This window comes from Ruegeria sp. F11, from assembly GCF_056533855.1.
In genome coordinates, this window is the sequence record NZ_JBQFOW010000005.1 from 1 (window position 1) to 224,516 (window position 224,516).

At 61.0% G+C, this 224,516-nt stretch carries 222 protein-coding genes, 4 tRNA genes and 1 other RNA gene (1 of these 227 running past the window's edge); 93 read left to right on the top strand and 134 right to left on the bottom strand.

What is annotated here, in order from left to right:
• Positions 1-131 precede the first annotated feature (131 nt).
• From ACR0NJ_RS07560 to ACR0NJ_RS07575, 4 genes are all read right to left on the bottom strand, one after another.
• On the bottom strand, positions 132-1,583 hold the full coding sequence (locus ACR0NJ_RS07560; RefSeq protein WP_480816523.1) for an NAD(P)(+) transhydrogenase (Re/Si-specific) subunit beta: 1,452 nt from the start codon (positions 1,581-1,583) through the stop codon (positions 132-134).
• A 13-nt stretch (positions 1,584-1,596) separates the two neighbouring features.
• A complete protein-coding gene (locus tag ACR0NJ_RS07565; RefSeq protein WP_480816524.1) occupies positions 1,597-3,168 on the bottom strand; it encodes a Re/Si-specific NAD(P)(+) transhydrogenase subunit alpha in 1,572 nt (523 codons plus the stop codon).
• Between the two features lie 129 nt (positions 3,169-3,297).
• The gene (locus tag ACR0NJ_RS07570; RefSeq protein WP_480816525.1) at positions 3,298-3,747 is read right to left on the bottom strand and encodes a methyltransferase family protein; all 450 of its coding nucleotides are present in this window, start codon (positions 3,745-3,747) and stop codon (positions 3,298-3,300) included.
• A 146-nt stretch (positions 3,748-3,893) separates the two neighbouring features.
• On the bottom strand, positions 3,894-4,472 hold the full coding sequence (locus tag ACR0NJ_RS07575; RefSeq protein ID WP_480816526.1) for a TetR/AcrR family transcriptional regulator: 579 nt from the start codon (positions 4,470-4,472) through the stop codon (positions 3,894-3,896).
• A 99-nt stretch (positions 4,473-4,571) separates the two neighbouring features.
• Between ACR0NJ_RS07575 and ACR0NJ_RS07580 the strand changes: the two genes are divergently transcribed.
• Entirely contained in the window at positions 4,572-5,036 is a 465-nt protein-coding gene (locus ACR0NJ_RS07580) for a (2Fe-2S)-binding protein (RefSeq protein ID WP_480816803.1), read from the top strand.
• Positions 5,037-5,039: 3 nt separating this feature from the next.
• Positions 5,040-7,280, top strand: coding sequence for a xanthine dehydrogenase family protein molybdopterin-binding subunit (locus ACR0NJ_RS07585; protein WP_480816527.1), 2,241 nt, complete (start codon positions 5,040-5,042; stop codon positions 7,278-7,280).
• 40 nt (positions 7,281-7,320) lie between these two features.
• Here the strand turns inward: ACR0NJ_RS07585 and ACR0NJ_RS07590 are convergent, their stop codons facing one another.
• From ACR0NJ_RS07590 to ACR0NJ_RS07600, 3 genes are all read right to left on the bottom strand, one after another.
• On the bottom strand, positions 7,321-8,100 hold the full coding sequence (locus ACR0NJ_RS07590) for a gamma-glutamyl-gamma-aminobutyrate hydrolase family protein (RefSeq protein WP_480816528.1): 780 nt from the start codon (positions 8,098-8,100) through the stop codon (positions 7,321-7,323).
• A 200-nt stretch (positions 8,101-8,300) separates the two neighbouring features.
• A complete protein-coding gene (locus tag ACR0NJ_RS07595) occupies positions 8,301-8,726 on the bottom strand; it encodes a GlcG/HbpS family heme-binding protein (RefSeq protein ID WP_480816529.1) in 426 nt (141 codons plus the stop codon).
• Between the two features lie 36 nt (positions 8,727-8,762).
• Complete coding sequence (locus ACR0NJ_RS07600) at positions 8,763-10,922, bottom strand: malate synthase G (RefSeq protein ID WP_480816530.1); 2,160 nt, start codon at positions 10,920-10,922, stop codon at positions 8,763-8,765.
• Between the two features lie 188 nt (positions 10,923-11,110).
• Here ACR0NJ_RS07600 and pepN point away from each other — a divergent pair, with 188 nt between their 5' ends.
• The 8 genes from pepN (at position 11,111) to ACR0NJ_RS07640 (ending at position 21,371) form a co-directional block, all read left to right on the top strand.
• Complete coding sequence (gene pepN / locus ACR0NJ_RS07605; RefSeq protein ID WP_480816531.1) at positions 11,111-13,663, top strand: aminopeptidase N; 2,553 nt, start codon at positions 11,111-11,113, stop codon at positions 13,661-13,663.
• A complete protein-coding gene (locus tag ACR0NJ_RS07610; RefSeq protein WP_480816532.1) occupies positions 13,660-14,088 on the top strand; it encodes a hypothetical protein in 429 nt (142 codons plus the stop codon). The genes pepN and ACR0NJ_RS07610 overlap by 4 nt, the downstream gene beginning before the upstream one ends.
• A gap of 217 nt (positions 14,089-14,305) precedes the next feature.
• The gene (locus ACR0NJ_RS07615) at positions 14,306-15,478 is read left to right on the top strand and encodes a hypothetical protein (RefSeq protein ID WP_480816533.1); all 1,173 of its coding nucleotides are present in this window, start codon (positions 14,306-14,308) and stop codon (positions 15,476-15,478) included.
• A 70-nt stretch (positions 15,479-15,548) separates the two neighbouring features.
• The gene (gene gatB / locus ACR0NJ_RS07620) at positions 15,549-17,060 is read left to right on the top strand and encodes an Asp-tRNA(Asn)/Glu-tRNA(Gln) amidotransferase subunit GatB (RefSeq protein WP_480816534.1); all 1,512 of its coding nucleotides are present in this window, start codon (positions 15,549-15,551) and stop codon (positions 17,058-17,060) included.
• Between the two features lie 93 nt (positions 17,061-17,153).
• Positions 17,154-18,398 (top strand): peptidase T, encoded by a 1,245-nt coding sequence (gene pepT, locus ACR0NJ_RS07625; protein ID WP_480816535.1) that lies wholly within the window; start codon positions 17,154-17,156, stop codon positions 18,396-18,398.
• Between the two features lie 80 nt (positions 18,399-18,478).
• Positions 18,479-18,889, top strand: coding sequence for a DUF4177 domain-containing protein (locus ACR0NJ_RS07630; RefSeq protein WP_480816536.1), 411 nt, complete (start codon positions 18,479-18,481; stop codon positions 18,887-18,889).
• A gap of 116 nt (positions 18,890-19,005) precedes the next feature.
• Positions 19,006-20,079: a PLP-dependent cysteine synthase family protein gene (locus tag ACR0NJ_RS07635; protein ID WP_480816537.1), complete on the top strand. Its 1,074-nt coding sequence runs from the start codon at positions 19,006-19,008 to the stop codon at positions 20,077-20,079.
• A 152-nt stretch (positions 20,080-20,231) separates the two neighbouring features.
• Positions 20,232-21,371, top strand: coding sequence for a PDZ domain-containing protein (locus tag ACR0NJ_RS07640; RefSeq protein ID WP_480816538.1), 1,140 nt, complete (start codon positions 20,232-20,234; stop codon positions 21,369-21,371).
• A gap of 76 nt (positions 21,372-21,447) precedes the next feature.
• Here ACR0NJ_RS07640 and ACR0NJ_RS07645 read toward each other — a convergent pair whose 3' ends face one another.
• Positions 21,448-21,702, bottom strand: coding sequence for a BolA family protein (locus ACR0NJ_RS07645; protein WP_480816539.1), 255 nt, complete (start codon positions 21,700-21,702; stop codon positions 21,448-21,450).
• 107 nt (positions 21,703-21,809) lie between these two features.
• On the opposite strand from ACR0NJ_RS07645, the gene ACR0NJ_RS07650 reads away from it, so the two are divergent.
• The 6 genes from ACR0NJ_RS07650 (at position 21,810) to ACR0NJ_RS07675 (ending at position 28,361) form a co-directional block, all read left to right on the top strand.
• A complete protein-coding gene (locus tag ACR0NJ_RS07650; RefSeq protein WP_480816540.1) occupies positions 21,810-22,436 on the top strand; it encodes a J domain-containing protein in 627 nt (208 codons plus the stop codon).
• A 144-nt stretch (positions 22,437-22,580) separates the two neighbouring features.
• Positions 22,581-22,949 (top strand): hypothetical protein, encoded by a 369-nt coding sequence (locus tag ACR0NJ_RS07655; protein ID WP_480816541.1) that lies wholly within the window; start codon positions 22,581-22,583, stop codon positions 22,947-22,949.
• Positions 22,950-23,104: 155 nt separating this feature from the next.
• On the top strand, positions 23,105-24,091 hold the full coding sequence (gene cobS, locus ACR0NJ_RS07660; protein WP_480816542.1) for a cobaltochelatase subunit CobS: 987 nt from the start codon (positions 23,105-23,107) through the stop codon (positions 24,089-24,091).
• Between the two features lie 121 nt (positions 24,092-24,212).
• The gene (gene cobT, locus ACR0NJ_RS07665) at positions 24,213-26,090 is read left to right on the top strand and encodes a cobaltochelatase subunit CobT (protein WP_480816543.1); all 1,878 of its coding nucleotides are present in this window, start codon (positions 24,213-24,215) and stop codon (positions 26,088-26,090) included.
• 75 nt (positions 26,091-26,165) lie between these two features.
• Complete coding sequence (locus tag ACR0NJ_RS07670; protein WP_480816544.1) at positions 26,166-27,956, top strand: aminopeptidase P family protein; 1,791 nt, start codon at positions 26,166-26,168, stop codon at positions 27,954-27,956.
• Between the two features lie 63 nt (positions 27,957-28,019).
• Positions 28,020-28,361: a DUF427 domain-containing protein gene (locus ACR0NJ_RS07675; protein WP_480816545.1), complete on the top strand. Its 342-nt coding sequence runs from the start codon at positions 28,020-28,022 to the stop codon at positions 28,359-28,361.
• Here ACR0NJ_RS07675 and ACR0NJ_RS07680 read toward each other — a convergent pair.
• Entirely contained in the window at positions 28,358-29,530 is a 1,173-nt protein-coding gene (locus ACR0NJ_RS07680) for an MFS transporter (RefSeq protein WP_480816546.1), read from the bottom strand. The genes ACR0NJ_RS07675 and ACR0NJ_RS07680 overlap by 4 nt on opposite strands.
• A 172-nt stretch (positions 29,531-29,702) precedes the next feature.
• Here ACR0NJ_RS07680 and ACR0NJ_RS07685 point away from each other — a divergent pair, with 172 nt between their 5' ends.
• Entirely contained in the window at positions 29,703-31,070 is a 1,368-nt protein-coding gene (locus ACR0NJ_RS07685) for a DUF3179 domain-containing protein (protein WP_480816547.1), read from the top strand.
• On the opposite strand, the gene ACR0NJ_RS07690 is transcribed toward ACR0NJ_RS07685, so the two are convergent.
• The 16 genes from ACR0NJ_RS07690 to ftsW all read right to left on the bottom strand — a co-directional run bounded on the left by ACR0NJ_RS07690 (position 31,067) and on the right by ftsW (position 47,843).
• Positions 31,067-32,752, bottom strand: a complete 1,686-nt coding sequence (locus tag ACR0NJ_RS07690; RefSeq protein ID WP_480816548.1) for a chloride channel protein — start codon at positions 32,750-32,752, stop codon at positions 31,067-31,069. The two genes, ACR0NJ_RS07685 and ACR0NJ_RS07690, sit on opposite strands and share 4 nt — an antisense overlap.
• A 93-nt stretch (positions 32,753-32,845) precedes the next feature.
• The gene (gene recN / locus ACR0NJ_RS07695; protein WP_480816549.1) at positions 32,846-34,495 is read right to left on the bottom strand and encodes a DNA repair protein RecN; all 1,650 of its coding nucleotides are present in this window, start codon (positions 34,493-34,495) and stop codon (positions 32,846-32,848) included.
• A 36-nt stretch (positions 34,496-34,531) separates the two neighbouring features.
• Positions 34,532-35,374 (bottom strand): outer membrane protein assembly factor BamD, encoded by an 843-nt coding sequence (locus ACR0NJ_RS07700; RefSeq protein WP_480816550.1) that lies wholly within the window; start codon positions 35,372-35,374, stop codon positions 34,532-34,534.
• A 126-nt stretch (positions 35,375-35,500) separates the two neighbouring features.
• Positions 35,501-36,421, bottom strand: a complete 921-nt coding sequence (gene lpxC / locus ACR0NJ_RS07705) for a UDP-3-O-acyl-N-acetylglucosamine deacetylase (RefSeq protein ID WP_480816551.1) — start codon at positions 36,419-36,421, stop codon at positions 35,501-35,503.
• 213 nt (positions 36,422-36,634) lie between these two features.
• The gene (gene ftsZ, locus ACR0NJ_RS07710; RefSeq protein WP_480816552.1) at positions 36,635-38,242 is read right to left on the bottom strand and encodes a cell division protein FtsZ; all 1,608 of its coding nucleotides are present in this window, start codon (positions 38,240-38,242) and stop codon (positions 36,635-36,637) included.
• Between the two features lie 349 nt (positions 38,243-38,591).
• The gene (locus ACR0NJ_RS07715; protein WP_480816553.1) at positions 38,592-39,011 is read right to left on the bottom strand and encodes a hypothetical protein; all 420 of its coding nucleotides are present in this window, start codon (positions 39,009-39,011) and stop codon (positions 38,592-38,594) included.
• The gene (gene ftsA / locus ACR0NJ_RS07720; protein WP_480816804.1) at positions 38,998-40,332 is read right to left on the bottom strand and encodes a cell division protein FtsA; all 1,335 of its coding nucleotides are present in this window, start codon (positions 40,330-40,332) and stop codon (positions 38,998-39,000) included. Before ftsA ends, ACR0NJ_RS07715 begins: the two co-directional genes overlap by 14 nt.
• 8 nt (positions 40,333-40,340) lie before the next feature.
• On the bottom strand, positions 40,341-41,342 hold the full coding sequence (locus ACR0NJ_RS07725) for a cell division protein FtsQ/DivIB (protein ID WP_480816554.1): 1,002 nt from the start codon (positions 41,340-41,342) through the stop codon (positions 40,341-40,343).
• Complete coding sequence (locus ACR0NJ_RS07730) at positions 41,330-42,247, bottom strand: D-alanine--D-alanine ligase (RefSeq protein WP_480816555.1); 918 nt, start codon at positions 42,245-42,247, stop codon at positions 41,330-41,332. Before ACR0NJ_RS07730 ends, ACR0NJ_RS07725 begins: the two co-directional genes overlap by 13 nt.
• A 112-nt stretch (positions 42,248-42,359) precedes the next feature.
• A complete protein-coding gene (murB, locus tag ACR0NJ_RS07735) occupies positions 42,360-43,283 on the bottom strand; it encodes a UDP-N-acetylmuramate dehydrogenase (RefSeq protein ID WP_480816556.1) in 924 nt (307 codons plus the stop codon).
• Complete coding sequence (locus ACR0NJ_RS07740) at positions 43,280-43,573, bottom strand: hypothetical protein (RefSeq protein WP_480816557.1); 294 nt, start codon at positions 43,571-43,573, stop codon at positions 43,280-43,282. Before ACR0NJ_RS07740 ends, murB begins: the two co-directional genes overlap by 4 nt.
• Positions 43,574-43,595: 22 nt before the next feature.
• The gene (locus ACR0NJ_RS07745) at positions 43,596-43,862 is read right to left on the bottom strand and encodes a DUF2484 family protein (RefSeq protein WP_480816558.1); all 267 of its coding nucleotides are present in this window, start codon (positions 43,860-43,862) and stop codon (positions 43,596-43,598) included.
• A complete protein-coding gene (locus ACR0NJ_RS07750; RefSeq protein WP_480816559.1) occupies positions 43,859-44,107 on the bottom strand; it encodes a DUF2484 family protein in 249 nt (82 codons plus the stop codon). Before ACR0NJ_RS07750 ends, ACR0NJ_RS07745 begins: the two co-directional genes overlap by 4 nt.
• 75 nt (positions 44,108-44,182) lie before the next feature.
• Positions 44,183-45,592 carry a UDP-N-acetylmuramate--L-alanine ligase gene (murC, locus tag ACR0NJ_RS07755; RefSeq protein ID WP_480816560.1) on the bottom strand — a complete coding sequence of 470 codons (1,410 nt, stop codon included), beginning with the start codon at positions 45,590-45,592 and terminating at the stop codon, positions 44,183-44,185.
• Positions 45,589-46,680 carry a UDP-N-acetylglucosamine--N-acetylmuramyl-(pentapeptide) pyrophosphoryl-undecaprenol N-acetylglucosamine transferase gene (locus ACR0NJ_RS07760; protein ID WP_480816561.1) on the bottom strand — a complete coding sequence of 364 codons (1,092 nt, stop codon included), beginning with the start codon at positions 46,678-46,680 and terminating at the stop codon, positions 45,589-45,591. The genes murC and ACR0NJ_RS07760 overlap by 4 nt, the downstream gene beginning before the upstream one ends.
• A complete protein-coding gene (gene ftsW / locus ACR0NJ_RS07765) occupies positions 46,680-47,843 on the bottom strand; it encodes a putative lipid II flippase FtsW (RefSeq protein WP_480816562.1) in 1,164 nt (387 codons plus the stop codon). The genes ACR0NJ_RS07760 and ftsW overlap by 1 nt, the downstream gene beginning before the upstream one ends.
• 181 nt (positions 47,844-48,024) lie before the next feature.
• Here ftsW and ACR0NJ_RS07770 point away from each other — a divergent pair, with 181 nt between their 5' ends.
• Both ACR0NJ_RS07770 and ACR0NJ_RS07775 read left to right on the top strand, forming a co-directional pair.
• Complete coding sequence (locus ACR0NJ_RS07770; RefSeq protein ID WP_480816563.1) at positions 48,025-48,429, top strand: nuclear transport factor 2 family protein; 405 nt, start codon at positions 48,025-48,027, stop codon at positions 48,427-48,429.
• A 79-nt stretch (positions 48,430-48,508) separates the two neighbouring features.
• On the top strand, positions 48,509-49,687 hold the full coding sequence (locus tag ACR0NJ_RS07775; RefSeq protein WP_480816564.1) for a BaiN/RdsA family NAD(P)/FAD-dependent oxidoreductase: 1,179 nt from the start codon (positions 48,509-48,511) through the stop codon (positions 49,685-49,687).
• On the opposite strand, the gene ACR0NJ_RS07780 is transcribed toward ACR0NJ_RS07775, so the two are convergent.
• The 9 genes from ACR0NJ_RS07780 to mraZ all read right to left on the bottom strand — a co-directional run bounded on the left by ACR0NJ_RS07780 (position 49,684) and on the right by mraZ (position 59,390).
• Complete coding sequence (locus ACR0NJ_RS07780) at positions 49,684-50,058, bottom strand: glycine zipper family protein (RefSeq protein ID WP_480816565.1); 375 nt, start codon at positions 50,056-50,058, stop codon at positions 49,684-49,686. The genes ACR0NJ_RS07775 and ACR0NJ_RS07780 overlap by 4 nt on opposite strands.
• A 109-nt stretch (positions 50,059-50,167) precedes the next feature.
• Positions 50,168-51,565, bottom strand: coding sequence for a UDP-N-acetylmuramoyl-L-alanine--D-glutamate ligase (murD, locus tag ACR0NJ_RS07785; protein WP_480816566.1), 1,398 nt, complete (start codon positions 51,563-51,565; stop codon positions 50,168-50,170).
• A gap of 150 nt (positions 51,566-51,715) precedes the next feature.
• Positions 51,716-52,798 carry a phospho-N-acetylmuramoyl-pentapeptide-transferase gene (mraY, locus tag ACR0NJ_RS07790; protein ID WP_480816567.1) on the bottom strand — a complete coding sequence of 361 codons (1,083 nt, stop codon included), beginning with the start codon at positions 52,796-52,798 and terminating at the stop codon, positions 51,716-51,718.
• Positions 52,799-52,837: 39 nt separating this feature from the next.
• The gene (locus ACR0NJ_RS07795) at positions 52,838-54,226 is read right to left on the bottom strand and encodes a UDP-N-acetylmuramoyl-tripeptide--D-alanyl-D-alanine ligase (protein WP_480816568.1); all 1,389 of its coding nucleotides are present in this window, start codon (positions 54,224-54,226) and stop codon (positions 52,838-52,840) included.
• On the bottom strand, positions 54,223-55,722 hold the full coding sequence (locus tag ACR0NJ_RS07800) for a UDP-N-acetylmuramoyl-L-alanyl-D-glutamate--2,6-diaminopimelate ligase (RefSeq protein ID WP_480816569.1): 1,500 nt from the start codon (positions 55,720-55,722) through the stop codon (positions 54,223-54,225). The genes ACR0NJ_RS07795 and ACR0NJ_RS07800 overlap by 4 nt, the downstream gene beginning before the upstream one ends.
• 21 nt (positions 55,723-55,743) lie before the next feature.
• Complete coding sequence (locus tag ACR0NJ_RS07805; RefSeq protein ID WP_480816570.1) at positions 55,744-57,531, bottom strand: peptidoglycan D,D-transpeptidase FtsI family protein; 1,788 nt, start codon at positions 57,529-57,531, stop codon at positions 55,744-55,746.
• Positions 57,528-57,896, bottom strand: coding sequence for a cell division protein FtsL (ftsL, locus tag ACR0NJ_RS07810; RefSeq protein ID WP_480612991.1), 369 nt, complete (start codon positions 57,894-57,896; stop codon positions 57,528-57,530). Before ftsL ends, ACR0NJ_RS07805 begins: the two co-directional genes overlap by 4 nt.
• On the bottom strand, positions 57,893-58,882 hold the full coding sequence (gene rsmH, locus ACR0NJ_RS07815) for a 16S rRNA (cytosine(1402)-N(4))-methyltransferase RsmH (protein ID WP_480816571.1): 990 nt from the start codon (positions 58,880-58,882) through the stop codon (positions 57,893-57,895). The genes ftsL and rsmH overlap by 4 nt, the downstream gene beginning before the upstream one ends.
• Positions 58,883-58,886: 4 nt before the next feature.
• Positions 58,887-59,390 (bottom strand): division/cell wall cluster transcriptional repressor MraZ, encoded by a 504-nt coding sequence (gene mraZ / locus ACR0NJ_RS07820; RefSeq protein WP_480816572.1) that lies wholly within the window; start codon positions 59,388-59,390, stop codon positions 58,887-58,889.
• Positions 59,391-60,298: 908 nt separating this feature from the next.
• Here mraZ and ACR0NJ_RS07825 point away from each other — a divergent pair.
• Positions 60,299-60,523, top strand: coding sequence for a DUF1127 domain-containing protein (locus tag ACR0NJ_RS07825; protein WP_480816573.1), 225 nt, complete (start codon positions 60,299-60,301; stop codon positions 60,521-60,523).
• Between the two features lie 370 nt (positions 60,524-60,893).
• Entirely contained in the window at positions 60,894-61,184 is a 291-nt protein-coding gene (locus ACR0NJ_RS07830) for a DUF1330 domain-containing protein (protein WP_480816574.1), read from the top strand.
• Between the two features lie 3 nt (positions 61,185-61,187).
• On the opposite strand, the gene ACR0NJ_RS07835 is transcribed toward ACR0NJ_RS07830, so the two are convergent.
• Positions 61,188-63,584, bottom strand: a complete 2,397-nt coding sequence (locus ACR0NJ_RS07835) for an ATP-dependent helicase (RefSeq protein ID WP_480816575.1) — start codon at positions 63,582-63,584, stop codon at positions 61,188-61,190.
• Between the two features lie 154 nt (positions 63,585-63,738).
• Here ACR0NJ_RS07835 and ACR0NJ_RS07840 point away from each other — a divergent pair, with 154 nt between their 5' ends.
• The 7 genes from ACR0NJ_RS07840 to ACR0NJ_RS07870 all read left to right on the top strand — a co-directional run bounded on the left by ACR0NJ_RS07840 (position 63,739) and on the right by ACR0NJ_RS07870 (position 72,209).
• Positions 63,739-65,538, top strand: a complete 1,800-nt coding sequence (locus tag ACR0NJ_RS07840) for a sensor domain-containing diguanylate cyclase (protein ID WP_480816576.1) — start codon at positions 63,739-63,741, stop codon at positions 65,536-65,538.
• 38 nt (positions 65,539-65,576) lie between these two features.
• The gene (locus ACR0NJ_RS07845) at positions 65,577-66,737 is read left to right on the top strand and encodes an alpha-hydroxy acid oxidase (protein WP_480816577.1); all 1,161 of its coding nucleotides are present in this window, start codon (positions 65,577-65,579) and stop codon (positions 66,735-66,737) included.
• Between the two features lie 121 nt (positions 66,738-66,858).
• Entirely contained in the window at positions 66,859-70,296 is a 3,438-nt protein-coding gene (locus ACR0NJ_RS07850; protein WP_480816578.1) for a pyruvate carboxylase, read from the top strand.
• A gap of 75 nt (positions 70,297-70,371) precedes the next feature.
• Entirely contained in the window at positions 70,372-70,755 is a 384-nt protein-coding gene (locus ACR0NJ_RS07855) for an MAPEG family protein (RefSeq protein ID WP_480816579.1), read from the top strand.
• A gap of 320 nt (positions 70,756-71,075) precedes the next feature.
• Positions 71,076-71,150, top strand: a tRNA-Gly gene (locus ACR0NJ_RS07860).
• Between the two features lie 34 nt (positions 71,151-71,184).
• Positions 71,185-71,259 (top strand) — tRNA-Gly (locus ACR0NJ_RS07865).
• Positions 71,260-71,342: 83 nt separating this feature from the next.
• A complete protein-coding gene (locus ACR0NJ_RS07870; RefSeq protein WP_480816580.1) occupies positions 71,343-72,209 on the top strand; it encodes a GNAT family N-acetyltransferase in 867 nt (288 codons plus the stop codon).
• Here the strand turns inward: ACR0NJ_RS07870 and ACR0NJ_RS07875 are convergent.
• Positions 72,206-72,445, bottom strand: a complete 240-nt coding sequence (locus tag ACR0NJ_RS07875; RefSeq protein WP_480816581.1) for an Lrp/AsnC ligand binding domain-containing protein — start codon at positions 72,443-72,445, stop codon at positions 72,206-72,208. The genes ACR0NJ_RS07870 and ACR0NJ_RS07875 overlap by 4 nt on opposite strands.
• Positions 72,446-72,599: 154 nt before the next feature.
• Between ACR0NJ_RS07875 and hisB the strand changes: the two genes are divergently transcribed.
• The gene (gene hisB / locus ACR0NJ_RS07880; protein WP_480816582.1) at positions 72,600-73,187 is read left to right on the top strand and encodes an imidazoleglycerol-phosphate dehydratase HisB; all 588 of its coding nucleotides are present in this window, start codon (positions 72,600-72,602) and stop codon (positions 73,185-73,187) included.
• Positions 73,188-73,275: 88 nt separating this feature from the next.
• Positions 73,276-73,914 carry an imidazole glycerol phosphate synthase subunit HisH gene (gene hisH, locus ACR0NJ_RS07885; protein WP_480816583.1) on the top strand — a complete coding sequence of 213 codons (639 nt, stop codon included), beginning with the start codon at positions 73,276-73,278 and terminating at the stop codon, positions 73,912-73,914.
• Positions 73,915-73,918: 4 nt separating this feature from the next.
• Here the strand turns inward: hisH and ACR0NJ_RS07890 are convergent, their stop codons facing one another.
• Positions 73,919-74,320: a DUF2147 domain-containing protein gene (locus ACR0NJ_RS07890; protein WP_480816584.1), complete on the bottom strand. Its 402-nt coding sequence runs from the start codon at positions 74,318-74,320 to the stop codon at positions 73,919-73,921.
• A 134-nt stretch (positions 74,321-74,454) separates the two neighbouring features.
• On the opposite strand from ACR0NJ_RS07890, the gene hisA reads away from it, so the two are divergent.
• Positions 74,455-75,174 carry a 1-(5-phosphoribosyl)-5-[(5-phosphoribosylamino)methylideneamino]imidazole-4-carboxamide isomerase gene (gene hisA, locus ACR0NJ_RS07895; protein WP_480816585.1) on the top strand — a complete coding sequence of 240 codons (720 nt, stop codon included), beginning with the start codon at positions 74,455-74,457 and terminating at the stop codon, positions 75,172-75,174.
• Position 75,175: 1 nt separating this feature from the next.
• On the opposite strand, the gene ACR0NJ_RS07900 is transcribed toward hisA, so the two are convergent.
• A complete protein-coding gene (locus tag ACR0NJ_RS07900) occupies positions 75,176-75,622 on the bottom strand; it encodes a DUF302 domain-containing protein (protein WP_480816586.1) in 447 nt (148 codons plus the stop codon).
• 121 nt (positions 75,623-75,743) lie between these two features.
• On the opposite strand from ACR0NJ_RS07900, the gene hisF reads away from it, so the two are divergent.
• The 3 genes from hisF to ACR0NJ_RS07915 all read left to right on the top strand — a co-directional run bounded on the left by hisF (position 75,744) and on the right by ACR0NJ_RS07915 (position 77,452).
• Positions 75,744-76,505: an imidazole glycerol phosphate synthase subunit HisF gene (hisF, locus tag ACR0NJ_RS07905; protein ID WP_480816587.1), complete on the top strand. Its 762-nt coding sequence runs from the start codon at positions 75,744-75,746 to the stop codon at positions 76,503-76,505.
• Complete coding sequence (locus ACR0NJ_RS07910) at positions 76,502-76,819, top strand: phosphoribosyl-ATP diphosphatase (protein WP_480816588.1); 318 nt, start codon at positions 76,502-76,504, stop codon at positions 76,817-76,819. The genes hisF and ACR0NJ_RS07910 overlap by 4 nt, the downstream gene beginning before the upstream one ends.
• 69 nt (positions 76,820-76,888) lie before the next feature.
• Positions 76,889-77,452, top strand: coding sequence for a hypothetical protein (locus ACR0NJ_RS07915; RefSeq protein WP_480816589.1), 564 nt, complete (start codon positions 76,889-76,891; stop codon positions 77,450-77,452).
• Here ACR0NJ_RS07915 and ACR0NJ_RS07920 read toward each other — a convergent pair.
• The 4 genes from ACR0NJ_RS07920 to rlmB all read right to left on the bottom strand — a co-directional run bounded on the left by ACR0NJ_RS07920 (position 77,449) and on the right by rlmB (position 79,747).
• Positions 77,449-77,925: a CoA-binding protein gene (locus ACR0NJ_RS07920; protein ID WP_480816590.1), complete on the bottom strand. Its 477-nt coding sequence runs from the start codon at positions 77,923-77,925 to the stop codon at positions 77,449-77,451. The two genes, ACR0NJ_RS07915 and ACR0NJ_RS07920, sit on opposite strands and share 4 nt — an antisense overlap.
• Positions 77,926-78,122: 197 nt before the next feature.
• Complete coding sequence (locus ACR0NJ_RS07925) at positions 78,123-78,572, bottom strand: YHS domain-containing (seleno)protein (protein WP_480816591.1); 450 nt, start codon at positions 78,570-78,572, stop codon at positions 78,123-78,125.
• A 110-nt stretch (positions 78,573-78,682) separates the two neighbouring features.
• A complete protein-coding gene (locus ACR0NJ_RS07930) occupies positions 78,683-78,961 on the bottom strand; it encodes a hypothetical protein (protein WP_480816805.1) in 279 nt (92 codons plus the stop codon).
• 12 nt (positions 78,962-78,973) lie between these two features.
• A complete protein-coding gene (gene rlmB / locus ACR0NJ_RS07935) occupies positions 78,974-79,747 on the bottom strand; it encodes a 23S rRNA (guanosine(2251)-2'-O)-methyltransferase RlmB (RefSeq protein WP_480816592.1) in 774 nt (257 codons plus the stop codon).
• A 115-nt stretch (positions 79,748-79,862) separates the two neighbouring features.
• Between rlmB and ACR0NJ_RS07940 the strand changes: the two genes are divergently transcribed.
• A tRNA-Tyr gene (locus ACR0NJ_RS07940) sits at positions 79,863-79,946 on the top strand.
• 165 nt (positions 79,947-80,111) lie between these two features.
• On the opposite strand, the gene ACR0NJ_RS07945 is transcribed toward ACR0NJ_RS07940, so the two are convergent.
• From ACR0NJ_RS07945 to ACR0NJ_RS08000, 12 genes are all read right to left on the bottom strand, one after another.
• Positions 80,112-81,614, bottom strand: a complete 1,503-nt coding sequence (locus tag ACR0NJ_RS07945) for a mannitol dehydrogenase family protein (RefSeq protein WP_480816593.1) — start codon at positions 81,612-81,614, stop codon at positions 80,112-80,114.
• Positions 81,614-82,387 (bottom strand): L-iditol 2-dehydrogenase, encoded by a 774-nt coding sequence (locus tag ACR0NJ_RS07950; protein ID WP_480816594.1) that lies wholly within the window; start codon positions 82,385-82,387, stop codon positions 81,614-81,616. The genes ACR0NJ_RS07945 and ACR0NJ_RS07950 overlap by 1 nt, the downstream gene beginning before the upstream one ends.
• A complete protein-coding gene (locus ACR0NJ_RS07955) occupies positions 82,384-83,388 on the bottom strand; it encodes an ABC transporter ATP-binding protein (RefSeq protein ID WP_480816595.1) in 1,005 nt (334 codons plus the stop codon). Before ACR0NJ_RS07955 ends, ACR0NJ_RS07950 begins: the two co-directional genes overlap by 4 nt.
• A gap of 12 nt (positions 83,389-83,400) precedes the next feature.
• Positions 83,401-84,231: a carbohydrate ABC transporter permease gene (locus ACR0NJ_RS07960; protein WP_480816596.1), complete on the bottom strand. Its 831-nt coding sequence runs from the start codon at positions 84,229-84,231 to the stop codon at positions 83,401-83,403.
• Positions 84,232-84,244: 13 nt separating this feature from the next.
• A complete protein-coding gene (locus ACR0NJ_RS07965) occupies positions 84,245-85,111 on the bottom strand; it encodes a carbohydrate ABC transporter permease (RefSeq protein WP_480816597.1) in 867 nt (288 codons plus the stop codon).
• A gap of 107 nt (positions 85,112-85,218) precedes the next feature.
• On the bottom strand, positions 85,219-86,523 hold the full coding sequence (locus ACR0NJ_RS07970) for an ABC transporter substrate-binding protein (protein WP_480816598.1): 1,305 nt from the start codon (positions 86,521-86,523) through the stop codon (positions 85,219-85,221).
• A gap of 92 nt (positions 86,524-86,615) precedes the next feature.
• Positions 86,616-87,641, bottom strand: a complete 1,026-nt coding sequence (locus ACR0NJ_RS07975) for a LacI family DNA-binding transcriptional regulator (RefSeq protein WP_480816599.1) — start codon at positions 87,639-87,641, stop codon at positions 86,616-86,618.
• A 148-nt stretch (positions 87,642-87,789) separates the two neighbouring features.
• Positions 87,790-88,311, bottom strand: coding sequence for a DUF2478 domain-containing protein (locus tag ACR0NJ_RS07980; RefSeq protein ID WP_480816600.1), 522 nt, complete (start codon positions 88,309-88,311; stop codon positions 87,790-87,792).
• A 68-nt stretch (positions 88,312-88,379) separates the two neighbouring features.
• Positions 88,380-89,045, bottom strand: coding sequence for an NnrU family protein (locus tag ACR0NJ_RS07985; RefSeq protein ID WP_480816601.1), 666 nt, complete (start codon positions 89,043-89,045; stop codon positions 88,380-88,382).
• A gap of 94 nt (positions 89,046-89,139) precedes the next feature.
• Positions 89,140-91,200, bottom strand: a complete 2,061-nt coding sequence (locus tag ACR0NJ_RS07990; protein WP_480816602.1) for an ABC transporter permease — start codon at positions 91,198-91,200, stop codon at positions 89,140-89,142.
• Positions 91,197-92,246 carry a quaternary amine ABC transporter ATP-binding protein gene (locus ACR0NJ_RS07995; RefSeq protein WP_480816603.1) on the bottom strand — a complete coding sequence of 350 codons (1,050 nt, stop codon included), beginning with the start codon at positions 92,244-92,246 and terminating at the stop codon, positions 91,197-91,199. The genes ACR0NJ_RS07990 and ACR0NJ_RS07995 overlap by 4 nt, the downstream gene beginning before the upstream one ends.
• A 10-nt stretch (positions 92,247-92,256) precedes the next feature.
• Positions 92,257-93,207 (bottom strand): ABC transporter substrate-binding protein, encoded by a 951-nt coding sequence (locus ACR0NJ_RS08000; RefSeq protein ID WP_480816604.1) that lies wholly within the window; start codon positions 93,205-93,207, stop codon positions 92,257-92,259.
• A 392-nt stretch (positions 93,208-93,599) separates the two neighbouring features.
• Here ACR0NJ_RS08000 and ACR0NJ_RS08005 point away from each other — a divergent pair, with 392 nt between their 5' ends.
• Both ACR0NJ_RS08005 and ACR0NJ_RS08010 read left to right on the top strand, forming a co-directional pair.
• Positions 93,600-94,262, top strand: coding sequence for a DNA-3-methyladenine glycosylase I (locus ACR0NJ_RS08005; RefSeq protein ID WP_480816605.1), 663 nt, complete (start codon positions 93,600-93,602; stop codon positions 94,260-94,262).
• Between the two features lie 42 nt (positions 94,263-94,304).
• A complete protein-coding gene (locus ACR0NJ_RS08010; protein WP_480816606.1) occupies positions 94,305-94,991 on the top strand; it encodes a hypothetical protein in 687 nt (228 codons plus the stop codon).
• A 4-nt stretch (positions 94,992-94,995) separates the two neighbouring features.
• On the opposite strand, the gene ACR0NJ_RS08015 is transcribed toward ACR0NJ_RS08010, so the two are convergent.
• Positions 94,996-95,391 carry a c-type cytochrome gene (locus tag ACR0NJ_RS08015; protein ID WP_480816607.1) on the bottom strand — a complete coding sequence of 132 codons (396 nt, stop codon included), beginning with the start codon at positions 95,389-95,391 and terminating at the stop codon, positions 94,996-94,998.
• A gap of 98 nt (positions 95,392-95,489) precedes the next feature.
• Between ACR0NJ_RS08015 and ACR0NJ_RS08020 the strand changes: the two genes are divergently transcribed.
• Positions 95,490-95,927: a DMT family transporter gene (locus ACR0NJ_RS08020; protein ID WP_480816608.1), complete on the top strand. Its 438-nt coding sequence runs from the start codon at positions 95,490-95,492 to the stop codon at positions 95,925-95,927.
• Here the strand turns inward: ACR0NJ_RS08020 and ACR0NJ_RS08025 are convergent.
• Together ACR0NJ_RS08025 and ACR0NJ_RS08030 are read right to left on the bottom strand one after the other, a co-directional pair.
• The gene (locus ACR0NJ_RS08025; protein WP_480816609.1) at positions 95,911-96,597 is read right to left on the bottom strand and encodes an ABC transporter ATP-binding protein; all 687 of its coding nucleotides are present in this window, start codon (positions 96,595-96,597) and stop codon (positions 95,911-95,913) included. The two genes, ACR0NJ_RS08020 and ACR0NJ_RS08025, sit on opposite strands and share 17 nt — an antisense overlap.
• Positions 96,590-97,885, bottom strand: a complete 1,296-nt coding sequence (locus ACR0NJ_RS08030) for a lipoprotein-releasing ABC transporter permease subunit (protein ID WP_480816610.1) — start codon at positions 97,883-97,885, stop codon at positions 96,590-96,592. The genes ACR0NJ_RS08025 and ACR0NJ_RS08030 overlap by 8 nt, the downstream gene beginning before the upstream one ends.
• 377 nt (positions 97,886-98,262) lie before the next feature.
• Here ACR0NJ_RS08030 and ACR0NJ_RS08035 point away from each other — a divergent pair, with 377 nt between their 5' ends.
• The gene (locus ACR0NJ_RS08035; protein WP_480816611.1) at positions 98,263-98,622 is read left to right on the top strand and encodes a hypothetical protein; all 360 of its coding nucleotides are present in this window, start codon (positions 98,263-98,265) and stop codon (positions 98,620-98,622) included.
• Here ACR0NJ_RS08035 and ACR0NJ_RS08040 read toward each other — a convergent pair.
• Positions 98,619-99,512 carry a glycosyltransferase family 2 protein gene (locus ACR0NJ_RS08040; RefSeq protein ID WP_480816612.1) on the bottom strand — a complete coding sequence of 298 codons (894 nt, stop codon included), beginning with the start codon at positions 99,510-99,512 and terminating at the stop codon, positions 98,619-98,621. The genes ACR0NJ_RS08035 and ACR0NJ_RS08040 overlap by 4 nt on opposite strands.
• Positions 99,496-100,836: a proline--tRNA ligase gene (gene proS / locus ACR0NJ_RS08045; RefSeq protein ID WP_480816613.1), complete on the bottom strand. Its 1,341-nt coding sequence runs from the start codon at positions 100,834-100,836 to the stop codon at positions 99,496-99,498. Before proS ends, ACR0NJ_RS08040 begins: the two co-directional genes overlap by 17 nt.
• A 226-nt stretch (positions 100,837-101,062) precedes the next feature.
• Between proS and ACR0NJ_RS08050 the strand changes: the two genes are divergently transcribed.
• Genes ACR0NJ_RS08050 through ACR0NJ_RS08060 form a run of 3 tightly spaced genes read left to right on the top strand, consistent with a single transcriptional unit; the run spans position 101,063 to position 104,420 of the window.
• The gene (locus tag ACR0NJ_RS08050) at positions 101,063-102,136 is read left to right on the top strand and encodes an AI-2E family transporter (RefSeq protein ID WP_480816614.1); all 1,074 of its coding nucleotides are present in this window, start codon (positions 101,063-101,065) and stop codon (positions 102,134-102,136) included.
• A complete protein-coding gene (locus ACR0NJ_RS08055) occupies positions 102,137-102,826 on the top strand; it encodes a P-loop NTPase family protein (RefSeq protein ID WP_480816615.1) in 690 nt (229 codons plus the stop codon).
• A gap of 49 nt (positions 102,827-102,875) precedes the next feature.
• Complete coding sequence (locus ACR0NJ_RS08060; RefSeq protein ID WP_480816806.1) at positions 102,876-104,420, top strand: Ppx/GppA family phosphatase; 1,545 nt, start codon at positions 102,876-102,878, stop codon at positions 104,418-104,420.
• Between the two features lie 8 nt (positions 104,421-104,428).
• On the opposite strand, the gene ACR0NJ_RS08065 is transcribed toward ACR0NJ_RS08060, so the two are convergent.
• From ACR0NJ_RS08065 to scpA, 6 genes are all read right to left on the bottom strand, one after another.
• The gene (locus ACR0NJ_RS08065) at positions 104,429-104,791 is read right to left on the bottom strand and encodes a hypothetical protein (RefSeq protein ID WP_480816616.1); all 363 of its coding nucleotides are present in this window, start codon (positions 104,789-104,791) and stop codon (positions 104,429-104,431) included.
• Between the two features lie 52 nt (positions 104,792-104,843).
• Positions 104,844-105,836, bottom strand: a complete 993-nt coding sequence (locus ACR0NJ_RS08070) for an endonuclease/exonuclease/phosphatase family protein (protein WP_480816617.1) — start codon at positions 105,834-105,836, stop codon at positions 104,844-104,846.
• A gap of 4 nt (positions 105,837-105,840) precedes the next feature.
• A complete protein-coding gene (locus ACR0NJ_RS08075; RefSeq protein WP_480816618.1) occupies positions 105,841-106,521 on the bottom strand; it encodes a TerB family tellurite resistance protein in 681 nt (226 codons plus the stop codon).
• 45 nt (positions 106,522-106,566) lie between these two features.
• Positions 106,567-107,055 (bottom strand): N-acetyltransferase family protein, encoded by a 489-nt coding sequence (locus ACR0NJ_RS08080; protein WP_480816619.1) that lies wholly within the window; start codon positions 107,053-107,055, stop codon positions 106,567-106,569.
• Positions 107,052-107,654, bottom strand: coding sequence for a VOC family protein (locus ACR0NJ_RS08085; protein WP_480816620.1), 603 nt, complete (start codon positions 107,652-107,654; stop codon positions 107,052-107,054). Before ACR0NJ_RS08085 ends, ACR0NJ_RS08080 begins: the two co-directional genes overlap by 4 nt.
• A 138-nt stretch (positions 107,655-107,792) precedes the next feature.
• Complete coding sequence (gene scpA / locus ACR0NJ_RS08090) at positions 107,793-109,919, bottom strand: methylmalonyl-CoA mutase (protein WP_480816621.1); 2,127 nt, start codon at positions 109,917-109,919, stop codon at positions 107,793-107,795.
• A 161-nt stretch (positions 109,920-110,080) separates the two neighbouring features.
• On the opposite strand from scpA, the gene ACR0NJ_RS08095 reads away from it, so the two are divergent.
• Positions 110,081-110,527, top strand: a complete 447-nt coding sequence (locus tag ACR0NJ_RS08095; protein ID WP_480816622.1) for a DUF4174 domain-containing protein — start codon at positions 110,081-110,083, stop codon at positions 110,525-110,527.
• A 76-nt stretch (positions 110,528-110,603) separates the two neighbouring features.
• Here the strand turns inward: ACR0NJ_RS08095 and ACR0NJ_RS08100 are convergent, their stop codons facing one another.
• Entirely contained in the window at positions 110,604-112,649 is a 2,046-nt protein-coding gene (locus tag ACR0NJ_RS08100) for an acetyl-CoA carboxylase biotin carboxylase subunit (protein WP_480816623.1), read from the bottom strand.
• 117 nt (positions 112,650-112,766) lie between these two features.
• A complete protein-coding gene (locus tag ACR0NJ_RS08105; RefSeq protein WP_480816624.1) occupies positions 112,767-112,970 on the bottom strand; it encodes a hypothetical protein in 204 nt (67 codons plus the stop codon).
• A gap of 701 nt (positions 112,971-113,671) precedes the next feature.
• Here ACR0NJ_RS08105 and ACR0NJ_RS08110 point away from each other — a divergent pair.
• Positions 113,672-114,772 carry a DcaP family trimeric outer membrane transporter gene (locus tag ACR0NJ_RS08110; protein ID WP_480816625.1) on the top strand — a complete coding sequence of 367 codons (1,101 nt, stop codon included), beginning with the start codon at positions 113,672-113,674 and terminating at the stop codon, positions 114,770-114,772.
• A gap of 86 nt (positions 114,773-114,858) precedes the next feature.
• Here ACR0NJ_RS08110 and ACR0NJ_RS08115 read toward each other — a convergent pair whose 3' ends face one another.
• The 3 genes from ACR0NJ_RS08115 to ACR0NJ_RS08125 form a co-directional block, all read right to left on the bottom strand.
• The gene (locus ACR0NJ_RS08115; RefSeq protein ID WP_480816626.1) at positions 114,859-115,212 is read right to left on the bottom strand and encodes a hypothetical protein; all 354 of its coding nucleotides are present in this window, start codon (positions 115,210-115,212) and stop codon (positions 114,859-114,861) included.
• Between the two features lie 127 nt (positions 115,213-115,339).
• On the bottom strand, positions 115,340-115,714 hold the full coding sequence (locus tag ACR0NJ_RS08120; protein WP_480816627.1) for a DUF6497 family protein: 375 nt from the start codon (positions 115,712-115,714) through the stop codon (positions 115,340-115,342).
• A gap of 220 nt (positions 115,715-115,934) precedes the next feature.
• Entirely contained in the window at positions 115,935-117,467 is a 1,533-nt protein-coding gene (locus tag ACR0NJ_RS08125) for an acyl-CoA carboxylase subunit beta (RefSeq protein ID WP_480816628.1), read from the bottom strand.
• Between the two features lie 184 nt (positions 117,468-117,651).
• On the opposite strand from ACR0NJ_RS08125, the gene ACR0NJ_RS08130 reads away from it, so the two are divergent.
• Positions 117,652-118,857, top strand: a complete 1,206-nt coding sequence (locus ACR0NJ_RS08130; RefSeq protein WP_480816629.1) for a multidrug effflux MFS transporter — start codon at positions 117,652-117,654, stop codon at positions 118,855-118,857.
• Positions 118,858-118,922: 65 nt separating this feature from the next.
• Positions 118,923-120,323 (top strand): helix-turn-helix domain-containing protein, encoded by a 1,401-nt coding sequence (locus ACR0NJ_RS08135; protein ID WP_480816630.1) that lies wholly within the window; start codon positions 118,923-118,925, stop codon positions 120,321-120,323.
• 72 nt (positions 120,324-120,395) lie between these two features.
• Here the strand turns inward: ACR0NJ_RS08135 and ACR0NJ_RS08140 are convergent, their stop codons facing one another.
• From ACR0NJ_RS08140 to ACR0NJ_RS08170, 7 genes are all read right to left on the bottom strand, one after another.
• The gene (locus tag ACR0NJ_RS08140; protein ID WP_480816631.1) at positions 120,396-120,635 is read right to left on the bottom strand and encodes an HP1242/YdcH family protein; all 240 of its coding nucleotides are present in this window, start codon (positions 120,633-120,635) and stop codon (positions 120,396-120,398) included.
• 99 nt (positions 120,636-120,734) lie between these two features.
• Positions 120,735-121,364, bottom strand: a complete 630-nt coding sequence (locus ACR0NJ_RS08145) for a thermonuclease family protein (RefSeq protein ID WP_480816632.1) — start codon at positions 121,362-121,364, stop codon at positions 120,735-120,737.
• A gap of 69 nt (positions 121,365-121,433) precedes the next feature.
• Positions 121,434-123,092 carry a choline dehydrogenase gene (gene betA, locus ACR0NJ_RS08150; protein ID WP_480816633.1) on the bottom strand — a complete coding sequence of 553 codons (1,659 nt, stop codon included), beginning with the start codon at positions 123,090-123,092 and terminating at the stop codon, positions 121,434-121,436.
• 54 nt (positions 123,093-123,146) lie between these two features.
• On the bottom strand, positions 123,147-124,655 hold the full coding sequence (gene betC, locus ACR0NJ_RS08155) for a choline-sulfatase (protein WP_480816634.1): 1,509 nt from the start codon (positions 124,653-124,655) through the stop codon (positions 123,147-123,149).
• Entirely contained in the window at positions 124,652-125,224 is a 573-nt protein-coding gene (betI, locus tag ACR0NJ_RS08160) for a choline-binding transcriptional repressor BetI (RefSeq protein ID WP_480816635.1), read from the bottom strand. Before betI ends, betC begins: the two co-directional genes overlap by 4 nt.
• A 61-nt stretch (positions 125,225-125,285) precedes the next feature.
• The gene (locus ACR0NJ_RS08165; protein ID WP_480816636.1) at positions 125,286-126,215 is read right to left on the bottom strand and encodes a DMT family transporter; all 930 of its coding nucleotides are present in this window, start codon (positions 126,213-126,215) and stop codon (positions 125,286-125,288) included.
• Positions 126,216-126,255: 40 nt separating this feature from the next.
• On the bottom strand, positions 126,256-126,855 hold the full coding sequence (locus ACR0NJ_RS08170) for a LysE/ArgO family amino acid transporter (protein ID WP_480816637.1): 600 nt from the start codon (positions 126,853-126,855) through the stop codon (positions 126,256-126,258).
• Positions 126,856-126,941: 86 nt separating this feature from the next.
• Here ACR0NJ_RS08170 and ACR0NJ_RS08175 point away from each other — a divergent pair, with 86 nt between their 5' ends.
• The gene (locus tag ACR0NJ_RS08175; RefSeq protein ID WP_480816638.1) at positions 126,942-127,832 is read left to right on the top strand and encodes a LysR family transcriptional regulator ArgP; all 891 of its coding nucleotides are present in this window, start codon (positions 126,942-126,944) and stop codon (positions 127,830-127,832) included.
• 5 nt (positions 127,833-127,837) lie between these two features.
• Here the strand turns inward: ACR0NJ_RS08175 and ACR0NJ_RS08180 are convergent, their stop codons facing one another.
• A complete protein-coding gene (locus ACR0NJ_RS08180) occupies positions 127,838-129,109 on the bottom strand; it encodes an MFS transporter (protein WP_480816639.1) in 1,272 nt (423 codons plus the stop codon).
• A 139-nt stretch (positions 129,110-129,248) separates the two neighbouring features.
• Complete coding sequence (locus ACR0NJ_RS08185; protein WP_480816640.1) at positions 129,249-129,989, bottom strand: YebC/PmpR family DNA-binding transcriptional regulator; 741 nt, start codon at positions 129,987-129,989, stop codon at positions 129,249-129,251.
• 110 nt (positions 129,990-130,099) lie between these two features.
• Between ACR0NJ_RS08185 and ACR0NJ_RS08190 the strand changes: the two genes are divergently transcribed.
• The 4 genes from ACR0NJ_RS08190 to ACR0NJ_RS08205 all read left to right on the top strand — a co-directional run bounded on the left by ACR0NJ_RS08190 (position 130,100) and on the right by ACR0NJ_RS08205 (position 135,226).
• Positions 130,100-131,872 carry an SLC13 family permease gene (locus ACR0NJ_RS08190; RefSeq protein WP_480816641.1) on the top strand — a complete coding sequence of 591 codons (1,773 nt, stop codon included), beginning with the start codon at positions 130,100-130,102 and terminating at the stop codon, positions 131,870-131,872.
• Positions 131,873-131,888: 16 nt separating this feature from the next.
• A complete protein-coding gene (locus ACR0NJ_RS08195) occupies positions 131,889-132,623 on the top strand; it encodes a glutamine amidotransferase (protein WP_480816642.1) in 735 nt (244 codons plus the stop codon).
• 72 nt (positions 132,624-132,695) lie between these two features.
• Positions 132,696-133,553: a bile acid:sodium symporter family protein gene (locus ACR0NJ_RS08200; protein ID WP_480816643.1), complete on the top strand. Its 858-nt coding sequence runs from the start codon at positions 132,696-132,698 to the stop codon at positions 133,551-133,553.
• A gap of 11 nt (positions 133,554-133,564) precedes the next feature.
• Positions 133,565-135,226: an FAD-binding dehydrogenase gene (locus tag ACR0NJ_RS08205; protein ID WP_480816644.1), complete on the top strand. Its 1,662-nt coding sequence runs from the start codon at positions 133,565-133,567 to the stop codon at positions 135,224-135,226.
• 5 nt (positions 135,227-135,231) lie between these two features.
• Here the strand turns inward: ACR0NJ_RS08205 and ACR0NJ_RS08210 are convergent, their stop codons facing one another.
• The 3 genes from ACR0NJ_RS08210 to ACR0NJ_RS08220 form a co-directional block, all read right to left on the bottom strand.
• Complete coding sequence (locus tag ACR0NJ_RS08210; RefSeq protein ID WP_480816645.1) at positions 135,232-135,972, bottom strand: META domain-containing protein; 741 nt, start codon at positions 135,970-135,972, stop codon at positions 135,232-135,234.
• Positions 135,973-136,069: 97 nt separating this feature from the next.
• The gene (locus tag ACR0NJ_RS08215) at positions 136,070-137,848 is read right to left on the bottom strand and encodes an SLC13 family permease (protein ID WP_480816646.1); all 1,779 of its coding nucleotides are present in this window, start codon (positions 137,846-137,848) and stop codon (positions 136,070-136,072) included.
• 76 nt (positions 137,849-137,924) lie between these two features.
• Positions 137,925-138,737 carry a TIGR00282 family metallophosphoesterase gene (locus tag ACR0NJ_RS08220; protein ID WP_480816647.1) on the bottom strand — a complete coding sequence of 271 codons (813 nt, stop codon included), beginning with the start codon at positions 138,735-138,737 and terminating at the stop codon, positions 137,925-137,927.
• Positions 138,738-138,868: 131 nt separating this feature from the next.
• On the opposite strand from ACR0NJ_RS08220, the gene ACR0NJ_RS08225 reads away from it, so the two are divergent.
• Complete coding sequence (locus tag ACR0NJ_RS08225; protein WP_480816648.1) at positions 138,869-139,099, top strand: putative hemolysin; 231 nt, start codon at positions 138,869-138,871, stop codon at positions 139,097-139,099.
• Here ACR0NJ_RS08225 and ACR0NJ_RS08230 read toward each other — a convergent pair.
• Complete coding sequence (locus ACR0NJ_RS08230) at positions 139,096-139,653, bottom strand: 5-formyltetrahydrofolate cyclo-ligase (RefSeq protein WP_480816649.1); 558 nt, start codon at positions 139,651-139,653, stop codon at positions 139,096-139,098. The genes ACR0NJ_RS08225 and ACR0NJ_RS08230 overlap by 4 nt on opposite strands.
• Complete coding sequence (mgtE, locus tag ACR0NJ_RS08235; RefSeq protein ID WP_480816650.1) at positions 139,650-141,044, bottom strand: magnesium transporter; 1,395 nt, start codon at positions 141,042-141,044, stop codon at positions 139,650-139,652. The genes ACR0NJ_RS08230 and mgtE overlap by 4 nt, the downstream gene beginning before the upstream one ends.
• 140 nt (positions 141,045-141,184) lie before the next feature.
• Between mgtE and guaD the strand changes: the two genes are divergently transcribed.
• Positions 141,185-142,474 carry a guanine deaminase gene (guaD, locus tag ACR0NJ_RS08240; RefSeq protein WP_480816651.1) on the top strand — a complete coding sequence of 430 codons (1,290 nt, stop codon included), beginning with the start codon at positions 141,185-141,187 and terminating at the stop codon, positions 142,472-142,474.
• 61 nt (positions 142,475-142,535) lie between these two features.
• On the opposite strand, the gene ACR0NJ_RS08245 is transcribed toward guaD, so the two are convergent.
• The 3 genes from ACR0NJ_RS08245 to ACR0NJ_RS08255 form a co-directional block, all read right to left on the bottom strand.
• On the bottom strand, positions 142,536-143,870 hold the full coding sequence (locus ACR0NJ_RS08245) for an 8-oxoguanine deaminase (protein ID WP_480816652.1): 1,335 nt from the start codon (positions 143,868-143,870) through the stop codon (positions 142,536-142,538).
• A gap of 115 nt (positions 143,871-143,985) precedes the next feature.
• Positions 143,986-144,777: a histidinol-phosphatase gene (gene hisN, locus ACR0NJ_RS08250; RefSeq protein ID WP_480816653.1), complete on the bottom strand. Its 792-nt coding sequence runs from the start codon at positions 144,775-144,777 to the stop codon at positions 143,986-143,988.
• A gap of 45 nt (positions 144,778-144,822) precedes the next feature.
• Positions 144,823-145,194 (bottom strand): helix-turn-helix domain-containing protein, encoded by a 372-nt coding sequence (locus tag ACR0NJ_RS08255; RefSeq protein ID WP_480816654.1) that lies wholly within the window; start codon positions 145,192-145,194, stop codon positions 144,823-144,825.
• 344 nt (positions 145,195-145,538) lie between these two features.
• Between ACR0NJ_RS08255 and ACR0NJ_RS08260 the strand changes: the two genes are divergently transcribed.
• Complete coding sequence (locus tag ACR0NJ_RS08260; RefSeq protein ID WP_480816655.1) at positions 145,539-146,495, top strand: NADPH:quinone oxidoreductase family protein; 957 nt, start codon at positions 145,539-145,541, stop codon at positions 146,493-146,495.
• A 6-nt stretch (positions 146,496-146,501) separates the two neighbouring features.
• Here the strand turns inward: ACR0NJ_RS08260 and ACR0NJ_RS08265 are convergent, their stop codons facing one another.
• Positions 146,502-147,380 carry a LysR family transcriptional regulator gene (locus tag ACR0NJ_RS08265; protein ID WP_480816656.1) on the bottom strand — a complete coding sequence of 293 codons (879 nt, stop codon included), beginning with the start codon at positions 147,378-147,380 and terminating at the stop codon, positions 146,502-146,504.
• A gap of 127 nt (positions 147,381-147,507) precedes the next feature.
• On the opposite strand from ACR0NJ_RS08265, the gene ACR0NJ_RS08270 reads away from it, so the two are divergent.
• Complete coding sequence (locus ACR0NJ_RS08270) at positions 147,508-147,717, top strand: DUF1127 domain-containing protein (RefSeq protein WP_480816657.1); 210 nt, start codon at positions 147,508-147,510, stop codon at positions 147,715-147,717.
• 183 nt (positions 147,718-147,900) lie between these two features.
• Complete coding sequence (locus tag ACR0NJ_RS08275; protein WP_480816658.1) at positions 147,901-148,638, top strand: Bax inhibitor-1/YccA family protein; 738 nt, start codon at positions 147,901-147,903, stop codon at positions 148,636-148,638.
• A 144-nt stretch (positions 148,639-148,782) separates the two neighbouring features.
• Here ACR0NJ_RS08275 and ACR0NJ_RS08280 read toward each other — a convergent pair whose 3' ends face one another.
• The 3 genes from ACR0NJ_RS08280 to ACR0NJ_RS08290 form a co-directional block, all read right to left on the bottom strand.
• Positions 148,783-149,289, bottom strand: coding sequence for a hypothetical protein (locus ACR0NJ_RS08280; RefSeq protein ID WP_480816659.1), 507 nt, complete (start codon positions 149,287-149,289; stop codon positions 148,783-148,785).
• A gap of 219 nt (positions 149,290-149,508) precedes the next feature.
• Positions 149,509-149,676, bottom strand: coding sequence for a 50S ribosomal protein L33 (gene rpmG, locus ACR0NJ_RS08285; RefSeq protein ID WP_005630270.1), 168 nt, complete (start codon positions 149,674-149,676; stop codon positions 149,509-149,511).
• Positions 149,677-149,803: 127 nt separating this feature from the next.
• Positions 149,804-150,508, bottom strand: a complete 705-nt coding sequence (locus tag ACR0NJ_RS08290; RefSeq protein WP_480816660.1) for a DUF533 domain-containing protein — start codon at positions 150,506-150,508, stop codon at positions 149,804-149,806.
• A gap of 447 nt (positions 150,509-150,955) precedes the next feature.
• Between ACR0NJ_RS08290 and ACR0NJ_RS08295 the strand changes: the two genes are divergently transcribed.
• Positions 150,956-151,288, top strand: coding sequence for a GYD domain-containing protein (locus tag ACR0NJ_RS08295; RefSeq protein WP_480816661.1), 333 nt, complete (start codon positions 150,956-150,958; stop codon positions 151,286-151,288).
• A 9-nt stretch (positions 151,289-151,297) separates the two neighbouring features.
• On the opposite strand, the gene rnpB is transcribed toward ACR0NJ_RS08295, so the two are convergent.
• The 5 genes from rnpB to gatC all read right to left on the bottom strand — a co-directional run bounded on the left by rnpB (position 151,298) and on the right by gatC (position 155,001).
• An RNA gene (rnpB, locus tag ACR0NJ_RS08300) (RNase P RNA component class A) lies at positions 151,298-151,694 on the bottom strand.
• 124 nt (positions 151,695-151,818) lie between these two features.
• Positions 151,819-152,535 carry an N-acetylmuramoyl-L-alanine amidase gene (locus ACR0NJ_RS08305; protein WP_480816662.1) on the bottom strand — a complete coding sequence of 239 codons (717 nt, stop codon included), beginning with the start codon at positions 152,533-152,535 and terminating at the stop codon, positions 151,819-151,821.
• Positions 152,480-153,184 (bottom strand): hypothetical protein, encoded by a 705-nt coding sequence (locus tag ACR0NJ_RS08310; RefSeq protein WP_480816663.1) that lies wholly within the window; start codon positions 153,182-153,184, stop codon positions 152,480-152,482. The genes ACR0NJ_RS08305 and ACR0NJ_RS08310 overlap by 56 nt, the downstream gene beginning before the upstream one ends.
• A gap of 38 nt (positions 153,185-153,222) precedes the next feature.
• Positions 153,223-154,710, bottom strand: coding sequence for an Asp-tRNA(Asn)/Glu-tRNA(Gln) amidotransferase subunit GatA (gene gatA / locus ACR0NJ_RS08315; RefSeq protein WP_480816664.1), 1,488 nt, complete (start codon positions 154,708-154,710; stop codon positions 153,223-153,225).
• A 3-nt stretch (positions 154,711-154,713) separates the two neighbouring features.
• Positions 154,714-155,001 carry an Asp-tRNA(Asn)/Glu-tRNA(Gln) amidotransferase subunit GatC gene (gene gatC / locus ACR0NJ_RS08320; protein WP_039536649.1) on the bottom strand — a complete coding sequence of 96 codons (288 nt, stop codon included), beginning with the start codon at positions 154,999-155,001 and terminating at the stop codon, positions 154,714-154,716.
• A 239-nt stretch (positions 155,002-155,240) separates the two neighbouring features.
• On the opposite strand from gatC, the gene ACR0NJ_RS08325 reads away from it, so the two are divergent.
• Complete coding sequence (locus ACR0NJ_RS08325) at positions 155,241-155,804, top strand: DUF4202 domain-containing protein (protein ID WP_480816665.1); 564 nt, start codon at positions 155,241-155,243, stop codon at positions 155,802-155,804.
• A gap of 6 nt (positions 155,805-155,810) precedes the next feature.
• Positions 155,811-156,569 carry a class I SAM-dependent methyltransferase gene (locus tag ACR0NJ_RS08330; RefSeq protein ID WP_480816666.1) on the top strand — a complete coding sequence of 253 codons (759 nt, stop codon included), beginning with the start codon at positions 155,811-155,813 and terminating at the stop codon, positions 156,567-156,569.
• Here ACR0NJ_RS08330 and ACR0NJ_RS08335 read toward each other — a convergent pair.
• A complete protein-coding gene (locus ACR0NJ_RS08335; protein WP_480816667.1) occupies positions 156,529-157,227 on the bottom strand; it encodes a ceramidase domain-containing protein in 699 nt (232 codons plus the stop codon). The genes ACR0NJ_RS08330 and ACR0NJ_RS08335 overlap by 41 nt on opposite strands.
• A gap of 59 nt (positions 157,228-157,286) precedes the next feature.
• On the opposite strand from ACR0NJ_RS08335, the gene ACR0NJ_RS08340 reads away from it, so the two are divergent.
• Positions 157,287-157,979, top strand: coding sequence for a metal-dependent hydrolase (locus ACR0NJ_RS08340; protein ID WP_480816668.1), 693 nt, complete (start codon positions 157,287-157,289; stop codon positions 157,977-157,979).
• A 7-nt stretch (positions 157,980-157,986) separates the two neighbouring features.
• The gene (locus ACR0NJ_RS08345; RefSeq protein WP_480816669.1) at positions 157,987-158,955 is read left to right on the top strand and encodes an adenylate/guanylate cyclase domain-containing protein; all 969 of its coding nucleotides are present in this window, start codon (positions 157,987-157,989) and stop codon (positions 158,953-158,955) included.
• 7 nt (positions 158,956-158,962) lie between these two features.
• Here the strand turns inward: ACR0NJ_RS08345 and ACR0NJ_RS08350 are convergent, their stop codons facing one another.
• Positions 158,963-159,418 carry a nucleoside deaminase gene (locus ACR0NJ_RS08350; RefSeq protein WP_480816670.1) on the bottom strand — a complete coding sequence of 152 codons (456 nt, stop codon included), beginning with the start codon at positions 159,416-159,418 and terminating at the stop codon, positions 158,963-158,965.
• Here ACR0NJ_RS08350 and ACR0NJ_RS08355 point away from each other — a divergent pair.
• The 11 genes from ACR0NJ_RS08355 to ACR0NJ_RS08405 all read left to right on the top strand — a co-directional run bounded on the left by ACR0NJ_RS08355 (position 159,417) and on the right by ACR0NJ_RS08405 (position 169,653).
• The gene (locus ACR0NJ_RS08355) at positions 159,417-160,295 is read left to right on the top strand and encodes a pseudouridine synthase (RefSeq protein ID WP_480816671.1); all 879 of its coding nucleotides are present in this window, start codon (positions 159,417-159,419) and stop codon (positions 160,293-160,295) included. The two genes, ACR0NJ_RS08350 and ACR0NJ_RS08355, sit on opposite strands and share 2 nt — an antisense overlap.
• Positions 160,296-160,469: 174 nt before the next feature.
• A complete protein-coding gene (locus tag ACR0NJ_RS08360; RefSeq protein ID WP_480816672.1) occupies positions 160,470-161,384 on the top strand; it encodes a 5-bromo-4-chloroindolyl phosphate hydrolysis family protein in 915 nt (304 codons plus the stop codon).
• Between the two features lie 30 nt (positions 161,385-161,414).
• Positions 161,415-162,605 carry a toxic anion resistance protein gene (locus tag ACR0NJ_RS08365; RefSeq protein WP_480816673.1) on the top strand — a complete coding sequence of 397 codons (1,191 nt, stop codon included), beginning with the start codon at positions 161,415-161,417 and terminating at the stop codon, positions 162,603-162,605.
• A gap of 12 nt (positions 162,606-162,617) precedes the next feature.
• Positions 162,618-163,574, top strand: a complete 957-nt coding sequence (locus ACR0NJ_RS08370; RefSeq protein WP_480816674.1) for a DUF2927 domain-containing protein — start codon at positions 162,618-162,620, stop codon at positions 163,572-163,574.
• Positions 163,575-163,596: 22 nt separating this feature from the next.
• Positions 163,597-164,745, top strand: a complete 1,149-nt coding sequence (locus tag ACR0NJ_RS08375; protein WP_480816675.1) for an SPFH domain-containing protein — start codon at positions 163,597-163,599, stop codon at positions 164,743-164,745.
• A 3-nt stretch (positions 164,746-164,748) separates the two neighbouring features.
• Entirely contained in the window at positions 164,749-165,285 is a 537-nt protein-coding gene (locus ACR0NJ_RS08380) for a hypothetical protein (protein ID WP_480816676.1), read from the top strand.
• Positions 165,285-166,373: a TFIIB-type zinc finger domain-containing protein gene (locus ACR0NJ_RS08385; protein WP_480816677.1), complete on the top strand. Its 1,089-nt coding sequence runs from the start codon at positions 165,285-165,287 to the stop codon at positions 166,371-166,373. The genes ACR0NJ_RS08380 and ACR0NJ_RS08385 overlap by 1 nt, the downstream gene beginning before the upstream one ends.
• A gap of 74 nt (positions 166,374-166,447) precedes the next feature.
• Complete coding sequence (locus ACR0NJ_RS08390) at positions 166,448-167,116, top strand: nitroreductase (protein WP_480816678.1); 669 nt, start codon at positions 166,448-166,450, stop codon at positions 167,114-167,116.
• A gap of 37 nt (positions 167,117-167,153) precedes the next feature.
• Entirely contained in the window at positions 167,154-167,591 is a 438-nt protein-coding gene (gene dtd / locus ACR0NJ_RS08395; protein WP_480816679.1) for a D-aminoacyl-tRNA deacylase, read from the top strand.
• A complete protein-coding gene (locus ACR0NJ_RS08400; protein WP_480816680.1) occupies positions 167,591-168,694 on the top strand; it encodes a glycerate kinase type-2 family protein in 1,104 nt (367 codons plus the stop codon). Before dtd ends, ACR0NJ_RS08400 begins: the two co-directional genes overlap by 1 nt.
• A gap of 122 nt (positions 168,695-168,816) precedes the next feature.
• Entirely contained in the window at positions 168,817-169,653 is an 837-nt protein-coding gene (locus ACR0NJ_RS08405; protein ID WP_480816681.1) for an alkaline phosphatase family protein, read from the top strand.
• A 12-nt stretch (positions 169,654-169,665) separates the two neighbouring features.
• Here ACR0NJ_RS08405 and ACR0NJ_RS08410 read toward each other — a convergent pair whose 3' ends face one another.
• From ACR0NJ_RS08410 to ACR0NJ_RS08435, 6 genes are all read right to left on the bottom strand, one after another.
• Positions 169,666-170,589 (bottom strand): alpha/beta hydrolase, encoded by a 924-nt coding sequence (locus ACR0NJ_RS08410; RefSeq protein ID WP_480816682.1) that lies wholly within the window; start codon positions 170,587-170,589, stop codon positions 169,666-169,668.
• A gap of 12 nt (positions 170,590-170,601) precedes the next feature.
• Complete coding sequence (locus ACR0NJ_RS08415; RefSeq protein WP_480816683.1) at positions 170,602-172,491, bottom strand: acyl-CoA synthetase; 1,890 nt, start codon at positions 172,489-172,491, stop codon at positions 170,602-170,604.
• Between the two features lie 160 nt (positions 172,492-172,651).
• Positions 172,652-174,472, bottom strand: coding sequence for an ABC transporter transmembrane domain-containing protein (locus tag ACR0NJ_RS08420; RefSeq protein WP_480816684.1), 1,821 nt, complete (start codon positions 174,470-174,472; stop codon positions 172,652-172,654).
• Positions 174,473-174,602: 130 nt separating this feature from the next.
• Positions 174,603-174,676: transfer RNA gene (locus ACR0NJ_RS08425), tRNA-Gly, on the bottom strand.
• Positions 174,677-174,778: 102 nt separating this feature from the next.
• Positions 174,779-175,363 carry a tetratricopeptide repeat protein gene (locus ACR0NJ_RS08430; RefSeq protein WP_480816685.1) on the bottom strand — a complete coding sequence of 195 codons (585 nt, stop codon included), beginning with the start codon at positions 175,361-175,363 and terminating at the stop codon, positions 174,779-174,781.
• Positions 175,364-175,366: 3 nt separating this feature from the next.
• Entirely contained in the window at positions 175,367-175,855 is a 489-nt protein-coding gene (locus ACR0NJ_RS08435; RefSeq protein ID WP_480816686.1) for an Lrp/AsnC family transcriptional regulator, read from the bottom strand.
• 103 nt (positions 175,856-175,958) lie between these two features.
• Here ACR0NJ_RS08435 and putA point away from each other — a divergent pair, with 103 nt between their 5' ends.
• Together putA and ACR0NJ_RS08445 are read left to right on the top strand one after the other, a co-directional pair.
• On the top strand, positions 175,959-179,357 hold the full coding sequence (gene putA / locus ACR0NJ_RS08440; RefSeq protein WP_480816687.1) for a bifunctional proline dehydrogenase/L-glutamate gamma-semialdehyde dehydrogenase PutA: 3,399 nt from the start codon (positions 175,959-175,961) through the stop codon (positions 179,355-179,357).
• Positions 179,358-179,399: 42 nt separating this feature from the next.
• On the top strand, positions 179,400-180,143 hold the full coding sequence (locus tag ACR0NJ_RS08445; RefSeq protein WP_480816688.1) for a rhomboid family intramembrane serine protease: 744 nt from the start codon (positions 179,400-179,402) through the stop codon (positions 180,141-180,143).
• A 9-nt stretch (positions 180,144-180,152) separates the two neighbouring features.
• On the opposite strand, the gene ACR0NJ_RS08450 is transcribed toward ACR0NJ_RS08445, so the two are convergent.
• Positions 180,153-180,938 carry an inositol monophosphatase family protein gene (locus ACR0NJ_RS08450; protein WP_480816689.1) on the bottom strand — a complete coding sequence of 262 codons (786 nt, stop codon included), beginning with the start codon at positions 180,936-180,938 and terminating at the stop codon, positions 180,153-180,155.
• Positions 180,939-181,036: 98 nt separating this feature from the next.
• On the bottom strand, positions 181,037-181,942 hold the full coding sequence (locus ACR0NJ_RS08455) for a LysR family transcriptional regulator (protein WP_480816690.1): 906 nt from the start codon (positions 181,940-181,942) through the stop codon (positions 181,037-181,039).
• Between the two features lie 94 nt (positions 181,943-182,036).
• On the opposite strand from ACR0NJ_RS08455, the gene metF reads away from it, so the two are divergent.
• Together metF and ACR0NJ_RS08465 are read left to right on the top strand one after the other, a co-directional pair.
• Positions 182,037-182,903, top strand: a complete 867-nt coding sequence (gene metF / locus ACR0NJ_RS08460) for a methylenetetrahydrofolate reductase [NAD(P)H] (RefSeq protein ID WP_480816691.1) — start codon at positions 182,037-182,039, stop codon at positions 182,901-182,903.
• Positions 182,904-183,131: 228 nt separating this feature from the next.
• Positions 183,132-183,800 (top strand): J domain-containing protein, encoded by a 669-nt coding sequence (locus tag ACR0NJ_RS08465; protein WP_480816692.1) that lies wholly within the window; start codon positions 183,132-183,134, stop codon positions 183,798-183,800.
• 64 nt (positions 183,801-183,864) lie between these two features.
• On the opposite strand, the gene ACR0NJ_RS08470 is transcribed toward ACR0NJ_RS08465, so the two are convergent.
• Positions 183,865-184,383: a YHS domain-containing (seleno)protein gene (locus tag ACR0NJ_RS08470; RefSeq protein WP_480816693.1), complete on the bottom strand. Its 519-nt coding sequence runs from the start codon at positions 184,381-184,383 to the stop codon at positions 183,865-183,867.
• Between the two features lie 230 nt (positions 184,384-184,613).
• Here ACR0NJ_RS08470 and yghU point away from each other — a divergent pair, with 230 nt between their 5' ends.
• Positions 184,614-185,492 carry a glutathione-dependent disulfide-bond oxidoreductase gene (gene yghU / locus ACR0NJ_RS08475; RefSeq protein ID WP_480816694.1) on the top strand — a complete coding sequence of 293 codons (879 nt, stop codon included), beginning with the start codon at positions 184,614-184,616 and terminating at the stop codon, positions 185,490-185,492.
• Between the two features lie 36 nt (positions 185,493-185,528).
• Here yghU and ACR0NJ_RS08480 read toward each other — a convergent pair whose 3' ends face one another.
• Positions 185,529-186,317 carry an SseB family protein gene (locus ACR0NJ_RS08480; RefSeq protein WP_480816695.1) on the bottom strand — a complete coding sequence of 263 codons (789 nt, stop codon included), beginning with the start codon at positions 186,315-186,317 and terminating at the stop codon, positions 185,529-185,531.
• Positions 186,310-186,897 (bottom strand): uracil-DNA glycosylase family protein, encoded by a 588-nt coding sequence (locus tag ACR0NJ_RS08485; protein ID WP_480816696.1) that lies wholly within the window; start codon positions 186,895-186,897, stop codon positions 186,310-186,312. Before ACR0NJ_RS08485 ends, ACR0NJ_RS08480 begins: the two co-directional genes overlap by 8 nt.
• 227 nt (positions 186,898-187,124) lie before the next feature.
• On the opposite strand from ACR0NJ_RS08485, the gene ACR0NJ_RS08490 reads away from it, so the two are divergent.
• From ACR0NJ_RS08490 to ACR0NJ_RS08505, 4 genes are read left to right on the top strand one after another with little or no spacing between them, the layout of a single operon-like run.
• Entirely contained in the window at positions 187,125-187,784 is a 660-nt protein-coding gene (locus tag ACR0NJ_RS08490) for an ABC transporter ATP-binding protein (protein WP_480816697.1), read from the top strand.
• Positions 187,762-189,333 (top strand): KpsE/RkpR family capsule polysaccharide export protein, encoded by a 1,572-nt coding sequence (locus ACR0NJ_RS08495; protein WP_480816698.1) that lies wholly within the window; start codon positions 187,762-187,764, stop codon positions 189,331-189,333. Before ACR0NJ_RS08490 ends, ACR0NJ_RS08495 begins: the two co-directional genes overlap by 23 nt.
• A gap of 5 nt (positions 189,334-189,338) precedes the next feature.
• On the top strand, positions 189,339-190,172 hold the full coding sequence (gene kdsA, locus ACR0NJ_RS08500) for a 3-deoxy-8-phosphooctulonate synthase (RefSeq protein WP_480816699.1): 834 nt from the start codon (positions 189,339-189,341) through the stop codon (positions 190,170-190,172).
• Positions 190,173-190,187: 15 nt separating this feature from the next.
• Positions 190,188-191,684, top strand: coding sequence for a phosphomannomutase/phosphoglucomutase (locus ACR0NJ_RS08505; protein WP_480816700.1), 1,497 nt, complete (start codon positions 190,188-190,190; stop codon positions 191,682-191,684).
• A gap of 23 nt (positions 191,685-191,707) precedes the next feature.
• Here ACR0NJ_RS08505 and ACR0NJ_RS08510 read toward each other — a convergent pair whose 3' ends face one another.
• Entirely contained in the window at positions 191,708-193,675 is a 1,968-nt protein-coding gene (locus ACR0NJ_RS08510; protein ID WP_480816701.1) for an AsmA family protein, read from the bottom strand.
• Between the two features lie 93 nt (positions 193,676-193,768).
• On the opposite strand from ACR0NJ_RS08510, the gene rimO reads away from it, so the two are divergent.
• Positions 193,769-195,157, top strand: a complete 1,389-nt coding sequence (gene rimO / locus ACR0NJ_RS08515) for a 30S ribosomal protein S12 methylthiotransferase RimO (RefSeq protein ID WP_480816702.1) — start codon at positions 193,769-193,771, stop codon at positions 195,155-195,157.
• 90 nt (positions 195,158-195,247) lie between these two features.
• Positions 195,248-195,607, top strand: a complete 360-nt coding sequence (locus ACR0NJ_RS08520) for a hypothetical protein (protein ID WP_480816703.1) — start codon at positions 195,248-195,250, stop codon at positions 195,605-195,607.
• A 14-nt stretch (positions 195,608-195,621) separates the two neighbouring features.
• Here ACR0NJ_RS08520 and ACR0NJ_RS08525 read toward each other — a convergent pair whose 3' ends face one another.
• Positions 195,622-195,978 (bottom strand): diacylglycerol kinase, encoded by a 357-nt coding sequence (locus ACR0NJ_RS08525; RefSeq protein WP_480816704.1) that lies wholly within the window; start codon positions 195,976-195,978, stop codon positions 195,622-195,624.
• A gap of 140 nt (positions 195,979-196,118) precedes the next feature.
• A complete protein-coding gene (locus ACR0NJ_RS08530; RefSeq protein ID WP_480816705.1) occupies positions 196,119-196,307 on the bottom strand; it encodes a hypothetical protein in 189 nt (62 codons plus the stop codon).
• 229 nt (positions 196,308-196,536) lie between these two features.
• Here ACR0NJ_RS08530 and ACR0NJ_RS08535 point away from each other — a divergent pair, with 229 nt between their 5' ends.
• Positions 196,537-196,779 (top strand): CDGSH iron-sulfur domain-containing protein, encoded by a 243-nt coding sequence (locus tag ACR0NJ_RS08535; protein WP_480816706.1) that lies wholly within the window; start codon positions 196,537-196,539, stop codon positions 196,777-196,779.
• 3 nt (positions 196,780-196,782) lie between these two features.
• Here ACR0NJ_RS08535 and ACR0NJ_RS08540 read toward each other — a convergent pair whose 3' ends face one another.
• The 5 genes from ACR0NJ_RS08540 to ACR0NJ_RS08560 form a co-directional block, all read right to left on the bottom strand.
• Positions 196,783-197,040: a DUF6455 family protein gene (locus tag ACR0NJ_RS08540; RefSeq protein WP_480816707.1), complete on the bottom strand. Its 258-nt coding sequence runs from the start codon at positions 197,038-197,040 to the stop codon at positions 196,783-196,785.
• An 11-nt stretch (positions 197,041-197,051) separates the two neighbouring features.
• Positions 197,052-197,309 (bottom strand): DUF6455 family protein, encoded by a 258-nt coding sequence (locus ACR0NJ_RS08545; protein ID WP_480816708.1) that lies wholly within the window; start codon positions 197,307-197,309, stop codon positions 197,052-197,054.
• Positions 197,310-197,322: 13 nt separating this feature from the next.
• Positions 197,323-197,574: a DUF6455 family protein gene (locus tag ACR0NJ_RS08550; RefSeq protein WP_480816709.1), complete on the bottom strand. Its 252-nt coding sequence runs from the start codon at positions 197,572-197,574 to the stop codon at positions 197,323-197,325.
• 69 nt (positions 197,575-197,643) lie between these two features.
• Complete coding sequence (locus ACR0NJ_RS08555) at positions 197,644-198,012, bottom strand: YigZ family protein (RefSeq protein WP_480816710.1); 369 nt, start codon at positions 198,010-198,012, stop codon at positions 197,644-197,646.
• Complete coding sequence (locus ACR0NJ_RS08560; protein ID WP_480816711.1) at positions 198,009-198,716, bottom strand: M48 family metallopeptidase; 708 nt, start codon at positions 198,714-198,716, stop codon at positions 198,009-198,011. The genes ACR0NJ_RS08555 and ACR0NJ_RS08560 overlap by 4 nt, the downstream gene beginning before the upstream one ends.
• 120 nt (positions 198,717-198,836) lie before the next feature.
• Here ACR0NJ_RS08560 and ACR0NJ_RS08565 point away from each other — a divergent pair, with 120 nt between their 5' ends.
• The gene (locus ACR0NJ_RS08565) at positions 198,837-199,076 is read left to right on the top strand and encodes a hypothetical protein (RefSeq protein WP_480612476.1); all 240 of its coding nucleotides are present in this window, start codon (positions 198,837-198,839) and stop codon (positions 199,074-199,076) included.
• Here ACR0NJ_RS08565 and ACR0NJ_RS08570 read toward each other — a convergent pair.
• Positions 199,073-199,348 carry a DUF167 domain-containing protein gene (locus ACR0NJ_RS08570; RefSeq protein ID WP_480816712.1) on the bottom strand — a complete coding sequence of 92 codons (276 nt, stop codon included), beginning with the start codon at positions 199,346-199,348 and terminating at the stop codon, positions 199,073-199,075. The two genes, ACR0NJ_RS08565 and ACR0NJ_RS08570, sit on opposite strands and share 4 nt — an antisense overlap.
• 136 nt (positions 199,349-199,484) lie before the next feature.
• Here ACR0NJ_RS08570 and ACR0NJ_RS08575 point away from each other — a divergent pair, with 136 nt between their 5' ends.
• Positions 199,485-200,063 (top strand): nitroreductase family protein, encoded by a 579-nt coding sequence (locus ACR0NJ_RS08575; protein WP_480816713.1) that lies wholly within the window; start codon positions 199,485-199,487, stop codon positions 200,061-200,063.
• A complete protein-coding gene (locus ACR0NJ_RS08580; RefSeq protein WP_480816714.1) occupies positions 200,060-200,758 on the top strand; it encodes an EI24 domain-containing protein in 699 nt (232 codons plus the stop codon). Before ACR0NJ_RS08575 ends, ACR0NJ_RS08580 begins: the two co-directional genes overlap by 4 nt.
• 6 nt (positions 200,759-200,764) lie before the next feature.
• Here the strand turns inward: ACR0NJ_RS08580 and ACR0NJ_RS08585 are convergent, their stop codons facing one another.
• Together ACR0NJ_RS08585 and mce are read right to left on the bottom strand one after the other, a co-directional pair.
• Positions 200,765-201,037, bottom strand: a complete 273-nt coding sequence (locus tag ACR0NJ_RS08585; RefSeq protein ID WP_480816715.1) for a DUF1467 family protein — start codon at positions 201,035-201,037, stop codon at positions 200,765-200,767.
• Between the two features lie 24 nt (positions 201,038-201,061).
• The gene (gene mce / locus ACR0NJ_RS08590; protein ID WP_480816716.1) at positions 201,062-201,466 is read right to left on the bottom strand and encodes a methylmalonyl-CoA epimerase; all 405 of its coding nucleotides are present in this window, start codon (positions 201,464-201,466) and stop codon (positions 201,062-201,064) included.
• Between the two features lie 135 nt (positions 201,467-201,601).
• Between mce and ACR0NJ_RS08595 the strand changes: the two genes are divergently transcribed.
• Positions 201,602-202,321: a response regulator gene (locus ACR0NJ_RS08595; protein ID WP_480816717.1), complete on the top strand. Its 720-nt coding sequence runs from the start codon at positions 201,602-201,604 to the stop codon at positions 202,319-202,321.
• Between the two features lie 262 nt (positions 202,322-202,583).
• Here the strand turns inward: ACR0NJ_RS08595 and aspS are convergent, their stop codons facing one another.
• The 4 genes from aspS to ACR0NJ_RS08615 form a co-directional block, all read right to left on the bottom strand.
• Complete coding sequence (gene aspS / locus ACR0NJ_RS08600) at positions 202,584-204,359, bottom strand: aspartate--tRNA ligase (RefSeq protein WP_480816718.1); 1,776 nt, start codon at positions 204,357-204,359, stop codon at positions 202,584-202,586.
• A 78-nt stretch (positions 204,360-204,437) separates the two neighbouring features.
• Positions 204,438-205,091, bottom strand: a complete 654-nt coding sequence (locus ACR0NJ_RS08605; RefSeq protein WP_480816719.1) for a CPBP family intramembrane glutamic endopeptidase — start codon at positions 205,089-205,091, stop codon at positions 204,438-204,440.
• 14 nt (positions 205,092-205,105) lie between these two features.
• The gene (locus ACR0NJ_RS08610) at positions 205,106-205,753 is read right to left on the bottom strand and encodes an aminotransferase class IV family protein (protein ID WP_480816720.1); all 648 of its coding nucleotides are present in this window, start codon (positions 205,751-205,753) and stop codon (positions 205,106-205,108) included.
• Entirely contained in the window at positions 205,708-206,835 is a 1,128-nt protein-coding gene (locus tag ACR0NJ_RS08615; RefSeq protein WP_480816721.1) for an aminodeoxychorismate synthase component I, read from the bottom strand. The genes ACR0NJ_RS08610 and ACR0NJ_RS08615 overlap by 46 nt, the downstream gene beginning before the upstream one ends.
• A 177-nt stretch (positions 206,836-207,012) precedes the next feature.
• On the opposite strand from ACR0NJ_RS08615, the gene carB reads away from it, so the two are divergent.
• Positions 207,013-210,357 carry a carbamoyl-phosphate synthase large subunit gene (carB, locus tag ACR0NJ_RS08620; protein ID WP_480816722.1) on the top strand — a complete coding sequence of 1,115 codons (3,345 nt, stop codon included), beginning with the start codon at positions 207,013-207,015 and terminating at the stop codon, positions 210,355-210,357.
• 199 nt (positions 210,358-210,556) lie between these two features.
• On the opposite strand, the gene ACR0NJ_RS08625 is transcribed toward carB, so the two are convergent.
• Genes ACR0NJ_RS08625 through ACR0NJ_RS08635 form a run of 3 tightly spaced genes read right to left on the bottom strand, consistent with a single transcriptional unit; the run spans position 210,557 to position 215,112 of the window.
• Positions 210,557-213,598, bottom strand: coding sequence for an efflux RND transporter permease subunit (locus tag ACR0NJ_RS08625; RefSeq protein ID WP_480816723.1), 3,042 nt, complete (start codon positions 213,596-213,598; stop codon positions 210,557-210,559).
• A gap of 12 nt (positions 213,599-213,610) precedes the next feature.
• On the bottom strand, positions 213,611-214,648 hold the full coding sequence (locus tag ACR0NJ_RS08630; protein ID WP_480816724.1) for an efflux RND transporter periplasmic adaptor subunit: 1,038 nt from the start codon (positions 214,646-214,648) through the stop codon (positions 213,611-213,613).
• Positions 214,645-215,112 carry a MarR family winged helix-turn-helix transcriptional regulator gene (locus ACR0NJ_RS08635; protein WP_480816725.1) on the bottom strand — a complete coding sequence of 156 codons (468 nt, stop codon included), beginning with the start codon at positions 215,110-215,112 and terminating at the stop codon, positions 214,645-214,647. The genes ACR0NJ_RS08630 and ACR0NJ_RS08635 overlap by 4 nt, the downstream gene beginning before the upstream one ends.
• Before the next feature lie 166 nt (positions 215,113-215,278).
• Between ACR0NJ_RS08635 and ACR0NJ_RS08640 the strand changes: the two genes are divergently transcribed.
• The gene (locus ACR0NJ_RS08640) at positions 215,279-216,403 is read left to right on the top strand and encodes a beta-ketoacyl-ACP synthase III (protein ID WP_480816726.1); all 1,125 of its coding nucleotides are present in this window, start codon (positions 215,279-215,281) and stop codon (positions 216,401-216,403) included.
• Here ACR0NJ_RS08640 and ACR0NJ_RS08645 read toward each other — a convergent pair.
• On the bottom strand, positions 216,400-218,175 hold the full coding sequence (locus ACR0NJ_RS08645; protein WP_480816727.1) for a hypothetical protein: 1,776 nt from the start codon (positions 218,173-218,175) through the stop codon (positions 216,400-216,402). The two genes, ACR0NJ_RS08640 and ACR0NJ_RS08645, sit on opposite strands and share 4 nt — an antisense overlap.
• Before the next feature lie 118 nt (positions 218,176-218,293).
• On the bottom strand, positions 218,294-218,761 hold the full coding sequence (locus tag ACR0NJ_RS08650) for a hypothetical protein (protein WP_480816728.1): 468 nt from the start codon (positions 218,759-218,761) through the stop codon (positions 218,294-218,296).
• A gap of 357 nt (positions 218,762-219,118) precedes the next feature.
• Between ACR0NJ_RS08650 and ACR0NJ_RS08655 the strand changes: the two genes are divergently transcribed.
• Positions 219,119-219,697: a thymidine kinase gene (locus ACR0NJ_RS08655; RefSeq protein WP_480816729.1), complete on the top strand. Its 579-nt coding sequence runs from the start codon at positions 219,119-219,121 to the stop codon at positions 219,695-219,697.
• Here ACR0NJ_RS08655 and ACR0NJ_RS08660 read toward each other — a convergent pair.
• From ACR0NJ_RS08660 to ACR0NJ_RS08680, 5 genes are all read right to left on the bottom strand, one after another.
• Positions 219,694-220,644, bottom strand: coding sequence for a 2-hydroxyacid dehydrogenase (locus tag ACR0NJ_RS08660; RefSeq protein WP_480816730.1), 951 nt, complete (start codon positions 220,642-220,644; stop codon positions 219,694-219,696). The two genes, ACR0NJ_RS08655 and ACR0NJ_RS08660, sit on opposite strands and share 4 nt — an antisense overlap.
• On the bottom strand, positions 220,644-220,982 hold the full coding sequence (locus ACR0NJ_RS08665; protein WP_480816731.1) for a tRNA-binding protein: 339 nt from the start codon (positions 220,980-220,982) through the stop codon (positions 220,644-220,646). The genes ACR0NJ_RS08660 and ACR0NJ_RS08665 overlap by 1 nt, the downstream gene beginning before the upstream one ends.
• Positions 220,975-221,790, bottom strand: a complete 816-nt coding sequence (proC, locus tag ACR0NJ_RS08670) for a pyrroline-5-carboxylate reductase (RefSeq protein WP_480816732.1) — start codon at positions 221,788-221,790, stop codon at positions 220,975-220,977. Before proC ends, ACR0NJ_RS08665 begins: the two co-directional genes overlap by 8 nt.
• Positions 221,791-221,831: 41 nt before the next feature.
• Complete coding sequence (locus tag ACR0NJ_RS08675) at positions 221,832-222,332, bottom strand: type III secretion system chaperone family protein (RefSeq protein ID WP_480816733.1); 501 nt, start codon at positions 222,330-222,332, stop codon at positions 221,832-221,834.
• 309 nt (positions 222,333-222,641) lie between these two features.
• Positions 222,642-222,890 (bottom strand): accessory factor UbiK family protein, encoded by a 249-nt coding sequence (locus ACR0NJ_RS08680; protein ID WP_480816734.1) that lies wholly within the window; start codon positions 222,888-222,890, stop codon positions 222,642-222,644.
• Between the two features lie 98 nt (positions 222,891-222,988).
• Here ACR0NJ_RS08680 and lgt point away from each other — a divergent pair, with 98 nt between their 5' ends.
• Positions 222,989-223,876 (top strand): prolipoprotein diacylglyceryl transferase, encoded by an 888-nt coding sequence (gene lgt, locus ACR0NJ_RS08685; RefSeq protein ID WP_480816735.1) that lies wholly within the window; start codon positions 222,989-222,991, stop codon positions 223,874-223,876.
• On the top strand, positions 223,873-224,516 hold the 5' portion of the coding sequence (locus ACR0NJ_RS08690; protein ID WP_480816736.1) for a class I SAM-dependent methyltransferase. The gene runs 424 nt beyond the window's last position; the window shows 644 of its 1,068 coding nt (coding positions 1-644); its start codon is at positions 223,873-223,875; the stop codon falls past the right edge of the window. Before lgt ends, ACR0NJ_RS08690 begins: the two co-directional genes overlap by 4 nt.

Here is a 224,516-nt window from a genome sequence, read left to right on the forward strand (position 1 = left end):
AATGTACCACACCCCGCCTCCTTCATCTGGCCAAAAAAATCGTGGGGGGTCATGGGGGGCGAAGCCCCCCAACAATAAATAAGAAAAGGGCGCCTGCGGGCGCCCTTTGCAATTTGATTGTACCCCTAAGATCAGTCGATCATTGGCAGCAGCTTGTCCAGCGATGCTTTGGCATCGCCATAGAACATACGAGTGTTCTCCTTGAAGAACAGCGGGTTTTCGATGCCCGAATACCCGGTCCCCTGGCCACGCTTCGATACGAAAACCTGCTTGGCCTTCCAGCACTCCAGAACCGGCATCCCGGCAATGGGGCTGTTGGGATCTTCCTGCGCCGCAGGGTTTACGATGTCGTTCGAGCCAATGACGATGGCCACATCCGTTTCCGGGAAGTCATCGTTGATCTCGTCCATCTCCAGCACGATGTCATAGGGCACCTTGGCCTCGGCCAGCAGCACGTTCATGTGCCCCGGCAAACGACCGGCGACCGGGTGGATTGCAAACCGCACCTCTTTCCCGGCGGCACGCAGCTTGCGAACCAGTTCGCTAACCGACTGCTGCGCCTGCGCAACCGCCATACCGTAGCCCGGGATGATGATCACGCTGTCAGCGTCATTTAGGGCCGCGGCCACACCATCGGCTTCGATGGCCACCTGCTCGCCCTCGACCTCCATCTGCGGACCCGAAGTGCCGCCGAAGCCGCCCAGGATCACGCTGACAAAGTGCCGGTTCATCGCCTTACACATGATGTAGGACAGGATCGCACCCGACGATCCCACCAGCGCACCGACCACGATCAGCAGGTCGTTGCCCAGCGAGAAACCGATCGCCGCCGCCGCCCAGCCCGAATAGCTGTTCAGCATCGACACAACCACCGGCATGTCGGCCCCGCCGATGCCCATGATCAGGTGATAGCCGATGAACAGCGCCGCCAGCGTCATCAGAAGCAACGGGAAGAAGCCACCCGAGCTGGTGTACCAGATCAGACAGATCAGCGAGAGGCCGGCCGCCGCGGCATTCAGCGCGTGGCCACCGGGCAGCTTGGTTGCCGCCGAAGTCACCTTGCCCGCCAGCTTGCCGTAAGCCACGACCGAGCCGGTGAAGGTGATCGCACCGATGAAGATGCCCAGGAACAGTTCCACGTGCAGGATTGCCAGTTCGGCTGGCGTCTTCTTTGCGATCAGCTTGGCAAATTCGCCCAGACCGGTCAGTTCGACCTCTTTCGCCGCGTCGGCGATGGCAAAGACCTCGGCAACATTCTGAATCTCGAAATGCGCGTTGAAACCGACGAACACGGCCGCCAGACCGACCAGCGAGTGCATCGCGGCCACCAATTGCGGCATCTCGGTCATCTGTACGCGTTTCGCAACGTATTGGCCGATCAGACCGCCACCGATGATCAGCAGGATCGATAGCAGCCACAGACCGGAACCGGGGCCGACCAGCGTGGCAAAGACCGCCAGTGCCATACCGACGATGCCATACCAGACCGCGCGCTTGGCGCTTTCCTGGTTCGACAGACCGCCGAGTGAAAGGATGAAAAGGACAGCCGCAACGACGTAAGCGGCAGTGGTGAAGCCAATCATCTACCCGGCCTCCTTAAGATTTCTGGAACATGGCGAGCATGCGCCGGGTGACAAGAAAGCCGCCGAAGATATTGATCCCGGCCATAAACACGGAAAGCGCCGCCAGCAGAATAACCAGGAACGATCCGGATCCGATCTGCATCAACGCCCCAACGATGATGATCGACGAGATCGCGTTGGTGATCGCCATCAACGGTGTGTGCAAGCTGTGCGAGACGTTCCAGATCACCTGGAAGCCCACGAAGATCGCCAGCACAAAGACGATGAAGTGCTGCATGAAGCTGGCCGGAGCAACCAGCCCCACCAGCAGCATCAGCGCGCCACCGACCCCTAGCAGAGTGACCTGCTGCTTGGTCTGCGCCTTGAAGGCCGCGATTTCCTGCGCCTTTTTCTCTTCCGGGGTCAGTTCCTTGACTTCCGGTTTCTTCTGCGCCGCAATCGCCTGCACCTTGGGCGGCGGTGGCGGGAAAGTGATGTCACCCTCGAAGGTCACGGTCGAACCGCGGATCACGTCATCTTCCATGTCGTGATTGATCTGCCCGTCCTTCTCGGGCGTCAGATCAGTCATCATATGACGGATATTGGTAGCGTAGAGCGACGACGACTGCGCCGCCATCCGGCTGGGGAAATCGGTATAGCCGATGATGGTCACGCCATTCGGGGTCACGATCTTCTCATCCGCCACGGTCAGCTTGCAGTTGCCGCCCTTTTCAGCCGCAAGGTCCACGATAACCGAGCCCGGCTTCATCGCCTCGACCATATCCTTGGTCCACAGCTCAGGAGCCTCGCGGTTCGGGATCAGCGCGGTGGTGATCACGATGTCCATCTCGGGCGCCAGTTCACGGAACTTGGCCAGCTGCGCATTGCGGAACTCTTCCGACTGGACCGAGGCATAGCCGCCGGTTGATGCGCCGTCCTGCTGTTCTTCCTCGAAGTCCAGATAGACGAATTCGGCCCCCATGGATTCGACTTGCTCGGCCACTTCCGGACGCACGTCGAACGCATAGGTGATCGCACCAAGCGAGGTCGAGGTTCCGATGGCGGCCAGACCGGCCACACCGGCCCCGACGATCAGCACCTTGGCAGGCGGCACCTTGCCCGCCGCTGTCACCTGACCGGTGAAGAAACGACCGAAGTTGTTGCCCGCTTCGATAACGGCACGATACCCCGCGATGTTCGCCATCGAGGACAGCGCGTCCATCTTCTGCGCGCGGCTGATCCGCGGCACCATCTCCATCGCAATGACATTGGCACCCTTGGATTTGGCCAGTTCCATCCCTTCTTCGTTCCCCGCAGGGTTGAAGAACGAGATCAACGTCTTGCCCTTGGTCAGGCGCTTGAGCTCGACTTCGGTCGGCACCCGGACCTTGGCGACGATGTCAGCGGTTTTCCACAGCGAAGCGGCGGTTTTGACGATTTCGACGCCGACGGCCTCATACGCTGCATCGGAAAAGCCAGCAGCGGCACCTGCACCTTTCTCAATGGCGCAGTCATAACCCAGTTTCTGTAGCTGAACAGCCGAGTCCGGGGTCATTGCCACCCGATTCTCTCCGTCCAGTATTTCCTTCGGTGTGCCTATCTTCACTGGCAGTTCCCCCTAATTTTCACTCAGGCCGAGCGGGTGGTCAGCATTGTTTGTTAAGCATTCATGTATCTCGCGCAAGATTATTTCGCAAGCGCGGCATTTCGCGCATGAGGTCATCAGTCGCATACCTCATATCCATCGCTTTGTTTGCTGTTCGTATCTGGCAAAATCCATCCGAAAGGTCCGCCGCAAACGATCCTCTTCCGGCAGGATGAAGCGCCGTTCCAGCACCCAGACAAATATCGGGACCAGCACCAGCGACACCACGGCGTCAAAGCGCAAAATCAATCCCGCAAGGATAAGGACATCGCCCACGTAGATCGGATTGCGGCTGCGTTTATAGATGCCCGTCTGCACCATGGCCGAGGGCGTTTCGTGCGGGATAACCGTGGTCCGGTGACGGCGGAATTCCAGAACGGCAAGCACGGCAAGCAATATGCCGCCGCCGATTAGAATACCGCTCAGCAGTTGCGTGACGCCGCCTGACAGGGATAACCCGAGGCCAAGGTAATTTGCCTGCAGCCAGGCCAGCAGGGCAAATCCCAAAAGCCAGACAGGCGGTATGTCGATCCGGCGCATGCGCGATCCTTTTGGATGACGACACGCATGGCACATGTCGCTTCTGCGACACGTCCTACCGGTTTCAGGCCGCAATGGCAAAAAACAGGATGTCGCATCACCGAGGATACGCGTTTGGCTGGTCTGATTTGATCGGCGTCAGTGACCTACCGGACCTCCAGCCCCGCCCCAAGCAGCGCCGCCAACTGTGCCGTTCGCGTCTCGAACTCCTCGGCGCTCGCCGCTGTCAACTTGATGCCCTTGAGCGAGGCAGTAATGGTCTGAGCGGTCTCATCCGGCCCCGCTGTCAGCTTCACCCGTCCAGCCGCCGCCTCTCGTGTCAGCCACGCGGAATAAAGCGTCGTCAGCTTTGCCTCGCCCTTTTCGACAATATCCGTCGACATGGATTTGGTGGTATCCAGCATCTCCAACCCGTGTGGCGAGGCCAGAATGGCGGCCATGCCTTCGCTTTGGGCATCGACCGCATCTTTCAGAATCTGGGGCACAGGCCCGTCTTGCTCAAGCGCCTGACTGACGGCGGCGATCTTCCCCTCGTAATGCAGTTCGGTGAGCTTGCGGACAATCGCCTCTTTATTCTTGTAGTGCAGATAGACGGCGGGTCGGGACATGCCCGCACCGCGCGCAATGTCGTCCATCGAGGTTTTGCGGAATCCATAGCTCGCAAAGGCCTGAAAGGCCGAGTTCAGGATCGCTGTTTGTCGAGAGTCATAAGTGGTTTCCGTCATGAAGAAACCTCTGACACTTTTTGTTCATTTTGTCAATTGACATACTGACACTTTGCGCTAAATATGTCAGAAACCAGCTACAGCTACGAGAGGTGCGCCATGGCGACGGGCCTGAAAATCAACGGCAAGCAACATCAGGTAGACTTGCCTGACGATGTTCCCCTGCTTTGGGTGCTGCGGGACGAGATCGGCCTGACCGGCACCAAATTCGGCTGCGGCGTTTCCGCCTGCGGGGCCTGCACGGTTCACATTGATGGTGAGGCGGTGCGCTCGTGCCAGATCGCCCTGTCAGATGTCTGGGGGGACGTGACCACGATCGAGGGCGTTGGCACTCCGGACGCGATGGCGGCCATCCAGCAGGCCTGGGTCGATCACCAGGTGGCACAGTGCGGCTATTGCCAGTCCGGCCAGGTCATGCAGGCCGCCGCGCTGCTGGCAGAAAACCCGGCCCCATCGGATGCGGATATCGACGACGCCATGCAGGGCAACCTGTGCCGCTGCGGCACCTACCCCCGCATCCGCGCTGCAATCCACGATGCTGCGTCCAAGCTGAAAGAGGTATAAACGATGGCCCGTATCGGTAAAATCCTGCGCCGCACCTTCCTGATCGGATCTGCCGCGATTGCGGGCGGGGTGGCCTTTGGCGTGTACTACGTGAACCGCCCGGTCCCGAATCCGCTGAAACCCGGCGAAGGCGAGGCGGCGCTGAGTCCCTTTGTTCTGATTGACCAAAATGGCGTCACGCTCTTTGCGCCGCGCGCCGAGATGGGTCAGGGCGTCAAAACCACATGGGCCGCCCTGATTGCCGAGGAACTGGACGTGGATCTAGACCAGATCAAGGTCCTGCACGGCCCTGCGGCTGCGGCCTATTACAACTCGGCGCTTGTGGGGGAAGGCTTGCCCAACAAGGGCTACGACATCTCGGATTTCCAGCACAATCTGGGGGAAGCTCTGGGCGGGATCGGCAAGGTGCTAAGCCTGCAGGTCACCGGCGGCTCGACCTCTATGAAGGACGGGTTCGAGCGGATGCGCGAGGCCGGAGCCTCGGCCCGCGAGACGCTGAAACAGGCGGCGGCCAATCGGTTGGGGGTTGAGCGGGATCAGTTGAAAACGGCCTCGGGCCATGTGATCGCGCTTGATGGAACCCGGATTGCTTATACCGACCTCGCTGCCGAGGTTGCGCTGCTGGACCCCGTCGAGGCCCCGCTGCGCGATCCGTCGGAATGGCGGCATCTTGGCCAGACGCAACCGCGGCTGGACATGGTGGAAAAAGCCACCGGCACCGCCGAGTTCGGCGTGGATGTCCGCCTGCCGGGCATGAAATTCGCCAGCGTGCGCATGAACCCGAAACTGGGTGGCGCGATGAACGGCTTTGATGACAGCGCGGCCAAAACCATGCCCGGCGTCGAGAAAATCGTCGATCTGGGCACCGGTGTCGCGGTCATCGCCTCCAACACTTGGCTGGCCAATCAGGCGGTCGAGGCAATCGAGGTTGACTGGGGCGATGCCCCCTACCCGCCCGAAACCGGCGCGATCTTCGCGAAGATCGCCGAGGCCTTCCACGACGCCCCCAATTCGACAATGCGCGATGATGGCGACGTCAGTGTCACGCCCGACGGCGCGACCGAGATTACCGCCGAATACCAGGTGCCCTATCTGGCCCACGCCACGATGGAGCCGATGAACGCAACCGCGCTTTATACCGGCGACACGCTGGAACTGTGGTGCGGCAATCAGGCCCCGACCCTGATCCAGTTCCGGGTTGCCAATACCGCCGGTCTGGACACCGAAGCGGTTCAGATCCACACCACCTATCTGGGTGGCGGTTTTGGCCGTCGCGGAGAATTGGACTTTGGCGAGATTGCCACCAAGGTCGCGATGGCCGTCCCCGGCACGCCGATTCAGACGACCTGGAGCCGCGAGGAAGACATGCGCCATGACTTCTACCGCCCCGGCGCAATCGCCCGGATGCGCGGCGCGGTGCAGAACGGCAAGGCGGTTCTGATCGACGGCAAGGTCGCGTCGCAATCCTGCACCCAACAGGCCGTGACGCGCTACACCGGCCTGCCCGGCGCGGGTCCGGACAAGGTGCTGGTCGAAGGGTTCTTCAACCAGCCCTACGCCGTGCCCAATTACCGCATGAGCGGCCATATCGCCGATCTGGCCGTTCCGGTCGGGTTCTGGCGCTCGGTCGGCAACAGCCATAACGGGTTCTTCCACGAGACCTTCATGGACGAGATGGCCCATGCCGCAGGCCGCGACCCGTTGGAGTTTCGGCTGGAGTTGATGAAATCCGAACACGCGCCCTCTGCCGGGTGTCTCGAGGCAGTCCGCGACATGTCCGGCTGGACGGGCAAGACCCCCGATGGCGTCGGACGCGGCGTTGCGTTCACCTACAGCTTCGGCACGCCCGTCGCGCAGGTGATCGAGGTTGTGGACGAAGACGGCACCATCCGCATCAGCAAAGCGTGGATTGCCTGCGACATGGGGATCGCGCTGGATCCCGAAAACGTCAAGGCCCAGATGTTCGGCGGCATGATGTACGGCCTGTCCGCCGCCTGTTTCGGTGAGATCACCTTTGCCGAAGGCGAGGTCGAGCAGTTCAACTTCCCCGACTATGACGCGCTGCGCATGCACACCGCCCCGCAGGTCGAGGTGCGCGTTCTTGAGACCAACCGCCATATGGGCGGCGCAGGTGAGCCCGGCACGCCCCCCTCGATGCCCGCGCTTGGCAATGCGCTGTTTGATCTGACCGGAGAACGCGCCCGCAGCCTGCCGTTGAGCCACCAGTTCAACCTGCTGGTCTGATCGCGACGCACCGGCACGTCGGCCGGGGTCGGTGCCTAAGCTATGCGGTCTGCTGCAGAAAACGCGCGCCAGAACCTGCTGACCACGCCCGCACGGCTTCGCCAAACGCCTTGAACAGTGGGCGCGAGACCGGGTCGTTGATTGCGTCCCACTCGGGGTGCCACTGCACCGACAAGGTAAAGCCGGGCGCACTCTTGATATACATCGCCTCGGGCGTGCCGTCGGGCGCGTGGCCGTCAATCACAATGCGCTGGCCGATGGTCTTGATACCCTGCCCGTGCAGGGTGTTGGTCATCACCTCGGATGCGCCGAACAACTGGTGAAACACGCCACCGTCGGTCAGCGACACCACGTGGCGCAGGGCAAATTTTTCCTCCAGCGTGCCATCGGGGGGCATGCGGTGGTTCATCCGGCCCGGAAGGTCCCGGATTTCGGGATAGAGCGTCCCGCCCATCGCCACGTTGACCTCCTGAAAGCCGCGGCAAATGCCCATGAAGGGCTGGCCACGCTCAACACAGGCCCGGACCAGCGGCAGCGTAATCGCATCGCGCGCCCGGTCGAAATCGCCATGCGCGTCGGTGGCGGTTTCGCCGTACTCCTCGGGGTGCACATTGGGCCGCCCGCCAGTCAGCAGGAAGCCGTCGCAAACCTCGAGCAACTCATCGACCGCGACATACCGCGGATCGGCCGGGATCAGCAGCGGCAGGCATCCGGACACATTGGCCACCGCATCCGAATTCATCGTTCCGCCCGCATGCGTCGGATACTGATCGTTCATCAGGTAAGAGTTGCCGATAATTCCGACGACGGGCCGAGCCATTCCGCTTTCCTTGCAGTTAACTTGATTAGCAAGAAAGCTATCTGCAGAGTCGGGAACGTGCAACAGAACACGCCCTGCGCCATAGCGCAGGAACGTGTTCGAATTTGCACGCACCGTTCTAAATTTGCGCTCGATACTGGAAAATAGTTCCCAAATTCATCGAAAACTCAGGAAACCGTCCCGCAATAGGCGGTCAGAGATTAAATCTCACCTGCCAGGCCAGCTGCCTCAATTCCGGTCATTGCCGCAATCGCGTCGTTGTCGGATGTGTCTCCGGTTACGCCCACCGCACCGATGATATCGCCCTTGCGGTTGCGCAACAAAACGCCCCCCGGCACCGGCACCACCTGACCGCCATAGACACCGTTCACGCAGGCCATGAAATAAGACTGCGCCTCGGCCCGTTGCATCTGCGCGGTGCCTGCCATGCCCAACATGACCGAGCCGTAAGCTTTGCCCTGCGCAATCGCGAACCGACCGGGCGCGGCCCCGTCCTCTCGCTCGAACGCAATCACATGGCCGCCTGCGTCCAGAACGACGACGGACAAGGGTTTCAGCTCCATCTCTCGCCCTTTTTCAAGGGCTTTCCGGATGATTGTTCGCGCCTTGCGCAGTGACACTGTCATATGGGCTTCCTCTTGCCGGAGTGGTTGATGTCGGCGTTACGCACTGACCTTTTGATCTGCCGGTTGATCGCTTGCCTTCAGTTCCAGCCTGCGCGCGTGCAATACGGGCTCGGTATAGCCCGAGGGCTGAACCCGCCCCTTGAACACCAGATCACAGGCCGCCTGAAAAGCGATGCCGTCAAAGGCAGGGGCCATTGGCATGTACCCCGGATCGCCCGCGTTCTGCTGATCGACAACGGCGGCCATCTTTTGCATCGCGGCCATCACTTGCGCCTCATCAACGATGCCGTGATGAAGCCAGTTGGCCAGCGCCTGCGAAGAGATCCGACAGGTGGCACGATCCTCCATCAGGCCGATGTCGTTGATATCGGGCACTTTCGAGCAACCGACACCCTGATCGACCCAGCGCACGACATATCCAAGAATACCCTGCGCGTTGTTTTCAACTTCCCGCGCGATTTCCTCGTCCCCAAGGTTGCGCCCACCCAGCAGCGGAATGGTCAGCAAATCCGCCAACGTGCCGCGTGCGCCACCGGCGGCAAGCTCGTCCTGACGGGCCAGCACATCCACCTTGTGATAATGCGTCGCGTGCAGGGTTGCAGCGGTCGGCGACGGTACCCATGCGCAGGTCGCGCCCGCCATCGGGTGGCCGATCTTGGCCTCGAGCATATCGCCCATCCGGTCCGGCATGGCCCACATGCCCTTGCCGATCTGCGCCTTACCTTTCAGCCCGCAGGCCAGACCGATATCGACATTGCGATCCTCGTAGGACGCGATCCACGGCGTGTTCTTGATGTCGCCCTTCGGAAGCATCGGCCCGGCTTCCATCGAGGTATGAATCTCATCCCCGGTCCGGTCCAGGAACCCGGTGTTGATAAAGGCCACACGCGATTTCGCCGCCCGGATGCACTCTTTCAGGTTGACCGAGGTTCGACGCTCCTCATCCATGATACCCAGTTTCACGGTGTTGCGCGGAAGGCCCAGAATTTCTTCGACCATGTCGAAGATTTCGACCGAGAACGCGACCTCCTCGGGGCCATGCATCTTGGGCTTGACCACATAGACCGATCCCTCGACCGAGTTGCCGCCCGCGCGTTTCAGATCATGCATCGCGATCAGCGTGGTGCAGAGCGCATCCATCAGCCCCTCGCCGATCTCATTGCCTTCCCCGTCCAGAACGGCGGGGTTGGTCATCAGGTGGCCCACATTGCGGATCAGCATCAGAGAGCGGCCCTTCAGCGTGGCCTGTTCACCGCCAGCGGTGGTATAGGCCACGTCGCCTGCCAGCTTGCGGGTGAAGGTTTTGCCGCCTTTCGTGACCTCTTCGGCCAGATCGCCGCGCATCAGGCCCAGCCAATTGCCATAGGCCACCACCTTGTCGGCGGCATCGACGCAGGCCACGGAATCCTCGCAGTCCATGATGGTGGACAGGGCAGATTCCAAACGTACATCTGCAATGCCTGCCGGGTCCGAGGCACCGATATCGCTGCTGGGGTCGATCATGATCTGGATATGCAGACCGTTGTTCTTAAGCAGCACGAAGTCCGGGGTTTTAGCCGCCCCGCCAAAGCCTGCAAAGGCCGCCGGATCGGCCAGAGCCGGGGTGAGCGCGCCGTCGGCAACGCTCACACTAGAAACGTCCGCCCAAGACCCTTCGCCCAGCGGTACAGCATCGTCCAGAAACGCTTTCGCCCACGCGATCACCCGCGCGCCGCGCGCTTGATCATACCCGCCCGCCTCGGGCAGATCGCCCATCGCATCAGTGCCATATAGCGCATCATACAGACTGCCCCAGCGCGCATTGGCGGCGTTCAGCGCAAAGCGGGCATTGGTGATCGGCACCACCAACTGAGGTCCGGGCGTCAGCGCAATCTCGGGGTCGACATTTGCGGTCTCGATCTGAAAATCCGGGCCTTCGTCGACCAGATAACCAATCTCTTGCAGGAAAGCCTTGTAGGCAGCGTCATCATGCGCCTGCCCTTTGCGAGACTCGTGCCAGGCATCGACGCGGCTTTGGATATCTGCACGTTTGCTTAGAAATTCGCGGTTTTTCGGCCCCAGCTCTTCCACCATGCGGGCAAGCCCCGCCCAGAATGCCTCGGACGACACACCGGTTTCCGGCAAGGCCCGCGTGTCGATGAAATCCACCAGTTCCTCAGCAATCTGCAGCCCGTTCCGGCTTATTCTGCCGCTCATGTTCCGATTCTCCCGCTTTGTGTGCGATTGTATGCGCTCATCAGTTAGGACGAAAGTTTCCGATAGGCAACATTACCGCTGGATATTTGGTCAAAAAATATTACCAAAGTCGCGTACGTTCTGACGGTTGCAGCCCTGCCCCGATCCCCATAACGTCGCGCCAAACCCCAACCGATGCGAGGCCCCCGATGCGCGACGCTGCCCCCACAACGATATATCTGAAAGACTACACGCCCTTTGGTTATCTGGTGGACAGCGTGCATCTGACCTTCGATCTGGCAGCCCACGCCACGCGCGTCACCTCGCGCATCGCTTTCCGACCCAACCCCGAAGCGACCGACAAGACATTCTTCCTGCATGGCGAAGACCTGACCCTGATCCGTGCGTCAATTGACGGGGCCGAGATCACGCCGGATGTCACCGACAAAGGCCTGACTGTCGGTGTGCCTGTCGCGCCCTTTGTTTGGGAGGCCGAAGTCGAAATCGATCCCGGCAACAACACGGCACTCGAAGGGCTTTATATGTCGAACGGCATGTATTGCACCCAGTGTGAGGCTGAAGGGTTCCGCAAGATCACTTATTACCCCGACCGCCCCGATGTGATGTCCACCTTCACCGTGCGCATCAACGGCGATCTGCCGGTGCTGCTGTCGAACGGCAACCCCTCGGGCAAGGGCGATGGCTGGGCCGAGTGGACCGACCCTTGGCCCAAACCCGCCTACCTTTTCGCACTGGTCGCAGGCGAGCTGCTTGCCCATCCCGGCCAGTTCACCACCAAGTCGGGGCGCGAGGTCGAACTGAACCTCTGGGTTCGTCCCGGGGATGAAGGCAAATGCGCCTTTGGCATGGAGGCGCTGAAGAAATCGATGAAATGGGATGAGGACGTCTATGGCCGCGAATACGATCTGGACGTGTTCAACATCGTGGCCGTCGACGATTTCAACATGGGCGCGATGGAGAATAAAGGACTGAACATCTTCAACTCCTCGGCTGTGCTGGCCAGCCCAGAAATCTCGACCGATGCGAACTTTGAACGGATCGAGGCGATCATCGCGCATGAGTATTTCCACAACTGGACCGGCAACCGCATAACCTGCCGCGACTGGTTCCAACTTTGCCTGAAAGAGGGTCTGACCGTGTTCCGCGATGCGCAGTTCACATCCGACATGCGCTCAGCGCCGGTCAAACGTATTCACGACGCCATCGACCTGCGCGCGCGGCAATTCCCCGAAGACAATGGCCCGCTGTCCCACCCGGTGCGGCCCGAGAGCTTTCAGGAGATCAACAACTTCTACACCGCAACCGTCTACGAGAAAGGCGCCGAGGTCATCGGCATGCTAAAACGTCTGGTCGGGGATGAGGCTTATGGCAAGGCGCTAGACCTTTTTTTCGACCGCCATGACGGGCAGGCCTGCACTATCGAGGACTGGATAAAGGTGTTCGAGGATACGACAGGCCGCGATCTGAGCCAGTTCAAGCGCTGGTACAGCCAATCCGGCACGCCTCGGGTGACGGTGTCTGAGGACTGGGCTGATGGCACCTACACCCTGACCCTTGGCCAGCGCACTGAGCCTACGCCCGGTCAGGACAGCAAGCAGCCGCAGGTGATCCCGGTCGCCGTTGGCCTGCTGGGCCCCAATGGGGATGAGGTGCGCGAAACGCAAGTGCTGGAACTGACCGAAGCGCAGCAGAGCTTCACCTTCACCGGGTTGGCCGCCAAACCCGTGCCCTCGATCCTGCGGGAATTTTCAGCCCCGGTGATCCTTGAGCATAACCCTTCGAATGCCGAACGCGCCTTCCTGCTTGCCCATGACACCGATCCGTTCAACCGCTGGCAGGCCGGACGGTCGCTGGCGCAGGACACGTTACTGCACACGATCACGGATGAGGCCACCCCGGACGCCGAATATCTGGACGGGTTGCTGGCGGTTCTGCGCGACACGACGCTGGACCCGGCCTATCGCGCCCTGATGCTGGGTCTGCCGACCCAATCGGAACTGGCCGCGGCCCTGCACGAAGGGGGCACCACGCCCGACCCGATGGCGATCTGGACCGCCGTGGAAACCCTTCGGCAGGCAACCGCGCAGCGCATGCAGGACCTGCTGCCAAGGCTGCATAGCGAGGCGTTGGTCGAAGCCCCCTACGCGCCCGACGCCGACCAATCGGGCAAACGCGCCTTGGGCAGCGCGGCGCTGGCCCTGACCTCGCGGCTGGATGGTGGGGCGATGGCGGCCGAGGCTTATGCCAAAGCCGACAACATGACCCTGCAACTGACCGCCCTGTCCTGCCTGCTGCGCGCCCGCAAGGGTGAGTCGGAACTGGACGCGTTCTACGATCAGTGGCAACATGACCGACTTGTGATGGACAAATGGTTCGGCCTGCAGGTCGCAATGGCCGCGCCCGAAGCGACACCCGAAACCGCGCGCCGCCTAACCGAGCATGCCGATTTCAATTGGAAGAACCCCAACCGTTTCCGGGCCGTGATGGGCGGGCTGGTGATTAACCATGCCGGGTTCCATCAGGCGGATGGCGCGGGCTATCAGGTGCTGGCCGACTGGCTGATCCGGCTGGACCCGGTGAACCCGCAGACCACTGCACGGATGTGTTCGGCCTTCCAAACCTGGAAACGCTATGACGCTGGGCGGCAAGACCTGATGCGCGCGCAACTCACGCGTATCGCGGAAACACCAAACCTGTCGCGCGACACGACCGAGATGGTGTCCCGTATCCTCGGCGCATGACCCCCTACACGTTCACGCGCCACCACAGGAACTCGCGCACAGTGTTCATCCTGATCGGGGTCTATGCCGCCTTGCTGGCGCTGGTGATCCTGTTTGACGCCACATGGTGGATTGTCGGGGCGTTGGCCCTGACCACTCTGCCTGCGGTCTGGGACGTGTTCCAGAACAGCAGCGCAGGACTGCAACTGGATCAGAAGCAGCTACACTGGTTTTCCGGCAAACGGCAGGGCCAGATCGACCTGAGCGACGTGGATTTCTTCCGCTTCGACACCCGCTGGGATTTCTCGGTCCGCGTTTCGATGGTTTTGACCAACGGAAAGCGCGTTCGCCTTCCGGACGAGTCGATTCCCCACCACCGTGCGTTCGAAGATGTGCTGCAGCAGGCGGGCTTTCGCGTCAAACGGCATCATTTCACTGTTTTCTGAAACGATCCCCCTCGGGTCCGCAACATTGGGCCGCATTTTTGTGCAATCTCCCGTATTTAACTTGATTTGGGCGGGGATAGCGGCCAAAGTTTACATCTAAGTTACCAGTTTTTCAGTTTCGAGTTTCACCATGTTCCGGGTTTTCCAGGCGCTATCAGCCAGATTATCAGCATCTTCCACGCAACCCACATCGCAGATTTGCGCGACCGAGGCCGCCTTGGCCGCCGCTCTGCCCGATCAGGGGCAGATCAACATTCCCGTCGCGAAATCGGAATCCGGCGATCTGCTGAGTCACTCCACCATTGAGCATGGCCGCTATCTGGCGCGCCAGGATCGCTGGGATGAACTGTCTTCGGAAATGCGCACAGCAGATGAAGCGCGCGAGGCTGCCCCGGACGGCATGCCCATCGCAGATCTGCTGGCCTTTGGTGCGCGTTCGGACGTAGTGATGGCGGCGGAACATGCCCTGTCCGATGGCAAAGCCATTTCCGATTATGACCTGCTGGGCGGCATCTCGGAACTGGAAGGTGAGATGGCAGAGCGTCCCGATGACCCGATGATGGCCGCGGTCGTCGCCCTGTCGCATATCGACCTCGCCTGGGCTTGGCGCGGCAACGCATCGGACAGCGCCCTGCCGCCGCTTCACCGCTCGCGCTGCGCGGCGCATTTTGACCGCGCCGCAGCGATCCTGCCCAGATGCCGCGAGGCCGCGCCGGACAGCCCGCTGATCGCAGCCGCCGGTTGTTCGCTGCTGGCGGGTCAGCGCAAGACCTCAGCCCGTGTCGGGGATGAATATGAACGTCTGATTGATCTGGACCCGAACAACCAGCGCCATATGCGCGCCATGGGCAGCCATCTGCTGCCGCGTTGGTTCGGCAGCTATGAGGAACTGGAAATTCAGGCCCTGCGCAACGCGGCCCGGACCCAGAAGATCTGGGGCGCGGGCGGCTATACCTGGGTTCAGTTCGACGCCATCGCACTGGACGAAGACGCCTGCGCGCGGCTGGATATCGAGTATTTCCTCGAAGGTCTGCACGACATCGTGCGGCTGCGCCCCGATCAGCCGATGATCAACACCCTATCGGCCTATTGCGCCATCACGATGCAGAACGGCACCGGTCTGAGCCCGCAGGCCAACGCGGTCCGCGCCCAGATGCGCGAGGCAGCAAACTGGCTGATCCGCGACCACCTGACCGAGCTCTACCCGCTGATCTGGGCCCATGCGGCCAACGGGTTCAACAACAGCCTGCGCATCAACTCGCCCGAGCGTTTTGCCGCCCGTGGGCATCGCTGCGCGTTGCGGGCCATTGGCGATCTGTTCCGCGACGAGTTGCACAGCGGCATGGATGTGACCTTTACCCCTGCGGGCCTACGCCTGTCTCAGCACTGATTCCCCCTTGCCCCTTTGGCGCGGCGCGCCTAATACGCAGGCTTAGATTTCTGCGGATATGAGGCGCGCCATGCTCGACCTGACCTACGACATGCCCAAAGTCAAAACCATTGCCGGGGCCAAGCACGATTGGGAACTGGTGATCGGGATGGAGGTGCACGCGCAGGTCTCATCCAATGCCAAGCTGTTCTCGGGCGCGTCAACCCAATTCGGGGCCGAGCCGAATTCCAACGTGGCCTTTGTGGACGCGGCGATGCCGGGAATGCTGCCAGTGATCAACGAGTTTTGCGTTGAGCAAGCGGTACGCACCGGGCTGGGACTGAAGGCGGATATCAACCTGAAATCGGCCTTTGACCGCAAGAACTATTTCTACCCCGACCTGCCGCAGGGCTACCAGATTTCGCAGCTTTACCACCCCATCGTCGGTGAAGGCGAAGTGCTGGTCGAGATGGGTGACGGCACCGCGCGCATGGTCCGCATCGAACGCATCCATATGGAGCAGGACGCGGGCAAATCGATCCACGACATGGACCCGCATATGTCCTTTGTCGATCTGAACCGGACCGGCGTTTGCCTGATGGAGATCGTCAGCCGCCCCGATATTCGCGGGCCGGAAGAGGCCGCCGCCTATATCGCCAAGCTGCGCCAGATCATGCGTTATCTGGGCACCTGCGATGGCAACATGCAGAACGGCAACCTGCGGGCGGACGTGAACGTCTCGATCTGTTTGCCGGGGGCTTACGAAAAGTATCAGGAAACGCAAGACTTCTCGCATCTGGGGACACGTTGCGAGATCAAGAACATGAACTCGATGCGCTTTATTCAGCAGGCCATCGAGGTCGAGGCCCGCCGTCAGATCGCCATTGTCGAGGGTGGCGGCACCGTCGATCAGGAAACGCGCCTGTATGATCCGGACAAGGGCGAGACGCGGTCCATGCGCTCCAAGGAAGAAGCGCATGATTACCGCTATTTCCCCGACCCTGACCTGCTGCCGCTGGAGATCGAACAAGCGTGGGTCGATGACATCGCCGCCAAGCTGCCTGAACTGCCCGACGAGAAAAAGGCGCGGTTCATCGAAGCGTTCGGTCTGACCGACTATGACGCCTCGGTACTTACGGCCGAGGTCGAAAGCGCCGCTTACTTCGAAGATGTCGCCAAGGGCCGCAGCGGCAAACTGGCTGCGAACTGGGTGATCAACGAGCTGTTTGGCCGGTTGAAGAAAGAAGACCACGACATCACCGACTCGCCGGTTTCGCCCGCGCAACTGGGCGGGATCATCGACCTGATCTCCTCGGATGCCATCTCGGGCAAGATCGCTAAGGACCTGTTCGAGATCGTCTATACCGAAGGCGGAGACCCTGCACAGATCGTCGAAGAGCGCGGCATGAAGCAGGTGACCGACACCGGCGCGATCGAGGCCGCATTGGACGAGATCATCGCCGCCAACCCGGCGCAGGTCGAAAAGGCCAAGGTGAACCCGAAACTGGCGGGCTGGTTTGTCGGTCAGGTGATGAAGGCCACCGGCGGCAAAGCCAACCCCAAGGCGGTAAACCAGTTGATCGCCCAGAAGCTGGGATCGTAACACCCGGCTTCACGGGATCGAACGGAGTCAGGCCACCCGCTTGACTCCGTTTTCGTTTGCCCCCTTTCTTCGGCACCAGAGAGGTAAGGTGCCATGAAGAACAGATTTGATCAGGAACTCGAAGACCGGCTGATGCGCTATGCGGCCATCGACAGCCAAAGCGATGAGACATCGCCCTCGACCCCCAGCAGCGACATTCAGTTCGATATGCTGAACCTGCTGCGCGATGAATTGACCGGGATTGGCGCGCAGGATGTCGAGATCACCGGCGACAGCGTGGTCGTGGCAACCATCCCCGGCACGGCTGAGGGCCCGACAGTGGGCTTTCTGGCCCATGTGGACACCGCGCCTCAGTTCAACGCCACCGGCGTCCAGCCGCGAGTAATCAAAGGGTATAACGGCGGCGATATCACCTTCCCGGACGATCCCGATCTGGTTCTGTCGCCCGAGGAGCACCCCTATCTGGCCGAGAAGATCGGTCATGACCTGATCACCGCATCCGGAACCACCCTGCTGGGCGCAGATGACAAGGCGGGCGTGTCGATCCTGATGACGATGGCGCGGCATTTGCTGGAAAACAAAGACATCCCCCACGGCCCGATCCGCATCGCCTTCACCCCGGATGAAGAAATCGGGCGCGGCGTGACCGAACAGCTACCCAAGGACCTCGGCGCGGATTTTGCCTTTACGCTGGACGGTCAGGAAGTGGGTGAGATCGAGTATGAAAGCTTCTCGGCCGATCAGGCGGTGATCCGGGTCAAAGGCGTCTCGATCCACCCGGGGCTGGCCAAGGACAAGATGGTGAACGCGGCCCACCTTGCGGCTAAGATCGTGCAGACGCTGCCGCAGGCCACCATGACGCCCGAGACCACCGATGACCGTCAGGGGTTCATCCATGTCACCGATATGAGTGGCGGGTCTTCTGAGATGGAGATCAAGCTGATCCTGCGCGATTTCGAGATGGACGGGTTAGAGGAGCAGCGCAACATCGTGCGTCAGGTCTGCGACGCCGTGCAGGCCACCGAACCGCGCGCGCAGATCACCTGTGACATAAGCCACCAGTACCGCAACATGCGCTATTGGCTGGAAAAGGACATGACCCCGGTCGATCTGGCCCGCGACGCCTGCCGCGAGTTGGGGATCGAACCGCTTTCGGTTCCGATCCGGGGCGGCACCGACGGCTCGCGCCTGACCGAATTCGGCACCCCCTGCCCCAACCTCTTCACCGGGATGCAGTGCATTCACGGGCCGCTGGAATGGATCTCGGTGCAGGACATGGCGCACGCTACCGAGTTGTGCCTGTCGGTTGTGGCCAAAGCGGCGCAGGCCAAAGGTTGAAATGCGACGGTGGGGCAAGGTCTCTTTCCCACCGGGATCAACCTGTTAAGTTGGCGGCAACAGGCACTAAGGATCAGTTGATGCAGCGCTACGAATACAAGGTCGTCCCCGCCCCGCAGAAAGGGGTCAAGGCCAAGGGTGTGAAAACCGCCGAGGGCCGGTTCGCCGCCTCGGTCGAGCAGGTGCTGAACCAGATGGGACAGGACGGCTGGGAATACCAGCGGGCCGAGTTACTGCCGAGCGAGGAACGCTCGGGCCTGACGGGATCAACCACGAACTGGCGCAATGTACTGGTGTTCCGGCGCGAGGTGGAACAGGCGGTAGTCCCCACCCCAACGCCCACGGAAACGCCCGAGGGCGTGCCGCTGGCCCAGCCGGTTCCGGGCCCCGAGGCGGTTCAGGCCCCCGAGCCGATTGCGGAAGAGGCGAAGGAGCCGCCTTTGACGCTGAAAACGCCCGAGGACAGCGCGGAAGAGCCTGAAAAGCCCTAGGCGAAAGCGGGCCCTTTTGGGCTTGTGTCATGCCGCGCCCTCGCCCGCGGGAAAGAGTCTTATCAATTTCTCCCCCTCTGTGGCATGTTAACGAGGCAACAAAGGGGGGCTTTGAAATGGCAATTCGGCAGACACACGGGCGCAAGCGTCTGTATGACAGCATTCTGGACACGGTCGGCGATACGCCCTGTATCCGCGTCAACCGGATCGCACCGGACCACGTGACGGTCTATGTGAAGTTCGAGGCTTTTAACCCCGCAGGCTCGGTCAAGGACCGGCTGGCGCTCAATATCATCGAAGCGGCGGAACTGGACGGGTCCCTGAAACCCGGTCAAACCGTGGTCGAGGCGACCTCGGGCAACACCGGGATCGGGCTGGCGATGGTGTGTGCCGCCAAGGGCTATCCGCTGGTCGTGACCATGGCCGACAGTTTTTCCGTCGAACGCCGCAAGCTAATGCGCTTTCTGGGCGCGAAGGTCGTGCTGACCCCACGGGCGCAAAAGGGCTTTGGCATGTACACCAAGGCCAAGGAATTGGCCGAGCAGAATGGCTGGTTCCTTGCCAGCCAGTTCGAAACAGCCGCAAATGCGGATATTCACGAAGCCACCACGGCGCAGGAAATCCTTGCCGATTTCGATGGCGGTAAGCTCGACTATTGGGTCACCGGCTATGGGACGGGCGGAACCGTATCAGGCGTTGCGCGCGTTCTTCGGAAAGAGCGCCCGGACACCAAGATCATCCTGACGGAACCCGCCAACGCCGCCATCGTATCGTCCGGCTACACCAACACCCGAAACGACGCGCATCAACCCACCGAAAGCCACCCCAATTTCGAACCCCACCCGATTCAGGGCTGGACGCCGGATTTCATCCCGTGGGTGCTGCAAGAGGCGATCGACAACGCCTACTACGATGAAATGATCCCCGTTCCCGGCCCCGAAGGCATCGCCTGGTCCCGCCGTCTGGCTGCGGAAGAAGGCATCTTCACCGGAATCTCAGGCGGATCGACCTTTGCGGTGGCGATGAAACTGGCCGAAGACGCGCCCGAAGGCTCGGTCATGCTGGTCATGCTGCCGGATACCGGCGAGCGGTACCTGTCGACCCCGCTGTTCGAGGGGATTGAGGAAGAGATGACGGAAGAAGAACGCGATATCTCGAAATCCACCCCATCGGCTCAGATGGATGGATGATACGGCGTCGGGGCGCGTTACGGGAGCCTCCGAACGCGGCCCAAAACTGACAGAAAATGTAATCCGCACAAAATTGTCAGGCGCGGGTTTTTCCTATTACATGACCGCAAGACATTTTTGAGTTTCAGTTGGTCAGCGTTAGGAGAATTATTGTGTCGAGATTGTTGTTGGTGTGCCTTGGTCTGGCGTTGAGTTTGAGTGTGACACAGGTTCAGGCGGCGGATGTTTCGATAACTATATGCAACCGGTCGGAAAACCCGTTTAGGGCTGCATTGTTCAAGCAATATCGGCATCAGGGCAATTTGGTCTGGAGGGTGCAGGGATGGCTCAAGTTCCCGGCCGGAAAATGCGGTTATGCCGGGCGCATCACCGATCACTGGGGTGGACTGGTCTTTTCGGTCGGTGTGAATGACGGCTTCAAGCCTTTCAAATATACCCCCAGCCGTCAGTTCAACCGCTGGGGTCCGCCACCCGCAATCACCGAGGTTTGCGTAACCAAGGACGGCAGCGACTTTGGCCGCGGCACTCTCAGCCAGAGCGAGTTGTCCCGAACCTGCCCGCAAGGTCCAAGCGCGCAGGTTCCTGTTTCGATCATGATGAACCCAGGGCTTTCCGACTCCAATGTGACGATTGACGTAAGTTCGGTGCCCGCCACGTTGCCGGACCCCGGTTTCGCCGCGTCACCCAAGCTGGAGGCAGATCTGACAAAGTGGGAGGACTATATTTTGCAGTGCATTCCCGATCTGATCTCTCGCTATGCCCACTCTCAGAGTACAGCACTGTTCACATGCACCTGTTACGCAACCGCGGCCGAGCTTTCTGTTGCACCTGAGCGCCATTCATACGCTTATCCCAGTGTTCTGACTCTCGACTATGACGCCCTTCCCGAAAAAGAGCAGACCGAGTTGAAGGGTCTGAACATCACCTGCCATAGCCGAAATCTGAAAACCGATCCAGAATTCGAAGAGCTGGTCGTCAAGAAAATCGCACTGATTGAAAGCAAGATGAAAAAGGACACCACGCCACCGGAACTAGGTGTCTATCTTGGCATGACGGCCAACATAAACTCGGACGGCCCATTAAAGCTGCAATCGGTGGATACCAACAGCGCGGCCTACAAAACCGGGTGGTTGCGGGATGGCGACATCATCTATCGTGCGGATAACGCGCCGGTCAAAAACCTCACGGAGTTGAGCGAGCGCGTCAATGCGGCGATTGCACGAGGTCAACGCTCCATCAGCCTGAGCGTTGAGCGACCGGGTTCGTTTTTCAACACGAAGCTCGAGTTCTGAGGCTGGACAACAGTGCTTCGCAAACGGGGCCGAACCCACCGGCCCCGTTTGGGGCGCGAAGGCATCAGATCAGACGTCAGCCATCTATATCCAGCGCCAGAGCATGTATCCGGGAAACAATATCGCCCAGCGCCTTGTGAACAGCCCTGTGGCGGGCTACGCGGGACTGGCCCTCGAACGCCGCAGCACGAATGCGCACGTTGAAATGGCTCTCTCCGCCATCTTGATACCCTGCGTGACCGCGATGGCTTTCGCTGTCGTCAATCACCTCTAGCTCGCGCGGATCAAAGGCGGCTTGCAGGCGGTTGCGGATGTCTTCGGTCACTGTCATTTTTCTGCTCAGCGGCAAAATTTTTGCCGCCCCCCTCTTCTACTTTCGGCTGCTTAGATTAAACTGCTGCCTCCGAGTCGAAAAGACACGTTCGTGAGGATCAGTATATGGCCAAGTCAGACCCCTTTGGATTCGATATGTCCGTTTCCAGCGCCAAGAAAAAGAACCCGCGCGGGCGTCGGGGCATGTCAGGCGCGTCTGAAACCTCGGTCCGAATCTGTGATCACGAAGGCTGCGAAGAGGCGGGCAAATTCCGCGCGCCCAAGGCACCTGACGTCTTGGACGACTTTTTTTGGTTCTGCCAGCAACACGTGCGCGAATATAACCAGAAATGGAACTTCTTCGACGGCACGACCGAGGCTGAACTGAACGCGCAACGCTCGAAGGACAAGGTCTGGGAGCGCGAAACCAAGCCGATGGGCGACCCCGAGGCCCGCGCTTGGGCCCGTCTGGGCATTGAGGACCCGCATCAGGTTTTGGGCGCGAACAGCACGCAGAACAAGGGCCGCACCTCGGGCGGTGGCGGTCGCCGCCTGCCCCCGACCGAACGTCGCGCGATTGAGATTCTGGAAGCCAATGACAGCTGGACCAAGGCCGAGGTGCGCAAGGCGTACAAAAAACTGATCAAGGTGCTTCACCCGGACATGAATGGCGGCGACCGGTCTCAGGAAGAGCAGTTGCAAGAGGTTGTCTGGGCCTGGGATCAGATCAAGGACAGCCGGAACTTTAAATAGCTTCCGATTTGAAAACGCGGCAGCCGCCGCAGTCTTAGGTCATTGGGGTGATTTTCTCTGCCGGACCGGCTATTCTTGGCATGTCATTTTGATCGAGCTATGCGGTCTGTTTTTGCATTGCTGCATTCAAGAAAGGCGAGGGGTATGCGTTTCGTTCCATTGATCCTGTTGGGAATACTCTGCCTTGTGCCCCATCAAGGACAAGCCCAGGGTTGTCTGCGTCTGGATTTGGACAGCACATTCGTCATCGGCGACATCCCCGGCGATGCCCCGCCCGAAGGCTTCATCTGTTATGACCTGTCGTTCCCGCGCGGCCAGAACATGAGCATCGAGCTTGCCAGCGGCAGGAATGTCGCGATCTCGGTTCCCGGATATTATGACGCGCGCATCGAAAGGCAGTTCCTTGGCGATTTGCCCGGGCATCTCGAAATCCGTGTGTTTCAGATGCAGCGTTCGGCCCAACCGGAACCGTTTCTGGTCAGGCTGAGGTTCGAGCCACCCGGAAACGGTTGATCCATCAACAGGTCACGCGCCGATAAGGCCAGTTTCAAAGAAACATCCGCCGACCACACGACGCGGGCGGCTTTCCCTTGCCCTTGCCCGCAATATGTTGCACCACACACAGGTTCAAACCCGGCAATTCGGGCCAAAGGATAAGGACAAGGCGCATGGCTGACGGATCGATCGACATCAACGCGAAACCTACCGAAGATATCTCGGTCCGTGACGTGTTCGGCATTGATACGGACATGGCGGTCAAGGGTTTTGCCGACCGCAGCGACCGCGTGCCCGTCGTCGATCCGACCTACAAATTCGACCCGGAAACCACGCTGGCGATTCTGGCAGGCTTTGCCCATAACCGCCGGGTGATGATCCAGGGCTATCACGGCACCGGCAAATCGACCCATATCGAACAGGTCGCCGCGCGTCTGAATTGGCCCGCGGTGCGGGTGAACCTGGACAGCCATATCAGCCGGATCGACCTGATCGGCAAAGACGCGATCAAGCTGCGCGACGGCAAGCAGGTAACCGAGTTCCACGAAGGAATCCTGCCCTGGGCCCTGCGCAACCCCGTCGCTATCGTATTCGACGAATATGACGCAGGCCGCGCCGATGTGATGTTCGTGATCCAGCGGGTACTGGAGCATGATGGCAAGCTGACCCTGCTGGACCAGAACGAGATCATCACGCCGAACCCCAATTTCCGCCTGTTCGCCACCGCAAACACTGTGGGTCTGGGCGACACGACGGGCCTGTATCACGGCACTCAGCAGATCAACCAGGCGCAGATGGACCGGTGGTCGCTGGTCTCGACCCTGAACTACCTGAGCCACGATGCCGAGACGATGATCGTTCTGTCGAAAGCGCCCCATTACAACACCGAGAAGGGCCGCAAGACCGTCAGCCAGATGGTCACGGTCGCCGACGTGACCCGGACCGCGTTTATGAATGGCGATCTATCCACCGTCATGAGCCCGCGGACCGTGATCAACTGGGCCCAAAACGCCGAGATTTTCCGCGATGTGGGTTATGCCTTCCGCCTGTCCTTCCTCAACAAATGCGATGAGTTGGAGCGCCAGACCGTGGCCGAGTTCTATCAGCGCTGTTTTGATGAGGAATTGCCTGAAAGTGCAGCCTCTGCGAGTTTGGGATAACGCGCCGAATTGCGCCCGTGCCGGGCGCAATGCCTCCGGCGGGGATATTTTTGGCCAGATGAAGGGGGATCCGGTTTCGCTTTGAAACGGCGGGTCGTCGCAACATAAAGGGCGTTTGAACATGGTGCAGAAGAACGACAACCCTGCTGATCCGTTCAAGAAGGCCTTGGCTGAGGCCACCAAGGTTATGGCCGACGATCCCGAACTGAACGTCACCTACACGGTTGATCCGTCTGGCATGACAGGCGAGTCGATGCGGTTGCCGCAGGTCAGCCGCCGGATGACGCGGGAAGAGGTTTTGCTGGCGCGAGGCACGGCGGACGCTTTGGCGTTGCAGCGCAAATATCATGATGATGCGACCCATGCGCGGTATGCGCCTCCGGGTGATATGGCGCGCGATCTGTACGAGGCGATGGAAGTGGCCCGGTGCGAGGCGATGGGCGCGCGGGATATGCCCGGCACTGCCAGCAATATCGACGTCAAGATCGGGCACGAGGCGATCCGGCGCGGCTATGACCAGTGCAAGCAGCCCGCCGAGGCTCCGCTGTCGGTGGCGGCAGGCTATCTGATCCGCCATCTGGCCACCGGGCGCGACCTGCCTGCGGCGGCGGAGAATGTCATGAACCTGTGGCGCGGGTTTATCGAGGAACAGGCCGGGGGCACTCTGGAAAATCTGCAGGAGATTCTGGCGGATCAGGCGGAGTTCGCGCGGTTCGCGCGCCAGATGATCAAGGATTTGGGGTACGGCGACCAGCTTGGCGATGACCCCGATGAACTGGACGACGAGCAGGAGGATCAGGCCGAGGAAGACGCCGAAGAGCAGCCCGATCCCGACAGCACCGGGCAGGATGATCAGGAGGAACAGGACCCCGACGCCACGCCCGAGCAGACGCAGGAGGAGCAGCAGGACCAATCTCAGGCCCAAGTCTCGATGGATGAGATGGCCGAGGATGAGATGGGCGATGAGGCCGAGATGCCCGAAGGCGAGGCACCTCTGGAACCGCCCGCACCCCCGCCCGCGTCTGAAGCTGATCCGGATTACAAGGTTTATCTGAACGCCTATGACGAAGAAATTGCCGCTGAGGATCTGGCGGAACCGGCAGAGCTGGAGCGGTTGCGGGCCTATCTGGATCAGCAACTTGAACCGTTGAAGGGGGCCGTCAGTCGTCTGGCCAACAAGCTGCAACGCCGGTTGCAGGCGCAGCAGAACCGGTCGTGGGAATTCGACCGTGAGGAAGGCATTCTGGACGCCGGTCGTCTGGCGCGGGTTGTCGCCAACCCTACCACGCCGCTGAGCTTCAAGGTCGAGAAGGATACCGAGTTCCGCGATACGGTGGTTACGCTACTTTTGGACAATTCGGGGTCGATGCGCGGGCGTCCAATTTCCATCGCGGCGATTTGCGCCGACGTTCTGGCGCGGACGTTGGAGCGGTGCAATGTGAAGGTCGAGATTCTGGGCTTTACCACCCGCGCGTGGAAGGGCGGGCAGGCGCGCGAGGCGTGGCTGAACGATGGCCGTCCGCAGCAGCCCGGGCGGCTGAACGATCTGCGCCACATCATCTACAAGGGCGCGGATGCGCCCTGGCGGCGGGCGCGGGACAATCTGGGCCTGATGATGAAAGAGGGCCTGCTGAAGGAAAACATCGACGGTGAGGCGCTGGAATGGGCCCATCGCCGGATGCTGGCGCGGCGTGAGCAGCGCAAGATCCTGATGGTGATTTCGGATGGCGCGCCGGTTGATGATTCAACGCTCAGCGTCAATCCGGCGAACTATCTGGAAAAGCACCTGCGTGACGTGATCGCGATGGTGGAAAAGCGCAAGATGGTCGAACTGCTCGCGATCGGGATCGGGCATGATGTGACCCGCTATTACGACCGCGCGGTGACGATCACGGATGTCGAGCAACTTGCGGGCGCGATGACGGAACAGTTGGCCGCCCTGTTCGACAGTGATCCGCGCGCGCGAGCGCGGGTGATGGGAATGAAGAAGGCCAGCTAGGGCTGGCCTTGCCTCCGGCTGGAGTATTTTCCAAAAAGATGAAGGGGTCAGCCCCCCGTTTGCATGAGGTGTGAGATGTTCCAATCCTTCAAAGTGACTGCGCGCCCGGAACAGGGCCCGCCTCGGTTGGCGGCGCTGCGGGCGGAATTGGCAAGTGAAGGTCTGGACGGGTTTCTGATCCCGCGTGCGGATGCGCATCAGGGCGAGTATGTGGCCCCTCGGGATGAGCGGTTGGCGTGGCTAACCGGGTTTACCGGATCTGCCGGGTTCTGCGTTGCTCTGAATGACGTTGCGGGCGTGTTCATCGACGGGCGGTATCGCACGCAGGTCAAGGCTCAGGTAGCCGACGACTTTACGCCGGTGCCGTGGCCGGATGTCAGCCTGAGCGCCTGGCTGAACGAGCAACTGCCGGACGGCGGCAAGGTAGGCTTTGATCCCTGGCTGCATGCCGCAGGTCAGATCTCCAGCACCCGCAAGGAATTGGAAGGCTCCGGCGTCCAGCTTGTGCCCTGTGACAATCTGGTGGACCGGGTGTGGGCGGATCAGCCTGACCCTCCGATGAACCCGGTCAAGGCTCATCCGATTGAGTTTGCCGGCGAGACGGCTGAAAGCAAGATTGCGCGGCTGGCGAAGGCTTTGCGAGAGGCGGGGAAATCCTCTGCGGTGATCACGCTGCCGGATTCGATCATGTGGCTGCTGAACATTCGCGGCTCGGACATTGCCTATAATCCCGTCGCGCACGGGTTTGCCATTCTGCATGCCGATGGGCGGGTCGATCTGTTCATGGCCGCCGCCAAGCTGACCGAGGTGCGGGATCATCTTAGCGAGCAGGTCTCGGTCATCGACCCCGAGAGCTTTCTGGGCGCGGTTGCAGCGCTGGAAGGCAAGGTGCAGGTCGATCTCAACACCCTGCCTCAGATCGTGGCCGATGCTCTGGGGGACCGGATGGAAGGCGGCGGCGACCCTTGCGCGCTGCCCAAGGCCTGCAAGAACCCGGCTGAGATCGCGGGCAGCGCCGAGGCGCATTTGCGCGACGCGGTGGCGGTGGTCGAAACCCTGTGCTGGCTGGATGGGCAGGCACCGGGCAGCCTGACCGAAACGCAGGTTGTCACTCGGCTTGAGGATAACCGCCGAAAGGACAACGTCCTGCAGGATATCTCGTTCGATACCATCGCGGGCACCGGACCCAACGGCGCGATCATGCATTACCGCGTGACCGAGGAAACCGACAGCAAGCTGCAGAACGGCCATCTGCTGGTTCTGGACAGTGGCGGACAGTATCTGGACGGGACCACAGACATTACGCGCACCATTGCCATTGGCGAGGTCGGCGACGAGGAAAAAGCCTGTTTCACCCGCGTTCTGAAGGGCATGATCGCCTTGTCGATGCAGCGCTGGCCGGTGGGTCTGGCCGGTCGCGACATCGAATGCATCGCCCGCGCGCCCTTGTGGCTGGCCGGGCAGGATTTCAACCACGGCGTCGGGCACGGGGTCGGCGCGTACCTGGGCGTACATGAGGGCCCGCAGCGCCTGTCCAAGGTCAGCCACGTACCTCTGGAACCGGGTATGATCCTGTCGAACGAACCGGGCTACTACCGCGAGGGGGCCTTTGGCATCCGCATCGAAAACCTTGTGGTCGTGCAAGAGGCCCCCGCCCTGCCCAGTGGCGACACCGAGCGCGCGATGCTGAACTGGCGCACGTTGACCTATGTGCCCATCGACCGCCGCCTGATCGTAGCTGATTTGCTGACAGCCCAAGAGCGCATTTGGCTGAACGCCTACCACCGCGACGTTGCGGAAAAAGTCAGACCAAGGCTGGGCCTTGACGCGCAACTGTGGTTGGATGCCGCAACTGCGCCGATCTGACACCAAACTGTAACATAGAATGGGCAGACGAAAGGCCAGACATTCGCGAGGGAAGGAGCATATATGACCGAGATTACGATCCAAAAGGCAGCAGGCAAATGGAGCGTCCGTTCCGGCGGCGCAATTCTGGGGGAAACGAGCAACGCTCTGGTACTGGAAGAAGGCGATCTGAAGCCTGTTATCTACTTTCCCCGCTCGGACATCGCAATGGCCTTTCTGGACCGGACGGACAAGGTCACCCATTGCCCTCATAAGGGGAATGCGGTGCATTTTTCCATCGTGAACAAGTCTTCGGTCACTGAAAATGCCGCGTGGAGCTATGAGGACCCGATCCCGGCGGTTGGCGAGATCAAAGAGTATCTGGCCTTTTACCCGGCGGATTCGGTCAAGGTCGAGCAAATCTAAGCCGTCATTTTCTCCTTTGGGCGGCTCGCGATCAGGGTGACCGCAGCCACCAGGGCAACGCCGGACGCAACGCGTACCACCATTTGGAAATCATAGGCTTGCGCGATCAGCCCCACCGCAGGGCCCGCCAACAGACCGGTGATCATCAGCGTATTCCAGTAAACAGCCGTCGCATGCGCGGGACGGTCCTTGGCGAAGGACTGCACGTAGCTGATGCCGAGACTGGCGTAGAAGCCATAATACAGCCCCTCTAGCGCTGCCCCGGCAAGCATCTGTGGAAAGGTCTGCACAGCGGCCAGCAACTGAATGGTCACAACCGCCAGCAGGGTTGTTGCGATCAGCGCCGGGCGCATGCCGAACCGTGCAATGATCATCGGTGTGCTGAAAATGGCCAGAACCTCGACAAAGGTTTTGATGCTGAAGGCCAGACCGGGGGCGAAGCCGGGCAAGCGGACCTCTTGCACGTAGAAGATCGGCAGAGACGTAAACGTCAGCGAATGCGCCAGCGACAGGCAGAACACGAAACCCGCCGCCAGCCACAGGCCTCGTGCGGGGGTCGCTGCCCCGGACGTGGCCGAGGCCGGTTTGGCCTTCGCCGCGATATCGCGCGGCAACGTTGTCCACCACAAGGCCAGCCAGATCAGGGCGACGCTCAACGCGACCATGAACACAGTGTTGGCCCCGAAAAGGTCGGCGACCAGAAACGTCACCGCTGGCCCGATCATCCAGGCGGTAGATGTGGTCGCGCGCATATAGGCGTTGAAACGGCTGCGCTCGATATTGTGGCGCTCGGCGATGCTGCCACCAAGGCTGAACATGGTCGAAACGGCGCTGGAGCTGATGCCGAAGCCGATCACGCCAACGGTCATCACGGTCCACAGCGCAGGCGACAAGGACAGGGCGAGGCAGGCCGTCAGAAAACCCAGCGCCGCGACCCCGATCAGGGGGAAGACGCGGGCCCCGTCATCAATGCGCCGGGCGAACTGCCTGTTGGCGACGATCGTCAGGCTGACCGCCAGCACGGAATACACGCTGATGATCCAGGGCTGATATCCCAAGCCTTCGACCAGAAAAAAGCCCATGAACGGGATGATCATCGAACTGCAAATCGTCCCGCAGAACAACAGGAGCAAGAACAGAAAACGTGCAGCGATCTGACTTTTGGGCATGTTTCTCAACCCCGTCAAAGACATGGTTTGTCTTTCAAATTTGGCTGCGGGATGCAACAGGCGGGTCTCTCTGCGCGCTGAAATGGCTAGCATGCCTCTCGTTCACGCACCTGTTGCATGCAAGTGATCGTGACAGCGGGCAAACTGGCGTGGGATGCAATCGGAGGGTGTCATGAGTATTTCACGTCGTGGCTTTGCAGGAATGGTTAGTGCCGGGGCCTTGATGCCGGGCGCGCTTTGGGCCCAGCAGGACCCGGTGCTCGAGGCACTGCGCAGCACGCTTTACCTGAGCAGAACCCAGTTCGAAGAAAGCATGGCCTATCTCAAAGATCGCGGGAACCCGGATGTTGTGCCGGGCCTGCTGACAGCGATGCGCTATTCCGACCGGCGGCGGGACGACATCGCCGAAGTGATGGAGGCCCTGAGCGGGCAGAAGCTCGGCACCGACTGGTTTGAATGGATGCTCTGGCAGGAACGCAACCCGCAAGTTGTGCCCCACCCCTCGCTGATCCCGTTCAAGCGCGAGGTTCTTTTGGGGATCGACTCGGATTTCGATCTTTTCCTGCGGCCGCAGTACCTGCAGCGCGACAAAATGAAGATCCGGCTGGAGGAGATTACCTGGGGCGGGGTGCACAAGGACGGCATCCCTTCGCTGGACAATCCGGCGCTGATATCCGCATCCGACGCCAGCTATATGAAAGATGGCGATCTGGTCTTTGGGGTCGCCATCAACGGAGATGTGCGCGCCTATCCGCTGCGCATCATGGGCTGGCACGAAATGTTCAACGAGGTGATCGGCGGCGTGCCCGTGGCGCTGGCCTATTGCACGCTCTGCGGGTCTGGCATCCTGTTCGAAACGCAAGTGCAGGCGCGGCGGAAACCGTTTGTCTTTGGCTCGTCCGGGTTCCTGTATCGGTCGAACAAGCTGATGTTTGACCGGCAGACGCATTCGCTGTGGAACCAGTATACCGGCAAGCCGGTTGTCGGCCCGCTGGTGGGCAGCGGCATCACGCTGAAACAGCGCCCGGTGGTGATTACCACGTGGGAAAGCTGGAAGACCTCGCATCCCGACACCAAGGTTCTGTCGCTCAAGACCGGTCATCGGCGCAACTATGGCTCGGGGGTGGTGTATCGCGACTACTTCGCCTCGCCTAATCTGATGTTCCCGGCACTGGTGGATCAGTCCCAGCATCGGCAAAAGGACTACATCTTTGCCATCCGTCAGTTTGGTGCCGCGCGGGCGTGGCCCTTGGATGCGTTCAGCCGGACCCGCGTGATCAACGATGCAATTGCCGACCGCCCGCTGGTTTTGGTCGGCAACCCCGACAAACGCGCGGTGCGGGCCTATGAGCGCAAATCAAACCGTTTCAAGGCTGCAGATGGAGGTCTGGTGGATCAGTCGGGTGGCAAGTGGACCATGACCGAAGAAGCACTGATTGGCCCCGACGGAACGCGGCTGCCCCGAGTGGCGGGCCATATCTCGTACTGGTTTGCGTGGGACAATTACCTGGGGGATGCCGCAAGCGTGTATCGCGGCTAGGAGTGCTCCTCGGCCGCGGTAGCTGCCAACGCGCGGTTATACGCCTTGAGCGCGTCGATGTGATAGAGCGCGCCAACCGGTTCCTCCTGCCCGTCCTTGTCCACGATGACAACGGGAATGCAGGGGATATCCTCGCGGTCGAAATAGGGCATGGCGGCTTCAAGCGTGGCGCTGGCCTTGACGCACATGCCCTGATTGATCAGTTCAAGCGCCTCGTCCTTGGTGATGGACCGGGCATCGCCAATCGGCCGCATCACCGTCCCCGCCCGCAGCATCGCCAGCAAATAGGCTTGCGGCCCGGCAGCCAGATGCACATTGCGCCGCTCGAGCTGGGTCAGGAAGAACGACCGGTCCACAAGTCGCGAGGCCAGCGCGGTGGACATCGAGACCGAGACCATCACGGCCAGACCGATCTGCCAATCCCCGGTAAGTTCGAACACGATCAGCGTAGTCGAGATCGGCGCGCCCAGTACTGCTGCGGCTACGGCACCCATCCCGGCAAAAGCATAAAGCGTATGGGTGCCCGACACATCAGGCAACAACCCGGTGGCGATCAGACCAAAGGCCAGCCCGGTCAACGCGCCGATCATCAGCGAGGGCGAGAAGACGCCTCCGCCCATGCGTCCGCCCATCGTGATCGCAACGGCCACCGTCTTGACAACGGCAAACAGGATGGCCGTGGTCAGCACCAAATCGCCGGTTAGCGCACGGATCGTCGTCTCATACCCAACGCCGATAATATGCGGGAACCAGATCGCCAGAAGGCCCAGCATGGCCCCGGACACAGCGGGTCGCAGCCAGCGCGGCAGGGACAGGCGGGCCTGAACATGGGAGCCGATATCCTCGGCAAAGAAGATCGAGCGCATCAGGATCAGCGAAACCAGCCCACAGATCAGCCCGAGGATCAGGAACGCGGGCAGTTCAACGTAGAACTGCAGCGAACCGGGGGTTTCCAGAACGAACTCGGTCACGTCGCCATATTCCAGCCGGTTGATCACCGTCCCCGCGACCGAGGCGATGACAATCGGCGCAAAGGCGTGGACGGCGAAGTGGCGCAGCACAACCTCAAGCGCGAAAATCGCCCCAGCGATGGGCGCGTTGAAGCTGGCGGAAACGGCGGCGGCCACCGCGCAGCCCAGCAGGTCTCGCCCCGTGATCCCGTCGGCATGGATGCGGTTGCTGACCCAGGTCGAGATGACCCCGGCCATATGCACCACCGGCCCCTCGCGCCCCGTTGAACCGCCGGAACTGAGCGTGATCAGCGATGCGAAGAAGGACGCGATACCCGCCTTGGTCTCGACCCGGCCATCGGTGACGGCGGACCCTTCAATGACATCCGCAACAGAGCGTACGCGGCCATCATCGGTGAATTTGTGCAGGATAATCCCCACAACCAACCCCCCGATCACCGGGGTGATGAACACCAGAATCCACGGAAGCTTCTCGGCATGGCTATGCAGCAAAAAGACATCTTCGGAGCGGTAGATATAGGCCTGCAACGCCTGAATGCCCTTGCGGAACCCAAGCGCCATGAAGCCCGCCGCAACCCCGATGGCCAGAGCGATGAACCAGAATTGGATCTGGCTGGGCCCACGCCGGCGCATAACCTGCCACGCGTCCCGGATCGCGGCCAAAGCCTGATTCAACTGGTTGCGCAGAACAGTGCGGGTTGACTGGGTCATCGGCCCTCGGGGGATCAATACATATCCCTTAGTAAGCCACTCGGCGACCTGAGAAAAGTCGGTTCACGGGGGATTGTTGGCGGGTGTTACGCCTCAGGCGTCCAGCAGGGCGCGGGCGGCGGCGCGGGCCTCGTCGGTAATGGTGTCGCCTGCGACCATGCGGGCGATTTCGTCGACGCGGTCTGGATCGGCCAGCGGGATCACGGTGGACAGGGTCTGATCGCCCGTCACCTGTTTCTGCACCCGCCAGTGATGCGCGGCGCGGGCGGCGACCTGTGGGGAATGCGTGACCACCAGCACCTGCCCGCCATGGGCCAGCGATGCCAGACGGCGGCCCACCGCGTCTGCCGTAGCGCCGCCGACGCCGCGGTCGATCTCGTCAAAGATCATGGTGCGGGCGCTGTCTTCACCGGTCAGGCAGACCTTGAGCGCCAGCAGAAAGCGGCTGAGTTCACCGCCCGAGGCGATCTTGTTCAGCGGACCAGAGGGCGCGCCGGGATTGGTGGCGACGGTGAAGGCCACGGCGTCGGTGCCTTCGGGGCCGGGGTCGGCGGGCGTGATCTCGGTTCGGAACACGGCGCGTTCCATTTTCAGGGGCGCGAGTTCGGCCATGACCGCTTGGTCCAGCGCGCTGGCCGCGGTCTGGCGCGCGGTGCTGAGCGCGGTGGCAGCTTTGTCATAGGCCGCCTGCGCCGCATCAACGGCAGCGCGTTTGTCGCTGAGGTCGGCATCACCCGCATCCAGACGGTTCAGGCGGTCGCGCAGGGTATCGGCGAAGGCACCCAGATCGTCGGGGGCGACGTCGTGTTTGCGGGCCAGTGCGCGGATGGCAAATAGGCGTTCCTCGGCCTGTTCCAGTTCCGCCGGGTTGAAATCGAGCGCCTGCAGGCAGGTGTTGACGCCATCCTGCGCCTCGCCCAGTTCGATCAGGGCGCGGCCAAGCGCGGCGATGGGGTCTTCCAACCGACCGCCTGCATTGTCCGAGACGCCTTCGAGCCAGCGCACGGCATCAGCCATCGCGCCTTCGGCCCCGTCGCCGCCCAGCAGGGCATAGGCGCGGGCCACGTCGTCGCGGATGCGCTCGGCCCCTTGCATCATGCGGCGGCGGGCGTCGAGGTCAGCATCCTCGCCCGGTTGCGGGTCAAGCTGGTCAAGTTCTGAGACGGAATGGCGCAGGAATTCTTCCTCGGCGCGCATGGTGGCCAGCGTGGCTTCGGTTTCGGCCAATGCCTTGCGGGCGTGGGACATCTGGGTCCACGCCTCGCGGACAGTGGTCAGATGGTCCCCTGCCCCGGCATAAGCGTCCAGCATGGCGCGGTGGCCACGCGGGTTCAGCAGGCCGCGATCATCGTGCTGGCCGTGCAGTTCGATCAGGGTTTCCGACAGGGCGCGCAGCACCTCGCCCGAGCAGCGGCGGTCATTGACCCATGCGGTCTTGCGCCCCTCGGCGGTGTTGATGCGGCGCAGGATCAGGTCTTCGCCACCGGGCAGCCCAGCCTCGGCCAGTATGGCATGTGCGGGGTGGTTTTCGGGCAGTTCGAACTCGGCCACAACCTCGCCTTGCGCAGCCCCCTGACGGACCAGTTCGGCGCGTCCGCGCCAGCCCAGCACAAAGCCCAGCGAATCCAGCAGGATCGACTTGCCCGCGCCGGTCTCGCCGGTCAACGCGTTCAGGCCCGGCTGGAAGGTCAGCTCCAACCGGTCAATGATCAGCATGTCGCGGATATCAAGGGCGCGCAGCATCGGGTCTTTAGCGTCCCTCGGCCTTAGCCATGGCGGTTACAACCACTCACCCTTGATGGTCTGACGGTAGATCGTGGACAGCCAGTTGTTGCCACGGCTCTTAAGGTCCAACCCGCGCGAGGTCAGTAGCTTGTAGGCATCGTCATACCATTCCGTGGACTGGTAGTTGTAGCCCAAAATCGCACCCGCCGACTGCGCCTCATCCAGCAGGCCCAGTGACAGATAGGCCTCGACCAGACGGTAAAGCGCCTCGGCCGTGTGTGATGTGGTCTGGAAATCCTCAACAACCACGCGGAAGCGGTTGATGGCGGCGGTATAATGATCCTGACGCAGGTAATAGCGCCCGATCTCCATCTCTTTGCCGGCCAGATGGTCAAAGGCCAGATCGAATTTCAAAACGGCTGAAGTGGTGTATTCGCTGTCCGGATACACCTCGATCACGGTTCGCAGGGCCTGCAGTGCCTGAAAGGTCAGGCCCTGATCGCGGCCCACTTCATCGATCTGGTCGTAGTAGCTGAGGGCGAGCAGGTACTGCGCATAGGCCGCATCTTCGTCGGTTGGGTAGAAGTCGATGTACCGCTGCGCGGCGGCGCGGCTTTCTTCGTAATTCTTGTCGTTGTGATACGAGAACGCCTGCATGATCAGCGCGCGTTTGGCCCAGTCGGAATAGGGGTAAAGGCGTTCGACCTCGGAAAAATACCACGCCGCGTCGTCTGACCGATTCTGCGACAGTTCGAATTCGCCCCGGGTGAATATCTGTTCCGGAGTGAAGCCTTCCAGATTTTGATCGCGGTCCGCACCTTTGCTGCTGCACGCCGCCAACACTGCTGCCAGAAGAATCGCACCTGCGAATCTGACTGCCGCTTTGCTGCCAACCATACCGCCCATCCTTGTCGTCTTACCTAACGGGGCGCGCCCCGGATCAGGCCTTGGTCTAGCATAGATATTTCCGGTGCAAAACGCCTTATCCACGCTCTGGCGTAAATGTCGTCAGAGTTGATCAGGTCAGGCAACTTCCGGAATTTCGTCCAGAACAAGACCCTGCCCCGGCAGACGCGCCGCCTGTTCCGGCGTGCACAGAATCGGGCGCACCGCGCCGGGTGTTTCGAACAATTTACGCAGCAGCGTGTTGGTCATCGAATGACCCGACTTGTCGCCGGTGAAATGCCCCAGAATCGGGCCGCCTGCCAAGTACAGGTCGCCCAGAGCGTCCAGCATCTTGTGGCGCACGGCCTCATCCGCGCGGCGGAAACCGCCCGGGGTCAAAACCTCGTCCCCTTGCACGACCACGGCGTTATCCAGCGTACCGCCCAGGGCCAACCCGTTTTCACGCATCGCTTCGACATCGATGCGGCGGCAGAAGGTGCGGCAATCACTCAGCTCGCGGGCAAAGGATCCATTGCGCATGTCCAGTGTCTTAGTCTGGTTGCCGATGGCGTCGTCTTCGAAATCGATGTGGAAATCAATGATCAGACCGTCTGCCGGCGCAATCGACGCGCTTGCCCCCTCGCGCGATGCGGTCACGGGTTTCAGCACTTCGTACGCCAGAACCGGGCTGGCCTGACGGCGGACACCCTTAGCCATGATCCCGCGCACGAAATCGATGGACGACCCGTCCATGATCGGCACTTCCGGCCCGTCAATCTCGATCAGCGCGTTATGCACACCGCAACCGGCCAGGGCAGCCATGATATGTTCAATGGTAGAAACCGAAACCCCCGCATCATTCACCAGACGGGTGCACAGCGGAGTGCGTTCGACCACATCATAGATCGCGGGGATCAGGGCATTGCCAAGCTCGATATCCGTCCGTTTGAACCAGATGCCGTGACCGGCAGCAGCCGGTTTCAGAACCATGGTTGCAGGCTGACCGCCATGCAGGCCGACGCCTTTGAACGTAACCGGAGATTTGAGCGTATGTTGCAAGATTGGCCTCAGCGAGTGGTGTGCAGCCAGCGAGGGCTGTGTTGGACACTCAGTTAAGGAAGTGTCGGCTCAGGCTCAACTCACTCTTTGCAACCGAATGAAACATGAATGTGACAGATCGGCAAAACCCTGCTGACAACAGTGTAAGACGATGGAAACAAACGAGAAAGGGTCGCCAAACGGCGACCCTTTGACCCTAATTTGTTACCGCGATCAGTTGGCCTGGCGGCGCAGGAAGGCCGGAATTTCGATCCGCTCCTGATCCGGGTCAGCCTCATCATGCGCAGGTGCCGTAACGTCAGCCTGGCGCATTGTGGGCTGCTGACGAGGCGGTTGCGCAGGGGTATCCGGAGCATGGCCAGTCATCCGGTCGATCAGCTTGTTGAAGCCGAAACCGCGACGTTCTTGCTGCCCGGCCTGCGGTTGCGGCGCGGGTTCCGGCGACCGGGGTGTGGTCATGCGCTGCTGGCCCGCAGGGGTGTTCTGCACCGCAGCCTGCAAACGTTGCAATGCCTCGGGCGAGGGGTTTCCGGCGGCGTTGGCGCGCTGTGCGACATAGCTTTCCGGCGCGGGTTCAACAGGCTCGGGCTGTGGTTCGAACTCGGCCACGCGCGGCTGATAGGCCGGGGGCGGCAGGCCGTCATCGTCCTGCTTGGCGGACGCAACCTTGTCTGCGTGCCAGCTATCGTCACGCTCGGGCTCATCAACGGTTTCAAAAAGCGACGGAGCGATGTCCGATTTCTCTTCGGGCTCGGCGGCGGCCACCTGTTCCTGCTCGGGCTCCTCTGCGGAAACCGTGCGGGTCAGCGGGGCCGACATGGACCGGCGCGCGACCGGAACATCTTCGGTCTTTTCAGTGGCGTCGATGCCGGTGGCTACAACGGAAACGCGCATGCCGCCTTCCATTGCAGTGTCGAGAGTCGAGCCCACGATGATGTTGGCCTCGGGGTCCACTTCCTCGCGAATGCGGTTGGCGGCCTCGTCCAGTTCGAACAAGGTCAGGTCGTGCGAACCGGTGATGTTGATCAGAACGCCCTTGGCACCCTTGAGGCTGATTTCGTCCAGCAGCGGGTTGGCAATCGCCTTCTCAGCCGCCTGAATGGCGCGGTCTTCGCCGGTCGCCTCACCAGTGCCCATCATCGCCTTGCCCATCTCGTCCATCACGGCGCGAACGTCAGCAAAGTCGAGGTTGATCAGGCCCGGACGCACCATCAGGTCGGTCACGCCTTTGACGCCCTGATAAAGGACATCGTCGGCCATTGAGAACGCCTCGGTAAACGTGGTCTTTTCATTGGCCAGACGGAACAGGTTCTGGTTCGGGATGATGATCAGCGTGTCGACGACCTTTTGCAGCGATTCAACGCCGTCCTCGGCCTGACGCATCCGCTTGGCGCCTTCGAACTGGAAGGGTTTGGTGACAACACCAACAGTCAGCACGCCCAATTCCCGCGCGGCCTGCGCGATGATCGGAGCCGCCCCTGTGCCGGTGCCGCCGCCCATACCGGCGGTGATGAAACACATATGCGCACCGGCCAGATGATCGACGATCTGTTCGATGCTTTCTTCTGCGGCGGCCGCCCCAACGGTCGGGCGGGCCCCTGCTCCCAGACCTTCGGTGACTTTCACGCCCAGTTGCACCCGTGCCGAGGACTGGCTTTGTTGCAGCGCCTGCGCGTCGGTGTTGGCGACAACGAAATCAACGCCGTCCAGTTGTTTCTCAATCATGTTGTTGACAGCGTTCCCACCTGCGCCGCCAACGCCAAATACTGTAATCCGAGGCTTCAGTTCGTCGTGCCCGGGCATCGAAAGATTCAATGTCATGCTCTGTCCGCCTGTATTTATGTCCCGCCAAAGCGGTGTTTTTCTTACCTATCCGCCTTCGATCCTACCGCTGATATGCAAAAAGGTCACGTCAAAAATCGCGTGATTCCACAAAATATGGAGGAAATAAGGCATTAGACAGCGGCATTTCGCGACCGCCGCGAGATATAGCGGAAACAACGCGGATCACTACAAGACAAGCCAGATCGGTGCGCAGCTTCACCCACTGCGTCACACTGCAATCCTTGGCCTTACTTTTGCGGAAAACTGCTCAATGTCCTGCCGCGGGGCCTCTGACGGGCCTTGTGGATATTTTTAGGGATAAATCCGAGGGCTGCAACCGGTTTCTTCAGCTGATCGGGGCGCTTGGGCAGTTCAGGCTGTTTTCGGTGATGCTGCGCACCTCCTGGATTTCTCCATCGGTAAGCGAGGCGAGCCGGACCATAAGCCGATCTTCATGCACGAATGGCCACCAACACACCGGGACGCCGTCGCGATCATTGTCGTAGAGAAAGCAGATCTGGCCGTGTGGCGTGGTGATCTGGCCGTAGACGCAGCCCCTGCCCTCTTCCCGCCAGACCGAGGTTGTGCGGGTCAGGAACTGCTCGGTCCCCACCAGATCGCCGCTGCGAATTTCGTAAAACGTCACCGTTTTGCCAAGGACGGCGTCCAGAAACGCCTCGGGCGAGATCACGGTTTGCGCCGCAGCCCATCCCGGCAGCAAGCAAGCGCCAAGGAGGCCGCGGCGCAGTGTCTCACCAATTGTCACGGAACCACCGGACGGCGCGCTTGAACGGGCGCGCCGCGTAGGTATCGACCGGGATTTCGAAATCCCACCATTCATCCTGCGGATGCGCCGCAAACAGGCTGAGGCCCACGGCGGATGAGAACCCCGGCCCGGTTGCCGATTGCGGCAGGCCATGCACACGCAGCGGGCGACCCAGACGAACGCGCTGCCCCAGGATACGGGTGGCCAGCCCATCCAGCCCCATGATCTGACTGCCGCCACCGGTCAGAACAATCTGCTGGCTGGGCATATGGTCGAACCCGGCGGCATCTAGACGCACGCGGACATCTTCAAGGATTTCCTCGACCCGAGGGCGCATGATGCCAATCAACTCGGCGCGGCTGACGGTGCGGCGGTCATGTTCCCAATCGCCGGTATCGCCGCCGATGTCGATCAGGTCGCGATCATCGGCCCCGGTGGCGTGCACACCGCCATTGAACGTCTTGATGCGTTCGGCCACCGCTGTCGGCACGCCCAGCCCCATCGAAATATCGGCCGTCACGTGATCGCCACCCATTCGCACGCAATCGGCATAGATCATGTGCTTCTTCATGAAGATCGACACGCTGGTCGTACCGCCCCCCATGTCGATACAGGCCGCGCCCAGTTCCTGCTCATCCTCGACCAGCGACGAAATGCCGGACACATAGGCCGAGTTCGCAATCCCCGCCAGCTCAAGATCGCAACGCTTGATACAACGCACGATGTTCTGGATCGCCACCGCATCCACGGTCAGCATGTGCATATCCACGGCCAGCGATTGCCCCATCTGCCCGCGCGGGTCGATCAGGCCCGATCGGTTGTCGAGTGCAAAGTTCACCGGCTGCGCATGCAGCACCTCGCGCCCCGCGCCATAGTCCGGAACGTCGCAGGCATTCAGAACCCGACCAACCTCGGCCTCGGACACCACCTGGCCTTCCAGATCGACCTGAGCGTCCAGCCCGTAAGAACGCGGGTTCGCGCCCGAGAAACAAGCGATCACGTGATCCACACGGATATCGGCCATCTTCTGGGTCGCCTGTAGAACGGTGCGGATGGCGCGCTCGGTCTCCTGCATCGCTGTGACCTCGCCGAACTTCACGCCGCGCGAGCGGGTGGTTCTGGCCCCGATCACGCGGAACCCGGTCTGGCCTGCCAATGACCCGATGCTGTTATCGTCGCTCAGCCGCCCGGTTCCGTCAAAACGCAGCACAAGGCAGGAAATTTTCGAGCTGCCGATGTCCAGAATGGCGACAACGCCCCGCTGCATCGCCTGTCTGCGCATTTGCCGCATGGCGCGTTGGGACTGATAAAGATCGGTCATCATGGTCGTTACTGCCCGCTACTCACATCTGTTTTTGTATTCCACCAGTCTTCGCTGGCGGCTTTGGTCATTCTGATCGTCGGCCGCTGCCCAAGGCGCATGTCCACCACCGCCACGTCGCGTTCCAGAAGGTCTTGCACCTCGTTCACTGCCAGCACGCGTTCCAGCGCCCGTACCGGCTGATCGGTTGGCAGCATGATGCGCTGCCCGCGATCCAGCACCAGATCCCAGCGCCGCTCACCCACGCGCACCAACCCGCGCACGCGGTCGCCAAGGCTGCGCGAAGTGCGGAACAGGTCCAGCGCTTCGCCCACATGCTGATCAGCGCCCTTGCCTGCGATCAGAGGCAGGTGCGCGTGTTCCTTGCGCGAGCCGGTCTGATCCACATGCACTCCGGTTTCATCCAGCAACTCGGTCCCGTCGCGGGTCCGCCAGACGATGACCGGTTGCCGCTCGACAATGTCAATCTGCAGGATGCCGCCGGGGCGGATGCGCACGGTCGCGGATTTGACCGGGTCCAAACGGGAAATCGTGTCGCGCATATGTTCGACATCCAGATCCCAGGAACTGATCGGGAAATCCAGCGGCACGACCTCGCGGATATCATCGGCCAGATCGGTGCCTGCGCCGTCAATGGCCATCAGGTTGACCATAAATTCGGGGCGTTCCTGAATCGAGGTGCGGATGTCGGCGATATAGGCGCTGACCGCCTCGCGCCGGTCCGGGGATGCGAAGTAGATGCCAATCGCTGCCGCAACGGCGCAGATCGGCACGCCCAGCTTGACGCCCAGACGAATGCCAGGCGTCAGCATCCAGCGCTGGAACCGGTAGCTGAGCCGTGACGGCGCAGGGTCGGACCGGCCCGCATTGCGGCCAAACATCCGTGCCCCCCGCAGGCGCAGAAGCGGCTGTGCCTCATGCGTCTCGGCGGTTTCGAATTCGGCATCCGGCCCGGCAAGGGCTTTGGTCCGGTGGATCACCGGCGCGCGGGTGGCGGTCAGCGGTCGCATGAGGCGTCCTCCACCATCCAGGCGCAAAGCTGGCCGAATGTCATGCCGCAGTGCTCGGCCTGTTCGGGCACCAGCGAGGTTGGGGTCATGCCCGGCTGCGTGTTGGTTTCCAGCAGGAACAGACCATCCGCGCCGAGGCTGTCATCCCAGCGGTAATCGGTGCGGGACACGCCGCGACAGCCCAGTGCGTTATGGGCCTTCACAGCATACTCCATACAGCGGTCAAAGATATCCTGCGGAATATCGGCGGGCAGCACGTGCCACGAGCCGCCGGGTTTGTACTTGGCATCGTAATCGTACCAGCCGCCATCGGTCATGATCTCGGTCACGGTCAGAGGGCGGTCGCCCATCACGGTCACGGTCAGTTCGCGGCCTGCGACGTATTTCTCGACCATGATATGCTCGGGCATGTCATCGGACAGTTGCGGCGGTCCATTGGCGTTTTCATGCACGATATATATGCCGACGCTGGAGCCTTCGTTGTTGGGCTTGGCGACGTAGGGCGGTTCCATCACGTGGACCTCGATCACCTCGATCTTGGGCACGATCACGCTGGGCACGATGGGCAGGCCCTCGGTCTGGTAGATTTCCTTGCTGCGTTGCTTATCCATCGCCAAGGCCGAGGACAGCACGCCGGAATGCGTGTACGGGATGCGCATCCATTCCAGCAGGCCCTGCACACAGCCATCCTCGCCCCAGCGGCCATGCAGGGCGTTGAAAACCACATCTGGTTTGATGTCCAATAGGCGCGCATAGAGGTCGGGACCTGCGTCCAGCTCGACCACTTCAAAGCCTTCTCCCACAAGGGCGGCTGCGCATTCGCGCCCGCTGCTGAGAGACACCTCGCGTTCCGCCGAGGGGCCGCCCATCAATACCGCCACTTTGGGGTTTGTCCTGCTCGACATACCCAATGTGCGCCTCAATGTCCCCGGACCTTATGTGGTGGTCCGTACTGCGTTTATGCCTTTGATCCGTCGCCGTTAATTGCCTGATTTTGGTCTGACGGTTGGGGCTTTATTATTCCAGCGGATCACCGACCCGCATGATTTCCCACTCTAACGTTATGCCGCTTGTTTCGTAAACCTTTTTTCGCACCTCTTCGCCCAGACCTTCGAGGTCTGCGGCGGTGGCGTCACCGGTATTGATCAGGAAATTGGAATGCTTGGGGCTCATCTGCGCGCCGCCAAGCGTGGCCCCGCGCATTCCTGCGTCGTCGATCACCTTCCACGCCTTGAGGTCATGGACATCGTCGGCCTTGCCGGTCGAGGAAAACCCTGCGGGATTGCGGAAGGTCGATCCGGCGCTGCGGTCCTTGGTGGGCTGCGTCTCATCCCGCTTTTGCAGCTGCGCTTCCATGCGAGCGTGGAGCTCGGCGGGGTCGACTTTCGGGCCTTGGAACGTGGCCGAGATCAGCACCGCGCCTTCCGGCAGGTCGGACTGGCGATAGCGGAAGTTGAGGTCTTGGGGTGAGAGGTCTTTGACTTCTCCGGCCCGCGTCACGATGGTGGCCTTTTGCAGAACGTCTGCGGTGTAGCTGCCATAACAGCCTGCGTTCATGCGCACCGCGCCGCCGATGGATCCGGGGATGGTGCGCAGGAAGGTCAGGTCAACGCCTGCGTCCGCCGCCTTGCGCGCCACATGCGCGTCCAACGCCGCCGCACCAGCGGTGACGGTGGTGCCGTCGACCGAGATCGTGTTGAACCCGCGCCCCAGCCGGATCACCACGGCGCGCAGGCCACCGTCGCGGACGATCAGGTTCGATCCGACGCCCATGGGGAAGATCGGCACATCTGCGGGCAGATCGCGCAAGAAATCCTGCAGGTCTTGGATGTCAGCCGGTTGGAAAAGGTAATCCGCAGGACCGCCGACGCGCAACCATGTGAGATCATTCAATGATCTGGCCTGCGTCAAGCGGCCCCGGACGTCGGGCAACTGGGTCATCCGCGTGCCCGCGCCGCAAGACTGCGCCCGCCAATGCCGCCCATGATAGCGGCAAAGAGGAAGGGCAGAACCGCGCCGGTCAGCCAGACGAAGGGGCCAAAGGCTTGCTCTTCCTCGCCGGTTCCGACTCCGGCCAACGTTACGATCAGCACCAGTGCAACGGCCGAGGCCAGCCCGATCAGCAACAGCACACCCCTAAGGCCAATCCAGCGCCCCGCAACGAAGCCTGCAACGGCCCCGAAGGTCAGCGCGATCAGCGGCAGATAGGCGAATGTGGCGATGTCGACCATGAGGGCCTCCTGAAAACGGCCGTTACTTGTTGGCCGCCTTCATGCCCTGCATTTTCGCCTTTGTCCAACGGGTCAGGTAAATCACCGGCCAGCGCAGCACGGACATGCCTGCGACCAGCACGATGAGGCCGATCCAGGGGCCGTTCTCATAGGTGACATAGCCGAGAATGGGGATGCCCACGGCAATCAGGATATACGCCCGCGTCCAGTGGTTGTCTTTGCTGGGGATCATCGCCAGCACATTCGCAGCAATCCCCCAAGCGGCGGCAAGAGTGATGGACCAGCTCATTCCGCGATCTCTCGGCCTGACCATTTGCGCCAGTAATAGCGGATGGGATGGCGGAACATCGAAACAAAGCCGCCCAACGCCACAACCGACCAAACCCAGCCGTGATCATAGCCCAGCCAGACGATCAGCACCGGTGCGCAGATCAGCAAAGCAAATCCCGGTGGGAACTGCAGGCGCATCGGCAGCAAGGCGACCACAGTGGCACAGATGACCCAGAGGGCAGCAAAGATCATCGAATAGTCCATACGCTCGCTCCGGGGGCTGAGGCTCTGCGCTCAGAGTATCACACTCTCAGGTTGAGCGCCATGCGAAGAAGGCGGTCAAACCGCTTGTTTTTCCAGCAATCTATCCGGCAACCCATTGGCCCAGCCGCTGATCGTACCGGCCCCGAGGCAGACGACCATATCCCCCGGACGGGCCTGTTCGCGGACAAGGCGCGCAAGGTCGTTTTCGTCCAGCAGCCCGCGCGCATGACGGTGACCGTGGCGGATCAGGCCCTGCACCAGATCATCGCGCGAGACCCCTTCAATCGGGTCCTCTCCGGCGGCGAAGACATCGGTGATAGCCACCACATCGGCGTCGTTGAAACAGGTGCAGAAGTCTTCGAACAGGTTGGACAGGCGGGAATAGCGGTGCGGCTGGTGCACGGCGATGACACGACCTTCGGTGGCCTGTCGTGCCGCTTTCAATACGGCGGCAATCTCGACCGGGTGGTGGCCGTAATCGTCGATGATGGTGACGCCGCCCACCTCTCCGACCTTGGTGAAGCGGCGGTTGACGCCGCCGAAATTGGCCAGCGCGTCGCGGATTTCCGAGGCTTTCATGCCCAGATGGCGGGCCACGGCCACGGCGGACAGCGCGTTCGAGACGTTGTGGTCGCCGGGCATCGGCAGGGTGCAACCCTCGATCACCTTGTCTTCGTATTGCAGGTGGATGTCGAAATGGGCAACGCCGCCCTTATAGGTCAGGTTTTCGGCCCGCACATCGGCCTGCGCGTTGAAGCCATAGGTGCGCACGCGACGGTCGGTGATGCGCCCGACCAGCGCCTGCACTTCGGCATGGTCGGTACAGCAGACAGCAAGGCCGTAGAACGGAATGTTCGAGACGAACTCATCAAAGCCCGCGCGCAGCAGGTCGAAATCGCCCCAGTGTTCCATATGCTCGGGATCGATATTGGTGACGATGGCGATGGTTGCTGGCAGACGGTTGAACGAGCCGTCGGATTCGTCAGCCTCGACCACCATCCATTCGCCCTGCCCCATCCGCGCATTCGAGCCGTAGGCGTGGATGACGCCGCCATTGATGACGGTGGGGTCAAAGTCCCCTGCAACCATCAGCTCAGCCATCATCGTGGTGGTGGTAGTCTTGCCATGGGTTCCGGCGATGGCGATGTTGGATTTCAGGCGCATGAGTTCGGCCAGCATGTCGGCGCGACGCACCACAGGCAGGCCTTGGGCGCGGGCTTCATCCAGTTCCGGGTTGCCGGGCTTGATCGCAGTCGAGACCACGACAACGGCGGCGTTCTGCAGGTTTTCAGCGCGCTGGCCTTCGAATATCTCGGCCCCCAGCGCGGCCAGCCGGTCAGTGATCTTCGACGTCTTCAGGTCTGACCCCTGCACCCGGTAGCCCAGGTTCAAAAGCACCTCGGCAATGCCCGACATCCCGATCCCACCGATGCCCACGAAGTGAATCGGCCCGACGTCCTGCGGCAGTTTGGTTGCTGGATTCATGAGGTCTCCTTCTGCGCCAGTTGCTCGACAAGGGCGACCAGACGCTCAGTCGCGTCAGGCGCCCCGACCGACAAGGCAGCGTGGGCCATTTTCTGTGCGGCTTCGGGGTTGGTGAGAACCGTGGTCATTTGCTCTGTAAGCGCGGGAACGTCAAGGGCGTTTTCGGGGATCATGATCGCTCCGCCCGCCTGCACCAGCCCGCGCGCATTGGCGGTCTGATGATCACCTGCGGCGGCGGCGAACGGGATCAGGATCGACGGGCGGCCAATGACCGAGATATCAGCGACACTCGACGCGCCCGAGCGGCTGACAACCAGTTGCGCCTCGGACATGCGACGGGGCAAATCGTCGAAGAATGGCTGAACATCGGCCATGACGCCGTTTTCCCGGTAGAATTCCGTGACGCGCTCGCCGTCCTCATCGCGGGCCTGATGCGAGACGCGGATGTAGGACCGCAGAAACTCGGGCAGCGCCGCAATGGCTCCCGGCACAACATCGCTGAGGATGCGCGCACCTTGCGAGCCGCCCATCACCAGAACCGACATCGGGTATTCGCCCGGCGGAATATAGGGGGCCGCCTCGCGTTCCAGCACGGCGGCGCGGACGGGGTTGCCGGTGTGAATGCCCTTTGCGCCCTCGGGCAGGTCGGTGGGCCAGACGCCGCAGGCCACCTGGGCGACACGGGTTGCGAACAGTTGGTTCACGCGACCCAGAATGCCATTCTGTTCATGGATCATGCGCGGGATTTTCAGCAGAGTCGCCGCCCCCAGCGCCGGGATCGACGGGTAGCCGCCGAAGCCCACCACCACATCGGGCCGGTCGCGCAACATCTGCAGTGCCATGCCGGTCACGCCGCCTGCAATCTTGGGCCCGACCAGCGCCTTGGCCGCCAGACCTCCGCGCGCGAAAGTGGCCGAAGTCGCCTCAACAATCTCGGTCGAATGCGGAAAGCCGCCGGTATAGCGCGCACCGCGCGCATCAGTGGACAGGCGCACGCGCCAGCCTTTCTGCAGCATCGCCTCGGCCAGCGCCTGCGCGGGGAACATGTGCCCCCCGGTGCCGCCTGCCGCGATCAGAAGATAAGGCATCAGCCTCGCCCACGCAGAATGTCACCCAGCTCGCCTTGTGGGCGCGAGCGGGTGAAGGCCAGCAACATGCCAACGGCAATGCCGCCTGCGATCAGCGACGAGCCGCCATAGCTGACGAAAGGCAGCGTCATGCCCTTGGCCGGTAGCAGCCGCACGGCGACGCCCATATTGATCATCGCCTGCACGCCGAACATGCAGGCCAGACCGGTCCCGGCCAGACGGATGAACATATCGCGTTCGCGCATCAGCCGCAGCAGCGACCGCACAACGATCAGCGAATAAAGCGCAATGATAATGAGGACGAGGATCAGGCCGTATTCCTCGGCCGCGACAGCGATGATGAAATCCGTATGGGCATCGGGCAGAGACCATTTCACCTGCCCCTCACCCACACCGACGCCGAACAAGCCACCCTCGCGGATGGCGTTGGTGGCGTAGCCAAGCTGGGTGGTCGGATCGACCTCTTGGTTCAGAAACCCGTCAATCCGGCGCGCAAAGTGTTCCGAGTTCGAATAGGCCAGCATCCCGCCCAGCACGACGGCTCCGGCCATGCCGACCAGCAGCAGCATCGGCGCGCCTGCCACGAAATACATCACACCCCAGCCAAACAGGATCAGACAGGCCTGCCCGAAATCGGGTTGCAGCACTAGCATCGCCACAATCGCCATGCACAGCGCAAAAGACCAAAGCCGCCCCGGGGGGCCGTTGATCTCTTGCGAGGCAGCCAGCAGCCAAGCGGCGACGACCACAAAGCCGGGTTTAAGGAATTCCGACGGTTGCAGTGAGGCGAAACCCAGCGAATACCACCGCACCGCACCCTTGCCGAAATCGGTGCCGAAAACCGGCAGAAAAGCCAGCGCCACAAAGGCACCCAGAAAGCCCAGCACCGCCAGACGTCGTACCAGTGTCGGCGACATCATCGAGGTCAGCAGCATGGCAATCAGTGCCAGCCCGCCGAACAGCGCCTGCCGTTCGACATAGTGGAACGGATCGAACCCGTTGCGCCCGGCCAGCGGCGGCGAGGACGCCAGCCCCAGCAACAACCCAATGACAAACAGGATCAGCACGCAGGACATCGTCCAGCGATCAATCGTCCGCCACCACTTTGGTAGAATCGGTTCGCCGCGCGTGTCCCGGACCGCGCCATACACCATCTCAGTCATGAGATACCGCCACTCTCTGCCTCGTTCACGTCCCGTTTTCGGGATCTGTTTGAGAGTTTACAGGGGTTTTGGGGTTTCGGCTAGGGAAATGACGGGGATCGGAGAAATTGCGCTGCGTTGTTCCTGTGGGACACTCCCGGTACAGTAAACCTCACAAGTTAGTTTGTTACCGGAGGTTCCTATGGACAGTATTTCCAGCGAAGCGCAAAATTTGTTCTCTGAATACCTGACCTGCTGGAATAACCGTGATCTTGAAGGAGTCGCGGCCTGTTTTGATGAACCTGCGATGTTCATTCTCCCGGCGGGGGCGGTCGCCCTGCCCGACCGGGCAGCCTTGGTCGCGCTACTTACCAAGGTGTTCGACGGGCTGGAACAGGCCGGGTTTAGCCACACAACAATTGGTGCCGTTGAGGCCCAACTATGCGGTGACGGAATCGCCATTGTGGACGCAAAAGACGTCAACAGGCTGAAACATGACGGATCGCTACTCGAGGCCATTGACGGGCACTACGTGGCCCGAAAAACAGAGGTTGGCTGGCGGTTCACGGTGGCTGTCGCTTGTTCCAACGGCTGGCAAACACGCTGAGTTCAGCAATCGCGGCCAGACCACATGATGTCCGCGACTTTTCCTTGCCTTCCGCTGCAAACCTCGCCATCCCCCGCGCATGACCTATGACACGATCATCCTCGGGGCCGGTGCAGCCGGTGTGATGTGCGCGGCCCATTGCGGCGGGCGCGTTTTGGTGATCGACCACGCCAAGGCTCCGGGCGAGAAAATCCGCATCTCGGGCGGCGGGCGGTGTAACTTTACCAATATGTATGCGGGGCCTGCCAACTTCTTGTCGCAGAATCCGCATTTCTGCAAATCCGCTCTGGCGCGGTACACCCAGTGGGATTTTGTCGATCTAGTGAACCGCCACGGCATCGCGTGGCATGAGAAAACGCTGGGGCAGTTGTTCTGCGACGGCTCCTCGAAGCAGATTATCCAGATGCTGCTGGATGAAATGGACCGTGCCGGGGCTGAGCTGTGGGTTCGGACTGAATTGAAGGACTTGCGAAAGACCGGAGACAGCTTCGCGTTGGAGGTCGAGCGCGAGGGCCAGCGCATCCTCCTCAGCTGCCGCAATCTGGTGCTGGCCACCGGCGGCAAGTCGATCCCCAAGATGGGCGCGACCGGATTGGCCTATGACATCGCACGGCAATTCGGGCTGCGCATAACCGAGACACGCGCCGCGTTGGTGCCCTTCACTTTTTCCGAGGGCCGGTTCAAGGCTCTGTCCGGTGTTTCTCTGCCCGCGCGGCTGTCAAACGACCGTACCAGCTTTGACGAGGCGATGCTGTTCACCCATCGCGGCCTTAGCGGCCCGTCGGTGTTGCAATTGTCTTCCTACTGGCGCGAGGGTGAAGCGATCCGGGTCAACCTGATCCCCGACCTGCCGATCTACGACCTGCTGCGCGATCAGCGGCAAAGAGGGGGGCGCAAGGCGCTGACCACCGAACTGGCGCGCCATCTGCCCGCCCGGCTGGTGGAGTACCTGAGCAATGAAATCCCCATGCAGGGCAATCTGGCCGACCAGTCCGACGCGGCGCTGACCGACCTCACCGCCGCATTCTCCGACTGGCAGCTAACCCCATCGGGCACCGAAGGGTATCGCACCGCCGAGGTGACGCTGGGCGGGATCGACACCGATGATCTGTCGTCCAAAACGATGGAGGCCAGGGAGGTCCCCGGCCTCTATGTCATTGGCGAAGCGGTGGATGTCACCGGCTGGCTGGGTGGCTACAACTTCCAGTGGGCGTGGTCCTCGGGCCACGCCGCCGGAACGGCCATCGCGGCGCGTTAACCTACGACGTTGTAGCCCCGTCCGCGCATGCAGTTGCGCACGATCACGGCCTGGTTCTGCGTGTTGTTGACCGCGCTTGCCCCGGCCCCGATCAGCGCGCCAGCAGCCGCTGCGCGACCCAGATCGCTGGCGCTGTTGTCGATGATCGCCGTAGTCGCCGCCGCACCGGCTGCACCGATGGCCGCGGCACCTGCGGTGTTGCTGTCCAGCGTCGGCTGCGTGCGCGCCAACGCCTGACAATTTGCCAGATCGGACTGATAGTTCGGCCCGACCGGACCGTCGATGATCGGGACATAGTTCGCCCCCGTATTGGCGCAGGCTCCGGCCAGCGCAACCACAGGAAGGACAAAGAAAAACTTGCGTGCAGACATATCCAGCACCCCTTTTTTGAACTGCCTTTGACGCAATCCCAAATCCCGATGCGCGTCAAGCTGATAGCTAAAAAACTTAAGTGACCGGCGGGTGATTGCAAGAACGGGGCTATGCCAACCTTTGTCGCACCTGCGCCGTAAAGTCGTCGCCGCGCTTTTCAAAATTGTCGTACTGGTCAAAGCTGGCCGCAGCCGGGGCCAGCAGCACGGTATCCCCCGGCTCTGCATCCGCCATGGCCTGTTCGACGGCGGCCTCCATCGTGGTGCAGACCTGCGCGTCCGCCTCAAGCTGCATGGCGAATTTCGCGGCCTCGCGGCCTATAACGTAGGCTTTCAAGACCTCAGTTGCGGCCCCGTTCAAGGCGGCAATCCCGCCCTCTTTCTCCAGCCCACCGCATATCCAGCGGATCTTTTTGAACGCGCTGAGCGCCTTGGCCGCGCTGTCCACATTGGTGGCCTTGGAGTCGTTCACATAGGTCACACCCTCGGCCTCGGCGATGATCTGGCTGCGATGCGGCAAGCCCGGATAGCTGTGCAGCGCATCCTCGATCACGCGCGGTGCCAGACCCAGAGACCGGCAGGCCGCATAGGCCGCGCAGGCGTTCTGGTGGTTATGCGCACCGGGCAGTCCCTTGATCGCGCGCAGGTCGATCGAGCCGGTCTGGCGGCCCTTGCGGTACTCCGACAAAAATCCCTTGCGGGCGAAAACCTGCCATCCCGGCCCGGTCAGTTTGCGCGCGACCGAGATGCGGATCACCCGGTCATCTGCGGGCCCTTCGGACAGTTGCCCGGCCAGAAAGGCACCTTCGGCCTCATCCACACCGATCACGGCCCGGTCGGGTCCGCCTTCGGCAAACAGGCGGCGCTTGGCGGCGAAGTACCCCCCCATGCCGCCGTGCCGGTCCAGATGATCCGGCGACAGGTTGGTAAAAACCGCCACATCCGGCGTCAGAGAGCGCGCCAGTTCAGTCTGATAGCTGCTGAGCTCCAGAACCACGACCGATCCGTCCGAGCCCGGGTCGATATCCAGAACCCCGCGCCCGATATTTCCGGCCAGCTGCGCCTCGCGCCCGGCTGCGGTCAGAATGTGATGGATCAGCGCCGCCGTGGTGGATTTACCGTTCGAGCCCGTCACGGCAATCACCCGGGGCGGCGTATCAAAATTGTTCCACTCCGGGCCGGAGAACGAGCGGAAGAACAGGCCGATATCGTTGTCCACCGGCACACCCGCCTCAAGCGCGGCGGCCACAACCGGGTTGGGTTCGGGGTAGAGATGCGGAATACCCGGCGACACGATCAGTGTAGCGATCCCGTCAAACGCGCCGTGTCGGCGCAGATCGGCACAGTGGAAGCCCTCGGCCTCTGCCGCCTCTCTCGCTGCGGGGTTGTCATCCCAGCAGATCGCCTCGGCCCCGCCTGCACGCAAAGCCCGCGCCGTCGTGAGACCCGACCGGCCCAGACCCAGAACCGCAACCTTCTGCCCTGAAAACCCTTTGACCGGGATCATGCTGCCCACCTTGTTCAGATATTCAAATGCGCAGCGACACTGCACCGAAGACGCGAGGATTGGCAAGAGCGCCAAAGGCTCGCGCGTCAGCGCGAGCCCGGCCCAACAGGTGGCAGGCGGACCGCAAGTCCGCCGAACCTGGCGGGAGAGCTACCGGACTTTCAGCGTCGCCAACCCAACCATCGCCAGGATCAGTGAGATGATCCAGAACCGGATCACAATCGTCGGCTCGGCCCAGCCCTTTTTCTCATAATGGTGATGGATGGGGGCCATCAGGAACACCCGCCTGCCGGTGCGTTTGAAGTAGAGCACCTGGATGATCACGCTCAGCGCCTCGACCACGAACAAGCCGCCCACAACGGCCAGCACAAGCTCATGCTTGGTGGCAACGGCAATTGCGCCCAAAGCCCCACCCAACGCCAGCGATCCGGTATCGCCCATGAACACCGCCGCCGGAGGGGCGTTGTACCATAAGAACCCAAGCCCCGCGCCAAAAAGCGCCGAGGTGAAGATGAAAATCTCACCCGTTCCCGGCACGTAATGCACGTCCAGATATTCGGTAAAGTCGACGCGGCCAACCGCATAGGCGATGATCCCGAGGGTTGAAGCCGCGATCATCGCAGGCATGATCGCCAGCCCGTCCAAGCCGTCGGTCAGGTTCACCGCATTCGCGGCCCCGACGATCACCACAATCGAGAACGGGATGTAGAAAATCCCCAGATTGATCAGCGTATCTTTCAGCACCGGCACCGCCAACTGGCTTTGCAGCGCGTCAGGGTGATGCAAAGTGGCCCACAACGCCGCCAGCGCCGCGATAATGATACCCAGCGCCAGACGCATCTTGCCTGACACGCCCTGCGTATTCTGCTTCGACACCTTCGCGTAATCGTCAGCAAACCCGATGGCCGCATAGGCCAGCGTTACGAACAGCACCATCCAGACATAAGGATTGTCCCACCGCGCCCAAATCAGCGTTGATGTGACCAGCGCGCCCACGATCAGCAATCCGCCCATAGTCGGCGTTCCGGCCTTCGAGAAATGCCCCTCGGGCCCGTCATCGCGGATCGGCTGGCCCTTGCCCTGCTTTTTGCGCAGCACGTTGATTAGCGGTTTGCCAAACAGGAACCCAAAGACCAGCGCGGTCATAAAGGCACCACCAGCGCGGAACGTGATGTAACGGAAGAGGTTCCAGAAATCCCCTCCGTCCGACAAGGCGGTCAACCAATAGAGCATCGCAAAACCTTTCTCACGCAGCGGTCGCGGGTACGGGCATCAATCAAGCGCGCCCCCTTGCCCCATTTTCCGCAGAGCGTCAACAATCTTCGCCAGCGCCATGCTGAGCGAGCCTTTGACCAGAACAGTATCGCCCGGCCGAATAAGCTGCGGTAAGTGTTTGGCCATCTCGGCGCTGGTGTCGAACCAAAGCCCGCGCTTGTCGTCCGGCAGCGCGTCGTGCAACGCCTGCATCAGCGGACCGATGCAGTGAACCTGATCGACCTTCGCCATCGCCCCAACATTTGCCATATCCGCATGCATGGCGAGTTCCTGTGCGCCCAGTTCCTTCATGTCCCCCAGAAAGGCGATCCGGCGGTCGCCTTGCGAGACGACCAGCACATCCAGCGCGGCCTCCATCGAGGTTGGGTTGGCGTTGTAGCTGTCATCCAGCAGCTCGATCTGCCCACCCGTAAGCGACAACGTCTCGCGTACGCCACGGCCTTTGACGGGTGACCACTGGCGCAGGCCGGTGATGGCGTCCTCCAGTTCGACACCCAATTCGACGCAAGACGCCAGTGCACCCAGCGCGTTCGTCGCGAAATGCGTCCCTGCCGACTGAACGTCGAAACTGATCTGCGCGTCTCCGACCGACGCATCCGCGTGAACCGAGTTCGCCGCTTGCGTTACGTCCTTCAGACGATAGTCCGCAGCCACACGACCAAAATCAACGATCCCCGCGCCCTGCTCCTGCGCAATCCGGCGCAGGATGTCCGCATGTTCGATATCCGCGTTCACGATGGCCGCGCCGCCGGTTTCCAGCCCATCGAAGATTGCCGCCTTCTCGTGGGCGATACCGGCAACCGAGTCGAACGCCTCAAGATGCACCGCCGCAACCGTCGTGACCAGCGCCACATGCGGGCGGGCCTGACAGGCCAGCGGGGCAATCTCACCGGGGTGATTCATGCCGATCTCGATCACGGCGAATTCCGTATCACGGGGCATCCGCGCCAATGTCAGGGGCACGCCCCAATGGTTGTTGTAACTGGCCACGCTGGCATGGGTTTTGCCCTGCGTCTCCAGTATGTTGGCCAGCATTTCTTTGGTCGAGGTCTTGCCGACACTGCCGGTCACCGCAACCACCCGCGCATCAGTGCGGGTACGGGCGGCCTGCCCCAGCGCCTCAAGCCCCGTCTGCACGTCCTCAACGATCAACAACGGCGCGTCCTCGGAAACGCCTTCCGGAACACGCGACACCAGCGCCGCCCCCGCGCCCTTTTCCAACGCCTGAGCCACGAAATCATGCCCGTCCCGCGCGGCCTTGAGGGCGACGAACAGGTCACCGGGTTGCAGGGTCCGGGTGTCAATCGACACGCCATTGGCCTGCCAGTCGGTTGTGGCGCGGCCTCCGGTCGCCTCAGCAGCCTCGGCGGCAGTCCAAAGCGTCATGCGACTCTCCCATCCAAAGCCGCGACACTGATGCTGGCTTGTTCAACATCGTCAAAGGGCAGCACCTGATCGCCGACGATCTGGCCGGTTTCATGGCCCTTGCCAGCGATCAGCAGCGCATCGCCGGGTTGCAGGGCGTCGATGCCGCGCAGAATAGCCTCGGCGCGGTCGCCGACCTCGGTCACACTGACGGTCGCGTCCACCCCGAGCGCGCCTTCCATAACGGCGGCGCGGATGGTGGCGGGGTCTTCGCTGCGGGGGTTGTCGTCGGTGACAAAAACCACATCGGCATGCCTTGCCGCCGCCTGCCCCATCAGCGGGCGCTTGGTGGCATCGCGGTCGCCGCCTGCGCCGACGATGGCAATCAGGCGACCCATCACATGCGGGCGCAGGGCTTTCAGCGCGGTGGCCACCGCGTCGGGCGTGTGGGCGTAATCCACGAACACCGCCGCGCCGTTTTCGCGGGTCGCGGCCAGTTGCATCCTCCCCCGCACAGTCGTCAGGTGCGGCAGGGTCTCGAACACCCGTTCCGGATCATCCCCGGTGGCGATCACTAGACCACAGGCCAGCAGGATATTCTCGGCCTGAAAGCCTCCGATCAGATTCAGGCGAGTCTGAAAGGGCGTGCCTTGCCACGAAAAGCGCAGGTCCTGACCAGTGGCATCGAATCTTTGGCGGATCAGGCACAGGTCGGCATCGCCCAGCCCAACGGTGAGAACCTCCTGCCCGCGCGCTTCGGCGATTTTCCGCACCTGCGCGCCCTTGGGATCGCTCAGGTTAACCACAGTCGTTCCGTCCTGCGGCAGAACCCGGTCGAACAGACCGGCCTTGGCGTTGAAATACGCCTCGAACGTTTCGTGATAGTCCAGATGGTCCTGCGTGAAGTTCGAAAACCCCGCCGAGGTCAGATGCACCCCGTCCAGACGGCGTTGTTCCAACCCGTGCGAGGATGCCTCCATCGCTGCATGGGTCACGCCATTCTCGGCGGCCTCGGCCAGACAGCGATGCAGGGTGATCGGCTCGGGCGTGGTGTGGGCCAGCGGAGCGGTCCATGCGCCCTCGACCCCGGTGGTGCCGAGGTTGACGGCGGCGTGGTCAAGCTCGGTCCAGATCTGCCGAACAAAGGATGCGACCGAGGTTTTTCCGTTTGTTCCGGTCACGGCCACGATGGTCTGCGGCTGAGCACCAAACCATAGCGCTGCGCATCCAGCTAGCGCCTGACGAGGATCTTCAACTACGATCAAAGCCGCGTCCGACACAGCCAGTTCATCCGCAGCAATCGCAGCCCCTTCGGCATCGGTCAGGATTGCAGCTGCACCCATGCGCAATGCGAACTGAATGAACTCGCCGCCATGAACCCGCGTGCCGGGGAGCGCTGCGAACAGGTAACCGTCTTTGACCTCGCGGCTGTCAACGGCCAGCCCGGTGATGTCAGGATTGGCACCGCCGCGCGCAGTCAGGGCCAGTTGGCTTAGTTTCTTTGTCCTTGCGCCCATGACCCACCTCTGTTGGACAGCCTAATTTGAGGTCAGGGTTATAGCAGCGCCCGCCTCAGGCTCAAGCCGGGGACGTAAACCCAGCAACGGGGCGATGCGCCCGATCAGTTCCGCCGCCACCGGCACCGCCGTCCAGCCCGCCGTCCGACGTTTTTCGCCATAAGCAACGATCGAGGGTTCATCCAGCGTGACGATCAGAACATATTTGGGATCGTAAGCCGGGAAGATCGTGGCAAAAGTGGCAATCACCTTGTCATCATAATAGCCCCCGCGCGGCTTGGGCTTGTCTGCCGTGCCGGTCTTGCCCGCCACGTCATAGCCCGCCACATCGCCGAAGCTGGCCGTGCCATCAGTGACAACCTTGCGCAACATCTTCTGCGCCTGCGACGCCGCACTGTCAGACAGCACCCGCGGGCCGTACTGAGGGCCGTTCTTCCGCAGAATCGTAGGGCTGACATAATGCCCGCCATTGGCAATCGCCGCGTATCCGGCGGCCAGATGCATCGGGCTGGTCGACAGGCCGTGACCGTAGGAGATAGTGACTGTGCTAAGCTCACCCCATTTCTTGGGCTTGAGCGGCTCCCCGCCCTTCGCCTCGACAATCTCGAACGGCGTGGGTTCGAACATACCCAGCGCGCGCAGAAACTCCTGCTGGCGTTTTGCGCCGATCTGCAGTGCCAGCCGACCGGTGCCCCTGTTCGAGCTGTGGACGATCACGTCCGCGACGCTGATCTCGCCATAGTTCTTGCCGTTAAACTCGCCAATCGGGAACCGCCCGATCTTCATCGGACCGGACGTGTCGATGATGGTGTTCGAGTTCACCAGGCCCAGTTGCACTGCCTGCGCCGCAGTAAAAATCTTGAACACCGAGCCCAACTCGTACACGCCCTGCACATAACGGTTGAACAGAGGGCTGTCCGACGGATCAAAGCCCGAGGTCGGCGGGCGCGGGCGGTCGTTCGGATCAAAGGAGGGCAGCGAGGCCGCCGAGACAACCTCACCCGTATGTGCATTCATCAGAACCGCCGAGGCGCCCTTGGCGTTCATGATCTTCATGCCGCCGTACAGCACCTGTTCGACGGCCGCCTGGATGGTCAGGTCCAGCGACAGTTTCAGCGGTTTGTTGCCGTTGGCCGGATCGCGCAGGTAGTCGTCGAACTGTTTCTCGACGCCTGCGACGCCGATCACTTCGGCGGCACTCACACCCTCACGACCGAACCCCGAACCGCCCAGAATATGCGCCGCCAGACGACCGTTCGGGTACAGGCGCATCTCACGTGGGCCAAACAGAATGCCTGGATCGCCGATGTCGTGGACGGCCTGCTTCTGTTCGGGCGAGATGCGCTTCTTGATCCACAGGAACTTGCGTTCGCCGGTGAAGTCTTTGACCAGACGCTCTTTTTCCAGATCGGGGAAGATTGCAACCAGTTGATCGGCAGCGGCCACCGGGTCAATCATCAAGGGCGGCTGGGCATAGACGGAATAGGTATCCAGATTGGTCGCCAGAATGCGCCCCTCACGATCCACGATATTGGCACGCTGCATGGCGATGGCGGCACCCGGCGCGCTGGCCAGAGGCTCCTGCGCCTCGGATGTTGCCAGCATGCCCATACGGACACCGACCACAGAGAAGGCGCAGAAGAAGAACAGGCCCAGAACCAGCAACCGCCCCTCGGCGCGGGCGCGGGCGCGGTCTTTCATATCCTCGTGGCGTTGGCGAATGTTCTCGCGCTCAATGGCCTTGGGGTTCTCCCCCCGCGCGCGGGCGTCAAGGACTCGGGCCAGGGGGCGCAGCGGCGTGCGGGTCATGGGATCTGCACCTCGCCCAGCGCCTGAATATTGGTGATGGCCTGCAATTCAATCGGATCGACGATGGGCAGGTCCGGGTCCTCGGCATAGGCGATCTGGTCGGCCCGGCCAAACTGTTCGGCGCGCAGGGGCAACAGGCCCAGACGTTCGAAATTCAAATCGGCCAGTTCGCGCAGGCGGTCAGGGCGGTTCAGATAGGCCCATTCGGCGTTCAGAACCGCCAGCCGCACCTGCGCCACGCCGATCTCGCGCTGCAGCTTCTGGGTTTCTTTCACGACCTGCTGGGTCCGGTAATTCTCCTGATACGCCCAAAGCGCCAGTCCGAACACGGCCAAGGCAGTCAACACATACAAAACACTCTTCATCTCGCCCGTCCCCCCAGTTGCGGCATCCCGATGGCGCGGGCCTCAATTTCCCCCGCCGGAGCCTCGGTTCGTATCGCCACGCGCAGCTTCGCCGAGCGCGCGCGTGAGTTTTCCTGCAATTCCTGATCGTCGGGACCCACGGCCTTGCGGGTCTTGAGCGTGAATTGCGGCAGTTCCTGTTCCATCTCAGGCGCATAGCGGTTGGCACGACCTGTCTTGCCCGCGCGCGATTGGAAGAACCGCTTGACCATCCGATCCTCGATGGAGTGGAAGGTCACCACGGCCAACTGCCCGCCGGGTTTCAACGCGCGCTCAGCAGCCATAAGTCCCTGAAACAGCTCATCATATTCGGCGTTCACCGCAATCCGCAGGCCCTGAAAGCTGCGCGTTGCCGGGTGCGATTGGCCCGGCTTCGGGCGCGGCAGGCAGGATTCGACGATCTCAGCCAGACGCAGAGTCGTGGTGATCGGTTCCTCGGCCCGCGCCTTTACGATGGATTTGGCGATGCGGCGGCTGGCGCGTTCCTCGCCGAAATGGAACAGGATATCAGCCAATTGCGCCTCGGTCGCAGCATTGACCAGATCGGCGGCGCTTTCGCCCTCTTGGCTCATGCGCATATCCAGCGGGCCGTCCTTCATGAAGGAAAAGCCGCGCTCGGCCTGATCCAACTGCATGGACGAGACACCAAGGTCCAGCACCACGCCATCGAGGTCCTGCGCATACTCATCCATGCGCGAGAACACACCCTGCTGCATCACCAGCCGGTCACCATAATCCCCGACCCAATCGGCGGCCATCTCGAACGCCAGCGGGTCGCGATCCACCCCGATGACCTTCTCAGCCCCCGCCTCAAGCAGGCCACGGGTATAGCCGCCCGCGCCGAATGTGCCGTCCAGCCAGACGCCAGACACAGGTGCCACCGCAGCCAGCAACGGACGCAACAGAACAGGGATGTGGGGGTTAGGTGAGGTCTGAGCGCCGGCCATGCCGTCACCCATCCCCGATGCCGTCAAGATACTGCATCGGATCGAAATCTTCCGGCAGATCGTCCAGCCATTCCTCGGTCGCGGCCAGTTCGTCGGCCTCATAGGTCTCGGGCTTCCAGATCTGGAAGGTGTCCCCGGCGGCGATAAAGAACGCCTCGCCCTCAAGGCCGATCTTGGTGCGCAGCTTGGCGGGCAGGACCAGACGGCCGGTCTCATCAACATTGGTCGGGAAGGACTGACCGTGGAACAGCCGTTGCAGCATACGACGCTGCATCGAGCCGCGCGGCAGAGCGTCGATCTTGGCGTCGACCTCGTCAATCGCCTGCATGGTGTAGCATTCAAGGTATTTGCGGCGGTGGTCGCCATAGACAATCACAAGCTCAGGATTGTCACCGGGCTGCCAGTTGGGATCGGACGCTTCAAGCACACGGCGAAACGAGGCCGGGATCGAGACCCTGCCCTTCGTGTCCACCTTATGGTGGCTTTCACCTCTGAACCTGCGCGCCAAGACGACTGTCCCTTTCGCTTGCGCCCCACCTGAAATTCACGTTCCCCCCGGAAGTAAAAACGGCGGGTTGATCTGCTGCCACTGATCAACCCGCCGCATTGACCCGCTAAGCGGGATGTCCAGCTGCACGCGCCACCTGGGGGGATGTCTGCTCGCCCGCGCGCCGGATCTGTTGAGTGATGAAAGCGAGATGCCTGTACGAAACCTGTTTTTCTTTTGGTCCGGGGTCGTTTGGCGCCCCTTTGACTGTCCTCGCCCTCATCGGGTATCTAAGGGATGACATGGGAAATCGTGGAAATCAACAGGAAATTTTGTTCCGCACGAGCACAGAGTCAGTTTAAACACTCCCATTTCAAATGGAAACTTAAACCAATACACCTTATGTGTGCGGAAGTGAAACCCCAAACACAACATATGGGATAAAAGTCGCGTGACCAATTTTTCCCATAAATTCCCGAAAACCTGAGAACGTGTGAAAAAAGGTTAGCCTGAGCGGACAATTCCCACCCGAAATCACCCGAATCAAGACCCCTCAACGCGCGAATAAGCACGACTCAGAACCTTGGCCCATGGTTTCCCACACAGCTCAGGACGCGGATTTACCTTACGTAAGCCGGTCAAAATCCCTGCATTCGACATGCACAAATTTTAGAAAAATACGCCCAAACATGGGGCGTTTTGTTTGCGCCAACAGAAATCGCTGAACGTCCAGACCTCACCTGCGGACCGGAAATCATATATTTATAAGGCTTATTCAATCAGCGACGCTCAACCCCATGATAACCATGCATTTGCTGCATAGCAGCATTGATAACGCGACCTATTGTGCAATTGCAGCATTTGCCTATTTTCAATCTCAAGCAAGCGCCGGACTGAACCGGCAACCACAAGATTTACGGATGACGGACATGGCAGTGGCAACCAATACCTCGGTGCTGAAGGGCACACATGCAAGCGGGTTTGCATCGGTGATCGAGGCGGCAAAAACACGGATCGCACGGTATCGCCTGTACCGCCAGACGGTTAACGAACTGTCCTCGCTGTCAAACCGCGAACTGGCCGACTTGGGCCTAAACCGTTCGATGATCCGCAGCCTGGCCGTTCAGGCGGTCGAAGACTTCTCGGCGCGCTAAGCGCCAGCAAGATAACTGAGATCAGACCCTCCTCCTCCCTGGGTCTGTAATCAGCGGCAACGTCTCTCCTCCTCCCTGACGTTGCCGCACCTTATACCGGCCCTGACCGCCGGAACCTGACACATCGGGGCTTCCTCCTCCCTGCCCTGATGTTGAAAGCACGCGGCGACGTCTCCTCCTCCCTGACGTCGCCGCGTCTTCCTCATACCGGGCTCAAACCCGGGTTCGTATACATCGGGGCTCTCCTCCTCCCTGCCTTGATGTAGAAAAGAACGGCGGTTCCCCTTCCTCCTCCCTGGGAACCGCCGTTTTTCGTTTTTTGCACACAAGATGTAAGCTGAGGCCGTGAACGATTTATCAGGAGTCTCTCATGGCCGCCTATTTCATCGCCCAGATTTCCATTCACGACCCGGACGGCTATCAGAAATACTTGGAAGGCTTCATGCCGATCTTTGACAGGCACGGCGGTCGCCTGCTGACCATTTCGTCAAAACCCGTCGAGGTGATCGAAGGCAGTTGGGCAGAAAACGGAATCGTCCTGATGGAATTCCCGGACATGGCCGCAGCCCGCGCGTGGAAAGACGATCCGGACTATGTTGCGCTGGCCAAGATCAGGCAAAAGACAGCAACGGCGAATCTGGTGCTGGTCGAAGGACTCTAGAGGTCAGAACGGCACGTCGTTCTTGGCCGCCAGGAAACGGGACACCACTTTCTTCGTCCCTGCCTTGTCGAAATCAACCTCGACCTTATCGCCCTCGATCCCCGTCACCGCGCCATAGCCGAATTTCTGGTGAAACACCCGCTCGCCCAGCGTGAAGCTGGCCACCGCTGTCGCATCAATCACCGTATTGCGGCTTTCCTTGGGCTGAGACATCCCATACTGCCCCTGCCGCGCCTGCATCCGCTTCCAGCCGGGCGAGTTATAGACGTTCGCCTCGGCTGCGCGGGTCTCGATACTGGCTGTAACCTGCCCGCCGCCATAAAGGCCCGGAGGCGTCAGGACCTCCACATGATCCTCGGGCAATTCGTCGATAAAGCGTGAGGGCATGGAATTCTGCCACTGGCCAAACACCCGCCGGTTGGCCGCGAAGGAAATGGTGCAGACCTCTTCCGCGCGGGTGATGCCCACATAGGCCAGCCGCCGTTCCTCTTCCAAACCCTTGAGCCCGGATTCGTCCATCGAGCGCTGAGACGGGAACAACCCGTCCTCCCACCCCGGCAGGAACACGGCGGGAAACTCCAGCCCCTTGGCCGCATGCAGCGTCATGATCGAGACCTTGGCCCCGTCGCCGTCCTGCTCATTGTCCATCACCAGGCTGACATGCTCCAGGAACCCTTGCAGGTTCTCGAAATTGTCCAACTGGTTGACCAGTTCCTTGAGGTTCTCCAACCGCCCCGGGGCTTCGGGCGTCTTTTCGTTCTGCCAATGGGCCGTATAGCCGGATTCGTCCAAAACGATCTGCGCCAGCTCGATATGCGTGTGTTCGGGCGCGCCATAGCGGATGGGCGAGACGCCATCGTCGATCACCGTATCATCATCCACTTCGATCCGAGGTCCGCGCGTCATCGCATTCCACCGCGCCAACCCGTCGATCAACTCGCGCAGCGCCTTGCCGCCTTTGCCCTTGATCAACCCGTTATCGACCGCAATCCGCGCGCCCTCGACCAAGGACACACCGTTTTCCCGCGCCACCACCTGAATGGTCTGCTGCGCCTTGTCGCCAAGGCCGCGTTTGGGCGTGTTTACGATCCGCTCGAAGGCCAGATCATCCTCGGGGCTGACCACCAGCCGGAAATAGGCCATGGCATCGCGAATCTCCATCCGCTCATAGAACCGAGGGCCGCCGATCACCTTATACGGCAGGCCGATGGTCAGAAACCGATCCTCAAACGCCCGCATCTGATGCGAGGCGCGCACGAGAATGGCGATCTCATCGAGGTTCATCGGCCGCACACCCCGCGTCCCGCCCTGCATCGCGTCGATTTCCTCGCCGATCCAGCGCGCCTCTTCCTCGCCATCCCAATGGCCGATCAGGCGAACCTTTTCGCCTTCTTGTCGGTCAGTCCAAAGCTCTTTGCCCAAGCGGCTTTCATTGCCACGAATCACATTGGACGCAGCCGCCAGAATATGCGGGGTCGAGCGATAGTTCTGTTCCAGCCGGACCACAAAAGCGCCGGGAAAATCCTTTTCAAACCGCAGGATGTTGCCCACCTCGGCCCCGCGCCAGCCATAGATCGACTGATCATCATCGCCCACGCAGCAGATATTCTTGTGCCCCCCGGCCAGCAGGCGCAGCCAGAGGTACTGGGCGACGTTGGTATCCTGATACTCGTCCACTAGGATGTAGCGGAACCAGCGCTGGTATTGCTCCAACACGTCCGGGTGGGTCTGGAAAATCGTGACCATGTGCAGCAGCAGGTCGCCGAAATCCACCGCGTTCAACTCGCGCAGGCGCGTCTGGTATTGGGCGTAAAGTTCGATGCCCTTGTGATTGAAGGCCCCCGCATCCGCGGCGGGCACTTTGTCGGGCGTGAGCGCTCGGTTTTTCCAATCGTCGATGATCCCGGCCAGCATCCGCGCTGGCCAGCGTTTGTCGTCGATATTGGCCGCCTGCGTCAGCTGTTTCAGCAACCGCTTCTGGTCGTCTGTGTCCAGAATGGTGAAGTTCGATTTCAACCCCACCAGTTCCGCATGACGCCGCAGCAGCTTGACGCAGATCGCGTGGAATGTGCCCAGCCACGGCATCCCTTCGGCGGGGCGGCCCAGCATGCGGCCAACGCGCTGTTTCATCTCGCGCGCGGCTTTGTTGGTGAAAGTCACGGCGAGGATTTCATTCTCGCGCACCCGATGGGTCCTGAGCAGATGGGTGATCCGCGCGGTCAGCGCCTTGGTCTTGCCCGTCCCGGCACCCGCCAGCATCAGCACCGGGCCATCCAGCCGTTCCACCGCTTCGCGCTGCGCCGGGTTGAGGTCGCTCAGATAGTCCACCGAGGCCGCAGGCATCGCCCGCGCCGACAGCGATGCGCCCTCGAAGGCGTCCATTTCGTCAAAACTGCTCATGGGTCCAAACTACGCCGGATCAGCGCCGAGGGGAAGGGTTTGTTCACGGCTTGTTCGCGCTCAATTTCATAAAATTTCGCAACCGGATGGCCCGGGCAAGGCCGCACCTTAACGATTTTTCAAAGAAAACCCCCGACCTTGTGGGCAGGAGCATATGGGGATTGGTTCGGTGGACGGTCGAAAGAAAGAAACTCTGGGGCGTGTCTTTGTACGTCTGATCACGGGCGCGGGCCTGTTGTGTGTTGTCGGGCTTGCCGGGTGGATCTCGGTCAAAGGGGCCGATCCGCTGGTCGATCGCATGATCGAGGCCGAGGTGCGGCACCGGGCCGAGGTCTGGGAAAGCCATATCTCGGTGCTGATGCCCGATTTTCAGCTTGAGTTCTCGACCGGCCAGATCAACGCGGATGAGGCCACCATCCTCAAACGGTTTCTGGGGGCGACGGATGTGTTCCGGATGCAAGTCTATGATGCGACCGGGCGCGCCATCTGGTCCTCGGCCGGACCGCACAGCCACGCGCCCGCCCTGACGGTCGACCGCCGCGACGACACGCTGAAAGGGCGTATTTTCTACGCGCTGTCGCAGCAATCCGCGCTGGAGGTGCTGCATGCCGAGACCGCCGCGCTCAGCCGGTCGGACCAGACCCGGGACGTGGCCGAGACGGTGGCCCCGGTCACCAATGGCGGGGCCTATCTGGGCGCGGTGCAGTTCTTCACCGATGTCAGCGACCTGCGGGTTGCGTTTCTGGGGCAGATCCGCCCGCTGCTGGCGCTGGTCGGTTGCCTGATGATCGGCACCATCCTGACGGTTGCGGCGGTGGTGTTTCGCAGCAACCGGCTGCAGCTGCGCGGCCTGAAAAACCGCGCGATCAAAGAGCGGGAGCTGATGGACGATCAGTTGCGGCTGGCGCGCGAGGTGCGCTTGCTGGGAGAGTTGAATGAATGGCTGCAATCCAGCCGGTCTCTGGATGAGCTCTTTGATATGGTGTCACGTTTCATGACCCATATCCTGCCCGAGGCCGAGGGCAGCGTGTATGTGTACTCGAACTCGCGCGATGTGCTGGATGGCTGTGCCAGTTGGAATGGCGGGTCGCACAAGGCGCATATCCACCCCGAGGGGTGCTGGGGCCTGCGCCGCGGGCGGACCTATGAATTCGGAGCGTCCGAGATTGATTTCGTCTGCGAACATGCCGAACCGCATGACGGGCGGCCCTATTTCTGCTTCCCCATTCTCGCCCATGGTGAAACGGTGGGCTTGCTGCATCTGCGCGCGCATGAAGGCAGCGGCACGGCGTTTCACGACAGCAAGAAGCTGGCGCGGCTGTGCGCGGAACAGATCAGCATGGCAATTGCCAATGTGCAGATGCGCGATCAGTTGCATGACCAGTCGGTGCGCGACCCGCTGACCGGGCTGTTCAACCGTCGCCACATGACCGACACGCTGCGCAAATCGATTAGCCGCAGCCAGCAGACAGGCGCCGCGCTGAGCTTGATTGCGGTGGATGTGGATCATTTCAAGAAATTCAACGACACACACGGCCATGACGCGGGCGATATGGTCCTGCGGGCGGTGGGCTCGGCACTGGAACAGGGCTGCGATCGGGATGAGATCGCCTGCCGCATCGGCGGGGAAGAGTTCATGCTGATCCTGCCCGACAACAGCCCCGACGACGCCATGACCCGCGCCGAGCAGCTGCGGCAGGCGGTCGAGGCGGTCTCGGTCCGGTATGGCGAGAAGTCGCTGCCGCGCATCACCATCTCGGTCGGGGTGGCGCACTATCCGGTGCATGGGGCGATGCCGCAGGATTTGATGCGGGCCGCGGATGATGCGCTGTATGCCGCCAAGGACAAGGGGCGCAACCAGGTTCAGGTGGCCAACGGATCGGGCCCGGAAGACCAAGCCAAGACCCATGAAAACGTGGCAACAAAGACCCGGCCTCCGGCGTCTGCCGCCTGAGACCTTGCCGAATCGCGGTGCAGGTCGGATCAATCCCCATGGACCTGCACAGTGTTTATCCCGGTATCGCAGATTTGAAGCGCCGCGCGCGGCGCAGGTTGCCTCGGTTTGTCTGGGACTACATTGACAGCGGAACCGGGGCGGAACAGGCCCGGCAACGAAATCGCGATGCGTTGGACCGGGTCGGGTTCACACCATCGATCCTGCATGGCGAACTGGATTACAGTACCAGGGTGCAGTTTTTGGGACAGGATTATCCCCTGCCCTTCGGCATTGCACCGATTGGCATGTCCGGGCTGGTCTGGCCGGATGCAGAAGGGCATCTGGCGCGCGCCGCCAAATCGTCGGGAATTCCCTATACCTTATCCACCGTCGCCAGTCAGACACCCGAGGATCTGGCCCCGCATATCGGTGAGGACGCCTGGTTTCAGCTTTATCCACCGCGAGACCCGGAGATACGCACCGACATGCTGCGCCGGGCCAAAGAGGCCGGGTTCCGCACGTTGGTTCTGACGGCGGATGTTCCCGTGGCCTCACGGCGTGAGCGGCAAACCCGTTCGGGCCTACGGCAGCCGCCCAAACTGACGCCCCGCCTGCTGGCCCAGATTGCCCTGCGCCCGGCCTGGGCCATCGGGATGGCGCAAAGCGGGGTGCCGCATATGCGCACGCTGGACAAATACATCGACAACTCGGTGGATCTGCCCCCGACGGCGCATATTGGATATCTGCTGCGTACATCTCCGGACATGGACTATGTCAAGTGGTTGCGGGACAACTGGGAGGGACCGTTCATCGTCAAAGGCGTTTTGCGCGCCGAGGAAGCCGACAGGCTGAAACAGGCTGGAATTGACGCCCTGTGGATATCGAATCACGGTGGGCGGCAATTTGACGGAGCTCCGGCAAGCATCGACGTCCTGCCCGCAATCCGCTCGGCCACGGACCTGCCCCTGATCTTCGACAGCGGCGTCGAGGGCGGGCTGGACGTTCTGCGCGCCTTTGCGCTGGGGGCGGATTTCGTCATGCTGGGCCGAGCGTTTCTGTATGGGCTTGCGGCGCTGGGGCAGCATGGGCCAGCACATGTTACAGATATCCTGCGTCAGGATATCCTCGCCAATATGGGCCAATTGGGTGTTGAAACCTTGGAAAAGATGCGCTGCCAGGACATCAGGATTGATGCTGCAGCGCAGCGTGTGTATTAAGCTTGCGCATATAAGCGGCGTTTGCGAGCGGTAACATGCCGGTTCTGCCCAGAAGAACCCTTGTACCTGCGCGTATTGTCCGCCCACCAATACGGCCAAACCAACAGGACCGGGACGAGAAATGACTGACTTCAAAAAGATCCTGATCGCCAATCGGGGCGAGATTGCCATCCGCGTCATGCGCGCCGCGAATGAGATGGGCAAACGCACCGTGGCTGTCTTTGCCGAAGAAGACAAGCTGGGGCTGCACCGATTCAAAGCAGATGAGGCTTATCGGATTGGCGAAGGAATGGGGCCGGTTGCCGCCTATCTGAGCATTGATGAAATCATCCGTGTCGCCAAGGAATGTGGCGCAGACGCGATCCATCCCGGCTATGGCCTGTTGTCAGAAAACCCCGATTTCGTGGACGCCTGTGTGCAAAACGGCATCACCTTCATTGGTCCCAAGGCCGAAACCATGCGCGCGCTGGGCGACAAGGCCAGCGCGCGGAAGGTGGCAATTGCCGCTGACGTTCCGGTCATCCCGGCGACCGAAGTTCTGGGCGATGACATGGATGCCATTCGCAAAGAAGCTGCCGAGATCGGCTATCCGCTGATGCTTAAAGCGTCCTGGGGTGGCGGTGGGCGCGGCATGCGCCCGATCCTGTCGGAAGACGAATTGGAAGAAAAAGTGCTGGAAGGCCGCCGCGAGGCCGAGGCCGCCTTTGGCAACGGCGAGGGCTATCTTGAAAAGATGATCACCCGCGCCCGCCATGTTGAGGTGCAAATTCTGGGCGACAAACATGGTGAGATTTATCACCTCTATGAACGCGACTGCTCGGTCCAGCGCCGCAATCAAAAGGTGGTTGAACGCGCCCCTGCCCCGTATCTGACCGACGAACAACGTGCCGAAATTTGCGAACTTGGCCGCCGCATCTGCGCCCATGTGAATTATGAATGCGCAGGCACCGTTGAATTCCTGATGGATATGAACTCGGGCAAATTCTACTTCATCGAGGTCAATCCCCGGGTGCAGGTGGAACATACCGTCACCGAAGAAGTCACCGGCATCGATATCGTTCAGGCGCAGATCCTGATTGCCGAAGGTAAGACCCTGGCCGAAGCCACCGGCAAAGCCAGCCAGGACGACATCCGCCTGAACGGTCATGCCCTGCAAACACGCGTGACCACCGAGGACCCGCTGAACAACTTCATCCCCGATTATGGCCGCATCACCGCCTATCGCTCGGCCACCGGCATGGGCATTCGTCTGGACGGCGGCACCGCTTATGCCGGCGGGGTAATCACCAGGTATTATGACTCGCTCCTGACCAAGGTCACCGCATGGGCTCCGACCCCAGAAAAGGCCATTGCGCGGATGGACCGCGCGCTGCGCGAATTCCGCGTGCGCGGCGTTTCCACCAACATCGCCTTTGTCGAGAATCTGCTGAAACACCCGACTTTCCTGTCGAATGAATACACGACCAAGTTCATCGACGAGACAGCAGACCTGTTCCAGTTCAAAAAACGCCGCGACCGGGGCACCAAGGTTCTGACCTATATCGCCGACATCTCGGTGAACGGGCATCCTGAAACCAAGGACCGCCCGATGCCTCGGCCGGACCTGAAAGAGGCCAAGCCCCCGGCGTTGAAGGGTGAGCCCAAAATGGGCACCCGCAACCTGCTGGAGCAGAAAGGCCCGCAGGCCGTGGCCGACTGGATGAAGGCGCAGCGGCAGTTGCTGATCACCGACACCACAATGCGGGACGGCCACCAGTCGCTGCTGGCAACCCGGATGCGGTCGATCGACATGATCAAGGTCGCGCCCAGCTATGCGGCGAACCTGCCGCAGTTGTTCAGCGTTGAATGCTGGGGCGGTGCGACCTTCGATGTGGCCTATCGCTTCCTGCAGGAATGCCCGTGGCAACGCCTGCGCGACCTGCGCGAAGGGATGCCGAACCTGATGACCCAGATGCTGCTGCGCGGGGCGAACGGTGTTGGCTATACCAACTATCCCGACAACGTAGTGCAGGAGTTTGTCCGTCAAGCGTCGCAGAATATCGATGTGTTCCGCGTCTTCGACTCGCTTAACTGGGTCGAGAACATGCGCGTGGCGATGGATGCGGTGGTCGAGAACGGTAAGATCTGTGAAGGCACCGTTTGTTACACCGGAGATATCCTCGACCCGGATCGCGCCAAGTATGACCTGAAATACTATGTCGGCATGGCGAAGGAACTGCGCGACGCAGGCGCGCATGTGTTGGGTCTCAAAGACATGGCCGGTCTGCTGAAACCGGCCTCGGCCCGTATTCTAATCCGGGCGCTGAAGGAAGAGGTCGGCCTGCCGATCCATTTCCACACCCACGACACTGCAGGCATCGCCAGCGCCACCATTCTGGCGGCCTCCGAGGCGGGTGTGGACGCGGTGGATTGCGCGATGGACAGCTTCTCGGGCAACACCAGCCAGGCAACGCTGGGCACCGTGGTCGAGGCCCTGCGCCATACCGAGCGTGACTCCGGATTGGACATCAAGGCGATCCGCGAGATCAGCGATTATTTCGAGGCCGTGCGCGGCCAGTACGCGGCGTTCGAATCCAGCCTGCAGGCCCCGGCCTCCGAGGTTTACTTGCACGAAATGCCCGGCGGCCAGTTCACCAACCTCAAGGCACAGGCGCGGTCCTTGGGGCTTGAGGAACGCTGGCACGAGGTCGCCCAGATGTATGCTGACGTGAACCAGATGTTCGGTGATATCGTCAAGGTAACACCATCGTCGAAAGTGGTCGGTGACATGGCCCTAATGATGGTCAGCCAGGGCCTGACCCGCGACGATGTTGAGAACCCAACGACGGACGTGGCCTTCCCCGACTCGGTCGTCGATATGATGCGCGGCAATCTGGGTCAGCCTCCGGGCGGCTTCCCTGACACGATCATCAAAAAGGTTCTGAAGGACGAAGCCCCCAACAACGACCGCCCCGGCAAAGACGTGCCTGCAGTTGATCTGGAGGCCACCCGCGCCGATCTGTCCAAGCAGATGGAAGGCAAAGAGGTCGATGACGAAGACCTGAACGGCTATCTGATGTACCCAAAGGTGTTCCTGGATTACATGGGCCGCCACCGGACCTACGGCCCGGTCCGAACTCTTCCAACGCGCACCTTCTTCTACGGCATGGAGCCGGGTGAAGAGATCACCGCCGAGATCGACCCGGGCAAGACGCTGGAAATCCGCTGTCAGGCCATTGGCGAGACCGATGAGAAAGGCGAAGTCAAAGTATTCTTCGAACTCAACGGCCAGCCCCGCGTGATCCGGGTGCCGAACCGTCTGGTCAAGGCGTCGACGGCGCAACGGCCCAAGGCCGAAGTTGGCAATCCCAACCATATCGGCGCGCCGATGCCCGGGGTGGTGGCCACCGTGGCCGTGACCGCCGGTCAGGAAGTACACGAGGGCGACCTGCTGCTGACCATCGAGGCGATGAAGATGGAAACCGGCATCCACGCCGAGCGTGACGCGGTGGTCAAAGCCGTCCACGTGCAGCCTGGCGGCCAGATTGACGCCAAGGACCTACTGGTCGAACTGGAGTGACCGTTCTAGTTTAATGACTGATCTGCGGGCCGTCCGAATATCGGGGCGGCCCGTTTCGTGACCAGGGAGGGAAAAATGCTGTCGATCACTCCGATCTACGCCGCGCTGCTGGCGATCATCTATGTCGGCCTCAGCGGCTGGGTCATCAATACCCGGCGTAGCCACAAGATTTCCTATGGCGATTCTGGCGATGCTGCGATGCTCAAGGCGATGCGGACCCATTCCAACTTTGCCGAATACGCGCCCTTCGCGCTGCTGCTGATCGCAATGGTCGAGTTGCAGGGGGCCAGCGGCCTGCTGGTGAACCTGCTGGGGTTGTGTCTGCTGGCCGGGCGGCTCTGCCATGCTTATGGGTTTGGCAAGACCCCTCAGGTCGTCATTCTGCGCCAGATCGGCATGGTGCTGACCTTCACAGCCATCCTGATTGCCGCCATCATCAATCTGGTGATGGCGCTCTGAACGGTTACGGCAACCGGGCGGAATATCACCCCGTTAAACGCCCGGTCACCACCGTACTCGCCGATTGCCACAACTGAACGTTGGCCTCCGGTTCTGGCACAACATGGGTCACAATCGCGGCGACGGCCATAAGAATAGCCAAGGTCGCGATTTTGAATGTCTCTTTATTTTTCACCTGTCACCTCGAACTTTTTAGCCCTGTCTAAAGGTTCAACGCAGGTCCGGCTGAATTCCGTCGCAAGAAAAGAAATTTTCCTGCAGGTGCGTTTTCCGCTTGCAGGCTTGCGTGGGACTTTATAAATCCCTCCTCACTCAACGGCGCGGGCGTAGCTCAGGGGTAGAGCATAACCTTGCCAAGGTTAGGGTCGGGCGTTCGAATCGCCTCGCCCGCTCCATTGAGAGGTCTTTGGACCGACATAAGTATCTGATGCGGGCGTAGCTCAGGGGTAGAGCATAACCTTGCCAAGGTTAGGGTCGGGCGTTCGAATCGCCTCGCCCGCTCCAGATACCAACCATTCCCGAACATGCTGGTTCTTTGCTGAGCGTTGCGCCATGTTGATTGCAACGCAGATTGCAAGGCTACGCTCATGTCGGATTATGTCATTCGCCCCCTTACCGCCGCCGAAGTGCAGCACGCCGTCGATTGGGCGGGCCGCGAGGGGTGGAACCCCGGTGTCCACGATGCCGAGTGTTTTCGCCCCACCGACCCCGATGGGTTTCTGGGCGGGTTTCTTGAGGGCGAGATGATCGCCTCGGTCTCGGCGGTGAATTATGACGATGCGTTCTCGTTTCTGGGGTTCTACATCGTCAAACCCGAGTTTCGACACCACGGCCACGGGCTTGAGATCGCAGGCCATGCGCTGGCCCATTGCAAGGGTCGGAATATGGGTCTGGACGGGGTGGTCGAGCAGCAGGATAATTATCGCAAATCCGGGTTTACCTTTGCCTATAACAACTATCGTTTTGGCGGCACAAAACGCGGGATTCTGGCCGTGCTCGGGGCGCAACCGGCGGCGCGGGTCACAGCGCTGGACGGGCTGTCAAACGATCTGGCCGCCTATGACCGGCAGATGTTCCCGGCCCCGCGCGACATCTTCCTGCGCGACTGGCTGAGCGCGCCTCGCCATGCCTCGCGCGTGTTTGCCGAGAATGGGGTTATCAAAGGTTATGCGACCCTGCGCCCCTGTCAGAGCGGGTACAAGGTCGGGCCGTTATTTGCGGATAACGCCGAGATTGCGCAGACCCTGCTGGCCTCGATGCTACAAGCCATACCCGACGATCACGCCGCGCATGACGTGTTCATCGACATGCCGCAGCCCAACGCCGCCGCCTTTGCGCTGGCGGATGCGCTGGGGCTTGAGAAGGTATTTGAAACTGCGCGGATGTATTCGGATCATCAGCCGGATATCGATCTGGACCGGATTTTCGGTGTGACGACGTTTGAGCTGGGCTAGAACGCCTTGAAGGTCATCGTGGTCAGGGATCGTTCGATATCCGGAATCACCAGCAGGTTTTCGTTGATGTAATGGCCCACATCCTCGGTCTCGGGGATGTAGAGTTTCAGCAGCAGGTCATATTCGCCGCTGGTGGAGTAAAGCTCGGAATGAATCTCGCGCAGGGCGATGTCTTCGGCCACCTTGTAGGTAGAGCCGGGTTTGCAGCGGATCTGGATGAAAACGCAGGTGGACATGGGCCGGACCTTGTTGATTTGAGTTGCCCGCAGGCTGGCACGGGGCGGGCGCAGGTGCAATCCCCTGCAACAGTTTTCGGCGAAGGCTGAAAGCGGTCTGGATAGGCCGCCCGTCCGCGTCTATAAGCGCCCCTGTAGCAAAAGGAATTCGCCCATGCGCAGCGCTCAGATCAGCCGTCAGACCGCCGAGACCGAGATCTCGGTTCAGGTCAATCTGGACGGCACCGGCCAGTATGACAACCAGACCGGCGTCGGGTTCTTTGACCACATGCTGGACCAGTTGGCGCGGCACTCGCTGATCGACATGACGATCCGGGCCAAGGGCGATTATCACATCGACGATCACCACACGGTCGAGGATACCGGCATCGCGCTGGGTCAGGCTTTGACGCAGGCTTTGGGCGACAAGAAGGGTATTCGCCGTTATGGGGAGTGTCACCTGCCGATGGATGACGCGCAGGTGCGGTGCGCGCTGGACCTGTCGGGGCGTCCGTTTCTGATCTGGAATGTGGACCTGCCGACGCAGAAGATCGGTAGTTTCGATACCGAACTGGTGCGCGAATTCTTTCAGGCGCTGACGACCCATGGCGGCATCACTCTGCATATCGACCAGTTGCACGGCTTCAACAGCCACCACATCGCCGAGGCCGCCTTCAAGGCCGTCGCCCGCGCCTTGCGCGACGCGGTCGAGACCGATCCGCGCAAGGCGGATGCGATTCCGTCGACCAAGGGCGCGTTGTAGGTTGTTGGCGTGAGGGGCGCTGCCCCTCTTGGCCTTCGGCCAATTCACCCCGCCGTATTTAGAACAAGAAGAAGAACTGGGCCGTACCATGCTGACTGCGATCATTGATTATGAGTCGGGCAATCTGCACTCGGCAGAAAAGGCGTTTCAGCGCATGGCGCTTGAGGTCGATGCGGGCGAGGTTGTCGTGACCTCGGACGCTGATGTCGTGGCGCGGGCGGACCGTTTGGTGCTGCCCGGTGACGGGGCGTTTCCGGCCTGTGAAACCGAGTTGCGGGGCCACAAGGGCATCTATGACGCGATGGTCGAGGCGGTTGAACAGAAGGGCCGTCCGTTTTTGGGCATCTGCGTGGGGATGCAGTTGATGGCCTCGAAAGGTCATGAATACCGCGAAACCGACGGGTTGGGCTGGGTTGCCGGGGACGTGGTTCGGATCGAGCCTTCGGATACGGCGCTGAAGGTGCCGCATATGGGCTGGAACGATCTGGTTCTGGAATGCGAGCATCCGGTGTTCAAAGGGGTGAAATCAGGCGATCACGCCTATTTCGTGCACTCCTACCATTTTCGTGTCACCGATCCGGCGCAGCGGCTGGCTTATGTCGACTATGGGCAAGAGGTCACGGCCGTGGTCGGCCGCGACACGATGGTTGGGATGCAGTTCCATCCTGAGAAAAGTCAGGATGTGGGCCTGCGGATGATCGGGAACTTCCTGACCTGGGCCCCCTGAGCGGTTACTGAATTCGCGTCCAGGTTTGCCCTTTGCAGATCAGACCACCCGCGACACAGCCCTTGACGGTCAGTTTGTTCTGGCCGTCCAGCGTCATTTTTGACGTGTAGGTCTTGTCGTTGTCCGGGTTCCATATCTTGCCATTGTCATAGGTCCCGTCGCCTTCGGGAATCATGTCCCAGATGAGTTGCTTGCCCAAATTGGGGTAATCCAGCACCTCATTGCCATCCTTGTCAAAGGCAGTGTCGATGGTGCCACAGATTGCGCTGCCGCATTCCGAGATGGTTACGTGTACAAATCCACCCGAGTCGCCCGGCCCGACTTTCCAAAGGCCATCCACCGGATCATCCGCAAAAGCTGCAGTGGCCATCGCGGCAAACGCTGCGGCAAGAGTAAAAGTCTTCATAGTTTTCTCCCTGTATTTCCGATCAGTCTGGCCTGCGGCTGGGCACCGGGCAAGCCTGACCCTGCGTCGCGTTGCGCCCCTGCCCCGCCTGTGCGATATCGCTGGCGTGTAACTGTGATATAGGGCCGCCCCACATGATCCTCTACCCCGCTATCGATCTGAAAGACGGCAACGCCGTGCGCCTGCTGCGTGGCGAAATGGACAAGGCCACGGTCTTTAACGAAGACCCGGCGGCGCAGGCCCGCGCCTTTGTCGAGGCGGGGTGCGCGTGGCTGCATCTGGTCGATCTGAACGGGGCCTTTGCGGGGGAGCCGGTCAATGCAGCACCCGTTGAGGCAATATTGAAAGCCTGCGACGTGCCTGCACAACTGGGTGGCGGCATCCGCGATATGGCCACGATCGAAACCTGGATCGACAAGGGTCTGGCCCGGGTCATTCTGGGCACTGTCGCGGTCGAGAACCCCGATCTGGTGCGCGAAGCGGCGCGCGAATTCCCCGGCAAGGTCGCCGTCGGCATCGACGCCCGCAACGGCATGGTCGCCACCAAGGGCTGGGCCGAGGAAACCGATGTGCAAGTCACCGATCTGGCACGCAGCTTCGAGGACGCAGGCGTCGCGGCGATCATCTACACTGATATCAACCGCGACGGCGCGATGCAGGGCCCGAATATCGAGGCCACGGCGGCGCTGGCGCAGGCGGTCTCGATCCCGGTGATCGCATCGGGGGGCGTTAGTTCGCTGGACGACCTGATCGCCCTGCGCGATTGCGGCGTCGCGCTGGACGGCGCGATATCAGGCCGCGCGCTGTATGACGGCGCGATTGACCTGGCTGAGGCCATTCGCGCCCTGAGCTGAGTTACTGCGCGGCAGCACCGGTCAGTTTCGCCAAAGCACCGCGCATTTTCTCGATGACAGGGGATTTCTCGACCTCGTCAAGCTCATCCATCGTCTCTTTCGGGTCTTCATAGGCCAGCCAGACCTGACCATCGGCGTCCTGATAGGCCTGCACTTTCAGCGGCAAGAACAGCCCGGCGCGCGGGTCGATCTGCATCGCTGGCGTGCCCAGAGCCGGGTTGCCGAAGATCAGCACCTGATTGGGCGGGATCGGCGTGCCGACCTTTTCGGCGCCCGCCGCGTGGTCGATGCGGGCAAAGACGGTGGCGCCTGCATTGCCAACGGCAGCTTCCAGCGCGTCCAGCGCTTCGGCCACGGATTTGTTTGTCTGGACCTTGATGATGTCGTCAGCCATGGCGGACAGGGTGCCTCCGATTGTGAAGAGTGATGCCAGCAGAAGATGTCGCATAACAGAATTCCTTTTCGTGAATTTCACCTCTAATTTCCATGGCTTCGCGGCAGATCACAATCACAAGTCTGGCATCGGCGGGGCTTTGCCGGTAGAGGTGCCCCCGAGCAAAGGACACATCATGCTGAAAACCCGCATCATTCCCTGTCTGGATGTCGCCGATGGCCGCGTGGTCAAGGGCGTCAATTTCGTCGGCCTGCGCGATGCGGGTGATCCGGTGGAATCGGCCAAGGCCTATGACGCCGCCGGCGCGGATGAGATCTGTTTTCTGGACATCCACGCCACGCATGAGAACCGGGGCACGATGTTCGATGTGGTGCAGAGGACGGCGGAACAGTGTTTCGTGCCCCTGACCGTGGGCGGTGGCGTGCGCACCAAGGATGACGTGCGTGCCCTGCTGCTGGCAGGGGCGGATAAGGTCAGCTTTAACTCGGCCGCCGTGGCTAACCCGGATGTGATCGCTGAGGCCGCAGACCAGTTCGGCAGCCAGTGCATCGTCTGCGCCATCGACGCCAAAACCGTCAGCCCCGGCAAGTGGGAGATTTTCACCCATGGTGGTCGCAAACCGACCGGCATTGATGCGGTGGAGTTCGCCCGGACCGTTGTGGCCAAGGGTGCGGGGGAAATCCTGCTGACGTCGATGGACCGGGATGGGACCAAGGCGGGGTTCAACCTGCCGTTGACGCGCGCGATCAGCGATGCGGTGGACGTGCCGGTGATTGCCTCGGGCGGCGTCGGCACTCTGGACCATCTGGTCGAGGGCGTGACCAAGGGCGGGGCGAGCGCGGTGCTGGCGGCCTCGATCTTCCATTTCGGCGAATACACCATCCGCGAGGCCAAGGAACACATGGCCGCCGCAGGCGTTCCTATGAGGCTGACATGAGCATTCTGCACGATCTGGCCGCAACGATCGAGGCCCGCAAAGGGGCCGACCCTGACAGCAGCTGGACCGCCAAGCTGCTGGCCAAGGGCCCCGAAAAATGCGCCGAGAAATTCGGGGAAGAGGCGATCGAGGCCATCATCGAAGCTGTCAAAGGCGATCGGGAAAAGCTGACCGCCGAGGCGGCGGATGTACTGTATCACCTTCTGGTCATGCTGGCCGCACGGGATGTGGCGCTGGATGATGTGCTGAGTGACCTGGCCCGCCGTCAGGGCACCAGCGGCATTGCTGAAAAGGCGGCGCGGCCCAAAGGGTAAGCGGGTTTCGTGCGGTGGCATGGCCCGCTATAGTCCGGGCTCGGGATGTCTAAGGCAAAGGGCGCGCGCATGATCAGAGCTTTGGTGTTTGCAGCCGCGCTTGCCACCCTCGCCGCCTGCGCCACGCCGCCGCCATCCACGGTGGATGAGGTGCAGCGTCTGGCGGCGGAAATCCAAAGCCTCGGGCCGGATATTGATCCTGCCGAGGCGAACCGGGCCGCGCGCATCGCCTATGCCTATACCGCGCAACTGGCGCAGGAATACGAAATTACCGACCCGCCGCTGATCCACAATGCCAAGGTCAACAAGGGCCTGCGGCCGCGCGGCCTGTGCTGGCATTGGGCCGAGGATATTGAGCGGCGACTTAAACAGGAAAACTTCGACACGCTGACCCTGCACCGGGCTATCGCCAACGCGGACAACCCGTTCCGCATCGACCACAGCACTGCCATCATCAGTCGCAAGGGCGACTCGATGTACGAAGGCGTGGTACTGGACCCATGGCGCTATGGTGGGGTTTTGCACTGGTCTCCGCTGGCCGAAGATACGCGGTACGACTGGGTGCCGCGCGACGTTGTTCTGGAAAAGCGCCGTAAGGAACAGGTAGCGCGGCTGAAGCCTTACGAGGGTTAAGTCTGCAGCTTTGAGGATATGATCCCGGTGCTGAACCCGCCCATCCGCAACTCTCCGGACAGGCGCTGATACTCGATTTTGGGACACCGGTTCATGACCACATCGACACCCCGCGCCTGCGCCGTGGCAGCCGCCGCTTCATGTTCGACACCGATTTGCATCCAGATCGTCTGCAAGTTGGGAAAGGCCTGCAACGCCTCATCGACAATTGGTGGAACAGCCTCGGACCGGCGGAAGATATCCACCATATCCACCGGCTCGTTAATCGCGGACAGGCTTTCGCGAACAGTCTGACCAAACAGGACTTTGCCCGCATGACCGGGATTGACAGGAATGACCGTGAACCCTTTCAGAGACAGATACCGCGCCACGTAGTAGCTGGGCCGCACCGGGTTCATCGACACGCCGACTACCGCTACGGTTTTGGTGCGCGTCAGGATGGTTTTCAGGAACTCGTCGGAATACTCAGGCATGGCCGCATCCTAAGCACTGTCCCGAAAAGAAAAAAGCGCCCAAGATACCTTGGGCGCCAGTTGTTGGAACGAGGGACAGTGAAATGACCCGCGGCAGTTCCGTTCCGCGGTCACTGTGACATTTAGGCATAATTTGGACGAAAAAAAGAGGGGATGCGCATTTTTGTGATGACAAGTCACGAAAAGCGGAGATTCGCCTACTCGGCATACAGGGCCGACGGCCAGTTTTCCTCGGCCATGTGGATGTATGCGGCGCGATCGTCCTGCCACATCTGCTCGATCTCGGGCGAATGCGTCAGGTACAAGCGCCCGTCCACAACCTGCCACGCCTGCGGGTCGGTGCTTTTGAGCATCCCATAGGCCATGGCGTAGGAACAGTACCCGCCGAACTGAGGCGCAAAGGCGCGCGGGTTGCCCTCAAACAACTCCCGGTTTTCCTGCGACGCGAAATGCCATTCGGCCCCTTTCCACGTCACCGCAATTTCGGGCTGCCCCCGGACCGGAGTATTGCCGTTGAAATAGGACACAGGATCGTACCCGTCCATCGCGGCCCCTTCGGACGCGAAATAAACAGGGACATCCTGCGTAAAGGCCGCAGAACCAAGGAAAAGGGCGAATAGCGCGCCGGAAAGAGAACGTCGGGTCATCATAACAAGTTCAGAATCACGATATCAGGCCAACAAACTGCAACTTTTTAGGCTGCATTAAACCCCCGTTAACAGGGTTGTGAACGCTTTTTGACCCCGCCCGATTCTGTTCAGTCAAAGATATCTTCAACCACGTCCCAGGCTTCCTCCATCGCGCGCGACCAGAGGCTTTTCTTCTTCTTTTTCTTCTTGGGTTTTGGCCTTTTCAGCCCAACGCCTTCCACATATTGCGGGCGTTCAGCCACCTTTTTCCGGGGCAGCATCTTCAGGTCATGCAAGGGCGCGCCGCAATTGGAACAGCTTAGCTCGTGCCGTTCCCTGCCTTTCAGAACCAGCGCGGTGCGGGTCCCGCAATAACAGCAGGTGGCGATTTTCTTGGGGCTGGGAATGGCGACCTCCTGTTACCTGTGACGGGATGCATATAGGGCGATTGCCGCCGCGTTTGAGACGTTCAGCGACCCGAACCCCCCGGCTGCGTCAATTTTCACCAGATGATCCACGGTTTCTTTGGTCTTCTGCCGCAACCCAGGCCCCTCCGCCCCCAGCACCAGAGCCACCGGGCGGTCGCGCTGGTCGCCCAGAGTGGTTTCGATGGTCTCATCGGCCTCACCATCAAGTCCGAGGACCAAGAAACCCATGTTCTGAAGTTCGACAATGGCATCCGCCAGATTGCGCACCCGCAGATACGGCTGACGTTCCAACGCGCCGCTCGCGGTTTTGGCCAGTGCTCCGGTTTCGGGCGCCGAGTGGTGACGGGTCCCGATCACGGCACTGGCCCCTAACACCTCGGCCGAGCGCAGAATCGCCCCGACGTTATGCGGATCGGTCACCCGGTCCAGCAGAATGACCCGAGGGTGTTCGCGCCCGATGCAATTCTCGGCCAGCCCACCCCAGTCCAACGGCTTGACCTCAAGCGCGGCCCCCTGATGGACTGAGCCCGGATCGATCGGAGCGGTGAATTTGCGCGGATCGACCATTTCCGCTTCAATCCCCGCAAAATCAATGGCATCAGCCAGTTTATCCCGCGCATTGCGGGTCACGATCAGGCGCAATTTCTGCCGTTTCGGGTTCATCAACGCGTCGCGCACGGCGTGGAGACCGAACAGCCAGACGGTCTCTGCTGCTGCAGCTTTGCGCGCCTGTTCCTTCTCGACGACCCACTTGGGTTTCTTCATTTCAGGGCCTCCGGGCCGGGAATTCGGTTTCCTACGTCAAAGCGGAATTTTCCTGTTGACGCTCCTTTGGTGCGCTAGTAATCACGCCTCCACGTCAGGTGCAACGCCTGACAGTGGGCGACAGGCCGCAAGGTGTGGCAGGGGACTGTAACTCCCTCGCGGAGACGCACGCCTGGTTCGATTCCAGGGTCGCCCACCATTCTTCACGCAGCTTCGATACAAGAATGTGGTTTTATGGCGGCCGCATTCGCATTCGGCTGCGTCAAAGCACGCTGCCTACCGCTCGGTGATGCGTTGGAAGATACCGCCTGTGCGATCAATCAAGTGCGTGCGCGGCCTGCGCAAGAGGGTTAAGGCCGGTCCGTCAGCGCGCCTGTTGCAGGTATCTTGCGATCACCGCGCGACATCCATCCCGCCAAATCTCAGGCAGCCACGTCGCGAATGCCTTGGCAAAACGGGCGTCGCTTTCCAAATCACCATACAGGTTTGTTCCGCGCATCCAGGCCTGCGGGTCCTGTCTGGCGGCCTGCGCTGCAGCCTGCAAATCGGCCCACATCGGATCGTTGGGCGCGATCTCTGTTCCGTCCTCTCGCACCCCGGCGCACATTCGGGCCCAGAGCGCTTCGGCCAGGGCCAGACCGGTGACGCAGGTCCCGGCCGCCAGCCCGTCGCGCAGCGATGGCAGCAGGAAACCCGGGTGGCGGGCCGAGCCGTCAAAGGCGACGCGGCGGGTTGTGTCGTGAATGGCCGTGTTCGCAAAGCGGCGTTCGACCAGTTTCAGATATTCTGACGGAGGCATACCCGGAACCGCCTGAACATACGGCGCGATTTCGTCGATCTGAACCTTGCGGAAGAACCCTGCGATTCCAGTATCCTGCACGCAAGCCGCAATGGTAGGAACGCCCAGAACCTCCCCCACATTGGCCAAAAGCTGATGGCCGCCATTCAGAATGCGCAGCTTCATCGCCTCATAGGCGTGGACGGAGTTCGTTACCGTAACGCCGACCGCTTCCAAAGGGGGCCGCCCGGCGCAGAAATCGTCCTCGATGACCCATTGGCGGAAATTCTCATGCGTGACCGGTACCAGATCATCGACACCCAGATCCCGGCATTGGGCAAAGACCTGATCCGTGGTGGCGGGCACGATGCAGTCCACCATCGAGTTCGGAAAGGCCCCGTTTTCCTCGATCCAATCGGCGAGACCGGGGTCCGACAGCCGGGCGAGGCCCAGAACGCATTTGCGCAGGATCGCCCCGTTGCCCTGCAGGTTGTCGCAGCTCATTGCGGTGAAGGGCGGCAGACCCTCAGAGCGGCGCAGCGTCAGAGCCGCCACGATGGCCCCGAACACCGTTTTGGGCTGTCGGGGGTTTTGCGCGTCATGGCGGATGTCTTCGTGATCGCTGTCAAATTCGCCTGAATTCGCGTCCAGATAATAGCCGCCCTCGGTCACGGTAAGCGACACGATCCGGATGGCCGGATCGGACATCTGGCGGATCAGGGTGTCGTTTCCGGCCTCAATCGGCAGATAGTCGATCATCGGCCCGGTGACTTCCGCCGATATGCCCGCCGGGTCCAGTTCGATCAGCGTGGTCAGGCAGTCCTGCCGGATCAACTTGTCCCGCATCCCGGCGTCATAAGCGCGCACGCCCGCGCCAATGATGGCCCAGTCCTGCGCCCTGCCTTGCTGCATCAACTGATGGATGTACCAGGCCTGATGGGCACGGTGGAAGTTGCCCAGACCGATGTGGACGATGCCCGGCGTCAGATCCTCGCGCCGGTAGCGCGGCGTTTTGACGGTCGCAGGCAGTTCGGACAACTGGCTGCGCCCTAGCCTGATCGGAGTATGTACGTGCGCCGCCGGTGTCATCAGCTCATCCAGTTTCCGCCATCGACATTATAGGTCTGGGCGACGATGTAACGGGCCTCATCCGATGCCAGAAACACAGCCATCCCGGTCAGGTCGTCCGCGCGCCCCATCCGGCCATAGGGCACCGCCGCGCCAACTTCGCGCTTTTTCTGCCCCGGCTGCTTGCCCTCGTGTTTTGCAAAGAACGCATCGACGCCATCCCAATGCTCGCCATCCACAACGCCCGGAGCGATGGCGTTCACGTTGATCCCCTGCCCAATCAGGTTCAAGCCCGCCGATTGCGTCAGCGAGATTACAGCCGCCTTACTGGCGCAGTAGACTGCCACCAAGGACTCCCCCCGCCGCCCCGCCTGCGAGGCCATGTTGATGATGCGCCCTTTGACATCGTGGTCGATCATGTGCCGCGCGACCGCTTGCAGCGTGAACAGCGTGCCCGCGACATTGATGTCGAAAACGCGCCGATAATCGGCGCGGTCGATTTCCACAATCGGCGCGGCTGTGAAGATCGCCGCGTTGTTGATCAGAATTTCGATGGGCCCAAATGCAGCAGCCGTTTGCGCGACCGCCTTGTCGATGCTGTCTTGATCGGTCACGTCCATCTCGACGGCCAAGGCGGCCTCGCCGATTTCAGCAGCCGCCTGTTGCGCCCGGTCGATGTCGACATCACCAAGCGCCACCCGCGCACCTTCGGCAACGTAAGCTTTGGCAAAAGCCAGCCCGATGCCGCGCGCGGCACCTGTGATAAGGGCGGTTTTGCCGGCCAACCGTTTCATTCGATCCTCAGCCCTTGCGCATCAAACCGGTGGATGACGTCCGCGCGCGGGGTCAGGTGAATGCGATCTCCGTGGCGGAAACCGACCTCGCCATCGGCCCTTACCGTGATGGTTTCGGCCAGACCGGTTTCGTGGACGTGGAAGAAGGTGTCAGACCCCAGATGCTCAGAGACGCTGACAACCCCGGACCACTCGCCCTCGCTTTCGGAGACGCCGATGTGCTCGGGGCGAATGCCGATGGTATGCGCGCCGTGTTTTGCGGCCTCTTCGCCCTCGATAAAGTTCATCTTTGGCGAGCCGATGAAGCCCGCGACGAACAGGTTGCGTGGGGTGCGATATAGCTCAAGCGGGCTGCCGACCTGCTCGATCACACCGGCCTGCAGGACGACGATCTTGTCGGCCATGGTCATCGCCTCGACCTGATCGTGTGTCACGTAGATCATCGTGGTTTCAAGACGTTCGTGCAATTCGCTGATCTCAAGCCGCATGCCCACGCGCAGCGCGGCGTCGAGGTTCGAAAGAGGCTCGTCAAACAGGAATGCCGCTGGTTCGCGAACGATGGCGCGGCCAATGGCAACGCGCTGGCGTTGACCGCCCGACAATTGGCCGGGGCGGCGGTCCAGATAGTCGGACAGGTTCAAGACACTGGCCGCCCCTTCGACGCGCTTATCGATCTCGGCCTGATCCAGCTTGGCCATGCGCAGCGGAAAGGCGATGTTCTTACGGACAGACATGTGCGGATACAAGGCGTAGGACTGGAACACCATCGCCAGCCCCCGCTTGGCAGGTGGTACGTCGGTGGCGTCCGAGCCGTCAATGTCGATGGAGCCCGAGGTGATATCCTCCAACCCCGCAATCAGGCGCAGAAGCGTGGATTTACCGCAGCCCGAGGGGCCGACGAAGACGGTAAACTCGCCATCTTCGATGGTCAGATCCAGAGGGGGAATGACCTGTACGTCGCCGAAGCTTTTGGTCACGGACTTGAGTTGAATGCGTCCCATGTGTCGTGTTCCTTATTTCACAGCGCCGAAGGTCAGGCCGCGGACAAGTTGTTTCTGGCTGAACCAGCCAAGGATCAGGATTGGCGCAATCGCCATGGTCGAGGCCGCGCTGAGCTTGGCAAAGAACAGGCCCTCGGGGCTGGAATAGCTGGCGATGAAGGCGGTCAGCGGGGCCGCATCGACGGCGGTCAGGTTGAGGGTCCAGAACGCCTCGTTCCACGCCAGGATGAAGTTCAGCAGCACAGTCGAGGCGATGCCGGGGATGGCCATGGGCGTCAGGACATAGAGGATTTCCTCTTTCAACGTCGCCCCGTCCATCCGAGCGGCTTCAAGGATTTCTCCCGGAATTTCGCGGAAATAGGTGTAGAGCATCCAGACGATGATCGGCAGGTTGATAAGCATCAGTACCACGACCAGCCCCCCGCGCGTGTCAAGCAGACCCAGACGGATGAACAACAGATAGATCGGATACAGCACGCCGACCGCAGGCAACATCTTGGTGGACAGCATCCACAGCAGAATGTCCTTGGTGCGTTTCGAGGGCACAAAGGCCATCGCCCATGCGGCGGGCACCGCGATAATCACCCCCAGAATGGTCGAGCCGCCTGCGATGATGACCGAGTTCCACAGGAACCGCATATAGTCCGAACGTTCCTGCACGATGGCGTAGTTCTCAAGCGTCCAGTCGAAATTCAGGAACAGCGGCGGGCTCGCGATCGCCTGCGCCTCGGTCTTGAAGCTGGTCAGGATGGTCCAGAGGATCGGAAAGAAGATCAGCAGACCGATACCCCAGGCAATGGCGGTGTTGATCGTTTTACGTTGTGTTGTGACGGCGCGGGCCATGATCGTTACCTCCTCACGCGTCCAGGTTTTTGCCGACGATGCGCATCAGGAAGATCGCAACGATATTGGCAAGGATGATGGCATAGACACCTCCGGCTGATCCCAGGCCGACATTCTGGCTTTCCAGCACGCGCTGGAAGATCAGGTAGGTGAGTGTGCGGGTGCCGAACGCGCCGCCGGTGGTCACGAAAATCTCGGCGAAGATCGACAAAAGGAAGATTGTTTGGATCAGGATCACGATGGTGATCGCGCGGCTCAGATGCGGCAGGACGATGTGATAGAAGCGTTTCAGAACCGGCGCACCGTCCATTTCCGCCGCTTCCAACTGTTCGCTGTCCAGCGACTGAATAGCCGTCAGCAGGATCAGCGTCGCAAAGGGCAGCCACTGCCATGAGACGATCATGATGATCGAGGTCATGGATGCCTCAGAGAGCCATGAGATCGGCTCGGCCCCGAAGAAGCGCCAGAGATGGGCCAGCAGGCCATTCACCGGGTCCATGAACATGTTCTTCCAGACCAGCGCGGATACGGTCGGCATCACGAAGAAGGGGGCGATAACAAGGATACGGACAACGCCCTGCCCCCACATCGGCTGATCCAGCAGCATGGCCAGCAGGACGCCCAGAACCACAGTGATCACCAGCACGCCGCCAACGATCATCAGCGTCGCCTGCACCGCAGGCCAGAACGAACTGGACGAGACAAACCGGACGTAGTTGTCAAACCCGACCCAGCCCAGATCACCACCGCGCAACGGCAGATACTTCTTGAAGGAAAAATACAGCGTCATCGTCAGCGGCACGAGCATCCAGCCCAGAAGCAGTACAACTGCAGGTGCCATCATCAGGCGCGCAACGGATCGGGAATGTTGAGTAGCCATGAGACAAGACCTCTCTGTTCAGGCACATACAAGCCTGCGAGAAAAATGCGCGTTGTGGAAGTGGGGAGCGGGGGACAGAAACCTGTCCACCCGCGTGGGAGGATGCCTCAGTACCCTGCGGCTTCCATCTCTTCAGCGGTGAAGGCCTGCGCTTTTTCCAGCGCCTCTTCCACCGTTTGCTGTCCGGCGTAGACCGCCGAGAACTCTTGGCTCACTTGCGTGGCGATACCTGCAAATTCCGGGATCGCGACAAACTGGATGCCAACATAGGGCGTCGGTTGTGCGCAGCAGTTATCCGGATCGGCTGCAAGGATCGAATCCAGCGTTTTCTGGGCGAACGGCACCTTCTGGTATTCGGGGTTCTCATACAGCGATGTCCGCGCACCCGGAGGCACATTGGCCCAACCTTCGTTTTCAGCCACCAGTTCTATGTAATCCTTGGACGTGGCCCATTCGATGAACTGCTTGGCGGCGTCCTCTTGCTGCGTGCCTGCCGGGATGGCCAGCGCCCATGCCCAAAGCCAGTTGGCGCGCTTGTCAACACCTTCGGAATTTGGTGCGAGGGCAAAGCCAACCTGATCAGCCACGGTCGAGTCATCAGGGTTTGTCACAAAAGACGCTGCAACAGTGGCGTCGATCCACATGCCACACTTGCCCTGCTGGAACAACGACAGGTTTTCGTTGAAGCCGTTTGTGGCATATCCCGCCGGGCCAGACTCATTCATCATATCGACAAAGAAGGTCAATGCCTCTTTCCATTGGGGTTGATCGAACTGAGGCTTCCAGTCTTCGTCGAACCAGCGTGCACCAAACGAGTTTCCGGTCACGGTGATGAAGGCGCCGCCCTCACCCCAACCAGCCTTGCCGCGCAGACAGATGCCGTTGATGTCGTTGTCGCGATCGGTCATTGCCGCCGCCGCTTCCCGGATGAACTGCCATGTCGGAGCATCTGGCATTTCAAGGCCAGCCTTTTCCATCAGGTCGGTGCGATACATCACCATCGAGCTTTCGCCGTAAAATGGGGCGGCATAAAGCGTGCCGTCATTGCTGAGGCCGTTGCGCATCGCAGGCAGGATGCCGTCCACGTCATATTCGGCGGACATACCTTCCAGCGGCACCAGCCAGCCATTCGCGCCCCAGATCGGCGTTTCGTACATGCCGATGGTCATGATGTCGAACTGGCCACCCTTGGTGGTGATGTCGGTGGTCACGCGCTGACGCAGCACGTTTTCTTCCAGCGTCACCCATTCGACGTCGATCCCGGTCGCCTCGGTGAATTTGTCGGAATAGCCCTGCATCCGGATCATATCGCCGTTGTTCACGGTGGCGATTGTGATGGATTGCGCGTGGGCCGCTGCCGTTGCGACGAAAGTCAGCGCTGTCGCCGCACGAAGTGCGTTCTTCAGATACATCCCTGTCCTCCCTGAGCTTGGATGCTGTACAGGAAGGGTAGACCGGAACTTGTCGCGGCGTCAATAAAAACTTTACGCGCGTTAAATTTTGGCTAAGCCGACTCCCGCAAAACCAGCCGGGCCGGAAACAGAGTCTCCGCCCTCTCGTCGAATTTCCCCCCGCTTTCAATGAGTTCGAACAGGGTTTCAACACTGCGTCCGGCCACATTGTCGTAGTCATGCGCGGCGGTGGTCAGGGACGGGCAGGTGAATTTCGCGAACGGATGATCGTCATTCGAGGCGACACGCAGCGAGCAATCCTTCTTTCTGCCGACCCGAATCCCCTGCTCGTAACAGGCGGCAAGGAACCCGATCGCCAGGCGATCATTGCTGCACAGAACGGAATCCGTCCTAAGGTCGCCCGCCTCCAGCACTTTTGCCGCGCCCCGACGACCGATCTCTTCAAAGGCCCAGCCCTCGCCGTCGATCTTGATCACATGCGGCTCAAACCCGAGGCGTTGCATCACGTCGACGTAGGCCTTGCGCCGCTTGTTGGCGTTGGGATTCGCCGGGGTGCGCATTTCAAAAAACGACGGCGGTTCACCAGTTCGGGTCATGTATTCCACAGTCTGCGAGACAAAGCTGAAATTGTCCGACCCGACAAACGCCGCCCCCAGCCCATCAAGGTTGCTGTCAAACAGAACGGTTGGCACGTTGTCACAAAACTTCTCGATTTGCGCCCGGTCCGAGGCCCGGCCCAAAGGCGCAAGCAGCACGCCCGCGGGTTTCAGCGACCGAAGGCTGTCGAGGATTTCGTTCTCAAGCTTCTGCTCGCCATGGGAACTGAACAGCGACGGGCGATACCCCGCAGCGATACAGCTTTGCTCCAGATACCGGGCGATCTCGGCAAAGAAGGGATCGGCCAGGTAGGGCACCAAGATGCCGATATTCTTGGTCAGTTTTCTGTTCTGATTGATGGCATAGATGTTCGGGCGATAGTCAAAGCGTTCCAACGCTTCCTCGATCCGCGCCCGTGTCGTCGCCCGCACGCTGTCGGGGTCGTGGAAGTATTTCGACACGGTCGGGCGGGATATTCCGCTGACCGCCGCAAATTCTTCCATGTTCTTTATCTTGGTCATCGTCCTCAGTACCGCGGCGATCTTGCCCTAATTTTACATAATCTTTGCGCGCGGCAAAAATCAATAGAGGGCAGGATGCCACCCATCAACTTTGAGAGATGGATTTCGACAGGGTGGAACGCGCCCGAACAGGTTTCCCGTCAGCGTCTCAGGCCGCCTGCGTGCGTTCCACGGCAATACGGTTGAACCATTCCGTGATGGTCTTCCGATCCGAAGCAAGCAACTCGGCTTCACCGCAAGTGAACTCTTGAAACTTATCGAGGTTCAGCCCGTTCACACCGACCAGAACAGGAATATCCCGTGCCAGTGCATCAGCGATGACAGGACGGAAACCGCGCCCGTCGGCCTCATGCTTGCCAAACTTATTGATGATGAGCAGTTGCGGCCCATCGTCCAGCGAGGCGGTGACATAACCCACCGCTTGTTCCAGCGCCGCAGGGTCCAGACGGCAGCCGCGCGATTGGGTGCCCAGAGATTGGGAAATACGGATCGTCTCACCCTCGGGCAACACCCGGACATCCATGTCGCATTTGGTGCTGTCAACGCATTCAGTGTTGGTTTGCACCACTCCGGCAAGTTTGGCACCGGAATTCTGCAAATCTTTGGCAACCGCGCTGAGCAAAAGGTCAGTCGCGCCGCGATCGGTTGTTGTGACATAGGCCAGGTACATTCAGAGACCCCATAATAAAGTGTGACATTCCAGATAGCACGCCAGGACCCGCCCGACCACTCCCCTGCTTATGGCAAGGGGGAAAGACCGATCACAGGTGCGTGCAGGTGAAGAAGAACCGCATAGGCGGCGATGGCGGTCAGCCACACCCAGAGGTGCGGCCACGGGCGGGACGCGCGCAAGGACAGGCGCGCGGTATTGCGGGACAGGCGATGCCATTCTGACCCCATCTGCCGCGCCGTGCGGCGATCGATCAGGGCCATGCCCATCGCCGCGAAACCGGCAAACAGGCCAAACAGGATGACATGCGATAGGCTGCCATTGGCCAGCAGGTGGGCAATGGCCCAGAGCATCAGCGCCGCAAGGATCGGATGGCGGGTGGTGCGCAGGATGCCGGGGTTTTCGGGGTCGAAGGCGCGATGCCCCAGCCCTCCGAAGGAAAACGGGTTCTGGATCGACAGGCCTGCGATGGCCAGCCAGCAGACGACGGGCATGATCAGCAGCGGGGCCCAGCGAAAGAGGGTCAGCGGCGGAATGACCTCGACATAAGGCGCGTTGGCAGCGGCGATGATCAGCCAGCCCAGCACGGCCAGCGAGACCAGCGAATAGGCGGCGAAATAGCCGGTGCGGCCAAGCGTGCCGATCAGCCAGCCGCGCACCGCCGGGCGGGCCGGGATCATGTGGCTCAGCAGGAACGTGGCAAGTGCTGCGAGGAATAGTCCCCAGCCGATCATTGTTATCTCCGAACGTGTTGCGCCCGGTTTTAGGGGGTAGCCGGGCACTGGTCTTTGTTCGAAATCAAGTGGGAACAGGGAGATGCCCCCTGCCCTAGAGGCCCAGCGCCTTGCGGCGTTCTTCGGCAAAGCCCTGCACCATGCGGTCGGCGATCAGCGCGAGGATGGCCATGGCCGCCCCTGCCGATATGCCAAGCCCCACATCCGCCTGCCCCAGCGCCAGATAGATCGACTGGCCCAGACCGGTGGTGCCGATCAGCGCCGCGATCACCAGCATCGCAAAGGCATAGAGGATCGTCTGGTTCAGCCCCAGCAGGATGGTCGGCGCGGCATAGGGCGCACGGACGTCGCGCATGATCTGCCACTCGGTCGCGCCGCTGGAGATGGCGGCCTCCATCATGTCCTCGGGCGTGTTGACCAGCCCGTGCCGCGTGTAGCGGATCATCGGAACGATGGCATAGGCGCAGATGGCGAGGAAGGCCGAGAACTCTCCGATCTGGAACACCATCAGAACCGGGATCAGGAAGACGAACAGAGGGATGGTCTGCAGCATGTCGCAGATCGGGCGCACGATGGTCCAGACCGGTTTCCAGACCGCGCTGGCCAGACCGATCAGCCCGCCGATCACAGCGCAGGAAAACACCGCCGCACCGCTGAGATACAGCGACAGCAAGGCGCGCTCCCAAAGGCCCGAGACGAGGATGGTGCAGAGCAGACCCACCGACAGCGCCGCCAGACGCCAGCCGCCCGCGACCCAGCCCAGCGCGGCAGCGCTGGTCAGGACGAAGGGCCACGGCAGGTTGGCGATGCCGGTTTCCAGCATGCCGATCAGGATCAGAACGATCAGACCTCCGGTCAGATGCCCGCGCCATGCCATCAGCAGCGCGATGGCAGCACCGGCGGCAAAGAGGCTGTAGCTCATGGCGGGCGTCCACGCAAAGCCCCATGTGAAGGGCAGCACCGCCTGATCCAATCCGATCCGTAGCGGCAACAGCACGTAGAACAGCGAGTTGTTCTTGAGCGCATCCAGCCACGGCCCGTTGGCCTGCGTGAACGCGGTCAGGCCGCTGTCGATGGCCTCGGCCATCGGGTCCAAAACGGTCAGCTCGGACGGGTTCGGCAGCCACGCCCAGAAGGCGGCGGTGAACAGCACGGCAAAGCCCAGCATTGCCCAAACGACACGTTGGTTGTAGCGTTTGCGCTCGGTTGCCAGAGTACCGCTCATCCGGTCGATCACCACGGCAAAGACCACGATGACCAGACCGGCCATCAGGGATTCGCCGAACTGCGCCTTGCGCATGGTCAGCAGGACCTCCCACCCGATGTCGTTGAAGCCACCGATGACGGCGGCGATGATCACCATCGACAGGGCGGCCATCAGGCATTGGTTCACACCGACCATGATCTGCGTCGTGGCAGCGGGAATCTCGACTTGGAACAGTTGTTGGAACCGTGTGCCGCCGGACATGATGGCGGCCTCTTTGATCTCGGGCTCCACCCGTTCCAGCCCCAGCATCACATTGCGCGCCATGGGCGGTGCGGCATAGATGGCCGAGGCGATTAACCCGACCACCGGGCCAAAACCAAACAGCAGCAACAGCGGCGTCAGATAGGCAAAGGTCGGCACGGTTTGCATGATGTCCAGCACGGCCTGCACGAACGCTTTCACCCGCGGCACTTCATTCGCGAGAATGCCAATCGCGCCGCCCATGATCAACGCTACAGGCACGGACACGGCGACAAGAGCCAGCGTATTCATGCTCTGGGCCCAATAGCCCGAGGCCAGCACAAAGCTGAGGCCGATAAAGCCAAGCGCCGCCATCGGCAGCCCGCCCAGATACCAGCCCAGCGCGGTGACAATGCCGATCAGGATCGGCCAAGGCGTGTTGCCCAGCACATAGTTGGCGGCATTCATCGGATAGGTCATCAAGTCCGAGAACAGCCGCATCGCCGGTTTGATGCCGTTCAGGAACCAGTCGAGAAACGCTCCGACCCATTGGGTTGCGGGCAGTTCCCATGCGGCGGGCCATTTGACCAGCCACGGGGCGGCGCCCTCCAGCGCGAGGCAGATCGCGCCGACGATCACGGTGATCAGCGCCGCCTGCGCCCCTGTAGTCAGGCGCGCCTGCTGCGCAGGGATATCCAGCGCCGTCATGCCTCGTCCACCTGCAGCGCGGCCGCCAGATCAGAGGGGTGTACGGTGCCGACGACATTACCTTCGGCATCCCGCACCGGCACGGGTTCGTACAATTCCATGCAATGCGCCAATGCCGCGTCCAGCGTCATTGAGGTCGTCAGACCGGGATCATCCGGGCCGCATTCGGCCTCATCCCGCATGACCGAGGCGACCTTGGCGTGCTGGCCCTTGGCTACATCTTTCGAGAATTCCCGCACGTAGTCGTCGACCGGGCGCAGCACGATATCCGTGGGCGTGCCGATCTGAACGATCTTTCCATCGCGCATGATGGCGATGCGGTCGGCCAGTTTCAGCGCCTCTTGGATGTCATGGGTGATGAAGACGATGGATTTCTTCAACGTCGCCTGAATGCGCAGGAATTCATCCTGCAACTGGCGGCGGATCAGGGGATCGAGGGCCGAGAACGGCTCGTCCAGAAACCAGATATCCGGGTTCACGGCAAGGCTGCGGGCGATCCCCACACGTTGCCGCTGACCGCCCGAAAGCTGCCGGGGGAAGCTGTCCTCGCGCCCCTCAAGGCCGACCAATGAGATCACTTCTTGCGCCCGCGCCAGACGTTCCTTCTTACCAACACCCTGCACGCGCAGCGGATAGGCCACGTTCTCGGCCACGGTCATATGCGGGAACAGGCCAAAATGCTGGAATACCATGCCCAGCTTTTTGCGCCGCAGATCGGTCAGCACCTTCTTGGACGCGCCCATGACATTCTCGCCATCCACTCGGATTTCTCCGCCCGTACCGGGCAGCAGTTGCGAGATGCAGCGGATCAGGGTCGACTTGCCCGAGCCGCTGAGGCCCATGATGACGAACAGCTCGCCCTCATGCACTTCGAAATTGGCATCCTGAACGGCGGGGATGAACCCAGCTTCACGCAGATTGGCCGCGGCTTGGTCGGCGTCGTTCCCTGACCGAGACAGCGCGTCGCTCAGGGCCTTGTCTGCGCCGGGGCCAAACACCTGCCAGAGATTCCGGCAGGCGATGGCTGGCGTGTTTGCGTTAGTCACTGATGTCAGCTCACTGGGTTGCCGCGTCAACGACGGGGCGCCATTTGCCCTCGTTCTCGGCCATCCAAGCGGCGACGACTTCCTCGACCGAACCGCCATCGACGTCGATCGCGCCCATCATCGGCTGCTGGTCTTCGACCGCCAGTTGGTAGTTCGACAGGATTTCATAGGCGGCGGGCCATTTGTCGGCCATACCGCTCCAACCAGCCTTGAAGATGCGCGAGGGCGAAAAGTCGCAATCGTTGACCGCGTTGGGGTTCGGGCCCCATGCCGGATCGTTGAAACAGGCCTCTTCACCCGCAGGCAGGTCGACGAACTGCACATCATAGGCCGACATTGCCCAATGCGGCTGCCAGAAGGTGATCAGCAGCGGCGACTTGCGCTCGGTCGAGGCGCGAAGTTCGGCGATCAAAGCGCCCTCGGAGCCAGCGGGAACCGCTTTGAACGGCAGTTCAAGACCGGTCATGCGATCCGCGCCGGGGGTGCCCCAATCGGCGGGGTAATCGACCAGACGGCCTCCGGGCAGGGTTTCTGCGGTGGCGAAGACCTGCGCGCAGTCTTTCAGCGCTTCCCATGCGGGCAGGCCCGGGCACAGGTCGGCGACATGCGCCGGGTAGGCAATGCCTTCCTTGGCGTCGAGGCCCAGATCGCCGATTTCGACCACGGTACCTTCGTTAATCTTTTTGGCGTACTCGTCGGACACGTTGGACGACCAGATTTCCAGCGTCGCGTCGATGTCGCCATCGGCCAGCGCCTGGAACTGGTTCATCATCCCGGCAGTGACGTATTCGACGTTGTAGCCTGCGGCCTTCAGCATCTCTCCTGCCACATGGGTGGTGACGTGCTGACCGGTCCATTCGTTGATCGCCAGTTTGATCGGTTCATCCACCGCGCCCATATCAGCGGCATGGGCCGATCCGGCGACGGCGATGGCCAAAAGGCTTACACTCAGTTTTTTCATGGCTTTTCTCCCTGTCTTCTTCTTTCTTTTGCACATCCCGGCAAGCACAGCCCACCGGCAGATCTGCCTTGCGACATTACCATGTCGCAACATGCACAATTTTAGCCGGAAAAGGAAAGCGGTCAGTTTTCTTACGCCCGCAAAATCCCGCCGGGCCCAATTACTGACGCCCCGCGCGATACCGTCCCCCCGGCCCGTCGCAATCCCCGACCGTTTGGCAAGAAATATTGACTGACGAGTCAATCAAACCTGTTTACTCCCATTTGTCGAGGTTTTCTTTGACAAATTGTGACATTCGCCCAGCGCAACGGTGGCTTCCACCTGCACGCAGCCAAAATAATGCTTGCTAATGGGGAACAAAAAGAAAACATTTATGGCGGAGGGTGACGATCATGCATTCATTTGACGAGATTTTCGAAATGGCCGCAAACCGCCACGGCGGACCGGAGGCGTTGGCCGAAAAGCTGAGCAAACCCAAAAGCGCAGCGGAACTTGCGGCGATGCCTGAGGATCGCTGGCTGTCGATACTCACCAAATGCATCTTTCAGGCGGGATTCAACTGGAAGGTCATCGAAAACAAATGGGACGGGTTCGAGACCGCCTTTGACGGCTTCGATGTCGGGCGCTGCGCCTTCATGGATGACGAAAAGTTCGACTCGCTCCTGCAGGACACCCGCATCGTGCGCAATGGCACCAAGATCGCCACCGTCCGCGACAATGCAGCCTTCCTGCTGGAACTGCGCGATGAAGGCGGGGTCGGTCAGGTGCTGGGCGGGTGGCCCTCAACCGATTACATCGGCCTGCTGGACATGCTCGCCAAGCGTGGATCGCGGCTGGGCGGGGCCTCGGCCCAATATGCGATGCGGTTTGCCGGGCGCGACAGTTTCATCCTGTCGCAGGATGTCACCGCCCGGCTGATTGCCGAGGGTGTGATCGACAAGCCTGCGACCTCGAAAAAAGCGATGGCCGCCGTTCAGGATGCGTTCAATACATGGATGGATCAGTCCGGGCGGGGCCTCACGGAAATAAGCCGCGTCATCGCGATGAGTTTATGAAATCGGCTTGCGGATTGACTGCCTCGCACTAGGGTTGATCCCATGGTTTTGCGCGTGCTGTTTATGGCCCTGTTGCTTTTGTCGTCCTGCGGTCGCCCGCTGACAGAGCAGGAACGCGCGTTTGCAACCACCGTGCAGGGCGACACGCTGAACCTGGATCGCGTCCGGCTGGTCGATGGCGCGCCAGTGGCCGAGATCACCTATTTCCGCGAGGCGCGGCCAAGACTGGCCTGCCGCGAACGCATCCTGCCACCGATGGAAGAGGGTGAATTCACCGGCAAACCCGCAGCCGTCGCGCTGTTCAACAAGGTCTATTTTTCCGACGGCTGGTATGTAGAAGATTACATGTCCGAATTTCCGGATGAGATGAATCTGGTCGCCGCGATGCTGCTGGCCCATGAACTGACCCATGTCTGGCAGTGGCAGAACCGCAAGACCACCGGCTATCACCCGTTGCGCGCGGCATTTGAACATGGCGGGCGCAAGGACCCCTATCTGTTCGATCTGGATACCTCGCCCGATTTCCTGTCCTACGGGTTCGAGCAGCAGGGTGCGATTGTCGAGGAATATGTGTGCTGCCGCGCGCTGGACCCGCAGGCCAAGCGGACGCATAGGCTGCACGAGATGCTGGGCGCGCATTTCGACCTGTCGCCACTGCCCGAAAAGGGCCGCGAGCGCGATGTGGTCATCCCATGGAGCGATGCCGAAATTCAGGGCATCTGCAGCTAAGGCTTCAATTCACCTGAATGGTTTTCAGATAGGCCACCAGATCGACGATGGGCTGGCTGGTCAGGATCGGCTGGCCCTCGGGCGTTTTGATCGCGGTGTCCTGCCCGTCGAAGTACGGCCCATAGACCGGCATCGGGCTGCCGTGACTGACCAGCGGATCGCGCCCGTCAATCCGGGCGACAACGCGGGCGGTGGGGAACACGCCATCTTCACCGGCCAGCTTGGTCAGATCGGTCGGCTGGATCACCAGAACGCCCGCCATCGGGCCATGGCCTGTTGCCTCGATCCCGTGACAGGTTGCGCAATAGTGCTGATACAGCTCGGCCCCCGTGTCCGCCTCTTGTGCTGCTGCCATTGTCCCGCAACTGATTAGACCTGCCCAAAGTACCGCTCTGATCATCGCATCCTCCTGTCAAGATTGACATTTGCAGGCTTGCCCGACGACCGGCTTGGCGCAATGATCCAGATCAACGAAAGCAACGCGAGAGGGTTCGGGCCATGACACAATACGCAGCCATCATGCTGGCCGCCGGAATCGGCGTTCCGATCCTTGCCGCATTGAACGCCGCGTTGGGGAAGCTGATCGGCTCACCAACCGCAGCGGCTGTGGTTCTGTTTGCGATCGCCTTTGGCTCATCCGCGATCGTGATGCTGCTTTTTCCGGGAATCGAAGCGCTTTCCAAAGTGGCGCAGGCCCCCAAGCACCTGTTGCTGGCGGGTGTTCTGATCGCCTTCTACGTTCTGTCGATCACCCATGTCGCGCCGCATTTCGGGGTTGGAAACGCGGTGTTCTTTGTGCTGCTGGGCCAATTGATCAGCACGGCGGCGATTGATCACTTTGGCCTGTTCGGTGCTCAGGTCACGCCGCTGACATGGATGCGCGCGGGCGGGATCACGGTGATGGCCGTCGGCGTGGCGATCACTCAATTGGCCTGAGCATGCCACCTTCAAGCCGCACCATCCGGTCCATCCGCGCCGCCAGATCCATGTTGTGGGTGGCGATCAGAGCCGACAAGCCTTCGTCCCGGACCAGCGACATCAGCGCGTCGAACACCTGATCCGAGGTCTCGGGGTCCAGATTGCCAGTGGGTTCATCCGCCAGTAGAACCCGCGGCGCATTTGCCAACGCGCGGCAAAAAGCAACGCGCTGCTGTTCACCCCCAGACAGGGCCGCTGGCCGGTGCCCCGCGCGTGGCGCGACGCCGACGCGATCAAGCAAGGCCATCGCCCTTTGGTGCGCAGCCTTTTCGGACACACCGTTGGCCAGTTGCGGCAGTGTGATATTCTCCAGCGCTGTGAATTCCGGCAGCAGGTGGTGGAACTGGTATACAAAGCCGACATCCTGCCGCCGCAGCGCCGTGCGGGTCCGGTCACCCTTGCCCGTCGCGCTTTGGCCCACGATCTCGACCGCGCCCTCATCCGGCGTGTCCAGCAGCCCGGCTATATGCAGAAGGGTGGATTTGCCCGCACCAGAGGGGGCGACCAGCGCAACCGCCTCGCCAGCGCGCAGGTCCAGATCGACGCCGCGCAGCACCTGAACTTCGCCGGGTGTGCCTTTGAGATAGGTCTTGGTCAGGCCGCTCAGCCGCAATGTCACATCATTCATAGCGCAGCGCCTCGACCGGGTTCAGCCGCGCCGCGCGGCGGGCGGGGAAATAGGTGACAAGGAAGGACAGACCCAGCGACAGCCCGATGGCCTTGAGCACATCGCTCAGATGCAACTCGGCCGGCAACGCATAGATGCCGCGAATGGACGGGTCCCAAACGCCGCCGCCCATCACGTAGTTCACGAAGGAAAAGATCGGATCGATATAGATCGCAAACAGGCACCCAAGGATGACCCCCATCGCCGTGCCGATGATGCCGGTGAACGCGCCGCAGATGAAAAAGACCCGCAGGACCGAGCCTTCGCTCAGGCCAATGGTGCGCAGAATGCCGATATCGCGGCCCTTGTTTTTCACCAGCATGATCAGGCCCGAGACGATGTTCATCGCCGCAATCAGAACGAGGATCGACAGGATGATGAACATCACATTGTCCTCGACCTCTAACGCGCGCAGGAACCCGCCGGAGGCGTCCTGCCAAGTCCAAATCTGGCTGCGCTCGCCTGCCGCTTCGATGATCGGGATCAGGATCGGGGTCAGGTTCTCTGGCCGTTCGACCATCACCTCGATCTCATCGGCGACGCCTTCGCGGTTAAAAAAACCTTGTGCCTGAGAGAACGGCATGTAGACGCGCGTCCGGTCGATGTCATAACGGCCCGCCGAGAACACATAGACCACGCGATAGGCATTCACGCGCGGTGAGGTGCCAAAGGCAGTTTTGACCCCGTTGGGCGAGGTCAGCTTGACCGTATCCCCCACCGTCGCCCCGATACTGCGCGCCACGCCCGATCCGATGGCGATCACATCCTCGCCGGTCTGGAACTGCGACAGATCGCCGACCGCCTGCTCGCTCTGGGCCACGCCGGGCAGATCACGCAGATCGTCGGGGCGGATACCAAACACCTCGACCCCGCTGCTGCGGTCACGGTTGGTGATCAGCACCTGCCCCTTGACCAGCGGCGCGGTGCGCTGAACCCCCAGAACCTGCGCAATGCGCTCGGCCTGCTGTTCGTAGTCGGGCATGGTGCGGTCCACCCGCCCCTGCGCGTCGATCTCGCCCGAGGAATAGACCGTGACATGGGCGTTCGCCCCCAGAATGGTGCCCACGAACTCCGACCGGAACCCGGACCGGACCGCCAGCGTTGCGATCAGGGCAAAGACAGCCAGCGTGATCCCGATCAGCGAAATCCACGTCATCACGCTGACCCCGCCCTCGGCGCGGCGAGCGCGCAGGTAGCGCCATGCGATCTTCCATTCGAAAGGGGCAAAAGGCGGGGGGGTCTTGGCCATGCCTGCTCCAGCGGTTGTTGCGTGCGGGGACCCTTTCGGCATTTCACCGGATGGTCAAGCCGGTAGTGGGTCCGAGCGGCTTCGGGCACGCTATGGACGCCGCAATCAGAGCAAAAAAACGCTGCGAATCAGTTTTCAGTCGCTGGCGGCAGTTCTGGTAAAAAGAGATTTAAGGGCGGCGATTATACCGCTGGTTGTGATGCCGTTCACAGACAGGGCCGTATTGTTTCAGCTATGAAGTCAATGTAGCCGTCGCGTGAGCGACTGAATTCAAACTGCAACATATTTATAAGCAATTTTATTTCGTCTTTTGCTTATCTAGCGAAACTTTGTCACCCTATTTGCGGGGGAACACATTTAACGAGCGGGGGTCGCTCATGTTAGTGCATACGAGTACAAAAGGTTCGGGCCCGATTTTGGCCCACAAGGCAGCATCTGAACTGGATTGTGAAAGCGCAGCCCTGCTGCGCGCAGCCATCCGCCCGATATTTGCCACCGCGGCAAGTTGGGCGAATTTGGCGGATGTCCTCAAGGACAAAGGATACCGCCTCGCCTTCCGCGAAGGACGGCTGTGCATCACCGATCGCGCCACGGGCGCGCGGGTCTGCGGGATACGCTTTCTGGGCTTCGAACTTCGGGATCTGGTCAGACGCATGGGACGCCCCATCGTCGTGGCGCGCGGCAACGGCGCGGATGGCGATGTGCTGATCTCTCGGCCGACAAACGGCCACAGCTAGAACCTGCGCCAGAACTGAACCGACCGACGCAGGGATTTTGACAGGCTGTGACGAGCAGCCACCCGGATGGCGTCAGGCGTATCGGATCGGCGCAACAGTTCATTCATCAGTTTTGCGGGCATGTGGCCGCGCTGGTAGAACTTTAGGAAATCCTGCTCGGTCAGGCCGCGCGCGGCTTTGAACCCGGCGTAGTAGTTCACCCAGACCCGCGCATAATCCTGACCGGTTGTGGTATCGTCGCTGGTCGCCCCCCTGTCCCAGAACAGGGAAACCGCGTCCTCCATCCGCTCACCCCGATACCCAGCCCCGATCATCCGCAGCATCAGGTCGTAATCCGCCGCAATGCGGTACTGCGTGTCATGCCCGCCCAGAGCCATGAACACCTCCCGCTTGATGAACACCGAGTTATGGCAGAACGGCATGCGTTGCAGGATCGCTTTCAGCGACATCCGGTGAAAGGGCTTTTCGGTACCGTCCTCGAACCGTTGCACGGTCGAGCCGTACAGGAAATCCGGCCCGGTCGCCTGCAGCCTGTCTGCCGCGATATTTAGAATGCCATCCGACGCCAGAGAGTCGTCAGAATTCAAAAACAGCAGGTATTTGCCCCGCGCGGCCTGCGCGCCCTTGTTCATTGCATCATACAGCCCGGCATCGGGTTCGGTGATGAACCGGGTGCGCGGCGCGGCGGCGGCCAGGTCTTGAATGAACGCGACGGTTCCATCCGACGAGGAACCGTCCTGAATCACATGTTCCGCCTGCGCACAATTCTGCCGCGCCATGCACTCGATGACGCGGCGAAAACTATCCTGTCGCCCTTGCGACAGCAGGTTGTAGGTCGCGGTGACGACCGAGATCAGCGGCGCGTCGACTGGATCAGGCGATGTGCTCATAAATCTCGGCGATTCTGGTGACGGCGGCCTCGGGGCTCAGTTCCTCGCTCTCGCCGGTGCGGCGGCTGGTCAGTTCGACGACGCCGTTTTTCAACCCGCGCGGCCCGACAGTGATGCGCCAGGGCAGACCGATCAGGTCCATCGTCGCGAACTTGCCCCCTGCCCGTTCGTTACGGTCATCGTACAAAGGCTCAAGCCCCAGCGCGGTCAGCGCTTTGTAGAGGTTTTCGCAGGCCGCATCCGCCTCTTCATCGCCCTGTTTCAGGTTGACGATACCGCAATGGAACGGCGTCACGCCTTCGGGCCAGATGATGCCCTTGTCGTCATGGCTGGCCTCGATGATCGCGCCGATCAGGCGGCTGACGCCGATGCCGTGGCTGCCCATATGGACCGGAACCGGCTTGCCGTCGGGGCCTTGCACGGTTGCGCCCATCGCCTCGGAGTAGTTGGTCCCGAAATAGAAAATCTGCCCAACCTCGATCCCGCGCGCCACGCGGCGGCGCTCTTCCGGAATCTGATTGAACAGGGCTTCGTCATGCGTCTCATCGGTGCGAGCATATTTCGAGGTGAACTCATCCATGATCGCCTGACATTGCGCGCGGCTGTCATAGTCAATCACACGGTCGCCGAAGGTCAGATCGGTGACGGCGCTGTCATAGAACACCTCAGATTCACCTGTGTCAGCCAGCACAAGGAATTCATGCGTATAGTCGCCACCGATGGGGCCGGAATCGGCGCGCATCGGGATTGCCTGCAGGCCCATGCGTTCGTAGGTGCGCAGGTAGCTGACCAGATGGCGGTTGTATGCGTGGAGCGCGTCTTCCTTGGTCAGGTCGAAATTGTAACCGTCCTTCATGTAGAATTCGCGCCCCCGCATCACGCCGAAACGCGGACGGATTTCGTCACGGAACTTCCACTGAATCTGGTACAGCGTCAGCGGCAGGTCCTTGTAGCTGTTCACATGACCCCGGAAGATGTCGGTCACCAGTTCCTCGGCGGTCGGCGTGAAAAGCATATCCCGGTCATGCCGGTCCTTCATCCGCAGCATTTCCTGACCGTACCCGTCATACCGCCCGGATTCGCGCCACAGGTCCGCCGATTGCAGGATTGGCATCTGGATCGCGATGTGACCGGCCCGCGCCTGTTCCTCGTGCACGATGTTTTCCAGCTTGCGCAGCACTTTGAAGCCCAGCGGCAGCCAGGAATAAATCCCGGCCGAGGCCTGCTTGATCATTCCGGCACGCAGCATCAGCCGGTGGCTGACGATCTGAGCCTCGGACGGGTTTTCCTTGAGAACGGGCAGAAAGTAACGGCTGAGGCGCATTTCGTAACCTTTTAGGTGAAACTTCAACATTCAGGTGATTATGCCAAACCCCCGCCGGGGGCAATCGCGCATTGGCGTTTTTACAGGTTCCGGCCTGTTGGATCGGATTTTGGCCGTCCTTATAACCCTCACCCCACGGATCGCCCTCAACGGACCCATGAACCGCTTGCATCGGTTCGCCCCTTGGGTCAAGAACATCTGGAAGCGCCTGAACAAGGGGACGGACATGGCTTTGCCTGTAAAGGATCAGCTCAGGTACTGGGGCATCGCTGCGGTGATCTTTGTGCTGATCCTATGGGCACTTGGCGATGTTCTGCTGCCTTTTGTGATCGGTGGAGCCATTGCCTATTTCCTGGACCCGGTCGCGGATCGGCTGGAAAAGCTGGGTCTGTCCCGCATGGCGGCGACTGGCATTATCACCGTGGTCGGCGTGCTGGGCTTTGTGGTTGCGATTCTGGCGGTCGTGCCCGCGCTGGTCACGCAGTTGATTGACCTGATCGACGTGATGCCCAGCCTGTTCAAAGAGCTGCGCGCCTTTATCGAGAAACAGTTCCCGTCCATTCTGGACCGCGAGTCCAGTTCGCATCAGTTTCTGGTATCGCTGGGCAATACGCTGAAATCCAAGACCGGCGACGTGCTGCAATCGGTCGTCACTTCGCTTGGGTCGGCCATCAATGTGGTTGTCCTGCTGGTCATCGTGCCGGTCGTCGCGGTCTACCTGCTGTTGGACTGGGACCGCATGATTGCCCGGCTTGGAGAACTGCTGCCCCGCGACCACGCCCCGACCATCAAACGGTTGGGCAGTGAGATTGACGCGGTTCTGGCCTCATTCGTGCGTGGCATGGGGACGGTCTGTTTGATCCTCGGGACCTATTACGCCGTTGCGTTGATGCTGGTGGGGCTGCAATTCGGCCTGATCGTAGGTTTCATCGCCGGGCTGGTGACCTTCATCCCCTATCTGGGCGCGTTGATCGGTGGCACTTTGGCCATCGGGCTGGCGCTTTTTCAGTTCTGGGGCGATTGGGCCCATGTGGGGCTGGTGGCCGGTATCTTCGCCGTTGGTCAGGTGACCGAGGGTAATTTCCTGACCCCCAAACTGGTCGGCAGTTCCGTCGGCCTGCACCCGGTCTGGCTGCTGCTGGCGTTGTCGGTCTTCGGCGCGCTGTTTGGCTTTGTCGGCATGTTGGTCGCTGTGCCGGTCGCGGCGGCGCTTGGGGTTCTGGCGCGGTTTGCGACCTCGGTCTATCTGGACAGCCGCCTTTATACCGGGCTGGAAGGTCAGGATCAGGACGACACGTAAATGGCCCTGCAACTCAGCTTTGATCTGCCAGCCAAGACCGCGCTGGGGCGAGAGGATTTCTTTGTCTCGCCCGCCAACGCGCTGGCAGTGGCGATGATTTCGGCAACCTCATGGCCGGGCAACAAGCTGGTGCTGACCGGCCCGGCGGGCGCGGGCAAAACCCATCTGGCCCATGTCTGGGCGGCTGAAACCGGCGGGCGGATCGTCAACGCCGCCGACTTGTGTCACGAGGATGTGCCCGACCTGTGCCACATGCCAATCGCGGTCGAGGACGTGCCGATGATCGCGGCTGACATGGAGCAGCAGAAAACTCTGTTCCACCTGCACAACCTTGTTCTGGCCGAGGGGCACTCCCTTCTGATGACCGGGCGGCTGGTTCCGAAATTCTGGCAACTGCCCCTGGCCGATCTGCAAAGCCGGGTCGAAGGCGCGCATCATGTTGCGCTTGATCCGCCCGACGATGCGCTGCTGGGCGCGGTGCTGGCGAAACTCTTTCTGGACCGGCAGCTGAACCCCGGCCCCGAGGTGATCGCCTATCTGGTCAAACACATGGATCGCCGCTTTGAAACCGCCGCCAATGTGGTTGCGCAGCTGGATCATCTGGCCCTGTCGGAAAAGCGCGACATCACCCGTGCGCTGGCGGTTCGGGTGTTGAACGCCGATCCCGACAAGGACGATACGAATGATTGACCCGCAACCGGCGATTTCGCATCCTGAGGCCGGATCATCTGGGAAAGACATGGAACAGACTGTCGAAACCGACATCCCCGATTGGGGACCTTTCGGAAAACCTCTGTTCGATGATCCGGGGGCAAGAGCGCTGTCGCGGGTTGGGGTTGTCGATGTTGGATCGAACTCGGTCCGGATGGTGATCTTTGATGGTGCGGCCCGCTCACCCGCTTATTTCTACAACGAAAAAGTCATGTGCGAACTGGGCGCGGGCCTGTCCGAAACCGGGTGCCTGAACCCGCTAGGGCGCGAACGTGCTCTGGCCGCGCTGCTGCGATTCCAGCAACTCGCCCGCGATCTGGACCTGCCCGGCCTGCATGTGGTGGCGACCGCTGCCGTGCGCGAGGCGAAAGACGGCCCCGATTTCTGCAAACAGGTGAAAGACGAGACCGGTCTGGATGTAGAAACAATCGACGGTCAGGAAGAGGCCCGCCTTTCTGCCCAGGGCGTTCTGCTGGGCTGGCCGGGCGCCTATGGCCTGATCTGCGATATCGGCGGATCGTCGATGGAACTGGCCGAGATCGGGGACGGTCAGGTGGGCCGTCGCATGACCTCGCCCCTTGGGCCGCTCAAGCTGCGCGACATCAAGGGCGGGCGGCGAGCCCGCAAGGCGCATATCAAATCCACGATGGAAGAGCTACGTGGCGAGATGGGAAAGCAGCGGGACCGCCTGTTTCTTGTCGGCGGCAGTTGGCGTGCCTTTGCGCGGCTGGATATGCTGCGCCGGGGGTATCCGCTGAACGTGCTGCATGAATACCGCATGACCACCAAACAGGTGCATCAAACCATCAAATTCATCGAAGCCAACGACCCCGAAAAACTGCGCAGCAAGGCCGGTGTTTCGGGGTCTCGCATGGCGCTGATCCCCTACGCGATGGATGTGCTGGCCCGTTTGATCCGGACGTTTAAACCCAAGGACATCGCAATCTCAAGCTACGGTATCCGCGAAGGGCTGCTGTATGAACAGATGTCGCAGGAACAGCGCGACCGCGACCCGTTGATCGAGGCCAGCCGGTTCTCCGAAGCCAAAGATGCCCGCCTGCCCGGCTTTGGCCGCCATCTGTACGAGTTCGTGATGCCGCTGTTCAAATCCGCCCCACCGGCGCGGGTCCGGCTGATTAAGGCGGCCTGTCTGTTGCATGACGTCAGCTGGCGCGCGCACCCCGACTACCGGGCCGAGGTGTGCTTTGACAACGTAACCCGTGCCAATCTGGGCGGATTGAAACACTCGGAACGGATCTTCATCGGGCTGGCCCTGCAACACCGCTATCGCAACAAACGCGAGGGGAACCGGTTCACCGAACTGTACGAATTGCTGGACGAACCCGCGCAGAAACAGGCTGAGATTCTGGGCAAGGCGATGCGGTTCGGCGCGATGCTTTGGATGCACAACAACGCCAATATGGCGCGGATGCGGTTCTACCCGAAGAAACGACAGCTTGAACTATTCCTGCCCAAAGCCGCTGGTCCGTTGTTCAGCGAAGTTGCCCAGGCGCGGCTGAATTCACTGTCCACCGCACTGAAATCCGAAACCCGCGTGATCATCAAGGGCTGAGAGCCGGGTCAGATATCGGTCAGACCGCCATCGGGGGCCTCTTCGGCCTGATCGGGTTCGTCCGAGGGTTCCTGGGGTGGCTTTTTGCGAATGATGATATCCCCATTCGGCAGTATCTCGGGTGCCTCGTAGACGCTCCAGTCTTCGATCTCTCCGGCGAGGTCGGCCAGCGCGGGCCCCATTTCCTCAAAGAATGACTGCATGGCCGGGCCGAATTTCTGGGCCAGCCCCAGCAGTTCGTCCAAGGTGGGCGACATCTCTTCCCGCAGGCCCTCAAAGAACAGTTCGGCCCCCTGCTCCATCAGGGATTTGCCGCTGTCTTCCTGCGCAAAGGCGGGTGTGGCCAGGGCAGCGGAAACGGCACCGATCATCAGGACATGTCTCATGGTTAAAATATAGGCCAGCTTGGGATGGCTTGAAAGGTCACAGGTCAATATCCAGCGTCACGGGGAAGTGGTCCGAGGCCGTGAGCAACGCATCCCGCAATTCCGGCTGCGACCAGCAACCGGTATCGCGAAATGGATGCCAGATGCGCCAAGCGGGGCGGCGCGCGCGCAGGTTCTGAGTGACCATGATGTAGTCCAGAAGCGCCTCAAGATATTTGCCCTCTTTCGGTCGGGCAAACCGCGCGGTGGATGGGACGGACCCCGGACGCGGACCATGCGCCGTGACCGCGTGGGGGTCAAACAGCCCGGCCTGCAGCAAAATCTCGACCGAAGAGCGCCCGAACAGATGTTCGAACTCATCCAGACCCGGACCATCGTTCAGATCTCCCAACAGGATCACCGGCTTATCCGCCGCCACATGCGCCGCAACCCGCCGGGACAACCAGATCGCCTGCGCCAGTTGCTTGCGCCGGTTGGCGATCGAGATGCGGATGGCTTCATCCCGGCTTTCAGCCCCATGCGGCGCTTTGGATTTCAGATGCGCACCGATCAGGCGGAACGCGAACCCTGCCCGCGTCTCAACCGCCAGTTCCATTGGGGGCTTTGAGAACCGCACCACATCCTCGGTCGCATCCACGTCCAGATCAATCCGGAGGTCCCCGTCAAACCGGGGCGCGTTCTGATCCTGTTGCGGGTCATGACGCGCGTTCAATACGTCTGGATCGTATAGCAGCGCCAACTCCTGATGCGTGTCATTGGGAAAACCCATGATCGCGTTCGAGGTGCGCAGACTAAACGCCTCGGCAAAATCCTGCAGCGCCCGGACAGTATTCTGGCGTTTTCCGGTGTTCGGAGCCTCGACGATCAGAACCGCATCCGCATCAATCGCCGTCAGAACCTTGGCAATCGCCTCGACCTGCTGCGCCTTTGTCACATCGTGCCGACCGGACCAGCTGTCATCCACGATCAGCCTGTCATCCCGGTCGAACAGATTGGCGAACCATTCGATATTGTAGGTCGCCAGCCGCATCCGATCAGGCCCGTGCGCCGTTGATCTCGTCCCAGGCGCGGTTGATGTCGATCATCTTCTTCTCGGCCAGTCGGATGGCCTCCTCGGGCACACCCCGCGCCATCATGGCGTCGGGATGGGTGTCACGAACCAGTTGCCGCCAGACCTTGCGGATGTCGGGTAGAGGCATGTCATGCGGCACCCCCAGAACGGTATAGGGGTCTTTCGGCGAATCCGGCACAAACCGCGCCCGCAACGCCTGAAACTGAGCGTCCGTCTGGCCGAAAATCTGGCTGACCTCTTCCAGGAACTCATTCTCGTTGGGGTGATAAAACCCGTCGGCCATCGCAATATGGAACAGACCTTCCATGAGATCACACAGAGTGGTGCTGTCCTCGTTGAACATCCGCGCGATCTTGCGGGCATAATCCTGATAGCCCGCAACATCGGTCCGGGCCATGTTGAAGACCCGCGCTGCACCCTTTTCATCCTCACGGGCAATCTGGAACACGTCACGAAAGGCCGTGACCTCATCTCGCGTCACTTGCCCGTCGGCTTTGGCCATTTTCGCCCCCAGCGCGATCACCGCGATGGTAAACGCCACCGACCGTTCGGGCGGCGAGCGCAGTTTTTCGAAAACGGCGGCAAGGCTTTCGCCTTGGGCCAGCGCGCTCAGCGCATCGGATATGCGGGTCCAGATCGACATGGGCGTACCCTAGCGTTCCAATCCGGGACTGTCAGGTGCGACAGATCACCCGGACGCAATAATTTTCTGCATCAACACAAGATCCAAGCGCTGCCCCCATTTAAACCCGACCTCGGGCATCCGGCCCACCTCAGTAAAGCCAATCGCCGCATGAAAGCTTATGGCGGAGGGGTTGGCCGAGGAAATTCCGGCCACCAAAACATGCACTTCCTCCGCACGGGCCGAGGCTTCCAACGCCACCATCAAAGCCCGCCCCAGTCCACGACCCCGCGCCTCGGGTGCCAGTTGGATCGTATGCTCGCGGCAATGGGCATAGCCCGGACCGGCGCGGAACGGGCCATATGTAGCAAAGCCCAACACCTGACCGTCCAATTCGGCGACAAGATAACCGGGGCCACGCACCCGGATATCCTCCGCGATGCTTTCGGCACTGCGTTCCTGCGTTGTGAATGTCACCAGCGTCTCGCGGATGATTGCGTTGGTGATCTGAGCAATGGCCTCAGCATCCCCGACGCGGGCTTGACGAATGCTCATTCCAACACGCGTAAGCCGTGCGGTGTCTCGAATTCCGCCCGCAAAGCAGCGGGGCCGGTGTCAAACACCACATGGTCCAGTTCACCCAATTGCCGCGCCAATGCCAGAGCCTCGGGATGATACACCACCAACCGACGCAACCGGCACAGACTGTCCTGCAACATCTGCGCCGGATGCAGATCGCCCTGCCACTGAATGAGCGCAGGAAACAGGTTGTCAAACGGCAGCCGACCGCTCGGCGGCACAGCCATCCGCCACCGCAACGCACCACGGCTCAGATCAATAGGCTGCCCGGTGCCATCGGGAAACACCGACAGCGAGGCTTCAATATCACTGACCCGACAGATCCAGTTGGTCAGGCGGGGCGCTCCTTCAAACCGGTCCAGATCAAACCATCGGGTCCGCTCAAGGTTAGGCGCGTCAGGATCAATGGCGATAGCCTCAAGATACAACCCACCCTTCAGACCAAGCAGCCGGTTATGCGTGCCGAACTTTTCGTGCTTTCCGCCCTCCTGCAACGGAACCCCCAGCGCCTCTTCCACATACGCCGCCGCCTCTGCCAGAGTGGCCCCGGCCACCGCAATATGATCCAGTTCCATAACGCCCTCCACCCCAACAACCCTATCCATCAAACAAAAGGGCGCAAGCCACAGCCGCGCCCTTCTTCTGTTTGAAAATACCTTCGGGGGTGAATTTGCCGCAAGGCAAAGAGGGGGCAGACAGCCCCCTGCCCCGCGTTACGCCTGCGCTTCGCCGATCAGATGCAGAATATCCTGCGCCGCCTCGGGGATATTCGTCCCCGGCCCAAAGATCGCTTTGACCCCGTGATCATAGAGGAACTGATAATCCTGCTGGGGGATGACACCACCGCAGATGACGATGATATCCTCGGCCCCGGCCTTCTTCAGTTCTTCAACCAGTTGCGGAGCCAGTGTCTTGTGGCCCGCCGCCTGCGAAGAAATTCCGACCACATGCACATCGTTATCCACCGCGTCCTGAGCGGCCTCGGCAGGCGTCTGGAACAGCGGGCCAACATCCACGTCAAACCCGATATCAGCAAAGGCCGTGGCGATCACCTTGGCCCCCCGGTCATGCCCGTCCTGCCCCATTTTCACCACCAGCAGACGGGGGCGGCGGCCTTCGGCCTCGGCGAAATCCTCGATGGATTTCTGAATGGCGGCAAAGCCTTCGTCACCTTCGTAAGCCGCGCCATAGACGCCGGCCAGAGTTTTCACCTCGGCGCGGTGGCGGCCGAATTCTTTCTCCATTGCCATGCTGATCTCTCCTACGGATGCGCGGGCGCGGGCGGCCTCGACCGCGGCGGCCAGAAGGTTGCCGCCCTCGCGGGCGGTGGTGGTCAAGTTGTCCAGAGCCTGTTGGCAGGCCGCATCATCGCGTGTCGCGCGAATGCGCTCCAACCGGGCGACCTGCGCCTCGCGCACGGCGACATTGTCGACATCCAGAATATCGATCGGGTCTTCCTGCTCCTTGCGGTATTTGTTGACGCCGACGATCACCTCGTCGCCCTTGTCGATCATCGCCTGACGTCGAGCGGCGCTTTCCTCGATGCGCAGCTTGGGCATTCCGCTGGCCACTGCCTTGGTCATCCCGCCCATGTCCTCAACCTCTTCCATCAAGGCCCAGGCTTTTTCGACCAGTTCGTTGGTCAGGCTTTCGATGTAGTAGGAACCTGCCAGCGGATCGATCACATCGGTCACGCCGGTTTCCTCCTGCAGCACCAACTGCGTGTTGCGCGCGATTCGAGCCGAGAAATCGGTGGGCAGGGCAATCGCCTCGTCCAGAGCGTTGGTGTGCAGCGACTGCGTGCCGCCCAATACTGCGCTCATTGCCTCATAGGCGGTGCGGATCACGTTGTTATAGGGGTCCTGTTCTTGCAGTGACACGCCCGAGGTTTGGCAATGGGTTCGCAGCATCTTGGAGCGTTCGGATTTCGCCCCGAAATCCGTCATCACCCGGTGCCAGAGCGTGCGGGCCGCGCGCAGCTTGGCGATTTCCATGAAGAAATTCATGCCGATGGCAAAGAAGAAGGACAGACGCCCCGCGAACTTGTCTACATCCATCCCGGCCTGCGTCGCCGCCCGCACATACTCGCGCCCATCGGCCAGCGTATAGGCCAGTTCCTGCACAAGGTTCGCCCCGGCCTCTTGCATGTGATAGCCCGAGATCGAGATCGAGTTGAACTTGGGCATCTCGTTAGAGGTATAGTCGATGATGTCCGAGATGATCTTCATCGACGGTTCAGGCGGATAGATATAGGTGTTGCGCACCATGAACTCTTTCAGAATATCGTTCTGAATGGTGCCGGACAGGACAGATTTATCATGGCCCTGCTCTTCGCCCGCCACGATGAAATTCGCCAGAATCGGGATCACCGCGCCGTTCATGGTCATCGAGACCGAGACCTTGTCCAGCGGGATGCCATCGAACAGGATCTTCATGTCCTCGACGCTGTCGATGGCCACGCCTGCCTTGCCGACATCGCCCACAACGCGCGGATGGTCGCTGTCATAGCCGCGGTGCGTGGCCAGATCGAAGGCCACTGAAACCCCCTGTTGGCCGGCGGCCAGATTGCGGCGGTAGAAAGCGTTCGATTCCTCAGCCGTGGAAAAGCCCGCATACTGGCGGATCGTCCACGGACGGCCTGCATACATCGTGGCCTTGACCCCGCGCGTAAACGGACCAAACCCCGGCAGAGAGCCCATATGTGGCAGATCAGTGGTATCGGCCTGCGTATAGAGCGGTTTGACGTCGATGCCTTCCAGCGTTTCCTTGGTCAGATCGTCCAATGGTTTCCCGCGCAGCTCTTTTTCAGCCAGCGCTTGCCAGTCCTTCGTATCGGTCATTTCAAGTTCCTCTCGTCGGTTCGGATCGCGGGGTCATACCTTCCGCAGATGTTCAAAAACGCCCAGCCAATTGGCCCAAGCGCGAAATTTTGAGCGATGCGTGCAATTCGCCGGTCGCATTCGTTTGATCAGTGGCTATATTCAATAGAACAGGAGGCCACATGACACGCACGCTTGCCCTTGTTTTCTCGGCACTATTCCCGCTGGTCGCGCTGGCCGCGGACGGGTCTGCCCCTGCGGACGACGCCTTTGTGCGCCCGGCAGGTGACAGCACGCTGGACGAGTTTTTGTGGGTCAACCGGCCCATTGTGGTTTTTGCCGACACCCCGGCAGACCCCCGGTTCCAGCAGCAGATCGACATGCTGACCCAAGGCGAGGCGGCGATGCGGGATCGCGATGTGGTCGTGCTGACCGATACCGACCCGTCGGCGCGGTCCCCGATCCGGTCGCAGTTGCGCCCGCGCGGGTTCCAGATGGTGTTTGTCGACAAGGACGGGGTGGTCAAGCTGCGCAAACCCAGCCCCTGGAGCGTGCGCGAGATTGGCCGGTCCATCGACAAGACCCCCCTGCGCGAACGCGAGATTCGCGAACGGCGCGAGGGCGGCTGAGCGCTTTCGCCACGCCCCCGGCCCCCGGCGACAGGCGCCGGGAAGCAACGGGGATATGACAAAAGCGCGGTCATGATCATTCGAACTCGATAATCACGTCGTCCACGGCAAGGCTGTCGCCTGCGCCCGCGTTGATCTTGGCGACCTTGCCCTTCTTCTCGGCGCGCAGGATGTTTTCCATCTTCATCGCCTCGATGGTGCAAAGCGCCTGACCCTCCTGCACTTCCTGACCGACTTCGACGTCGACCTTCACGACAAGGCCAGGCATCGGGCAGAGCAGCATTTTTGAGGTATCGGGCGGTAGTTTCTCGGGCATCAGCCGGGCCAGTTCGGCCTGACGCGGGGTGCGCAAATGCACTTTCACGTCCGCGCCCCGGTTGCGGATGCGGAACCCGCCCGAGATCTTGCCCACCTTCAAAACCAGCGGGCTGCCGTCCACATCCAGCACCGCAAGTTGATCACCCGGGGTCCAATCCGATGCGACGCGCATCGCGGTGCCATCCGCAAAGGTCACGGTCGAACCGTCCTTGTCCGCATCAATACCAACCGAGAACTCATGCCCCTGCAGGGTTACAACCCAATCCGAGCCAACCTTGCGTTCGTGGTTATCCATGCGCCCCGACACACGGGTGCGACGAATTTCTGCCACCCGGTGCATGGCAGCGCATGAGGCGGCGATACGGCGCAGATCACCCTCGGGCAGTTCAACACCTTCGAACCCGTCGGGGTATTCCTCGGCGATGAAAGCGGTGGTCATGTCGCCTTTGATGAAAATCGGATGATCCATCACCGCCGACAGGAAGGGCAGATTGTGGCCGATGCCTTCGACCTCAAAACTGTCCAACGCCACGCGCATCGCCTCGATCGCCTGATCACGGGTCGGGGCCCATGTGCAGAGTTTGGCGATCATCGGGTCATAATACATGCTGATCTCGCCGCCTTCATAGACACCGGTATCGTTGCGCACCGCCGCAGGCCCTTCGGGCGCATCGCCCTGCCACTTGCCGTTGACCAGCATCGGACCAGCAGCCGTTTCCTGCGGTGGGCGATAGCGGGTCAGACGACCGATCGAGGGCAGGAAGCCGCGATACGGGTCCTCGGCATACAGACGGTTTTCGATGGCCCAGCCAGTCAGGGTTACGTCGTCCTGCGTGATGGTCAGTTTCTCTCCTGCCGCCACGCGGATCATCTGCTCCACCAGATCGACGCCTGTGATCAACTCGGTGACGGGATGTTCCACCTGAAGACGCGTGTTCATTTCGAGGAAGTAGAAGTTCTTCTCACCATCGACGATAAATTCCACCGTCCCGGCACTGGCATAGTTCACGGCCTTGGCCAAGGCGACCGCCTGTTCGCCCATGGCCTTGCGGGTTTCCGGGTCAAGGAAGGGCGACGGGGCCTCTTCCACCACCTTCTGATTCCGGCGCTGGATCGAACACTCGCGTTCACCCAGATAAATGCCGTTGCCGTGGCTGTCGCATAGAACCTGAATCTCGATATGACGCGGCTGGGTTACGAATTTTTCGATGAAGATACGGTCGTCACCAAAGGAATTCGCGGCCTCGTTCTTGGAGGACTGGAAGCCCTCGCGCGCTTCGTCATCGTTCCACGCAATCCGCATCCCCTTGCCGCCGCCCCCGGCGCTGGCCTTGATCATCACCGGATAACCGATGTCGTTCGAGATTTTCACGGCCTCATCGGCATCCTCGATCAACCCCATATAGCCGGGCACGGTCGAAACCCCCGCATCCTGCGCGATCTTCTTCGAGGTGATCTTGTCCCCCATACTCTCGATCGCACCGACCGGAGGCCCGACGAACGCAACACCTTCAGCATCCAACGCCTCGGCGAATTTCGAGTTCTCGGACAGGAAGCCATAGCCCGGATGTACCGCCTGCGCGCCGCTTTGACGGATGGCATCCATCACCTTGTCGATCACGATATACGACTGGTTGGCGGGCGGCGGGCCGATATGCACCGCCTCATCCGCCATCGAGACGTGCAGTGCGTTCTTGTCCGCATCCGAATAGATTGCGACGGTACCGATACCCATCTTGCGGGCGGTCTTGATGACCCGGCAGGCGATCTCGCCCCGGTTGGCGATCAGGATCTTGTTGAACATGGAACGTCCTTTGTCTTGGTGTTCTGGAAACGCAAAACGCCGCCGCGGGGCGGTGACCCCACGACGGCGTGATGCGCGATGGCGGACGGGACGGCGCGCGCCCCGGAAAAACTTGGTTTAGTTACAGGTGTTCTGCGTCTTGCAGTAGAGCACGTTGCCCGCAGCACCGACGGCTGCGCCCAGCAGCGGATCGGCGTTGAGGACTGCCGCCCCAACCGCGCCTGCGCCGCCGCCCAGAATTGCCTGCTCACCCGTGGTGTCGCCACAGGCGGCAAGGCCCGCACAGGTCGCCACGGCAAGAATGAGTCGTGAGAATTGCATGTTATCTGCCCCTTCAGGTTTCTTGATTCACTGACGTGCACTTGCCGGAACAAGCCCTTGTTATTCAATATCAGAGGCCGAACTCGCAGGTTTTGCGCAGGATTACGCCAGTCCGGGCGTGGGGCGCACCCAAAGAAAAACGCGGACAGGACATTGTGGGGAACACAAGCCTGCCCGCGGAAGGAAGGGGTACGGAATAGTAGGTGCATGTGCGACGCAGGCAAAGTAGAGCCGCACGGCCCGACCAGAATGCACAGCACAATCGAAGCCGCAAACACAGTATTGTTTCCAAGAGATTTTCCGGCTGGAAACCGCCCATTGGGCTGAAATCCGCGCAACTTCGTGCCGACACCGTTTTGTGAACCGAACCGGGTGCAACCGCCCTGATCTGTCACGTTTCTGTTACATGCGGCGCTGTGACTGAGCTCTTTTGCGCATGCAGCATCACGGCGCTTACTGTGACTTCCGACAAAAATCTCATTGCCATGCAGAAGGTTAACCGATCTGTTCACCCAGCCGTGATTTCTAAGCGATTCCAATGCACTTTTCCTTGAGAAGTCGCGTGACTTTCGTCCCGTTCTCGTGATTTCCCTCGCTGACATTTGCGTGAAATTTTGCGTGTGCACACTCGCACACAAGGAAACACCCATATGATTATAAAGAGAAAAAAGGCAATTCTGCTTGCTGCCTCTGCGTTTAGTGTGACCAGCACGCTCGCTTTTGCCCAGGATGCAGGGACTCAGGCCGAATTGGATGAGTTGCGCCTGCGCATCGAAGCCCTCGAATCCCAGGGGCCCGGTTCGACCCCCGGCGAATTCAGGATCGGAAACACCACGCTTGACGTGTACGGCTATGTCAAAGCCGACTTCTTCTACGACTTTGACTTCGACCAGGGCGACACTGCGTTCGTGAACGTTGTGGGCGAGCCCTCGGCTGCCACAAGCGGCACGTTTGGTGCCACCGTTCGTCAGTCGCGGATCGGTTTGCTGACCACAACGCCCAGTGCCATCGGTGATATCGGCGGCCAGCTGGAGCTTGACCTGTTCGCAGGCGGTGGTGCTGCTGAACTGCGTCTGCGCCATGCCAATATCCGTATTGGCGACGAATGGCTGATCGGTCAGTTCTGGACCAACTTCCAACCGTTGGACACCTATCCGACCTCGGTTGAATTCAATGGTCCAGTGGGTATCGCTTTTGCCCGTGTCCCGCAGGTTCGCTATACCAACACAATCGGCAGCAACGCCGAGTTCGCAATCTCGATCGAAGAAAATGTCGGCGGCTCGAACTCGGATGACCCCGTTTTCACAGCCTCCGCGGAATACAACGATGGTACGTACATTGCCCGTGGTGCCGTGCTGTACGGTAAAGCCGAAGGTGGCGGTGTCGAGGTTGACCAAACCGGTCTGACATTGTCGGGTTCGGCCCGTCTTTGGGAAGGCGGCCTGTTCCAGGTCAACTACGTGACGGGTGAGGCGCTTGGCCCCTGGCTGATCGGTCTGGGTGATGCGGTTGTCGGTGGCGAGGCCAACGACGTCGACGGTTTCACCGTCGAACTGCGGCAACAACTGGGTGAGAAATGGAACGTCGGTATCGCCTACGGCTACGAGGACTACGACCTGCCGACCTCGACCGGCACGCTGTCCTTTACCGAGCTTGAGACGATCCACGTCAACGCCTTCTACCAGGCCACCGAGTCGCTGACACTGAGCGCCGAGTACATCTATGGCGAACGCAATGACACGATCTCGGGTCAGGATTTTGACGCCAGCCGGGTTCAGGTTGCGGCGCAGTTGAACTTCTGAACACATAACACGACCCTGCCCCCTTTGGGGCGGGGTCCTCGACGGGACGATCCCCGCGCGATGATATGCGACAGCCGCGTTCACGCTTAGCCCATTCTATCGAAAATATCGGGGAAGGATTGCCGCGCCGCGTCCAGATCAATCACCAACAGCGCGTTGTAGCTGGCAGCATCAAAGGGGTCTTCGGCCGGTACGACCTCGCGCTCGAACAGCCAGCTCAGCCGGCCCGCATCCAGATTGCCCCGCTCGAACGGCTGATCGCCGAAATGTTCCCACAATGCCTCAAAGAACGCCGCGTCGGCGCGTCGATCTGCTGGTTTGCGGTCGCGAAACCGCTCACGGCGGGTTAGCGGCGTGACGCCTTTGGGATTAGCCCGACGAATGGTGAACTGATAGTCGGTGCCGGGCAGACGTCCGGGAAATCCGCGATGTTTCAGCATGTCAGCCCCCCAATTCCCGATAGGTTCAGCTTGAAAGGGAAATGGCAGCCGCACAGGGATGAAATCACAACGCGCACCTCCGAAGCTGCATCGCTTGTCCGAAATGTCATGGCCTCATGAACGTATGTCACCAGAGCCCCTCCCAGATGCATCCGGACTGATCCAGCCGATAGGTTTCGAAAAACTGGGTCGCATCCGGCGCGGCATCGCCAAATTCCACCGGACGATCAGACAAAGAGATGACCACGCGCGCCGGTTCCAGTTGATGCTTTGCGACATAGGCCACGGCCAGCGTCTGGCACAAATGTTCCATGTCGTTCGAGGCCACGTCATGACCGATCCGACCAACTGACGCACCTATCTTAGGCGCGATAAAGCGGAACCGCAGCCATAGCTCGCCGGGATTGTTGTCCAACAGAACGTCGCTCAGCTCCACAGGCTGCCCCGATGGGACAGGCAGCAAGGCTTGGGCCGACGCAGATGAGCCGAGAATCGAGATCATCAGACATATGGCGCGACCCCGGACCCGCCACTGGCAGGCTCCTCCTTCCGGGGTCGCGCGCGCAGTGCTGTTGGCCTGCGCAGTTCTATGTCTGATGGGGCGGATCATTCGTCTATTTGGCGGCTGTTGTCAAACATGCCTCAGTCTGAGGTTTTTGTTTAACAACCCACTTGACCTTTCCGAGATTGGTTTGAGGCGGCATCCGCCACCCCAAACAGAGTTACAGCGGAATATTATCGTGCTTTTTCCATGGGTTCTTCAACTGCTTGCCTCGCAAGCTTGCGAACGCACGGGACACACGGCGGCGGGTCGACTGCGGCATGATCACCTCATCCACAAAACCGCGCTCGGCGGCGACGAAGGGATTCGCAAAACGATCTTCGTAGTCCGCAACGTGCTGAGCCGTCTTTTCCGCATCTGCCAGATCCGCGCGGTGGATGATCTCGGTCGCGCCCTTGGCGCCCATTACCGCGATCTCAGCAGTCGGCCAGGCATAGTTGAAATCGCCGCGCAGATGCTTGGACGCCATAACCACATATGCGCCGCCATAGGCCTTGCGGGTGATCACGGTAACCTTTGGCACCGTCGCCTCGCCATAGGCATAGAGCAGCTTGGCACCGTGCTTGATCACGCCGCTATATTCCTGCTGTGTCCCCGGCAGAAAGCCCGGCACATCCACAAGCGTCAGGATCGGAATCTCGAAACAGTCGCAGAAGCGCACAAACCGCGCCGCCTTGCGCGAACTGTCGATATCCAGACACCCGGCCAGAACCATCGGCTGGTTGGCGACAACACCGACGGTCTGCCCCTCCAGCCGGATGAAGCCGGTGATGATGTTCTTGGCAAAGTCTTCCTGAATTTCGTAAAAGTCGCCCTCATCCGCAATTTTGGTGATCAGTTCCTTCATGTCATAGGGCGTGTTCGGGTTGTCCGGCACTAGCGTGTCCAGCGACGTTTCCACCCGGTCTGGCTGGTCAAAGAACGGACGCACCGGGGGTTTCTCACGGTTGTTGAGCGGCAGGAAATCGACCAGACGCCGTACCTCGGCCAGCGCCTCGACATCATTTTCGAATGCGCCATCGGCGACCGAGGATTTCTTGGTGTGGGTTGAAGCCCCGCCCAGTTCTTCGGCCGTCACGACCTCGTTGGTGACGGTTTTCACCACATCGGGTCCGGTCACGAACATGTAGGACGAGTCTTTGACCATGAAGATGAAATCGGTCATCGCCGGGCTATAGACCGCACCACCTGCGCAGGGCCCCATGATCACGCTGATCTGAGGCACCACGCCCGAGGCGGTGATATTGCGCTGGAACACTTCGGCATATCCGGCCAACGAGGCCACGCCTTCCTGGATTCGCGCCCCGCCCGAGTCGTTGATCCCAATGATCGGCGCGCCGTTCTGCATCGCCATATCCATGATCTTGCAGATCTTCTGGGCGTGGGTTTCAGACAGCGAGCCGCCAAAAACCGTGAAGTCCTGACTGAACACATAGACCATGCGCCCGTTGATCGTGCCCCAGCCGGTGACGACCCCATCCCCGGCATGCTGTTGTTTTTCCATTCCGAACTCGGTGCAGCGATGGCTGACGAACATGTCGAACTCTTCAAAGCTGCCTTCATCCAGCAACAGCTCGACACGCTCGCGCGCAGTCAGCTTTCCACGCGAATGCTGCGCGTCGATCCGCCTTTGCCCGCCACCCAGCCGGGCGTCGTTGCGGCGATCTTCAAGCTCGGAAAGGATGTCTTTCATGGCGATAGTCCCCTTTGAAATTTGGACGGACCCTACCTGTTCCGCCTCGGACCCCAAAGAAGTTTTCGGCAAATTTGCATAATTTTAGCAATTCAACTCTTGAAAAGTGTAAAATTGCTAAGTTTCAGCATGATACAACTTAGGTGTCTGGCTTTCGTCAGCACGCTGACTATACATGTGAACCATGCAGTTCAGCTTGTCCTCGGTTCACCGTACCCCACCCACAATAACCACACTTGTATTGCTTTCCGGGCTGTCCGCCCTGAGCATGAACCTGTTCCTGCCAAGCTTGCCCAACATGGCACTGTATTTCAACACCGACTACAAGGTCATGCAGCTGTCGATCGCCCTCTATCTTCTGGTGAACGCAGCCCTGCAAATCCTGATCGGCCCGATTGCGGACAAGGCCGGGCGCAGACCGGTTTTGCTGTGGGGGCTGGCGCTGTTTCTACTGGCGACCCTTGGTTGCATCTACGCCCCAAATGCCGAGGTTTTTCTGGCCTTCCGAATGTGCCAGGCCGTTGTCGTGGTCGGCATTGTTCTTAGCCGGGCGGCTGTGCGCGACCTGTATGATCAGGATCAGGCTGCTTCGATGATCGGCTATGTCACGATGGGAATGGCAGTTGTTCCCATGATCGGCCCGGCCATCGGCGGCGTGTTGGAGGAATCCTTCGGCTGGAAAGCCAATTTCTGGCTGCCCTTCGCGGTGGGCGCGCTGGCCTTATTCCTGACCTTCACCGATTTTGGAGAAACCTCGGCCAAAAGCGGGAAGACCCTTCTGCAGCAATTCCGGGAATACCCCGAATTGCTGACCTCCCCCCGGTTCTGGGGCTATTCGCTGTCCTCGGCGTTTTCCTCGGGCGCGTTCTTCGCCTATCTCGGCGGCGCGCCGTTTATCGGCACCGAGTTGTTCGGCCTCAGCGCCGTTGAGGTCGGCGTCTATTTCGGTGCACCCGCGGTGGGATACTTTCTGGGCAACTTCATCAGCGGCCGGTATTCGGTGCGCTTCGGCGTGAACCGGATGGTGTATTGGGGGTGCTGGCTGAATGCGGCAGGCGTTGCAATCTCGGCCGTTTTGTTCCTGGCGGGGTTGGGCACCGCGCTCAGCTTTTTCGGCTTCATGACCTTTGTGGGCATCGGCAACGGCATGACCATTCCCAACGCCACCTCGGGCGCGTTGTCCGTGCGCCCTCATTTGGCGGCGACGGCATCAGGGCTGAGCGGGGCGATCATGCTGGGCGGCGGCGCAGGCTTGAGCGCGTTGGCCGGAGCGCTACTGACCAAGGACACCGGAGCCATGCCGCTGCTTTGGCTCATGCTGGCAACCGCTGTTTTGGCCATCTGCGCGATTGCAACTGTTGTCTGGCGCGAACGGCAACTGGGCTTGTAACGCCGCTTGCCCTTCGGGCTTTGCAAAGTTAGCTTGCGCTCAAAGAAAAGTTGCAAAGGCACCGCATGGCAACCCAGAAACTCTATGCAGGGGCGAAACTGCGCGAGATGCGCACGCGCCTGGCCCTGACTCAAAAAGAATTCGCCGCCAAGCTGGGCGTGTCGCTCCCATATGCCAATCAAATGGAGAACAACAACCGTCCGATATCCACCACGGTCGTACTGGCGCTGGCACAGGAATTCGGCATGGATGTCACCGAGCTCAGCACCGGCGACAGCGAACGCCTGGTGTCGGACATGCGCGAGGCTTTGGCGGACCCGGTTTTTGCCGATGCCATCCCGCCGCTTGCCGACCTGCGCTTGACGGCCAGCAACGCCCCGGCGCTGGCCCGCGCCTTTATCGAACTGCACAGGACCTACCGCCAGACCCATGAACGCCTTGCTTCACTGGACGAGGCTTTGGGCCGCGAAGACGCCCGCATTCAGGCCAGCCCCTGGGAAGAGGTGCGCGACTTCTTTCACTATTGCGACAACTACATCGACGCGGTGGACCGCGCGGCGGAGCTTTTCGCACGACGCGCTGAAGGTTCTGGCGGCGTCCGTCAGGCGGCGCTGACTGGCCTGTCCGAGCGCGGCATTCAGGTCATGTTCACGGATATGGCCCCGCTGCGGAGCTATGACGCCGAAAGCAAAATCCTGCGCCTGTCCTCACGCGCAGCACCTCAGACGCAAGTGTTTCAGTTGCTGCTGCAGATGGCGCTGATCAATCAGGACCAACTGCTGGAAGCAACGCTGGACTTTGCCAAGTTCCAGAGTGACGAAGCCCGGTCAATCGCCAAGATCGGCCTGGCAAATTACTTTGCCGGGGCTTCGCTGATGCCCTACGCGAACTTCCTGGCCGCCGCGCAGGAAGACAGGCATGACCTCGAATTGCTCAGCAACCGGTTCGGTGCCTCGATCGAGCAGGTCGCCCACCGCCTGTCCACGCTGCAAAGACCGGGCGCAAAGGGCATTCCGTTTTTCTTCGTGCGCGTCGATCAGGCGGGCACGATCACCAAACGCCACTCGGCTACACGCCTGCAGTTCGCCCGCTTCGGTGGGGCCTGTCCGCTGTGGAACGTGCACCGCGCCTTTGAAACCCCCGGTCACTTCCTGCAGCAACTTGCCGAAACACCCGACGGGGTACGCTATATCTCTCTGGCGCGGGACGTGTCGAAATCAGGCGGTTCATTCGGCGCACCTGTCCGGCGCTACGCCATCGCGCTGGGATGCGAAGTGCGCCACGCTCCGGCTTTGGTCTATGCGGACAACCTCGACATCAACAACTCCAGCGCATACGAGCCCATCGGCATCTCGTGCCGCATTTGCGAACGGCAGACCTGCCACCAGCGCTCGGTTCCGCCGCTGGAACGCCGCCTGACGATCGACACCCATACCCGCGGCACGTTGCCCTACGAAGTCACCTGATCTTCTTCTGTTCAAAAATACCTCGGGGGAGTCGCGGCCTGCCGCGACGGGGGCAGAGCCCCCGCCCCTTGCTCAGGCCCTGGACAAGATCGCCCAGATCTCATCCTTGAGACCGGCCCGCTTCTTGCGCAGTTCAACCTCGGCCAGTTCCTCCATCGGCTCGATATTGGTTTCGGCCTTGTGCACGACGCGATTAACCTCGTGATATTCGTCTGTCAGACGGGCAAAATGCGCGTCCGACTGCTTGAGCTGGCTCATCAGTTCGACCTTGTCGGGGAATTCTTCGGCCAGTTCATGCGGGGTGTGGGACATTCCTGTTCGCTCCTTCATTTATCGTTGCAAATCAATGGTAATAGCATCTCGGAGCCGTCACCTTGACCCGGATCAAATGGCCGCTGACATCGAAGGAATTTAGCGTTTGGACGCCCGCCACCCGGCCGCCCGAGCCTCGGCCCGGGAACAGAACCAGCGTTCGCCCTTGCTGGCGTTGATTTTGGTTTTCCAATAATAGCGCTGGCCCGGCACGTGATAGATTTTCTCGCCCTTGGACGAAATATTGCCTTTGATCTTGCAAGGCTGGGTCACCGTCTGCCCCGACGCCCGATGCACCCACGGCAACAGAACCTGCGAGGCATGCAGCCCAGCTGAGCGGGACCTGGCGGCGTTTTCGGCAGCCACGTACTCATCCGAGTATTTACGATACGCAAAGGCCAGACCGCCCTGAACCAACTGCCGGCCAGCATCCGCGCCATCGACGTAACACCGCGCAACGACACGGCCATAGCGATCCCGATCCAGCGGTTCACACCGCGCCATGCTGCCCTGAAACTGCTTACGAACGACAGAGGTCGCCCACGCCCCGCAGGGCCAGTCAGAGCCATTTTCATCACGGCAGGTCTGATCCAGTTCCGGAGCATCTATGCCGTGCAGGCGCACCCGGATGCCCCCAATGTCCCACGTATCCGCGTCGATGACATCCACCTGCCCTTTGAGCAGATCAGCGGCAGCCGCAAAGGCTGGAAAAGCGAGAACAAAAACCAAACAAAGTCTTAACATATCCCTGATATGCGCACCGTAGCGGGCGCATTCAACTGGGTCTGTTAAGAAAGGTTAACGCTGGGCCGTCGCCCAGGCCGGGTGAATCCACGGGCGGTCATTGGCTTTCGGCAAGGCATCCCGACCCAGCAAATGGTCCGAGATTTTCTCGCCCACCATGATCGACGGCGCGTTCAGATTGCCATTGGTGATCTGCGGGAAGACCGAACTGTCCGCGACACGCAGCCCTTCCACTCCGATCACCCGCCCTTCGGGATCGACCACCGCATTTCGGTCGTCGGCGCGACCCATCCGGCACGTTCCGCAGGGGTGATAGGCGCTTTCGGCATGTTCGGCGATAAAGCTGTTCAGATCCTCGTCTGTCTGAACCTCGGCCCCCGGCTGGATCTCTTTGCCCGCAAAAGGCTTGAACGCGTCCTGCCCGAAGATTTCGCGCGTCAGGCGGATGCAAGTGCGGAAGTCCTCCCAATCCTGTTCATGGCTCATGTAGTTGAAACGAATAACCGGCGCGTCCTCGGCCTGGGCCGAGCGCAACGTCACCGCCCCGCGCGAAGGTGAGCGCATCGGGCCGACATGGGCCTGAAACCCGTGCCCCTCAGCCGCCGCCTGACCGTCATAACGCACGGCCATGGGCAGGAAGTGATACTGAACATCGGGGTATTCCACCCCCGGTTTCGACCGCACAAACGCGGCACTTTCGAACTGGTTCGAGGCTCCAAGCCCGGTTTTGGTGAACAGCCACTGCGCCCCGATCAAACCCTTGCTGAACAGGTTCCAGTGTTTATACAGCGTGATCGGCTGCAGCGAGGCCTGCTGGATGTAAAGCTCCAAATGGTCCTGAAGGTTGGCGCCAACGCCGGGTCGGTCGGCAACCACGTCGATACCGTGCTCGGCCAGATGCGCAGCCGGGCCGATGCCCGATAGCATCAACAACTTGGGCGAGTTGATCGACGAGGCGGCCAGAACCACCTCGCGCCGGGCGCGGATGATTTCGGTTTTACCGCCGCGCACCAGTTCCACTCCGGTCGCACGCCCGTCTTCCATCACGACGCGCGCGGCCAGGCCGCGGACAATATCGCAGTTGTTCCGCTTCAATGCGGGCTTCAGATACGCGTTTGCCGCCGACCAGCGCCGTCCTTTCCAGACGGTCTGCTCCATCGGGCCGAAGCCTTCCTGCTTTTCGCCGTTATAGTCGCCGGTGATCTCGTAGCCTGCCTGCTGGCCCGCATCGACAAAGGCCTGAAACAGCGGGTTTTCGCGCGGGCCGCGCGACACATGCAAGGGACCATCGGTGCCGCGCCATGTCGGGTCGCCCCCGTGACCGCCATGGTGCCAGGTTTCCATCCGCTTGTAATAGGGCAGCACATCCGCATAGGACCAGCCATCGGCCCCCATCTCGGCCCAGGTGTCGAAATCGCGGGCGTGGCCGCGCACGTAGACCATCCCGTTGATCGAGGACGACCCGCCGATCACCTTGCCGCGCGGGCAGGCCAATTCGCGGTTATTCAGATGCGGCTCAGGCTCGGACTTGTAGCCCCAATCGTACATCGACATGTTCATCGGATAGCTCAGCGCGGCGGGCATCTGGATGAACGGCCCGGCATCCGAACCGCCATGTTCGATCACCAACACCGACGCCCCGGCCTCGCTGAGGCGATAGGCCATCGCGCAACCGGCGGACCCCGCGCCGACGATGACAAAGTCTGCTTCCATTATCGTGTCTCCGGTCCCGCGCGGGGCGCGAGTATTTTTGAAAAGATGAAGGGGTTATTCGCCGCGCGGGAAGCGCTGGCTTTCCTCGACGATGTTCAGGTCCATGTGGTTGCGCATGTACCGTTCCGACGCTTTTTGCAGCGGCTGGTAATCCCACGGGTAATATCCGCCTTGCCGCAGCGCCTCGTACACCACCCAGCGGCGGGCCTGGCTGGCGCGCACGTCGGCATCAAAGCGGTCAAGGTCCCATCGAGCCTCGGACTTGGCGCGCAGCGTTTGCAGGGTCCCAGCGTGTTCGGTCTTGTCCGCAAGGTTGGTCAGTTCATGCGGGTCAGTTTCAAGGTCGAAAAGCTGATCAGGGTCCAGCGCGCAACGGTTGTATTTCCATTTGCCATAGCGCAGCGAGACCAGCGGCGCGTAGGATGCCTCGGCGGCGTATTCCATTTTGACCGGCGCGGTGCGTTCAACACCCTGCGCCAGCGGCACAAGATCTTCTCCGTCCGTCCACGGCGCGATCTCGGCCATGTCAACGCCCGACAGCGCGCCCAGCGTCGGGGTCACGTCGATTGTCGAAACCGGCGTTTCGATACGTCCTGCGGGCATGTCCGGGGCCGAAATCATCAGCGGCACGCGTGAGGAGCCTTCGAAGAAGGTCATCTTGAACCACAGCCCCCGCTCGCCCAGCATATCGCCGTGATCCGAGACGAAGAGGATGATCGCCTCTTGCCGCGTGGTCTCAAGCACCTCAAGGATTTCGCCGATCTTGTCGTCCAGATAAGAGATATTGGCGAAATAGGCGCGGCGGGATTTGCGGATGTCTTCCCGTGTGATGTCAAAGCTGCGCCAGTCATTGGCATCGAAAATCCGCTTGGAATGCGGGTCTTGGTTGTCATAGCCGAGGTCCGCGACCTCAGGCTCCAGATGCGCGCAATCCTCGTAGAGATCCCAGTATTTGCGCCGTGCCACGTAAGGGTCATGCGGGTGGGTGAAGCTGACGGTCATGCTCCACGGGCGACCGTCCTTGCCACGCGCCAGATCATAGAGCTTGGCTTTGGCGTGATAGGCGACCTCGTCATCATATTCCATCTGGTTCGAGATTTCGGCGACGCCCGCGCCCGTCACCGAGCCCATGTTGTGATACCACCAGTCGATCCGCTCACCCGGTTTGCGATAGTCGGGCGTCCAACCGAAATCGGCGGGGTAGATGTCGGTGGTCAGGCGATCCTCGAACCCGTGCATCTGGTCGGGGCCGACGAAATGCATCTTGCCGCTGAGGCAGGTGTAGTAACCCGCGCGGCGCAGATGGTGCGCGTAGGTGGGGATATCGCTGCGGAACTCGGCGGCGTTGTCATAGACTCCGGTGCGCGAGGGCAACTGGCCCGACATGAAGCTGGCCCGACCCGGAGCGCACAAAGGCGAGGCGGTGTAAGCGTTGGCAAACCGCGTTGACCGTTCGGCCAGTTTCTTCAGGTTCGGCGCATGCAGCCAGTCGGCGGGACCGTCGGGAAAGAGGGTGCCGTTGAGCTGATCCACCATCAGGATCAGAATGTTCGGTTTTGTCATTTTCCAGCCTCGAGCAGAGTGTTGAGGACACGCATCGCGTGGTTCACGGCCAGTTGCGGCTCTTCCGGGGCGCTGAGGGCGGCGCGGATATACAGCCCGTCGATCATGGCGATCATGTTTTCCGCCGCCTCGACCGGATCGTCGATGATGGGGCGCAAAGCGCAAATCAGGTTCGAGCGGATGCGGGACTGATAAACCTGCCACAGGCGCAACGCGTCATCATTGGTCTGAGCCAGCACATAGAAAGTCATCCACGCGGCGATCACGTCAGGCGTAAAGCATGAGGGCGCAAAGCAAGCGCGGATGATCGCCTGCGCTCGTTCATTGGGTGGGGCAGATTTAACCTCGGCCCGGGCTACGTCGCCGAAATCGGACAGGATCTGGCGCATCGCGGCCAGAAATATCTTGTCCTTGCCGCCGAAATAATGATGCGCCAACGCGCTGGACATGCCCGCGCGTTTGGCGATCTGGCTGACAGTGACATCCAGCGATTTCTGCACGCCCAGTTCGGCAATCGTTGCGCGAACGATCGCTTCGCGGCGGATCGGCTCCATTCCGACTTTAGGCATCGCGTTCCCCTGACCAGACTTTACGGAAAGGCAGGCTAGGGAATCTTTATTGACTCGTCAATCAATAACGTATCTCAGGCCCGGGCCTGCAGTTCGGGGCGACGCTCGGAGGCGTCACCTCACGGCGTTTCAGCACCGCCTCGCGCCAGGAGATAAAGCTGACGGCGGCCAGAATCAGTGTCCCGCCTGCCACGACCCAAATGTCGACCCCTTCGTGGAACACCACCGCACCCATCACGGTGGCCCAGATCAGTTGCAGGAATGTCACCGGCTGCGTCACGGCAACCGGGGCCGCCTGCAGGGCCAGTGTCATGAAATAGTGGCCTGCGGTAGCAAAGCACGCGACCAGAAACAGCACCCCCAGATCGTGCAGGCTGGGCGGCGTCCACACGGCAATCGCAAAAGGCGTCAGCGCCAGCGTCACCCAGATCGACAGATGCGCCACCACGACCGACGGCGGCACATCCCGCACCAACCGTTTGGCCAACAGGTAGGACGCGCCAAACATTAAAGCCGTGCCCAGCATCGCCAGATGCCCGGCCGAGACCTCTCGGAAACCGGGTCTGAGGATGATCACAACGCCAATCAGCGCCACCATAATCGCGGCCATCCGGCGAAAGGCCAGCTTTTCGCCCAGAAACAGCGCCGCCCCCAGGGTGACGTAAACCGGGGTCATGTAGTTCATTGCCGTGACCTCGGCCAAGGGAATCCGTGTCATGGCGAAGAACCACAGCATGACCCCCACGGCGTGAACCGCCCCGCGCACTCCGAACTGGGTAAGCTGTCGGCGTGTCAGATGTGTGGTCACGATCAGCCGAAGAACCGGAAGCAGAAAAACCAGCCCCAAAACATATCGCAGGAACCCCGCCTGAATCGGGTCCATCGACGTGCCCAGTGACTTGACCAGCGCCGTCATCCCGACAAAGGACAGCCCGGCGGTGAACATCCAGAACATACCCGCAAGCGGTCGAGAGGCGGCGACAGTCGTCATGCCATCGGTTCAACACCGAAACCCCGGCGGGGACAACCCTTCACATGATAACAAGTTTGACGGCAATGCTCAGCATCACAACGCCGATCCCGACATCCAGACCCTGCCACGCGCGCGGTCGCGTGAAGACCGGGGACAATATTCGGGCCCCGTATCCGAGCGAGAAGAAGAAGACGAAGCTGGACAGCATTGCGCCAATCGCAAAACTCAGCCGGTCGTCATATTGCGCTGAGATCGAGCCGATCAGAACAACCGTATCCAGATAGACATGAGGGTTCAGCCAGGTGAAGGCCAGCACCGTCAGCAAGGCTGCGCGCAGGCTGGTCCGAAGGCCTTCGCCGATATCCATCGCTGCGCCACCGCGCCACGCCGACCACAGGCTGCGCAGACCGTACCACGTCAGAAACAGGGCCCCGCCATAGCGCATCACCGGCTCAAACCAGGGCGCGGCCTGCGCCAGCGTTCCGAACCCGGCCACGCCAGCCGCGATAAGGATGGCGTCGGAGACGGCGCAGGTCAGACACAGGACAAAGACATGCTCGCGCCGCAGACCTTGCCGCAAGACAAAAGCATTCTGCGCACCAATGGCGAGGATCAGGCTAAACCCAAGCGCAAAACCGGCAATTAGGGATGTGGACATGCAACCTCCTGCGTTCAGAACGATTGACTAAAGCGCGGCAGGCGTTCTATCAAATTAAAGATGTTAACCTGAATTAAGTTGTTCTAATGCTATTGGACCCGCACCATATCGGAGCGCTTTCTGCAATACTGAGGCATGGCAGCTTTGATGCGGCCGCCGCTGAGCTATCCGTCACACCTTCGGCCATTTCCCAACGGATAAAAGCGCTGGAGGACCGGGTCGGCACGTCCCTGATCCATCGTGGCCCACCCTGCACCGGCACCAACGCAGGTCTGCGCATCGCGCAGCACGCCGAAGATATCGGCTTGCTCGAAGCGCAATTGGCCCGCGAGCTGACACTGCAACGAGGGCCGGGACCCACGCGGGTGCGGATCGCGGTGCCTGCCGACGGTTTGGCCACGTGGTTTATCAAAGCGATGGCGCAGGTGTCGGACATGCTGTTCGATCTGGTGATCGATGATCAGGATCATTCGGCGGAATGGTTGCGACGCGGCGAGGTGAGCGCCGCCGTCACTGTCGGTGGCCAGTCCGTCACTGGGTGTGACGCCATCCCGCTGGGTGCTTTGCGCTACCTGCCGACCGCCAGCCCCGATTTCATTGATCGGTGGTTCAACGAAGGTGTGACCGCCAAAACCCTTGCCCGCGCACCCTGTCTTGTATTCAGCCGCAAAGACAGCCTGCAGAAAGCGTGGATGGAGGCATGGACGGGCAGCCGCATCTCGCCACCCTCGCACTACCTGCCCTCGTCACGGGGCTTCGTCGAGGCGGCGATTGCCGGGATGGGATGGGGGATGAATCCCGAAGAACTGGCCCGCGATGCGATAGAGGCCGGGCAACTGCGCCCTATCGTGCCCGATGCTGAGCTGGATGTTGATCTGACTTGGCAGGTGGGGCGCATTCTGGCGCCGGCACTGGCCCCGCTGACGCTGGCGGTCCGGGACGCGGCCGCACGTGCGCTGATTCCGCCAACGCTGTAATACCCTTACGCCTGAGCCGCTTTTCCGGCCTGCGGTACGACGACACGATAGCAGGCGAAACTGGCGACAACACTGGCCAGAACAATAAATGCGACGGCCAGTGCAACTTCGTTCAAATGAGCGATACCCGCCAGCGCCGCCGACAGGACAACCGCGCTGATCCGGGCCAGGCTCTTGATCGCCGCCGAGGCCTGCACCCGCTGATCCTTGGGGGCTACGTCCAGGAAATACAGTTTGCGCGCGCTGCTGATCCCTGTCACCGCGACCGTGACAACGAACAGGGCGATGGCATGCAGGTGGACGTCGTGATCCAGGTGCAGATAGTGGAACACCAGCAGCACGATCCCCGTCACCGCCACCATCAGCGTCCCGGTAACCATGACCGCGCGATGGGATTTCATGTTAACCAGATGCCACAGGGGCGCCGACACCAGATAGCCCGAGGCCGAAGACACGATCACAGCCGTCAGGCCCTTGGCTGAACTGTGATGAGACTCGGCTGCGATCAGGGCAAAGAAGGGCACCGAAAGGGCCACGACGACCAGCGGCATTCGCATAATCAAATAGCGCCGGAACCAGGCGTGCTCGAACATGCTGCGGATTGCGCGGAAGCTGGCGGAAAGGGAGAGTTTCTGTGCCTTCTTATCGTCAGAAGCGTCCGCCCGCCCCGAGGTCTCGGACATGGCCATGATTGTAAGGCCGGACAGGATAAAGAACGCAACGGACACGCCGATCACGGTAGAATGACGCGCAAAGGGCGGGTGTTCCGCCGTAAGTTTATGAAGCAGCAGCGCAAGGCCAATGGCCCCCAGCCCTCCGGCCCCTAACTGCATATAGTGCATCACCATTCTTGATTTCGATTGCACATGATCGCCAAGCAGGTCCATGAGCATCAGGTTCTGAGTCTCGTCGATCAGGCCGATCAGAAAGAACACGGCGATGAACGCCACGGCGATCAGCGGCACCACGCCCGTTGCCGCGATGAGGATGGCCAGAACCAGACAGGCCCCTATTGCAACCTCGGTCAGGGCAACGCCACGCTTTTTCCGGGGCTGCGCCGCGATGGTCTGGGCCAGAAACACATCGGCGATCATGCTGCCGACCATCCGCACCGAGACCAGCGCCCCGGCGATGAAGATTGGCAATTCGAAAGACACAGCTAGAAACGGCAGCACGACCGAGGGGCTGCCCAGCGTCCATGCCACCTGAGACAGGATGCTCTGCCCGGTCAGAACCGGGACGTTCCGTTTCGCCCTATCAGGTGTATTCGTCGCCATCAGCCTGCAATCTGCGCGCAATTTCCGGTGTTTTTATGTCGCTGCGTCTTCGGTTTCAAACTTAACGAGTTCGGCGCAGACGGCCAAATGCAAAAGCCCGACCGCACGGGCCGGGCTTTCGAAAAGCGTGGAACACGGCTCAAAGCTGCGCCATGACCTCATCCGTGGCTTCGAAATTGGTTGTGACGCGCTGCACATCGTCGTCATCTTCCAGCGCATCGACCAGCTTCATCAGCTTTTGCATATCGTCCAGACCCAGTTCGGTCGTGGTGGTGGGCCTCCAGACCAGCTTGGTGGATTCGGATTCGCCCAGCGCGCCTTCCAGCGCGTTCGACACATCGTTCAGATCGGTATCGGCGCACCAGATGATGTGACCGTCTTCCGAGCTTTCGACATCCTCGGCACCGGCTTCAATGGCGGCCTCAAAGATCGTGTCGGCATCGCCTGTATCCGCCGGGTACACCACCTCGCCCTTGCGCTCGAACATGAAGCCGACCGAGCCGGTCTCGCCCAGATTGCCGCCGTTTTTGGAAAAGGTCGAGCGCACGGTGGATGCGGTGCGGTTGCGGTTGTCGGTCATCGTCTCGACGATCACCGCCACGCCGTTGGGGCCGTAGCCCTCGTACCGGATTTCTTCGTAATCGTCGCCTTCGCCCGCAACCGATTTCTTGATCGCCCGGTCGATCACATCCTTGGGGACCGAGTTCGACTTAGCTTCCTTGACGGCCAGACGCAGGCGCGGGTTCTTGTCGGGATCAGGGTCGCCCATCTTGGCGGCGACGGTGATCTCTTTCGACAGTTTGGAAAACAGCTTGGACCGCGCGGCGTCCTGACGCCCCTTGCGGTGCTGGATGTTGGCCCATTTGGAATGGCCTGCCATGTTGCGTCCTCGTGATAGTGATTGCGTATTCGGCGCTCATATAGACGTTTGCGGGGGGCAGGATCAAGAGAGCGGCTTGCTCAGACCTCGGCGCGCGGTATGGTGACCGCATGACGACCGATCAGATCATTCTTTTTGCCCTTTTCATTACCGTGTTTGGACTGCTTCTGTGGGGCCGGTTTCGCTATGACCTTGTGGCTTTCGCGGCACTTATGGTGGGCGTGGTGACGGGCGTCGTGCATGTCGACAACGCATTTGCCGGGTTCGGCCACCCCGCGACGATCATTGTTGCGCTGGTGCTTGTGGTGTCTGCCGGGCTGGTCCGGTCGGGGGCTGTGTTTCTGATCACACGAACGCTGGTCGATGCCTCGCGCGGCCTCGGCGCGCATATCGCGCTGATGGGTGGGATCGGGGCGGTTTTGTCAGCCTTCATGAACAACGTCGCGGCGCTGGCGCTGCTCATGCCAGTGGACATTCAGACCGCCCGCAAGGCGGGGCGGTCGGTGGGCCTGACCCTGATGCCGCTGAGCTTTGCCACTATTCTGGGCGGCATGGCGACGCTGATCGGTACCCCGCCCAACATCATCATCGCCTCGATCCGGTCCGAAACCCTGGGCGAGCCGTTCCGCATGTTCGATTTCGCCCCGGTCGGAGGTCTGGCCGCCATCGCAGGGCTGGCCTTTGTGTCGCTGATCGGCTGGCGTCTGATCCCAAACCGGGGGCCGCAGGATGAAACGTCCGAGGCGCTGGCCGAATATATCGCCGAGCTGACCCTGCCGCCAGAGTCGCCCCATATCGGCAAGCGCGTCAGTGAGCTTTACGAGGCTGCCGAAAAGTCTGACGTGGCCATCATCGGCCTGATCCGCGACGGCAAGCGGCGCTATGGGCGCTCTGCCCATGCCACGCTGAAAGAGGGCGACGCGCTGGTTCTGGAAGCCCGGCCCGAGGCGCTGGACGAGTTCCGCGCCGCGCTAAATCTTGATTTCTCGGACACACGCCGTCAGGAGTTGCTGACCGCCGAGGGTGAGGGCCTTGAAGTGATCGAGGTTGTGGCCCCCGAAAGCGCCCGCATCACGGGCCGAACCGCGCAAGGATTGGGGCTTGCGTGGCGGCAGAGCACCGTTCTGATGGGCATTTCCCGCCAAGGCCGCCGGATCACCGAGCAGGTGCGCAAGACCGAGGTCGAACCGGGCGACATCCTGCTGCTGCTCTGCCCCCGCGACCGGGGCGCGGATGTGACCGAGTGGCTGGGCTGCCTGCCGCTGGCGCAGCGCGGGTTGAATGTCACCGCAAATGACAAGGCGTGGCTGGCCATCGGGCTTTTCGCGGCGGCCGTACTTGCGGCCAGTGTCGGGCTGATCTACCTGCCCGTTGCGCTGGGTCTGGTGGTGATTGCCTATGTCCTGACCAAGATCATGCCCATCGCCGACATCTACAACCACATCGAATGGCCGGTGGTGGTGTTGCTGGGCTCGATGATCCCTTTGGGCAGCGCGCTCGAGACCTCGGGCGGGACCGAGTTGATCGCCAATGCGCTGGTGCAACTGACGGACGGCCTGCCCGCCTGGGCTATTCTGACCGTCCTGATGGTTGTCACCATGACGCTGTCGGATGTTCTGAACAACACCGCGACGGCCATTGTCGCAGCCCCGGTGGGGATACAGATGGCCCAAACGCTTGGGGTGTCGCCCGACCCGTTCCTGATGACCGTCGCCGTGGCGGCCTCGGCCGCCTTTCTCACACCTATCGGACATAAGAACAACACGCTGGTTCTGGGTCCCGGAGGCTATCGGTTCGGCGACTATTGGCGCATGGGCCTGCCGTTGGAAATCCTGATTGTCGCGGTATCGGTTCCGGCCATCCTTGTGTTCTGGCCGCTATGACAGGTAAAGGCAGCACATGAAACGCTTTCTGATCCTGCAACTGCGCCCCGAGACGGATGCCTCGGACGCCGAATATGCCTCGATTCTGGGCAAGGCCGGTCTGTCGCCTGAGCAGACACACCGTATCCGTCTGGATTGCGAGGACCTGCCCGAAGGTCTGGACGTAACCGACTATGCAGGCGTCATTGTTGGCGGCGGGCCCGGTTGCGTCAGCGACGACCCGGCGACGAAATCCAGCCTGGATACAAAGATCGAAGGTGCGATCATGGGGCTGATGCCGCAGATCACTGCGCGCGATCACCCGTTCATGGGATGCTGCTACGGCTTGGGTATCCTCACCGCGCATCTGGGCGGGGATGTCAGCAAGCGGCAATTTGGCGAGCCGGTCGGCCCCTCCGATTGCCGCCTGACTGAAGATGGCGCGCAGGACCCTCTGACCGCTGGCCTACAGCCTGAATTTGAGGCTTTTGTCGGTCATAAAGAGGCCGTGCAGGCTCTGCCCGATGGCTGCGTGCACCTGATCGCCTCGGACCCCTGCCCGTTTCAGATGATCCGTTGGGGGCAGAACGTCTATGCCACGCAATTCCACCCCGAGGCCGATGCGCATGATTTCGAAGAACGCATCCATATCTACAAGGATCACGGCTATTTCCGGCCAGAAGACGCGCAAGGTTTGATAGATATGTGCCACGCGGCGGACGTCACCCAACCCGGTGAGATCTTGCGGCGGTTTGCCGAACGGTACGGGTGACCTAACGGAGCGGTTGCCTGTCGCTTGGCCCCTCGCATAGGTTGATCCAAACAGCTTTGGGAGGGGTTGTTCTTGGACCTGCTTATCAATGTCGGCCTGCCCCTGTCGTTGGCGATTATCATGCTGTCCTTAGGCCTCGGGCTTGAGGCCGCTGATTTCCGCCGCGTGCTGACACGCGGCTATCCCTTTGCCATCGGCGCGATCAGTCAGGTTCTGCTGCTGCCGCTGGCCGCCTTTGCCACCGCCAAGCTGTTTGGCCTGTCGCCCGAGATCGCGGTCGGCGTCATGCTGCTAAGCTTTTGCCCCGGCGGCGTGACCAGCAACATCCTGTCGAAATTCGCCAAGGGCGACGTGGCCCTGTCCGTCAGCCTGACCGCGGTGATTAGCCTGCTGTCGATGGTGACGGTCCCGGTGCTGGCGGCGTGGTCCATCGGGCATTTCATGGGCGAGGCCGCGCCCGAAGTCTCGATCGGGTCGCTGGCCACCGCGCTATTCCTGATCACCACCCTGCCCGTCGCTATTGGCGTCAGCCTGCGCCACTTTGCGCGCAACTTCGCACTGCGGATCGACACGCCCCTGTCTAAGCTTGCAGCGATCTTGTTCGTGTTGATCGTTGCCGTCGCCTTGGCCGGAAACTGGCAGTTCTTTATCGAGAACCTCAGCTCAATCGGCGCGGCCCTGATCACCCTGAACATCGCTCTGCTGCTGATCGGCCTAGGGCTGTCGCGCGCCGCCAACCTGTCATGGGATGAGGCCAAGACAGTGTCGATTGAAACCGGCATCCAGAACTCGGCCCTCGGCATTACACTGGCGGCATTGATCACTGGCACCACCACCGGATTCAGCCCTCTGGCCGTGCCTGCAGCCGTCTATGGGATCACAATGTATGTGGTCGTAACCCCCTTCATCCTCTGGTTCCGCAGCCGCTGAAAGGACAGCCCATGACCAACAACACAGCAGACGCGATTGTGGTCGGCGGCGGGCTTGCCGGTCTGGCGGCGGCGGCAGAACTGGGTGATCGCGGCAAACGCGTGATCATCGTGGATCAGGAGCCCGAACATTTCCTTGGCGGACAAGCGTTCTGGAGCCTCGGCGGGTTGTTCATGGTCGACACCCCCGAACAGCGCCGCATGGGCATCCGCGACAGCCACGATCTGGCCCTGCGCGACTGGATGGGCAGCGCGCAGTTCGACAGGGACGAGGACGCGTGGCCCCGCAAATGGGCGCAGGCCTATGTCGAATTCGCCGCCGGAGAGATGCGCCCGTGGCTGCACCAGATGGGCCTGCGCTGGTTCCCGGTCGTGGGCTGGGCCGAACGCGGCGGGTCTTATGCGGATGGTCATGGCAACTCGGTCCCTCGGTTTCACATCACGTGGGGCACCGGGCCGGGCGTGCTAGAACATTTCATCCGTCGGGTGCGGGAACACGTCAGCGCCGGGCTGATCCAGTTGAAATTCCGCCATCAGGTCAGCCACATCATCATGCAAAACGGTGCAGCCAAAGGCGTTTCGGGCGAGGTTCTGGCCGATGACACCGCCCAGCGCGGCGGCAAGACCAACCGGGATGAGGTCGGCGAGTTCGAAGTCTACGCGCCCTCAGTCATCGTCACCTCGGGCGGAATTGGCGGCAACTTCGAGGTGGTACGGAAGAACTGGCCACGCGACCGGTTGGGCGAGCCGCCAAATGACATGGTAGCGGGCGTTCCGTTTCACGTGGATGGCCGGATGATCGGCATCAGCGAAAAGGCCGGCGGGCATGTGATCAACGGCGACCGCATGTGGCATTATACCGAGGGCGTGCGGAACTGGGACCCGATCTGGCCCGCCCATGGCATCCGCATTATACCCGGCCCAAGTTCGATGTGGTTCGATGCGCGTGGCAACCGGCTGCAACCTCCTTGCCTACCGGGGTTCGACACACTGGCCACGCTGCGCGAGATTCTGAAAACCGGCTATGAATACAGTTGGTTCGTCTTGACCCAGAAGGTGATCAAAAAGGAATTCGCCCTGTCGGGGTCCGAACAGAACCCAGACCTCACATCCGGAAGCTGGAAAGAGGTGATCCGCCAACGCGTCCTGTCAGGCTCCAGAGCGACGGGCCCGGTCGAGGCTTTCAAGGAAAAGGGAGAGGATTTCGTCGTCGCCAACACCCTGACCGAGTTGGTGAACGGCATGAACCATCTGGGCGGTGGCCTGATCGAAGAGGCACATCTGCGCGCCCAGATCGAGGCGCGGGATTCGCAGGTCGACAATCCGTTCTCGAAAGACGCGCAGATGATGGCGGTTTTGGCCGCGCGCAATTATCGGGGCGACAAGCTGATCCGGACAGCCAAGCCGCACCGGTTCCTCGATCCGTCCAACGGCCCTCTGATCGCGGTCAAGCTGCATGTGCTGACCCGGAAGACGCTGGGCGGGTTGCAGACCAACCTCGACAGCCAGATGATCGGCGCGGATGGTCAGACCGTCCCCGGCCTGTTCGCCGCTGGTGAGGTTGCAGGCTTCGGCGGCGGCGGCTATCACGGCTACAACGCGCTGGAGGGCACGTTTCTGGGCGGCTGCATCTTCTCTGGCCGCAACGCGGGACGGTCCCGCGCCGTCGCCTGATACGCTTACGGTTTGCGCACCATCTTGATAACCGGCTCGCCCTGCGCATCCAGCAACGCCAAAGCGTCGCCCTGCACCGCATAGGTGGTCACGCTTTGCAGGGCCTGCATTAACTGACGCTCGACCTCGTCCAGCGGTGGCGGGCAGGCCATCAGCGTGGCGGCCATGTTGTCGGGGAATTCGATCCGGCTGCCCGAAATCTCGGCCTGGCCGCGAAACCGGTTGCAGCCTCCGCTGCCCGAAAACGCCCCGCCTTGTGCAAAGGACAGTTCGGGCCGTTTCTCGGTTTCAATCGGGGTGCCGTTCAATCCGGCGGCAACCCATTCCGTGTTTTCCAGCATCGCAGCCCCCTGCGCCTGAACCTGCACCAGCGTCATATTGGCCGAGTTCCCGGCCCCGTCCGTCAGAACCGGATAGGCCGTATCGGTGGTAAACAGAAGGGTCTGCCCCTGCGAGATCGAAGCGCGCAGGACATACCGGTGGCTGTCACTGATCAGCGCGTCATCGTAAGTCAGTTCAAACTGCGCGGGCACTGCGTCCAGCGCATAGCGCTGTGCGGCAAGCGTCACGGCCGGGGCATCGGCCAGCGAGACATCCTGAAGCTGCACGTAAAGCGTGGCATCCTGCGGCACAGCGATGCGTTCAAGAAAGGTCGCCGACCCCGCAACCGTTCCTGCGACACCTGCACCGCCCAGGGTCGTCCACATCGCGATACTGGCCACAACGGCACGTCCGGTTCCGAGCATGATCAACTCCTGTTTAAAGCATCATATTCACAAAAGATTGTGTGTCCGTCGCCATTTACAAGGCTGAACGCGGGCAACCGGCGGGTCTGCGCCGATATCACAGCGGCCAGATCAACGGGATCAGCAACGAGGCCAGCAGCCCAACGGTCAGGTTCAGCGGAATGCCGACCTTCATGAAATCGGTGAACCTGTACCCGCCCGGCCCATAGACCATCATGTTGGTCTGATAGCCGATGGGCGTCGCGAACGAGGCCGAAGCCGCGACCATCACCGCAACAACCAGCGGGCGCGGATCGATCCCCACCGCCTGCGCCAACCCGATGGCAATCGGCGTCACCACAACAGCCACCGCGTTGTTCGATACCAGTTCGGTCAACACCGATGTCAGCAGATAAACCGCCCAGATGATCAGGAACGGCGGCAGGACGCTCAGGCCCGGCGCGACCGCCTCGACAATCAGCATTACAGCGCCGGAACTGTCCAGCGCAGCACCAATGGCCAGCATCGCAAAGATCAGCGCCAGCAGGCGGCCCTCGACAAAGGAAAACGCCTCATCCGCGTCGATGCAGCGCGTCAGCAGAACCACGGCAACCGCCAGGATCGACAACAGCAAGATCGGTGCCACGCCCAATGCGGCCAAAGCGACAATGCCGACCAGCGCGCCAATTGCAATCGGCGCATGGCTGCGGCGAAACGCGCGGGCGGACGGTTGAGTCACATCAACCATATCCATATCAGCGGCCAGTTTCTGAATATCCGCCGGCGAGCCTTCCAGCAGCAGCGTGTCGCCCACCCGGACCACCAGATCATCCAACTGGCGACCTATATTCTGGTTGCGGCGATGCACCGCCAGCACATAGACACCATACCGCCTGCGCAGACGCAGGATGCCCAAAGTGCGCCCGACCATACGGCAGCCAGGGGTGATCAGCACCTCGACCGTCTTGGTCTCGACAGCCGAGACCTGATCGACGCGTTTCAGTTCCTTGTTGCTCTGCAGGCTCAACAATTCGGTCATTTCGGTCCGCAGAACGACGCGGTCACCCACCTGCAGCTCAACCCCCTTGAGATTGCGCCGCAACGAGTCATCGCCCCGGATCACGTCAATCAGGCGCACGCCGGGGCGTTTGAACAGTTGCACGCCGGTGACTTCACGCCCGATCAGGTTGCTTTCCGGCGGGATCACGGCCTCGGTAAAGAACTTCATCTTGGACCGGTCGCTGAGCAGCGAGGCCATGCTGTCCCGGTCCGGCAACAGGCGCGGTGCGATGAAGCGCAAGTAGATCATGCCATAGATGACCAGAGCGATGCCCAGCGGCGTGACCTCGAAAATCGTAAAGGCCTGCATGCCTTGCGCGCGGGCCACACCGTCCACCAGCAGGTTGGTGGAGGTCCCGATCAGGGTCAGCGTGCCACCAAGAATAGCCGCATAGCTCAGCGGGATCAGCAGTTTCGAGGCCGGGACATTCAGCGTTCGCGCGATCTGCACGAAGACCGGGATCATCACCACCACAACCGGCGTGTTCGACACCACCGCCGAGGCCACGACGACAAAAGCCATCAGCAAGCCAATGGCGATGCGCGGGTTCACCTGCGCCTGTTTCTGCGCCGTCGAGGTAAAGGCGTCCAAAGCGCCCGTTCGCACAAGCGCCCCCATGATGATGAACATCGCGGCGATGGTCCACGGCGCGGGGTTCGACAGCACCGCAAGGGCGCTTTGGTAGGGCAGGATACCGGTGACCAACATCAGGGACACGCCGCCAATGGCCACCACCTCGGTCGGGTAGACCTCGCGCAGGAACATGATGAACATGCCCGCGACGATCATCAGCGCGAGAATTGCGCCACCAGTGTCTGTCAGTGGAAGGAATTGCATTCGTGGTATTCTGTCCGAACCCTGGCCCAAGCGCCTGACGGGTAGTTTCCCGCATTGCGCGGGGCAGAGCAAGCCTTTACGGCCCCGCCTGCTCCAGCCGCCCGCCGACTCGTACCATATGCACGGATTTTGCGCTGCCGTCTTGATCGTTGGTCTCGATGAAGACGCCGCTCAGCGTTGCCTCGCCATTCGCGGGGGTGAACCGCGCCTTGGGCATGCCGGTGATGAAGCGGCGCATCGGCTCGACCTTGTCCATGCCAATGACCGAGTCATAATCGCCGCACATCCCCGCATCGGTCAGATAGGCGGTGCCGCCCGGCAAAATCTGAGAATCCGCGGTGGGCACATGGGTATGCGTGCCGACCACAAGGCTGGCGCGTTTGTCACAATAGTGGCCCATTGCCATTTTCTCGGACGTCGCCTCGCAATGCATGTCCACGATAATCGCATCGGCCTGCCCGCCGCGCGGATGGGATTTCAGGATCGGCTCGATCGCCGAAAACGGGTCGTCAAAGGGCCGTTTCATGAACACCTGCCCCAGCACCTGAACCACCAGAACCTTGCGCCCGCCCGGCGCGGTGTACAGGCGGTGCCCCCGCCCCGGCGCGCCTTTGGCGAAATTCACCGGGCGCACGATGCGCGGTTCTTTCTCGATGAATTGCAGCATGTCTTTCTGGTCGAACGCGTGATCGCCCAGCGTCAGACAATCGGCCCCGGCCTCGAGCAGCAGCTTGGCGTGGTCCCCCGTCAGGCCCATTCCGTTCGAGGCGTTTTCGCCATTTACCACAATAAAATCCAGCCGCCATTCGTCGCGCAGACGCGGCAAATGCTGCTGCACGGCCGCGCGCCCTGCCCGGCCCATGACGTCGCCAAGAAACAAAATCCTCATAATCGCGGTCCTATGGGGTGTGCTGGGCAATAACAAGGCGGAACCGTGCAATTTCTACGCCGCGCAAGCCGCTTGCAATCACATGCAGAAATGCCAATCTGAACAAGAACATTCCGTTTAGGAGCATTGGTATGAAATACATCGCAGCAACCGCACTCGCCCTGTTGGCAGGTCAGACCGCTCTGGCTGAGCAAAAAACCACGACCACAATGGCAAACCCGGCGGCCACGTTCTGTCTTGAAAACGGCGGAGAATATCAGATCCGCAAGAATGACGATGGCAGCAAATACGGCATCTGCATTCTGCAGGACGGGTCCGAGGTGGATGCCTGGGATTATCTGCGCAGCCATTTCGAGAACTAGAACGTCAGCACCCGGCTTTCCGTTATGACCATGTCCAGCGGCTGATCGGTCGGCTCCAGCGGCAGGTCGTCTGCCTCTTGCGCGTCAAAGGCGAAACCGACGGCCAGTGTGGATCGTTTGGCGCGCAACCCCTCCAGCGTGCGGTCATAGAACCCGCCGCCATAGCCCAGCCTGCCGCAGCGCGCATCGAAAGCCACCAGCGGCACGATCAGAATCTCGGGGTCGAAATAATCATCGACCTGTGGCACGCGGGCTCCGAACGGCCCGTCCTTCAGCGCACCGTCCGGGGTCCAGCGGGAAAAGCGCAGCGGCTGACCGGCGGCCTGAATCACCGGCACACCGACTGGGCCATAGGCCGAGGCCTCGGCCATAGCGGGCAGCGGGTCGATCTCGGTCCGGATCGGCATGTAGCCGGACAGGGGCACGCCGCGATAACCCGCAAGCACTTCGGACAAACGCCCGGCCCCTCCGGGCAGGCGTGCATCGAACGCGGCTTTGCGGCGCGCAAACGCGGCCTTGCGCGCAGCCGCCTTGATTTCAGTGAGATCGGTCAAAGAAGAACCACAGTTGCAAGCCCAAGGAACAGGAAGAACCCCATAACGTCGGTCGTCGTCGTCACAAAGGTACCGGACGCAAGCGCCGGGTCAGCGCCCAGACGATCCAGTACCACTGGTACTACCGTTCCCACGAAGCCCGCGATGATCATGTTTACGACCAGTGCCGCCCCGATCACGACCCCAAGCAGCGGTGAATCAAACCAAAGCATCCCCACCGTTCCCAGCACGATGGCAAAACACAGGCCATTCAGCAGCCCGACCAGCAATTCCCGCCGGATCACCCGCATCACGTTGGCTGGCGTCAGGTCGCGGGTCGCCAAAGCCCGCACCGCCACGGTCAGCGATTGCGTGCCCGCATTGCCACCCATCGACGCCACAATTGGCATCAGGATGGCCAGCGCCACCAGTTGATCAATCGACGCCTCGAACTGCGAGATCACCAGTGAGGCACAGATCGCCGTACACAGGTTCACCGCCAGCCAAGGCAACCGCCGCCGACTGGTCGCGGCGACACTGTCCGAGATCGAACTTTCGTCGCTGACACCGGCAAGGCGCAGCATGTCTTCTTCATATTCCTCATCCAACACGACCATCGCGTCGTCGATGGTGATCACCCCGACCAGACGGCCATCGGCATCGACCACCGGGGCCGAGATCAGGTGATACTGGTTGAAGGCATAGGCCACATCCTCTTCATCCTGATCGACGGGGATGACATGGAATTCCTCTTCCGTAATATCGAGCAGCGGCACGTCGCGCCGGTTCGCCATCAGCTTGCCCAGCATGATTTGCGCAACGGGTTTCAGACGCGGGTCGATTAGAACCACATGGTAGAACTGCTCGGGCAGATCGTCATTGGCACGCATGAAATCAATGGCTTGTCCGACAGTCCAATGCTCGGGGGCCATGACGACCTCGCGCTGCATCAGACGCCCGGCAGAGTTCTCGGGGTAGGACAGCGCCTGTTCCGCCGCGATCCGCTCGGAATCCTCAAGCGCGTCCAGAATGGTTTCCTGCTGCGGCTCTTCCAGATCTTCCAGCAGGTCAACGACATCGTCGCTTTCCATGTCCCGGACGGCTTCGGCCAGAACGTCCGGTTTCAGGATACCGATGACCTCTTCCCGGACGGCCTCATCCAGTTCCGACAGGATATCGCCGTCGAATTCCTTGTCATATAGGCGGATCAGGCGGCCCCGGTCATAGGGGTTGATCTGTTCCAGAAGGTCGGCGATGTCAGCCGCATGCAGCGGCTCCATCAACTCGACAAGCTTGTCGCGATCCTCGACATCCACCGCATACAGGATGGCGGCCACGGTCCGCTGGTCCAGCGCATAGGCATCTTCGTCGCTTGCGGGATCGGTGACGGGATCATCAATGCCGGTTGTCATGTGCTGCTCCCGTTTTCTTTGCCATTGGCCCCTAATTAGAAGAAGCAGCTACCGAAAAACAATGACAATGCGCCGATTTACCCACATCTTTCGCCCCCCTATGCTGCCAAGCGGTTCCAAACAATCGGAGAACAGGGCACATGGCGCAAAAGACGCTTTTGAAAGGACGCGTACTGAGTTTTGACGGATCGCCGTTCGACGGTGAACCGACCGATGCCACCCGGATAGATGAGGCGGTCCTGATCGACGGCGGACACATCGCAGATGTAGGCTCTGCCGACGCGCTGACCCGCGCGCACCCCGACGCTGAGGTTCGGGATTGTGGCCCCCGGCTGATCATGGCCGGGTTTGTCGACCCGCATGTGCACTACCCCCAGACCGCCATGATCGCCAGTTGGGGCAAACGCCTGATCGACTGGCTGAACAGCTACACTTTCCCCGAAGAGATGAAGTTCGGCGATATCGACTATGCCACGGAAATCGCCAACCGGTATCTGGACCTGACCACTTCGCATGGCACCACGACCATGTGCAGCTTTTGCACGATCCATCCTGAAAGCGTCGATGCGTTCTTCTCGGTCGCACAACAGCGCGGCCAGCGTGTGGTGGCGGGCAAAACCTGCATGGATCGCAACGCGCCCGAGGGCCTGCGCGACACTGCCCAAACCGCCTATGACCAGTCCGAGGCCTTGCTGGAGAAATGGCACCGCGTCGACCGGCTGTCCTACGCCATCACACCCCGGTTTTCGCCGACCTCCACGCCGGAACAGCTTGAGGCGATGGGCGCGCTTTGGGCTGAGCATCCCCATTGCCTGATGCAAACGCATCTGAGCGAACAGACCGATGAGATCGAATGGGTCCGGTCCCTGTTCCCTGACGCCCGTGACTATCTGGACACCTATGAGAAATTCGGCCTGTTGGGCCAGAACGGCCTGTATGGCCACGTGATCCATCTGGAAGACCGCGAGCGGGATCGTTTGCGCGAAGTGGATGCGGCGCTGATCCACTGCCCCACGTCGAATACCTTCATCGGCTCGGGCCTGTTCGACATGAACGGTCTGATCCATGACGGCCACCGCGTCGGTCTGGCCACCGATACCGGCGGCGGGTCCAGCTTTTCCATGTTGCGCACGATGGCCGCCGCCTATGAGATCGGGCAGCTACGCGGTCGCCCGCTGCATCCAGCGCAGCTGCTGTGGCTGGGCACTGTCGGTTCTGCCCGCACGTTGCGGATGGAGGATTGCATCGGCAATATCGCACCGGGGATGGAGGCCGATCTGGTTGTCCTCGACTTGGCCTCGACCCCCGACATCGCCCAGCGCGAGGTCCATGCCGAGACCTTGTGGGAGGCGGTGTTCCCGACCATCATGATGGGTGATGACCGGGCCATTGCTGAGGTCTGGATCAACGGCCAGCAGGTCGCGCGCTGAATGCGCCTGCGGCGCATGCCTCCGGCGGGGATATTTTTGGCCAGATGAAGGACGGATCCCGCTATTGTGCAAGCGCGTGCGCAAGGCGGTTGTGAGTTTCGATGGCGCGTGGCAGGTCGATGGTAGTAATCTGCCCGTCCCGCACGATCTGGCGCCCTTCGACAAACAAGTGTTTGACCTTCATCGGCCCAGCTAGCAGCAGCGCGGCGGGATCCCAACTGCCTGCGCTTTCGATGCTGCGCGTATTCCATATCGCGATGTCGGCGCGTTTGCCCGGTTCCAGCCGTCCACAATCGGGTCGGCCCAGCACGTCGGCTCCGCCACGGGTCGCGATTTCTAGCGCTTCGCGTGCGGACATGGCATCGGCACCGTTGGCGACGCGCTGCAACAACATCGCCTGCCGCGCCTCCAGCATCAGGTTCCCGTTGTCGTTGCTGGCCGAGCCATCTGCCCCCAGCCCGACCTTCACGCCGCTGTCGCGCATAGCCCGCACCGGCGCGATGCCAGAGCCCAGACGGCAGTTTGAACAGGGGCAATGCGCCACGCCGGTTCCGGTTTTGGCGAACAGGTCGATCTCGGCCCCGTCCAGCTTGACGCAATGGGCGTGCCAAACATCCGCACCGGTCCAGCCCAGATCCTCGGCATACTGGCCGGGGCGGCAGCCGAACTGGGCTTGCGAGTAAGCGATATCCTCATCGTTTTCGGCCAGGTGCGTGTGCAGCATCACCCCTTTGTCACGTGCCAGCAACGCCGCGTCCCGCATCAGGTCCTGACTGACCGAGAACGGAGAACAAGGGGCCAGACCCACCCGGCACATTGATCCTTCGTTGGGGTCGTGAAAGGCATCCACCACGCGGATCATATCATTCAGGATGTCCTCTTCCGCCTCAACCAGACTGTCTGGTGGCAGGCCACCGTCGCTTTCGCCGATGCTCATCGCGCCGCGGGTTGGGTGAAACCGCAACCCCAGTTCTGCGGCGGCGTGGATCGTATCTTCCACCCGCGCACCGTTGGGGTACAGATACAGATGATCGGAACTGAGGGTACAGCCGGAAAGGGCCAGCTCCGCCAGACCGATCTGTGCCGAGGTGAACATCTCATCCGGTCCGAAACGCGCCCAAATCGGGTAGAGCGTCTGCAACCAGCCAAATAACAGCGCGTCCTGTCCACCCGGAACCGCGCGGGTCAGCGTCTGGTAGAGGTGATGATGCGTGTTCACCAACCCCGGTGTCACTACACAGCCCGACGCATCATGGGTTTCCCCCGTAGTCGTCAGACCAGTGCCGATCTGCGCAATCTGCCCATCGCGGATCAGAATATCCGCGCCGGACAGTTCGCGCCGCTGGTCATCCATCGTCAGGATGAAATCGGCATTTTTAATCAGAATTTCAGACATTTGTGCCCTCCTGCATCTGCCCGTCTCATGCAAGGAGTGCGCAGGTCGGCGGAAAACGGGCTCAAGAACCGTCCGGGTGATTTCTACCCGCTCGTCCCCGGTTCGGCAACAGATTTTAGAAGCGGCGCAGGATCTCCAACGCGGCGGCGTGGATGTCTGCGTTGGCCGCCGCCAGAGCGCGGCCGCCGTTATGGGCAGGGCGGCCCTGCCAATCGGTCACAACACCGCCCGCGGCCTGAATGACCGCGATGGGGGCCTGAATGTCATAGGCGTTCAGCCCGGCCTCGATCACCAGATCAATCTGACCGGCGGCCAGCAAGGCATAAGCGTAACAATCCAAGCCATAGCGCGTCAGTTTCGCCTGTTCGGACACGGCCCGGAAGCCTGCGCCTTCTTCGGGCGTGCCTACCTCGGGGAAAGTGGTGAACAGGATGGCTTGATCCAGTGCCTTTGTGGGGCGTGTTTTCAGTTCGGTCGTCCCTAGCGGGCCGGTGACCTGAGCGACATCCGGCGTGCCCACGAACCGCTCCCCGATATAGGGCTGATCAATCACTCCCATGACGGGCCCATCCTGATCAGAAAGCGCAATCAGAACGCCCCAACTGGCAGTTCCGCTGATAAAGGCGCGGGTTCCGTCAATCGGGTCCAGCACCCAAGTGCGTCCGCTGCTGCCTTGGGTGTGACCAAACTCTTCACCGAATATACCGTCATCCGGGCGGTGGCGAGCCAGCACCGCACGCATGGCCTGTTCCGCGCTGCGATCAGCCTCGGTGACGGGATCGAACCCGTCAGCCAGTTTGTTCGCGGTTTCAAGGTTGCTCTGCCGGAAATACGGAAGAATGGCCGCGCGGGCTGCGTCGGCCATTTCTTCGGCTGTTTCCAAATCACTTAAAGGGCTCTGTTGCATATGCCACCCGTGCGGCCTGCACCCCGCAGTGTCAAGGGGTTACTGTCAGGCGACGTCGCTGAGAACCCGTGCCAGTTCAAACAGTCGGCGGCGCTGATTTTCCGGGATCGCGTAGTAGGAGCGGACCAGATCCAGCGCCTCTTTATCCCCCATCAGATCGGCAGGAACCGACTTCTTGTCCGAATCGCCCTTCGAGGTCTCTTCCAGCCCTTCGAAGAAGAAACTGACAGGAACGTCCAATGCCTCGGCGATGTCCCAAAGGCGGGATGCGCTGATCCGGTTGGCACCTGTTTCGTATTTCTGGATTTGTTGAAACTTGATACCAACTTGCTGCGCCAGCTGCTGTTGGGTCATGCCAATCAGCCAGCGGCGATGCCGGACGCGCTTGCCCACATGGACATCGACGTGATGGGTCATTGGTATTCTCCTTTACTACCTAAACATCTGTACGGGAATGCGCGATGTCCGCAATCGCAACATTAGCGACGTGCAGTTAACCACTCGCTAATCCGGACCGTACCGCCCCCCGAAACAGCACTAAGACCCTATAATGCCTCTTTTTGATTTTTTTTCAAGCTGGTTGAATCGCCCCGAATGAACTGATGTTTAGGGTTGTGTCGCATTGAAACACCAACCCGTTTGCGTGCACGCGCGCCGTGTCTGCACATGGCGCGCACCGCCCGGAACCCGTCACCGCTTACGTGTTGACAATGCCGCTGCGCCACGTCCCCATACCCCGGAAAACAGGACGGAGCGCCCAGATGCTGGCTTATCGCATTCAGTCCCCGGAAACGGGTCCGGAGCTATGTAACATTGACCTCCCCACGCCGGATCGAGGGCAGGTGCGGGTTGCCATTCGGGCCTGCGGGCTGAACTTTGCGGACCTGTTGATGCAGAAAGGCACTTATCAGGATACCCCTCCCGTGCCCTTTACCCAAGGAATGGAGGTCGCGGGCATCATCGACGCGCTCGGCGCCGACGTGAGCAACCTGACCATAGGCGACCGGGTTGCGATCTATTGCGGACAGGGTGGGCTGGCCGAGTACGGGGTCTTCGACGCCGACCGGGTGATCCCCCTGCCCGATTCGACCGGTTTCGAAGACGCCGCCGCCATTCAGATCGCCTATGGCACCAGCCATCTCGCGCTGGATCACCGGGCCCGATTGCAACCGGGTGAGACCCTGTTGGTGACAGGCGCAGCGGGCGGCGTGGGGCTGACGGCGGTTGAGATTGGCAAGCTGATGGGGGCCACGGTGATTGCGCAGGCGCGTGGCGACGACAAGCTGGCGGTTGCCAAGGCGGCCGGCGCGGATCACCTGATCGACAACTCGGAGGACCTGCGCGCCCGGGTCAAAGCGTTGGGCGGTGCAGATGTGGTCTATGACGCCATCGGTGGCGACGTGTTCAAGGCCGCCTTTCGCGCCACCAACCCCGAGGGGCGTCTTCTGCCCATCGGTTTCGCGGGCGGGGATGTGCCGCAGATATCCGCGAACCACCTTCTGGTCAAAAACCTGACTGTCATCGGCTTCTACATCGGCGGCTATCTGAACTTCCGCCCCCAGATTGTGCAGGACAGTTTTCAGACCCTGTTCCGCTGGCATGCCGAGGGCAAAATCTCCCCCCATATCAGCCATGTGCTGCCCCTGACCGACGTCGAACAGGGCATGCGGCTACTGAAAGAGCGGAAATCGACCGGGAAAATCGTGATTACGCCCTGACGGCTCTCATCCGACGGCCCGAAGCTGCCCACTTCCCAGCATGCGGAAATTCTGCCGCACCAGCGCGGCCAGAGCCTCGACCACCGCGTTGCGACCGGGTTTTCCACCGTACAGGTTGATCACGTGGCCCGGCAATTCAGGCAGAATGCCGCCCGAGTCGATTTGCTCCAGATGCGCCGCCTCGGTCCCGTCGAGGGCGGCATAGACCGCGAGATCCGCGCTGACCGTCGCCTCGATGGTGCGGTCGTTTTCGGTTTCGACCGACAATTCCCACGACAGGCCCGCCCCATCCAGCGCTGCGATCACCTGCGGGCGGAACATGCAGCGCCGCCCCAGGGCGATAGGAATGGGCCGCTTGCGCCATGCCGACCCGCCCGGTGCCCCGATCCAGCGCAGGGGCAGTTCCGCTATGGTCTCGGCCTCGTCGCTGGCGGCAGCTTCGGTGGTCAGGATCAGATCGCATTCGCCGCGCGTGTACATCTCTTTCAGTTGCAGCGTGTACGAGGACACGAGATGCACCCGCACCCGAGGAAAATCCGCGTTGAAACGCTGCAAAACCCTTGGGATCGCCGGGTAAACAATGTCATGCGGAACACCCAGCACCACCTCACCTTCATAGGCCTGGTCGGTGAGCTTTGAGATCACCTCATCATTCAGGGCAATCATGCGCCGCGCATAGGCCAGCAACTGCTCGCCCGAGGCGGTCAGCGCAATGGTCCGGCCACTTCGGTCCAGCAATTCCAGATCAAGCAGTTCCTCAAGCCGTTTCAATTGCATCGAAACCGCTGACTGCGTCAGGTGCAGAAACCCTGCCGCCCGGGTGACGCCGCCCTGATCCGCCACAGCCACGAAAGAGCGCAAGGTGGTGATGTCCAGATTTCGCATCTTCACGATCCCTTATGCATGCCATCATAAATATTCGTTTTTAAAATATGTCACAGCCCCTCATATTTATCAAGGAACTTGATGGTAGATGGCAAAATCATCTCAAATTGCGGAAAGGACAATTTCAATGACACAAATTGCAATCCAACGCCCCTGCAAGCCGGCGAAAAAGTCCGGTCTGAACGTGATCAAGCGCGCATTCGCGATCATGCGGCAGCGGCGCCACTTGGCCCGGCTGGACGATCGCGCGCTGAAAGACATCGGCGTGACCCGCGCAGAGGTCGAAGCCGAACTTCGGCGACCGGTTTGGGATGCCCCTCAATTCTGGCAGAAATAGCGGAAAATCAGAGCCGTAGCGCAGAAATGGCGACCCGTGGACACAGGTCGCCATTTTTGTTGCGTATTTTAGTCGGTTTTGGCCCGGAAACTCTTGAAACACCGCCTGCAGTTGCCGATATTTGCAGGGAAAGCGCCTGGCCTCGCCGAGGCGTACTATAATTATGTGAAGGGAGACCCTTTGATGGCACAATTCGACACGATCCGGACGGCATCCGGCGCGCGCGCCGCCGAGATTGATGAGGGCCTGCGCGCCCATATGAACAAAGTCTACGGCACAATGTCCGTGGGCATGCTGATCACATTTGCCGTGGCATGGGCCGTTGGTTCCAGCCCGCAACTGCTGTCGGTTTTCCGTGACCCGGTCACGCTGAGCCCGAACATTCTGGGCTGGATCATCATGTTCGCCCCGCTGGCCATGGTGTTTGGCTTCGGTGCCGCCATCAACCGCCTGAGCGCGGCTGGTGCGCAACTGTTCTTCTACGTATTCGCGGCGGTCATGGGCCTGTCGCTGAGCTGGATTTTCGTGGCCTTCACCGGCATTTCGATCGCTCAGGTCTTTCTGGTAACCTCGATCGCCTTCGCGGGCCTGTCGCTGTACGGTTATGTGACCAAGAAAGACCTGTCGGGCATGGGCACGTTCCTGATGATGGGCGTGATCGGTCTGGTGGTTGCCATGATCATCAACCTGTTCCTGCAGTCGCCTGCGATCATGTTCGCCGTGTCCATTCTGGGCGTTCTGATCTTCGCCGGTCTGACCGCTTATGACACACAGAAGATCAAGACCACTTACCTGCAGATGGCACATGCCGGGGATCAGGAATGGCTGGGCAAAGCCGCCATCATGGGCGCGCTGAGCCTGTACCTGGACTTCATCAACATGTTCATGTTCCTGCTGCAACTGCTGGGCAACCGCGAATAACGCGGAACACTCATACGACTGAGAAAGGGCGGGTCCGACAGGTCCCGCCCTTTTCTTTTGGGCCGTCTTGCCCGAAGAGACCATCCAAAAGAAAAAGCCCTCGCCAGCATGGGCGAGGGCTTCTTCATAAAACTTCAGATCGCGTCAGCTACAATTCAGCGGCACCGCAAAACCCGAGCTACGTTCGGAACCGCCTTTGCGGAAGACATCGCCAGCGGGCAGACACCCTGTAAAGCGCTCGGTCTCTTCGCCAAAGATCGCACCAATCGAATTGTCGACGCGGGTGCTGTTGTTCAGCGTGCGCAGCACCCCATACAGCGTGCCGTTGACGCTGACCGTGCTCAGGAACAGGGTGGTGTCGCTGCCGGACAGCTGAACCGCGGTCGTGTCCGTGCGCCCGCCATTGTCGATGGCGACGCTTGCCAGCTTCGACGGATCAACCTCGTCGGACGAGACGTTGACGGTGGGCAACAGGGCCAGTTCGGCCGGGATGTTGATCTCGGGCGGGACAAAGGCCACGGCGCCTTGAACATCGGAAATGGTGCTCGGTTCGCCATCAATTCCGGTAAATCCGACGCCTTCCCGGTTGAACGGGTCCTCACAGGCTGCAAGGCTCAGAATGACGACTGTGGATAACAAGATTTTTTTCATGGCGGTCAACATTTTGTGGCGGGTTGCTGAACCGTACTGGCAGCCGGTTGCAAAAAGCAAGCCACCCGCAAACCGATTACGCCCGACGCTGATGCGCCCGTGCAACGGACAGATGTAAGCGTGACCCGGCGGACAGCCGCAGCTTGACCGGCAAAGGCGCAAAGAAAAAGGGCTCTGCCCAAGGCAGAACCCTTTTTGATGTTCGATAGAAAAGGCAGATTACTTGATCTTGCCTTCTTTGTACTCGACATGCTTCCGAGCGACCGGGTCGTATTTACGAACGGTCATTTTCTCGGTCATGGTCCGCGCGTTTTTCTTGGTCACGTAGAAGTGGCCCGTGCCCGCGGTCGAGTTCAGACGGATCTTGATTGTCGTCGGCTTCGCCATGGTTATCTCCTGCGTCCGAAAAGGCAGGGGCCTTTCGGTTGAATTCCTATGAGCGTGCGCTTTTACGCGCTGCACCGCCCATGTCAAGGGCAATCGCTCCCATGAAACCAGCGGGCGCTGAGTTGCCTTAACCGGGCAGTGTCGGAGCCCCCATATAGGTATGGATTTTGTCCCGCTCGGCATCTGACAGGCCCAAAGCGGTCGCCAGTTGTTTCAAATACGTGGCCTCACGCGCATTATCCAGACGAATCGCCGCCAGCGAGGTCGCGTAGATCTGCGTTCTCAGCGGGGCCCCGGCATCGGCGGCCAAACCCATCACATCCATCGGCGCATCCAGTTGCTCCTGAACGAAGGCGCGTTTTTCATCGCTGATATCGTCGCCCAGTTCGCCAAGGATGGTTTCCTTTTCATGCTGGTCCAATTCTCCGTCGGCCTTGGCCGCCTGAATCATTGCGCGCAGCATTAGTTTGGCCTGCTCCTCCATCGCGGCCCCGCCCGGAGTTCCGCCAAAAACCGTCTCCATCATGTCCAACGTCTGCTGGCTGCCGGTCTTGGCCGCGCCTTGCATGGCATTCATCAGCCCACCCAAACCGGCAGCTCCGGCAGGGTTGGCCATGCCGAACTTGCCCATCATTTCTTGCAGACCAGCGGCACCGCCGGGCATGCCGAACTGCTCGGCCATCTTGCCAAGCTGATCCATGCCAAAGCCGCCACCGCTCCCTTGCATCATATTCTGCAGGCCAGCCATACCGCCCATTTTCTGGTATTTTTCCAACCCTTTTGCAGCGGCAAATCCAACGGCGACCGAGGCCAACGCTTTCATAAAGCTCATGACAATCCTCCTAATGAATACTGTGTCCGTTGCTTCAAAAGGTAACATCTGAATGAGTTCTGAGAAACCCGGCGCTGATCCGGGCCGGGACGCAAACCACCAGAGGGATTTGCCGCATAGGGACGGATCAGCCCTGGCTTGCAAATCGGTGGGCTCAATTGAACAGATTACGGTTTCGTGATATGTCTGCGTGTTATTCTTATTTAGCCAGACGGGCTTGATCTTCGAGGCATCAGCAACAGGCATCACCCTCTGTCGGCAGAGTTTTTGCGCACGGCGTTTTATTGGGGGGCGTTGTTTGTCCCACCTGAGAGGAATGAAACATGCTGATCTGCGACATTCTTCAGGTCGCGGACAATTGAGATGCGGCGCGCTGTGGCGCCCGTAAAGGCCAAGGGACCGGCCGAATTACAGGTCCTCTGTCAATTTGCGTAACAGGAGGTATCTATGCCCATTTTCATCACTTATGCGTCCTATTCTCAGGAAGGTGTCCGGGGCATGCTGAAAAAGCCCAAGGACCGGACCGGGCCCGTCAGGGCATTGCTAAAGAAGGTCGGCGGCAAGCTCCTGGCATTTTACATGACCACGGGAGACAACGACATTGTTGTCATTAGCGAGGTGCCGGACGGGACCGATGCAGTGGCTATTGGCATGGCCGTTGCAGCCTCGGGTGCCGTATCGAATGTACAGACGGTACGTGCGTGGAAGGCGAAAGATTTTGCCGCCGTCACCAAGAAAGCCGCGAAACTGACCGGCGCATATGCACCGCCCGGTCGCTAAAAGGCCGATACGCGCGGAGGGCCTGTAAGCCGGATCCTGTTCCGGGGTTGCCCCCTTCGATGACCATTCCTCTGGGCCGTGCATTGCTGCGCGGCTCTAGCTGCCAACCCGGTCCCTCTGGGCCAAGACAGGCTTAGCGGCGGTATCGGTTTGCACCGACCGGCCCGCGCGGGGACCCTATTTGGCATTGCTCCCGGTGGGGCTTGCCGTGCCACCCCTGTTGCCAGAGGCGCGGTGGGCTCTTACCCCACCGTTTCACCCTTACCTTTGACCGAAGTCGCTGGCGGTTTGATTTCTGTGGCGCTTTCCGTCGGGTTGCCCCGCCCGGGCGTTACCCGGCACCGTTGTCTTGTGGAGTCCGGACTTTCCTCTCGGGTTTACCCCAAGCGGCCATCCGGCCCTCCGCGCAGGCGTTGGGTAGGCTTTGGGCCCGGCGGCGTCAAGGGTGGATAGCGAGCAGAAGGGGCCAGCCCCTTCTTGGCCTGCGGCCAATTCATCCCCGGGATATTTTTGGCCAGATGAAGAGCGGATCAGGTTTTGGAGGCGAGCGGGGCGAGATCGGCTGGGGTTAGCGGGCCTTTGGCCCATGGGCGGTATCTGAGGCGAACCGATGCAAGAAGAGTTTCGTCGTCAGTGTCGGCGGTGAAGCCTGTGTCGTAGGCAAGTTTGCGGAATTGGTCTGTCGAAGGGGCGTGTGAGCCTTCGACAAATCCGCGGCGGGCGGCGAGATTCTGATGTTCCAGCCGTTGCCAGTCGAACCCGGGGCCAGGGTCGAATTTGCGGCCCGGAGCCATATCTGAATGGCCGATCACACCTGCAGGCGCGATGGACCAGCGTTTCATGATCGAGGGCAACAGGTGTTCCAGCCGCGCCATTTGCGGGTGTGAGAACGGGTGATCGCCGCGGTTGTCCAATTCGATCCCGATAGAGCGTGAGTTGATGTCGGTCTGGCCGTGCCATTCCCCTGCCCCGGCGTGCCAAGCCCTGTCGTCTTCGCGCACCATTTGCCAGATCGTGCCGTCTGCGCCGATCAGGTAATGGGCCGAAACCTCGGCCTGTGGATCGCATAGGCGGTCCAGCGCGGCCTGAGCGCTTTTCATCGCGGTGTAGTGGAGGACGACAAGCGACGGGGTCAGCCCATCTCGGCGTGGGCCGAAATTGGGTGAAGGGTGCCAGATCGGCGACAGCGGGTCAGTTGCTGACGGCACTGCGGAACGGGCTTGGGTCCCAGCCGCAAGCGTAGCCATCCCCGTCCGGGTCAAGGCCTTTACGGTCGCGCTGCGGGCCGCCGCTGGACAGGAACTCGATCTGGGCCTGATCCGGCGAGGGGAAGCGGGCGCAGTTCCGCTGGGCCTTGGCCTGCAGGTTGAAACCAGCGCGGCTGTAGAGTTGGGTGCCCACCGGGTTTGACGTGTTCAACGCGTACTGAACGATGTTGGGTTGCCCGTCAGAGCCACGTTCCGGCACAGCCGTGGGTGCGACGACTTCGTAGGTCTGGCGATTCTGCTCGATCCGGGCGGCATCGGATTCGATGCTGCGGCGTTCGGAGACGGCTGCGAAGTCCTGCTCGTCCGAGATCGCGGTGTTGGTGGGGGTCGCGACCGGCTCGGTGACCTGCGCAGACGTGCTGGCCAGAGCGGCGGCGGTCTGGTTCGCCAGATCCGCATTCTCACCTGTTGCCGTCGGCAAGGTCGACACAGTGCCCGGTGCGCCCAGCGGTTCCTGCGACACATCCACGGGCGACAACAGCGGATTGCCTCCGACGCCCTGCCCGGCCAACTGCGCCTCGCGCTGAGCCCGGTATTCTGGCGTGTTGAAGCCGGGATTGCTGACCGGCGCGACCGTATTGCAGGCAGCAACCAGAGCGACGGCTGGGACCAGAAGCTTAAACCGCATTCCTCGGCTCCGTTTCAGTTCTGTGCATTGCCCGAGGCTTACCACCATTTGCCGGGCTTGGCCACAAACCCCGCCGCGCTTTCCAGCGCATAGGCGGTGTTGAGCAGGTCGCCTTCATCCCACGGCCGTCCGATCAGTTGCAGACCCAGCGGCAGGCCCTGCTTGTCCAGACCCGCGGGCACTGAAATGCCCGGAAGGCCGGCAAGGTTGACCGTCACGGTGAAAACGTCGTTCAGGTACATCTGCACCGGATCGGCCTCGGTCATTTCACCCAATCCGAACGAAGCCGAGGGTGTGGCCGGGGTCAGGATCGCGTCAATGCCAGCGGCGAAGACGTCTTCGAAGTCTTTCTTGATCAGGGTCCGGACCTTGCGGGCGCGGTTGTAGTAGGCGTCATAGAAGCCCGCGGACAACACATAGGTGCCGATCATGACCCGGCGCTGGACCTCATGACCGAAGCCTTCGGCGCGGGTCTTTTCGTACATCTCAGTGATGCCGTCGCCCTGCGCCAGATGGGCGCGGCGGCCATAGCGGACGCCGTCATAGCGGGCGAGGTTCGAGGACGCCTCGGCGGGCGCAATGACATAGTATGCGGGCAGTGCGTATTTAGTGTGCGGCAGCGAGATATCGACGATCTCGGCGCCTGCGTCTTTCAGCATCGCGGCCCCGTCGGCCCACAGCTTTTCGATCTCGGCGGGCATACCGTCCATGCGGTATTCTTTGGGGATACCGATCTTCTTGTCCTTGATGTTGCCGGTCAGCATCGCCTCGAAATTCGGGACGGCCAGATCGGCGCTGGTGGAGTCCTTGGCATCGTTGCCGCACATGGTTTCCAGCATGATCGCCGCGTCGCGGACGTTCTTGGTCATCGGACCGGCCTGATCCAGCGAGGACGCAAAGGCGATGATGCCCCAACGCGAGCAGCGGCCATATGTGGGCTTGATGCCGGTGATGCCGACAAAAGCCGCAGGCTGACGGATCGAGCCGCCGGTATCGGTGCCCGTCGCGGCCAGACACAGATCAGCCGCCACAGCCGAAGCAGACCCACCGGACGAGCCGCCGGGTGTCAGTTGCGCATCGTCATTGCCGCGCCGCCACGGGCTGACGGCATTGCCATAGGTCGAGGTTTCGTTGGACGACCCCATCGCGAATTCGTCCATGTTCAGCTTGCCCAGCATCACCGCACCGGCATCGGCCAGTTGCTGCGAGACGGTGGATTCGTATTCCGGCTTGAACCCATCCAGAATCTTCGAGGCCGCCTGGGACGGCACACCCTTGGTGCAGAACAGATCCTTGATGCCGATCGGCAGACCGCACATCGACGGGGCGTCGCCCGCCTTGATCCGCTCATCCGCTGCCTTGGCGCGTTCCAGCGCAAGCTCGGGCGTTTTGTGGACGAACGCGTTCAGCGCATCGGCGTCATCGATTGCCTTGAGGCAGGATTCGGTCAGCTCGACCGAGGTCACATCGCCCTTGCGCAGCGCATCGCGAGCCTCGGCCAGGCCCAGTTTGTTCAGATCGCTCATGTCTTACTCCACCACTTTGGGGACTGCGAAAAAGCCCTCGCGCGCGTCGGGGGCGTTGGCCAGAACCTTGTCCTGCTGGTTGCCGTCGGTGACCACATCCTCACGCCGTTTCAGGCGCATCGGCTCGACCGAAACCATCGGCTCGACGCCGTCCACATCGACCTCGTTCAGTTGCTCGATGAACCCGAGGATGGTGTTGAATTCGGACGCCAGCGCGGGCAGCGCGTCATCCTCGACCTTGATCCGGGCCAGTTTGGCCACCTTGGCGGCGGTGCTTTGGTCAATCGACATCGGAAAACCTCATATACGCTTAGACAGGGCGTTTACCCGTCTGCCGCAGCACCCGCAAGGCCACTATGCCATGGGTCAAGCCACCGCGCTGAATTCGGATTGGTTTCGCTGTCCTTTTGTGCGGTCGAGCGCCCGCAATTTCAACAATTGGGTGCTGCGCTTGCCGCAGCCGCCCGTTACGATGACCTTATATGTCAACCGGACCGCACCGCAGGTCCGGCAAGCCAACGGAGCCAAATATGAGCGCGCAAAAGCAAGCAGTTCTGGACGCGATTGATGCGGCCAACCAAAAAGACCCCTCGGTTGAGGACGGCCAGCCTGCCAACCTGCTCTATGGTCAGCGGATGAGCGCCGAGTTGGAGCGCCTGTTCCCCGAGGCATCGGACCCTTTGCAGATCGCCGCGCGCGGGCAGCATGTGGAACGCTGGAAACTGGCGCGCAACGAATACCCCGAAGGACGCGCCGGTTATCTGGCATGGCGGCGGGCACAGGGCGTACATCATGCCGAGGTGGTCATGGGGATGATGGGGGACGCCGGGTATTCCGACGATGAGGTTCAGGCGGCGGGCCGGATGCTGCGGAAGGAGGGGATCAAGCGGGACCCCGATGTGCAGGCTCTGGAAGATGTCATCTGCTTTGTGTTCCTGAAGTGGTATTTTGCTCCGTTTGCGGAAAAGCACTCAGCCGAGAAGATCCAGAGCATCGTCGAAAAAACCGCCCGCAAGATGTCGGCGGACGGGCGGGCGCGGGTCTTAGAAGAGTTCGATTTGCCACAGGACCTCGCCGCAGCGTTTGAAAGCTGACGCGGGGTGGACGACGAAATCCAACTGCTGCTGGACCTGCATCAGGATGGTGACCGGCAGGGACCGGGCGGCGCGCCGCAGACGCGGATGGCGATTGCCTTGTCCGGCCTCGGCGCAGGGCGCAATCTGCAGATCGCTGATATTGGCAGCGGAACAGGTGCCGCCGCTGTGGTTCTGGCGCAGGATCTGGACGCAACGGTTACCGCAGTGGATTTTCTGCAGCCGTTTCTGGACAAGCTGACCACCCGCGCCGAGCGTGCCGGTCTGTCAGATCGCATCCATACGTTAGAGGCGTCGATGGATGCCCTGCCCTTTTCCGATAGATCTCTGGACGCCATCTGGTCGGAAGGGGCGATCTACAATATTGGGTTCGAGACCGGCATCCAAAGCTGGCGGCGGTTCCTGAAACCCGGCGGTATTCTGGCGGTGTCGGAACTGACATGGCTGACTGCCGAGCGCCCGCAGGACCTGACCCAACATTGGGAACAGCAGTATTCAGGGGTGGCGACCGCGTCGACCAAGATCGCACAATTGGAGGCCAGCGGGTACGCTCTGCTGGGCTACTTCGCCCTTCCGAAAGACTGCTGGCTGCAGAACTACTACGACCCCATGCAGCAGCGCTTCGAGGGGTTTCTGGAACGGCACAAACACTCGAAAAAGGCCGAGGCAATCGTCGCGGCGGAAGAAGTTGAAATTGCGTTGTACAAGACATACGCAGACTATTTCAGCTACGGCTTCTATGTTGCGCGTAAGTTGCCGGATTAGCACTGTCAAAACGGGATTTTACTATCGCGACCCGATAGACCTCGATCATCCAGCCCAGCATGATCGCGTTCAGGATGTGCCACATGAAATGTGTCCCCAGCGGGATCTGATCGCAGGTCGGAAGGTCCAGCGCGCGGAACGTGATGGAAGCGATCAGAATCCCCGCCCCGATGGTCATCCCCCGCGCAAAATCGGGCTGTGATTTGCGCAGAAATGCCGCATAAATCAGGATCAGCAAAGGCACAGGCGCATAGGCCGCCGACCCTCCCAACCCCGGCACCAGCCGGAACAGCGGCAGCGTCGCGGCGGCGTAGGGAAAGAACAGCGCAGTCACAAGCAATGCCCGCGTGGTGGACATCCGCAGAATGTCCCGGTTCACCGCAAAAATGTAGATCAGGATGTATAGCAGAATAGGCGTGGTATCGGCCAGCGCGGCCCAAACCTGCGCATGTGTGTGGAACAGAAAGCTACCGATCCCGATACAGGCCAGAACACTCACCAGCGCTATCGCCAGCGGCATACCCTGCCCCCGCACCCGTCGCCACATGACAAAGGCCGAGATCAAAAACGCCGCGTTTGTCACCGCGTTCACCGGCTCGGCCCAATAGGCGGGTGACAAACGCTCACAATACCCGTCGATTTGCTGCATCCAGTCCATGGAAATTTACATAGCGGATGCTAGGCTGGTGCCAACAGTCAGTTCGGGAGGAATTTTTGATGAACATCATTTGGTTGGGCCACGGCAGTTTCCGCATCGAAACCGAAGGTCAGGTGCTGCTGGTTGACCCATGGCTGACAGGCAACCCGGTTCTGTCAGACATGCAGCATGACGCCGCATTGCAGGGTGCGACCCATATCCTGTTGACCCACACCCATTTCGATCACGTGGCCGATGTACTGTCGCTGGCCAAAACCCTGAGCGTTCCGATTGTGGGGCAATACGACCTGATGGGGTTCTGGAGCGAGACCGAAAACGTTGAAACCGTCGGCTTCAACAAGGGCGGCACGGTCGATCTGAACGGCATCAAGGTGACGATGGTGCCCGCGTCGCACAGCTCGACCTTTTCGACCCCCGAAGGTTTGCGTACTGGCGGCAGCGAGGTCGGGTTCATGATCGCGGCTGAGGGTCACATGCTTTACGTCTCGGGCGACACAGACATCATGGCGGATATGGAGTGGATGGGGGATTACTACAAACCCGATATCGGTATCCTCTCCGCTGGCGGTCATTTCACGATGGACATGAAAGCGACGGCCTACGCGGCGAAACGGTATTTCAACTTCAAAACCGTCATTCCGTGCCACTACAAGACGTTCCCGATTCTGGAGCAATCGGCGCAGGCATTGATTGACGGGTTGCTGGGTGTGGACGTGATTGAACCGGAAATCATGCGGTCGATCACGCTGTAACGCGGTTATGACCGGCAAAATCACCCCTTCCCCAGAACTGGTCGCTGTTGTTCGTCGGTGGAATCAGGCGGTTCATGACAGGGACCGTGCGGTTTTGGTGAACATGCTCTCAACGTCCGAGCACCTGCGTTATCAAGGGTCGGACGACAATGAATCCTGGTCCGGGCAAGTGATCCGTCAGGGCTTTGCCGATCACACAAAAGAGATACCCGAGTTCGACTGGCAAGAACATTCAACGGAAGCCTTTGAATGCGGTGACGTGGGCTGGGCCCATTGCGAGGCCACGCTGTCGTTTTCATCCAACGGTATCTCATCGCGGCACAGGTTTACCTTTGTTCTGCATCTCGAAAACGGCATCTGGAAACTGGTTCAACTGCATGTCTCGAACCCGACCTCAAACTTTGAAAAGATGGGGGTAGACCACGATGCCCTGAACGCTCTGATCGAGGCGGCGCGACAGGGCTTCACGCAGGATCAGACCGAAGGGGTAGCTTCGGTCATGTTCACCGACATTGCGGAGTCGTCAGCGATGACACGGCAATCGGGGGATCAAAAATGGACCGAGTTTATCTCGGACCATTTCGAAAGGGCTGAGACACTGATCAACCGACATCAGGGTCGATTGGTCAAATCGCTGGGCGATGGCACCATGTCGATTTTCCGGTCGGTTCAGGATGCGGTTCATGCGGCGATTGAGTTCCAAAAGGACAACAGGGCGGCAACGGAAACGCCCTTGGGCCTGCGGATCGGCATTTATACCGGCGATGTCATCCAGCGCGATGAGGATTTCTTTGGCTCGGTCGTCAACAAGGCGGCGCGAGTAACCAGTGCAAGCGGGCCGAACGAGATCCACGTGACCGATGTCACCCGATTGCTACTGGGAACCGTCCCCGGCCTGAATTTCAGCACGCCAAAATCATTACAGTTGAAAGGGTTCGGCGGGCAGCAGACGATCTACCGTCTGGACTGGGATTAGCGAAGCATCACTTCACGGTTCGCTTTTCGGCGAAAAACTCAAGCAGCAGGGCCTGACAATCTTGTGCGGCAATCCCGTCATAGACCTCGGGCTTGTGATGGGTCTGCGGGTGCGTGAACACGCGCGCGCCATGGGCCACGCCACCTGATTTCGGGTCAGCAGCACCATAATACACCCGCCGGATGCGCGCGGCGGCCAAAGCTGCGGCGCACATCGCGCAAGGCTCCAGTGTGACGTAAAGGTCATGACCCGGCAGCCGTTCCGACCCGGCCTCGGCGCAGGCGGCGCGCAGGGCCAGAATCTCGGCATGCGCCGTGGGGTCGTTCAACTCGCGCGTACGGTTTCCGGCAGCCGCGACCACCCGGTCGCCCCGCACGATGACGGCCCCGACCGGCACCTCGCCACGATCCGCTGCCGCGCGCGCTTGTTCCAGCGCCTTGTCCATATGCGATCTGAACACCATGCCCCTGACTGCATCAGAAACCCGGCTTTCGCAAGGCGACGGGATGCGCTATGGGCTGCGGATGAACAAAACCCCTCCTCCCGGCGACCGGATCGCCAAAGTGCTGGCGCGCGCCGGTGTCGCCTCGCGCCGTGAAGCGGAACGCATGATCGAAGCAGGCCGCGTTGCGGTGAACGGCAAGGTCATCGACAGCCCGGCCCTGAATGTCACCGCCAAGGACAAAATCGCGGTCGATGGCAAACCGGTGTCCGAGCCTGAACCATCGCGCCTTTGGCTCTATCACAAACCGTCGGGGCTGGTGACCACGACGCGCGATGAAAAAGGCCGCGCGACGATTTTCGACAACCTGCCCGAGGACATGCCCCGCGTCATGAGCGTCGGGCGGTTGGACCTGAATTCCGAAGGTCTGCTGCTGTTGACCAATGATGGCGGGATCAAGCGCAAGCTGGAACTGCCCTCGACCGGTTGGCTGCGCAAATACCGCGTACGGGTGAACGGGCGACCCAAGGACGAAGATTTTGCCCCCTTGCGCAAAGGGCTGGTGATCGAAGGCGAGCGGTTTTTGCCCATGGAGGTCTCGTTGGATCGCCAGCAAGGGGCCAATGCCTGGCTGACAATTGGTCTGCGCGAAGGCAAGAACCGCGAGATTCGCCGCGCCATGGAGGATATCGGTTTCAACGTAAACCGCCTGCTGCGCGTGTCTTACGGCCCATTCCAACTTGGCAACCTGAAACCCGGCGAAGTGGAAGAGATTCGCCGCCGCGTCATGCGCGACCAGCTTGGGCTGGATGCCGAGGCCAAACCCGACAGCCTGGCCAAACGCCCCGCCCGACCGCAGCGAAAACGGGCATCGGTGGGCAAGAAACCCCGCAAGTGATGCGGGTTAGGCAACCTTCCCCCTAGCGCCAAGCCCTCGCATCCCCTAAATTTTCCGTGAGTGCTGCTATTGGGGGGCGTCATGTCCGGGACCGGAGTGCAAAAACTGGCTTACGTGGCCCTGCTGGTGCTGTTGCTGGGCGTCTGCACTGGCCTTCTGGGGGGCTTGTAAGGCATGGCCAAGCGGTATGGTGGCAAATACAGCCCGCAAGGGGATGCCTCGCCCGGCGATCCGCCACAACGCGGGCAGTTCGATGGCGCGCGCGTTGAACCTGCAGGTGCGCGGGTCAATATCCTGTTTCTACCTGCGATCCCTCTAGTGTTCCTGTCGCTAAACGACGGGGCGATTGGCATGACCATCGGCCTGATCGCGGCGGGCCTGCTGACGGCCGCGGCCTTCCTGCTGCGAGAAGGGTTGCGGGCCGAGGCCGCCTATAACGCGCGTCGCACAGCACGACGACCCGCCTTTCCGCGAAAGATTTTCGCAAGCGTGTTGACCGGTCTGGGCGCGGCGCTGGCCTCTTACCGGACCGAATACCTGAACGCCGAAACCGTCGCACAGGTCAGCCTGCTGGCCCCGGTCCTGTTTGGCGCGGCAGCAACGGTTTTGCATTCGGTGTCCTTTGGCCTTGATCCGATGAAAGACAAGGGCATGGAGGGCGTCGATACCTTTCAGCAAGACCGCGTCGCCCGCGTAGTCGAAGATGCCGAACAGCACCTGTCGGAGATGACGGACGCCATCAAACGCGCAGGCGACCGCCGGGTCGAGGCGCGGGTTGAGCGGTTTCAGGACACGGCGCGCGATCTGTTCCGCACGGTCGAAGAAGACCCCCGCGATCTGGCCGGGGCGCGCAAATACCTGACCGTTTATCTGCAGGGTGCACGCGACGCGACGATCAAGTTCGCCGATGTTTATGCTCGCACGCGGGATGCGCAGGCGCTGGCGGACTACACGGAGCTACTTGACGATCTGGAACAGAATTTCGCCGCGCGCACGCGCAAGATGCTTTTGGATGACCGCAGCGATCTGACGGTTGAAATTGACGTGTTGCGCGAAAGGCTGCAACGCGAAGGCGTCCGGTTGGACTGACCGGCCAATATTTGAGCGAGGATTAACCCCATGTCCGATGAGATCAAGAACAAAGCCGTTGAAGCCGAAACACTCGTGCAGGAAGTCACGGCTGTTGCCCTGCCCGAACCGCAGGCCGAGGTCGTCTCGCTTGAGGAAGCCGACGAACCCGTAAGCGCCGAAATCCGCAAGCGGATGGACGAGATCGACATGGGCAACACCAACTCGATCGTTGCGTTCGGGTCATCGGCACAGGCCGAGTTGCAAGAGATCAGCCAGGCCATGCTGGCCGACGTGCGGAACAAGGATGTAGGTCCCGCCGGGGACAGCCTTCGCAATATCGTGACCACGATCCGGGGCTTTTCAGTCAGCGAACTGGACGTGCGGCGCAAGCAAAGCTGGTGGGAACGGCTGATGGGCAAAGCCGCGCCTTTCGCCAAGTTCACCGCCCAGTACGAACAGGTGCAGGGGCAGATCGACCGGATCACCGACGATCTTCTGGGCCATGAACATACCCTGCTGAAAGATATCAAATCGCTGGATTTGCTCTATGAAAAGACGCTGGGTTTCTATGACGAGCTGGCGCTGTATATCGCGGCGGGTGAGGAAAAGCTGACCGAGTTGGACAGCCACGACATTCCGGAAAAAGAGGCCGAGGTTCAGGCCGCGCCGGAAGAAGAACAGGTGATGAAGGCGCAGGAACTGCGCGACATGCGCGCCGCGCGCGACGATCTGGAACGGCGGGTGCATGATCTGAAACTGACGCGGCAGGTGACGATGCAGTCGCTGCCCTCGATCCGGTTGGTGCAGGAAAACGACAAGTCGCTGGTGACCAAGATCAACTCGACGCTGGTGAACACTGTACCCCTGTGGGAGACGCAACTGGCGCAGGCCGTCACCATTCAGCGCAGCGCCGAGGCCGCCGCCGCGGTGCGTGAGGCAAACGATCTGACCAACGAGCTTTTGACCTCGAACGCCGCCAATCTGCGCGAGTCGAACAAGATGATCCGCGAAGAGATGGAGCGCGGTGTGTTCGACATCGAAGCCGTGAAACAGGCCAATGCGGACCTGATCGGCACGATCAACGAAAGCCTCGCCATCGCCGATGAGGGCAAGGCCAAACGCGCAGCCGCCGAGGTTGAGTTGCAGAAGATGGAGACCGAACTGCGCGACACGCTGGCCGCTGCCAAGGCGCGCAAGGATGGCATCGGTGACAATTCCGGTACGGCAGTGCCGGGCTAAGGCGGACAAAGCGTGCGGCCATTTCGGTACCTTAAACTGACCCTTGGGTGTCTTGCGTTTTTGGCACTGGCCAATTGCGACGAAACGCTCACGGCGTCGCTGGTGCCGGAACCGCGCCCCGTGGCTCCTCCCCCGGCCCCCAATGCCTATGTTCCGCCCTCTGCTGCCAGTCAGGATCTGGCGCGCTTTTACAAGCGCGTCGAACGAGACCTTGTGACCCGAGGTCTGCTGCGCACCGATGGTGGAGGGCCGGACACGCCCTATGATGCCGACGATCTGGCCCGCAATTTCGAGGTTATCGCCTTTTACAGCGAATACCCTGACCATGCGGTGTCGGTCGGGTCGCGCCAGACCGACGGACAGCTCAGCCGTTGGTCTGGGCCGGTGCGTATCCAGACCGAGTTCGGGCCCTCGGTCCTGCCCGCCACGCGAGATCAGGACGCAGCTCAGGTGCAATCTTATACCGACCGTCTGGCCCGGTTAACTGGACACCCGATTTCGGTCGTCAGCCGCAAGGCCAATTTCCACGTGTTTTTCGCGGGCAAGGATGACAGCGCTTATGTGGTGTCGCGGCTCAAACAGCTGATTCCGAATATCAGTCAGGCCTCGCTGGAACTGGTGGCCAACCCGCGTGCCAATTTCGACTGTTTTGTGTTTGCCTCGGCCACCAGCGCCTCGCCCTATCGCTACGTGCGCGCTGTGACGTTGATCCGCGCGGAACTGCCCGATCTGGTGCGCCAAAGCTGCATTCACGAGGAAATCGCCCAAGGCTTGGGTTTGCCCAATGACAGCCCAGCGGCCAGACCGTCGATCTTCAATGATGATGACGAGTTCGCCTTGCTGACCAGTCATGACGAGAAACTTCTGACAATGCTCTACGATCAGCGGCTGGAACCCGGCGTGACCGTCGATCAGGCCCGGCCCGTTGTTCGGATCATTGCCCGCGAATTAATGGGGCAGCCGCTCTGACCCCAAGACAAGGAGAGTCCTTATGGGAATTTTCGATTTTCTGACCGGAGAATTCATCGATGTCATTCATTGGGTCGACGACACCCGCGACACGATGGTCTGGCGGTTCGAGCGTGAAGGGCATGAGATCAAATACGGCGCCAAGCTGACCGTGCGCGAAGGTCAGGCCGCTGTGTTTGTGCATGAGGGGCAATTGGCGGATGTGTTCACGCCGGGTCTATATATGCTCGAAACCAACAACATGCCGATCTTGACGACCCTGCAGCATTGGGATCACGGGTTTCAGTCCCCCTTCAAGTCCGAGATCTATTTCGTCAACACCACCCGCTTCAACGACCTGAAATGGGGCACCAAGAACCCCATCATGCTGCGCGACCCGGAATTCGGCCCGACCCGCATCCGCGCCTTTGGCACCTACACCGTGCGCGTGAAGGACCCGGCCAAGTTCCTGATCGAGATCGTCGGCACCGATGGCGAATTCACCATGGACGAGATCAGCTTTCAGATCCGCAACATCATCGTGCAGGAATTCAGCCGCGTGATCGCAGGCTCGGGTATTCCGGTGCTTGATATGGCGGCCAATACCGCCGATCTGGGCAAACTGATCGCTGCTGAGGTGTCTCCGGTCGTTGACAGCTACGGGCTTGAGATGCCCGAGTTTTACATCGAAAACATCTCTCTGCCCCCCGCCGTCGAAGCCGCGCTGGACAAGCGCACCTCGATGGGGTTGGCGGGCGATCTGGGGAAGTTCACCCAGTATTCCGCAGCCGAGGCGATGACCGCAGCCGCCAACAACCCCGGCCAGGGCGGCGGCATGGGCGCGGGTCTTGGCATGGGAATGGGCATGGCGGTGGCGCAGCAGATGTCGAACATGGCAGCGGGTCAGCCAAGCGGCCCGTGGGGATCGCCCGCCCCCGCTGCCCCGCAACCGGCAGCCCATGCGGCACCGCCGCCGCCTCCGCCGGTTGAGCATGTCTGGCATATCGCGGTGGATGGCCAGACCAGCGGCCCGTTTTCCAAGGCCCGCATGGGACGGATGGCTGCGGAGGGGCAGTTGACGCGCGACACCCATGTCTGGACCGCCGGGCAGGACGGTTGGAAAAAGGCAGGCGACGTGCAGGAACTGGCGCAGTTGTTTACCATCTTGCCGCCGCCTCCGCCGGGGGCATGAGGCGTGACGACAAAGCCAGTCCATAAGGCCTATACTGATCGTCAATATGTTTGGGCGGTCAACCTGTCCGCCATGTTGGGCTGGTCGTTTACGATTGGTTTGCCTTTTGTCATTGCTGCCATCGGAGCCGGGGACTGGAGCAGTGTTCGAAATCTGCTTCCCTTATTTGCAATCTTTGGCTTACCCATTGCATTAATCGCGGCGTGGGTCGTCGTTGCTCCATTCATGCGGCGCGTGATGACCACAAACATTTCTTATCTTCGCGCGGCTATCTGGGGCGCGTGTATAGGGTTTGTTTTGACGCTGATCAGCATTGGATTCGGTCGGATGTTGGGCCTGATGAAATCGCTGAACCCAAACTATTCGTCACAAATTGGCGGCGGAGACTCGATCAGCCAGATAGATGGCATTCTCACCCCCTATGGATGGTGGTTGCTGGCCCAGCAATCCGGCTGGTTCATCGCGGCCTGCATCATCGTCGCCTTAATCATTCGCGCCCTCATCGGTCCCGGATCGCGCGATTTGGCAGGTATCGCTTAATGACCGAAGAACACCGTTTCCCCTGCGAGCAATGTGGCGCTGACTACCGGTTCAATCCAGTGAACGGCACGCTGACCTGCGACCATTGCGGGCATTCCGAGCCGATTGACGCGGGCCCCTGGGGCGGTGCCAGCCTGCGCGAACTGGATTTCGACGCCGCCATCGCCGACCGCCTGCCTGACAGTGAGATCGAGGAAACCCGCGTTCTGAGTTGCCCGAACTGTGCCGCTCAGGTCGAGTTCGACCCCAACACCCATGCCGCCGAGTGTCCGTTCTGCGCAACACCCGTTGTCACGGACACCGGCGTGAACCGGCATATCAAACCCAAGGGCGTGCTGCCCTTCGCGCTGGACGAACGCGAGGCTCACACCGCCATGAGCGACTGGCTGGGCGGACTGTGGTTTGCCCCCAACGGGTTGAAAGACTACGCCCGAAAGGGGCGCAAGATGCAGGGCATCTATGTCCCCTACTGGACCTTCGATGCCGACACACAGTCGCGCTACCACGGCGAGCGCGGCGTTGTTTACCATGAGACGCGCACCGTCATGCGCGATGGCAAGCAGGTGCAGCAAATGGTGCCCAAAGTGCGCTGGACGCCCAAGTCAGGCCGGGTCGCGCGGATGTTTGACGATGTGCTGGTGCTGGCCTCGCGCGCGTTGCCCAAAACCTATACCGACGCTTTGGAGCCCTGGGACCTGCCTGCGCTCGAACCCTATCAGCCAGAATACCTGGCCGGGTTCCGGGCCGAGGCCTACACGGTCGAACTGAAAGACGGCTACGCTGAGGCCCGTCAGCACATGGCCCGCGTGATCGAGCGCGACGTGCGGTTCGACATCGGCGGCGACCGGCAGCGTATCCATATGCTCGAAACCGATGTTCGGGATGTCACGTTCAAACATATCCTGCTGCCGGTCTGGATGGCCGCCTACAAGTATCGCGGCCAGACGTTCCGCTTCGTAGTGAACGGCCGGACCGGTCGCGTGCAGGGAGAGCGGCCATGGTCGGCGATCAAGATCACCATCGCCGTGGTTCTGGGCCTTCTGGTTGCCGCCGGGGCCGGGTATCTGATGGCGACCGGTCAGCAATAGGGTCAAACGGCCCCTTGAACATCCCCGGGCCAGCCGCCATCCTCCGCCGCGAAGGATTGGGGGATGAGGCCGTCGTGACGATTTCCGTTTTGAATACGCTGCTTGAGGGCCGGCATTCCTGCCGGGCCTTTAGGCCTGATCCCGTGCCGCGGGTGCAGATCGAGCAAATCCTGACCAGTGCCGCGCGCGTTCCAAGCTGGTGCAATGCGCAGCCTTGGCATGTGGTGGTCACCAGTGGCGAGGAAACCGACAGGTTCCGTCAGGCGATGCGGGCTGAGGCGCAAACGGGCGCTCCAGCACCGGACCTGCCCTTTCCGACCTCTTACTCCGGCGTCTATCAGGACCGCCGCCGCGCCTGCGGGTGGGCCTTGTACGAGGCCGTGGGTGTGGAACGGGGCGACCGTGAAGGCTCGGCCCGGCAGATGATGCAGAACTTTTCGCTGTTCGGCGCGCCGCATTGTGCGATTGTCTCAAGCCCGGCAGAGCTGGGCGCTTATGGCGCGATGGATTGCGGCGGTTTTGTCACCGCCTTCACTCTGGCGGCGCAGGCCCTTGGGGTTGCGACGATCCCGCAGGCCGCAATCGCCAGTTACAGCCCGTTTCTGCGGCGCTATTTCCAGATCCCCGAGGACCGGCTGATACTGTGCGCCATCTCTTTCGGCTATTCCGATACGGACCACCCCGCCAACAGTTTTCGGACGGATCGGGCCCCCCTGGCCGAGATCGTGGATTGGCGCGAGTAAACACCGCCAACCCAACACACACCATCGGAGGATCACGTTGCGCGCCCTACTACAACGCATTTCGCACGCCAAAGTCTCGGTCGACGGGGCCGTGATCGGGCAATCGGGGCCGGGCCTGATGATCCTCGTCTGCGCTGTGCGCGGGGACGGGGAAGAACAGGCCGCAAAACTTGCAGCCAAGATATCCAAATTGCGCATCTTTAAGGATGAGGCGGGCAAGATGAACCGGTCGATTCTGGATATCGGCGGCTCGGCCCTTGTGGTCAGCCAATTCACCCTTGCTGCAGACACCTCCAGCGGCAACCGGCCCGGGTTTTCCGATGCCGCGCCGCCCGATCAGGGCCAGCACCTGTATGAAGTTTTTGCCCAAGCGCTGGGCTCACATGGTATTGCAGTCGAAACGGGGCAATTCGGGGCCGATATGGCCGTCGAATTGGTCAATGACGGGCCGGTAACGATCTGGATGGAAACGTGATGAACCTTGCGGACCAAGCACTCAAATTCTGGCGGGCCGGGGTGGCGGCTGTTGACGGATTCACGGCGACCAAGGCGGCCTTGCCGGGCGTTCCGAAACCGGACCGGATTCTGGCGGTCGGCAAACCCGCCGCAGCTATGGCCCGCGCCGCGTTGGACCATTTTGGCGATATCCCTGCGCTGGTTGTGACCAAGGACGATCACGGGCGCGATCTGCCCGAAGGTGTCGAGGTCATCGAGGCCTCGCATCCGGTCCCCGACGACCGCAGCCTTGCCGGTGGGCGTGCCCTGCGCCGTGCGGTCGAGGACATGGGCCCTAATACGCATCTGCTGTTGCTGGTGTCCGGCGGCGCGTCGTCTCTGGCCGAGGACTTGATCCACGGAAAGTCTCTGGCCGATCTGGAAGCTTTGAACCAAAAGCTTCTTTCGCAGGGCTTGGATATTGAGGCGATGAACGCCGAACGGCGCAAGCTGTCGCGGATCAAGGGCGGCGGGCTGCTGTCGCATTTCAAAGGCGCGCGCGCGACCGTTCTGGCGATTTCTGACGTGCCGGGCGATGACCTTGGCGTTATCGGATCGGGGATCGGTGCTTTGCCGGAAACGTATCATTTTCAGGCCACAACGCAGATCATCGCGTCGAACGCCCATGCCCGCGCGGCTGCCGCTAAAGCGGCGAAAGAGGACGGGCTGACCGTGCTGGCCGATGAAGAGGCGATGCATGACGACTATCTTGCGGTGTCCGCACGCCTCGGCCCGAAACTGCGCGAGGTGCAGGTGGGTGTGATGGTATTTGGCGGTGAACCCACCGTGGTTCTGCCGGAAAACCCCGGCAATGGCGGGCGCAATCAGGCGCTGGCCCTCGCGCTGGCACGCGAGATATCTGGGACCGAGGGGCTGACGGTCATCGTTGGCGGCACTGACGGCACCGATGGGCCGACCAACGCGGCTGGCGGGATCATTGACGGATCAACCTGGGGCGATGGCGCGGACCAGGCTTTGCGGGCGGCAGATAGCGGCAGTTTTCTGGACAAGGCGGGCGCACTTTTGATCACTGGGCCGACCGGTACAAACGTCATGGATTTGGTTGTGGCGATACGCCAGTAAACCGTCTGTTTTCCAAGCATCGGATCGCGTCGGAAACAGACAAGTGCAGGCGCGAATTGGCGACCGCAGGAGATTGACCCTGCCTATGGTCGGCCGAAAGACCTCTGACCAAAGGGCCGCAAATGGACCGCAAACTGCTTCTGATCATCCTCGACGGCGTTCCGTGGCGCAATTTCCGCCGCCTGTTCGGCAACCTTGAAGGCTGGGTCGACACGGGCGAGGCGCGGGTGTGGAAACTGCGCTCGGTCCTGCCGTCGACCTCGGCCAGTTGCTATGCCTCGATCCACACAGGCGTTACGCCGCAGGAGCATGGCTGCACCGGCAACGGAAACGTCTTTCGGCTAAGCCACAAAGACATCTTTAGCCAAGTGCGCGAGGGCGGAGGCGTGACAGGCGCCGTCACCCACAGTTTCTGGTCGCAGTTCTTCAACCGTCATCCCTTCGACTATGTGCGCGACGTGGAATATGACGAACCGGACAGCAAGACCATCAACCATGGCCGGTTCCACACCATGACCGGCTATGGCAAGACCAACCAGATGACGCCCTGCGATCTGGACCTGTTCGCCCAGCTCACCAACCTGTGCCTGCGCTTCGGGCTGAATTACGGTATCGTGCATACCTCGACGCTGGACAGCATGGGGCATCGGTTCTTCCACGAATGCGAAGAGATGGATCACGCCTGTTTCGTCATGGATGAGATGCTGGCCCCCTTCATCCCTCGCTGGCGGCAGTTGGGGTACGAGGTCATCGTCACCGCCGATCACGGTCAGGACGAGCGCGGGCATCACGGCGGGCGCAGTCCGTTGCAGCAGGAAACAGCGCTGTATTATTTTGGCGATGCGACGGGGCCGGATGCGGATGTGGTGATCGACCAGTTGCAACTAGCCCCCACGATCCTGAGCAGACTGGGCGCGCCGATTGCGGACACGATGAAGGCCGAACCGTTCTTGGGGTAACGCGCGGGACATCTAGTCGTAGGACCAGATGCCCTGCCCCAGCGCCTCAATCGCGACCGAGATCCGTTCAAAACTCGCGGCGGCGCGCGCTACCGTCGTTCGCGCGCGCAGGTAGCCGTGGATCAGGCCCTGTTCGTTGATCCAATGCGCCTGCCCGCCTGCTGCGATGATCTTCTCGCAATAGACCGCGCCGTCATCGCGCAGCGGGTCGCAGTCGGCGGTTACGGCAACCGTCGGCGGCAGGCCTGTAAAATCGGTATCCTGTAGCGGGGCAAATGTCGGATCGTTTACCGGCACCTCTCCACCACAGCGGATTTTTTCGTAATACAGAACATCCTCGCGGCTCAGCGACGGCGCATGGGCGTGATCCACGTAAGAACCCTTGTCGGTGTTGCCCCCCAGAAGCGGGTAGATCAGCACCTGACCCAGAACATGGTTCAGATCCCCTCGGGTCGCATGAGCGACTGCAGCGGCAAGGTTCCCCCCGGCGCTGTCACCGGCCAGAACCAGAGGGTCCCTGAATTCGCTGGCCACCCAGTTCACCGCCACCAGACTGTCGTCGAACTGCGCGGGATGGATATGTTCCGGACACAGGCGGTAGTCCACCGAAACAATGCGATACCCCGTCTGAGCACAGATTTCAGCGCAGATATCGTCATGACTGTCCAATCCGCCCAAAACAAAACCGCCGCCATGGAAATAGACGACGGTTCTTGTGGGGTCTCCGGCGGTATAGACACGGACCGGCACGCCATCGGCGGACCGGTCTTGTGTTTCCACGCCCTTGGGCCGAGGCTGGCGAAAATCCTGACAGAGCTTCTCATAGACGCGGCGCTGTTCGGCCATTGGCAGATCGACCACGTCGTCGGGATAGCTTTCAGCCGTTCGCCTTATGAACGCCCAGGTGTCCTCATCAATCAGACGTTCATAATCCATAGCCCCTCCCGGTCAGGCAGCCCACTCCCACGGCCGGGTGAACGTGCCCAACACTTTGCTGACATCGTCCTCGGAGGAGCCGTTCGCGTCAAGCTGCGCGACAAGGCCGCGTTTCTTGTCGTCGATAACCGACACCACCCGCGCATCGACACCCGCCGTTTCCAGCGCGCCGTTATAGACGCGCGTGATCGCCTGTTTGCGCAGGTCGGGCTTGAACACCTTTCCAACGGCGGTTTTGGGCAACTCGTCCAGAATGGTCATGTGTTTGGGTTGCGCCGCGCGTTCGTGCACGTGGACATGGCAGTAGTCCATCAGTTCTTTCTCGGTCACCGATGCGCCATCGACCAGTTCGACAAAGGCGCAGGGCACCTCACCCGAATAGGCGTCGGGCTGACCGATCGCGCCGGCAAAGGCAACGGCGTCGTGGCCCAGCAGAGCCTCTTCGATCTCGGCGGGGTCGATATTGTGCCCGCCGCGGATGATCAGGTCCTTGGCGCGGCCTGTGATCCACAGATAGCCATCTTCGTCGAACCGGCCCAGATCGCCCGTGCGCAGGTATGTGTCGTAGTGATAGAGGTTGGTGTTCTTATCCACCTCGGTATAGGTGTGGCCCGCATAGACACCGGGGTTCGAGATGCAGATCTCGCCGATTTCATTGGCCGCCGCTTCCACCGGCCCATCCGGCCCGTCCTGAAGGATTTTGACATCCGTATAGGGGAAAGGAATGCCAATCGAGCCGATCTTTTTCTCGCCATCCACCGGATTGCACGAGACCAGACAGGTGGCCTCGGTCAGGCCATAGCCTTCGACGATGGTCACGCCGGTTGCTTCCTCGAAGCGTCGGAACAGCTCGACCGGCAGCGGGGCGGAGCCCGAGAACGCGGTTTTCACCGAGGAGATATCCGCATCGACCGGGCGCTGCATCTTGGCCGCAATCGCCGTGGGGACGGTGATGATGAAACTGACCTTCCAGCGTTCGATCAGCTTCCAGAAATTGTCGAACACCCCGTCGCCGCGATACCCGGCAGGCGTCGGGAAGATCACATGCGCGCCCGAGGATACGGCGGCCATCACGATAACATGCACGGCAAAGACGTGGAACATGGGCAGTGGGCACATGATGACGTCGTTTTCGTCAAACAGCAGCGTGTTACCCAACCAGCCATTGTAGATCAGGCCCGAGTATTTGTGCTGCGCCACTTTAGGCATACCGGTCGTACCGCCGGTGTGGAAATAGCAGGCGACGCGGTCTTCGGTGCTGTCCTCAAAACTCAGCGTGGTTGGCTGCTTGGCAAGCTCCTGACTGAAATCCTTGTAATCCGCATGGGCCAGTTTTTCCTTGTCACCCATTTTCGGGCGCAGGAACGGCACCAGCCAGGATTTCGGAGGGGTCAGATACCGGTTCAGGTCGATCTCGAGGATCGTGTTGACCTTGGGTGCGTGACGCACCGCCTCTTCCACCTTTTGCGCAACATCCGTTTTCGGGAAGGATTTCAGCGTCACCACCACCTTGGCTCCGGTTTCCCGTAGGATTGCGGCGATCTGTTCGGGTTCAAGCAGCGGGTTGATCGGGTTCACGATCCCGGCCACGGCCCCGCCCATCATCGTGACAAGTGTTTCGTTACAGTTGGGCAGCACATAGGCCACCACGTCCTTCTCCCCAACACCCAGCGAGCGGAACAGGTTCGCGGCCTGATTGACCTTGCTCAGAAGATCGGACCATGTCAGCGTTTCGGCCTTGTCGTTGGGCCCTGACAGCAGTTGGAAGCTGATCGCCTTGTGGTTTGGAAATTTCCCGGCTGTCCGGGACAGCAATTGATGGAATGTGACCGGCAGGTCGCGATCCTCCCAGGACATCTCCTGCTCGATCCGTGTTTTGTCTTCAAGACCCACAAAGGCCATGTGGCTCCTCCCCGTTATTATTCTCCCACGCGCACGGCGTGGTCCTGTTGTCCAAAGGGATGGGACCACATCTGAAGTTGCGCAAGCAAGGGTTTAGCGAGGGATTGGCGGAAAAAGTAGAATGACGCTGCGACGAAACGCGCGCTGTCCCTACGTCAGGTTATTCCGCCGCGACGCCGTCGGTGAATTGCAGACGGGCCAGACGGGCGTAGAGACCATCCTGTGCCACCAGATCGGCATGAGTGCCTTGCGCCACGATCCGCCCGGCATCCATCACCACGATCCGGTCGGCCTTTTTGACCGTCGCAAGCCGATGCGCCACGATCAGCGTGGTGCGCCCGGCGCGCATTTGATCCACCGCGCCCTGCACCGCGCGTTCGCTTTCCGCATCGAGCGCCGAGGTCGCCTCGTCCAGCAACAGCACCGGCGCGTCGCGCAGAATGGCGCGGGCGATGGCGATGCGCTGTTTTTGCCCGCCCGACAACATCACGCCCCGTTCGCCGACAAAGCTGTCATAGCCTTCGGGCAGTTTCGCGATGAATTCATGCGCGGCGGCAGCGCGGGCGGCGGCTTCGACCTCGGCATCTGTGGCGTCAAGACGGCCAAAGCGGATGTTTTCCTGCGCCGAGGCGGCAAAGATCACCGGGTCCTGCGGCACCAGCGCCATATGGGTGCGGAAATCGGCACGGTCCATATCGCGCAGGTCCTGACCGTCCAGCGTGACACGGCCCGCATTGGGGTCATAAAACCGCTGGATCATCTGGATCACGGTTGTCTTGCCAGCACCCGAGGGGCCGACAAAGGCCACCGTCTCACCGGGGCTGACCTGCAGCGACATATGATCCAGCGCCACGACATCGGGGCGTGACGGGTAGTGGAAGGTGACATCCTCGAACCGGATTTCCCCGCGCACCGGGGCGGGCAAGGCTCCGGCCTTGGCGGGGTCTGTTACGGTATCTTGCGCGTTCAGCAGTTCGACCAGACGTTCGGTGGCCCCTGCGGCGCGTTGAAGTTCGCTCCAGATTTCCGACAGGGCGGCGACCGATCCGGCCATGATGATCGAATAGATCACGAACTGGATCAGAACGCCCTCGGTCATAACACCATTGCGCACATCGTTTGCGCCCATCCACAGCACGCCGACAATGCCGGAAAAAACCAGAAAGATCACGATGACGGTCAGCACCGCCCGGGTCTGTATGCGGCGCAGGGAAACTTCGTACGAAGTTTCCGTCATCTCTCCGAACTGGCGGCGGCTGGCCTGTTCATGGGTAAAGGCCTGCACGGTCTGCACCGCGCCCAGCGCCTCGCCCGCATTGCCCGAGGACGCTGCGATCCAGTCCTGATTTTCGCGACTGATCGCGCGCAGGCGTCGGCCCAGCACAAGGATCGGCACGACAACCAGCGGGATCAGCAGCAAGACCATCGCCGTCAACTTGGCCGAGGTCAGCAGCATCAGAATCAGCCCGCCGATAAACATCAGCATGTTGCGCAGCGCGATGGATACCGAGGACCCGATCACCGACTGGATCAGCGTGGTGTCGGTGGTGATCCGGCTCAACACCTCGCCCGTCATGATGCGTTCGTAAAACTCCGGGCTCATGCCAATGACACGGTCGAACACGGCCTTGCGGATATCGGCCACCACGCGTTCACCCAGCCGGGTCACAAGCGCGTAGCGGATGCCCGTGCCCACGGCCAGAATGCCCGCAATGCCCAGCGCGGCCAGAAAGTACCAGTCCAGCAGTTCGCCATCCTGAATGCGGAAATTGTCCACCACGCGGCGGACAGCCAGTGGCAGGGTCAACGTCATGCTGGCGGTCAGAATCAACGCCAGCGTCGCCCCCGCCATCAACAGCTTGTAGGTCTTCATGAACGGCCAGAGCGACGCCAGAACGCCCAGCTTTTTTGAGCCCGCGCGTTCCTCGCTGGCTCCGGGGGCTGGGGCGGTCGCTGGGCTGGCGGCTGTATTTCTAGCCATGTCTGGCCTTTGCGCTGAGTTTCTCTCCGGGTGCATGCTTCTTGGCTTTAGCAACTCGCCGGGTCAAGCTGAACGACACAAATCAAGGGCCGACAAGGGCCATTTGACGCAGGATTTTCAGGGGCTGAGGTGGAGCGGGTAGACGGAATCGAACCGACATAGCCTGCTTGGAAGGCAGGGGCTTTACCATTAAGCTATACCCGCTCAGCGTTTGGGCTGAGTAATCCATGCTCTGGGGGGCGTCAAGAACCGAAATGGCATCCGCAGGTCATTTCGGTTGATGGTCATTGAACCCTGTGAGGGCGCTCAGATGTCCTCACCCGGTGGCTCCAGCGGACCTCCGGGCGCAAGCAGGGCCCGTTCGGACAGCCACGGGTTCAACTCAAGCGCATCGGACAGCGCATCGCGCGCCTCGGCCAGACGGTTCAGGCCCAGCAGGGTCAGCGCCCGACCGCTCATGGCCGCCACGTGGTTTGGGGACAATTCCAGCGCGGCGTCCAGATCGATCAGGGCCGAGGCGAAATCCTGTCTTAGGTAGTTCACAAAGGCGCGCTGGTTGTACCCTTCGGCATAGTTCGGGCAATAGGCAACCAGTTGATCCAACTCGCCCAAGGCTCCGGTCAGGTCCCACGCCTCGCGCCGCGCCATACCGCGATCCAGCAGCGTCTGCGATTTCGCGTCCGGCGCGTCGGTCCACAATTCCCACATCTGTTGCGAGATCAGCCGGGCATCGCCTTGCGACTCGGCCTGCTGAACCTGCGCAATCAGCGCGTCGACGCCGCCGATATGGTCCGGCGCGGTGGGGCAGTCCTGCGCCTCGGCTGCGGTTGCCAGCGCGATCAGGATGGGAGCAAACCACTTCATCCCCCAATGATGGCGCTTGATCGGCATCCGTCAACTCGGGCTGTCGGGCGTCCCCAGCAAACCGGTCTCTTTTACAGCCTCCATGGCCACGAAGGTCGAGGTATTGGCGACATGCGGCAGCGATGAGATTTTTTCAGCCAAAACCGCCCGGTATTCCGACATCGACCCGGTACGTATCTTGAGCAGATAGTCGAAATTGGACGCAATCATATGGGCTTGCTCAATCTCGGCAATCCGGCGGACGGCCATGTTGAAGTCTTGCAATGCCTTTTCGCGGGTGTCCGACAAACGCACTTCGACAAAGGCCACATGGTCCAACCCAAGGCGAATCGGATCGAGCATGGCCCGGTAGCCGGTTATGAACCCCTCTGCCTCAAGCCGTTTCAACCGCGCCTGTGTCGGCGATTTCGACAGCCCGATCCGGCGGGCCAGATCCGCGACGGACACGCGGCCATCTTCGGCAAGCACCCGGAGGATGGATTGATCGAACCGGTCGAGGCCCGGAAAGTCTTTTTGCATTGCCTATCACCTGAATTTCAGTCGATTAGCCCAAGGTATCACTTTCTTAGGGCGATTGTCCCGGCAATTGGCAGCTATAGTGCAAAAAAGCCTCGGAGTAGACATGTCCCACAGCCTGCGCACCCAGATTGATTCCCAGACCTACGCGGATCAAGCCGCCGTTCTTGACGCGTTGATCACCCAATCCGCGCTGACCGACGCCGACCGCAGCGCCATCTGCGACGCCGCCGCCCAGCTTGTGCGCGACATCCGCTCTAGCACCTCACCGGGAATGATGGAGGTGTTTCTGGCGGAATACGGCCTGTCCACCGACGAAGGCGTGGCGCTGATGTGTCTGGCCGAGGCGCTGTTGCGTGTGCCCGACGCGGAAACCATCGACGCGCTGATCGAAGACAAGATCGCCCCGTCCGACTGGGGCAAGCATCTGGGGCAATCTTCGTCCTCGCTGGTCAACGCTTCGACCTGGGCGCTGATGCTGACGGGCAAGGTTCTGGACGAGGGCAAAACCTCACCCGTCAGCGCGCTGCGCGGGGCGATCAAACGGCTTGGCGAACCGGTAATCCGCACCGCCGTCGGGCGTGCGATGAAGGAAATGGGCCGCCAGTTCGTTCTGGGTGAAACCATCCAGTCCGCCATGGACCGCGCCCGTGGGATGGAGGCGAAGGGCTACACCTATTCCTACGACATGCTGGGCGAGGCCGCCCGGACCGAGGCTGATGCGGCGCGCTACCACCTGTCTTATTCGCGCGCCATTGCCGCCATTGCCGAGGCCTGCACCCACGACGACATCCGCGCCAATCCGGGGATTTCGGTCAAGCTGTCGGCCCTGCATCCACGCTATGAACTGGCGCAGGAAGAACGGGTGATGGATGAACTGGTCCCGCGCTTGCGCGCGCTGGCCCTGTTGGCCAAGGCGGCGGGCATGGGCTTGAACGTGGACGCGGAAGAGGCGGACCGCCTGTCGCTGTCCCTGCAGGTCATCGAAGAAGTCATGGCCGAACCCGCCTTGGCGGGCTGGCACGGCTTCGGCATCGTTGTGCAGGCCTATGGCCCGCGCGCCGGGCTGGTGCTGGACACGCTCTATGACATGGCACAGCGCCATGATCGCAAGCTGATGGTGCGCCTCGTCAAGGGTGCCTATTGGGATACCGAGATCAAGCGCGCGCAGGTTGAGGGAGTCGACGGCTTTCCGGTCTTCACCCACAAGGCCGCGACGGATGTGTCCTATATCGCCAATGCCCGCAAGTTGCTGGGCATGACCGACCGCATCTATCCGCAATTCGCCACGCACAACGCCCACACGGTCAGCGCCATACTGCATATGGCCGAGGATCAGCCGTTCGAGTTCCAGCGCCTGCATGGCATGGGCGAGACGCTGCATCAGATCGTGATGGACAAGCAGACCACCCGTTGCCGGATTTACGCCCCGGTCGGTGCGCATCGGGACCTGCTGGCCTATCTGGTACGTCGTCTGTTGGAGAACGGGGCGAATTCATCCTTCGTCAATCAGATCGTCGATGAAAATGTGCCGCCCGAGGAGGTTGCCGCCGACCCTTTCGTTGCGATTCAGACGCCCCCTGCCCCTCTGCCAACGGGGCCGGAACTGTTCCAACCCGAACGGCCCAACTCTGTCGGGTTCGATCTGAAACACACGCCGACGCTCGACCGGATCGATGGTGCGCGTGACCCATTCCGGGCACATCACTGGTACGCGCAACCGTTGCTGTCGGAAAAGGCGAAACCGGGCGCAGATGAGCCTGTTGTCAACCCGACCCAACCGCAGGACAGGCCGGGTTCGGTTGCCCCGGCCAGCGCGGCAGATGTTGAACTGGCGTTGGCCACGGCAAGCCCGTGGCAAGCGCCTGCCGAGGAACGCGCCCGCGCCCTGAACGCGGCCGCCGATCTGTATGAGGCGCATTATGGCGAGCTTTTTGCCCTGCTGGCGCGCGAGGCCGGGAAATCCCTGCCCGATGCCGTGGCCGAATTGCGCGAGGCGGTCGATTTCCTGCGCTACTACGCCGCCAATATCCCCGAAGCGAAACCCGCAGGGCTGTTCACCTGCATCAGCCCCTGGAACTTCCCGCTCGCGATTTTCACCGGGCAGATTTCGGCGGCCCTTGCCACCGGAAACGCGGTTCTGGCCAAACCTGCGCCGCAAACCCCTCTGGTCGCCCATCGGGCCATTCAGTTGCTGCACGAGGCCGGCGTGCCGCGCGATGCGCTGCAACTGCTGCCGGGCGGGCCGGAGGTTGGCGCGGCCCTGACCTCGGACGATCGGGTGAACGGCGTGGCCTTCACCGGCTCAACCGCGACCGCGCTGAAAATCCGGGCGGCGATGGCCGAGAATATGCGCCCCGGCACGCCGCTGATCGCGGAAACCGGCGGTCTGAATGCGATGATCGTCGACAGCACCGCCCTGCCGGAACAAGCCGTCCAGTCAATCATCGAAAGCGCGTTCCAATCCGCCGGTCAGCGCTGCTCGGCCCTGCGCTGCCTGTACCTGCAGGAGGATATCGCCGACGACGTACTGACCATGTTGAAAGGCGCGATGGATGCGCTGCAGGTGGGTGACCCGTGGCTGATCGCAACCGATTGCGGGCCGGTGATCGACGAACAGGCACGACAAGGGATTGCGGATCACGTCGCAAAGGCGCGCGCCGAGGGGCGCGTGCTCAAGGAACTTGGCCTCCCGCCCGAGGGCACCTTCATTGCCCCGTCGCTGATCGAAATTCCCGGCATCGCCGCGCTGGAGCGTGAGGTTTTCGGGCCCGTCCTGCATGTCGCCCGCTTCCAATCGCAAGAGATCGACCAGGTTATCGCCGATATCAACGCAACCGGCTACGGCCTGACCTTCGGCCTTCACACGCGGATCGACGACCGGGTGCAGCACGTGACCGAGGCCATCCATGCGGGCAACATCTATGTCAACCGCAACCAGATCGGGGCCATTGTCGGCTCGCAACCCTTCGGAGGCGAAGGTCTTTCGGGCACCGGTCCAAAAGCGGGCGGTCCGAACTACATGGCCCGGTTTTGCGCGCCGGATCGTCAGACCTCGGACGAGACATGGGAGGCCACAGCAGACATTCCAGCGCCGCAGGGGCAACCCTCCCCTGAAACCTCGCGCCTGCTGCCCGGCCCGACCGGCGAATCGAACCGGCTGACGGAATTCCCGCGCCCGCCGCTGCTGTGCATGGGACCCGGCGAGACCACCGCCCGCGCGCAGGCTGAGGCCGCGTTGGCGTTAGGCGGAACCGCCATTCAGGCGACCGGGATGACAGACCTGCATCGACTGGAAAACCTGACCGGCATCTCGGGGGTTCTTTGGTGGGGCGACGAGGAGACCGCGCGTCAGATCGAAGCGCATCTGTCGCGTCGGAACGGCCCGATCCTGCCGCTGATCCCCGGCCTGCCGGATCGCGCCCGGGTTCTGGGGGAACGCCACGTGTGCGTCGATACCACAGCCGCGGGCGGCAACGCGGCCCTTCTTGGGGGTGCGGCGTAAGCAGACCTTGACGCTGGGCAGGGAAAAGCCCAGCGTCGCGCCATGTTTCCTATTCGCGACCATAACCCCTCGGGGCGGACACCTTACGTCGTTTACGCGCTGATGGCCGCGAACATACTGATCTTCCTCAGCTATGCCGGGATCATGAATGACGCGCCCCTGATCAACCGGCTGTATTTCGACTACGCGATCATCCCAGCGCGGATCAGCGATGGCCTGGCGTTCCAGACCTTCGTGACCTCGATGTTCCTGCATGGCGGATGGATGCATCTGGCCGGGAACATGCTGTTTTTGTGGATATTCGGCGACAACCTTGAGGATGAGATGGGCCACCTGCCCTTTCTACTCTTTTACCTCGTCGCCGGGATCGGAGCGGGCCTGATCCACGTGATCACCGCCCCCTATTCCACCGTCCCCACAATCGGCGCGTCCGGAGCCATCGCTGGCGTCATGGGCGGATACCTTTTGCTCTACCCAAAGGCGCAGGTGGATATCCTGCTGATCCTGATCGTCTATTTCCGCGTCTTCTCGATCCCGGCATTCGTCATGCTGGGGGTCTGGCTGGGCATGCAGTTCGTGGGCAGCCTGGCCAGCAACCCGGATCAGGGCGGCGTGGCTTATTGGGCGCATACCGGAGGGTTCATCGTCGGGCTGGTTCTTTGCGTACCGCTATGGCTGAAACGCGGCGGCCCGCAGTTCTGGAACCGCACGCATGGCCATCCGCCCCACCCCGAGGCCAAATACAGGCTCTCCCGATCCCGTATCCCCCGGGTGCCGCGCAGATAGAGCCGGGGTTTACCCGCGGATCACCTTGGCGAACGTGTCAAAGATCGGCTCATTGGCGCAGATGATATCGCCGTCTTCCAGAACATTGCCGTCAGAGTTCAGCGATTGCACAAGCCCGCCTGCCTCTTTGACAATAATGATCCCGGCGGCCACGTCCCAGGCGTTCAGGCGGCGCTCCCAGTAGCCCTCGTACCGACCGGCGGCGACATAAGCCAGATCGAGCGCAGCGGAACCCCAGCGGCGCACACCGGCGCAGGTGGGCATCAGACGGGCCAGATCCTGCAGCGTGGCAGGCAGGTCGGCCCGACCCCCAAAGGGCAGACCGGTCGCAAAGATCGACTCGATCATGCGATGACGGCCAGAGACGCGGATGCGGGTGTCGTTCATCCATGCGCCCTCGCCTTTTTCGGCAAAGTACATCTCGTCCTTGGCGGCGTCGTAAATCACACCGGCGACGATCTTGCCTTTATGTTCCAGCGCGATGGAGACCGCCCAATGCGGCAGCCCGTGCAGAAAGTTAGTGGTGCCGTCCAACGGATCGACGATCCAGCGGCGGGTCGGGTCTTCACCGTCCTGACCACCGCCTTCTTCACCCAGCCAGCCATAGGTCGGGCGGGCACCCAGAAGTTCTTCCTTGAGGATGGCCTCAGCAGCGATATCGGCCTTTGACACGAAATCGCCCGCGCCTTTCATCGACACCTGCAGGTTCTCGACTTCCCGAAAATCCTTGACCAAAGAACGCCCCGCTTTGCGCGCGGCCTTGATCATGATGTTGAGGTTTGCACTGCCAACCATTGTCCAAAGGCTCCTGTCCGGTCAAACCGCGCGTATACTGGGGCAATGCGCCCTTGCCAAGAGGAATGATGCGCATAGCTGCCCGGCGGAAAACGTTGTTACTGGGCTTGCAGCTTGCGGGCCTCGTCCCGGGCCAGTTTCACCAGTTCCTGCACAAAGGGTTTTTCCAGATCCTCGGTCCGGACAGCAGCATAAAGACGGCGGGTGATGCCTTCTTTGGTGAGCGGGCGCGTCACGTAATCCGAGTTATACTTGACCTCGCGCACCACCCAGTCGGGCAACACCGAAATCCCTCGGTTCGAGGCTACCAGTAACAGGATCACAGCGGTCAATTCTACCTGCCGGATCGAGGCTGGCTCGACCCGAGCGGGGATCAGCAACTGGCTGAACACATCCAGCCGGGTGCGCTCAACCGGATAGGTGATTAAGGTCTGGCCCCGGAAATCCTCGGCCTCGATGAATTCTTTCTCGGCCAGCGGATGCGCCGAGGCCGCGACGAACACGGCGTTATAGTCGAACAGTTCCACAAACTCGACACCGGGCAGGTCCTCGGGGTCCGACGAGACCACCAGATCGACCTCTTCTTTTTGCAACGCGGGCAGCGCGTCGAACGCGAGGCCCGGGCGGATATCGACATCCACATCGCCCCAGGATTTCCGAAAGGATTCGAGCACCGGAAACAGCCATTCGAAACAGGCGTGGCATTCGATGGCGATATGCATCCTGCCCGTGCGCCCATCTCGCAGCGAGGAAAACTCGTGCTGCGCCGCCTCGACCTGCGGTAGGATTTGTTCGGCCAGACGCAACAGGCGCAGGCCTGCGGCGGACAGTTTCATCGGCTTGGACCGACGCAGGAACAGTTCGACCCCGGCCTGATCCTCTAACCCTTTGATCTGATGGCTCAGCGCGGATTGGGTGATGTTCAACTGATCCGCCGCACGGGCCAGACCGCCGCATTCATGGATCGCCTTGATCGTCCGCAGGTGGCGAAACTCAATATGCATCTTTCATCGGACTCATGTTGTTCTTGAAGAATATGAGTTTGTCTCACATTGCCTGCCATGGCACAAGGGCGCAAGCACATCCAGTGAGGCACCGATGATCAAACCTGATATCTCTTTTGAATTCTTCCCGCCCAAGACGTTGGAGGCCTCATTCCGCCTGTGGGACACGGTTCAAACCCTTGCCCCGCTGGAGCCGCGCTTTGTCTCGGTGACATATGGCGCAGGCGGGGCCACGCGGGAACTGACCCGTGATGCGGTTGCGACCCTGCACAAATCTTCGGGCCTGCCGGTTGCGGCACATCTGACCTGCGTGGATGCCTCGCGCCAGGAAACGCTGGAGATTGCCGATGCCTTTGCGAAAGCGGGCGTTCAGGACATCGTGGCGCTACGCGGCGACCCTCCGAGCGGTCAGGACCGGTTCGAGCCGCATCCCGAGGGGTTTGCAAACTCGATCGAACTGATATCCGCGCTGACCGAGACCGGCAAATTCAACATCCGCGTGGGTGCCTACCCTGAAAAACACCCCGAAGCCCGCGACACGGCGGCGGATGTCGACTGGCTGAAAGCCAAGCTGGATGCTGGCGCCGACGAGGCGCTAACCCAATTTTTCTTCGAGGCCGAGACCTTTTTCCGCTTCCGCGATGCCTGTGCCAAGGCCGGGATCGACAAGCCGATCGTGCCCGGCATCCTGCCGATCGAGAACTGGAAGGGCACCCGCAGTTTCGCCAAGCGCTGCGGCGCGCGTGTCCCGGGCTGGCTTGAAGATGCCTTCGGAAAAGCGGTGCGCGATGATCGCGAAGACCTGCTGGCCACCGCAATCTGTACCGAGCTGTGTTCAGACCTGATCGAAGGCGGTGTGGACAAGTTGCATTTCTACACGTTGAACCGTCCGGAACTGACCCGCGACGTGTGTTTCGCGCTGGGAATCACGCCCAAGGCCGAACTGCAAAACGTCGCCTGAGCCCCGAACTCCCCTGTACTTGCCCGGATCGCCCTGCGGTCCGGGTGTTTTTTGTGTTCGACAATGGCAAATCACCTGCGTCCGCGCGCGTTGGTCTGCTGATCGTGGCTGACAATCCCTGCGCCGCCGCGCCATTGTTCTCTGCAACTGCTTAAATTTCAGGCAAAATTTGACAAAGCACCAACATTCGACAAAGTGAAATTGTGTTGTTTAATGAGTGAGTTGGTTATGGAACCTGTCGATAAGATCAGGGCGCGACGTGATGCGCTGGCGGATCTTGGGTTGGACCCCAATGCCAGTGCGGACGATATCCGGGACGCCTGGCGACAGATCGCCTTTCACGCACATCCCGATCATACCAGCGGGAATTGTGCGAATTTCTCCCGCGCCAAGGCGGCCTATGATTTCCTGCGCAAGCAAGGTCTGACGGTCAAAGGCGCGGCCGGGTCTGCGGCGCGGATGCCGCGCAGACCGCGTTTGAAGAAACGTCTTGTGGAATTGCCGCAGGACGATATCGCGACCTGCAAAGCCATGCTTGGCGCGGACCGGGCCCTGGCGCATAACCCCGAGGCAAATGACGCCGGATCGGAAGATCAGACACAGATCGCATCGGATCACGTGCCAGACGCGGTGGGCTGCTTTGGCCGCCACTTGACCTATTTCGTGACCACCCCGGTCTGCACCGGTGCAAACCGCGTGGCGCTGCCGACCTCGGTGCTGACCGGAGGGCGCACCATCGAAACCGAAGTCCTGAGCTTCCAGTCTAAAGATTCCGGTTCAGGCGAGGTTGTCGTGCCCGATACGATCCGGGAACGAAAATTTCCGGGCGCAAAAAGCGTACGGATCAGGTTCGAAGCCGATCAGGAAACCCGTGACGAATTCTGGCTGAGCGCGTGATCGGCCACGAAAGTGCCCGGCTCTTTCCGGGGGGAGAGCCGGGCTGGGGCAGGCGACCCGCGCCTTAGTTGGCCACGGGGCCTTCCGAGGTAAACTTAGGGATGACGTTGGTCGAAGCCGCCGCGCCTTCAATGCCCGGCCAGTTGCCTTCGGCCAGGTTGATATTGCCGGGGATGTCTTCTTCGAAGAAGCCGACCACGACATCGGTGATGTTCAGATACAGCTTGTCATCGACGATCCGCCACAGGTTCGGATTGGCCGGAACCTTACCGCCGCGCGATACGCCATAGGCGCAATGGCCATCATATTGCGGCGCGTAATAGGCCGGGTTTTCCAGGAATTTGTCACGGTTTTCTTCCGTGGCAAAGGCCCAGGTGGCACCGTTATATTCTGCGGTGATATCGGCGTTGCCGCGCACACCTTCGGGCTGGGCTTGTCCAACAGCCGCCTGATCAAGGTCGCGATAGGCGACAACATCATAGCCCGACACGGCAAACCCGGTGCCATCGACATATTGCGGGCCAGCAAATGCCGGCACGGCCAATACCAGTGCCGTCGCAAGAGACAGGGCAAAGCGTTTCATGGGGTCATTCCTTTTACTTGTTTCAGAGTGCCGTTCCGGCATGACTGACAAGACAATAAGCGATTCCTGTCCGCTGCGTAGTCCCCCTCGCGCCGCTGTGACCGGGACGGGTATTTTATGCGAGGTTTATTACAGAACTGGCTCGATTGATGGGTTGGACTCTGGCATTTAGGGCATTAGCTCTAGAAAGGTCGGGCTCGCGGCCCCGGCAGTCGCAAGAAAGGCACCACATGAGCGATCAAACCACTTACACCCCCCCGGCGGTCTGGACATGGGACAGCGAAAGCGGCGGGCGGTTCGCAAATATCAACCGGCCCATTGCCGGTGCGACCCATGACAAGGACCTGCCGGTCGGACGCCACCCTTTGCAGCTTTATTCACTGGCCACCCCCAATGGCGTCAAAGTGACCGTCATGCTGGAAGAACTGCTGGCCCTTGGCCATGAAGGCGCTGAATACAACGCCTGGCTGGTCAACATTGGCGAAGGCGACCAGTTCAGCTCGGGCTTTGTCGGGGCCAACCCGAACTCCAAAATCCCCGCGCTGTGGGACAGGTCCGGTGAGGACCCGGTGCGCGTGTTCGAAAGCGCCTCGATCCTGTTTCATCTGGCCGAGAAGTTTGACGCCTTCCTGCCGAAATCGGGGCCCGAACGCGCCGAGGTCATGAACTGGGTGTTCTGGCAGATGGGCAGCGCGCCGTATCTGGGCGGCGGGTTCGGGCATTTCTACGCCTATGCGCCCGAGAAGTGGGAATACCCGATCAACCGCTTCGCGATGGAGGCCAAGCGCCAGTTGGATGTTCTGGATCGGGAACTGGCCGACAAAACCTATATCGCGGGCGAAGACTACACCATCGCAGATATGGCGATCTGGCCGTGGTACGGGCAACTGGTTCTGGGGCGTCTCTACAGCGCGGCCGAATTCCTGGATGTTGAATCCTACAAGAACGTCATGCGTTGGGCCAAGATGATCGACGAACGCCCCGCAGTGCAGCGTGGCCGTATGGTCAACCGGTCCTTTGGCGAACCCCACATGCAATTGCACGAGCGTCACGAGGCCGGCGATTTCGAGACCCGCACGCAGGACAAGCTGGAACCGGCGGCGGAATGACACTGAACCACGCGGCGCGATAGGTGCCGCGTGGGTTTACCTTAGAACTGGGGGTTTGTCCGGGTTGCTTCCGGGCGCCTCGCGCACCGGGTTGACCGGCTCGGGCTGCGGTAGATCGAACCGCAAACCGGTTTTGGCCAGCAGCGCGGCGACAGTGTCCTCGGGTGCGAAGAAACCGACATCCATTGCGCCCGCCTCAATGCCTGAAAAGGTCAGTGCCTCGGACGCGGCTTTGGCCAGAGCGGGTTCTGCGCCTTCGACCACCCCTACGAACCCCAGCATGTGCCCGGCGGCACCGTCCTGCGATTTGGTCGCCACCAGATAAGCCGCTTGCGCCAAACCGCCCGCCGTCGCCAGTTTGGCATCCAAAGCCGCCAAAAGCGTATCGGGAAGACCGGCGGGCGGCAGGAGTTCCGCAAGTCTTTCCTGAACCTCTTCCGGCCTATGCTGTAGTGTTTCAGCCAGCCAGCCCAGCGCCTCGGACGGGATCAGCATCGAGGACGGCGCGGTTTCAAGGTTCAACCCCAACCCAATCCCCTGCCCCGCCAACATCGCCGACAACACCCGCCCGGAAAGCGCAACGTAGGGCACTGGACGTCCCGCAAATTGCGCCAGCCGATCCTCGCGGTCGAAGGCCAGCACAAAGCGCCCATCGGCCACGTCAAACAGCTCGGGTGAGATGTTGTCGCCCTGCGCCTCTGCGGTCAGCATCAGGAACAGCTCGCTATCGGCCAGCCGTTCGAAGAACCTCAGTCGGGCGGCATCGTCCTGTGGGGTGGCCGTCATCGCGGCATGGGCTGTGTCCAGCGCCGTGGTCTCAGTCATTCAGTACCTCTTGCACCCGGGCGCGCAGAACCGGCAGCAACTCGGCCTCGAACCACGGGTTTTTCTTCAGCCATGCCGTATTCCGCCACGAGGGATGAGGCAAGGCAAAGACCCGCGGCGCATGGTCCCGCCAGTTCCGAACGGTTTCAGTGACCGAGGTGCGCGCACCCAGATGGTATTTATGCGCGTGCCCACCCACCAGCACCGTCAAGGGCACCTGCCCCAGTTCCTGCATCACCCTGTCATGCCACGTCTTGCCGCAAATCGCGGGCGGCGGCAGGTCGGCATTACGCGCATCATAGCCCGGGAAACAAAAGGCCATCGGTACGATGGAAACCCGCGCTCGGTCGTAGAAAACCGTGTCATCAATCCCCAACCAATCGCGCAAACGATCCCCGGACGGGTCGGTGAAGGGCTGGCCCGACTCATGCACCCGCGCGCCGGGCGCCTGACCAGCGATCAGGATCGGAGTACCCGGTCGAAACCAAACTACAGGGCGGGGCTGGTGGGCGGTGGCTGTTTCGGCGAACTGGTCGGCGCATAACCGGCAGGCGCTGATCTCACGGGCCAAAGAATTCATCTGATCTCAAGATTTCCTGAACTAGGGTGAGAGCATGGTACCTGAAACAGATAAGCGCTATGTCCCCGTCGTCCAACACCCGACCCGATGGGAGATTGGTCAACACAAGCCGAGCGCATTGATCATTTGTTTCAAAATTCGACATAATGTGGCCAATATGGGCCGGTAAGGTTATCGCTTCATCGCCGTCCATAAGAGCGAAAAAGAAAATGAGCAGCAGGCCGTGAATGCTTGAGTTCGAGAATGTCAGCAAGTCCTTCTGGACCGGGACCAGCCGCAAGGTGATCCTGGACAGGGTCTCATTCCGGATCGAGCTTGGGAAATCGCTGGGCGTGCTGGCCCCCAACGGAACCGGAAAAACCACGCTGATCAACATGATGGCCGGGCTTGAGAAACCCGACGAAGGGGTTATCCGGCGTGACTGCCGCGTGTCGTTCCCGATGGGGTTTACCGGCGGAGTCTCTAACAAGATGTCAGCGCTGGAAAACGCGCGTTACATCGCCAAAATCTACGGCATGGACCCGGATTATGTTGAGGCCTATTGTAACTGGCTGTGCGGCCTTGGCGAGTATTTCAACCAGCCGCTGGCGACTTATTCGTCAGGCATGCGGGCGCGGTTCACCTTTTCGCTGATGCTGGCGCTGGATTTCGACATGTACCTGATTGATGAGGGCATGCCCTCGACCACGGATGTCGAGTTCAACAAGAAAGCGGGTTCGATCCTGCAGGAACGGCTGCGGACCACGACGCTGGTGATCGTGTCCCACAGCCCCGCAACGCTGGAAAAATTTGCACAGCAGGCGGCGGTTCTGCTGGACGGGCAGCTTTACATGTTCGAAACCTTGGAAGAGGCAAAACAGTTATATGACTACGAAACCCAAGGTTAAGAAATACAACTGGCGGCGCAAGGCGCAGGCCGAGGGCAGCGCCGAAGCGCGGTCCGAGGCGATGGCGCGCATCCGCAGTGCAACGCAAGGCCCCGCCGCCGCGAACGAGACGCAGGCAGGAACCGAGTTGGATGAGATCAAGCGCGAGGGCCTGACGGGCCGCCAATTGCGCGTCGCCCGACGGCTGGCGCAGAAACACGGGCTGGCGGCAACCTCGGATTATGACGCGGTGCGCCTGCTGCGGAAACAGGGCATCGACCCGTTTGAACGGACAAACTTGCTTGATCTGGCCGCGCAGAAAAGGCCCGAGGATGCGGCAAAAGACAAGGTAAATATCCAACTGCCGCAAACCATCCGGGAAGAAACCAAAAACCTGCCGGGGCCCGAGATGAGCCCGGCAGATCGCCGCAATCTGGAAATCGGCCAGATTCAGAAGGACATTGCAAAGCGTCGCCGCCGCAAGCTGTTTGCCTTGTTCGCGCGTCTGGCTGTCTTTGTATTCCTGCCGACCTTCATTGTTGGTTTCTATTTCTACCGCATCGCGACCCCGATGTACGCCAGCGACTCAGCCTATTCGATATTACAGGCGGATGGGGCAGGAGCTTCGTTTGGTGGCTTTCTGGCAGGGACTCAATATGCCACGGCACAGGACTCGGTCGCCACACAGGAGTTTTTGGATTCCAAGGATGCTCTTCTGAAGCTCGAGCGGGACATTGGCTTTGCTGAGATTTTCAAGCAGGAGTGGATCGACCCCATCCAGCGCCTGTCGCCCAATGCGACGCTTGAAGAAACCTATAAACTGTATAAACGCATGATTACAACGGGTTATGATCCGAGCGATGGCATTATCCGAATGGAAGTCGCAGCCCCGGACCCGGACATCGCAGTCAGCATTTCCAATCTTCTTTTGTCCTATGCCGAAGATACAATTAATGCCCTGTCCGAGAAAAAGCGATCGGACCAGATGCGCGATGCGCTGCAGGGCTTTGAAGACGCACAAGGTGCCCGCAGGCAGGCGCAGGAGGACCTGATTGAACTGCAATTGCAAGGCGCGGTGCTGGACCCTGAAAACGTGATTGCAGGCCTGCGAGCCCGCATCAATGAGATCGAGATTCTGCTACAGGACAAAGAGCTGGAACTGGCCGCTCTGAATGACAACCTGCGCCCCAACAAGGCCAAGGTCGACGGCGTCAGCGCCGATATCGCCCGGCTGGAAAAGGTGCTTGCGGAACTGAATGCCGAGATGCTGGACGCCTCGGCAGGCGAAAACTCGCTGGCGCGGCTGAGTGTCCGGATTCAAATGGCGCAGGCCGATCTGGCTGCCCGCGACATGATGCTGCAAACCGCCATGCAACACATGGAAACCACACGGACCGAGGCCAACCGACAGGTGCGCTATCTGACCGTCTCGGTCAACCCGGTACCCAGTCAGGAACCAACCTATCCGCGCAAGTTCGAAAATACGATTTTGGCTTTCCTGTTGTTTGCTGGTATTTACCTGATGATCTCGCTTACCGCGTCGGTCCTTCGTGAACAGGTATCCTCGTAAGACATATGAAACATGTAAAAATCTCCGACCTGACGGTCGGCAATGACCTTCCGCTGACCCTCATCGCCGGCCCCTGCCAGCTTGAAAGCGCGGATCATGCCCAGATGATCGCGGGCACCATGAAAGAGGCCTGCGATGCCGTCGGCGCGCAATACGTGTTCAAGGCCTCTTACGACAAGGCCAACCGCACCTCGCTGTCCGGCAAACGCGGCATGGGGATCGACGCCGGGCTGAAAGTGCTGGACGATATCCGCAAGACAATGGGTATCCCGGTGCTGACCGATGTCCATACCGAAGCCCAATGCGCCATCGCGGCTGAGGCTGTGGACGTTCTGCAAATCCCCGCGTTCCTGTGCCGTCAGACCGACATGCTGCTGGCCGCCGGGAACACAGGCAAGGCTGTGAACGTCAAAAAGGGCCAGTTCCTGGCCCCGTGGGAAATGCCGAATATCGTCACGAAAATCGAAAGCACCGGTAACCACAACATCCTGCTGACAGAGCGGGGTACCTCGTTTGGCTACAACACGCTTGTCGCAGACATGCGCGGGCTGCCGCAGATGGCGCAAACCGGCTATCCGGTTGTGATGGACGCGACCCATTCGGTGCAACAGCCGGGTGGCAAAGGCGGGTCCTCGGGCGGGCAGCGTGAATTCGCGCCGGTGATGGCGCGCGCTGCGGTGTCCCTTGGGATCGGCGCTGTTTTCATCGAAACCCATCAGGACCCGGACACCGCGCCCTCGGACGGGCCGAACATGATCCCGTTGGATCAGATGGGCCAATTGATTGACACATTGATGCGCTTTGATGCGCTCGCCAAAGCGAATCCAATTCAAATTTAACGATTGAGACCAGTTATGACCAAACCTTTGCCTGAGGTGACCCCCAACACCTGGAGTTTTCTGCGCGACGCGATGATCAAACCCACCGGGTTCCGCGAGTATGACGCGCGTTGGAAATACCCCGATGAGATCAACCTGCCCGGCATGACCGCCCTTGGACTGGGGCTTGGCACCCAGATGCACAAGCGCGGGATCGCGCCCGTGATTGCGGTGGGCAATGACTATCGCGACTATTCTCTGTCGATCAAAAACGCGCTGATCCTGGGACTGATGCAGGCGGGGATTAAGGTCAAGGATATCGGCCCCGCGCTCAGCCCGATGGCCTATTTCGCGCAGTTCCATCTGGATGTGCCTGCCGTTGCGATGGTGACGGCCAGCCACAACCCGAATGGCTGGACCGGGGTAAAAATGGGCTTCGACCGCCCGCTGACTCACGGCCCGGATGAAATGTCGGAACTGCGCGATATCGTCCTGAACGGCGAAGGCGTCGCCCGCCCCGGCGGTGCGTATGAGTTCGTCGAGGGCGTCAAAGAGGCGTATATCGACGATCTGGTCGGCGATTTCAAAATGTCCCGCCCACTCAAGGTGGTGTGTGCCACGGGCAACGGCACCGCCTCGGCCTTTGCGCCCGAGATTTTCGAACGGATCGGGGTTGAGGTCGTGCCCAGCCATAACCGGCTCGATTACACCTTCCCGAACTACAACCCGAACCCCGAAGCCATGGAGATGCTGCACGACATGGCCGACACCGTGAAATCTAGCGGGGCCGATCTGGCGCTTGGATTTGACGGGGATGGCGACCGCTGCGGTGTTGTCGATGATGAGGGGGAAGAGATTTTTGCCGACAAGGTCGGCGTCATCATGGCGCGCGATCTGGCGCGGCTGCATCCGGGCTCGACCTTTGTAGCGGATGTGAAATCCACCGGCCTGTTTGCCAGCGACCCCGAGTTGCAGGCGCATGGCGTCAAGGCCGATTACTGGAAAACCGGCCACAGCCATATGAAACGGCGGGTCAAGGAAATAGGCGCTCTGGCCGGGTTCGAAAAATCGGGCCACTACTTTCTGGCCGAGCCCATTGGGCGCGGGTACGACTGCGGCATGCGCGTGGCGGTCGAGATTTGCAAGCTGATGGACCGCAACCCGGATAAAAGCATGTCGGACCTGCGCAAGGCGTTGCCCAAGACATGGTCCACCCCCACGATGTCACCCTATGCCGCTGATACCGAGAAATACGACATCCTGAACCGGCTGGTCGACAAGCTGGTCGCCAAGGGCGACGCAGGCGAACCCTTTGCGGGCCGGTCCATCAAAGAGGTCGTCACTGTTAACGGAGCGCGGGTCATTCTGGACAATGGCAGCTGGGGTCTGGTGCGCGCCTCGTCAAACACGCCCAATCTGGTTGTCGTCTGCGAAAGCAGCGAGAGCGAGGCCGAGATGCGCGCGATTTTCGCCGACATTGATGCCGTCATCCGCACGGAGCCCGGTGTCGGCGACTACGACCAGACCATCTGATCTTTGGACCCGTTCGGTGCCGCTCAGTCGGCGCCGAACAGCTTCAACAAGCCTTTCTTGGCTTCTTCCTCAAGCTTGTTCTTAAGGGCGTCTTCGATCTGACCGGTGTCTGTGACCGTGGTGTCCAACTCGCTGCCGACCTTATCCAGAACCTTTTGCTTTGCGTCGCCCTCAAGCTCTTTGATCTTTCCCTCGGCGGCGGCCTCGATGACCTTGGTCAGGTCCGGCCGGATCGACGGGTTGCTCCACGGGCCGACGATGCGCACGGGCACGGATATGCCCTTGCCGGAATTGGCGCGCAGGGCAACCGGGGTAAACAGGTAGTCGATATTGCGCGCGCCCAGCCCCACGGTTCCGGTGCCATCGGCGCGGAAGTTGTTCAACAGCATCAGCAGGTCATTATTGGTCATAACACCTTTGTCGATGGTGAAACTGCCCGACAGGCTGTTGAACACGGTGGTTCCGCCCGAGCCGCCGCCCTGCCCCATCAGGCGGTCCAGATCAAAACCCGCGATCACGCCCTTTCCCACATCCAGACGCCCCTTGCCGGACAACGAGTTCATGATCTGCTGCTCGGTCTGGCCGACCCCGAGGAACTCGAAACTCCCCGATCCGGTGCCGGAGAAGCGCTCGACATCTGCAAGCGCGGACAGGGCCTGTTGAATATCCAGCCCGCTGGCCTGAAAATTGCCGCCAACGGACAGGCCGTTGCGGTTGTTGGCGACGACCTGCCCAGTCAGTTGCCCTGAAAACAGCGTGGCGGGCTGCATTTCCAGAACCGCGCGAGACCGGTCGAGGCTCAGCGTCAGATTGCTGGGTCCGAGGGTCAAGTCAGGCACAGCGATGGATTTGGCCGTCAGGCGGATATTGCCATTGGCCAGGGCAAGGGCGGATGCATCGATTGGGTCGGTTGACCATCCATCGTCTGAGGAAGGCGCGCCACCAGAACCCCCACCTGAACCTGCAGCGGGTTCGGCAAACCGGGACAAATCAAGGTCCCCAGCGTCCAGACGGGCCGTGATATGCGGCGGGTCCGAGATCGCGATATCGGCCTCACCCACAAAACGGTTGTGATCCAACTTGGCCACCATATCCCGCAGCGAGACACGGCCATCTTTGGTGTATGTCATCTGCCCCGAGACATCTGCAACGCGCCCTAACCCCAGTGGAACGCTGACTCCGGCCTGACCAAACGCGGCCAGCATCCTTTCGGTGTTTCTGGCCACGACCTGCGTCTTGCCGTCCATCTCCCCGGCAATGTTGACGCGCCCGTCAAACCCGATCTCTCCGCCTGGGGCTTGCAGTTTCAGGTCAAGCGGCGTGACAGCGCCGGAAGAAAAAGCAGGCAGGTCCGGCAGCTTCAGGTCGACCTGCACTGCCCCGCCGGGCACCGCCATATTGGCTGCCATCACCATCGGGGCGGTCACATCCGGCCAACTGGCCGACAGGTTGACCCCCGCGAAATCCATCTTGGTTACGCCGTTTTCGATATAGATCAGCCGCGCGTCGGTCAGTTCCAGCCGATCCAAAGTCACCGGACGTGTGTCGGGTGTCGCCGCGCTGGTTGCAGCAGCAGAAGTGGATGCGGAGGTATTTGCGCCAGAGACGGGAACCCGAAGCTCCCAATTGCCGCGCCCTTGCGACAGTTCCAGCCGAAGCAGCGGCTTCTCGGCAAACACGCGTTTGATCTTGAGATCGCCCGACAGCAGCGCGGCGGCATCGACGCCAACGGCAAGGCTGTCAGCGCTCAGCATCGGTTCGGGCCCGGCCCATTCGGCATTGCCAAAGGTCACGGGGCCGGTCTCCATGCCAAGGACCGGCCAGAAGGAAATTTTCACATCGCCGGACAGGGTCAGGTCCCGGCCCGTCTCGGCGCGCACCTGCTCAGTCAGGATGGCGGCCAGCTTGTCGCCTGGCATCAGAAGCAGCGCGCCGATGACCAGCCCGAACACGGCCACAAGAATAAACAGGATGCGCAACAGCCATTTCATTTTCTGCTCTCCGCCTTTTGGCTTGTTTGAATTAATCATTCAAACCGCGCGCGACATTTGCAAGGGGAAGCTTTCCCCACTATATGCCGCGCCATGACCACGAACCCGCCGAACCTCCGCCCCGACCTGGCACCCGCCGCCCGGATTTCCGACGCGCCCCGCCCGAACCAGCCAACCATCGGCATGGTCTCGTTGGGCTGTCCCAAGGCGCTGGTCGATAGTGAGCGTATTCTGACCCGCCTGCGTGCCGAAGGATACGGCATTTCGCCCGATTATGCGGGGGCGGATGCCGTGATCGTGAATACCTGTGGGTTCCTTGACAGTGCCAAAGCCGAGTCGCTGGATGCAATTGGCGAGGCTTTGGTCGAAAACGGCAAGGTCATCGTTACTGGCTGCCTGGGGGCGGAACCGGACTATATCCGTGAACACCACCCGCGCATCATGGCCGTCACCGGCCCGCATCAATACGAGCAGGTTCTGGATGCGGTTCATGTGGCCGTTCCACCCGACCCGGACCCGTTTGTCGACCTGCTGCCCGCCAGCGGCGTGAAACTGACCCCGCGCCATTACAGCTATCTGAAAATTTCCGAGGGCTGTAACCACAAATGTCGGTTCTGCATCATCCCTGACATGCGCGGCAAACTGGCCAGCCGCCCGGCCCATGCGGTTCTGCGCGAGGCAGAGAAGCTGGTCGATAACGGCGTACGCGAATTGCTGGTGATCTCGCAGGATACCTCGGCCTATGGGTTGGATCGCAAGTATGACGTGAACCCATGGAAGGACCGCGAGGTGCGCAGCCACATCACCGATCTGGCGCGTGAATTGGGGCGGTTGGATGCCTGGGTGCGGCTGCACTACGTCTACCCCTACCCTCATGTGCGCGAGTTGATCCCGCTGATGGCGGATACGGGCTGCAATGTGCTGCCCTATCTGGATATCCCCTTCCAACACGCCCACCCGGACGTTCTGAAACGCATGGCGCGCCCCGCGGCGGCGGCCAAAACGCTGGATGAGATCCACGCGTGGCGCGAAGTGTGCCCCGATATCACCCTGCGCTCGACCTTTATCGTGGGTTATCCCGGCGAGACCGAGGCCGAGTTCCAGACCTTGCTGGACTGGATGGACGAAGCACAACTGGATCGCGTCGGCTGCTTTCAATACGAAAACGTCGATGGGGCGCGGTCGAACGACCTGCCGGATCACGTACCCGCCGAGGTCAAGCAGGACCGCTGGGACCGGTTCATGGCAAAGGCGCAAGCGATCTCAGAGGCCAAACTGCAGGCAAAGGTCGGTCAGACCATCCAGGTTATCGTGGATGAGGTCGATGACGAGGCCGCAACCTGCCGTACCAAGGCAGACGCGCCCGAGATCGACGGAAACATGTTCATCGACAAGGGTTTCGCGCATCTCAAACCCGGCGACATCGTCTCGGTCGAGGTCGACGAGGCCGGGGAATACGACCTGTGGGGCAAACTGGTCTGAACAAGCGGTCTGAGAAAAGCGTGACCCGAGTTTATTGGTAAGCGCCGCACCCCGCACCGATATTGAACATGAAACCAAACGGAGGGTGTCATGTTCAGCAGATTTCCGATCGCTTCAATATGCGCGCTGTCTGTGCTGGCTGCGTCTCTTACCGGCTCAGCCGCCGTTGCGCATCATATCGAAAAGAAAAGCGCGGCCATTATCATCGTGGGCGGCAAAGACGTGGGCATCAAGCTGCACAGTCAGCACCCGATAAAGCGCCACTATTTTGCGCCCAAGACCAAACATTCCGTTAAAAAGCACGGGGTTCACCACCGGAAGACGGTTAAGAAACACCATCGTTCCGGGTTGAAACGGCACAAGTTCGGGCGCTATCCGCACAAGTCAAACAAGCGTTACGGGCGCAGGTCGCTTGGGATCAAGAAGAAGTACCGTTTCAGAAAATACTGACCCGGCAGGCACCGTCAGAACAAATCGAGCAGGGCCACCACCCAGGCTGCACCGGCCGCAATGGCCGTCAGGGCGACCGCTGCGCTTGCGGCGTCTTTGGCCTGACCGGCCAGAGGGTGCTGGTCGGTCGAGGTGAAATCCACCGCGCGCTCAATCGCGGTGTTGAACAGCTCGGCCACCAGCACCAGAAGCCCCAGCACGATGATCAGCGCGCGCTCGGCTGACCCGACGGGCAGCCACAGAACCAGCGCCACAGACACTAGGTTGGCCCAACCCCACGAGCGAAAGGAATACTCATCCCGCCATGTGGCGCGCAGGCCCTGCCAGCTCCAGCGGGTACGGTCCTTTAGTCGGGTGAAAAAGTACTGCATCGGCCTTGGGTCTTGGTGCGTGTCATTGGGATTGAAGGATCATGCCCGCACGCTGATCAGGCAAGAAAAAACCGCCCCGCGGGCGGCATTACTTACCAAAGCAGGCAGGCGGCCCACAGTCGGGCCGCCTGCGAAAGGGCTTACTGAGTAACCGGGTTACAGACGGTCTGGCCCGCCTCGGTCGTGGCCAGTTCATACCCGCCCGGGCAGCTTGCGTTGCCGGCCTTGTCATAGCTGGGCTGAACGAATACGGGGGTCGGCTCTTCCTGCTGCGCGCAGGCCGTCAGGATCAGAGCGAATGCGCCAAGGGCAGCGAATTTCAGTTTCATGTCCGTCAATCCTCTATTAATTTTCTGATATTGACCAGTTTTTCGGGGCCAGTCTCAGGATAAGACTTGCTGGTCTTTCTGGCAACAGAGTCGATCACGAAACCGTGATCTGAGGCGGAACCACGCTCGAATCCCCGGTTATCAGGCTGGGTTGCATCGCGCGTGCTACCCTTTTCGGCGCGGCGCTCTACACTGGATGAAAGACATCAGCCAAAGACGGAGACGCCACATGTCCGACACACCGATTATTGCCCAAACCTCTCCTTTTCCGGTCGAGGTGACCGAGGGGAAGACCTATTTCTGGTGTGCCTGTGGCAAGTCCAGCAACCAGCCATTTTGCGACGGATCGCACAAGGGAACCGGGATAGAGCCGGTGAAGTTTACCGCCGACGCCAGCAAAAAAGTCTTCTTTTGCGGCTGCAAACACTCGTCGAAATCGCCGCTTTGCGACGGGTCGCATTCCAAGCTGTAGGGGTTATTTCAACGCGTTCAGCTGGTCGGCGTTGGCACAGAACTCGGGCGCGGACGCGGCTACATTCTGTTGCTCGGACAGCCAGATTTCGCAGTGTGCGCTACATTGCGACGCCCGGCACTTCGTCACCATCCCGGCATAGCATTCTGGCGAAAGCCGCTTTTCGGCCATCGCCTCAGTCAGGGACACGCCGATGCAACGGGCGACAGACCGGGTCAGCCAAAAGTGTTTTTCGACGTCTCCAAGGGTATCCTTTGGCATCATCGATCTCATTATCCTGAGGCTTTTAGCGCTGCGAACCTGGTCCGGTTGGGGCAGTGTTCGGGCGCGTCAAAAGCGGTTTCGTGTTCATCCAGCCATTCGGGGCATTGGCTGGCCCATGCGCATCCCTGGCAGGACCGGATCATTCCGGCCCAATCCTGCTGGCTCAGGTGACCCTTGCGGTGCGCCGCGACGATGTCTGTCCCGGTCACCTGACCCATCCGCAAAACAAGGCGGATATGTGCCATGACTTCTCCCAGATGCGGCATGATGGCGGGTCCCCTATGGCATCAGCTTATGCAGTAGCTCGCGGTTTCGGCAGTATTCTGGCGCTTGTCCAAGGGTGGGTTCCTGCGCCAGAAGCTGCTGGCAATGGCCAGGGTTCGGGCAGTCAGTGCACCGCAAAACCGCATCCGAAATCTGATCAATGCTCACCTGACCGCCAACCGCGGCCTGTTCCAGATCAACGTCCAGCATTCCGGCCATATCATCGACCAAACCGGCGTGTAGTCGCAGAACATTCTGACTGGCCATGCGGAATCCTCTCACGTCTCGCGTCGCGATCAGGGTACAGGTTTTGTTCGGCTGATCCTTTGACTCAGGTCAATTGGCCTTACCGACCCGGTCCAGATAGGCGCGGGTTGCGTCCTGCACGCGCCTGAACCGGTCGCCGCCCAGCTTTTTGCCACCGTACCAGCGCGTGACAATGATCACGTGATTGTCCAGACCTTCCCGCTCCATCATCCGCAGGATCACCATGCCGGCACCGCTTTCCCCGTCATCCGCTTTCAACGCCCCGGTCGGCAAGGTCGCGGCCCAGGTGTTATGCGTGGCCTTTGCATAGCTTTTGTCCGATTTCAGATCGCCTAGCACCGCGTCGATCTCGGCCCGACTCGTGACATGCGCGCCCGAAACCGCATATTTCGACCCGCGATCGGTCAGAATCACCCCCAATCGCGTCAGGGTGGTCATTGCGTCAGCCCCAGTTGCGCGGCTGTTTCCAGAACGATTTGAACACGGTCTGCGTTGGGCGGGTGCGAGCTAAGGAACCGGTCACCGGGATCGGGAATTCGGTCAAAGAACTTTGCCCCGACCAGCGGGTTGTAACCGGCCTTATAAGTGATGATTGTGCCCAACTGATCCGCCTCAAGCTCAAAGTCCTGAGAATATATCTGCGCGCCGACCTGCGCCCCGAGCTTCTGCGCCTCTTCCACCCCGGCTTCATCAGCCCCGTGCAATCGGGCCAGTTCACCGAACCGGGCCGCACTTTCACTGGCGTTTCGGGATTGCCGTTCGATGTGATCCAGGATGTGATGCGCCGCCTCGTGACCCATGACAAACGCCAGCTCATCCGCATTCTGCGCCGAGCTTATCATCGAGCGGGTGAAAATGATGGCGGGCTGGTCGTTTTCGTCCAATGTCTGAAAGGCGTTGGCAGGCGCGCGCGGGTTCAGATCCACCAAAATCCGAAAGTCGCAATTTCCGGACGGTGCCTGACGCAGACACTGGGTGCGGGCCTCGGCCCCGATGGCGCGGCTGACCTCGCGAAATGTCTCGGTCGTGACCTGAGAATCCGCCGAACGCGTTTCCCAATCCTCGGCGGGCAGAACGCGTAGCACCCCCGAATCGCAAGCTGCCAGCAGCAACAGGACTGCCAAGAAGATCGCACGTGTCATCAGGACCCCTTCCGGTCAGTCGTACCGCCCTGCCACCATAGCGCGGTGATCCATGCGGGGCCACGCCTGATCGGTCGCCAACGGGTTGCATTGCGCGGCGTCCACCGGCACTCTGCCCGTATGTTTTCGATTGAGCATGAATTCGACTCGACCGTCATTACTCTGATTGACGAAGGCGAGAAGCCTTTGCAAGAGGATGTCGTCATCAACAACTTCGCCGAATGCGTCACGCTGGAACAACTGGACCCGCGAACGGATCAGGTACAGAAAATCACCCTCTCGCCCGAACAGGTGCGCGATCTGGCCGCGGCGTTGGACCTGCCCGAGGGCGTGTATCAGTTGCGGGAAACGCAGGACTAAGGGTCATAGACAAACAACTTGTCGCGGCTGGTCTGCCCCCGTTTCAGAATCAGCGTTGATGGGGCGACACCCAAGCATTGCGCCAGGATGGAGCGGACAGCCTGATTGGCCTTGCCGTTTTCGGGCGGTGCCGTGACCCGGATATGTAGTTGCTCACCTTCTAGCATCACCCGATCCTGTGCCGCTTTCGGCGTCACTCTGACCGGAATCTCAGCGCCCCGTCGGGCCAGGCTGCTCAAGTCCGGCAAGTTTCGCAGTCGTGACCTGGCCATATTGCCCCCGCTTCTTTCAACACCCTTGCATGACCGGTCCCGGAATGAAAATGATCTGGGCAAATTGCCAGTTTGCCCTTGAATCGGGGGCCATGCTGACCAACTTACAGACTGCTCATGTAAAGGAAGTTAACATATGTCCCTGAAAAACCCGGCCGCTCTGGAATTTCTGCAGTCGCGCCGGTCCCGCCCGGCCAAAACGCTGATCGCTCCGGCACCCACTCGCGAGGAACTGCTGCCCCTGCTCACCGCTGCCGCGCGCAGCCCCGACCACGGTAAGCTGGAACCCTGGCGCTTTATTGTGCTGGAAAAAGAGTCCATGCCGCGTCTGGCGCGACTGACCGAAGACTGCGGCATCGCGTTGGGCAAAAGCGCTGAGGATATCGCGAAAACGCGCAGTCAGTTCGATATGGGGCAACTGGCAGTGGCGGTGATCGAGGTGCAAAAGCCCAGCGACAAAGTTCCGGCCATCGAACAAACCTATTCCGCAGGGGCGGTCTGTCTGGCCTTGCTGAACGCTGCGCTGGCTGCTGGTTGGGGGGCCAACTGGCTGTCGGGTTGGCAAGCGCATGACCGCGAGTTCTGCAGGACGGCACTTGGTCTGGCCGAAAATGAACGCGTCGCGGGCCTGATCCACATCGCGACCGAAAGCAGGACCCCGCCAGAACGCCCCCGCCCGGACGTCGCGGCGTTGACGACATGGGTGTCTGAATGATCATCCTGAGTGCCTTCTTCGCCGCGCTGGAGCAGATCGGCGATCCCAAGTTCCGCGCCGTTCTGCTGCGCGGTGTCAGCCTGACAATGCTGCTGCTGGTGACCGTCTGCGCGGGGGCGATCTGGGTCATCAACACGCTGTCAGGCAATGAGATCTCGCTGCCCTTCGTGGGCGTTGTCCCGTGGCTGAACGACGTGCTGAACTATTCCAGCATCTTTCTGGTGCTTGTGTTGCCGGTGTTCTTGATGGTGCCTGTCGCCTCGGCCATAACCTCGATCTTTCTGGACGAGGTCGCGCAGGCGGTCGAGGACAAGCACTACAAAACCCTGCCCCCGGCCCGCCGCATTCCAGTCTCCGAGGCGGTGCGGGACGGTCTGAGCTTTCTGGGCGTTCTGATCGTTGCAAACCTGCTGGCGCTGATCCTCTATGCGATCTTCACCCCGCTTGCGCCGTTCATCTTCTGGGCCATGAACGGGTTCCTGCTGGGCCGAGAATACTTCACGCTGGCCGCCATGCGCCGTTTGGGCCGCGACGGGGCGCGGAAGTTACGGGCAAAGCATTCGACAACCATCTGGATTGCGGGAACGCTGATGGCCATCCCGCTGTCGGTTCCCTTGGTAAATCTGGTGATCCCGATCATCGGAGCCGCCACATTCACCCATATCTACCACAGCTTGTCAGCCAGCAGGGCCTGACAGCGCCTAGCGCGGTTCCAACTGATTCAGCCAGTCGAAATCGCGCACCGAGATCACGCCCGACACGATAATCCCCGCAATCACCGCCCAGAGCACCACAGAAATGCCGGTGGTGATCCACAGCTTCTTCTTCATGTGGTGAACCTCCGGCGCGCCCGCATGGGTACCCGGCACGATCTCACCCAGATCGCCTTGGGTTTTGATGCGGATGGGTAGCACCACAAGCAAGGTCATGAACCAGATGACCGCGAACAGAACCAAGGCGGCTGTGATCGTCATGTCGGACCCTCCGGGGTTAGGGGTTTAAACCTGTTCCAGTTCCACCAGACAGCCGTTGAAGTCCTTGGGATGCAGGAACAACACGGGCTTGCCATGCGCGCCGATCTTGGGCTCGCCCGAGCCCAGCACGCGCGCGCCGGTTTCCTTCAGATGGTCGCGGGCGGCAATGATATCCTCGACCTCGTAACACACATGGTGGATGCCACCGGCGGGGTTTTTCTCGAGGAATCCATTGATCGGGCTGTCATCGCCAAGAGGGTAAAGCAGTTCGATCTTGGTGTTGGGCAGTTCGATGAACACAACGGTCACGCCATGATCGGGTTCATCCTGCGGCGCGCCCACGTTGGCACCCAGCGCGCTGCGGTACTGCTCGGACGCGGCCTCAAGGTCCGGCACGGCGATGGCAACGTGGTTAAGACGACCGATCATGATGTTCTCCTCTGTCCTTTGTTGCATGGGTTATGGGGGCAGACCCGGCAAAGGACAAGTGCGCCAAATCGCCCGTTAACCCTGTGTTAGCCAGAAGTTCCTAGCGTAAGGCATCTGCTGGATAGGAGATCTGCCATGGACGATTCGGGCCCTTTTGCCACCACTATCGCCACGCCCACCGCAACTCGGCCCCTGTTGGGCCAAACCATTCTGGTTGTCGAAGACAGCCGGTATGCCTGCGACGTGATACGCCTTATGTGTCTGCACAGCGGCGCCAGAATTCGGCGTGCCGACTGCCTGAAATCGGCCCGGCGCCATTTGCAGATTTATCGCCCGTCGGTCATTCTGGTCGACATGGGCCTGCCGGATGGCTCGGGCGCGGACCTGATAGAGGAACTGAACCAAGCCTCGCCCCGGATCGGCGTCATTCTGGGCATGTCCGGCGATGATTGCGCCAAGGCGGATGCGCGGCGGGCAGGGGCCGATGGGTTTCTGCCCAAACCACTAAAATCAATGGCGTATTTTCAGAAATCCATCCTGGAGCTTCTGCCCGAGGATCGCCGCCCCGGGGATCTTCACGCCGTCCGGGATGAGGTGATCCGCCCGGACCCGATGGCGTACCAGGATGATATGGCCCATATCGCTGATATTCTGGCTGGCCCGAATGATCCACGCACCCTGGATTACGCTACACAGTTCCTACGCGGCGTCGCGCGTGAGGCTGATGATACGGTTCTGGCTGAAGCCGCCCGAAAGCTTGCAGTGTCGCGGGCGCAGGGCACGCCGATCACCGCCGAGGCCGCGCACCTGGCCGGGCTCGTGCAAAGCAGGTTGGAACGGCGAGAGGCAATCTGAGATGGACACCGCCTACCTCGTGGCCGCATCGCTTCTGTGTCTGTGGCTTTACCGTCAAACACGCAAAGCCGCCCGTACCATTCGGGAGAACCGGAATGGGTTGGGGAAACAGCTGGGTTAGTGCGTTTCTCCACCTTAGAATTTCCACGGGTACGGGGCCCGCGGCATGTTGCCGCCCAACGCGGTCTCACGCGCACTCGACTGAAACAGCGTTTTTTTGACCCCCAGAAAGCAAACCGCCCGCACGCGGCGGGCAGTTCTCTTAGTCCTGAGGGATGATCCGAAGCCCCAGTTCCATCAACTGGTCCGAGGTCGGATCGGACGGCGCGTCCATCATCAGATCCTCGGCGCGCTGGTTCATCGGGAACATCATGACCTCGCGGATATTTGCCTCATCCGCCAACAGCATCACGATCCGGTCGATGCCAGCCGCGCAGCCCCCGTGCGGCGGCGCGCCATAATGGAAGGCGTTGAATAGCGCACCAAAGCGGGATTTGACCTCATCCTTGCCGTAGCCCGCCAGTTCAAAGGCTTTCAGCATGATCTCGGGCTTGTGGTTCCGGATCGCGCCCGAAACCAGCTCATACCCGTTACAGGCCAGATCGTACTGATACCCGCGCACGTCCAGAGGATCGCCTTGCAGCGCCTCCATACCGCCCTGCGGCATCGAGAACGGGTTGTGTTCAAAGTCAATCGCGCCGGTTTCCTCGTCCTGCTCGTAAATCGGGAAATCCACGATCCAGGCAAAGGCAAAGCGGTCTTTTTCAGTCAGACCCAGCTCTTCACCGATCACGTCCCGCGCCTTTCCGGCAACCTTTTCAAAAGCCTTGGGTTTGCCGCCCAGGAAGAACGCCGCATCACCCACATCCAGCCCCAGTTGCTGGCGGATCGCCTCGGTGCGCTCAGGCCCGATATTCTTGGCCAAAGGCCCTGCGGCCTCTCGACCTTCGCCCTGATCGCGCCAGAAGATATAGCCCATCCCGGGCAGACCCTCTTTTTGGGCAAAGGCGTTCATGCGGTCGCAGAATTTGCGGCTGCCACCACCTGGCGCGGGGATGGCGCGAATTTCGGTGCCGTCCTGCTCCAGCAGCTTTGCGAAAGTCGCAAAGCCAGAATCGCGGAAGTGGTCGGAGACCACTTGCATTTTAATAGGGTTCCGTAGGTCGGGCTTGTCGGTGCCGTACCACAGGGCCGAGTCCTTGTAGGAAATCTGCGGCCATTCCTGATCGACCTTGCGGCCGCCGCCGAACTCTTCGAACACGCCGGTCAGAACGGGCTGGATCGTGTCGAACACGTCCTGCTGCTCGACAAACGACATCTCAAGGTCAAGCTGATAGAAATCGGTGGGCGAGCGGTCGGCGCGCGGGTCTTCATCGCGGAAACAGGGCGCGATCTGGAAATACTTGTCGAAGCCCGACATCATGATCAACTGCTTGAACTGCTGCGGGGCCTGCGGCAGCGCATAGAACTTGCCCGGATGCAGGCGCGACGGCACCAGAAAGTCGCGTGCGCCTTCGGGGGACGAAGCGGTGATGATCGGCGTCTGATACTCGCGGAACCCCTGATCCCACATGCGTTTACGCATCGAGGCCACAACGTCCGAGCGCAGGGTCATGTTGCGCTGCATCGCCTCGCGGCGCAGGTCGAGGTAACGATAGCGCAGGCGGGTTTCCTCGGGGTATTCCTGATCGCCGAAGACCATAAGCGGCAGTTCGTCGGCAGCGCCCAGCACTTCCAACTCGCGCACATAAACCTCGACCTCACCGGTAGGCAGTTTCGGGTTCACCAATTCCGGGTCGCGCGCCTTGACCGATCCATCGATGCGGATACACCACTCGGAGCGAACTTTCTCAAGCTCGGCAAAGGCGGCGCTGTCGCCATCGCACAGAACCTGCGTGACACCGAAGTGATCGCGCAGGTCGATGAACAGCACGCCACCGTGATCTCGGACCCGATGCACCCATCCCGACAGGCGGACGGTTTCACCGACATTGGCGGCGGTCAGAGCGGCGCAGGAGTGGCTGCGATAGGCGTGCATGGAGATATCCCTTCGGGCGCAGAATTCGTCGCGCCGATACACCCTGTCAGGTCTGGAAAGTCAAGGCGGGTCGCGCCGTCAAAACGGCCTTTGCACGTTGCCCGAGTAGAAATAGACGCCCAAACCGACGGCAAAGATGATATTGCCCGCGATCGCGTGCAGCAGCACTGCGAATACAAACGAGCCGCGCTGACGGTAAGCCCATGTAAACAGCAGCCCTCCGGCAAAGGTCATCGCGGCGACGATCCAGCTCCAGTACATCAGATGGGCGAAGGAAAACAGGAACGCGTTCAGCAGGTAGGCCCGGCGGCCATCAGGCAGGATTGCGTGATAGCGGCGGAAGAACAGGGACCGGAACAGCAGCTCTTGCGGCAGGGCCGAGGCCAGTGGGTAGCCGATCCAGATCATGGCCAGCATCTCGGGCCGGTGTCGCAGCAGGAAAAAGGCGGCCTCGGGCCGGGTGATCTGAATCAGGATCGCGCAAAATGCCGTCATGACAAGCGTGAAGACAAGCAACTCGCGCCAGGACCAGTTCGCCCATTCATATCGCAATTCGGCCCAGCGAAATCCCAGTGTCCAGTTCAGCAGCACAATCCCCAGCCCGGTAAAGGCAAACAGCGCCGGGAACATCCAGTCGGGTGGGAAGAACACTGCAATCACCAGCGGGGCGGCGATGTAAAACAGGCCGAACTCCACCCGCAGCCGGAGCATCGCGACCGGCGGTCCAACCATTGTGCTGTCTTTGCTCACTGGTTCACCAACTCCACCGGGATCAGCCCGCGCAATGAATTTCCCATGTGAACAGTTCGTGCGTTTTGCAGATCGGTCAAGGTCAATCTGGCTTCGGTTACGTTGTCTTTTTCCAGCATTTCTTCGCGCAGAATACCCGGCAGCAGACCGCAGGACAGCGCTGGGGTCAGGCAGCGCCCATCGGGCATGCTAAGGAACAGGTTGGTGATCGTGCCCTCACAAAGTTCATCGCGCTCGTTCAGGAACAAAAGCTCATCAACGTCGGGCGGCAGCGCGGCGCGGGCATCGTCATAGACCGCGCGTCGGGTGGTCTTGTGGCGCAACCAGATGTCCGAGGAAATCAGCCTTTGCCCGGCAATCGCCAGCCGCCATTTGGACGGGTTCCCAGCCAAAGGCGCGGTGGTCAGGTCAAATGCGCCAGAGGCGTCCATCGTCAATCGGCAGCGCAAGTCATCGCGACCAGACACCGGGGACAGAGCAGCCTCGGCCTGCGCCCGCGAAAAGCGTAATTCCAAAGTATCCGCCGTCCGGGCCATACGATCCAGATGCCGGGCCTTGCGCACAAACCCCTGATCTGGCCTATAGGCCAGTGTTTCGATCAGGCGGAAATCAGGCTCAACTGGTGGGCGAAGCGGGCTTTCCATAAGGCTTCCTCATATTCCGAGGCGGCTGTGCTGTCCCAGACCACACCACCGCCCACGTTCAACGTGGCTCGCCCATCCTCGACCATTAGCGTGCGGATGGCCACGTTGAACTCGGACCGACCGTCGGGGGCGGCCCAACCGATGGTGCCGCAGTAGATATCGCGTGCCCAAGGCTCCAGATCGGCCAGAATCTCCATCGCGCGGATTTTGGGCGCACCGGTGATTGACCCGCAGGGGAACAGGGCCGTCAGGATTTCCGACAATTCGGCCCCCACCTGCAACTGCGCCCGCACCAGCGAGACCATCTGATGCACTGTCGCGTAGGTCTCGACCTTGAACAGTTCCGGCACATGGACCGAGCCCGGCAATGCCACGCGGCTGATATCATTGCGCAGCAGGTCGACGATCATCAGGTTTTCAGCCCGGTTCTTTGGATCAGTCGACAGGAAATTGCGGTTCCGGGCGTCCTCGGCCATATCCTCGCTTCGGGGCTGAGTGCCCTTCATCGGGCGGGTTTCTATGCGTCCGGTTTCATCGGTACGGAAGAACAATTCGGGTGAACGGCTCAGCAGGTCCGGCAACCCGTCCTGTTCGACCAGCGCACCGTGGCCGACAGGCTGACCCGCCGCCAGCGCGGAATAGAGCGTGCCGCTGTTGCCATCGACCGTCAGATCAATCGGAAAGGTCAGGTTGGCCTGATAGATATCGCCCGCGCCGATGGCGTCATGTACGGTCTGGAAAGCATGCTTATAGCGCGCCTCGTCCCAGCGTGGCTTGAAGCTGGAAATCCCGCCACCCGTTTTGGGTAGGTCGGATTGCACTGGTGCGTCATACGCCCCAAAAACCAGCAACGGTAGACGGCGATCCAGCGGCATGCGAGCGTTCAGGCGCGGCTCCAGCGCATAGCCGAGCTCATAACTGGCATACCCGGCGATCCATGCCCCATCGGCGCGTGCAGCATCCAGCGCCGCCAAGGCCTGGGGCACGTCCTCCGGCTGATCCGCGCGGATTATGTGGGATGGCCGGTCAAAAAAGGTTCCCGGACCGGCAGGCCCCTGATCAAAACGAATACGCAAGTGCATCCTCATTTGCCGTGCTGCGCGGTATAGAGAATACGCCGCCAAGGGAAAGGGGGGAAAGCGGCAATTTCATCCCTGTTTCCGATCCCTCTTGCACCTTTTCACGCGGTCCCTATAACGCAGGACAATTTGGGCGCTGGGGCGGTGCCCTGACTCGCGGATAATCGAAGGAACGTGGCCATGCCGAGAAGAACCGACATCCAGTCGATCATGATCATCGGGGCGGGCCCCATTGTTATCGGTCAGGCGTGTGAGTTCGACTATTCCGGCGCGCAGGCCTGCAAGGCGCTGCGGGAAGAAGGCTACCGGGTCATTCTGGTGAACTCAAACCCCGCGACGATCATGACCGATCCCGGTCTGGCCGATGCCACCTATATCGAACCGATCACGCCCGAGGTGGTCGCCAAGATCATCGAGAAAGAACGCCCTGATGCCCTGCTGCCCACCATGGGCGGTCAGACCGGTCTGAACACTTCCTTGGCGCTGGAAGAGATGGGCGTGCTCGAGGAGTTCGGTGTCGAGATGATCGGCGCCAAGCGCGACGCGATTGAAATGGCCGAAGATCGCAAGCTATTCCGCGAGGCGATGGACCGGCTGGGGCTGGAAAACCCCAAGGCGACCATCGTAACCGCGCCCCGCAAGGAAGACGGTGCCGCCGATCTAGACACCGGTGTGCAGATGGCGCTGGATGAGCTGGAAGAGATCGGCCTGCCCGCCATCATCCGCCCTGCCTTTACGCTGGGCGGTACCGGCGGTGGTGTGGCCTACAACCGCGAGGATTACATCCATTTCTGCCGCTCGGGCATGGATGCCTCACCCGTCAATCAGATCCTCGTCGATGAAAGCCTGCTGGGTTGGAAAGAATATGAGATGGAGGTGGTGCGCGACACTGCCGACAACGCCATCATCGTTTGTTCCATCGAAAACGTCGATCCGATGGGCGTGCATACGGGTGACTCGATCACCGTGGCCCCTGCCCTGACGCTGACCGACAAGGAATACCAGATCATGCGCAATGGCTCGATCGCTGTTCTGCGTGAAATTGGCGTCGAGACCGGTGGCTCGAACGTGCAATGGGCGATCAACCCAGATGATGGCCGCATGGTCGTGATCGAGATGAACCCGCGCGTGTCGCGCTCGTCGGCTCTGGCCTCCAAAGCAACCGGTTTCCCGATTGCCAAGATCGCCGCGAAACTGGCCGTGGGTTACACGCTGGACGAGTTGGACAACGACATCACCAAGGTCACCCCGGCATCGTTCGAGCCGACCATCGATTATGTCGTGACAAAAATCCCGAAATTCGCGTTCGAGAAATTCCCGGGATCTGAGCCCTACCTGACCACCGCGATGAAATCGGTGGGTGAGGCCATGTCCATCGGCCGCACCATCCACGAATCAATGCAAAAGGCGCTGGCATCGATGGAATCGGGCCTGACCGGGTTTGATGAAATCGAAATACCCGGCCTGAACGTGGGTGTCTGGGAAGAAGCCGACGACAAGGCCGCCGTGATCAAAGCGATCAGCCAACAGACGCCGGACCGCCTGCGCACCATCGCGCAGGCGATGCGCCACGGCCTGACTGATGATGAGATTTTCGGCGTCACTAAGTTCGACCCGTGGTTCCTCGCCCGCATCCGCGAAATCATCGAAGCCGAGCGTCAGGTCCGTAAAGACGGCCTGCCGATGACCGAGGAAGGTATTCGCAGGCTGAAAATGCTGGGTTTCACCGATGCGCGTCTGGGCAATCTGACTGGCCGCGACGAAGCCAATGTCCGCCGCGCCCGCCGCAATCTGGGCGTTTCAGCCGTCTTCAAACGCATCGACACCTGCGCCGCCGAGTTCGAGGCGCAGACGCCCTATATGTATTCAACCTACGAGGCCCCGATGATGGGCGAGGTCGAGTGCGAGGCTCGCCCGAGTGACCGCAAAAAGGTCGTCATCCTCGGCGGTGGCCCGAACCGGATCGGGCAGGGGATCGAGTTCGATTATTGCTGCTGTCACGCCTGTTTCGCGCTGACCGATGCGGGGTATGAGACCATCATGGTCAACTGTAACCCCGAGACGGTCAGCACCGACTATGACACCTCGGACCGTCTGTATTTTGAGCCACTGACTTTTGAGCATGTCATGGAAATCCTGATGAAAGAGCAGGAAAACGGCACCCTGCACGGTGTGATCGTTCAGTTCGGCGGCCAGACCCCGCTGAAACTGGCCCACGCGCTTGAGAACGAAGGCATCCCGATCCTCGGTACCACGCCCGACGCGATTGACCTGGCCGAAGACCGCGAAAGGTTCCAGGCGCTGGTCAACGAGTTGGGCTTGAAACAGCCCAAGAACGGCATCGCTTCGACCGACGAACAGGCGCTTGAGATTGCCGAGGAAATCGGCTTCCCGCTGGTGATCCGCCCCTCTTACGTTCTGGGCGGTCGCGCGATGGAAATCGTGCGCGATATGGATCAGTTGAAACGGTATATTAACGAAGCCGTGGTGGTTTCGGGCGACAGCCCGGTGCTGCTCGACAGCTATCTGTCCGGTGCGGTGGAACTGGACGTGGATGCGCTGTGTGATGGAACGGATGTTCACGTCTCGGGCATCATGCAGCACATCGAAGAGGCGGGCGTGCATTCGGGCGACTCGGCCTGCTCGCTGCCGCCCTATTCGCTCAGCCCTGAGATTCTGGCGAAGATCGAGGATCAGGCGCATAAACTGGCCCGCGCGCTGAATGTGGTCGGCCTGATGAACGTTCAGTTCGCGGTCAAGGATGACGAAATCTATCTGATCGAGGTCAACCCCCGCGCCAGCCGCACCGTGCCTTTCGTGGCCAAGGCCACCGACAGCGCCATCGCCTCGATCGCCGCGCGGGTGATGGCGGGCGAGCCGCTTTCGAACTTCCCGCAGCGTCCCGCCTACAACAAGGAACAGGACCACAAGGTCGTCGACCAGATGACACTGGCCGACCCGAACATGCCGTGGTTCTCGGTGAAAGAGGCCGTGCTGCCCTTCGCCCGCTTCCCCGGCGTCGATACGATTCTCGGCCCAGAGATGCGCTCGACCGGTGAGGTGATGGGCTGGGATCACGATTTCCCGCGCGCCTTCCTCAAGGCGCAGATGGGAGCGGGCATGGTGCTGCCTTCGTCGGGCCGTGCGTTTATCTCGATCAAGGACGCCGACAAGACACCCGCTATGCTCGAGGCCGCGCAGGTTCTGGTCGGGCAAGGCTTCGCACTGGTCGCGACCCGCGGCACCCAAAGCTGGCTGGCGGATCAGGGCGTGCCCTGCGACGTAGTCAACAAGGTGTATGAAGGCCGCCCAGACGTGGTCGATATGCTAAAAGACGGTCAGGTTCAGTTGCTGATGAACACTACCGAGGGCGCGCAGGCGGTCGAGGACAGCAAGTCCATCCGCTCAATCGCGCTGTACGACAAGATCCCCTATTTCACCACCGCCGCCGCCAGCCACGCCGCCGCGCTGGCGATCAAGGCGCAGGCCGAAGGGGATGTCGAGGTGCAGTCGCTGCAGGGTTAACCACGCGCATTGAGCCGCAAAGCGCGCATCACTCAGGAAAATACTTGCGCCCGTTGACGTTTTGTCAGCGGGCGCTCATTTTTTGGCTAATCGAGCAGAAGGACCACCAAGATGCGCATTCTACTGGCTATCGCCGCTCTTACCGCCCTTGCCGCCTGTGACGTTCCGTTTGTCCCGCTGATCTGACGAAAGCAGACCTTTAGGCGGCCTGTGCCACCCGCCGTTCATCGCGCGCGAAAAACAGCAGGTAGAACACCGGCGCGGCCACCATGGTCAGCACCGTGGCAAAGGCCAGACCGCCCATGATGGTCACCGCCATCGACACGAAAAACGCATCCGTCAGCAGCGGCGCCATCCCCAGAATTGTGGTGATCGCCGCTAGCATAACCGGGCGCAAACGCGAGACGGAAGCCTCGACAATCGCCTCGCGCAGGGGTTTTCCGGAGGCACGGACCAGGTCGATCTCCTCGACCAGTACGATGCCGTTCTTGATCAGCATCCCCGACAGGCTGAGCAGACCCAGCAATGCCGTGAAGGTAAACGGCAGGCCGGTTCCCAGCAGGCCGATGACGACGCCATTGACCGACATCGGCACCAGCAGCCAGATGATGATCGGCTGACGCAGCGCGTTGAACAGCAGCACCGAGATCAGCACCATGATCAGCAGGCTTAGCGGCAATTGCCTGCCCAGACTCTCCTGCGCATCGCGCGAGTTTTCATACTCGCCGCCCCATTCCATCCTGTAGCCCGGCGGCAGGTCGATGGCTTCGATGGCATCGCGCACCTCGGCATGCACCTGCGCCGCTGTGATACCGGGCGGGATATCGGCACCGACAGTGATGGTCAGCACCCGGTCCCTGCGATGCACCAGCGTATTCAGCGCCTCGTATTCGAACCCGTCCACCATCTGTTCGACGGGCACGAAGCGTTCGGACTGATCGGAATACACCACCTGATCGACGATGGAATAGTCCCCGTCTGCCGCCCGCCGGATGATGATCGGGATCAGCCGGTCGCGTTCCCGCAGGACACCGCCGCTGATGCCGTCGGTCGAAAACTGCAGGGTGGCGGCAATGTCCTCGCGGCTGACGCCCGCCGTCTGCGCCCGTTCGGTGGCATAGATCGGGCGCACGGCCAGCTCTTTCTCGCGCCAGTCCTGATAGATATTCAACGCGTTGGGGGAAGCTGCGGCCATACGTTGCACCGCCTCTTCAGCCAGTTGCCGCAGCACGACCGGGTCGCTGCCCGAGAACCGCGCCTGGATCGGATCGCCGCCGCCGGGGCCAAAGACCAGACGCTTGGTGCGGAACTCACCTTCGGGGAAGCGCCCGGTTCCAAACGCTTCCAGATCGGCCTGCAGCGCCGGGATGTCGTCCAGCGTCTCCGTCCGGATGATCATGTGGCCGTAGCTGGGGTTCGGGTCCTCGGCCGAGTAGGTCAGCATGAAGCGCGTCGCGCCCTGCCCGACAAAGGTTGTCACGGACACCACATCGTCTCGGTCGTTCAGCCAGTCTTCGAAAACCGCCATATCCTGACTGGTGCGCGCAATCGGGGTGCCCTGCGGCAGCTTGTAGTGCACGAAGAACAGTGGCGTGTTCGAATCCGGGAAGAACTGCTGTTTCACCAGCCCGAAACCGGCGTAACAGGCGACTGTAACGGCAACCAACCCGGCGACCACCAGCCAGCGGAATCGAAGCGCCCAATGCAGGATCACGCCATAGATGCGGAACAGAATCCCGCTATAGGCGTCCACGTCACCCGCCTTGCCCTGCTTGAAGAAGTAATGCCCCAGCATTGGCGTCACGGTGATCGCCAGCACCCAGCTCAGCAGCAATGAAATGCCGATGACCGCGAAAAGCGAGAACAGGAATTCTCCGGTCGCATCCGGGCTAAGGCCAATCCCCGCAAAGGCCATGATGCCGATCACCGTCGCTCCCAACAGCGGGATTTGCGTTTTCGAGGCGACCTCTTCCGCCGCATCGCGCGAGGATTTACCGCGCAGCATGGCGATCTGCATCCCCTCGGCCACGACGATGGCGTTGTCCACCAGCATGCCCATCGCGATGATCAGCGCGCCCAGCGAAATCCGCTCCATCTCGATCGAGAAAAGCGCCATGAACAACAGCGTTCCCACAACGGTCAGCAATAGGGTCGAGCCGACCACGATAGCCGCCCGCCAGCCCATGAAGATACCCAGAACAGCGACCACGATGGCGACGGACATCGCAAGGTTGACCAGAAAATCGTTCGAGGCCTGCTCGACCACGACGTGCTGCTGGTAGATCGGCAGAATCTCGACACCGAAGGGGATGCTCGGATCAAGCTCGGCGAATTTGGCGTCGGCGCGCTTTCCGACCTCGACGATGTTTTCCGTTGAAAGGCCCGCGATGCCCAGCGTGAACGCCTCGGTCCCGTTGAAGCGGATCATGACCTGCGGGTCGGTCTGGCGGTCGCGGTAGACATTAGACATGTCGAACAGGTTGATCACTTGTCCCTGCGAGCCGACCGACAGACCGGCAATCGCCGACACGCTGTCGGAGCCTTCCGCGGTCAGGATCGTCGTTCGGTCATTGCCGGACCTCAGGGAACCGGATGAATTGACCGAATCCGCATTGGCAATCGCCTCATTCAGCGCCTGAATGGGCACGTTCTGGTTCACCGAGATGGCCAGATCGGGTTCGATGAAAATCGCCTCTTCCGGCAGGCCCTGAACCTCGACATCGGCGACGCCGTCAACGGTCAGCAACTCGCGTCGCAGGAAGGTGGCCAGCTCGTGTTTTTCGGCGTCCGAAAAACCGTCGGCGGTGACGGCGTAGAACAACCCGAACACATCGCCGAACCCGTCATTGACGTAGGGCGCGCCGACGCCCGAGGGCAGGCTGCGGGACGCATCGCGGATTTTGGCGCGCAGGCGGGTCCAGATATCGGGCAGTTCCGATCCGTCATAGGTAGATTGAATCTCAACCTCGATCAGCGACACGCCCGGCTGATTGACCGAGGTGATGGTATCTACCTCTCCCATCTGCTGGATCGCCGATTCCAGCGGTTCCGAGACCTCTAGCGCGACCTGCTCGGCGGTGGCACCGGGGTATTGCGTGATGATAACCGCGTTTTTGATGGTAAAGGCCGGGTCTTCCAGACGCCCCAGCGACAGGAACCCCCAGATACCGCCGAACAGGGCGATCAGAATGATCAGCCACGTGTAAAGTGGCCGGTCAATGGAAGCGCGCGCAATTTTCATCTGCCCGCCCCTTTAGTTCGAAAAACCGGTAAAACGGCGCACGGTCTGACCATCGGTCAGCGCAGCGCCGCCTGCCACCACAATCTCTTGGCCATCCGACAGGCCGCTCAGCACACGCACATCGCCGGTCTGGGTTGGCTCGATGGTCACAGGCACACGCTTCACGGTCCCTTCATCGGCGCCAACCGGGTCAAAGACCATGACCCCCAGCTCACCAGCGGCATCGGCAACGATGGCAGTCGCGGGCACGATGATGCCCACGCGCCCGTCCCGCACCTTGGCGTTGACCGTCACCGAGGACCCCGGCAGAATCTGCAACCCCTCGGGCGGGGTCAGCCCGAACTGAATGCGATAGGTCTGCCCGACGCTGGAGGATTCGGCATCGAATTCGCGGATTTCCAAAGGGAACACTTCATCACTGACCGGAAATTTGGCGGTGAGGGTTATGTCATCCTGCTGTCCCGAGCGCTGAAACAGGATCTCGGGCACGTCGACCTCGATCCGCAATTCGGACATGTCGTGAAGGCGGACAATCGGGGTGCCTGCCGAAACGGTGGTGAACGCCTCGACCGCGCGGCTGGACACCAGCGCGTCGAAGGGGGCCGTCAGCGTGGCGTGTTCAAGTTCATATTCGGCATCGCGCAGGGCGATGGCCGCCAGTTGCGCCTCGGTCTCGGCGTCATCGACCGCCACCTGGCTGGCCGTGGTGCCCCGCAGGCGGGACAAGCGGGCGACGGTCCGGTCGGCTTGTTCCTTTTGCAGCTGCGCGCGGCTCAGGCGCAGTTCGAACGGTTCCTGATCCAGACGCGCGATCAGGTCATCCTTGGGAATGACAAAACCCTCGGTCACGGGCATCTCGACAATCTGACCCGGCACCTGAAAGGCCAAATCCACCGTCTGACGCGCGGCGACACGGCCAAAGAACTGGCGCGAAAAGCCGGGTTCGGTCTCACGCACAAGCATCAGCTTCACGGGTTTCGAAACCTCCTGCGCGGCCATCGGGGTTGCCAGAACGGCCATTGCAAGGCCCAAAGCGGTCAGCAGTTTCATTTTGTTAATCCCTCGGGAATTCCGGTTTTCAGAACATTGTCACGGATTTTGCGCGCCAGTTGCGCGAATTGGGCGGTTTCTTCGGCATTCAGACCGGAGGCCCGGTGAAACAGCTCCCCTGCTTCGGCCACCAGCATGTCGCGGGCGTCATGGCCTTTGTCGGTCAGCACCAGCAGCAAGGCCCGGCGGTCGGCGGGGTCCTTTTCTCGGGTCAGATACCCGGCCTGCTCCAGCGCATCCGCGGTGGCCGTAATGGTGGACGGAACGCTGAGCATATCGGCTGCCAACACGCCCATGCGTTTGGGCTGATCCAGCTTGATCAGCATGTGGCATTCCGGATGGCTAAGCTCGGTTTCGATACACTCGAACGTCTCTTCCAGTTTCCAATATAGGGCATAGACCCCCATGATCGCCTGTATCTCGGGCGTCAGCTGATCCAGCCTGTTGCTTGTGTCGTCCGGCATGGGACCTCTCGCGCAATGTCCTGCCGCCATATACTTCATTTTCTGAACTATTCAAGACATGAAGGTGAATTCCCGCCGCCTCGCCCATTGCCCTCGGGTCAACATACCTTGATCAAACCCTGCCGAGGCTGCATTTTGAGCGAATCCAAGCGAGTCAGGATCCGCCATGTACACGCCCGCCATCACCGGAACCGGTGTTTTCACGCCTGAGAACGTCATCACCAACGCCGAGCTTGTTGAGGCCTTCAACGCCTATGCCGACAAGCAGAACGCGCGGAACGCCGAAGCGATTGCGGCGGGGCAAACGGAGCCGATGCAACATTCGTCAGAGGAGTTCATCCTCAAAGCCTCGGGCATTCAGAACCGGTTTGTAATGGACAAATCCGGCGTGCTGGACCCGGATGTCATGCACCCGTTACTGCGCCAACGCAGTGATGATGAGCCCGGGATCATGACCGAAATGGCGGTGGATGCCTGCAACAAGGCGCTGGCGCAGGCAGGGCGCAAGGCCGAGGACGTCGATCTGGTGATTTGCGCGGCGTCGAACCATGAGCGCGCTTACCCGGCGATTGCCATCGAGATTCAGCAGGCGCTGGGTATCGACGGGTTCGGGTTTGACATGAATGTTGCCTGTTCCTCGGCCACTTTCGGCATTCAGGCTGCGGCGGATATGGTGCGGTCCGGTTCAGTCCGGGCGGCGCTGGTGGTGAACCCCGAGATTTGTTCGGGCCATCTGGAATGGCGCGACCGGGACTGTCATTTCATCTTTGGCGATGTGGCCACAGCCACGCTGATCGAACGGATCGAAGACGCAACTGGCCCGCATTTTGAGGTTCTCTCGACCCGCTGCGCCACCGCGTTTTCCAACAATATTCGCAATAACAACGGCTTCCTACGCCGCTCGCGCCCCGACGGGGTAATCGACAGGCGCGACATGCAGTTTATGCAGAACGGGCGCAAGGTGTTCAAGGAAGTGCTGCCAATGGTCAGCAAACACATCAGCGATCACATGCAGGCCGAGGGCGTCGCCAGCACCGACCTGAAACGCCTGTGGCTGCATCAGGCCAACAAGACGATGAACGATTTCATAGGCAAGAAGGTTCTGGGCCGCGAGCCCACAGGCGGCGAACAGCCCAACATTCTGCAGGACTACGCCAACACCTCGTCCGCCGGGTCCATCATTGCCTTTTCGCAATATTCCGCTGACCTGAGCGATGGCGATATCGGTCTGATCTGTTCGTTCGGAGCGGGCTATTCGGTCGGGTCGGTGATTGTGAAACGGCGCGGTTAGCCGTTTACGGCGTAGATGCGGAACGCCGCCCCTTCGGCGCGGGGCAGTTCGGTCACATTGTCCGGCAGATCGCCGCGTAGCAGCCCTGCCAGAAACCCGTCACCTTCGGACACCGACGACCAGTATTCTGTTCGCGCATTGGCCTCGCAGACCAGAATGTAGTCGATGCCCAACTCGGCAAGGCGCGGGCCAGTGTCGCGAGATTCGGACCGGAACAGATCAATCTGCGCGAGGTTTCCGGCCTCATTCCGATGGTAATTCCCGCCCAGAACCGAGTGATCCGTGTCGCGCAGGATGTACGAGGCATAGTCGAAATCGGCGAGGATCAGGCCGGGCTCCAGATCGCCCAACGGGCGAGTGGCCTGAGCTGTGGTGCAGGCATACGCGCTGGTCTGAGCCCCTGCGCCTGTCTCCGGCACGGTTTCCGCTCGCGCGGTAAAGTGCTTTTCAAGGCTTGCGCCGGTTTTCGGAGACATCAGAACGACAAACGCAACCAGCAGGATGCCGAACAGCCTTTGCCCACTGGCCCGGTATCTCTGGTAGATCACCCGCAACACCTGCGCCTGCACGGCCACCATCGACAGGGCCAGAAAGGTCATCATACGGGACTGGTACAGGAACAGAACAAACGCGATGGCGATCAAGCCGAGCAGCAATAGATACTCCAACTTTCTGTCCGACCCATAGGCAAAAACACCCGCAGCGATCATCGAGAAGACAGAGATCGCGATCAGCGCAACGGTTTCCCCTGCATGCCGCTGGATGAAGACGCTGACATTCTGGGCCTCGGTCACCTGGCTCAGCCAAAAGGCGCGCATGTAAGGCGACATCTGGTTGATCGGGTTCTCGAGACAATAGGGCGCGACGCTGTATGCCAAGCCCACGGCAAGCGCGCCAACCACCGCAAAGCACCCGAACCGGGCCCAAACCGACCAGCCAGAGGCAAAGACCGCAGCCCCCAAAAGCCCAAGCGCCGCCGCGCCTGCTGGCAAGGCTACGCTGAGTGTCAGGGAATCGCAGCCTGGAAAAAAGAAACTCTCGCGCGCCGTTGTCGCCACCGCCGCCACCAACAGCGTCCCGGCCATCGCGGCCCCGAATTCCATTGTACGGCGACGGCTGGTTTCGCCGGACAAGATCCAATCAACCCCAACGAACAGGCCGATCAGCCCGATTTGCGCCAGCGATTCCGTGCCGATGGACAGGGACAAAGCCAGACACACGCCCAGCCCAAGGCCCGCGTGTCGGATATTCCTGCGGAGGATGAAAAACATCACCGCAGATACAAACAGTAAGACCTGCAACCCGTGGTGATCAAAGGAATACTGATCGAATTTGCCCGAACTGTTGATCGCAATCACAGCCAAGACCAGAGTGGAAACGGCCCCCTCACGGCCCCCTAGAGCGCCACCGATGATTGCGAAAACCCACAAAAGCAACCCGGCCAACAATGTTGGCCACAGGAAGGCCGTGAACTGATAGGCAGCCTCGGGCGACAAAACCGCGCTGCTCAGCACGTAAATCCCAGAGATGGGCGCATCGATCAGGCGGGACCAGTGCATCAATGTGCCACCGTCCGGTCCCAGCCGATGCTGATAGGGATCGAACCAACCCTGCCCGTCCAGCAGATCGGACACCGCGACCCAGCGCATGATATCATCTGGGCCCTGAACGTACCCGCCGAGCGTCATCAGACCGGCAAGCACCACAAAGGCGACCACGAAAAGCCTGCACGTGGTTTTGTCCGTTACGAGTCTGTACGGGACATTCTGCATGTCATCCTGCCTTGGCGATATTGTTCGCAGGCCTGTCTATGAGACCGAAGTGACATAATTGAGGCAGAACTTTACTGCCGAACCACCGTCAGTGGTTGCCCTTCTGCCAACGCCACAATCAGGGCTGGCTGACGCTTTCTTCTTCCAGATGCAGCTTCATCTCGATCAGAACCTGCTGCAGCAGGCTGGTTTCCTTCAGCAGCCGCTTGGCCTCATTCACCGTGATGATCCCGTCCTCGATGGCGGCCTGATATTCGGTCATCAGCATGGCAAACCTCTGACTCAGCGCGATAACGTCCGAGTTCACCCCTCCGGTCCGGGGCGCTTCGGTGTTGCGGCCATCGTAGGACAAGGTGATGTTTTTCAGGTCCGCAAGGGCCGAAGTCACATGCGGATAATTCGCCGCGTTTTCCAGCCGGGCAACCGCGTCCACGGGCATGAACCGGTCGGCATGTTCGGCATTGTCGGAATAATACCGGCCCAACGTGGCCTTTGACTTGCCCGTGATCTCGCACGCGGCCTCGATCCCGACATCCTTCACCAAGGATTCCGTGTGCTTTTTCAGATAAGCCCCAATATCTGCCATTGTTTTACCTTTGTTACCCGCGCGCCCTTTCCCACGCATTTGATTTAGGGGAAAGGGAAGGAAAATTTCCCATACTCCAGTCATAATTGAAATGCCATAAATTGACTATCCCTCAGATATGCGGGGGATTTTGTGAGTGAGTGGCGGCAGTTCTTGCCGGTAACGAGTGATAGTGGGACGGGATTTCAGTCTTCACAACGTTTAGGCCACATGTTGGCCGACGGCGTCGCTGTTGCGAGCGCGGGGACTCCATCCCCATAGAGCGTGTGCTCGGTCTTCGCAGCTGTAATGGCGACGTCGCTTCCCTCAAGCTATTGATGACTTGTTCCTTTGTCCCCGGCGTTCTAGACCCGCCGCATGGCAAAGCTGTATTTCAACTACTCCACCATGAACGCGGGCAAATCGACCGTGTTGCTGCAGGCCTCGCATAACTATCGCGAGCGGGGCATGGACACCTATCTGATGACCGCCGCCATGGATAAGCGTGCGGGTGTCGGACGGATCGCCTCGCGCATTGGGATTTCAGAGCAGGCGGATACGTTTCGTCCCGATGACGACGTGTTTTCGATGATCGAAACGCGAATAGCCGAAGGTCGCGTTGCCTGTGTGTTTGTGGATGAGGCGCAGTTTCTGTCCGAGGATCAGGTCTGGCAACTGGCCCGCGCGGTGGATGACCTGAAGGTTCCCGTTCTGGCTTATGGCTTGAGGGTCGATTTTCAGGGCAAGCTGTTTCCCGGTTCCGCTGCCCTGCTTGCGCTGGCCGATGAGATGCGCGAGGTGCGCACGATCTGCGAATGCGGGCGCAAGGCCACGATGGTGATTCGTCAGGACGAGAACGGCAACACCATCACCGAAGGCGCACAGGTCCAGATCGGCGGGAACGAGACCTATGTCTCGCTCTGCCGCAAACACTGGCGCGAGGCCGTGGGGGCCTAGACTGGGTTCGGCAGGTCCGTTCCCGCGATAAAGGCCGCCACATTGTCCAAGGCCATGTGCCCCATGCTGGTGCGCACTTCCTCGGTCGCGGTGCCCAGATGTGGCAACAGAGTGACGTTTTCCATATCGATCAGCGCATTGGGGACGGTTGGTTCGAACTCATAGACGTCCAGACCGGCGCCTGCGATTTGTCCTGCCTGAAGGGCTGCAATGAGGGAGGCTTCGTCCACGACTTCGCCGCGTGCGATGTTGATCAGGATGGCGGTCGGATTCATGGCTTCCAGCACCTGCGCGTTGATCAGGTGCTGTGTTTCTGCGCCGCCGGGTACGGCGATCACAAGGAAATCCACTGCTGCGGCCAGGGCGTTCAGGTCCGGGATGTACTCGGCAGGTAAATCAACATCCTTGGTGCTGCGCGATTGATAGGCGACCGACATACCGAAGCCAAAATGACACCGTCTTGCAATCGCCTGACCGATGCGTCCCATCCCGACAATGCCGACACGCTTGCCGGTGACGTGATGACCCAGCATCTGGGTCGGGTGCCAACCCTGCCAGTCGCCCTTGCGGACCAGCCGTTCCCCCTCGCCCGCGCGGCGGGCGGTGGAAAGCAGCAGGGTCATAGCGATGTCGGCGGTGGCGTCGGTAACGGCGCCCGGCGTGTTGGTCACGGCCACGCCTGCGGCGCGGGCCGCGTTCACGTCGATATGGTTGTACCCGACGCCGAAATTGGCCAGCAGCTTGCAGCGGGGATTAGGCGCCTCGGTAAAAACCTGCGCTGAGAACAAGTCGCCCAGCGTTGGCACCACAATGTCGAACTCGGTCAACGCCCGCCGCATTTCATCTGGCGTCATTGGCAGAGTATTGCTGCGGATCTCGACATCGAACTCGGCCTTGGCGCGGGTCTCTACAGCGGCGGTCATCGGGCGGGCGATCAGAAGCTTCATCAGTGCATCCTTCCCCCGGTTGGCACTTTGCCATCCGGGCCGATCAAAACGATTTCGTTGTTTTCATCCGGCAGGCCCAGCACCAGCACCTCGGACATGAATTTGCCGATCTGGCGCGGCGGGAAATTCACCACCGCCATCACCTGCTTTCCCACCAGCGTTGCCGGATCGTAATGCGCGGTGATCTGCGCCGAGGTTTTGCGCTCGCCGATCTCATCGCCAAAGTCGATCCACATCTTGATCGCGGGTTTGCGGGCTTCGGGGTAGGGCTCGGCGCGGGTGACTTCGCCCACGCGGATGTCGACCTTGAGGAACTCGTCAAAGGTAATCTCACTCACGGGACAGCTCCTTAGATCGGTCGGTTGCGGCTTTGACCGCGCGGTGCAGCAGGTCGGGGAACCCCTCTTCCTCGTGCATCAGCACCTCCAAAGCGGCCTGCGTGGTGCCATTGGGCGAGGTCACGTTAATGCGCAGTTGCGAGGGGTCTTCCTCGGCCGCCATCGCCAGCGCCCCTGCCCCGGCCACGGTGGATTTGGCCAACCTCATTGCCAGATCATGCGGCAACCCCTGCGCCTGACCGGCAGCGGCCAGCGTTTCGATCAGGTGAAATACATAGGCCGGACCGGACCCGCTGAGGCCGGTCACGGCATCCATTTGTGATTCCGAATCCAAACGCACAGTTTCGCCGATGGCTGACAAAAGGTTTTCGGCCAGCTCAAGATCATCTGCCGAAGACCGGGCGTTGCCAATCACTGCGGTGATCCCCTGACGTATCGCGGCAGGCGTGTTCGGCATCGCACGGATGATCGGTGTACCCGCACCCAGAACCTTCTCAAAGGTGGCAATAGCCGTCCCCGCAGCCACCGAAATGAACAGGCTACCGCCCCCGCCCAGCGCCTGAATGGCGGGCAAGGCCTCGCCCATCATTTGCGGTTTGACGGCCACCAGCACCACGGCAGGCGCTTCGGGCAGAGGTGTGTTGATGTTGACGCCCTGTGCTTTCAGCCAATCCGAGGGATAGGGATCAATCACCCAAACGGAAGCGGCGGGCAGGCCGTGTTCCAGCCAACCCGCCAGCATTGCGGAACCCATCTTTCCGCACCCCAAAAGCACCAGACCCTGCTCGGCCACGCGAGACATGTCCATTGGTTTGCCCCTCCCCTGACGTAATGGTTCGGGGCAAAGCTTTACGCCCGGCCGTAGGCCTCTGCAATGGCGACTTGCATCGCGTCTTCGGGCGTTCGGTTGCCCCATGTCACCAGTTGGATCGCCGGATAGTAGCGCTCGGCGCTCATAACGGCGGCGGTGATCATCGTGTCGATCTGATCGGGGCTGGCCATCTGGCCACCCGCAAGCACCAGACCGTAGCGATAAACCATCAGCTTCTGGTTCGCCCAATAGGTGAAGGCCCCCGCCCAGCACTGGTCGTTCATTCTGTTGAGCAACTCATACAGTTCGGATTCACGCTCGTTCGGCGGCTCCATCTCGAAGGAACACACCATGCGCAGTGTTTCGTCATAGTTGGACCAGGCCAGAGTGATGGAGTATGTCCGCCACTGCCCTTCAACCGCCATGGCGATCTGATCGTCGCCGATGCGGTCGAAATCCCAGTCGTGATGTTCAGCCAGATGTTCAACAATATCGATTGGATGAAGGTCTTCTTCTAGAAACTGCTCGGAAAGGGCCATAATGCCACCTCACTACTCTCTAGCATTTAGGGGCTGGCAGCGCCCCAGCGCTAGTTGCCTGCTCTACAAGCCGGGCTTCCCCCGTAGGCTTGTACTAAATATGGTGCGATGCAAGATTGGTTCTGACAACCCTAATTATTGGGGATAACAGCAATAAGTTGTGGACGAATGGCAACGCCGATCAAAATATTGGCGTCCCGTGCAGCTTTGTCTTGATTAAATTCTGCAAGGCGGCAAGATTCACGTCGCCGCACAATCCAACCACGGATTGCACGGCGATTTGATCTCATCGAATCCTTGGAAAGGGCGTTATTTGTCCAGTTTCGCCTCAAGCGCCTCAATGCGCGCTTCGAGAGCAGCGTTTTCTTCGCGCGCTTTCTGGGCCATCGCACGGACGGCATCGAATTCCTCGCGGGTGACAAAATCGCGGTCGGCCAGCCAGCGGTCGATCATCGACTTCATCGCATTTTCGGCCTCTTCCCGCGCGCCCTGCGCCACACCCATGGCGTTGGTCATCAGTTGGGAAACATCATCGAGGATCTTGTTGCGGGTTTGCATGGCTTTAACTCCGAAATCGCGGTTGTTCTCTATATGGGTAAAGAATGGCCCAGGCTCAAGGTTGACTTGCCCCGCAAACCCCGGGCAATGAGACGCACATGCAGGCTGTTCTGAATTTCCCCGATCTGTCACCCGAATTGTTCTCGATCTCGCTGTTCGGGTTCGAGTTCGCGCTCAGGTGGTACGCGCTGGCCTATATCGCGGGCATTCTCATCGCGTGGAGGATGGCCGCGATGGCGCTGCGCCGCCCGGCCCTGTGGCGCGATGAGACACCCCCGATGCGCGCCGATCAGCTTGAGGATCTGGTCACGTGGATCATCCTCGGCGTTATTCTGGGTGGGCGACTGGGTTTTGTGCTGTTTTATCAGCCCGCCTACTACCTGTCGCATCCGGCGGACATCCTGAAGGTCTGGCAGGGCGGGATGGCCTTTCACGGAGGCCTTTTGGGCGTCGTGATCGCATCCTTTCTGTTTGCGCGCCGTCATCGGATTCCGGCTTTGTCGCTGGGCGACCTGATTGCCTACACAGTGCCCCCTGGCCTGCTGCTGGGCCGTCTGGCCAACTTCATCAATGCCGAGCTTTGGGGCCGCCCCAGCGAACTGCCCTGGGCGGTGATCTTCCCCGGCGGTGCAGCGCAGGATTGCCCCGGCGTTGTGGCCGGCCTGTGCGCGCGCCACCCCTCGCAGCTATATGAGGCGGCGCTTGAGGGGCTTTTGCTCGGCACGCTGCTGATCTGGCTCGCCTATCGCCGCGGCGCGTTTCGCAGACCGGGTCTTGTCATGGGGGTGTTTCTGGCAGGCTACGGAGCCTCGCGCTTTATTGTCGAGTTCTTTCGCCAACCGGACGCCCAGTTTGTGTCCGAGGGCAACCCGTTGGGGCTGGCGCTGCATCTGGGTGGCTACGGCCTGACGATGGGGCAGCTCTTGTCCCTGCCGATGATCGCGCTCGGCCTTTGGTTTGCGCTGCGCGCGCGTTCGGCGGCATGAGCCTGCGCGATCACCTGATCGCGCGCATCCGTCAGGATGGCCCGATGAGCGTGGCCGACTACATGGCCGAATGCCTGCTGCACCCTACCCTGGGATACTACAGCACGCGCGACCCGCTGGGCGCGCGTGGAGATTTCATCACCGCACCGGAAATCAGCCAGATGTTCGGGGAACTGATCGGCCTGAGCCTTGCGCAAAGCTGGCTCGATCAGGGGCAGCCTTCGCAAGTGGCGCTGGCCGAGCTTGGACCGGGGCGCGGGACCTTGATGGCCGATATCCTGCGCGCCACGCGCGGGGTGCCGGGGTTTCACGCGGCGGCGCAGGTTGTTCTGTTAGAAGCCTCCCTTGCGTTGAAATCCATACAGGCCGAGACACTTAAGGAGTATGAACCGCGCTGGATCAACAGCGCTGCGGATTTTCCGGACCTGCCGTTGTTTCTGGTGGCGAATGAGTTCTTCGATGCCTTGCCCATCCGCCAATTTCAAAGGGATAATCAAGGCTGGCGGGAACGTCTGATCGGTGAAGCGGACGGCTATTTGACCTTCGGGCTGGGTCCGGAAGCGCCACAAGCGGCGCTGAGCGACCGGCTTGAAGACACAAAGGACGGCGATCTGGTCGAACTCTGCGCCGGGGCGATTCC

Bases quoted from the DNA above. Each gene is read 5' to 3' on its own strand.
- ACR0NJ_RS07560 (WP_480816523.1), bottom strand. From the start codon at position 1,583: ATGATTGGCTTCACCACTGCCGCTTACGTCGTTGCGGCTGTCCTTTTC.
- ACR0NJ_RS07570 (WP_480816525.1), bottom strand. From the start codon at position 3,747: ATGCGCCGGATCGACATACCGCCTGTCTGGCTTTTGGGATTTGCCCTG.
- ACR0NJ_RS07575 (WP_480816526.1), bottom strand. From the start codon at position 4,472: ATGACGGAAACCACTTATGACTCTCGACAAACAGCGATCCTGAACTCG.
- ACR0NJ_RS07580 (WP_480816803.1), top strand. From the start codon at position 4,572: ATGGCGACGGGCCTGAAAATCAACGGCAAGCAACATCAGGTAGACTTG.
- ACR0NJ_RS07585 (WP_480816527.1), top strand. From the start codon at position 5,040: ATGGCCCGTATCGGTAAAATCCTGCGCCGCACCTTCCTGATCGGATCT.
- ACR0NJ_RS07590 (WP_480816528.1), bottom strand. From the start codon at position 8,100: ATGGCTCGGCCCGTCGTCGGAATTATCGGCAACTCTTACCTGATGAAC.
- ACR0NJ_RS07595 (WP_480816529.1), bottom strand. From the start codon at position 8,726: ATGACAGTGTCACTGCGCAAGGCGCGAACAATCATCCGGAAAGCCCTT.
- ACR0NJ_RS07600 (WP_480816530.1), bottom strand. From the start codon at position 10,922: ATGAGCGGCAGAATAAGCCGGAACGGGCTGCAGATTGCTGAGGAACTG.
- pepN (WP_480816531.1), top strand. From the start codon at position 11,111: ATGCGCGACGCTGCCCCCACAACGATATATCTGAAAGACTACACGCCC.
- ACR0NJ_RS07610 (WP_480816532.1), top strand. From the start codon at position 13,660: ATGACCCCCTACACGTTCACGCGCCACCACAGGAACTCGCGCACAGTG.
- gatB (WP_480816534.1), top strand. From the start codon at position 15,549: ATGCTCGACCTGACCTACGACATGCCCAAAGTCAAAACCATTGCCGGG.
- pepT (WP_480816535.1), top strand. From the start codon at position 17,154: ATGAAGAACAGATTTGATCAGGAACTCGAAGACCGGCTGATGCGCTAT.
- ACR0NJ_RS07630 (WP_480816536.1), top strand. From the start codon at position 18,479: ATGCAGCGCTACGAATACAAGGTCGTCCCCGCCCCGCAGAAAGGGGTC.
- ACR0NJ_RS07635 (WP_480816537.1), top strand. From the start codon at position 19,006: ATGGCAATTCGGCAGACACACGGGCGCAAGCGTCTGTATGACAGCATT.
- ACR0NJ_RS07645 (WP_480816539.1), bottom strand. From the start codon at position 21,702: ATGACAGTGACCGAAGACATCCGCAACCGCCTGCAAGCCGCCTTTGAT.
- ACR0NJ_RS07650 (WP_480816540.1), top strand. From the start codon at position 21,810: ATGGCCAAGTCAGACCCCTTTGGATTCGATATGTCCGTTTCCAGCGCC.
- ACR0NJ_RS07655 (WP_480816541.1), top strand. From the start codon at position 22,581: ATGCGTTTCGTTCCATTGATCCTGTTGGGAATACTCTGCCTTGTGCCC.
- cobS (WP_480816542.1), top strand. From the start codon at position 23,105: ATGGCTGACGGATCGATCGACATCAACGCGAAACCTACCGAAGATATC.
- cobT (WP_480816543.1), top strand. From the start codon at position 24,213: ATGGTGCAGAAGAACGACAACCCTGCTGATCCGTTCAAGAAGGCCTTG.
- ACR0NJ_RS07670 (WP_480816544.1), top strand. From the start codon at position 26,166: ATGTTCCAATCCTTCAAAGTGACTGCGCGCCCGGAACAGGGCCCGCCT.
- ACR0NJ_RS07675 (WP_480816545.1), top strand. From the start codon at position 28,020: ATGACCGAGATTACGATCCAAAAGGCAGCAGGCAAATGGAGCGTCCGT.
- ACR0NJ_RS07680 (WP_480816546.1), bottom strand. From the start codon at position 29,530: ATGCCCAAAAGTCAGATCGCTGCACGTTTTCTGTTCTTGCTCCTGTTG.
- ACR0NJ_RS07685 (WP_480816547.1), top strand. From the start codon at position 29,703: ATGAGTATTTCACGTCGTGGCTTTGCAGGAATGGTTAGTGCCGGGGCC.
- ACR0NJ_RS07690 (WP_480816548.1), bottom strand. From the start codon at position 32,752: ATGACCCAGTCAACCCGCACTGTTCTGCGCAACCAGTTGAATCAGGCT.
- recN (WP_480816549.1), bottom strand. From the start codon at position 34,495: ATGCTGCGCGCCCTTGATATCCGCGACATGCTGATCATTGACCGGTTG.
- ACR0NJ_RS07700 (WP_480816550.1), bottom strand. From the start codon at position 35,374: ATGGTTGGCAGCAAAGCGGCAGTCAGATTCGCAGGTGCGATTCTTCTG.
- ftsZ (WP_480816552.1), bottom strand. From the start codon at position 38,242: ATGACATTGAATCTTTCGATGCCCGGGCACGACGAACTGAAGCCTCGG.
- ftsA (WP_480816804.1), bottom strand. From the start codon at position 40,332: ATGACCGATCTTTATCAGTCCCAACGCGCCATGCGGCAAATGCGCAGA.
- ACR0NJ_RS07725 (WP_480816554.1), bottom strand. From the start codon at position 41,342: ATGCGACCGCTGACCGCCACCCGCGCGCCGGTGATCCACCGGACCAAA.
- ACR0NJ_RS07730 (WP_480816555.1), bottom strand. From the start codon at position 42,247: ATGTCGAGCAGGACAAACCCCAAAGTGGCGGTATTGATGGGCGGCCCC.
- murB (WP_480816556.1), bottom strand. From the start codon at position 43,283: ATGACCCAGTTGCCCGACGTCCGGGGCCGCTTGACGCAGGCCAGATCA.
- ACR0NJ_RS07740 (WP_480816557.1), bottom strand. From the start codon at position 43,573: ATGGTCGACATCGCCACATTCGCCTATCTGCCGCTGATCGCGCTGACC.
- ACR0NJ_RS07745 (WP_480816558.1), bottom strand. From the start codon at position 43,862: ATGAGCTGGTCCATCACTCTTGCCGCCGCTTGGGGGATTGCTGCGAAT.
- ACR0NJ_RS07750 (WP_480816559.1), bottom strand. From the start codon at position 44,107: ATGGACTATTCGATGATCTTTGCTGCCCTCTGGGTCATCTGTGCCACT.
- murC (WP_480816560.1), bottom strand. From the start codon at position 45,592: ATGAATCCAGCAACCAAACTGCCGCAGGACGTCGGGCCGATTCACTTC.
- ACR0NJ_RS07760 (WP_480816561.1), bottom strand. From the start codon at position 46,680: ATGCCTTATCTTCTGATCGCGGCAGGCGGCACCGGGGGGCACATGTTC.
- ftsW (WP_480816562.1), bottom strand. From the start codon at position 47,843: ATGACTGAGATGGTGTATGGCGCGGTCCGGGACACGCGCGGCGAACCG.
- ACR0NJ_RS07770 (WP_480816563.1), top strand. From the start codon at position 48,025: ATGGACAGTATTTCCAGCGAAGCGCAAAATTTGTTCTCTGAATACCTG.
- ACR0NJ_RS07775 (WP_480816564.1), top strand. From the start codon at position 48,509: ATGACCTATGACACGATCATCCTCGGGGCCGGTGCAGCCGGTGTGATG.
- ACR0NJ_RS07780 (WP_480816565.1), bottom strand. From the start codon at position 50,058: ATGTCTGCACGCAAGTTTTTCTTTGTCCTTCCTGTGGTTGCGCTGGCC.
- murD (WP_480816566.1), bottom strand. From the start codon at position 51,565: ATGATCCCGGTCAAAGGGTTTTCAGGGCAGAAGGTTGCGGTTCTGGGT.
- mraY (WP_480816567.1), bottom strand. From the start codon at position 52,798: ATGCTCTATTGGTTGACCGCCTTGTCGGACGGAGGGGATTTCTGGAAC.
- ACR0NJ_RS07795 (WP_480816568.1), bottom strand. From the start codon at position 54,226: ATGACGCTTTGGACTGCCGCCGAGGCTGCTGAGGCGACCGGAGGCCGC.
- ACR0NJ_RS07800 (WP_480816569.1), bottom strand. From the start codon at position 55,722: ATGGGCGCAAGGACAAAGAAACTAAGCCAACTGGCCCTGACTGCGCGC.
- ACR0NJ_RS07805 (WP_480816570.1), bottom strand. From the start codon at position 57,531: ATGACCCGCACGCCGCTGCGCCCCCTGGCCCGAGTCCTTGACGCCCGC.
- ftsL (WP_480612991.1), bottom strand. From the start codon at position 57,896: ATGAAGAGTGTTTTGTATGTGTTGACTGCCTTGGCCGTGTTCGGACTG.
- rsmH (WP_480816571.1), bottom strand. From the start codon at position 58,882: ATGGCCGGCGCTCAGACCTCACCTAACCCCCACATCCCTGTTCTGTTG.
- ACR0NJ_RS07825 (WP_480816573.1), top strand. From the start codon at position 60,299: ATGGCAGTGGCAACCAATACCTCGGTGCTGAAGGGCACACATGCAAGC.
- ACR0NJ_RS07830 (WP_480816574.1), top strand. From the start codon at position 60,894: ATGGCCGCCTATTTCATCGCCCAGATTTCCATTCACGACCCGGACGGC.
- ACR0NJ_RS07835 (WP_480816575.1), bottom strand. From the start codon at position 63,584: ATGAGCAGTTTTGACGAAATGGACGCCTTCGAGGGCGCATCGCTGTCG.
- ACR0NJ_RS07840 (WP_480816576.1), top strand. From the start codon at position 63,739: ATGGGGATTGGTTCGGTGGACGGTCGAAAGAAAGAAACTCTGGGGCGT.
- ACR0NJ_RS07845 (WP_480816577.1), top strand. From the start codon at position 65,577: ATGGACCTGCACAGTGTTTATCCCGGTATCGCAGATTTGAAGCGCCGC.
- ACR0NJ_RS07850 (WP_480816578.1), top strand. From the start codon at position 66,859: ATGACTGACTTCAAAAAGATCCTGATCGCCAATCGGGGCGAGATTGCC.
- ACR0NJ_RS07855 (WP_480816579.1), top strand. From the start codon at position 70,372: ATGCTGTCGATCACTCCGATCTACGCCGCGCTGCTGGCGATCATCTAT.
- ACR0NJ_RS07870 (WP_480816580.1), top strand. From the start codon at position 71,343: ATGTCGGATTATGTCATTCGCCCCCTTACCGCCGCCGAAGTGCAGCAC.
- ACR0NJ_RS07875 (WP_480816581.1), bottom strand. From the start codon at position 72,445: ATGTCCACCTGCGTTTTCATCCAGATCCGCTGCAAACCCGGCTCTACC.
- hisB (WP_480816582.1), top strand. From the start codon at position 72,600: ATGCGCAGCGCTCAGATCAGCCGTCAGACCGCCGAGACCGAGATCTCG.
- hisH (WP_480816583.1), top strand. From the start codon at position 73,276: ATGCTGACTGCGATCATTGATTATGAGTCGGGCAATCTGCACTCGGCA.
- ACR0NJ_RS07890 (WP_480816584.1), bottom strand. From the start codon at position 74,320: ATGAAGACTTTTACTCTTGCCGCAGCGTTTGCCGCGATGGCCACTGCA.
- hisA (WP_480816585.1), top strand. From the start codon at position 74,455: ATGATCCTCTACCCCGCTATCGATCTGAAAGACGGCAACGCCGTGCGC.
- ACR0NJ_RS07900 (WP_480816586.1), bottom strand. From the start codon at position 75,622: ATGCGACATCTTCTGCTGGCATCACTCTTCACAATCGGAGGCACCCTG.
- hisF (WP_480816587.1), top strand. From the start codon at position 75,744: ATGCTGAAAACCCGCATCATTCCCTGTCTGGATGTCGCCGATGGCCGC.
- ACR0NJ_RS07910 (WP_480816588.1), top strand. From the start codon at position 76,502: ATGAGCATTCTGCACGATCTGGCCGCAACGATCGAGGCCCGCAAAGGG.
- ACR0NJ_RS07915 (WP_480816589.1), top strand. From the start codon at position 76,889: ATGATCAGAGCTTTGGTGTTTGCAGCCGCGCTTGCCACCCTCGCCGCC.
- ACR0NJ_RS07920 (WP_480816590.1), bottom strand. From the start codon at position 77,925: ATGCCTGAGTATTCCGACGAGTTCCTGAAAACCATCCTGACGCGCACC.
- ACR0NJ_RS07925 (WP_480816591.1), bottom strand. From the start codon at position 78,572: ATGACCCGACGTTCTCTTTCCGGCGCGCTATTCGCCCTTTTCCTTGGT.
- rlmB (WP_480816592.1), bottom strand. From the start codon at position 79,747: ATGAAGAAACCCAAGTGGGTCGTCGAGAAGGAACAGGCGCGCAAAGCT.
- ACR0NJ_RS07945 (WP_480816593.1), bottom strand. From the start codon at position 81,614: ATGACACCGGCGGCGCACGTACATACTCCGATCAGGCTAGGGCGCAGC.
- ACR0NJ_RS07950 (WP_480816594.1), bottom strand. From the start codon at position 82,387: ATGAAACGGTTGGCCGGCAAAACCGCCCTTATCACAGGTGCCGCGCGC.
- ACR0NJ_RS07955 (WP_480816595.1), bottom strand. From the start codon at position 83,388: ATGGGACGCATTCAACTCAAGTCCGTGACCAAAAGCTTCGGCGACGTA.
- ACR0NJ_RS07960 (WP_480816596.1), bottom strand. From the start codon at position 84,231: ATGGCCCGCGCCGTCACAACACAACGTAAAACGATCAACACCGCCATT.
- ACR0NJ_RS07965 (WP_480816597.1), bottom strand. From the start codon at position 85,111: ATGGCTACTCAACATTCCCGATCCGTTGCGCGCCTGATGATGGCACCT.
- ACR0NJ_RS07970 (WP_480816598.1), bottom strand. From the start codon at position 86,523: ATGTATCTGAAGAACGCACTTCGTGCGGCGACAGCGCTGACTTTCGTC.
- ACR0NJ_RS07975 (WP_480816599.1), bottom strand. From the start codon at position 87,641: ATGACCAAGATAAAGAACATGGAAGAATTTGCGGCGGTCAGCGGAATA.
- ACR0NJ_RS07980 (WP_480816600.1), bottom strand. From the start codon at position 88,311: ATGTACCTGGCCTATGTCACAACAACCGATCGCGGCGCGACTGACCTT.
- ACR0NJ_RS07985 (WP_480816601.1), bottom strand. From the start codon at position 89,045: ATGATCGGCTGGGGACTATTCCTCGCAGCACTTGCCACGTTCCTGCTG.
- ACR0NJ_RS07990 (WP_480816602.1), bottom strand. From the start codon at position 91,200: ATGACGGCGCTGGATATCCCTGCGCAGCAGGCGCGCCTGACTACAGGG.
- ACR0NJ_RS08000 (WP_480816604.1), bottom strand. From the start codon at position 93,207: ATGAAAAAACTGAGTGTAAGCCTTTTGGCCATCGCCGTCGCCGGATCG.
- ACR0NJ_RS08005 (WP_480816605.1), top strand. From the start codon at position 93,600: ATGCATTCATTTGACGAGATTTTCGAAATGGCCGCAAACCGCCACGGC.
- ACR0NJ_RS08010 (WP_480816606.1), top strand. From the start codon at position 94,305: ATGGTTTTGCGCGTGCTGTTTATGGCCCTGTTGCTTTTGTCGTCCTGC.
- ACR0NJ_RS08015 (WP_480816607.1), bottom strand. From the start codon at position 95,391: ATGATCAGAGCGGTACTTTGGGCAGGTCTAATCAGTTGCGGGACAATG.
- ACR0NJ_RS08020 (WP_480816608.1), top strand. From the start codon at position 95,490: ATGACACAATACGCAGCCATCATGCTGGCCGCCGGAATCGGCGTTCCG.
- ACR0NJ_RS08025 (WP_480816609.1), bottom strand. From the start codon at position 96,597: ATGAATGATGTGACATTGCGGCTGAGCGGCCTGACCAAGACCTATCTC.
- ACR0NJ_RS08030 (WP_480816610.1), bottom strand. From the start codon at position 97,885: ATGGCCAAGACCCCCCCGCCTTTTGCCCCTTTCGAATGGAAGATCGCA.
- ACR0NJ_RS08035 (WP_480816611.1), top strand. From the start codon at position 98,263: ATGTTAGTGCATACGAGTACAAAAGGTTCGGGCCCGATTTTGGCCCAC.
- ACR0NJ_RS08040 (WP_480816612.1), bottom strand. From the start codon at position 99,512: ATGAGCACATCGCCTGATCCAGTCGACGCGCCGCTGATCTCGGTCGTC.
- proS (WP_480816613.1), bottom strand. From the start codon at position 100,836: ATGCGCCTCAGCCGTTACTTTCTGCCCGTTCTCAAGGAAAACCCGTCC.
- ACR0NJ_RS08050 (WP_480816614.1), top strand. From the start codon at position 101,063: ATGGCTTTGCCTGTAAAGGATCAGCTCAGGTACTGGGGCATCGCTGCG.
- ACR0NJ_RS08055 (WP_480816615.1), top strand. From the start codon at position 102,137: ATGGCCCTGCAACTCAGCTTTGATCTGCCAGCCAAGACCGCGCTGGGG.
- ACR0NJ_RS08060 (WP_480816806.1), top strand. From the start codon at position 102,876: ATGGAACAGACTGTCGAAACCGACATCCCCGATTGGGGACCTTTCGGA.
- ACR0NJ_RS08065 (WP_480816616.1), bottom strand. From the start codon at position 104,791: ATGATCGGTGCCGTTTCCGCTGCCCTGGCCACACCCGCCTTTGCGCAG.
- ACR0NJ_RS08070 (WP_480816617.1), bottom strand. From the start codon at position 105,836: ATGCGGCTGGCGACCTACAATATCGAATGGTTCGCCAATCTGTTCGAC.
- ACR0NJ_RS08075 (WP_480816618.1), bottom strand. From the start codon at position 106,521: ATGTCGATCTGGACCCGCATATCCGATGCGCTGAGCGCGCTGGCCCAA.
- ACR0NJ_RS08080 (WP_480816619.1), bottom strand. From the start codon at position 107,055: ATGAGCATTCGTCAAGCCCGCGTCGGGGATGCTGAGGCCATTGCTCAG.
- ACR0NJ_RS08085 (WP_480816620.1), bottom strand. From the start codon at position 107,654: ATGGAACTGGATCATATTGCGGTGGCCGGGGCCACTCTGGCAGAGGCG.
- scpA (WP_480816621.1), bottom strand. From the start codon at position 109,919: ATGACCGATACGAAGGACTGGCAAGCGCTGGCTGAAAAAGAGCTGCGC.
- ACR0NJ_RS08095 (WP_480816622.1), top strand. From the start codon at position 110,081: ATGACACGCACGCTTGCCCTTGTTTTCTCGGCACTATTCCCGCTGGTC.
- ACR0NJ_RS08100 (WP_480816623.1), bottom strand. From the start codon at position 112,649: ATGTTCAACAAGATCCTGATCGCCAACCGGGGCGAGATCGCCTGCCGG.
- ACR0NJ_RS08105 (WP_480816624.1), bottom strand. From the start codon at position 112,970: ATGCAATTCTCACGACTCATTCTTGCCGTGGCGACCTGTGCGGGCCTT.
- ACR0NJ_RS08115 (WP_480816626.1), bottom strand. From the start codon at position 115,212: ATGCTGAAACATCGCGGATTTCCCGGACGTCTGCCCGGCACCGACTAT.
- ACR0NJ_RS08120 (WP_480816627.1), bottom strand. From the start codon at position 115,714: ATGATCTCGATTCTCGGCTCATCTGCGTCGGCCCAAGCCTTGCTGCCT.
- ACR0NJ_RS08125 (WP_480816628.1), bottom strand. From the start codon at position 117,467: ATGAAAGACATCCTTTCCGAGCTTGAAGATCGCCGCAACGACGCCCGG.
- ACR0NJ_RS08130 (WP_480816629.1), top strand. From the start codon at position 117,652: ATGCAGTTCAGCTTGTCCTCGGTTCACCGTACCCCACCCACAATAACC.
- ACR0NJ_RS08135 (WP_480816630.1), top strand. From the start codon at position 118,923: ATGGCAACCCAGAAACTCTATGCAGGGGCGAAACTGCGCGAGATGCGC.
- ACR0NJ_RS08140 (WP_480816631.1), bottom strand. From the start codon at position 120,635: ATGTCCCACACCCCGCATGAACTGGCCGAAGAATTCCCCGACAAGGTC.
- betA (WP_480816633.1), bottom strand. From the start codon at position 123,092: ATGGAAGCAGACTTTGTCATCGTCGGCGCGGGGTCCGCCGGTTGCGCG.
- betC (WP_480816634.1), bottom strand. From the start codon at position 124,655: ATGACAAAACCGAACATTCTGATCCTGATGGTGGATCAGCTCAACGGC.
- betI (WP_480816635.1), bottom strand. From the start codon at position 125,224: ATGCCTAAAGTCGGAATGGAGCCGATCCGCCGCGAAGCGATCGTTCGC.
- ACR0NJ_RS08165 (WP_480816636.1), bottom strand. From the start codon at position 126,215: ATGACGACTGTCGCCGCCTCTCGACCGCTTGCGGGTATGTTCTGGATG.
- ACR0NJ_RS08170 (WP_480816637.1), bottom strand. From the start codon at position 126,855: ATGTCCACATCCCTAATTGCCGGTTTTGCGCTTGGGTTTAGCCTGATC.
- ACR0NJ_RS08175 (WP_480816638.1), top strand. From the start codon at position 126,942: ATGCTATTGGACCCGCACCATATCGGAGCGCTTTCTGCAATACTGAGG.
- ACR0NJ_RS08180 (WP_480816639.1), bottom strand. From the start codon at position 129,109: ATGGCGACGAATACACCTGATAGGGCGAAACGGAACGTCCCGGTTCTG.
- ACR0NJ_RS08185 (WP_480816640.1), bottom strand. From the start codon at position 129,989: ATGGCAGGCCATTCCAAATGGGCCAACATCCAGCACCGCAAGGGGCGT.
- ACR0NJ_RS08190 (WP_480816641.1), top strand. From the start codon at position 130,100: ATGACGACCGATCAGATCATTCTTTTTGCCCTTTTCATTACCGTGTTT.
- ACR0NJ_RS08195 (WP_480816642.1), top strand. From the start codon at position 131,889: ATGAAACGCTTTCTGATCCTGCAACTGCGCCCCGAGACGGATGCCTCG.
- ACR0NJ_RS08205 (WP_480816644.1), top strand. From the start codon at position 133,565: ATGACCAACAACACAGCAGACGCGATTGTGGTCGGCGGCGGGCTTGCC.
- ACR0NJ_RS08210 (WP_480816645.1), bottom strand. From the start codon at position 135,972: ATGCTCGGAACCGGACGTGCCGTTGTGGCCAGTATCGCGATGTGGACG.
- ACR0NJ_RS08215 (WP_480816646.1), bottom strand. From the start codon at position 137,848: ATGCAATTCCTTCCACTGACAGACACTGGTGGCGCAATTCTCGCGCTG.
- ACR0NJ_RS08220 (WP_480816647.1), bottom strand. From the start codon at position 138,737: ATGAGGATTTTGTTTCTTGGCGACGTCATGGGCCGGGCAGGGCGCGCG.
- ACR0NJ_RS08225 (WP_480816648.1), top strand. From the start codon at position 138,869: ATGAAATACATCGCAGCAACCGCACTCGCCCTGTTGGCAGGTCAGACC.
- mgtE (WP_480816650.1), bottom strand. From the start codon at position 141,044: ATGACAACCGGCATTGATGATCCCGTCACCGATCCCGCAAGCGACGAA.
- guaD (WP_480816651.1), top strand. From the start codon at position 141,185: ATGGCGCAAAAGACGCTTTTGAAAGGACGCGTACTGAGTTTTGACGGA.
- ACR0NJ_RS08245 (WP_480816652.1), bottom strand. From the start codon at position 143,870: ATGTCTGAAATTCTGATTAAAAATGCCGATTTCATCCTGACGATGGAT.
- hisN (WP_480816653.1), bottom strand. From the start codon at position 144,777: ATGCAACAGAGCCCTTTAAGTGATTTGGAAACAGCCGAAGAAATGGCC.
- ACR0NJ_RS08255 (WP_480816654.1), bottom strand. From the start codon at position 145,194: ATGACCCATCACGTCGATGTCCATGTGGGCAAGCGCGTCCGGCATCGC.
- ACR0NJ_RS08260 (WP_480816655.1), top strand. From the start codon at position 145,539: ATGCTGGCTTATCGCATTCAGTCCCCGGAAACGGGTCCGGAGCTATGT.
- ACR0NJ_RS08265 (WP_480816656.1), bottom strand. From the start codon at position 147,380: ATGCGAAATCTGGACATCACCACCTTGCGCTCTTTCGTGGCTGTGGCG.
- ACR0NJ_RS08270 (WP_480816657.1), top strand. From the start codon at position 147,508: ATGACACAAATTGCAATCCAACGCCCCTGCAAGCCGGCGAAAAAGTCC.
- ACR0NJ_RS08275 (WP_480816658.1), top strand. From the start codon at position 147,901: ATGGCACAATTCGACACGATCCGGACGGCATCCGGCGCGCGCGCCGCC.
- ACR0NJ_RS08280 (WP_480816659.1), bottom strand. From the start codon at position 149,289: ATGAAAAAAATCTTGTTATCCACAGTCGTCATTCTGAGCCTTGCAGCC.
- rpmG (WP_005630270.1), bottom strand. From the start codon at position 149,676: ATGGCGAAGCCGACGACAATCAAGATCCGTCTGAACTCGACCGCGGGC.
- ACR0NJ_RS08290 (WP_480816660.1), bottom strand. From the start codon at position 150,508: ATGAGCTTTATGAAAGCGTTGGCCTCGGTCGCCGTTGGATTTGCCGCT.
- ACR0NJ_RS08295 (WP_480816661.1), top strand. From the start codon at position 150,956: ATGCCCATTTTCATCACTTATGCGTCCTATTCTCAGGAAGGTGTCCGG.
- ACR0NJ_RS08305 (WP_480816662.1), bottom strand. From the start codon at position 152,535: ATGGCTACGCTTGCGGCTGGGACCCAAGCCCGTTCCGCAGTGCCGTCA.
- ACR0NJ_RS08310 (WP_480816663.1), bottom strand. From the start codon at position 153,184: ATGCGGTTTAAGCTTCTGGTCCCAGCCGTCGCTCTGGTTGCTGCCTGC.
- gatA (WP_480816664.1), bottom strand. From the start codon at position 154,710: ATGAGCGATCTGAACAAACTGGGCCTGGCCGAGGCTCGCGATGCGCTG.
- gatC (WP_039536649.1), bottom strand. From the start codon at position 155,001: ATGTCGATTGACCAAAGCACCGCCGCCAAGGTGGCCAAACTGGCCCGG.
- ACR0NJ_RS08325 (WP_480816665.1), top strand. From the start codon at position 155,241: ATGAGCGCGCAAAAGCAAGCAGTTCTGGACGCGATTGATGCGGCCAAC.
- ACR0NJ_RS08335 (WP_480816667.1), bottom strand. From the start codon at position 157,227: ATGGACTGGATGCAGCAAATCGACGGGTATTGTGAGCGTTTGTCACCC.
- ACR0NJ_RS08340 (WP_480816668.1), top strand. From the start codon at position 157,287: ATGAACATCATTTGGTTGGGCCACGGCAGTTTCCGCATCGAAACCGAA.
- ACR0NJ_RS08345 (WP_480816669.1), top strand. From the start codon at position 157,987: ATGACCGGCAAAATCACCCCTTCCCCAGAACTGGTCGCTGTTGTTCGT.
- ACR0NJ_RS08355 (WP_480816671.1), top strand. From the start codon at position 159,417: ATGCCCCTGACTGCATCAGAAACCCGGCTTTCGCAAGGCGACGGGATG.
- ACR0NJ_RS08350 (WP_480816670.1), bottom strand. From the start codon at position 159,418: ATGGTGTTCAGATCGCATATGGACAAGGCGCTGGAACAAGCGCGCGCG.
- ACR0NJ_RS08360 (WP_480816672.1), top strand. From the start codon at position 160,470: ATGGCCAAGCGGTATGGTGGCAAATACAGCCCGCAAGGGGATGCCTCG.
- ACR0NJ_RS08365 (WP_480816673.1), top strand. From the start codon at position 161,415: ATGTCCGATGAGATCAAGAACAAAGCCGTTGAAGCCGAAACACTCGTG.
- ACR0NJ_RS08375 (WP_480816675.1), top strand. From the start codon at position 163,597: ATGGGAATTTTCGATTTTCTGACCGGAGAATTCATCGATGTCATTCAT.
- ACR0NJ_RS08385 (WP_480816677.1), top strand. From the start codon at position 165,285: ATGACCGAAGAACACCGTTTCCCCTGCGAGCAATGTGGCGCTGACTAC.
- ACR0NJ_RS08400 (WP_480816680.1), top strand. From the start codon at position 167,591: ATGAACCTTGCGGACCAAGCACTCAAATTCTGGCGGGCCGGGGTGGCG.
- ACR0NJ_RS08405 (WP_480816681.1), top strand. From the start codon at position 168,817: ATGGACCGCAAACTGCTTCTGATCATCCTCGACGGCGTTCCGTGGCGC.
- ACR0NJ_RS08410 (WP_480816682.1), bottom strand. From the start codon at position 170,589: ATGGATTATGAACGTCTGATTGATGAGGACACCTGGGCGTTCATAAGG.
- ACR0NJ_RS08415 (WP_480816683.1), bottom strand. From the start codon at position 172,491: ATGGCCTTTGTGGGTCTTGAAGACAAAACACGGATCGAGCAGGAGATG.
- ACR0NJ_RS08420 (WP_480816684.1), bottom strand. From the start codon at position 174,472: ATGGCTAGAAATACAGCCGCCAGCCCAGCGACCGCCCCAGCCCCCGGA.
- ACR0NJ_RS08430 (WP_480816685.1), bottom strand. From the start codon at position 175,363: ATGCCGATCAAGCGCCATCATTGGGGGATGAAGTGGTTTGCTCCCATC.
- ACR0NJ_RS08435 (WP_480816686.1), bottom strand. From the start codon at position 175,855: ATGCAAAAAGACTTTCCGGGCCTCGACCGGTTCGATCAATCCATCCTC.
- putA (WP_480816687.1), top strand. From the start codon at position 175,959: ATGTCCCACAGCCTGCGCACCCAGATTGATTCCCAGACCTACGCGGAT.
- ACR0NJ_RS08445 (WP_480816688.1), top strand. From the start codon at position 179,400: ATGTTTCCTATTCGCGACCATAACCCCTCGGGGCGGACACCTTACGTC.
- ACR0NJ_RS08450 (WP_480816689.1), bottom strand. From the start codon at position 180,938: ATGGTTGGCAGTGCAAACCTCAACATCATGATCAAGGCCGCGCGCAAA.
- ACR0NJ_RS08455 (WP_480816690.1), bottom strand. From the start codon at position 181,942: ATGCATATTGAGTTTCGCCACCTGCGGACGATCAAGGCGATCCATGAA.
- metF (WP_480816691.1), top strand. From the start codon at position 182,037: ATGATCAAACCTGATATCTCTTTTGAATTCTTCCCGCCCAAGACGTTG.
- ACR0NJ_RS08465 (WP_480816692.1), top strand. From the start codon at position 183,132: ATGGAACCTGTCGATAAGATCAGGGCGCGACGTGATGCGCTGGCGGAT.
- ACR0NJ_RS08470 (WP_480816693.1), bottom strand. From the start codon at position 184,383: ATGAAACGCTTTGCCCTGTCTCTTGCGACGGCACTGGTATTGGCCGTG.
- yghU (WP_480816694.1), top strand. From the start codon at position 184,614: ATGAGCGATCAAACCACTTACACCCCCCCGGCGGTCTGGACATGGGAC.
- ACR0NJ_RS08480 (WP_480816695.1), bottom strand. From the start codon at position 186,317: ATGACTGAGACCACGGCGCTGGACACAGCCCATGCCGCGATGACGGCC.
- ACR0NJ_RS08485 (WP_480816696.1), bottom strand. From the start codon at position 186,897: ATGAATTCTTTGGCCCGTGAGATCAGCGCCTGCCGGTTATGCGCCGAC.
- ACR0NJ_RS08490 (WP_480816697.1), top strand. From the start codon at position 187,125: ATGCTTGAGTTCGAGAATGTCAGCAAGTCCTTCTGGACCGGGACCAGC.
- ACR0NJ_RS08495 (WP_480816698.1), top strand. From the start codon at position 187,762: ATGACTACGAAACCCAAGGTTAAGAAATACAACTGGCGGCGCAAGGCG.
- kdsA (WP_480816699.1), top strand. From the start codon at position 189,339: ATGAAACATGTAAAAATCTCCGACCTGACGGTCGGCAATGACCTTCCG.
- ACR0NJ_RS08505 (WP_480816700.1), top strand. From the start codon at position 190,188: ATGACCAAACCTTTGCCTGAGGTGACCCCCAACACCTGGAGTTTTCTG.
- ACR0NJ_RS08510 (WP_480816701.1), bottom strand. From the start codon at position 193,675: ATGAAATGGCTGTTGCGCATCCTGTTTATTCTTGTGGCCGTGTTCGGG.
- rimO (WP_480816702.1), top strand. From the start codon at position 193,769: ATGACCACGAACCCGCCGAACCTCCGCCCCGACCTGGCACCCGCCGCC.
- ACR0NJ_RS08520 (WP_480816703.1), top strand. From the start codon at position 195,248: ATGTTCAGCAGATTTCCGATCGCTTCAATATGCGCGCTGTCTGTGCTG.
- ACR0NJ_RS08525 (WP_480816704.1), bottom strand. From the start codon at position 195,978: ATGCAGTACTTTTTCACCCGACTAAAGGACCGTACCCGCTGGAGCTGG.
- ACR0NJ_RS08530 (WP_480816705.1), bottom strand. From the start codon at position 196,307: ATGAAACTGAAATTCGCTGCCCTTGGCGCATTCGCTCTGATCCTGACG.
- ACR0NJ_RS08535 (WP_480816706.1), top strand. From the start codon at position 196,537: ATGTCCGACACACCGATTATTGCCCAAACCTCTCCTTTTCCGGTCGAG.
- ACR0NJ_RS08540 (WP_480816707.1), bottom strand. From the start codon at position 197,040: ATGCCAAAGGATACCCTTGGAGACGTCGAAAAACACTTTTGGCTGACC.
- ACR0NJ_RS08545 (WP_480816708.1), bottom strand. From the start codon at position 197,309: ATGCCGCATCTGGGAGAAGTCATGGCACATATCCGCCTTGTTTTGCGG.
- ACR0NJ_RS08550 (WP_480816709.1), bottom strand. From the start codon at position 197,574: ATGGCCAGTCAGAATGTTCTGCGACTACACGCCGGTTTGGTCGATGAT.
- ACR0NJ_RS08555 (WP_480816710.1), bottom strand. From the start codon at position 198,012: ATGACCACCCTGACGCGATTGGGGGTGATTCTGACCGATCGCGGGTCG.
- ACR0NJ_RS08560 (WP_480816711.1), bottom strand. From the start codon at position 198,716: ATGACACGTGCGATCTTCTTGGCAGTCCTGTTGCTGCTGGCAGCTTGC.
- ACR0NJ_RS08565 (WP_480612476.1), top strand. From the start codon at position 198,837: ATGTTTTCGATTGAGCATGAATTCGACTCGACCGTCATTACTCTGATT.
- ACR0NJ_RS08570 (WP_480816712.1), bottom strand. From the start codon at position 199,348: ATGGCCAGGTCACGACTGCGAAACTTGCCGGACTTGAGCAGCCTGGCC.
- ACR0NJ_RS08575 (WP_480816713.1), top strand. From the start codon at position 199,485: ATGTCCCTGAAAAACCCGGCCGCTCTGGAATTTCTGCAGTCGCGCCGG.
- ACR0NJ_RS08580 (WP_480816714.1), top strand. From the start codon at position 200,060: ATGATCATCCTGAGTGCCTTCTTCGCCGCGCTGGAGCAGATCGGCGAT.
- ACR0NJ_RS08585 (WP_480816715.1), bottom strand. From the start codon at position 201,037: ATGACGATCACAGCCGCCTTGGTTCTGTTCGCGGTCATCTGGTTCATG.
- mce (WP_480816716.1), bottom strand. From the start codon at position 201,466: ATGATCGGTCGTCTTAACCACGTTGCCATCGCCGTGCCGGACCTTGAG.
- ACR0NJ_RS08595 (WP_480816717.1), top strand. From the start codon at position 201,602: ATGGACGATTCGGGCCCTTTTGCCACCACTATCGCCACGCCCACCGCA.
- aspS (WP_480816718.1), bottom strand. From the start codon at position 204,359: ATGCACGCCTATCGCAGCCACTCCTGCGCCGCTCTGACCGCCGCCAAT.
- ACR0NJ_RS08605 (WP_480816719.1), bottom strand. From the start codon at position 205,091: ATGGTTGGACCGCCGGTCGCGATGCTCCGGCTGCGGGTGGAGTTCGGC.
- ACR0NJ_RS08610 (WP_480816720.1), bottom strand. From the start codon at position 205,753: ATGGAAAGCCCGCTTCGCCCACCAGTTGAGCCTGATTTCCGCCTGATC.
- ACR0NJ_RS08615 (WP_480816721.1), bottom strand. From the start codon at position 206,835: ATGCACTTGCGTATTCGTTTTGATCAGGGGCCTGCCGGTCCGGGAACC.
- carB (WP_480816722.1), top strand. From the start codon at position 207,013: ATGCCGAGAAGAACCGACATCCAGTCGATCATGATCATCGGGGCGGGC.
- ACR0NJ_RS08625 (WP_480816723.1), bottom strand. From the start codon at position 213,598: ATGAAAATTGCGCGCGCTTCCATTGACCGGCCACTTTACACGTGGCTG.
- ACR0NJ_RS08630 (WP_480816724.1), bottom strand. From the start codon at position 214,648: ATGAAACTGCTGACCGCTTTGGGCCTTGCAATGGCCGTTCTGGCAACC.
- ACR0NJ_RS08635 (WP_480816725.1), bottom strand. From the start codon at position 215,112: ATGCCGGACGACACAAGCAACAGGCTGGATCAGCTGACGCCCGAGATA.
- ACR0NJ_RS08640 (WP_480816726.1), top strand. From the start codon at position 215,279: ATGTACACGCCCGCCATCACCGGAACCGGTGTTTTCACGCCTGAGAAC.
- ACR0NJ_RS08645 (WP_480816727.1), bottom strand. From the start codon at position 218,175: ATGCAGAATGTCCCGTACAGACTCGTAACGGACAAAACCACGTGCAGG.
- ACR0NJ_RS08650 (WP_480816728.1), bottom strand. From the start codon at position 218,761: ATGGCAGATATTGGGGCTTATCTGAAAAAGCACACGGAATCCTTGGTG.
- ACR0NJ_RS08655 (WP_480816729.1), top strand. From the start codon at position 219,119: ATGGCAAAGCTGTATTTCAACTACTCCACCATGAACGCGGGCAAATCG.
- ACR0NJ_RS08660 (WP_480816730.1), bottom strand. From the start codon at position 220,644: ATGAAGCTTCTGATCGCCCGCCCGATGACCGCCGCTGTAGAGACCCGC.
- proC (WP_480816732.1), bottom strand. From the start codon at position 221,790: ATGGACATGTCTCGCGTGGCCGAGCAGGGTCTGGTGCTTTTGGGGTGC.
- ACR0NJ_RS08675 (WP_480816733.1), bottom strand. From the start codon at position 222,332: ATGGCCCTTTCCGAGCAGTTTCTAGAAGAAGACCTTCATCCAATCGAT.
- ACR0NJ_RS08680 (WP_480816734.1), bottom strand. From the start codon at position 222,890: ATGCAAACCCGCAACAAGATCCTCGATGATGTTTCCCAACTGATGACC.
- lgt (WP_480816735.1), top strand. From the start codon at position 222,989: ATGCAGGCTGTTCTGAATTTCCCCGATCTGTCACCCGAATTGTTCTCG.